The organism is Enterovibrio baiacu, assembly GCF_004120195.1.
Taxonomy (GTDB): domain Bacteria; phylum Pseudomonadota; class Gammaproteobacteria; order Enterobacterales; family Vibrionaceae; genus Enterovibrio; species Enterovibrio baiacui.
Genome location: NZ_SCHN01000007.1, coordinates 173,015 through 403,700 on the forward strand (window position 1 = coordinate 173,015; position 230,686 = coordinate 403,700).

At 47.5% G+C, this 230,686-nt stretch carries 176 protein-coding genes, 7 tRNA genes, 1 pseudogene and 1 riboswitch (1 of these 185 only partly in view); of the genes and pseudogenes, 101 read left to right on the plus strand and 83 right to left on the minus strand.

What is annotated here, in order from left to right; all coding sequences use genetic code 11:
* Positions 1 to 1,284: the 3' portion of a PTS fructose transporter subunit IIBC gene (fruA, locus tag EQP46_RS05620; protein ID WP_167482751.1), read on the plus strand. 450 nt of this gene lie to the left of the window's left edge; only the last 1,284 of its 1,734 coding nucleotides appear in the window; the start codon falls outside the window, past its left edge; its stop codon occupies positions 1,282 to 1,284.
* 85 nt (positions 1,285 to 1,369) lie between these two features.
* Here fruA and EQP46_RS05625 read toward each other — a convergent pair whose 3' ends face one another.
* From EQP46_RS05625 to EQP46_RS05635, 3 genes are all read right to left on the minus strand, one after another.
* A complete protein-coding gene (locus tag EQP46_RS05625; RefSeq protein WP_129492714.1) occupies positions 1,370 to 1,831 on the minus strand; it encodes a hypothetical protein in 462 nt (153 codons plus the stop codon).
* A gap of 101 nt (positions 1,832 to 1,932) precedes the next feature.
* Positions 1,933 to 2,622, minus strand: a complete 690-nt coding sequence (locus tag EQP46_RS05630; protein ID WP_129492715.1) for a DUF3334 family protein — start codon at positions 2,620 to 2,622, stop codon at positions 1,933 to 1,935.
* Between the two features lie 78 nt (positions 2,623 to 2,700).
* Positions 2,701 to 6,087: an ATP-binding protein gene (locus tag EQP46_RS05635; RefSeq protein ID WP_129492716.1), complete on the minus strand. Its 3,387-nt coding sequence runs from the start codon at positions 6,085 to 6,087 to the stop codon at positions 2,701 to 2,703.
* A 294-nt stretch (positions 6,088 to 6,381) separates the two neighbouring features.
* On the opposite strand from EQP46_RS05635, the gene EQP46_RS05640 reads away from it, so the two are divergent.
* The 4 genes from EQP46_RS05640 (at position 6,382) to EQP46_RS05655 (ending at position 10,224) form a co-directional block, all read left to right on the plus strand.
* Positions 6,382 to 6,726 carry a DUF3802 family protein gene (locus EQP46_RS05640; RefSeq protein ID WP_129492717.1) on the plus strand — a complete coding sequence of 115 codons (345 nt, stop codon included), beginning with the start codon at positions 6,382 to 6,384 and terminating at the stop codon, positions 6,724 to 6,726.
* A 157-nt stretch (positions 6,727 to 6,883) separates the two neighbouring features.
* Positions 6,884 to 7,612, plus strand: coding sequence for a tRNA-uridine aminocarboxypropyltransferase (locus tag EQP46_RS05645; protein ID WP_129492718.1), 729 nt, complete (start codon positions 6,884 to 6,886; stop codon positions 7,610 to 7,612).
* A gap of 176 nt (positions 7,613 to 7,788) precedes the next feature.
* A complete protein-coding gene (gene nagK, locus EQP46_RS05650) occupies positions 7,789 to 8,700 on the plus strand; it encodes an N-acetylglucosamine kinase (RefSeq protein ID WP_129492719.1) in 912 nt (303 codons plus the stop codon).
* 231 nt (positions 8,701 to 8,931) lie between these two features.
* Positions 8,932 to 10,224: a GGDEF domain-containing protein gene (locus EQP46_RS05655; RefSeq protein ID WP_240671669.1), complete on the plus strand. Its 1,293-nt coding sequence runs from the start codon at positions 8,932 to 8,934 to the stop codon at positions 10,222 to 10,224.
* A gap of 82 nt (positions 10,225 to 10,306) precedes the next feature.
* Here the strand turns inward: EQP46_RS05655 and EQP46_RS05660 are convergent, their stop codons facing one another.
* The 4 genes from EQP46_RS05660 to EQP46_RS05675 form a co-directional block, all read right to left on the minus strand.
* On the minus strand, positions 10,307 to 11,398 hold the full coding sequence (locus EQP46_RS05660; protein WP_129492720.1) for a ketoacyl-ACP synthase III: 1,092 nt from the start codon (positions 11,396 to 11,398) through the stop codon (positions 10,307 to 10,309).
* A 213-nt stretch (positions 11,399 to 11,611) separates the two neighbouring features.
* Positions 11,612 to 12,982, minus strand: coding sequence for an SLC13 family permease (locus EQP46_RS05665; RefSeq protein WP_129492721.1), 1,371 nt, complete (start codon positions 12,980 to 12,982; stop codon positions 11,612 to 11,614).
* Between the two features lie 209 nt (positions 12,983 to 13,191).
* Complete coding sequence (locus tag EQP46_RS05670; protein ID WP_129492722.1) at positions 13,192 to 13,938, minus strand: SanA/YdcF family protein; 747 nt, start codon at positions 13,936 to 13,938, stop codon at positions 13,192 to 13,194.
* 111 nt (positions 13,939 to 14,049) lie between these two features.
* Complete coding sequence (locus EQP46_RS05675) at positions 14,050 to 15,741, minus strand: NAD-dependent malic enzyme (RefSeq protein ID WP_129492723.1); 1,692 nt, start codon at positions 15,739 to 15,741, stop codon at positions 14,050 to 14,052.
* Between the two features lie 358 nt (positions 15,742 to 16,099).
* Here EQP46_RS05675 and EQP46_RS24600 point away from each other — a divergent pair.
* Positions 16,100 to 18,490 (plus strand): annotated as a pseudogene (locus tag EQP46_RS24600) (DEAD/DEAH box helicase).
* A 44-nt stretch (positions 18,491 to 18,534) separates the two neighbouring features.
* Here the strand turns inward: EQP46_RS24600 and EQP46_RS05685 are convergent.
* From EQP46_RS05685 to EQP46_RS05695, 3 genes are all read right to left on the minus strand, one after another.
* Complete coding sequence (locus EQP46_RS05685) at positions 18,535 to 19,884, minus strand: DUF7402 domain-containing protein (protein ID WP_129492724.1); 1,350 nt, start codon at positions 19,882 to 19,884, stop codon at positions 18,535 to 18,537.
* Between the two features lie 177 nt (positions 19,885 to 20,061).
* The gene (locus EQP46_RS05690) at positions 20,062 to 20,544 is read right to left on the minus strand and encodes a YajQ family cyclic di-GMP-binding protein (protein WP_129492725.1); all 483 of its coding nucleotides are present in this window, start codon (positions 20,542 to 20,544) and stop codon (positions 20,062 to 20,064) included.
* A gap of 54 nt (positions 20,545 to 20,598) precedes the next feature.
* On the minus strand, positions 20,599 to 21,663 hold the full coding sequence (locus EQP46_RS05695; protein ID WP_129492726.1) for a 3-deoxy-7-phosphoheptulonate synthase: 1,065 nt from the start codon (positions 21,661 to 21,663) through the stop codon (positions 20,599 to 20,601).
* 336 nt (positions 21,664 to 21,999) lie between these two features.
* Between EQP46_RS05695 and EQP46_RS05700 the strand changes: the two genes are divergently transcribed.
* Entirely contained in the window at positions 22,000 to 22,803 is an 804-nt protein-coding gene (locus tag EQP46_RS05700; protein ID WP_129492727.1) for a putative PEP-binding protein, read from the plus strand.
* Between the two features lie 220 nt (positions 22,804 to 23,023).
* Complete coding sequence (locus tag EQP46_RS05705) at positions 23,024 to 23,860, plus strand: CvfB family protein (RefSeq protein ID WP_129492728.1); 837 nt, start codon at positions 23,024 to 23,026, stop codon at positions 23,858 to 23,860.
* Between the two features lie 374 nt (positions 23,861 to 24,234).
* Here the strand turns inward: EQP46_RS05705 and rsmF are convergent, their stop codons facing one another.
* From rsmF to EQP46_RS05720, 3 genes are all read right to left on the minus strand, one after another.
* Positions 24,235 to 25,668, minus strand: a complete 1,434-nt coding sequence (gene rsmF / locus EQP46_RS05710; RefSeq protein WP_129492729.1) for a 16S rRNA (cytosine(1407)-C(5))-methyltransferase RsmF — start codon at positions 25,666 to 25,668, stop codon at positions 24,235 to 24,237.
* Between the two features lie 162 nt (positions 25,669 to 25,830).
* Complete coding sequence (locus EQP46_RS05715) at positions 25,831 to 28,455, minus strand: PqiB family protein (RefSeq protein ID WP_129492730.1); 2,625 nt, start codon at positions 28,453 to 28,455, stop codon at positions 25,831 to 25,833.
* Complete coding sequence (locus tag EQP46_RS05720; RefSeq protein WP_129492731.1) at positions 28,442 to 29,671, minus strand: paraquat-inducible protein A; 1,230 nt, start codon at positions 29,669 to 29,671, stop codon at positions 28,442 to 28,444. Before EQP46_RS05720 ends, EQP46_RS05715 begins: the two co-directional genes overlap by 14 nt.
* Before the next feature lie 433 nt (positions 29,672 to 30,104).
* Here EQP46_RS05720 and EQP46_RS05725 point away from each other — a divergent pair, with 433 nt between their 5' ends.
* From EQP46_RS05725 to EQP46_RS05740, 4 genes are all read left to right on the plus strand, one after another.
* Positions 30,105 to 30,563 carry a GAF domain-containing protein gene (locus tag EQP46_RS05725; protein ID WP_129492732.1) on the plus strand — a complete coding sequence of 153 codons (459 nt, stop codon included), beginning with the start codon at positions 30,105 to 30,107 and terminating at the stop codon, positions 30,561 to 30,563.
* Positions 30,564 to 30,677: 114 nt separating this feature from the next.
* Positions 30,678 to 31,334 carry an RNA chaperone ProQ gene (gene proQ, locus EQP46_RS05730; protein WP_129492733.1) on the plus strand — a complete coding sequence of 219 codons (657 nt, stop codon included), beginning with the start codon at positions 30,678 to 30,680 and terminating at the stop codon, positions 31,332 to 31,334.
* Positions 31,335 to 31,352: 18 nt separating this feature from the next.
* A complete protein-coding gene (prc, locus tag EQP46_RS05735) occupies positions 31,353 to 33,356 on the plus strand; it encodes a carboxy terminal-processing peptidase (RefSeq protein ID WP_129492734.1) in 2,004 nt (667 codons plus the stop codon).
* A 187-nt stretch (positions 33,357 to 33,543) separates the two neighbouring features.
* Positions 33,544 to 34,209: a lipocalin-like domain-containing protein gene (locus tag EQP46_RS05740; RefSeq protein ID WP_129492735.1), complete on the plus strand. Its 666-nt coding sequence runs from the start codon at positions 33,544 to 33,546 to the stop codon at positions 34,207 to 34,209.
* Positions 34,210 to 34,364: 155 nt separating this feature from the next.
* Here EQP46_RS05740 and pncB read toward each other — a convergent pair whose 3' ends face one another.
* Positions 34,365 to 35,525: a nicotinate phosphoribosyltransferase gene (gene pncB, locus EQP46_RS05745; protein ID WP_129492736.1), complete on the minus strand. Its 1,161-nt coding sequence runs from the start codon at positions 35,523 to 35,525 to the stop codon at positions 34,365 to 34,367.
* Between the two features lie 293 nt (positions 35,526 to 35,818).
* Here pncB and pepN point away from each other — a divergent pair, with 293 nt between their 5' ends.
* From pepN to rmf, 10 genes are all read left to right on the plus strand, one after another.
* Positions 35,819 to 38,428 carry an aminopeptidase N gene (gene pepN, locus EQP46_RS05750; protein ID WP_129492737.1) on the plus strand — a complete coding sequence of 870 codons (2,610 nt, stop codon included), beginning with the start codon at positions 35,819 to 35,821 and terminating at the stop codon, positions 38,426 to 38,428.
* Between the two features lie 67 nt (positions 38,429 to 38,495).
* Entirely contained in the window at positions 38,496 to 38,723 is a 228-nt protein-coding gene (locus EQP46_RS05755; RefSeq protein ID WP_129492738.1) for a DUF2835 domain-containing protein, read from the plus strand.
* Positions 38,724 to 38,878: 155 nt separating this feature from the next.
* The gene (locus EQP46_RS05760; RefSeq protein ID WP_129492739.1) at positions 38,879 to 43,696 is read left to right on the plus strand and encodes an NAD-glutamate dehydrogenase; all 4,818 of its coding nucleotides are present in this window, start codon (positions 38,879 to 38,881) and stop codon (positions 43,694 to 43,696) included.
* Positions 43,697 to 43,754: 58 nt separating this feature from the next.
* Positions 43,755 to 44,765 (plus strand): quinone-dependent dihydroorotate dehydrogenase, encoded by a 1,011-nt coding sequence (pyrD, locus tag EQP46_RS05765; protein WP_129492740.1) that lies wholly within the window; start codon positions 43,755 to 43,757, stop codon positions 44,763 to 44,765.
* Between the two features lie 143 nt (positions 44,766 to 44,908).
* Entirely contained in the window at positions 44,909 to 45,457 is a 549-nt protein-coding gene (locus EQP46_RS05770) for a cell division protein ZapC (RefSeq protein ID WP_129492741.1), read from the plus strand.
* A gap of 1,151 nt (positions 45,458 to 46,608) precedes the next feature.
* Positions 46,609 to 48,741, plus strand: a complete 2,133-nt coding sequence (gene rlmKL / locus EQP46_RS05775; protein WP_129492742.1) for a bifunctional 23S rRNA (guanine(2069)-N(7))-methyltransferase RlmK/23S rRNA (guanine(2445)-N(2))-methyltransferase RlmL — start codon at positions 46,609 to 46,611, stop codon at positions 48,739 to 48,741.
* Positions 48,741 to 48,995 carry a glutaredoxin family protein gene (locus EQP46_RS05780; RefSeq protein ID WP_129492743.1) on the plus strand — a complete coding sequence of 85 codons (255 nt, stop codon included), beginning with the start codon at positions 48,741 to 48,743 and terminating at the stop codon, positions 48,993 to 48,995. Before rlmKL ends, EQP46_RS05780 begins: the two co-directional genes overlap by 1 nt.
* A complete protein-coding gene (gene uup, locus EQP46_RS05785) occupies positions 48,982 to 50,901 on the plus strand; it encodes an ATP-binding cassette ATPase Uup (protein WP_129492744.1) in 1,920 nt (639 codons plus the stop codon). Before EQP46_RS05780 ends, uup begins: the two co-directional genes overlap by 14 nt.
* Before the next feature lie 2 nt (positions 50,902 to 50,903).
* A complete protein-coding gene (locus EQP46_RS05790) occupies positions 50,904 to 52,778 on the plus strand; it encodes a DUF3466 family protein (RefSeq protein ID WP_129492745.1) in 1,875 nt (624 codons plus the stop codon).
* Positions 52,779 to 52,943: 165 nt separating this feature from the next.
* Positions 52,944 to 53,114, plus strand: coding sequence for a ribosome modulation factor (rmf, locus tag EQP46_RS05795; protein WP_129492746.1), 171 nt, complete (start codon positions 52,944 to 52,946; stop codon positions 53,112 to 53,114).
* Between the two features lie 358 nt (positions 53,115 to 53,472).
* Here rmf and fabA read toward each other — a convergent pair whose 3' ends face one another.
* Together fabA and EQP46_RS05805 are read right to left on the minus strand one after the other, a co-directional pair.
* Positions 53,473 to 53,991, minus strand: a complete 519-nt coding sequence (gene fabA / locus EQP46_RS05800; protein ID WP_129492747.1) for a 3-hydroxyacyl-[acyl-carrier-protein] dehydratase FabA — start codon at positions 53,989 to 53,991, stop codon at positions 53,473 to 53,475.
* A 63-nt stretch (positions 53,992 to 54,054) separates the two neighbouring features.
* Positions 54,055 to 55,758: an AAA family ATPase gene (locus tag EQP46_RS05805; RefSeq protein ID WP_129492748.1), complete on the minus strand. Its 1,704-nt coding sequence runs from the start codon at positions 55,756 to 55,758 to the stop codon at positions 54,055 to 54,057.
* A 259-nt stretch (positions 55,759 to 56,017) separates the two neighbouring features.
* Between EQP46_RS05805 and matP the strand changes: the two genes are divergently transcribed.
* From matP to EQP46_RS05820, 3 genes are read left to right on the plus strand one after another with little or no spacing between them, the layout of a single operon-like run.
* Positions 56,018 to 56,467, plus strand: a complete 450-nt coding sequence (gene matP, locus EQP46_RS05810) for a macrodomain Ter protein MatP (protein ID WP_129492749.1) — start codon at positions 56,018 to 56,020, stop codon at positions 56,465 to 56,467.
* A gap of 9 nt (positions 56,468 to 56,476) precedes the next feature.
* On the plus strand, positions 56,477 to 56,767 hold the full coding sequence (locus EQP46_RS05815; protein WP_129492750.1) for a DUF3634 family protein: 291 nt from the start codon (positions 56,477 to 56,479) through the stop codon (positions 56,765 to 56,767).
* Positions 56,764 to 57,165, plus strand: coding sequence for a PPC domain-containing DNA-binding protein (locus tag EQP46_RS05820; protein ID WP_129492751.1), 402 nt, complete (start codon positions 56,764 to 56,766; stop codon positions 57,163 to 57,165). The genes EQP46_RS05815 and EQP46_RS05820 overlap by 4 nt, the downstream gene beginning before the upstream one ends.
* A gap of 152 nt (positions 57,166 to 57,317) precedes the next feature.
* On the opposite strand, the gene EQP46_RS05825 is transcribed toward EQP46_RS05820, so the two are convergent.
* Positions 57,318 to 60,224 carry a M66 family metalloprotease gene (locus tag EQP46_RS05825; RefSeq protein WP_129492752.1) on the minus strand — a complete coding sequence of 969 codons (2,907 nt, stop codon included), beginning with the start codon at positions 60,222 to 60,224 and terminating at the stop codon, positions 57,318 to 57,320.
* A gap of 347 nt (positions 60,225 to 60,571) precedes the next feature.
* Positions 60,572 to 62,167 carry an RNA repair transcriptional activator RtcR gene (rtcR, locus tag EQP46_RS05830; RefSeq protein ID WP_129492753.1) on the minus strand — a complete coding sequence of 532 codons (1,596 nt, stop codon included), beginning with the start codon at positions 62,165 to 62,167 and terminating at the stop codon, positions 60,572 to 60,574.
* Positions 62,168 to 62,491: 324 nt separating this feature from the next.
* Between rtcR and EQP46_RS05835 the strand changes: the two genes are divergently transcribed.
* From EQP46_RS05835 to EQP46_RS05860, 6 genes are all read left to right on the plus strand, one after another.
* Positions 62,492 to 62,566, plus strand: a tRNA-Val gene (locus tag EQP46_RS05835).
* A tRNA-Cys gene (locus tag EQP46_RS05840) sits at positions 62,565 to 62,636 on the plus strand. Before EQP46_RS05835 ends, EQP46_RS05840 begins: the two co-directional genes overlap by 2 nt.
* Positions 62,637 to 62,841: 205 nt before the next feature.
* Positions 62,842 to 63,999, plus strand: coding sequence for a slipin family protein (locus tag EQP46_RS05845; RefSeq protein ID WP_240671672.1), 1,158 nt, complete (start codon positions 62,842 to 62,844; stop codon positions 63,997 to 63,999).
* Positions 64,000 to 64,336: 337 nt separating this feature from the next.
* The gene (locus EQP46_RS05850; protein WP_129492754.1) at positions 64,337 to 66,655 is read left to right on the plus strand and encodes a marine proteobacterial sortase target protein; all 2,319 of its coding nucleotides are present in this window, start codon (positions 64,337 to 64,339) and stop codon (positions 66,653 to 66,655) included.
* Positions 66,652 to 67,377, plus strand: a complete 726-nt coding sequence (locus EQP46_RS05855) for a class GN sortase (protein ID WP_129492755.1) — start codon at positions 66,652 to 66,654, stop codon at positions 67,375 to 67,377. Before EQP46_RS05850 ends, EQP46_RS05855 begins: the two co-directional genes overlap by 4 nt.
* Before the next feature lie 863 nt (positions 67,378 to 68,240).
* Positions 68,241 to 70,121 carry a methyl-accepting chemotaxis protein gene (locus EQP46_RS05860; RefSeq protein WP_129492756.1) on the plus strand — a complete coding sequence of 627 codons (1,881 nt, stop codon included), beginning with the start codon at positions 68,241 to 68,243 and terminating at the stop codon, positions 70,119 to 70,121.
* 1,225 nt (positions 70,122 to 71,346) lie between these two features.
* Here EQP46_RS05860 and EQP46_RS05865 read toward each other — a convergent pair.
* Both EQP46_RS05865 and EQP46_RS05870 read right to left on the minus strand, forming a co-directional pair.
* Positions 71,347 to 73,434 (minus strand): ATP-binding protein, encoded by a 2,088-nt coding sequence (locus EQP46_RS05865; RefSeq protein ID WP_129492757.1) that lies wholly within the window; start codon positions 73,432 to 73,434, stop codon positions 71,347 to 71,349.
* Positions 73,431 to 74,624, minus strand: coding sequence for an FIST signal transduction protein (locus EQP46_RS05870; protein ID WP_129492758.1), 1,194 nt, complete (start codon positions 74,622 to 74,624; stop codon positions 73,431 to 73,433). The genes EQP46_RS05865 and EQP46_RS05870 overlap by 4 nt, the downstream gene beginning before the upstream one ends.
* Positions 74,625 to 74,762: 138 nt before the next feature.
* Here EQP46_RS05870 and EQP46_RS24075 point away from each other — a divergent pair, with 138 nt between their 5' ends.
* Positions 74,763 to 75,389, plus strand: coding sequence for a hypothetical protein (locus tag EQP46_RS24075; RefSeq protein ID WP_161972842.1), 627 nt, complete (start codon positions 74,763 to 74,765; stop codon positions 75,387 to 75,389).
* Positions 75,390 to 75,513: 124 nt separating this feature from the next.
* On the opposite strand, the gene EQP46_RS05880 is transcribed toward EQP46_RS24075, so the two are convergent.
* Positions 75,514 to 75,924, minus strand: a complete 411-nt coding sequence (locus EQP46_RS05880) for a hypothetical protein (RefSeq protein WP_129492759.1) — start codon at positions 75,922 to 75,924, stop codon at positions 75,514 to 75,516.
* 273 nt (positions 75,925 to 76,197) lie between these two features.
* On the opposite strand from EQP46_RS05880, the gene ccoN reads away from it, so the two are divergent.
* From ccoN to ttcA, 11 genes are all read left to right on the plus strand, one after another.
* Entirely contained in the window at positions 76,198 to 77,625 is a 1,428-nt protein-coding gene (gene ccoN, locus EQP46_RS05885; protein ID WP_129492760.1) for a cytochrome-c oxidase, cbb3-type subunit I, read from the plus strand.
* Between the two features lie 12 nt (positions 77,626 to 77,637).
* A complete protein-coding gene (ccoO, locus tag EQP46_RS05890; protein ID WP_017008424.1) occupies positions 77,638 to 78,249 on the plus strand; it encodes a cytochrome-c oxidase, cbb3-type subunit II in 612 nt (203 codons plus the stop codon).
* A 9-nt stretch (positions 78,250 to 78,258) separates the two neighbouring features.
* Complete coding sequence (locus EQP46_RS05895) at positions 78,259 to 78,432, plus strand: cbb3-type cytochrome oxidase subunit 3 (protein ID WP_129492761.1); 174 nt, start codon at positions 78,259 to 78,261, stop codon at positions 78,430 to 78,432.
* Entirely contained in the window at positions 78,429 to 79,400 is a 972-nt protein-coding gene (ccoP, locus tag EQP46_RS05900) for a cytochrome-c oxidase, cbb3-type subunit III (RefSeq protein WP_129492762.1), read from the plus strand. Before EQP46_RS05895 ends, ccoP begins: the two co-directional genes overlap by 4 nt.
* 75 nt (positions 79,401 to 79,475) lie before the next feature.
* The gene (locus tag EQP46_RS05905; RefSeq protein ID WP_129492763.1) at positions 79,476 to 79,967 is read left to right on the plus strand and encodes a FixH family protein; all 492 of its coding nucleotides are present in this window, start codon (positions 79,476 to 79,478) and stop codon (positions 79,965 to 79,967) included.
* A complete protein-coding gene (locus EQP46_RS05910; protein ID WP_129492764.1) occupies positions 79,964 to 82,360 on the plus strand; it encodes a heavy metal translocating P-type ATPase in 2,397 nt (798 codons plus the stop codon). Before EQP46_RS05905 ends, EQP46_RS05910 begins: the two co-directional genes overlap by 4 nt.
* 2 nt (positions 82,361 to 82,362) lie before the next feature.
* Complete coding sequence (gene ccoS / locus EQP46_RS05915; RefSeq protein WP_129492765.1) at positions 82,363 to 82,554, plus strand: cbb3-type cytochrome oxidase assembly protein CcoS; 192 nt, start codon at positions 82,363 to 82,365, stop codon at positions 82,552 to 82,554.
* Positions 82,555 to 82,556: 2 nt separating this feature from the next.
* Positions 82,557 to 83,228 (plus strand): sulfite exporter TauE/SafE family protein, encoded by a 672-nt coding sequence (locus EQP46_RS05920; RefSeq protein WP_129492766.1) that lies wholly within the window; start codon positions 82,557 to 82,559, stop codon positions 83,226 to 83,228.
* Positions 83,229 to 83,294: 66 nt separating this feature from the next.
* Entirely contained in the window at positions 83,295 to 84,038 is a 744-nt protein-coding gene (locus EQP46_RS05925) for an FNR family transcription factor (RefSeq protein WP_129492767.1), read from the plus strand.
* Positions 84,039 to 84,180: 142 nt separating this feature from the next.
* Complete coding sequence (gene uspE / locus EQP46_RS05930; RefSeq protein ID WP_129492768.1) at positions 84,181 to 85,125, plus strand: universal stress protein UspE; 945 nt, start codon at positions 84,181 to 84,183, stop codon at positions 85,123 to 85,125.
* 356 nt (positions 85,126 to 85,481) lie between these two features.
* Positions 85,482 to 86,408 (plus strand): tRNA 2-thiocytidine(32) synthetase TtcA, encoded by a 927-nt coding sequence (gene ttcA / locus EQP46_RS05935; protein ID WP_129492769.1) that lies wholly within the window; start codon positions 85,482 to 85,484, stop codon positions 86,406 to 86,408.
* 94 nt (positions 86,409 to 86,502) lie between these two features.
* Here the strand turns inward: ttcA and EQP46_RS05940 are convergent, their stop codons facing one another.
* The 3 genes from EQP46_RS05940 to EQP46_RS05950 are packed head-to-tail and all read right to left on the minus strand — an operon-like array spanning position 86,503 to position 88,726.
* Complete coding sequence (locus tag EQP46_RS05940; protein WP_129492770.1) at positions 86,503 to 87,147, minus strand: DUF2987 domain-containing protein; 645 nt, start codon at positions 87,145 to 87,147, stop codon at positions 86,503 to 86,505.
* Positions 87,144 to 87,917, minus strand: a complete 774-nt coding sequence (locus EQP46_RS05945) for a glucosaminidase domain-containing protein (RefSeq protein WP_129492771.1) — start codon at positions 87,915 to 87,917, stop codon at positions 87,144 to 87,146. Before EQP46_RS05945 ends, EQP46_RS05940 begins: the two co-directional genes overlap by 4 nt.
* The gene (locus EQP46_RS05950; RefSeq protein ID WP_129492772.1) at positions 87,917 to 88,726 is read right to left on the minus strand and encodes a DUF2189 domain-containing protein; all 810 of its coding nucleotides are present in this window, start codon (positions 88,724 to 88,726) and stop codon (positions 87,917 to 87,919) included. The genes EQP46_RS05945 and EQP46_RS05950 overlap by 1 nt, the downstream gene beginning before the upstream one ends.
* Before the next feature lie 340 nt (positions 88,727 to 89,066).
* Between EQP46_RS05950 and potA the strand changes: the two genes are divergently transcribed.
* The 4 genes from potA to EQP46_RS05970 all read left to right on the plus strand — a co-directional run bounded on the left by potA (position 89,067) and on the right by EQP46_RS05970 (position 92,967).
* The gene (potA, locus tag EQP46_RS05955; protein WP_129492773.1) at positions 89,067 to 90,203 is read left to right on the plus strand and encodes a spermidine/putrescine ABC transporter ATP-binding protein PotA; all 1,137 of its coding nucleotides are present in this window, start codon (positions 89,067 to 89,069) and stop codon (positions 90,201 to 90,203) included.
* Positions 90,190 to 91,044: a spermidine/putrescine ABC transporter permease PotB gene (potB, locus tag EQP46_RS05960; protein ID WP_129492774.1), complete on the plus strand. Its 855-nt coding sequence runs from the start codon at positions 90,190 to 90,192 to the stop codon at positions 91,042 to 91,044. Before potA ends, potB begins: the two co-directional genes overlap by 14 nt.
* Complete coding sequence (gene potC / locus EQP46_RS05965) at positions 91,041 to 91,811, plus strand: spermidine/putrescine ABC transporter permease PotC (RefSeq protein WP_102316493.1); 771 nt, start codon at positions 91,041 to 91,043, stop codon at positions 91,809 to 91,811. The genes potB and potC overlap by 4 nt, the downstream gene beginning before the upstream one ends.
* Positions 91,812 to 91,923: 112 nt before the next feature.
* Positions 91,924 to 92,967 (plus strand): extracellular solute-binding protein, encoded by a 1,044-nt coding sequence (locus EQP46_RS05970; protein ID WP_129492775.1) that lies wholly within the window; start codon positions 91,924 to 91,926, stop codon positions 92,965 to 92,967.
* A gap of 86 nt (positions 92,968 to 93,053) precedes the next feature.
* On the opposite strand, the gene cobB is transcribed toward EQP46_RS05970, so the two are convergent.
* Positions 93,054 to 93,770, minus strand: a complete 717-nt coding sequence (gene cobB / locus EQP46_RS05975) for a Sir2 family NAD+-dependent deacetylase (RefSeq protein ID WP_129492776.1) — start codon at positions 93,768 to 93,770, stop codon at positions 93,054 to 93,056.
* Between the two features lie 172 nt (positions 93,771 to 93,942).
* On the opposite strand from cobB, the gene EQP46_RS05980 reads away from it, so the two are divergent.
* The 6 genes from EQP46_RS05980 (at position 93,943) to EQP46_RS06005 (ending at position 99,783) form a co-directional block, all read left to right on the plus strand.
* Positions 93,943 to 95,196: a hypothetical protein gene (locus tag EQP46_RS05980; protein ID WP_129492777.1), complete on the plus strand. Its 1,254-nt coding sequence runs from the start codon at positions 93,943 to 93,945 to the stop codon at positions 95,194 to 95,196.
* A gap of 1 nt (position 95,197) precedes the next feature.
* Positions 95,198 to 95,632, plus strand: a complete 435-nt coding sequence (locus EQP46_RS05985; RefSeq protein WP_194956727.1) for a type 2 periplasmic-binding domain-containing protein — start codon at positions 95,198 to 95,200, stop codon at positions 95,630 to 95,632.
* Positions 95,616 to 97,244, plus strand: coding sequence for a diguanylate cyclase domain-containing protein (locus EQP46_RS05990; RefSeq protein WP_129492778.1), 1,629 nt, complete (start codon positions 95,616 to 95,618; stop codon positions 97,242 to 97,244). Before EQP46_RS05985 ends, EQP46_RS05990 begins: the two co-directional genes overlap by 17 nt.
* A 250-nt stretch (positions 97,245 to 97,494) precedes the next feature.
* Complete coding sequence (locus EQP46_RS05995; RefSeq protein ID WP_129492779.1) at positions 97,495 to 97,944, plus strand: NUDIX domain-containing protein; 450 nt, start codon at positions 97,495 to 97,497, stop codon at positions 97,942 to 97,944.
* A gap of 158 nt (positions 97,945 to 98,102) precedes the next feature.
* Positions 98,103 to 98,822: a DUF3581 family protein gene (locus EQP46_RS06000; protein ID WP_129492780.1), complete on the plus strand. Its 720-nt coding sequence runs from the start codon at positions 98,103 to 98,105 to the stop codon at positions 98,820 to 98,822.
* Positions 98,823 to 98,958: 136 nt separating this feature from the next.
* A complete protein-coding gene (locus EQP46_RS06005) occupies positions 98,959 to 99,783 on the plus strand; it encodes an HDOD domain-containing protein (RefSeq protein WP_129492781.1) in 825 nt (274 codons plus the stop codon).
* An 88-nt stretch (positions 99,784 to 99,871) separates the two neighbouring features.
* Here the strand turns inward: EQP46_RS06005 and EQP46_RS06010 are convergent, their stop codons facing one another.
* The gene (locus EQP46_RS06010; protein WP_129492782.1) at positions 99,872 to 100,822 is read right to left on the minus strand and encodes a LysR family transcriptional regulator; all 951 of its coding nucleotides are present in this window, start codon (positions 100,820 to 100,822) and stop codon (positions 99,872 to 99,874) included.
* Positions 100,823 to 100,995: 173 nt separating this feature from the next.
* Between EQP46_RS06010 and EQP46_RS06015 the strand changes: the two genes are divergently transcribed.
* Genes EQP46_RS06015 through EQP46_RS06030 form a run of 4 tightly spaced genes read left to right on the plus strand, consistent with a single transcriptional unit; the run spans position 100,996 to position 106,899 of the window.
* Entirely contained in the window at positions 100,996 to 101,811 is an 816-nt protein-coding gene (locus EQP46_RS06015; protein WP_129492783.1) for a (Fe-S)-binding protein, read from the plus strand.
* On the plus strand, positions 101,808 to 103,253 hold the full coding sequence (locus EQP46_RS06020; RefSeq protein WP_129492784.1) for a LutB/LldF family L-lactate oxidation iron-sulfur protein: 1,446 nt from the start codon (positions 101,808 to 101,810) through the stop codon (positions 103,251 to 103,253). Before EQP46_RS06015 ends, EQP46_RS06020 begins: the two co-directional genes overlap by 4 nt.
* Positions 103,250 to 103,987 carry a LutC/YkgG family protein gene (locus EQP46_RS06025; protein WP_129492785.1) on the plus strand — a complete coding sequence of 246 codons (738 nt, stop codon included), beginning with the start codon at positions 103,250 to 103,252 and terminating at the stop codon, positions 103,985 to 103,987. The genes EQP46_RS06020 and EQP46_RS06025 overlap by 4 nt, the downstream gene beginning before the upstream one ends.
* The gene (locus EQP46_RS06030; protein WP_129492786.1) at positions 103,984 to 106,899 is read left to right on the plus strand and encodes an FAD-binding and (Fe-S)-binding domain-containing protein; all 2,916 of its coding nucleotides are present in this window, start codon (positions 103,984 to 103,986) and stop codon (positions 106,897 to 106,899) included. Before EQP46_RS06025 ends, EQP46_RS06030 begins: the two co-directional genes overlap by 4 nt.
* Before the next feature lie 18 nt (positions 106,900 to 106,917).
* Here EQP46_RS06030 and EQP46_RS06035 read toward each other — a convergent pair whose 3' ends face one another.
* The 4 genes from EQP46_RS06035 to hrpA all read right to left on the minus strand — a co-directional run bounded on the left by EQP46_RS06035 (position 106,918) and on the right by hrpA (position 114,116).
* Complete coding sequence (locus tag EQP46_RS06035) at positions 106,918 to 107,925, minus strand: LacI family DNA-binding transcriptional regulator (protein ID WP_129492787.1); 1,008 nt, start codon at positions 107,923 to 107,925, stop codon at positions 106,918 to 106,920.
* A 194-nt stretch (positions 107,926 to 108,119) separates the two neighbouring features.
* Entirely contained in the window at positions 108,120 to 109,004 is an 885-nt protein-coding gene (locus EQP46_RS06040; RefSeq protein ID WP_129492788.1) for a DNA ligase, read from the minus strand.
* Positions 109,005 to 109,227: 223 nt separating this feature from the next.
* Positions 109,228 to 109,854 (minus strand): murein L,D-transpeptidase catalytic domain family protein, encoded by a 627-nt coding sequence (locus EQP46_RS06045; RefSeq protein WP_129492789.1) that lies wholly within the window; start codon positions 109,852 to 109,854, stop codon positions 109,228 to 109,230.
* Positions 109,855 to 110,213: 359 nt separating this feature from the next.
* Complete coding sequence (gene hrpA / locus EQP46_RS06050) at positions 110,214 to 114,116, minus strand: ATP-dependent RNA helicase HrpA (protein WP_129492790.1); 3,903 nt, start codon at positions 114,114 to 114,116, stop codon at positions 110,214 to 110,216.
* A gap of 404 nt (positions 114,117 to 114,520) precedes the next feature.
* Between hrpA and EQP46_RS06055 the strand changes: the two genes are divergently transcribed.
* From EQP46_RS06055 to trhO, 3 genes are all read left to right on the plus strand, one after another.
* The gene (locus tag EQP46_RS06055; RefSeq protein ID WP_129492791.1) at positions 114,521 to 114,934 is read left to right on the plus strand and encodes an OsmC family peroxiredoxin; all 414 of its coding nucleotides are present in this window, start codon (positions 114,521 to 114,523) and stop codon (positions 114,932 to 114,934) included.
* Positions 114,935 to 115,380: 446 nt separating this feature from the next.
* Positions 115,381 to 117,057: a GMC oxidoreductase gene (locus tag EQP46_RS06060; RefSeq protein WP_129492792.1), complete on the plus strand. Its 1,677-nt coding sequence runs from the start codon at positions 115,381 to 115,383 to the stop codon at positions 117,055 to 117,057.
* A gap of 209 nt (positions 117,058 to 117,266) precedes the next feature.
* Entirely contained in the window at positions 117,267 to 118,247 is a 981-nt protein-coding gene (trhO, locus tag EQP46_RS06065; protein ID WP_129492793.1) for an oxygen-dependent tRNA uridine(34) hydroxylase TrhO, read from the plus strand.
* A 72-nt stretch (positions 118,248 to 118,319) separates the two neighbouring features.
* On the opposite strand, the gene EQP46_RS06070 is transcribed toward trhO, so the two are convergent.
* Positions 118,320 to 119,663, minus strand: coding sequence for an endonuclease/exonuclease/phosphatase family protein (locus tag EQP46_RS06070; protein ID WP_129492794.1), 1,344 nt, complete (start codon positions 119,661 to 119,663; stop codon positions 118,320 to 118,322).
* Between the two features lie 362 nt (positions 119,664 to 120,025).
* Between EQP46_RS06070 and EQP46_RS06075 the strand changes: the two genes are divergently transcribed.
* Complete coding sequence (locus tag EQP46_RS06075; protein WP_129492795.1) at positions 120,026 to 120,289, plus strand: glutaredoxin family protein; 264 nt, start codon at positions 120,026 to 120,028, stop codon at positions 120,287 to 120,289.
* Positions 120,290 to 120,383: 94 nt separating this feature from the next.
* Here the strand turns inward: EQP46_RS06075 and EQP46_RS06080 are convergent, their stop codons facing one another.
* A complete protein-coding gene (locus EQP46_RS06080; RefSeq protein ID WP_240671673.1) occupies positions 120,384 to 121,073 on the minus strand; it encodes a c-type cytochrome in 690 nt (229 codons plus the stop codon).
* An 874-nt stretch (positions 121,074 to 121,947) separates the two neighbouring features.
* Between EQP46_RS06080 and EQP46_RS06085 the strand changes: the two genes are divergently transcribed.
* The 3 genes from EQP46_RS06085 (at position 121,948) to EQP46_RS06095 (ending at position 124,754) form a co-directional block, all read left to right on the plus strand.
* Entirely contained in the window at positions 121,948 to 123,552 is a 1,605-nt protein-coding gene (locus EQP46_RS06085; RefSeq protein ID WP_129492797.1) for an ABC-F family ATPase, read from the plus strand.
* A 108-nt stretch (positions 123,553 to 123,660) separates the two neighbouring features.
* Positions 123,661 to 124,071: a VF530 family protein gene (locus EQP46_RS06090; RefSeq protein ID WP_129492798.1), complete on the plus strand. Its 411-nt coding sequence runs from the start codon at positions 123,661 to 123,663 to the stop codon at positions 124,069 to 124,071.
* Positions 124,072 to 124,304: 233 nt separating this feature from the next.
* Positions 124,305 to 124,754 (plus strand): tellurite resistance TerB family protein, encoded by a 450-nt coding sequence (locus EQP46_RS06095; RefSeq protein ID WP_129492799.1) that lies wholly within the window; start codon positions 124,305 to 124,307, stop codon positions 124,752 to 124,754.
* A 61-nt stretch (positions 124,755 to 124,815) separates the two neighbouring features.
* Here the strand turns inward: EQP46_RS06095 and btuD are convergent, their stop codons facing one another.
* From btuD to pheS, 6 genes are all read right to left on the minus strand, one after another.
* Complete coding sequence (gene btuD / locus EQP46_RS06100; RefSeq protein ID WP_129492800.1) at positions 124,816 to 125,571, minus strand: vitamin B12 ABC transporter ATP-binding protein BtuD; 756 nt, start codon at positions 125,569 to 125,571, stop codon at positions 124,816 to 124,818.
* On the minus strand, positions 125,568 to 126,554 hold the full coding sequence (gene btuC, locus EQP46_RS06105; protein WP_129492801.1) for a vitamin B12 ABC transporter permease BtuC: 987 nt from the start codon (positions 126,552 to 126,554) through the stop codon (positions 125,568 to 125,570). The genes btuD and btuC overlap by 4 nt, the downstream gene beginning before the upstream one ends.
* Before the next feature lie 63 nt (positions 126,555 to 126,617).
* Positions 126,618 to 127,691: a succinylglutamate desuccinylase gene (locus EQP46_RS06110; RefSeq protein WP_129492802.1), complete on the minus strand. Its 1,074-nt coding sequence runs from the start codon at positions 127,689 to 127,691 to the stop codon at positions 126,618 to 126,620.
* 255 nt (positions 127,692 to 127,946) lie between these two features.
* Positions 127,947 to 128,243 (minus strand): integration host factor subunit alpha, encoded by a 297-nt coding sequence (gene ihfA, locus EQP46_RS06115; RefSeq protein ID WP_017008553.1) that lies wholly within the window; start codon positions 128,241 to 128,243, stop codon positions 127,947 to 127,949.
* A 410-nt stretch (positions 128,244 to 128,653) separates the two neighbouring features.
* Positions 128,654 to 131,041: a phenylalanine--tRNA ligase subunit beta gene (gene pheT, locus EQP46_RS06120; RefSeq protein WP_129492803.1), complete on the minus strand. Its 2,388-nt coding sequence runs from the start codon at positions 131,039 to 131,041 to the stop codon at positions 128,654 to 128,656.
* A gap of 19 nt (positions 131,042 to 131,060) precedes the next feature.
* Positions 131,061 to 132,044 carry a phenylalanine--tRNA ligase subunit alpha gene (pheS, locus tag EQP46_RS06125; protein ID WP_017008555.1) on the minus strand — a complete coding sequence of 328 codons (984 nt, stop codon included), beginning with the start codon at positions 132,042 to 132,044 and terminating at the stop codon, positions 131,061 to 131,063.
* Between the two features lie 487 nt (positions 132,045 to 132,531).
* On the opposite strand from pheS, the gene EQP46_RS06130 reads away from it, so the two are divergent.
* Entirely contained in the window at positions 132,532 to 133,896 is a 1,365-nt protein-coding gene (locus EQP46_RS06130) for a polysaccharide deacetylase family protein (RefSeq protein WP_129492804.1), read from the plus strand.
* A 76-nt stretch (positions 133,897 to 133,972) separates the two neighbouring features.
* On the opposite strand, the gene rplT is transcribed toward EQP46_RS06130, so the two are convergent.
* The 4 genes from rplT to thrS form a co-directional block, all read right to left on the minus strand.
* Positions 133,973 to 134,326 carry a 50S ribosomal protein L20 gene (rplT, locus tag EQP46_RS06135; RefSeq protein ID WP_129492805.1) on the minus strand — a complete coding sequence of 118 codons (354 nt, stop codon included), beginning with the start codon at positions 134,324 to 134,326 and terminating at the stop codon, positions 133,973 to 133,975.
* Positions 134,327 to 134,368: 42 nt separating this feature from the next.
* A complete protein-coding gene (gene rpmI, locus EQP46_RS06140; protein WP_129492806.1) occupies positions 134,369 to 134,563 on the minus strand; it encodes a 50S ribosomal protein L35 in 195 nt (64 codons plus the stop codon).
* A 103-nt stretch (positions 134,564 to 134,666) separates the two neighbouring features.
* Positions 134,667 to 135,212 carry a translation initiation factor IF-3 gene (gene infC, locus EQP46_RS06145; RefSeq protein ID WP_192545481.1) on the minus strand — a complete coding sequence of 182 codons (546 nt, stop codon included), beginning with the start codon at positions 135,210 to 135,212 and terminating at the stop codon, positions 134,667 to 134,669.
* A 3-nt stretch (positions 135,213 to 135,215) separates the two neighbouring features.
* Positions 135,216 to 137,144 (minus strand): threonine--tRNA ligase, encoded by a 1,929-nt coding sequence (gene thrS / locus EQP46_RS06150; protein ID WP_129492808.1) that lies wholly within the window; start codon positions 137,142 to 137,144, stop codon positions 135,216 to 135,218.
* Between the two features lie 721 nt (positions 137,145 to 137,865).
* Here thrS and EQP46_RS06155 point away from each other — a divergent pair.
* On the plus strand, positions 137,866 to 138,717 hold the full coding sequence (locus tag EQP46_RS06155) for a hypothetical protein (protein WP_129492809.1): 852 nt from the start codon (positions 137,866 to 137,868) through the stop codon (positions 138,715 to 138,717).
* A 256-nt stretch (positions 138,718 to 138,973) separates the two neighbouring features.
* Here the strand turns inward: EQP46_RS06155 and EQP46_RS06160 are convergent, their stop codons facing one another.
* Positions 138,974 to 140,224, minus strand: coding sequence for a glycerophosphodiester phosphodiesterase family protein (locus tag EQP46_RS06160; RefSeq protein WP_129492810.1), 1,251 nt, complete (start codon positions 140,222 to 140,224; stop codon positions 138,974 to 138,976).
* A 272-nt stretch (positions 140,225 to 140,496) separates the two neighbouring features.
* On the opposite strand from EQP46_RS06160, the gene hutC reads away from it, so the two are divergent.
* The 8 genes from hutC to EQP46_RS06200 all read left to right on the plus strand — a co-directional run bounded on the left by hutC (position 140,497) and on the right by EQP46_RS06200 (position 149,291).
* Positions 140,497 to 141,201, plus strand: coding sequence for a histidine utilization repressor (hutC, locus tag EQP46_RS06165; protein WP_129492811.1), 705 nt, complete (start codon positions 140,497 to 140,499; stop codon positions 141,199 to 141,201).
* Between the two features lie 258 nt (positions 141,202 to 141,459).
* Positions 141,460 to 142,668, plus strand: coding sequence for an imidazolonepropionase (hutI, locus tag EQP46_RS06170; protein WP_129492812.1), 1,209 nt, complete (start codon positions 141,460 to 141,462; stop codon positions 142,666 to 142,668).
* A complete protein-coding gene (gene hutG, locus EQP46_RS06175; protein ID WP_129492813.1) occupies positions 142,661 to 143,674 on the plus strand; it encodes a formimidoylglutamase in 1,014 nt (337 codons plus the stop codon). Before hutI ends, hutG begins: the two co-directional genes overlap by 8 nt.
* Positions 143,671 to 145,365, plus strand: a complete 1,695-nt coding sequence (gene hutU / locus EQP46_RS06180) for a urocanate hydratase (RefSeq protein WP_129492814.1) — start codon at positions 143,671 to 143,673, stop codon at positions 145,363 to 145,365. The genes hutG and hutU overlap by 4 nt, the downstream gene beginning before the upstream one ends.
* Before the next feature lie 8 nt (positions 145,366 to 145,373).
* Complete coding sequence (hutH, locus tag EQP46_RS06185; protein ID WP_129492815.1) at positions 145,374 to 146,921, plus strand: histidine ammonia-lyase; 1,548 nt, start codon at positions 145,374 to 145,376, stop codon at positions 146,919 to 146,921.
* 163 nt (positions 146,922 to 147,084) lie between these two features.
* The gene (locus tag EQP46_RS06190; protein ID WP_129492816.1) at positions 147,085 to 147,948 is read left to right on the plus strand and encodes a fructosamine kinase family protein; all 864 of its coding nucleotides are present in this window, start codon (positions 147,085 to 147,087) and stop codon (positions 147,946 to 147,948) included.
* 180 nt (positions 147,949 to 148,128) lie between these two features.
* Positions 148,129 to 148,779, plus strand: coding sequence for a hexitol phosphatase HxpB (gene hxpB / locus EQP46_RS06195; protein WP_129492817.1), 651 nt, complete (start codon positions 148,129 to 148,131; stop codon positions 148,777 to 148,779).
* Between the two features lie 308 nt (positions 148,780 to 149,087).
* Entirely contained in the window at positions 149,088 to 149,291 is a 204-nt protein-coding gene (locus EQP46_RS06200; protein WP_129492818.1) for a CPXCG motif-containing cysteine-rich protein, read from the plus strand.
* 82 nt (positions 149,292 to 149,373) lie between these two features.
* On the opposite strand, the gene EQP46_RS06205 is transcribed toward EQP46_RS06200, so the two are convergent.
* Positions 149,374 to 149,982 (minus strand): riboflavin synthase subunit alpha, encoded by a 609-nt coding sequence (locus tag EQP46_RS06205; RefSeq protein ID WP_129492819.1) that lies wholly within the window; start codon positions 149,980 to 149,982, stop codon positions 149,374 to 149,376.
* 315 nt (positions 149,983 to 150,297) lie between these two features.
* Here EQP46_RS06205 and EQP46_RS06210 point away from each other — a divergent pair, with 315 nt between their 5' ends.
* From EQP46_RS06210 to EQP46_RS06240, 7 genes are all read left to right on the plus strand, one after another.
* Positions 150,298 to 151,668 carry an MATE family efflux transporter gene (locus tag EQP46_RS06210; RefSeq protein ID WP_129492820.1) on the plus strand — a complete coding sequence of 457 codons (1,371 nt, stop codon included), beginning with the start codon at positions 150,298 to 150,300 and terminating at the stop codon, positions 151,666 to 151,668.
* Between the two features lie 182 nt (positions 151,669 to 151,850).
* A complete protein-coding gene (locus EQP46_RS06215; RefSeq protein WP_240671674.1) occupies positions 151,851 to 152,873 on the plus strand; it encodes a DUF3080 family protein in 1,023 nt (340 codons plus the stop codon).
* A gap of 213 nt (positions 152,874 to 153,086) precedes the next feature.
* Positions 153,087 to 153,163, plus strand: a tRNA-Val gene (locus EQP46_RS06220).
* A gap of 22 nt (positions 153,164 to 153,185) precedes the next feature.
* Positions 153,186 to 153,262 (plus strand) — tRNA-Val (locus EQP46_RS06225).
* 22 nt (positions 153,263 to 153,284) lie between these two features.
* Positions 153,285 to 153,361: transfer RNA gene (locus tag EQP46_RS06230), tRNA-Val, on the plus strand.
* Between the two features lie 32 nt (positions 153,362 to 153,393).
* Positions 153,394 to 153,470 (plus strand) — tRNA-Val (locus tag EQP46_RS06235).
* Positions 153,471 to 153,517: 47 nt separating this feature from the next.
* A tRNA-Val gene (locus EQP46_RS06240) sits at positions 153,518 to 153,593 on the plus strand.
* Between the two features lie 85 nt (positions 153,594 to 153,678).
* On the opposite strand, the gene EQP46_RS06245 is transcribed toward EQP46_RS06240, so the two are convergent.
* Together EQP46_RS06245 and EQP46_RS06250 are read right to left on the minus strand one after the other, a co-directional pair.
* A complete protein-coding gene (locus EQP46_RS06245; RefSeq protein WP_129492821.1) occupies positions 153,679 to 154,287 on the minus strand; it encodes a hypothetical protein in 609 nt (202 codons plus the stop codon).
* Between the two features lie 312 nt (positions 154,288 to 154,599).
* Positions 154,600 to 154,806, minus strand: coding sequence for a hypothetical protein (locus EQP46_RS06250; RefSeq protein ID WP_129492822.1), 207 nt, complete (start codon positions 154,804 to 154,806; stop codon positions 154,600 to 154,602).
* Positions 154,807 to 154,984: 178 nt separating this feature from the next.
* Between EQP46_RS06250 and EQP46_RS06255 the strand changes: the two genes are divergently transcribed.
* The gene (locus EQP46_RS06255; protein ID WP_129492823.1) at positions 154,985 to 156,874 is read left to right on the plus strand and encodes a methyl-accepting chemotaxis protein; all 1,890 of its coding nucleotides are present in this window, start codon (positions 154,985 to 154,987) and stop codon (positions 156,872 to 156,874) included.
* Between the two features lie 407 nt (positions 156,875 to 157,281).
* Positions 157,282 to 158,244: a TerC/Alx family metal homeostasis membrane protein gene (locus EQP46_RS06260; protein WP_129492824.1), complete on the plus strand. Its 963-nt coding sequence runs from the start codon at positions 157,282 to 157,284 to the stop codon at positions 158,242 to 158,244.
* A 127-nt stretch (positions 158,245 to 158,371) separates the two neighbouring features.
* Here EQP46_RS06260 and EQP46_RS06265 read toward each other — a convergent pair whose 3' ends face one another.
* The 4 genes from EQP46_RS06265 to EQP46_RS06280 all read right to left on the minus strand — a co-directional run bounded on the left by EQP46_RS06265 (position 158,372) and on the right by EQP46_RS06280 (position 161,497).
* Positions 158,372 to 159,151 carry a DUF3307 domain-containing protein gene (locus tag EQP46_RS06265; RefSeq protein WP_129492825.1) on the minus strand — a complete coding sequence of 260 codons (780 nt, stop codon included), beginning with the start codon at positions 159,149 to 159,151 and terminating at the stop codon, positions 158,372 to 158,374.
* A gap of 82 nt (positions 159,152 to 159,233) precedes the next feature.
* Positions 159,234 to 159,863, minus strand: coding sequence for a winged helix-turn-helix domain-containing protein (locus EQP46_RS06270; protein ID WP_129492826.1), 630 nt, complete (start codon positions 159,861 to 159,863; stop codon positions 159,234 to 159,236).
* A gap of 114 nt (positions 159,864 to 159,977) precedes the next feature.
* Positions 159,978 to 160,769, minus strand: a complete 792-nt coding sequence (locus EQP46_RS06275; RefSeq protein WP_129492827.1) for a ParA family protein — start codon at positions 160,767 to 160,769, stop codon at positions 159,978 to 159,980.
* A gap of 194 nt (positions 160,770 to 160,963) precedes the next feature.
* Complete coding sequence (locus tag EQP46_RS06280; RefSeq protein WP_129492945.1) at positions 160,964 to 161,497, minus strand: cytochrome b; 534 nt, start codon at positions 161,495 to 161,497, stop codon at positions 160,964 to 160,966.
* Between the two features lie 302 nt (positions 161,498 to 161,799).
* Between EQP46_RS06280 and EQP46_RS06285 the strand changes: the two genes are divergently transcribed.
* The gene (locus EQP46_RS06285) at positions 161,800 to 163,509 is read left to right on the plus strand and encodes a mechanosensitive ion channel family protein (RefSeq protein ID WP_129492828.1); all 1,710 of its coding nucleotides are present in this window, start codon (positions 161,800 to 161,802) and stop codon (positions 163,507 to 163,509) included.
* 79 nt (positions 163,510 to 163,588) lie between these two features.
* On the opposite strand, the gene EQP46_RS06290 is transcribed toward EQP46_RS06285, so the two are convergent.
* The 12 genes from EQP46_RS06290 to EQP46_RS06345 form a co-directional block, all read right to left on the minus strand.
* A complete protein-coding gene (locus tag EQP46_RS06290; protein WP_129492829.1) occupies positions 163,589 to 163,873 on the minus strand; it encodes a hypothetical protein in 285 nt (94 codons plus the stop codon).
* Between the two features lie 36 nt (positions 163,874 to 163,909).
* Positions 163,910 to 164,650: a metallophosphoesterase family protein gene (locus tag EQP46_RS06295; RefSeq protein WP_129492830.1), complete on the minus strand. Its 741-nt coding sequence runs from the start codon at positions 164,648 to 164,650 to the stop codon at positions 163,910 to 163,912.
* A 179-nt stretch (positions 164,651 to 164,829) separates the two neighbouring features.
* Positions 164,830 to 165,834 carry a LysR family transcriptional regulator gene (locus tag EQP46_RS06300; RefSeq protein WP_338068748.1) on the minus strand — a complete coding sequence of 335 codons (1,005 nt, stop codon included), beginning with the start codon at positions 165,832 to 165,834 and terminating at the stop codon, positions 164,830 to 164,832.
* 65 nt (positions 165,835 to 165,899) lie between these two features.
* The gene (gene apgM, locus EQP46_RS06305) at positions 165,900 to 167,147 is read right to left on the minus strand and encodes a 2,3-bisphosphoglycerate-independent phosphoglycerate mutase (protein ID WP_129492831.1); all 1,248 of its coding nucleotides are present in this window, start codon (positions 167,145 to 167,147) and stop codon (positions 165,900 to 165,902) included.
* The gene (locus EQP46_RS06310) at positions 167,144 to 167,923 is read right to left on the minus strand and encodes a hypothetical protein (RefSeq protein WP_129492832.1); all 780 of its coding nucleotides are present in this window, start codon (positions 167,921 to 167,923) and stop codon (positions 167,144 to 167,146) included. Before EQP46_RS06310 ends, apgM begins: the two co-directional genes overlap by 4 nt.
* A gap of 9 nt (positions 167,924 to 167,932) precedes the next feature.
* Positions 167,933 to 169,348, minus strand: a complete 1,416-nt coding sequence (locus tag EQP46_RS06315; RefSeq protein ID WP_194956728.1) for an SLC13 family permease — start codon at positions 169,346 to 169,348, stop codon at positions 167,933 to 167,935.
* A 578-nt stretch (positions 169,349 to 169,926) separates the two neighbouring features.
* Positions 169,927 to 170,325, minus strand: a complete 399-nt coding sequence (locus EQP46_RS06320) for a hypothetical protein (protein WP_129492834.1) — start codon at positions 170,323 to 170,325, stop codon at positions 169,927 to 169,929.
* A gap of 288 nt (positions 170,326 to 170,613) precedes the next feature.
* A complete protein-coding gene (locus EQP46_RS06325) occupies positions 170,614 to 171,459 on the minus strand; it encodes a citryl-CoA lyase (protein ID WP_129492835.1) in 846 nt (281 codons plus the stop codon).
* Positions 171,456 to 172,658, minus strand: a complete 1,203-nt coding sequence (locus EQP46_RS06330) for a CaiB/BaiF CoA transferase family protein (RefSeq protein ID WP_129492836.1) — start codon at positions 172,656 to 172,658, stop codon at positions 171,456 to 171,458. Before EQP46_RS06330 ends, EQP46_RS06325 begins: the two co-directional genes overlap by 4 nt.
* A gap of 8 nt (positions 172,659 to 172,666) precedes the next feature.
* Positions 172,667 to 174,217 carry a tripartite tricarboxylate transporter permease gene (locus EQP46_RS06335; protein WP_129492837.1) on the minus strand — a complete coding sequence of 517 codons (1,551 nt, stop codon included), beginning with the start codon at positions 174,215 to 174,217 and terminating at the stop codon, positions 172,667 to 172,669.
* A 4-nt stretch (positions 174,218 to 174,221) separates the two neighbouring features.
* Positions 174,222 to 174,695 (minus strand): tripartite tricarboxylate transporter TctB family protein, encoded by a 474-nt coding sequence (locus tag EQP46_RS06340; protein ID WP_129492838.1) that lies wholly within the window; start codon positions 174,693 to 174,695, stop codon positions 174,222 to 174,224.
* A gap of 98 nt (positions 174,696 to 174,793) precedes the next feature.
* On the minus strand, positions 174,794 to 175,777 hold the full coding sequence (locus EQP46_RS06345) for a tripartite tricarboxylate transporter substrate binding protein (RefSeq protein WP_129492839.1): 984 nt from the start codon (positions 175,775 to 175,777) through the stop codon (positions 174,794 to 174,796).
* Between the two features lie 241 nt (positions 175,778 to 176,018).
* On the opposite strand from EQP46_RS06345, the gene EQP46_RS06350 reads away from it, so the two are divergent.
* The 4 genes from EQP46_RS06350 to EQP46_RS06365 all read left to right on the plus strand — a co-directional run bounded on the left by EQP46_RS06350 (position 176,019) and on the right by EQP46_RS06365 (position 180,777).
* Positions 176,019 to 177,623 (plus strand): ATP-binding protein, encoded by a 1,605-nt coding sequence (locus EQP46_RS06350; RefSeq protein WP_129492840.1) that lies wholly within the window; start codon positions 176,019 to 176,021, stop codon positions 177,621 to 177,623.
* A gap of 121 nt (positions 177,624 to 177,744) precedes the next feature.
* Positions 177,745 to 178,470 carry a response regulator gene (locus EQP46_RS06355; protein WP_129492841.1) on the plus strand — a complete coding sequence of 242 codons (726 nt, stop codon included), beginning with the start codon at positions 177,745 to 177,747 and terminating at the stop codon, positions 178,468 to 178,470.
* A gap of 183 nt (positions 178,471 to 178,653) precedes the next feature.
* Positions 178,654 to 179,547: a DNA-3-methyladenine glycosylase family protein gene (locus tag EQP46_RS06360; protein ID WP_129492842.1), complete on the plus strand. Its 894-nt coding sequence runs from the start codon at positions 178,654 to 178,656 to the stop codon at positions 179,545 to 179,547.
* 201 nt (positions 179,548 to 179,748) lie between these two features.
* Positions 179,749 to 180,777, plus strand: coding sequence for a coiled-coil domain-containing protein (locus EQP46_RS06365; RefSeq protein ID WP_129492947.1), 1,029 nt, complete (start codon positions 179,749 to 179,751; stop codon positions 180,775 to 180,777).
* A 117-nt stretch (positions 180,778 to 180,894) separates the two neighbouring features.
* Here the strand turns inward: EQP46_RS06365 and EQP46_RS06370 are convergent, their stop codons facing one another.
* The gene (locus EQP46_RS06370) at positions 180,895 to 182,196 is read right to left on the minus strand and encodes a hypothetical protein (RefSeq protein WP_129492843.1); all 1,302 of its coding nucleotides are present in this window, start codon (positions 182,194 to 182,196) and stop codon (positions 180,895 to 180,897) included.
* A gap of 814 nt (positions 182,197 to 183,010) precedes the next feature.
* Here EQP46_RS06370 and EQP46_RS06375 point away from each other — a divergent pair.
* The 3 genes from EQP46_RS06375 (at position 183,011) to EQP46_RS06385 (ending at position 187,688) form a co-directional block, all read left to right on the plus strand.
* Positions 183,011 to 184,411: an L-cystine transporter gene (locus EQP46_RS06375; RefSeq protein WP_129492844.1), complete on the plus strand. Its 1,401-nt coding sequence runs from the start codon at positions 183,011 to 183,013 to the stop codon at positions 184,409 to 184,411.
* A 179-nt stretch (positions 184,412 to 184,590) separates the two neighbouring features.
* Entirely contained in the window at positions 184,591 to 185,928 is a 1,338-nt protein-coding gene (locus EQP46_RS06380; protein WP_129492845.1) for a CoA-disulfide reductase, read from the plus strand.
* Between the two features lie 332 nt (positions 185,929 to 186,260).
* Positions 186,261 to 187,688: an NAD-dependent succinate-semialdehyde dehydrogenase gene (locus EQP46_RS06385; protein ID WP_129492846.1), complete on the plus strand. Its 1,428-nt coding sequence runs from the start codon at positions 186,261 to 186,263 to the stop codon at positions 187,686 to 187,688.
* A gap of 102 nt (positions 187,689 to 187,790) precedes the next feature.
* Here the strand turns inward: EQP46_RS06385 and EQP46_RS06390 are convergent, their stop codons facing one another.
* Both EQP46_RS06390 and EQP46_RS06395 read right to left on the minus strand, forming a co-directional pair.
* Entirely contained in the window at positions 187,791 to 188,837 is a 1,047-nt protein-coding gene (locus EQP46_RS06390) for an NAD(P)H-dependent flavin oxidoreductase (protein WP_129492847.1), read from the minus strand.
* A gap of 25 nt (positions 188,838 to 188,862) precedes the next feature.
* The gene (locus EQP46_RS06395) at positions 188,863 to 189,186 is read right to left on the minus strand and encodes an Imm58 family immunity protein (protein WP_129492848.1); all 324 of its coding nucleotides are present in this window, start codon (positions 189,184 to 189,186) and stop codon (positions 188,863 to 188,865) included.
* A gap of 350 nt (positions 189,187 to 189,536) precedes the next feature.
* On the opposite strand from EQP46_RS06395, the gene EQP46_RS06400 reads away from it, so the two are divergent.
* Entirely contained in the window at positions 189,537 to 190,025 is a 489-nt protein-coding gene (locus EQP46_RS06400; protein ID WP_129492849.1) for a hypothetical protein, read from the plus strand.
* Between the two features lie 54 nt (positions 190,026 to 190,079).
* Here the strand turns inward: EQP46_RS06400 and EQP46_RS06405 are convergent, their stop codons facing one another.
* From EQP46_RS06405 to EQP46_RS06415, 3 genes are all read right to left on the minus strand, one after another.
* Positions 190,080 to 190,631 carry an NnrU family protein gene (locus EQP46_RS06405; RefSeq protein ID WP_129492948.1) on the minus strand — a complete coding sequence of 184 codons (552 nt, stop codon included), beginning with the start codon at positions 190,629 to 190,631 and terminating at the stop codon, positions 190,080 to 190,082.
* Between the two features lie 262 nt (positions 190,632 to 190,893).
* On the minus strand, positions 190,894 to 191,511 hold the full coding sequence (locus EQP46_RS06410) for an HAD family hydrolase (RefSeq protein WP_129492850.1): 618 nt from the start codon (positions 191,509 to 191,511) through the stop codon (positions 190,894 to 190,896).
* Between the two features lie 73 nt (positions 191,512 to 191,584).
* Complete coding sequence (locus EQP46_RS06415; RefSeq protein WP_129492851.1) at positions 191,585 to 191,836, minus strand: hypothetical protein; 252 nt, start codon at positions 191,834 to 191,836, stop codon at positions 191,585 to 191,587.
* 279 nt (positions 191,837 to 192,115) lie between these two features.
* Between EQP46_RS06415 and EQP46_RS06420 the strand changes: the two genes are divergently transcribed.
* Both EQP46_RS06420 and EQP46_RS06425 read left to right on the plus strand, forming a co-directional pair.
* On the plus strand, positions 192,116 to 193,132 hold the full coding sequence (locus tag EQP46_RS06420; RefSeq protein ID WP_129492852.1) for a TAXI family TRAP transporter solute-binding subunit: 1,017 nt from the start codon (positions 192,116 to 192,118) through the stop codon (positions 193,130 to 193,132).
* Positions 193,133 to 193,238: 106 nt separating this feature from the next.
* Positions 193,239 to 195,374, plus strand: a complete 2,136-nt coding sequence (locus EQP46_RS06425) for a TRAP transporter permease (RefSeq protein WP_129492853.1) — start codon at positions 193,239 to 193,241, stop codon at positions 195,372 to 195,374.
* A gap of 87 nt (positions 195,375 to 195,461) precedes the next feature.
* On the opposite strand, the gene EQP46_RS06430 is transcribed toward EQP46_RS06425, so the two are convergent.
* The gene (locus EQP46_RS06430) at positions 195,462 to 196,490 is read right to left on the minus strand and encodes a chemotaxis protein CheV (protein ID WP_129492854.1); all 1,029 of its coding nucleotides are present in this window, start codon (positions 196,488 to 196,490) and stop codon (positions 195,462 to 195,464) included.
* A 127-nt stretch (positions 196,491 to 196,617) separates the two neighbouring features.
* Positions 196,618 to 206,868: a retention module-containing protein gene (locus EQP46_RS06435; protein WP_129492855.1), complete on the minus strand. Its 10,251-nt coding sequence runs from the start codon at positions 206,866 to 206,868 to the stop codon at positions 196,618 to 196,620.
* A 602-nt stretch (positions 206,869 to 207,470) separates the two neighbouring features.
* On the opposite strand from EQP46_RS06435, the gene EQP46_RS06440 reads away from it, so the two are divergent.
* Together EQP46_RS06440 and EQP46_RS06445 are read left to right on the plus strand one after the other, a co-directional pair.
* Positions 207,471 to 208,775, plus strand: a complete 1,305-nt coding sequence (locus EQP46_RS06440; RefSeq protein WP_240671676.1) for a TolC family outer membrane protein — start codon at positions 207,471 to 207,473, stop codon at positions 208,773 to 208,775.
* A complete protein-coding gene (locus EQP46_RS06445; protein WP_129492857.1) occupies positions 208,772 to 209,398 on the plus strand; it encodes an OmpA family protein in 627 nt (208 codons plus the stop codon). The genes EQP46_RS06440 and EQP46_RS06445 overlap by 4 nt, the downstream gene beginning before the upstream one ends.
* 295 nt (positions 209,399 to 209,693) lie before the next feature.
* On the opposite strand, the gene EQP46_RS06450 is transcribed toward EQP46_RS06445, so the two are convergent.
* The gene (locus EQP46_RS06450; protein ID WP_102316415.1) at positions 209,694 to 210,029 is read right to left on the minus strand and encodes a hypothetical protein; all 336 of its coding nucleotides are present in this window, start codon (positions 210,027 to 210,029) and stop codon (positions 209,694 to 209,696) included.
* A gap of 472 nt (positions 210,030 to 210,501) precedes the next feature.
* Here EQP46_RS06450 and EQP46_RS06455 point away from each other — a divergent pair, with 472 nt between their 5' ends.
* A complete protein-coding gene (locus tag EQP46_RS06455) occupies positions 210,502 to 211,785 on the plus strand; it encodes a DASH family cryptochrome (protein WP_129492858.1) in 1,284 nt (427 codons plus the stop codon).
* Positions 211,786 to 211,898: 113 nt separating this feature from the next.
* On the opposite strand, the gene EQP46_RS06460 is transcribed toward EQP46_RS06455, so the two are convergent.
* A complete protein-coding gene (locus EQP46_RS06460) occupies positions 211,899 to 212,501 on the minus strand; it encodes a PGAP1-like alpha/beta domain-containing protein (protein WP_129492859.1) in 603 nt (200 codons plus the stop codon).
* A gap of 342 nt (positions 212,502 to 212,843) precedes the next feature.
* On the opposite strand from EQP46_RS06460, the gene EQP46_RS06465 reads away from it, so the two are divergent.
* Positions 212,844 to 213,161, plus strand: coding sequence for a hypothetical protein (locus EQP46_RS06465; protein ID WP_129492860.1), 318 nt, complete (start codon positions 212,844 to 212,846; stop codon positions 213,159 to 213,161).
* Between the two features lie 90 nt (positions 213,162 to 213,251).
* Here EQP46_RS06465 and EQP46_RS06470 read toward each other — a convergent pair whose 3' ends face one another.
* Together EQP46_RS06470 and EQP46_RS06475 are read right to left on the minus strand one after the other, a co-directional pair.
* Positions 213,252 to 214,622: a YjiH family protein gene (locus EQP46_RS06470; protein WP_240671677.1), complete on the minus strand. Its 1,371-nt coding sequence runs from the start codon at positions 214,620 to 214,622 to the stop codon at positions 213,252 to 213,254.
* A 281-nt stretch (positions 214,623 to 214,903) separates the two neighbouring features.
* The gene (locus EQP46_RS06475) at positions 214,904 to 215,692 is read right to left on the minus strand and encodes a hypothetical protein (protein WP_129492861.1); all 789 of its coding nucleotides are present in this window, start codon (positions 215,690 to 215,692) and stop codon (positions 214,904 to 214,906) included.
* Between the two features lie 239 nt (positions 215,693 to 215,931).
* Between EQP46_RS06475 and EQP46_RS06480 the strand changes: the two genes are divergently transcribed.
* Positions 215,932 to 216,252, plus strand: a complete 321-nt coding sequence (locus tag EQP46_RS06480; RefSeq protein WP_129492862.1) for an HI1450 family dsDNA-mimic protein — start codon at positions 215,932 to 215,934, stop codon at positions 216,250 to 216,252.
* Between the two features lie 88 nt (positions 216,253 to 216,340).
* Here the strand turns inward: EQP46_RS06480 and napC are convergent, their stop codons facing one another.
* From napC to napF, 5 genes are all read right to left on the minus strand, one after another.
* Complete coding sequence (napC, locus tag EQP46_RS06485) at positions 216,341 to 216,940, minus strand: cytochrome c-type protein NapC (protein WP_129492950.1); 600 nt, start codon at positions 216,938 to 216,940, stop codon at positions 216,341 to 216,343.
* Between the two features lie 9 nt (positions 216,941 to 216,949).
* The gene (locus EQP46_RS06490) at positions 216,950 to 217,384 is read right to left on the minus strand and encodes a nitrate reductase cytochrome c-type subunit (RefSeq protein ID WP_017008519.1); all 435 of its coding nucleotides are present in this window, start codon (positions 217,382 to 217,384) and stop codon (positions 216,950 to 216,952) included.
* A gap of 78 nt (positions 217,385 to 217,462) precedes the next feature.
* Complete coding sequence (gene napA / locus EQP46_RS06495) at positions 217,463 to 219,949, minus strand: nitrate reductase catalytic subunit NapA (RefSeq protein ID WP_129492863.1); 2,487 nt, start codon at positions 219,947 to 219,949, stop codon at positions 217,463 to 217,465.
* Positions 219,946 to 220,230 (minus strand): chaperone NapD, encoded by a 285-nt coding sequence (locus EQP46_RS06500; protein ID WP_017008521.1) that lies wholly within the window; start codon positions 220,228 to 220,230, stop codon positions 219,946 to 219,948. Before EQP46_RS06500 ends, napA begins: the two co-directional genes overlap by 4 nt.
* Positions 220,227 to 220,742 (minus strand): ferredoxin-type protein NapF, encoded by a 516-nt coding sequence (gene napF / locus EQP46_RS06505; protein WP_129492864.1) that lies wholly within the window; start codon positions 220,740 to 220,742, stop codon positions 220,227 to 220,229. The genes EQP46_RS06500 and napF overlap by 4 nt, the downstream gene beginning before the upstream one ends.
* 288 nt (positions 220,743 to 221,030) lie before the next feature.
* Here napF and narQ point away from each other — a divergent pair, with 288 nt between their 5' ends.
* On the plus strand, positions 221,031 to 222,743 hold the full coding sequence (narQ, locus tag EQP46_RS06510) for a nitrate/nitrite two-component system sensor histidine kinase NarQ (RefSeq protein WP_129492865.1): 1,713 nt from the start codon (positions 221,031 to 221,033) through the stop codon (positions 222,741 to 222,743).
* Positions 222,744 to 222,761: 18 nt separating this feature from the next.
* The gene (locus EQP46_RS06515) at positions 222,762 to 223,394 is read left to right on the plus strand and encodes a response regulator (protein ID WP_129492951.1); all 633 of its coding nucleotides are present in this window, start codon (positions 222,762 to 222,764) and stop codon (positions 223,392 to 223,394) included.
* A 113-nt stretch (positions 223,395 to 223,507) separates the two neighbouring features.
* Here the strand turns inward: EQP46_RS06515 and EQP46_RS06520 are convergent, their stop codons facing one another.
* From EQP46_RS06520 to EQP46_RS06535, 4 genes are all read right to left on the minus strand, one after another.
* A complete protein-coding gene (locus EQP46_RS06520; protein WP_129492866.1) occupies positions 223,508 to 226,198 on the minus strand; it encodes a calcium-binding protein in 2,691 nt (896 codons plus the stop codon).
* Positions 226,199 to 226,228: 30 nt separating this feature from the next.
* A riboswitch (cyclic di-GMP riboswitch) is annotated at positions 226,229 to 226,339 on the minus strand.
* Positions 226,340 to 226,693: 354 nt separating this feature from the next.
* The gene (locus tag EQP46_RS06525) at positions 226,694 to 228,091 is read right to left on the minus strand and encodes a peptide MFS transporter (protein WP_129492867.1); all 1,398 of its coding nucleotides are present in this window, start codon (positions 228,089 to 228,091) and stop codon (positions 226,694 to 226,696) included.
* A gap of 302 nt (positions 228,092 to 228,393) precedes the next feature.
* The gene (gene emrD, locus EQP46_RS06530) at positions 228,394 to 229,596 is read right to left on the minus strand and encodes a multidrug efflux MFS transporter EmrD (protein WP_129492868.1); all 1,203 of its coding nucleotides are present in this window, start codon (positions 229,594 to 229,596) and stop codon (positions 228,394 to 228,396) included.
* Positions 229,597 to 229,980: 384 nt separating this feature from the next.
* Positions 229,981 to 230,583, minus strand: a complete 603-nt coding sequence (locus tag EQP46_RS06535) for a GTP cyclohydrolase II (RefSeq protein WP_129492869.1) — start codon at positions 230,581 to 230,583, stop codon at positions 229,981 to 229,983.
* Positions 230,584 to 230,686 lie beyond the last annotated feature (103 nt).

The following is a 230,686-nucleotide window of genomic DNA, read 5'->3' on the forward strand; positions in this document are numbered from 1 at the left end:
AAAATTGAAACCCGTGGCTCTGTGGGGGCGAAAAACCAGTTAACCGCAGAAGAGATTGCGGAAGCAGACTTAGTGTTCATCGGCGCTGATATTGAAATCGACATGGCACGTTTTGACGGCAAACGCGTTTACCGTACGAGCACGGGTGCTGCTTTGAAGAAAACCAAGCAAGAATTGGCCGCCGCTTTTGAACAGGCGGAAATATATAAGCACGGCGGCGCGAAATCTGAGCAAGGCAACAAGCAAGAGCGCACAGGTGCTTACAAACACCTCATGACGGGCGTTTCCCACATGCTGCCATTGGTTGTGGCGGGTGGGTTGTGTATTGCACTGTCGTTCGTCTTCGGCATCGAGGCATTTAAAGAAGAAGGCACATTAGCTGCCGCACTGATGGAAATCGGCGGTGCGAGTGCATTTGCGTTGATGGTCCCTGTGCTGGCGGGCTTTATTGCTTTCTCGATTGCTGATCGTCCGGGCCTTGCGCCAGGTCTTATTGGCGGTATGTTAGCAAGCTCAACAGGTGCAGGTTTCCTTGGCGGTATTGTGGCGGGCTTCCTGGCGGGCTACACCGCGAAGTTCATTACCGACAAGTTAGTGCTGCCAGACTCCATGTCTGCATTGAAACCGATTCTGATCATTCCTTTGCTGGCGAGTTTGGTGACGGGGTTAGTGATGATTTTCGTGGTGGGTGGCCCAGTGGCTGGCATCATGAACAGCCTTACCGCGTTCTTGAATAGCATGGGCTCAACCAATGCTGTATTGCTGGGTGTGATCCTCGGTGCAATGATGTGTTTTGACTTGGGTGGCCCTGTTAACAAAGCCGCATATACCTTTGGTGTTGGTCTATTGGCCTCTTCTACGTACACGCCGATGGCGGCAGTCATGGCGGCGGGTATGGTGCCTGCGATGGGCATGGGCTTAGCAACATTATTGGCACAACGTAAATTTAACCCTCAAGAGCGCGAAGCGGGTAAGGCGTCGTTTGTTCTTGGTCTGTGTTTTATCTCTGAAGGTGCGATTCCGTTTGCAGCGCGCGATCCAATGCGTGTTATCCCTGCATGTATGACGGGTGGTGCGTTAACGGGTGCACTGTCTATGCTGATTGGTGCGAAACTGATGGCGCCTCACGGCGGTATGTTTGTGCTCTTTATTCCGAATGCCATCACGCCCGTGTTCTTGTATGTAGGCGCGATTCTGGCCGGTACATTGGTGACGGGCTTCTTGTACGCGGCACTGAAACAATCGGAAACCACGACTGAAAACAAGGTTGCGCAGACGGCATAAACACTGAGCAGTGAGCGCGTAATCTCTTGCCGAATAGATAATAAAAAACCGACCTCGTGGTCGGTTTTTTGCTGTCGGTTAAAGGCTAAATACCTTGAGCCAAATGCAGGTTCCGTTCATTTTGGCCAAGCATGAAAGAGATATGAAGCTCAACCAATTGTTCGCTCTCTCGCAGCCAACTGTCCTCGCCTTGGTGTTGGCAAAACTCCATCATGGTAACGATGCATTGATCGAGCTTTTTGAGGCTCCACCGTTTCACGTCACTTTCCGCTTGCGTGTCGGATGCGAGTGCTTGTAGCTTTGCATAACAAAACTGCATGTAGCTGTAAGCATCATCGGCGCGGTCGGTATGTTGGTAGTGTCGCTGCAGGAGGTTGCAGGCATCGACAAAATACGCGATGGCATCGCTCTTTTCCTGCGTGATTGGTGAAGAGAAAAGGGTGGTTGGAGTAGCAGACAAAAGGTTCGCGAGGGAATCAAACTGTCGCGTTTCTTTGTTTTCATACCATTGCTGTATGCTCTCAAACCACATATCAAGACGTTCCATGTTTGTGTCTCCCAATCATGTGTTTGAAATGGCGTATTGCGCAGTCACTGTGCGGTTTGAAACAGTAGAATGGCGGTCGAAACCGCCTTCCTCATGCTGCCTTATATGCCGAGATCATCCATCAATGAGTTGGAATCAGAGGCTGCGGCTTTTTTCTTTTTCGAGGCGTCTTTGCCTTCGAGCTGCTTGAGAATTTCGGTTTCAAGGATCGCGTCAGGGTTAACTTCTTCGCCTTCTTCGAACTCTTCAAGTTGGATAAACTCCGTGCGTTCCATTGAAAGCTCAAGATAGAAGATGTTGTGATCTTCGGTATCAAAGCTCACACGGCGCGCTTGAGGGCGTTCAATGTTGCTGTCGACGGTGACATTGATGTTCTTATTGATTGCCATCATCTTAGGCTGGTTTTGCGTGATATTTGTGTGCAGAGAGCGTTTGATCTTGCCAGTAAAGTCACCGACGATTTGGTTCATGAGCTCGCCGAGCACATCCGCAACTTCATCAGAGGTATGCAGGGTGGCAAGTTCTTCTTTTGGGATGCCCATATGGGACATGTACTTGGTGTACAGCTCGAGTGCGGCTTTTGCATCAAAGTTGATGACGACGAGCCCTGAGAATCCTCCATCAAAGAGGACAAAACAGCCAAAGTCTGGCTTCAGGCTCGTCTTAGTGATCTTTTGCACCATTGCAGAATGGTGAACTTGAGAGTCGGTTGCTTTTGTTAATACTGCAGTAACGGACTGACAAAGCTTCAGCAGAATATCTTCCGTCGTGACGATTTTTGTTTTTCTCATAGTTAACCCACTTGATTTGTATGCGGAACATCCATACAAGTGTGGCACTAAATTGGTAAATCTGCTGAATTCTGGCCGTTATGAGGCCTTAATTTTGTCCTGTTGCAACGCTTCTGCCAAAAACTGACGCTTAATGTTAACTGCGTCTGCGCAAGCCAGCAGTTGTATCCCGACTTTCTTCACCAGCTCATCCACGTCGCCACTCTGTTCAGACGCTGCAATTTCCAATGCTTTGCAGGTGTCAGACAAGTCTCGCGCCCCGATGCTTCTGGACGAGGTTTTCAGCTTGTGTGCGGTGTCTTTGAGGGTGTTGTAATCATAAGGTGGCAACGCATTGGCCATTTCCTGAAGCTCTGGAATGCAGTGTTTCTGGAACTCACCGAGCACTTCGTCATACGTGGCTTTGTCTCCCCAGAAGAGTTTATTCAGCACACTGGGTTCAAGCTCCATTGGCGCCATGTCGCTGGTCTGTCTGTCACAGGTCGAGGCTGTGTTCGTTGGTGCCGTGTTTGCGTTAGGCGCAATCGGAGGCATGTTTTGTGAAGAATGCGTGTTCGGTTCATCGTGTTGAGCGAGAGATGTGTTCGATGGTGTTTGAGACTGGCCACCATCGACAATAGAGTCTGAATTGGCCATAGAGAGATGCTCATCAGTAGGGCGACTTTGCAGACGCCATTTGTTCAAGACTTTCTGAATCACGTCCATTTCTACCGGTTTTGCGATGAAATCATTCATGCCGGTTTCGATGCAACGCTCCGCTTCACCCACAAGGGCATTGGCGGTAAGCGCGATAATAGGGACGAATTCATTGCGTTCTTTTTGAATGACTCGAATCGATCGAGTCAGTTCGTAACCGTCCATGTTAGGCATGTGACAGTCAGTAATAACGAGGGTGAAAGGTTGTTGTCGATAGGCGCGAAGCGCGTCTTGACCGTCAGCAGTCATGACCACTTTGTAGCCGAGGTAGGTTAACTGCTTCTCTATCACGGTTTGGTTGGTGATGTTGTCTTCGGCGACCAACACGGTGCCACGGTGCTCAGAAACACGCTCTATAAAGGCTTCACGGCCTGAGGTGTCAACAACAGGGTAGTCGGGGCTTTCAAGGCCAATACAGATGCGTAATCCGCTGAGAAGTGTTGAAAGCTTCATAGGCGATGCATAAATTGCGAACACGTCTTTGCCTTCGTACCGATGAACGGGTAACGACATATCGAGTTCGAGGTATCGGATGTTGTTCGCTGCCGCAATGAAAGGCGCGGTCAGCTGCTTCGCCTGCGAGTAATCACGACAGATGATCACAAACTTGGTATCACCGCTGGTGGTGGTCAGTTTGTGCTGGTGGAGCATATCGAGTGAGACCGTTTGGTTGCGAATGTTCATGTTATCTAAATAGCTATCGATACTGGTCTTTAAAGGACCATTTTCAAGCGTATTGAGACACACAACATCGGTCAGTGTTTTAGCTGCTTCTGTAAGCAGTAACATGTTGCTGTCATCAGGGAGGTTGACTGTATTGCTGCGCGGCAGGGCAATATCCACGTAGAACGTAGAACCAATGCCTTCTTCACTGCGTGCATCAATACTGCCGCCGAGCAGCGAAATGATGTTTTTACTGATCGCGAGACCAAGGCCTGAGCCGCCATAGCGACGCGTGGTGGAATACTCGGCCTGTGTGAATGGTCTGAAAATGCTTTCCAGTTTATCGGCGCTGATACCGATGCCATTGTCTTTGATTTCGATGGAAATCGGCACGGCGCTTTTCCCTTTTTCATTGATGGTGTCTGCGCTGCTTTTTATCCAAACCTGCACTTCACCCACGTGAGGCTGACCACCTGAGAACTTTATGCCGTTACCGATCAAGTTAAACAGTATCTGTTTGATTCGTGTTGGGTCACCCAGTAGAGAGCTGGGAACCTGGGGGTCAACAAACAACATCAGTGATACGTTCTTTTCGTTGGCTTCTGTCGTGAGGTTGTCCATTACCTGTTCAGTAATATGACGAATAGAAAGGGGTACTTCATCAATCCGCATCTTTCCTGCTTCAATCCGTGAAAAATCGAGAATGTCATTAATTATAGACAGCAATGACAAGGCCGATTCACGAACTGTGTTAGCGACGCCTTTTTGCGTTGAATCGAGGTTCGAACGGCGGAGGATATCTATCATCCCGATCACGCCATTCATTGGGGTACGAATCTCATGGCTCATAGCCGCCAAGAACTGTGCTTTGGCTTTTGACGCTGATTCAGCTCGCTCTTTTTGGTAGAGCAATTGTTCTCTTGCTTGGTTGCGAGAAATGATGTGATCGCGGAATGAGCTGAGTGCGTGAGAAATCTGCCCAACTTCATCGGGGCGCTCTTTATAGAGGATAGGAATCTCGGTATTTCCATCGGACAGTTTCAGCATGGTGTCAGCCAACCGCGCGATAGGCTGTGTGACGCGTTTATAGATGTAGACCGTCAGCACGATGCTCACCAGTGTCATGATGCCAAACAAGGCAAAGAAAGACAGCTGATTGGTTTTAAGCACTTTATGTAGGCTTGCCATCGAGTTGGCGGCGCGGAAACTTGTTTCACGAGAGAATTCGGTGAGGGCAGTTTCGAGCACTTTGTATTCTTCGGTGCTGATGACTTTCAAAGACGCGATAGCTTGTTGTTTGCTGTAAGGATTGTAGCTGTCAAAGACACTTTCGATGCGGCTGTAAAAAGCTTGATAGATGATTGAGATATCTTGGAGTTTCTCTTTTTCACCTATGCTGCCCGCATTGGCTTGCAATAACGCGAGGTATTCTTGGAAGCTTTGCTTGTTGCGTTCGAAACGCTCTCGTTTGAAGGCTTCGCCGCTGAGGTAAAAGAAGAGCGAAGAGCGCATGTCATCGGTTTGCTCTCGAAGAAGCCACAGATAATGCTGGCGGTCTTCTTCACTCAACCCGCCATTCACATCGTCCTGAGAGGCGAGGGCGCTGATCTTTCGGTCAAGTTCGGTAACGATAGATGTTGAGATATACCTTTTTTCATCGAGTGCCCATGTTTCTCTCTTGGGGTTATATTGTTCGATCACTTCTGAACGAATATGCAGATACAGGGACTGATACACCTCTTCGATGCGCTGCAAATTCCCGTTATCGGGACCGTGAATCTTTTGCAACTCTTCAAGAGAGACTTCAAATTGATTCTTGTTTCGGTAGTACGTGTCCAAAGACGCGCTCGAGCCCAGTGCGTAACTGAGCATGCTTCTGTTCATTTCACCGGCGTAGCGCAACATGGAGACAGAAAGGAGGGCGCTCGGGATTTCTAATCGGCTGGTGTTTGTGGTGTCCGTACTGGCGTTGTCATGCATGACGTAGGTGGATACGGAGAGGAGCATTGCGGTGAGTGTCATTGCGGCCATGATCAGGCCTACTTTACCGACAATACTTTTTGAAAACGGGAATTGATTGGCCCGTTGGATGTTCTGCTCAGTCATCTCTTTTCCTTGCTGGCGAACCTTGCCCTTAGAAGTCTTTTCAGTGTGATTTTTCACTGAAATGGGTGAGAGGGTGGTTGCTCTTCGTTGTGTCTACTGACGCGTCGAGTTGCTGCTGGATGGCGATTAGGTCATTCAAAAAGATCAACTCGGTTTGGCATCATATACTTTAGTTGTTGCTATGCTGCTTAGTGCACATATGTTCCATAAAAGTGACATGCGACGAAGAAAAGATACCAATGCTTGTGCAAAGACAATAAAATTGCACGCACATTTGTTGTTCTGGAGGAAATAATGGTCGTTGAATCAGATGGATACGCTGCGTTGGTTGAGTATTTTGTTGAAAGTTTGAGCGTATTTTCTTCCAATGATGACAAGGTTGGATCTGAGACGATTGATGAACTTGTTCATGAGCTCGTTGCGTCGCAAATCATGATGATTTGTGAGCAAAACAAAGATATGCCACAGAAGCTTCGCTTCGAGGTGATGTCGGAGGCAGACAGAGTAGTCGATGACTTGGAAGAAATTCTGAGTTCTGTTTGGCACCAAAAGCCGACGTTTGCCCAGATCAACTTCCTTGATGAGTACGTTGGATTAGTGAAAAACCTGTTCGATTCCGTTGTTTCTGAATGTGCCTAGCGCCTTGTTCGATTTCTGTTAAACCTTTGCGCGACGAGCACACAATGCGCCAATAGGGCGCGAAGGGTAGCTCGGAAACCTTGTCTCTGGGTAGTTAGAGGTTGCACCTCTCAAATCCCCCATTAAAATGCGCCTTTACTCTTTTTAGGCGTATTCAATGAAACTCCACGCAATACACCGACTTTACGATGAACGTTTGGCACAATCGACCAAGCCTTTTCGCGCCCGTGGTGCAAGCGTTGAGCGTTGTCGTCACTGTATGGTGAATGCCCATCTTTGTATCTGCGCGCACAATGTCAGACGCGCATCCCATGCGGGATTTCTGCTGGTGATGTATGACGATGAAGTACTCAAGCCAAGCAATACTGGCCGTTTAATTGCTGATGCTGTTGAAGATACCTACGCCTACATTTGGTCGCGTACGTCACCCAATGAAGACATGCTGACCCTCATCAAAGACCCAAAGTGGCAGCCTTTTGTGATTTTTCCAGAACAATACGCGACACCAGAACGTGTGGTTAGCACGCCTGTGGTTTCGGAAGGCAAACGCCCGCTATTTATTTTAATAGATGGAACTTGGTCGGAAGCTAAGAAGATATTTAGAAAGAGTCCTTGGATGGATGCCTTGCCTGTGTTGAGTATTAAGGCAGACGATGCTTCTCGCTACAAAATGCGCGAAGCATGTGGCGAAGGGCAATTAGCGACGGCGGAAGTGGCTGCAAAAGTGCTTGCGCTGGCAGGTGATGCGAAAACTGCGGATTGTTTGGATGCATGGTTTGATGTGTTTAAAGAGCACTACTTAACGGGCAAAAAACAGCGTCAGCTACCCGTTCCAGGCGCACTGGATCGTTATAAAGACGTTGTTGCGCGCTGTGAAGTGGCATAATACGGTTATTCAGTTTTTCTGTGCGCAAGGGAATTGCGAGCAGCTTCTCAGTAGTGAGTTTTGGAAAGCCCGTATCTCGGGGTTATTTTGTTTTTAATCACATTCATAACCCTGTGAAATAGGGATAATTTCCTACATTACTGCAAAATATAAAATTTGGAACAATGGAGTAAAGGATGTATTACGGCTTTGACGTGGGTGGGACCAAAATTGAGTTTGGCGCTTTTGATAGTGATCTTAAGCGACAGGCAACAGAACGTGTGCCGACGCCGGGTGATGACTATGGACGTTTAATTGAGACGCTCGCTGAGCTGGTGGCTAAGTACGACGCGCAGTTTAATTGTGAAGGGTCGGTTGGCATCGGTATCCCTGGTATCGAAAAAGCAGAGGATGGCACTGTTCTTACTGTTAATGTCCCTGCAGCAAAAGGACGCACGTTACGTGCTGACCTTGAAGCAAAAATTGGCCGTAAGGTAGCGCTGAACAATGATGCAAACTGTTTTGCACTTTCTGAAGCGTGGGACGAATCTCTTCAAGGCGAAAAAGTGGTGCTGGGTCTTATCTTAGGCACTGGCTTTGGCGGTGGCATCGTCATCGACGGACAAGTCGTCTCAGGCAAAAACAATGTTGCTGGCGAGCTTGGCCACATGCGTATGCCAATTGATGCATGGCTTCACCTTGGTGAAAACGCACCCATTTTTGATTGTGGCTGTGAAAGCAAAGGCTGTATTGATAATTACTTGTCGGGCCGTGGTTTTGAAATGCTGTACGCGCATTATTACCAGACTGAAAAGAAAGCCATCGACATCATCACTGAGTATTATGATGGCGAAGAAAAAGCCGTTGCATTCGTAGACCGCTACATGGAAATGCTCGCCATGGTGTTTGCTGGTTTGTTTACAGGAATTGACCCAGATGTTGTCGCGTTGGGTGGTGGTTTATCTAATTTCGAATTGATCTATGAAGAAATGCCAAAACGCTTGCCAAAATACCTACTTTCGATCTCTAATCCTCCAAAGATCATCAAAGCGAAACATGGTGACTCTGGTGGCGTTCGTGGGGCTGCGTTCTTAAACATTAAGCGCTAATCCACACCAAAACGTCACCATTGTACGAAAAGCACTGAACGGATGTTCGGTGCTTTTTCGTTCGTAAGAAAGCCCATGACCAACCTCTCGCACAGATAGGCCTCTGCCTGGTGTGTGGAGACGGTTCGGTACACATAATAAATAGAGCTTCTTACCGTTCACTTTTCGTTTATTTTTTGTTGCCACTTTAAGAGTAAAAAGCCTGTTTTGAATCGGAAATTCTCGCGAACCATGTTCGCTATGCTCATCCTGTTTATATTTTCTTTATCTGCTGTTGTTTGGTTCTATGCTGGTGGTGCTGCATCTCATTACGTCATTTCAGGTGACGACGTGCAGTATCGGTATATTGATGACAAAGGCGTAGGCGGAAACACCATTGGTGCTGTTACGCACAATGCCGATAAATCCGTCACCTTGGGGTGTAATCTCGGTGAACAACACCGTTGGCCATATTGCGAAGTTGCGATCAGCCTAAGCGATGACATTCGTGATGGTATCGATCTCACACATTATCACTCTATGGTCATTGAAGGGTCTTACCTCGCGCCTAAGCCGGATCAGCGTCTTCGTGTTTACCTGAGAAATTACAACGACGCGTACTCGTCGGTTGACGATCCTGTGTCTCTAAAATTCAATGGTTTGGAATACAACCCAACAGTGGAAAACACAGAAGCTGTTCTGCCGCTAAAAGCATTCCAAGTTTTGTCATGGTGGATCTCGGATCTGGCCGTGCCTTTGGAACATGCGGGCTCAGAATTGACCAATGTGTCTGTGATTGAAATTGCCACAGGAAGCGCACCAGTGATCGGCGAGCATAGATTAACCATTCAGAGCATTCGCTTTGAGGGTGTGATGATTTCCGAAGCGCAGCTATTTAAGAACCTCACGACCATGTGGCTCGTTGCTGCACTCATCGTTCTTTGCGTGAAATACTGGCAAAGCCTCAAGGTGTACAAAGAAGAGCGTGTTCGCAGTGACCGTCTTCTTACCATCAACGAGCAGTTGAAACAGCAAAGTGAAACTTTGTCCATCATGGCGACAACTGATCCGCTGACAGGATTGAGAAACCGCATGAACGTACACCGCGACTTGGAGAAAACCATGTCTCGGAAAGACCGTCGAGAATGCACGGCCCTCGTCATCGATATCGATCACTTTAAACGCATCAATGATACCTTCGGTCACGAAATGGGGGATCGTATTCTGATTGAAGTGGCCACCTTATTGAAAAACCGCTCTATGTCGACGGACATTGCCGTTCGCTGGGGGGGCGAAGAGTTCGTGTTCTTCTGTCCTGATCGCAACGTGGCGCAAGCGTCATTCTTGGCAGAAAAAATCCGTGCCCGTTTTGAAGAAAATACGTGGCCTCATGGTGAGCGGATGACTTGCAGCATTGGTGTCGCATCGCTCAGGAACGACAGTGTGGCGGGTATGTTGGCAGATGCTGATGACGCCCTGTATCAGGCCAAGCAGTCCGGTAGAAATCGTGTGGAAGTCTTTTCCGATGTGCTGGTTACCGCGTAGGGTTCAAGTCGTCATCAGATGACTGAAGAACATAATAAAAAAAGCAGCCTAGGCTGCTTTTTTGTCTCTCAACGTTGCGCAATTACTCTGCGCGACGCTTTGCGTTTTCTTGGCAACAAGTAATCGCTTCGTTCAACAATTCGAGTGCGGTTGCATCGGATGCAGGCAAAGCGGCATCACTGGTGTTGATTGGCGTTACGCGGTCACCCCAGCGTAAAACACCGGCACCCCACGTCAAGCCAGCACCAAAGGCAGCCATAAGCAGAGTGCTGTTCGGTGTTACTCGGCCTTCTTCAACCGCTTCACACAGGGCGATAGGAATCGTCGCGGCTGAGGTGTTGCCGTATTTGTGAATGTTGATGAATGCTTTTTCTAGTGGGATCTTGGCGTGGTCACACAGCGCTTCAATGATGCGTTTGTTCGCTTGGTGAGGAATCACAAGGTCGATGCCTTCCGGTGTTTTTCCTGCACGAGAAAGCACAGCACCGGCTGCAGAACCCATGCCTTTTACGGCACGTTTGAAGATCTCTCGACCCACAAAATTGAATTCAAAGTAGCCATTGTCTTGCGCAAAACGTGGCATACCCGTGCCGAACTCTGGAATGGCCAGCACATCGCGACCCTCAGCGTCACAACCGAGTTGCGCTTCAAGTAGACCCACTTCTTTGTCTGTTTTGCTTAGGATAACGGCACCTGCACCATCACCAAACAAGACGGCAGTATCACGTTTGCTCCAATCGAGATACCACGTCAGGCGTTCTGCACCAATGACCAAGGCGTGCTTATATGCGCCAGCTTGGATCATGCGTGTCGCTGTTTCTAAAGCATACAAAAAGCCTGTACAGGCGGCGTTTAAATCAAATGCAGCCGCTTTCTTCGCGCCAAGCTCAAGTTGAACTTTAGAGGCGATGTTGGGAATTAATGTATCAGGCGAGCACGTGGCGACGATAATAAGATCAAGATCCGAACCTTCAATGCCTGCTGTTGCGAGGGCTTGTTTGCCTGCGACGGTTGCTAATTCAGACGTGTTGACGTGGCTGATACGACGAGCACTGATACCGGTGCGCGACGAAATCCATTCGTCAGAAGTTTCAATGAAAGTGCTTAGATCAGAATTCGTTAGTTCAGCCTGCGGGAGACATTTCCCCCAGCCTGTAATTTCAGCAAATGGCATGATTGTCTCTTGTTTTTATCATTCGAGCACTCAGTGTAACGCTGAAAAATCAATGAAACAATTCAACATGTTGATCTATGTGTGATTCACAACACCTTCCTGGTCAGGATGTGAAATAAGTAGATGAAAAAGAAAAAGTGGCCGATGGGGCCACTTTTGTTTAAATCTTTCGCGTCAGTTGAAACACATGCTTTTGCGACTAAGGTTTGGCGTTTACCAGAAAATCCATGCGAATATCGCAAGCACGATAATCGAAGCAACGTTCAGGTAGACACCTGCACGCATCATTTCAGATTGTTTGATGTGACCAGATGCGAACACAATGGCGTTTGGTGGTGTCGCGACGGGCAACATGAAGGCACAGGAAGCGGCGACCGCAATCAAGGCTGACAGTACGACAGGAGACACGCCAAGCGCTTCTGCGACGGTTGCGAATACAGGGACAAGCAAGGCGGCACTGGCAGTGTTACTGGCAAACTCAGTCAAGAACACCACAAAGGCAACCACAGTGAGCAAGGTGAAGAATACGCCTGCTGATGACAAGAAGCCGCTGAGTGATTCTGCCAAGAAAACACTGGTGCCTGTGGCTTTCAATACGTTGCTTAAACACAAGCCACCACCGAACAGAAGCAATACACCCCAATCTGTCGATTTTTCAACGTCTTTCCATTTCACCACACGGGTTGCACCCAACAATATGATGGCGGAGATTGCCACGAGCGTGTCGAACTTACTCAAGCCCCCTAACATTTGGTTAATCGGCTTACTGAAAATCCAGCAAAACACGGTAAGGCCGAAAATCAACAACGTTAGACGACGGCTGTTGTTCCATTCGATAGGTGTGTGGTCGAGTTCGAAGGTGTGCTTTAGGTTTGGCTTGGTGAGGACATACAGCAAGCCGACGGTAACGGGGAGTAGTACCATGGTGATCGGTAAACCAAGTTTCATCCAATCAACAAAGTTCAAACCAACTTCTGCTGCTGCAATGGCGTTTGGCGGGCTGCCCACAATGGTAGAAATGCCGCCGATACTGGCGCAGTAAGCGATTCCCAGTAATACGAAAACATAGGTGCCGCGTTCTTGTTTGGCGTTGACTTTGCTAAGCACGCCCAACACCAATGGCAGCATCATGGCCGTTGTTGCTGTGTTTGATATCCACATAGAAAGGCCGGCTGTCACACCAAACAACATAATCACCGCCACGCTCATTTTGCCTTTCGCAACGATCAACACTTTGTCTGCAATGGCTTGGTCGAGTTTTTGAACGTGCAGCGCCGCGGCAAGTGCAAAGCCACCAAGGAAAAGGAAAATAATCGGGTTGGCGAAATTAGCCATCGCCGCGGGTGTTTGGAAAACACCTAAGCCTACTGCAAGCACTGGCACCATGAGTGCGGTAATGCTGACATGCAAAGCTTCTGTTAGCCATAACACTGCGATGAAGATAAGCAGGCTCAAGCCAATAACAACGTCTTTTTCGTAGGGCAATACATTTAATAGGACTGCGAAAAGTGCAATGTCCGCTAATAAAATCAGGCTATTTCTGTTAAACAGCCAATCTTTGAAAGCAATAGTTAATGCTGTCATATCGACTTCCTTTATGGGTATGTAGGGTTATTTTTGTAATTGTTAGAGCTAATCACTCTGAGAACGGAAGTATTATGCGCAGAACAGGGTGAGCAAATCGGGCGTGAACACACAATATTAATAAGGTGTTGCTTTGGTGTTTAAATTTGAGATGGGGAAAGTTAGAAATGGGTGTAAATCCACCCGTCATTCAGAAAGGTGGCGGGTGTTTATTGTGTATCCGGCGTACTGGCTGTGTTTGATTTTTCGGTTTCGGTTTCAGGTACAGATGTTGGCTCTGTTTCAGAAGGCGCAAGGTTGTGTGTATTGAGCCCATCAACAGATATCGTTTCTTTCGGGCCAAGAAACTTAGGCTGAACATCCAGCACGTAGATATCAAGCAAGGCTTTCACGCGTGCTAAGGTTTCTCGGCTTCGAATTTTCAGACCGGCTAAGCCTTTCGGGCTCGGAACAGCAAGGCAAATAGCATCAATATTGTAATGGTCAGCGATGAATAGAGCGCGTTCGCAGTGGAAGGCTTGCGTGACGATGGTGAATTCATCTGCATCAAAGACCTCTCTCGCGCGTATCACCGAATCGAGCGTTCTAAACCCTGCATAATCCAACACAATGTGTTCGTCTGGAATACCGGCTTTAAGCATGTCGCGTTTCATCGTCCATGGCTCGTTATAAGAACGGTGGGCGTTATCGCCACTGAGCAAAAGCACATCCACTTTATTCTCTTGATAAAGCGCTTGGGCGGCGTCAATGCGGTAGGTGTAGTACGGGTTTCTGGTCTTGCCTATGTATTTGCTTGTGCCAAGTACGAGGGCAACATGACGCGCTGGCGTCTGATCGATGGAGGTGTAAATCCTTCCTTTCGCTTGGTATGACACCCAGAGATCCATCGACGCAATACTGAGTACAGACGCGACAATCAGGATAATCGTGGTGATGGCGAATTTACGAAAAGACATGAGCAAATAGACGAGGCTTTATTTCTGTGATGAACCAGCAGGTTATAACAAAGGAACGTAAATGACAAAGAGAACAGCCGCAAGCTAGGGCGCTTGCGGCTAATTTTTTTATTAGAACGATGTACGCTTATATTGGCGGTATTTAGGTTGCCAGAAAATCGCGTCGATTTTCTCTTTCAGTGCGTCTTCTGCGAGCTCTAACGCGACACCTTGTTCAATCGCTTTCTTCGCAACTGCTAGCGCAATGTGCTTAGACACATCGTGAATTTCTTCCAGTGGCGGAAGCAGGGCGCCTGTGCCGTTTTTCGCCAGTGGCGAACACTCAGACAGCGCACGGCTTGATTCCATCAACATTTCGTCAGTCACACGTTTCGCATCAACAGCCAGCACACCCAAACCGATACCCGGGAAGATGTAGCTATTATTACATTGTGCGATTGGGTAGGTTTGACCGTTATCAAGCACAACAGGATCAAACGGGCTGCCCGTTGCAACCAATGCTTCACCATTCGTCCAACGTAGGATATCAAACGGCGTTGCCTCAACGCGGCTGGTTGGGTTAGACAGTGGGAATACGATAGGGCGCGCACAGTGCTCATGCATCGCTTTAATCACGTCTTCACTAAACAGACCTGGCGCACCAGAAACGCCGATAAGCACGGTAGGCTTCGCGTTCTTCACAACGTCTAGCAGAGAAAGGTTTTGATCTTCCGCTTCCCAATCTTTTAACGCATCACGCTTTTGCGTCAGCTTCTGTTGGAAATCGAGCAGGTTTGGCATGCTATCAACCAACAAGCCCCAACGGTCAACCATGAACACACGCTCACGCGCTTCTTCATCGCTGATGCCTTCTGACACCATTTGCGCGATGATCGCTTCTGCAATACCACAACCAGCTGAGCCAGCGCCCAAGAAGGTAATGCGCTGCTCAGATAGCGTTGTGCCTGCTGCTTTACAGGCTGAAATCAATGAACCCACCGTCACGGCTGCAGTGCCTTGGATGTCGTCATTGAAACAACAAACGCGATCTTTATAACGCTCCAGCAATGGCATGGCGTTCTTCTGTGCAAAATCCTCGAATTGGATTAGCGCATCAGGCCAGCGGCGTTGAACGGCTTGAATGAACTCTTCAATGAAATCGTCATAATCTTGGCCCGTTACGCGGGAATGACGCCAGCCCATATACATTGGATCAGAAAGACGTTGCGGGTTATTCGTGCCCGCATCCAATACGATTGGCAGGGTGTAAGCCGGGCTGATACCACCACACGCGGTGTAAAGCGCCAGTTTACCGATTGGAATGCCCATGCCGCCGATGCCTTGGTCACCAAGACCAAGAATACGTTCGCCATCGGTCACAACGATAACTTTCACGTTATGGCGTGATGCGTTGTTCAGCATTTCGTCGATGCGGAAACGGTTTGGGTAAGAGATAAACAGACCACGGCCACGACGGTAAATGTTCGAGAAGTTTTCACACGCCGCGCCAACGGTTGGCGTGTAAATGATTGGCATCATTTCAGTGACATGGTTGTTCACCAAACGGTAGAACAGCGTCTCGTTGGTGTCTTGGATGTTGCGCAGGTAAATGTGCTTATCCATGTCATTTTCAAAGCGCTTGTATTGCTTGTAGGCACGCTCTGCTTGCTCATCAATGGATTCAATCGCTTCTGGTAGCAGGCCTTCAAGGTTGAAAAACATACGTTCTTCAACGGAAAACGCACTGCCTTTGTTCAGTAGCGGCGTTTCGAGTAGTGCTGGACCAGCGTAGGGGATATACAGAGGGCGTTTTTGATTATGCATTATTAAGTACGACTCAAATCTTTCAGAATTTTATGAATACGTTAACCCTTGGTTATTGGGTCTATCACTTTTGCCTGTCAGCTAAGGAAACAAGCAAACAGAGGGCTAACGATGTGCTGAAAGTGTAGTGGTGAAGTCCGCTACTGTTCAACCTTCTTTTGGCAAAAGAAGCGGCGGTGTAGCGTATTTAACGCGTTATACATACAAAATGGCCTCAAACATTAGCGTTTGAATCACAATGAGAAAGTTAGAACAACACAATTCAGGGGTTAGCGACGCTTATTCGAACATTGGAATGTTTCTTCGTCGGCGCTTTGCGATACACTGCGAACCATTCGAAGTGTTACAAGATCTCCCCATGCAACCAGACTTTTCATTTCCACTCCCTATTGATGTTCTTCGTGATGAGATAGCGCGTGTGCTTCCTCGGCGTAATGTGATCATTCAAGCCGATACGGGAACGGGAAAATCGACACGGGTGCCACTTTGGGCGCGAACGCTTGGCCGTGTGTTAGTGATTGAACCTCGACGTGTTGCGTGTACTTCACTTGCGGGGTTTGTGGCAGAAAGCCTTTCGACTTCGGTTGGTAGACAGGTTGGTTATGCCATTAAGTTTGACCATCGGTTTACTGAAAACACCGAAATTGTGTTTGCGACGCCGGGTGTCGTGCTTCGCTGGTTTAGCGAAAACAAACTGGCGGATTTTGATGTGGTGATGATCGATGAATTTCATGAGCGTCGCGCTGAAATGGATTTGCTCGCAGCGTTATTACTCAAATATGAGCAACATCGACTGATCGTAACGTCAGCAACCTTAGATGCGGGAAAACTTGCGACCTATTTTGATGCAGAATGTTTAAAAGCCGTCGGTAGGAGTTACGGTGTCACAGTGTCTCACCACGCTCGAGACCCACAGTTTATGCCGACTGCACGAGATTTGGATGTTCGTATTAAGGCCCTTGTTGTTGATGCATTGGCGCGAGGCGGTGATGTGTTGGTTTTCTTGCCGGGGAAGAAAGAAATTAATCAATGTCAGGCGACACTAAAGGGCATTGAGGCAGAGGTTATTCCTTTGCATGCGTCGGTATCTGATCACGATAGGCACAGAGCACTTCATCCATCTTTTAAGCAAGATCGGCGTTCTCACGCTAACGCTCAGTCTGACCATGTTCAACGTGTTGTGCTTGCCACCAATGTGGCAGAAACCTCACTTACCATTCCCGGCATTGTCACTGTCATCGACTCTGGACTCGAGCGGCGAACACATCAACGTAACGGTCGAACTGCATTGGCGCTTCATGCTATTTCCAGTGCTAGCGCAAAACAGCGAGCAGGGCGCGCGGGTCGTGTGACTGAGGGGTATTGCGACCGTATGTATGGAAAGCATGCACCATTAGAAGCGTTCACCCCGCCTTAGCTGGAGCGCGAAGAGCTCACCGAAACCATGCTTGCCGCCGCAGCGTGCGGTTATCCGCTTAACACCTTGCCATTACTCAGCATATTGCCGGAAAAGTCTTGGGCTACAGGCGTTCAACGCCTTCGTGCGATGGGGGCGATTGATGAGGCAGGGAAGATAACACCGCATGGAAATACCCTTTACCCACTGCCTATCGATGCTTTGTTCGCGCACCTTATTTCGGGCATGAAGGATAAAAGTAATCAGGAAGCGATGTGTGATCTCGCCGCAATGCTTCAAACGCCACAAAAGGTATGGAAGCGAAAAGGTGGAGACGACGCCCTCGATGCGTTTAGCCAATGGAATAAACATCAATGTGACGTTGTCACATCGTTGGCGGTCATTCGAGAAGAACAACCCGATATCATTGATGTAGATACGCTTGCTCTTGCAGAAGCGAAACAACTTTCAGCCTCGTTACGTGAAGCATTAGCGCTGCCACAGCGAGAAGTCGCGAGTCGATTTAGGCGCGATGCCTTTTTAACGAACGTGATGGAGGTATCGCCAGAGTTGGTTTTTGTTCGCCGAGCGCGAAGACAACAAGCATTCGGGAATGGCATAAGCGAAGCCGTACTTAGTCGCGATAGTGACTTTCCAGATAAAGCCCAAGCCGCCATCATCTTTGATCAGTTTCACTTAGCGGGAAAAGGGTCAAAGCAAACCACGTCATACGCTACCTGTATGGCTTCTATTTCACTCGGTTCGATTGCACAGGCGGGGTTAGGTGATGAGCAGGTTGGTGAGCGACAAGAGCAAGATGGGCAGTTCGTCGACCTTGTTCAAACCGTGTATGCCGGTCGTGTTGTTGCTGAAACCGTGAGGCTAGCAGAAGGAGACAGCCTGATCGCAGCGTTAGCCGAGCGTATTCTTTCGGGAGAGCTCATTGAAGGTGCGGGAGCGGCAATCACTCGACAGGTAACCTATTGGAACCTGTACCAATCTCTTGAGAGCAAAACATCGACGCAAAACGTCAGTGCCCAAGCGTGGCTTGAAGAAGTACTTACCGATTTGGGGGTGGAATCTGCGGAAGATGTACTTCTTCTCGACAGCAGTGATCTTCATTTCGACGGCATTCCCGGTTGGGAGTTTGATGACTTTGCCGAAAAATACCCACTCACACTCCAACTCGCTCAGTTAAATCTGACGGTTGAATACAACAAAGCGAAACGAACGGTGGTTCTTCATCATCACAGTGGCCTTAGAAAAGAGGGGCCAAAACGGTGGGAATTGCCGACATGGCAAGGCTGGCGTGTTCAATACAAAAAAGCCAGCCGTGTGGTTGATGTGAAATAGGTAGGATACAAACGCCTCAACAGGCGTTTGTATTCGTTCTAGGGCTACTCAAATGGCGAGAACATTTCGACTTCCGCTAAGCCTGTGTTTGCGGTGCTTTGTGACGTTGATGTTACTCGAATGGTAACGGCGTTCACTCGCTGTGAATTGAAGCCTATAGGGAAGGCGAAGCCGTTGTTTGAAAGTTGATTAAACGGCAGTGTTGTCGTGTTGTTTCCGTCATGAAGTACAATTTCACCGCCCGTGATATGATCGACGAGATTTGGTCGGTCATAGAGAGTGATTTGGTCGAGCGTGACTGACTGAGCCCATTCATATTTTATCCAAGCACCGCTCTTCTCTCGGTTACTTGCCCATTCTGCTTTTTGGGTAATTCTGTAATCCGTTGGGTAGCCTGAATAGACACCATCAACCGTATTATCGGCAGTTTGTCCCGTTGAATAGTTCTCTGATGACGCGGTAATGGTTGCATCTTTAGCGATGTTTTTTCTCGTCTGACACGCTGTATTGGTATTCAGTTCGCGTCGGTACATGCGTGTGAGCCATGCATTGTGGCCGCGATCCCACGTACTATTGTGATAGTTATCGGCAATACTTCCGGTTGTTACTCCCCATGTCCCTGCATTGACAATAAGTTCGCTGTCGGACACGTTTCGCGCCAAGGATGCCGTTCTGTAATTTTGATAAAACCGAAAATCAAAGCAATGCTCTTTCAAACTGAATGTTTGAATGTCTTGCATTAACCAAGATACTGCCTGGTGATCGGAGTGGTCTCCATGATTGCCATGCTCGGCGATGTTGGTTTCAGCTGCGTGTATCTGAATAGTAGAGAATCCAACGGCTTCTTCTGCAACAAGCTGCTCGATGGTCCAGACTAAATCTTTCCAGCCGTCGAAGGTATCCACACCATCCACCGTTAGAAGTTGGTCTACATCGCCATTTCTGAGCTTTTCGAGTGATGAATATCCTGTGAAGTTATAACCACTGCCATTACCCGAGCCGTCCGGTAGGCGGAAAAAATAGGATACGGTGTTGCTGTAAGCCGATCGTTCTAAGGTGTGGTCATTCACTGTAACAGTGGACACGCTTTCTTCTCTCCCGCGCGCGCCATTTTGAGTGTTCACCATGAATCGAATAGCACTCTTTGCTCCCTCTTCTCTCGCAATGTATTTAGGGTGCTGAAGGGGCCCATCTCCCAAGCCCGCATCACCTGCAGTGAAGTGAAGGAAAACGACTTTGTTACTGGGTTTTTTCACATCGTTGTAGGCACTGGGATTCATAAAAAGCTGCCAGTCGTCCGCATGTGCAGCGACATAGATACTTAGGGTTGATGAATGTGCAAATTGACTAAACAAACAAAGGGCAAGAGAAGCGCCCAACGCCGCTTTTTTCATAGGAATACTCTCAAGTGGTGGCAGTGAGCATTTATCCGAAGGATAACGCGTAAAGAACTTGTTTTAGCAGTAAGCCTTTGAGAGAGCGTGTATTAAAATTTGAAAAGAGATTGAAAGGAATGAAAAAGCGCCCGAAAGGGCGCTTTACAGTGTTTATATGCGGTGTTCTGACGTGTATCAGTCGCGGAAGTTATTGAACTGGAAAGGCTGGCCAAGATCAGATTCACGTGCCAACTGCATTACCGCTTGTAGGTCATCACGCTTTTTACCCGTAATGCGCAATTGCTCACCTTGGATTTGCGCTTGAACTTTGATCTTTGCGTCTTTGATCATCTTCACCAGCTTCTTCGCAATCAATGCCTCGATGCCGTTTTTGAAATGAACATCTTGCGACCAAGTTTTGCCGGTGTGAACGACGTCTTTAGGCTCCATCGCTCTTGCATCTACGCCACGCTTTGCCAAGTTACCACGAAGAATGTCGATCATCTGGGTGACTTGGAAATCTGAATCAGCAGACACTTTGACGACTTCTTTGTTTAGCTCGAAGCTAGCGTCAACACCACGAAAATCGAAACGAGTCGCGAGTTCTCGCATTGAGTTATCTACGGCGTTTCTTAGTTCGACGTTATCAATTTCAGAGACGATGTCAAAAGAAGGCATAGTATTATCCTGATGTTTACTTGAGAAAATTAGACGAATTCTACAACAAATTGCTTAGTTGTCGGTATTACGTTTTTCAATGGCGCTCGCCAACATATCCAGCATGTCGCAGGTATCATTCCAACCCAAGCATGGGTCAGTGATGGATTTACCATAGGTCAAACCGCAAATGTTGTCTTTCTCAACCGCTTGATTGCCTTCCTCGATAAAGCTTTCCGCCATGATGCCCGCAATGAAGGTGTCACCATTGGTGATTTGCTCACAAATGTTTTTCGCAACATCAAGCTGACGTCTGTGTTGTTTTTCACAGTTCGCATGGCTGAAATCAACAACCAATTTTGGCACTAGGTTGAAGCCTTTAAGGTTTTCAGCCGCGTTAGCGATGTCTTCACGCTTGTAGTTAGGCTGGTGGCCACCGCGCAAAATTACATGACCATATGGGTTGCCGCTTGTGCGGTAAATGGTCATGACGCCTTCTTTGTTTGGTGAACAGAATAGGTGTGACGTTTGGCTTGAACGAATCGCATCAATTGCGATTTTGATGTTGCCATCTGTACCGTTCTTAAAGCCAACAGGGCAAGAAAGGGCTGACGCCATTTCACGGTGAATTTGAGATTCGGTCGTACGCGCGCCAATGGCACCCCACGTCACCAAGTCAGCGATGTACTGGCCCGTGATCATATCGAGGAATTCGGTGGCGGTTGGCATGCCGAGTGCGTTGACATCGAGAAGGAACTTACGCGCCTTGAACAAGCCTTCGCGTAAATGACAGCTGCCATCCAAGTGTGGATCGTTAATCATGCCTTTCCAGCCAACAACGGTGCGTGGCTTTTCGAAATAGGTACGCATAACAATGTGCAGGTTGTCTTTGTGCTGCTCTGCTTTTTCTTTCAATCGGCGGGCGTAATCAAGTCCCGCTTCTGGATCGTGAATCGAACAAGGGCCAACAACCACGAGAAGGCGGCTGTCTCTGCCGGCGAGAATATCTTCGGCTTGTTTGCGTGATGCGGCAATGTGCTGGGCAATGCTATCAGTCAGTGGATGTTCATTTTCCACTTCTGAAGGTGTTGGCAAAGTGTCAACAGGTTGCGTTCTGAGTTCGTCTGTTTTTATTGGCATGGACACTGCCTTCCTTACTTCAGTTTTGATGCAAAGCCAGTAAGATAGCAAAAATTCGCGGACATAAAAGCGGGGAAGCGATCTTTGCGCAATTAAATGTGTTTATTGCTTTACATTTCGTCTGTTCTCGTTGCCATTGCTGGTATTTTGCGCTGTGGATTTCAAGGTTTTCACGTTCACGCTAGAAATTAATATTTTCGCTTGTATCCCCGAGTGTCTCTGGGTATGTTTTGAGGCAGATAGAGACAAATCTGTTGTTTGGATAAACCCTCGATTTGTTTCAAGAAAAATTGCCTCTTTGGCAGCTCAATCATCACAAGGCAGTATTGGTGCGCTATGTCTCAAATGGAATTGACTTACTCTTACGTTTTTAAAACCCCTTCTCAGCTAGAAAACAATGACAACGCCTTAGGCATGATTGCCTTGGGTGACCTTTATGCTTCCGCCATTAATGTCCACCCCGCGTCGTTAGACGACAGTGCAAAGGCGGTTTCAAAGCTGGTTGATTTGATTGAAACGGCATACCAGAAAAATGCTGATCAACCGCTTCGTATTATGTTGAACCACAACAGCTCGCTGCAACTTCGTCAGTTAGCAAACAGTGACGTTGAAGCGGAAGAGCCGAACCCGAATATGGGGTTACGTGGCGTGTCACGTTATGTGAGTGACATTGGTCGCCCAGGCTTTGTGTTGGAGTGTGAAGTGCTCAAATCCGCCATTGTTGATAAGAAGCTTCCTGTTGAGATTGTGGTGCCGTTTGTTCGCACATCAAGTGAAGCTGCAACTATGATTGATCGATTGGCAGAACGCGGTTTATGCCGTGGCGCGAATGGATTAAAGGTGCACCTCGCGTGCCAGCTTCCTGCAAATGCATTACTCGCCGAACCCTTGTTGGCGTATTTTGATGGCATCATTGTGGACGTTGATCATTTGGCCGCGTTTACCTTGGGCGTCGATTTTGAAAACGATGCACTGCCTTACGGTTTCAATAAGCACAATGAAGCGGTGCGTGGTTTGATTCTTGATACCATTCGTAAAGCACAGTTGGCGGAGAAACCGGTTGCTGTGCTAACACAGCAAAGTGATACGCACATTATTCAACTTGCAGAAGGTGCCAACGTGGAAATCCTTTTCCAGTAAGATGCCTCTCATGCCAATGAAAACGCCGCGGTAATTCGCGGCGTTTTTGATCTATAAGGCATCTAATGCCAACCCCTAATGCGACGCGGGTCAGCGCGCGAGTGAGACGTAAATTGGATGAAGAAAAGGCAATCACTTCGTTGTATTCAAATAACTACAACGCATGCGCAGCAAATCCCGTATACTGCGCCTAATTGAAAAACGAAAGAGCAGAGCATCAATGATTAAAATTGGTCAGTTGAATACACTAACCGTGGTGAAAGAAGTCGATTTTGGTATTTTCGTCGATGGCGGCAGTGAATACGGAAACATTTTGTTGCCGAAACGCTATGTACCAAAAGACACTCAACTCGGTGATGAAATCGAAGTATTCATTTATTTTGACTCTGAAGACGACATTATCGCGACGACAGAAACACCTTTGGCGCACGTTGGTCAGTTCGCAAAACTGAACTGCATCAATACGACGCCCGTCGGTGCGTTTTTAAACTGGGGTTTGCCGAAAGACTTGCTGGTGCCGTTCAGTGAGCAGCGCATGCGAATGCAAGAAAACCATTCGTACCTTGTTTATCTGTACTTGGATAATGCATCAGGCCGCATTGTTGGCTCAACCAAGTTCAACAAGTTCCTTGATAAAACACCAGCGCGTTACAAACTGGGCGAGCAGGTACATATCACTGTCGTTGAGCAAACGGATCTGGGCTACAAGTGTGCTATTAACGATAGCCACTGGGGTTTGATCTTCAAAACGGAAGCGTTTGGTAAGCTGTTTGTTGGTAAATCACTGAAAGCCTTCATCAAGCAAATTCGTGAAGACGGTAAGATTGACCTGTCTTTGCAGAAATTGGGTAAGGGTAAAGTGGATGACCTGTCAGATAAAGTCATTCGTACTCTCGAAATGAAAGGCGGTTTCCTGCCAGTCACCGACAAGAGCAGCCCTGCGGAAATCTTTGAGATCTTCCGTACGAGCAAGGCGACGTTCAAGAAAACCATTGGTGGTTTGTACAAAGAGCGCCGAATTCGCATTGAGTCTGACGGTATTTACTTGATCAAGTAACATCGGCTAACGATTGATTTAAGCAACACTCATACAAAAGGAACCGAGAGGTTCCTTTTTTGTGTCTCTTTTTCAGGCAACGAAGTCTTATCTTTGACCTTGCAAACTGGGTCGTGTGAATTCGCTTATTACGATGCAGGTTGTAAGGCATACAAACCACGCGAGTTTGGCTAGGTATAAAACCTATAAAGCAATGCATGATCAGGCGAAGGACCGCCGAATAAAAAGAGCCCGGAACGATTCCTGTTCCGGGCTTAGGGGAATGGCTCGTAAGAGCCTTGCGCTAACTGGTTTAAATGGAGATTTGTAACTCTTAAAAATTTAGCTTGTGCAAGGTTCTTACGGCGTTTCATCATTGAGAAAATGAAAACTAATCAATCAATAAATAAGTTCACATCTCTAACTAGTTCTCTTGGAAGACCATTTTTAATTCTATTGCCTACCCATTTGCCAATTCCGATCGGTTGGCCTCGGTAACATACAATCACTTCACCTTTTCCTGTGAGATCTTGTGGTCTAATATCTCGACCCATGTACCATTCTTTAGCATTTTCTGCCGACAGGTCGAGGCAGATGGCTTCTTTGCCCGTCGCCAATGCCATGACCGTCTCGTGTTGCCAGCGGTAACCGTTCTTGTGCGACTCTGCCAACTTCAATCCAATGCGGTCGAACTTAATTTCTGGTAGCAACAGTTCTACGGCTTTCGGGAACAGCCATACTTCTTTGTCACGCAGCCACACGGTTGCGCTGCGCGGCACGACGATACCCAATGAAGACTCGACAGCCGTAATCACGTCGGCAGAGTCTTTGCGTGTCGCTGGTTTGAATGGGAAGTTGCGCGGACGCTTTTTCACCATTTCGCTGTTCACATTTTCAATTTTTCGAACGCGAGCAACAAAGAAACCTTCGCTATCGAAGATTTGCGGGAATACGTGCAGGAAGCCTTCTTCCGTGCAGGCTTTTTCCGCCCCCTCGAACAAATGGTTCAAGGGCTCAAACTCAACCGCATCGCCAAAAGTGTCTTTTAGGAAATGACAAATGTGCTGGTTTTCTTCGTGGTTCAATGTGCAGGTTGAATACACTAGCGAGCCGCCGGCTTTTAGCGCGTGGAAGGCACTGACAATCAAGTCACGTTGTGTGTTGGCAATCTCAGTCACTGATTCAGGACTCCAGTTGCTCATGGCATCGGCATCTTTTCGAATCGTGCCTTCGCCAGAGCAGGGTGCATCCAACAAGATGGCATCAAAGCTTTCTGGCAGCCAACCACCAAACACGCGACCATCAAAGTTTGTTAGCGCTGCATTGTAGACGCCACAACGAAGCAGGTTAGCGTGAAGCACCTTCACACGGCTTGCTGAATACTCGTTAGCAACGAGCACGCCTTGGTTATTTAATGCCGCAGCAATTTGGGTTGTTTTTGACCCTGGAGCAGCTGCCATGTCCAACACACGTTCCAGGTCGGTATTGTTCTCAAGTAGGGCGGTGACAGGTAGCATGGAGCTGGCTTCTTGAATATAGAAAAGCCCCGCCATGTGCTCTGCAGTGTTACCAAGCGGCACGGTATCGGCATTTTCTTCACGTTCAATCCAAAACCCGGTATCGCACCAAGGCACAGGCGATAATGCCCAACCTTTCTCTTGCGCGCGGATCTTAAAGTCTTCGACAGAGTTCTTGAGCGTGTTTACGCGAATGCTTCGGCGTAACGGGCGCTTACACGCGTCGATGAAATCGTCCATAGAAAGGTGAGATGGAAGGATTTGCTCAACTTGTTTTAGGAATAACTCTGGCAATTCGATGTTTGGATGCACTTGAACGTGTCTCTTACTGAAATTTCTTGATGGCGAAGTGTAAAAGGAAAGCGCTGAAGACGCCAGATTCTCTCAACGCTAGGCAAAGAAAAAGCGCGATCCTTTATAAAGAATCGCGCTTTTCGGGGCATTTGTGTTCGGTTTGAACTTGGCTCAGCCGTGTTAGAACTCAGGAATGGCTGTGCGCCATGATTCCCACTCAGACTTTGCTTCACGGTGTAGCAAGTAATGCTGATCAGAACGCGCTGGTGCGGCTAAGGCTTCGCCTTCAGGTGTTGCGAACGCGATGCCGCCTTTCAGGATGCTCTCAATGGTGCCACTACGCACGGTCGCGCCGGTTAAGCCGATTGAAACATCCACACCAGAACGGTTCCAGAATACTGTGTTGTTGCGAACCAAATGTTTGTAATCATCACTGATCTTCACTTCAATCAGGACGCGGTCAGCGAAACGGCCAAGACGCACATCGGTGACGGTACCTACCTCAAAGTCGCGGAATAGAATCGGGGTTCCCACGTTCACAGAGCCACGATTTTCGCTCTCTAGAACCAGTGTCAGGCCGCCTTTGTATTCCGCAGCGTTGTGAAGCTGGAATTCTTCACGTAGCTTGCCATTGCCCGGTACGACGGAAATATACGCGCCAAACAGAGAATCCAAGTTCTCGGTTTTGGTTAGGCTCAATGTAGGCTGCGCTACCCAAAAATAACTCGTCGCTTTAGCCAGTTTGCTTGAATACTCAGGGTACAAAATGGCATTTACGATCACGCCTTCATATTGGAAGGCAGGGGAGAGATCTGTCACTTCACCAACATCAACGCCTTGATAGCGGATCTTGCTACCTGCCGAGAGGCCATTGGCTTCGTCTGCAGTAAAGGCGATTTTTAGCCCGTAGTTTTGTGCATCTGTCAGACTGTCGTATAGCTTCCAATGACGGCCATTTTTGTTGTCGATACCTTGAATGTCGCCAAACGAAATACCGCCAGATACGATAGATTTCAACGAACCTGTATCGATATGTACGCCAGACAAGCTCGCTTTAATGTCGACACCTGATTGGTTCCAAAACACGGTTTTGTCTGTGATCAGGTGGTGGTATCGATTCTCGATTTTTACCTGAACTTCGACGCTGTTTTTTGCCAATTGGAAACCTTCGACTTTGCCGACGGTGAAGTTCTTATACATCACGGGGCTGCCTTCGGACACTGACGGCAGTTTTGCAGCAATAAGGGTTAGCGTTCGATAGCCCTTTAAGCTGTCTTTCGCGTTTCGCGCTTGGATTTCAGATTTAAAGAGGGTGTAGTTATCGCGGACTTTCGCTTCACCTTCGCTGGTAAAGCTAATGGCTGGCTCCGCCATTTGCGCGACAGCTGGCACAATAAACTCAACACCTTCTGAGGTGATTTGGCCTGTTACACCGCCAACGATGAAGAAGCGTGTCTGACTCTTCACCAGATGTTTGTATTGCGGGTCGATAATGACCTCGAGGCTGACTGAACCGTCATTCAACGCTGTTTTGTTCACGAAGCCCACTTGCATGCCACGGTAAAGGATCTTGGTATTTCGCCCCAAACCCCACGCGTTGTCGGCACTTAACGACACGGTCAGTGCGCGAGGATCCGCAGCCATGATGGAATCTGTACTTTTCGCACTGAACGTATGCGTTTCTTTGCCATCGCCCGGGGTGATAGACAGGGTGTTCCCTGTAAACAAATTCGGCAGATTTTTCAGACCATCGAAATTGAGTTGCGGGGCTTCAATGATGAACTCACTGTTGCTCTTTAATATCCATGCCATCGCAGGATCAATGTTGGCTTTCGCAATGGTGCCCGTGAAATCTTTATTGAATGAGATATCGTTCAAGCGCCCGACTTCTAGCCCTTGATAGACGATAGGGGCCTCAGGGTTTTTGATGTTGTGGTTCGCAGGCAAGTCGATAGTGATCGGAATGCCGCGGTCTGTGTCGTTAATAGAGCTGTACAGTTGGAATGTTGTCATGTCAGGTGCTTGTGGTGCTCCCATTGGCGAATCAAACGCCACACCGCCAGCGAGAACAGAAGCGAGGTTTTCAACTTTGACATCGACACCCGATAACGACACATCGGCACTCACGCCACTCACATTCCAAAAGCGCGACTTTTCCGTTACCAAGCTCGCGTGCTCTTTCTTCACTTTGAGCGACACTTTCACGCGGGTTTTGTCTTTGGTTAAACGGTAGTCATAGACTTCGCCAACGCGTATTTTTTTGTAATACACGCCAGAACCGATGCTCAATGATCCTAAATCGGGTGCTTCAAGCACAACGTGCATGCTGTCGTCATCAAAGGCAACAGGTGGCGCTTCTTCCGCTGCAACAAATCGTGTTCTCGAATCGCCAGCGCCCGGAAATACCGCGATATAGTTACCTGAAACCAGCGCATCGAGTCCGCTTATACCTGTGATAGAGGCTTTGGGTTTAACCACCCAAAACACCGTGTCCTCTTTAAGGATCTTCGTCGCTTCGGGGTAAATATCAGCTTCTGCTGTGATGCTTTGCAGGTCATCCGCCAGATTGATTTTGCGGATCATACCTACTTCCAAGCCTTGATAACGGATGGTGGTTCTTCCTGCTTCAATCCCTTGTGCATCGGTAAATTGAATTTCAATGCGTTCGCCAGCTTCACTGACCGAACGATAGAGAAGCCAACCCGCTAACAAGAAAGCAAGGGCGGTAAAAATCCACAAAGGGGAGATCCCTCTGTCTTTTTTAATCGTCGGCTCTTTGATTTGAGGTTGTTCAACGTTGCTCATATTTATCCCAAATAAGACGAGAATCGAGGCTTTCAGCTGCGATCATGGTAAGCACCACAACTAAGCCAAAGGCAATAGCACCGGGGCCGGGTGTAAAATCGAGAAGGCGTCCACGGTCGATAAGGGACATCATGATGGCGATAACGCACAAATCCATGACGGACCATTTACCAATCCATTTAACGAAACGGTACATTTTCATCCGTTGCTTACGGCCTGACTCCACTTTGAGGTGAATGCAAACGAGGATGTAAGCAAGGCTGACAATTTTCGCGACCGGCACAATGATACTGGCGGTAAAAATGATAATGGCGATGCCATACATGCCTGTTTTAATCAGGTGTGCAACGCCGGAAAAAATGGTGTCTTCTAATCGTTTGCCGTTCGTGAGCAAAATCGAAATAGCGAAAAAGTTCGCGGGGAAGATGAAAATTGTGGCAGCGATTAAACATGCCCATGTTTTCTGAATACTTTGGAAGATACGCCTTTCAAGCTTTGCACCACAGCGAGCGCAATGCGTGTGCGCTGCATCTTGTGCGAGACCGCAGTGCTTGCACCCAATCATGTGCTCATCATCCAGTGTGAGTGTGGTTTGGGGTTGGCTTTTAGCATTATTCATCAACTCTGCTTTGGCAGAATAGGCGTCCCAATAACGCTTGGGGGATACGCGAGAAAGCAAAGCCGCCATTAGGATCTGAAGTAGCACAAAGCTAAAGAGGCCACGGCCGACCGAAATTTCGGCGATGTCAGCGACTTTGAAGCCTGCAATGCCAAGGCTGACAAGAAACACATCAACCATAACCCAGTGTCTAATGAGCTTTAACACATACGTGGTGTAGTAGAGACTTTTCGCGTGCTGATAGTGAAGTGCGACATTTGATAGCAAAATCGACAAAAGGAAGACGAACGGCGAAAACACGGTGCAGAACAGCACCAACAGACCAACAAATGGAAAGGTGGAAAGCAGGATAACAGCGCCACTTCCAACCGTGGTCGATAAGTTAACGCCAATCAGTTCAATGCTGATCAAAGGAAATAACTGCGCGGGAAAGAACAGCGCTAGTGCGGCAAGCGCTAGCGCGATTTCACCAGAAAAACTGAGTGACGTATTTTTAGCCACCCGTGAGCCACACCCAGGGCAGCATGCGCTGTAGCCTCGTGCTACAGACACGTTATGTAATATCAAGTCACAAGATGTGCATCGCAGCACGCGCATGGCTGATTCCACCTCATAAGGTTGCGAGTTTTTCCTGATTGGGAATTCAAGCTGTACAGCTTAGTATACTAAGTGTTGAGTCTGACAGACGCCGATGCGTGTTCATATTCAAGACAGCATCATCTCAAAAGCGAAAGCATCATAAACTTTCTCGCCCGCTCAGGACATGAAATTATGCATAAAACGCAGATATCTCAATGAATTTGTTCAATTCTTGGGCGATCATTTTCAGTGTTAATGCATGACGCTGAATTCATTATCTTCACTAAAGATACAAACGTCTGGCGTTTAGCCACATAACTTTCATGATTTCATCAAGATAAATTCGTAACCATCTTGAAGCAGTCTGGACTTTTTTGGGCAATTTCACTATTGAACCTCAGATAAATACATTATACGGTTACCGCCTCCTTCATACGGATGCTGTAAATCAATGGAAAACAAAACCGCGTTCTACCACCTTCTTACTCGTCAAGCTGTCGCGTTGATCGAAGGGGAACCCAACTTGATTGCAAACCTTGCCAATGTCAGTGCACTGCTTTTTCAAGAGCTCGAATGCATAAACTGGGCAGGTTTTTACCTCGATGATGGCAACGAATTGGTGTTGGGTCCGTTTCAAGGTAAGCCAGCTTGTGTGCGTATTCCTTATGGAAAAGGCGTTTGCGGTACTGCGTTCAGTCAGGATTCTGTCCTACGTATAGAAGATGTGCACTTATTTGAAGGGCATATCGCATGTGATGCAGCCAGTAATTCAGAAGTTGTTTTACCGTTATATGTGAAGGGTAAACTTGTTGGTGTTTTGGATATAGATAGTCCAGAAAAAGCAAGATTTGATGTGCATGATGAAACCGGACTCACTTTATTGGTCAATGAATTGCAAAAACACCTCTAAATTTAAGGTTCTCTGTGGTTTTTCGCACTCAGGTATCTATAATACGCAGCACTTATTTTGTTAACTCGTACACAATCTCTATTGTCGCCATCGCGCAAAGAGACAGGAAGAAAAATGGAAAACACTGAAAAACTGGCCAACAGCAAACAAGTTATTGCATATATCGCTGAGCGTTTCCCGAACTGTTTCACTCTTGAAGGTGAAGCGCGTCCTCTGAAAATCGGCATTTTCCAAGACTTGTCTGAACGTCTTGCTGATGATCCAAAGGTCAGTAAAACCCAACTTCGTGCCGCGCTGCGTCAATACACGTCTTCCTGGCGTTACCTATATGGCGCAAAAGAAGGTGCTGTTCGCGTTGATCTAGACGGTGGTGATTGTGGCGCACTTGAGCAAGAGCACATTGAGCATGCTCAAACTGCGTTGGCTGAAAGCAAAGCGAGAGCTGCTGAGCGTCGTAAAGAGCAAGCTGCGAAACAAGGTGACAAAAAGTCTAACGCGAAAGACAAAAAATCACCAAAAGCAAATAAATCAACGGCTAACCAAGCAAAATCTCGACCAGCCAAGGCAAAAAATACTAAGCTTACTAAGAAGCCAGTTGAGCCACGTCGTGAACTCAACGCCGAAGATATTGTCGTAGGTAAGGACGTTAACGTTAATATGGGTAATGGCAACATGCCCGCTACGATTGTAGAACTTAATAAGGACGAGGTTCGCGTACGTTTAAGCAATGGTCTAACCATGCTCGTTAAAGCGGAGCACCTCAGTTCATAAAGGGAGAACCCTCGACGCATGACATGTCGAATCCGCTTTTCTGTGATCGCTGCCAGTATAATGCTGGCAGCATCCGCTCATGCCATTGAGGCTAAGTACGAATCATCTGACTTACCTACTCTGGTGTCTGAACCTCAACACAAGACAGCCAGCAAACGTATTACCCGCCGTTTTGAAAAATCTCACTACAAGCAGTTTCAGCTTAATGATGCATTCTCCGCGGAAGTCTTTGATCGCTATTTAGAAACACTTGATTTCAACCGCTTGTTCTTAACGCAAGAAGAAGTCGAGGCGCTATCCAAGTGGCGTGCTGAATTTGATGATCAACTTCGCTCAGGTGAAACAACGGCGGCATATGACATTTTTAATGTGTCTCTGCAAAAGCGTTTTGAACGCTACCAATATGCGTTGTCTTTGCTAGACAACGAAATCACGTTTGATGCAAACGATGAGATGTTGGTTGATCGCAGTGAAGAACCTTGGGCGAAAAACGATGCAGAACTTAATGAGTTGTGGCGCCTTCGCGTTAAGAACGATGCATTGAACTTGAAATTAGCCGGTAAAGAATGGCCTGATATTCAGGATACGTTGAAAAAACGTTATAACAATGCGCTCAAACGCCTTACCCAAACAAAAAGCGAAGATGTTTTTCAGATTTATCTGAATGCTTTCTCTCGTGAAGTCGATCCTCACACCAGCTACTTGTCACCAAGAAATGCCGAACAATTCCAATCAGAGATGAACCTGTCTTTGGAAGGTATTGGTGCTGTGTTACAGGTTGAAGATGATTTCACCGTCATTCGTTCTTTGGTTGCAGGTGGCCCGGCATCTAACTCGAAGAAATTGTCTCCAGGTGACCGCATCATTGGCGTAGCGCAGGATGACAACAAAGTGGTTGATGTGATTGGTTGGCGTCTTGATGACGTTGTTCAATTAATCAAAGGACCGAAGGGGAGCAAGGTAAAACTTGAGATATTGCCTGAAGGCGCGAACTCTAAAAGTTACAAGGTAACAATTGTTCGTGACAAAATCCGACTCGAAGATCGCGCAGTAAAATCTGAGCTTATCAAAGAAGGTTCGGCAAAAGTGGGTGTTATTTCAGTTCCTAGCTTCTATGTAGGCTTGGCGGAAGACACCAAGAAAGAAATTGCCAAACTCAAAAAGGATAAGGTAAGCGGTATTGTTATCGACCTTCGTAACAATGGCGGTGGTGCGCTAAGTGAAGCGTCTGCGCTGACCGGTTTGTTTATTGAAGGTGGTCCTGTTGTTCAAGTGCGTGACAGTTATGGTCGCGTGAAAGTGAACAGTGACAGTGATAATGCCATTTACTACGACGGTCCAGTCACGGTTTTGATCAACCGTTACTCGGCATCTGCTTCTGAAATTTTTGCTGCGGCATTGCAAGATTATGGTCGCGCAGTGATTTTGGGCGAGCAATCTTTTGGTAAAGGTACAGTGCAACAACACCGTTCACTGAACCATATCTATGATTTGTTCGACAAACCACTTGGCCACGTTCAGTACACCATCCAAAAATTCTATCGAATTAATGGCGGCAGTACGCAGAACTTAGGGGTTGTTCCTGACATTGCATTCCCAACAGCGGTTGACCCTGAAGAAACAGGTGAGAGTGTTGAAGAAAATGCATTGCCATGGGATAGCATTAACCCTGCAGTGTATAGCACGGTAGGAAATACCAACAACTTGGTGGTTGAACTTGATAAAATGCACCAGTCTCGAATCAAAAATGATGAAGAGTTTGGCTTTATCATTGAAGACATTGCTGAGTACAAAGCGATCAAAGACGATAATGTGATCTCTTTGAATGAGAAATCGCGCATCGCAGAACGTGAAGAAGCAGACAGCAAGCGACTTGCACGTTTAAATGATCGTCAAAAAATGTTGGGTAAGAAAGCCTTCAAGACGTTGGATGATGTGCCAAACGATTATGAAGAGCCAGATGCTTATTTGAATGAAGCGGCGCTCATCACGCTAGACATGGCAAGGTCTAAGAAGAGTTGATTTATCACTCAATAGTGAATTAACTACCGATTTATCAATAGTTAACGAAAACGAAAAAGCAGGCTTAGAGCCTGCTTTTTTTATGCGTTCAAAAAAAGTTAATGTGATATCAGCGAGGTTTAAGGTGAGCAATAGTGTGATTTGTATCTAAGATTAAATTAAGACCAAAACGAGTAAGGAGATACCTATGACGAAATGGATAAGCTTAATGTGCCTACTGTTCTCCTTATCGAGTGCCGTAAAAGCAGAAGATTTAACCCAGTTTGATTTTCCCTTACTGCTTGGCGATTGGTATTGGTTTAGTCCTGATCAACAATCCGAACCTGCCGGTGAAAAGGGTGCGTACAAGGCCATCAACATTTCTTTTAAATCTGACTACCGCTTCAATGTGAAATTGCTGAATCGAGATGGTTCGGTGGAAGAGGCGTCAGGAAAGTACGATATTGATGAAACGACCATCGTGCTCAATGATGACTTTGGCGATTCTCAGCATCACGAGTACAAATTGAATCACAACCAACTGATGTTGAAAGGCGCGCAGTTTACGAAGATTCTGCCTAACAATTTATCAGGTGCGTGGTACAGCGACATCATTCGAGGTAAAGACGTTGGTGAGGAAGTCGAGCAACTCGCGTTGATGCTTCGTCCCGATTTTCTTTTCTCTGCAAGAATCTCTGGCAAAGAAGGGAAGTCCATTACCCATCGAGGCGTTTACTTTTTAGAAGATGATCATCTCGTGCTTATCTATCGTGGTGGTCAGCAAGATTCTCAATTTGAATTGTCTTCGAACACACTTAAGTTAGTCGACAACCAATTCGGAATGGAAGCCGTACTTCAACGCCAGTCGCCTTAAACTTTTTGAGAAGCGAGAAGCGAGAAGCGAGAAGCGAGAAGCGAGAAGCGAGAAGCGAGAAGCGAGAAGCGAGAAGCTAATTACGGCGAATTAGAAAGTTATAAAAAAGGGACACTGAAGCGTGTCCCTTTTTTGTGAGTCAGATAAACCCGTGATCAGATGTTGAATGCTTTTTTCAATTCACTGAGATATTCCGTATCTCTACAGATAGATTTTCCTGGTTCATCAGAAATTTTCGCAACGGGTTTTCCGTTGCACGTCACCAACTTAATGACGATGTTCAGCGTTTCAACATCGGGCAGGTGACAGGTTAACTGGGTACCGATTCCAAATGATGTGTTTATGCGGCCGGTAAAATGTTGATGGATGTTCAGCGCTTTATCTAACGTGAGTCCGTCAGAGAAAATCAACGTTTTCTCCTGCGGTGAAATGCCAAGACTTTCATAGTGCGCGATGGCTTTTTCTCCCCACGCAATAGGATCACCACTGTCATGACGAAGACCATTAAATTGCTCACTGAGGTGCAACGTAAAGTCATTCAAAAAAGCATCCATGTTGATGCAGTCGGTGAGGGCGATCCCCAACTTGTCTGGGTACTCTTGTAACCAGCGATTTAGTGCCAACAACTGTGAATCAGCAAGATCGCCTGCCAATTGTTGATGAGCTTGGAACCATTCATGTGCTTGGGTGCCGACGGCTGGAATATTGTGTTTTTTCGCCAGAAGTAGGTTAGAGGTACCGGCAAACTGAGCACATTCTTTGGTCAAGTGCTCAACAATGGCATGGTGCACTTTTTTCGAAAAGCGGCGGCGCGTACCAAAATCGACAAAATGAAAATCTGAGCCGGCATTGTCCAGCGCCGTCAGCTTGGACGTAAGTAGATCAATGGCCTGGTTGACCGTGGCATCGGGATATTTTACGTGACAACGTAACTCGCAAATTATTGCAAGTAATGGCACTTCCCATAGGATGACATCAATCCATTTACCTTCGATGTGAATCGCGAGTTGGTCATCATCAATCGACACAGTAACTTGGTCTGCGTTAAGCGAAAATTCACGAAGATAGGCGAGATAGTCTGCTTTATACAGGCCAAGCTCTGACAAGAATTGAAGTTCTTCTTCAGTGAATGTCAAACAAGCAAGTGATTGGATTTCAGCGTCCAATCTGGCTTTGAGTTGAGTCAAACTTTCATTGCTTCGGCAATGAAATTCAGCCGCGACGTTCACTTCCGGGTAGTGGTGGAAGATCGCTTGCTGCATATTTAACTTGTAGGCATCCGTGTCTAATAATGACGAAATGATTGGCGTATGCATGCCCTAAAAAGTACCTCGTGGCTCAAATTTTCGCTGAACGTTTATATAATTGGGTTTACGCCATTTGCGGCAGCAAATTTAACGTCAAACCTACATGTTTCGTCAACCTAGTGGTAGTCGATCTGCGTCGGCTTCTTGTCATCAATAAGTTCGACTGCTCATTCGTTGCACAGTCAACCTGTAGCAAAACCGAATGTTAGCGGGTATCTTAGATGATTATGCCTTCATTATCGTGTGACGTCGGTGAAATTGACTGCTCACACGCTTTCGTTATGCAACAAAAGGAATCTGACATGACGCAACAACCTCAGGCTAAATACCGTAAAGATTATACGGCTCCTGATTTCACGATAACCCACATTGACTTAGACTTTGATTTACTCGACTCGTATACGCGAGTGATTGCGAAAAGCCAAGTTAAACAGATGGTTGCCGGCGCAGATTCCATGATCTTAGACGGTGACAGTCTCACGCTGAAAAAAATCGAAATTGATGGAAAAGCGTGGCCGCATTACAGCGAAACAACAGAAGGGCTTATTTTATCGCAATTGCCGAAAGAATTTGAGCTTTTAATCGAAACTGACATCGATCCGGCGGGAAATACATCACTTGAAGGCTTATATAAGTCAGACGGTGCATATTGTACGCAATGTGAAGCGGAAGGTTTCCGTCGAATCACGTATTACCTAGACCGTCCAGACGTACTGGCTAAGTTCACGACGACCATTACTGCTGACAAATCGGCGTATCCGTATTTATTGAGTAACGGCAACAAAGTCGGAGAAGGTGATGCTGACAACGATCGTCATTGGGTGAAATGGGAAGACCCGCACGCAAAACCAAGTTACTTGTTTGCACTTGTTGCAGGGGATTTCGATTTACTGTCTGATCGCTACACCACCAGAAGTGGCCGAGATGTGGCATTGGAAATCTTCGTTGATAAAGGCAATTTAGATCGTGCTACGCATGCCATGACCTCGCTAAAGAACTCAATGAAGTGGGACGAGGATCGTTTTGATCTTGAATATGATCTTGATATCTACATGATCGTTGCCGTCGATTTTTTCAACATGGGTGCAATGGAAAACAAAGGCTTAAACGTCTTTAACTCCAAGTACGTGTTGGCGAATTCTGATACTGCAACAGACACCGATTACCTTGGCATTGAAGCGGTTATCGGTCATGAATACTTCCACAACTGGACCGGTAACCGAGTAACGTGTCGTGACTGGTTCCAACTCAGTTTGAAAGAAGGGTTAACCGTTTTCCGAGACCAAGAGTTTTCTTCGGATCTCGGCTCTCGCGCAGTAAACCGAATTGGAAATGTTCGCATCATGCGTGGCCCTCAGTTTGCTGAGGATTGTGGTCCAATGGCGCATCCTATTCGTCCTGAAAAAGTTATTGAAATGAATAACTTCTATACACTGACAGTGTATGAGAAGGGCAGCGAAGTGATCCGTATGATGCATACCTTATTGGGTGAAACCAACTTCCAGAAAGGCATGAAGTTGTACTTCCAACGTCATGACGGCACTGCGGCAACGTGCGAAGACTTTGTCAAAGCGATGGAAGATGCATCTGGCGTTGACTTAGCGCAATTCCGCCTTTGGTACAGTCAATCGGGGACACCTGAGTTGACGGTGACGAGCACATTCGATGAAACGCAGCAGACGTTTTCTTTGACGGTGAAACAGTTCACGCCTTCAACGACTGATCAAAAAGAGAAGCAAGCACTGCTCATCCCGTTTGATGTTGAACTGTATGCAGCAGATGGCTCAGTTATTGAGTTACAGTGTAACGGTAAATCTTTGGATAATGTGCTTCACCTTACACAAGATGAACAAACATTTACTTTTGAGAATGTGTCTGAAAAGCCTGTTATTTCAATGCTTCGTGAGTTTTCAGCGCCCGTAAAACTCAATTATGATTACAGCGATGAAGAACTCGCTTTCTTGATGGTTCACGCGAGAAATGAATTTGCACGTTGGGATGCCGGGCAGATGCTTCTGGCAAAACACATCAAAGCAAACGTTGCTCGTGTTCAGCAAGGGCAGACCTTCTCATTGCCTGAGGATGTGCTTGATGCATTCCGAGGTGTGTTGCTGAGCAAGGAACTTGATGTTGCTTTGATTGCCGAAGTGATGACACTGCCAAGCGAAAATGAGATTGGTGGGTGGTTTGATGTGGTCGACGTGGATGCGATTCACCATGTTCGCGATGCGATCAAACATGCGTTCGCCGATGCATTTAGCGAAGAACTCAGTGCGATTTATCACACCCTTCGTCAAGAAAATTACGCCATTGAGCATGATGCAATGGGAAAACGTAGTTTGAGAAACGTTTGTTTGAGCTACCTTGCGTTGAATGAAAATGCAGATGCATTGGTGTCCGCACACTTTAATGAATCAAACAACATGACTGATACCGCGGCTGCGCTTGCTGCTGCCAACCATGCCGAACTGGATTGTCGTGCGCCTCTGATGAACGTATTCAGTGAAAAATGGACGCATGACGGTTTGGTCATGGACAAGTGGTTCATGCTGCAAGGTACTAATCCTGCGGGCAATGCGCTTGAAAACGTTAAGGCGCAAATGGAGCACGCTGCATTCAGTTTGAAAAATCCAAACCGCACACGTTCTTTGGTCGGGGCGTTTTGTAATAACAACCCGGTTCATTTCCATGCGAAAGACGGTTCAGGATATAAGTTCCTGTCTGACATTCTTATTCAATTGAATGAATCAAACCCTCAGGTTGCTTCTCGATTACTTGATCCTTTGCTCAAGTTGAAACGATTTGACGAAGAAAGGCAGCGTTTGATGCGTGAACAACTCGAACGTTTGGCTGCGCTCGATAAACTGGCAAAAGATCTGTATGAAAAGATCAATAAAGCCTTAGAAGCTTAATCTGGCACTTGCGAAAATCGCCATAATAAGTAATTTAAAAGCCGTCTAATCAATGACGGCTTTTTTTATGAATTCGACTGTATATTTATTCTCACTTGATATCTCTTACCAAGTTTTTTCACAGCATTATTCCGGTGCTGCGTCGACAGTAGTTGTTAAAACAGACAATGGGTTAACACTGCAACTTCCTGCATCGCGCTTGCGTCCATATTTGAGTCAACTGGGTGTAAAAGGGCGTTTTCGGCTGACTGTAGACGTAAACAATCGTTTTAAATCGTTAGAACAGATTGTTTAAACCGTACGTTAATCACATATCTAAAAACTGCGCTCCAATTACCGTTTTTTCGTGTAACGCTTTCGTAACCTAGAGCTTAAACTACATCATAAGTCGCAAAGACTAATTAACCTCTATACTCATAGCGATTACACAAATAATAAATGGAGTAAACCATGACCGCGCGTGACCCTATTGTGCCGGTGTTACTTGAAAAAGTTTACCATCTAATAGACGAGAAACTAGACAAGAAACAACAACCGCTTGTTGAAACGTTAGCCAAAAGGATTTTGGGTCCCATTTCCGACGATGATTTGCAAGAGAGGAATGAGTCCGATTTATATGGTGCTGTTATCAGCCTTTGGCATCATTTAAATACCTTCGAACAATCCAAAATCTTCGTAAAAGTATTCAACCCAACGCTCAGCGGTGATGGATGGCAATCTACCCATACCATTGTCGAAATTTTAACTCCCGATGCACCTTTTCTTGTCGATTCAGTCCGTATGGCGCTGAATCGTTTAGACATTGCTGCTCACCTTATGCTCAATGGCCCTCAGCATGTTGTTAAAGATGCAAAAGGGAAGGTTATTGAAATTGGTGACGAGAAAGGCGCACGCCAATCGGTTTTCCATATCGAAATTGATAAGTTAACCAGCAAGAAGGAAATGGCGGCGCTCGAAAAAGAACTGACTGAATCACTAACTGATGTCGCGCTCGTTGTGAACGATTGGCAACCAATGCGTGACAAGTTGGCATCACTCATTACGGGTTTGAAGAAAGAAAAACCGCCAGTAGAGAAAGAGCGCCAGCAAGAAGCCATCGAGTTTCTTCAGTGGATCAGCGAGCACAACTTTACCTTTATGGGCTATCAGTTCTATGAACTGACTGCCGTTGAAGGCGACCACATTTTAAAACCCGCTGATGAAGTTGGTTTGGGTTTGGCGAAGAAGCTTGATTTGCCGCGTCCTGGCATCAAGCTGTCGGACATGCCTGAATCTGCGCGAGCAACCGCATTGCGCAAAGAGCTACTCATTATCAATAAAGGCAATAGTAAATCTCGTGTCCACCGCCCAGCGTATGTCGATTACATTGGTATCAAATGTTTCGATAAGAAGGGTAACGTGGTGGGTGAGCACCGTTTCCACGGACTCTATGCTTCTTCAGCGTACAACCAAGCGACCAACAGCATTCCTGTTCTGCGTAACAAAGTGCAGCGGATCCTTGAGATCAGCGGTTACTACCCGGGATCACACTCATGGAAAGCGTTGGCGAACATCATTGAAAACTTCCCACGTGACGAACTTTTCCAAGCAACGGAAACGGAAATGCTCGATATCGGTATGGGGATTGTTCAAGTACAAGATCGCGACATGCTGCGTATCTTTGTACGTCGTGACCCATTTGGCCGTTTCTTCTCGTGCATGGTTTATGTGGCGAGAGAGCGTTACAACACCGAGTTGCGTCGAGCAACACAACGTATTCTGAAGCAGTATTTTGGTTCAGAAAAAGAGGTCGAGTTCACGACCTTCTTCTCTGAAAGCCCATTGGCAAGGACCCATTACATCGTGCGTGTTGATAACAACAACTTCGATATCGACGTTAAGAAGCTAGAACAAAACCTCACTGAGGCAGCATCAACATGGGATGATCGCCTAGAAGAATCGGTGATTGCGAACTTTGGTGAAAACAGCGGTACGCCGATTGCCAAACGTTTCTCCCGTGCTTTCCCTCGTTCTTATAAAGAGGCAATGCTTCCGGGTTCAGCGGTGGCGGATATTGAGCGTCTTGAAGGGCTTAGCGACAGCAAGAAACTTGATATGCTGTTCTATCGCCCGCAAGAAGAACCTTCAACGTCTTGTGCTGTGCGCCTCAAGCTGTTCCAAAAAGACGAAGCGATTCACCTTTCTGATGTCATGCCAATGTTGGAAAACCTTGGTCTGCGCGTGATTGGTGAAGCTCCATATAAAGTGGAAACAACGTCTGGTGAAGTGTTCTGGATCCTCGATTTCTCTATGCTTCACAGTGCAAGCACCGAGTTGGATCTGTCAGACGCGCGTCTTAAATTCCAAGATGCATTTGCTGCGATTTGGGAAGGGCGCTTGGAAAGTGACGGCTTCAACCGTTTGGTGTTGAATGCAGGTCTTTCGGGCCGCGAAGTGACCATTCTTCGTAGTTATGCGCGTTACATGCGCCAAGTTGCATTCCCGTTTAGTCAGTCATACATCGAAGAAACCTTGTCTTCACATGCTGACTTGGCGCAGTTGTTGGTTGCTCTGTTCAACAAGCGTTTTGATCCGAAAGCAAACAGCGAGAAAGAACAAGACAAGATCATTCAGCAAATTGAAGACGAGCTAGAGCAAGTCGAAAGCTTGGATGACGATCGTATCATTCGTCGTTACATGGAAATGATCCTTGCGACGTTACGTACGAACTACTTCCAAACAGACAAAAACACGGGTGAGTTGAAGGACTACTTCTCCTTCAAAATGGAACCTTCTAAGATCCCAGAGATTCCGAAACCTGTGCCAGCGTTTGAGATCTTCGTTTACTCGCCAGACATTGAAGGTGTTCACTTGCGCGGTGGCAAAGTTGCCCGTGGTGGTCTTCGTTGGTCTGACCGTCAAGAAGATTTCCGTACCGAAGTATTGGGCTTGGTAAAAGCGCAACAAGTGAAGAACACCGTGATTGTGCCGGTTGGCGCAAAAGGTGGCTTTGTTTGTAAGAAGCAACACTCACTCAGCGGCCGAGATGAAATCTTTGCTGAAGGGCAGCGTTGTTACCGTATCTTCATTCGTGGCCTGTTGGATATTTCTGACAACATCGTTGAAGGCGCACTAACGCCACCACCAAATGTGGTGCGTCATGATGAAGATGACCCGTATTTGGTTGTTGCAGCAGATAAAGGAACGGCGACGTTCTCGGATCTCGCGAACTCTGTGTCTGAGGAATATAACTTCTGGCTGGGCGATGCGTTTGCATCGGGTGGTTCTAACGGTTATGACCACAAAGCGATGGGTATTACGGCGAAAGGTGCGTGGGAATCGGTTAAGCGTCACTTCCGCGAAATCGGTATCGACTGCCAAGAAACAGATTTCACCTGTGTGGCCATCGGTGACATGGCGGGGGATGTGTTTGGTAACGGTATGTTGCTGTCGAAACATATTCGTCTGCAAGCTGCCTTTAACCACATGCACATCTTCATCGACCCAACGCCAGATTCAGCGAAATCTTGGGTAGAGCGTGATCGCCTCTTCAAGCTTCCGCGTTCTAGCTGGGAAGATTACAACCAGAAACTGATTTCGAAAGGCGGTGGCATCTTCTCGCGTAAAGCGAAGTCGATCGAACTGTCGCCTGAAATTCAGAAAATGCTGGGTATTCGTAAGCAATCGATGACACCCAACGAGTTGATCAAACAGATCCTCCGCACCAATGTGGATCTACTTTGGAACGGTGGTATCGGTACTTACGTTAAATCCGAATCTGAAACACATACCGATGTAGGTGACCGCGCGAATGATGCGCTTCGTCTAAACGGTAATGAAATCGGCGCGAAAATCGTGGGCGAAGGCGGTAACTTGGGGATGACTCAGTTAGCGCGTATCGAATATGCCATGAATGGTGGTCGTGCAAACACAGACTTTATCGATAACGTAGGTGGTGTGGACTGTTCGGATAACGAAGTTAACATCAAGATCTTGCTGAACGGTCTCGTTGCCGCAGGGGACTTAACCTACAAGCAGCGTAATGAATTGCTTGAGCGCATGGAAGACGAAGTGTCTGAAATCGTTCTGGATAATGCTTATTGCCAAAGTGAATCCATTTCGGTGACGGCAGAACAACAGGTCGCTTTGCTGAAAGAGCAGATCCGTTTTATTCATTACCTCGAGAAAGACGGTAAGTTGGATCGCGGCCTTGAGCACATTCCAGATGACGAAACCTTGGCGGAGCGTCAGCTTCACGGCAAGGGCTTGACCCGTCCTGAGATTGCCGTGCTTGTGGCTTACGGGAAAATGGTACTCAAAGAGCTGTTGGTGATTGATGAAATCACAAAAGATCCATACTTCGGCGATTTGCTACCTGCTTACTTCCCAAGTGAGTTACAACGTAACTATCGTGATTCTATGGAAAATCACCCACTGCGTGGCGAGATTATTGCCACCAGCCTTGCTAACCAAATGTCGAACTGCATGGGTTTCAACTTTGTTTCGCGTATGCAGGACGAAACGGGTGCAAGTGTGGGGGAGATTGCCTCAGCGTATGCCGTTGCGCGTGATGTGCTTGATTTCGGCTCTACGTTTGAAGATGTTCGCGCATTGGATAACAAGGTGTCTGCACAAACACAATATGCGATTCTGTTCCGCTGCCGTCGTATGCTTCGCCGAGCAACACGCTGGATCTTGCGTAATCGCACAAGAGGTCAGGGCATCCAAGAGCAATTGGCGTTCTACAAACCAGCCATTAAAAATCTGTCAGACAACCTTGAGAAATACTTGGTGCCTGCAGAAATTAAAGAGCATGAGCAACAAGCGGCAGGTTACATCAAAAATGGTGTGCCTAAAGAGATCGCAGATAAAGTGGCTCGCTTAACAAGCTTGTTCGCTGGGTTCGATTTGGCGCAAGTGTCGGATCAAATGAAGATGCCATTCGATGTGGTTGCGCGTTTGTACTTTGTACTTGGCGATACCTTGTCATTGCATTGGTTCCTCAAGCAAATCACCAACCAACCGGTCGAGAACCACTGGCAGGCATTGGCGCGTGCTTCATTCCGAGAAGATCTGGATTGGCAGCAGCGCTTGCTGACAGCACAAATCTTGTCAGGCATGAAAAAAGGCGAGTCTGCAGAACTGGGTCTTGAATCTTGGATGATTGATCATGCAATTAGCCTAGGCCGTTGGGAAAGCATCGTTGCGGAATTTAAAGTGGGCTCAGCTCATGAATTTGCGAAATTCTCCGTTGCATTGCGGGAACTTACGCTTTTAAATTTGAATTAAGCATCGAAAGTGTTGATAATACAGCCCCGTTTATTCGGGGCTTTTTTTCGGAGGTTACATGATGTACCGCCTCGCCAGATCGGCAATTTTTCAGCTAGACCCAGAGCATGCTCATGATCTGACAATCAAGAATCTATCTCGCTTTACTGGTACTCCTCTCGATATTTTTTATCGTCAAAACCTTCCTCCTCGTCCTGTTCAAGTCATGGGACTGCATTTCAAAAACCCAGTTGGCCTCGCTGCAGGCTTAGACAAAAACGGTGAATGTATTGATGCCTTTGGCGCAATGGGTTTCGGTTTTGTTGAAGTGGGGACGGTAACGCCGCGTCCTCAATCGGGTAATGACAAGCCACGTCTTTTCCGCGTTCTTCCTGCAGAAGGGATCATCAACCGCATGGGGTTCAACAATGCAGGTGTTGATGCACTGGTAGAGAATGTTAAGAAAGCCAAATATGACGGCATTATTGGCATTAACATCGGTAAAAACAAAGACACACCGCTAGAGAAGGGTAAAGACGATTACCTCATTTGTATGGATAAAGTTTATGACCATGCAGGGTACATCGCCGTTAACATTTCTTCGCCAAACACGCCTGGGCTTCGTTCGCTGCAATACGGAGAAGCACTTGATGATCTGCTTGGAGCACTGAAAGTGCGTCAAACAGAATTGGCAGAATCTCGTGGTAAGTATGTGCCTGTTGCATTGAAGATTGCGCCAGACATGACAGAAGATGAATTGGTACAAGTTGCTGATGCATTGGTTCGCCATAACATCGATGGTGTTATCGCAACGAACACAACACTTGATCGTGCGTTAGTGGATGGTATGCCACATGCACACGAAGCGGGTGGGTTAAGTGGTCGCCCAGTTCAAAACCGAAGCACTGAAGTGATTCGTCGTCTTCACCAAGAACTGGATGGCAAATTACCAATCATCGGCGTAGGCGGTATCGACTCCGTCATGGCGGCGAAAGAAAAAATGATGGCAGGTGCTGAACTGGTTCAAGTTTATTCTGGCTTCATTTACCACGGACCTAAACTCGTGAAGAATATTGTTCGCAATATTTAACCTAGAAAATTAAGAAATTAACGAAAGGGGGAACGAAGTTTTCCCCTTTTTTTTTATCTAAACCCCATTACACTTCTCCGAAAGCTCAAATTAAATCGCACTTTACACGGACCGATTCTCTGCACGAAGCAGGAGAGAACAAGATGTTGAAACCAAACAATGCATGGAAATGGTACTTCGATACCGACGCAAACGCGCTGATGCTCGACCTTGGTGACGATATGGTTTTTAAAGTGGCGATTGAAAAGAAGCACCTGATCCCCGATGCGTTTGTTGATACCCCATTTTCAGTCGATGACGCATCACTCTTTTCGACCTACTCAGATGCAGTAAGTCAACTACCATTGTCTGGTCCTCGCCAGGCTGAATTGGTATTAAACGCAGTGGCAGCGAACCGCTTCCATAAACCGCTACTCCCTAAAAGTTGGTTTTTCGAAACACAAGCAGGGCATACCACGCCAGCTGTAGGCTCTATTGTGGATTTGAAGACTGAATACGGCAGCGAAGCCTTTCTGGTGATTGAAAACGCAGGTTGTGCATCTTTGTGTATGCACGCAAGCGAATCAGCATTGGCGCTGACCGAAACAAAACAAATGCGGTTCTGTGAAGCGATAAAAGTAATGAATGACCGACTATCTCTAAATCAACAGCAATACGATAGCCGCAGTGGTCATTATGCGTTAGTAGGCTGATAGGGTTTCCCTATCAGCCTTTCTTTTCTTCACTCCTCCAGTACGCTCTGTTCCTCCCCACGGCCTTGTCGTTTAACCCTCAAATTCGTCGCTTATCCATGTTGGTCAATAAAGGCCTATTCTTGTCCATTCAAGGTTCTTAAACGCGTCCTATTTCACGCCTTGGCTGACGTAAATTGATGTCGAACTAGGCGAGTCTTTGTCTGTTGGGAGATCGGAATATGCACGCCATTTGGCCATTTTGATGTTAAATACATCAGCTCGGTGTATCCAAGTAGGGGAAAGCCATCGTCTTCTTTAAATGAATAACTTTCGCCTAAACATTCACAAAATCATAAACCTCTCCCTCTAAGAATGCGTGTCTTCTGTACAGAGTATTTGCACCAATCTCTCACTGTTATGGGCTTGTTACATACTATTGCCCGTATTTACCTCATGATTTCTTCGCTTATTTTCCAATCACTTGACGTGATGCTTATCACGTATTTCTAATCATTTGGTATGGTTTTTGTTCATGTACATTTGCTCGAAAGAGCAAAAATAAGGCATTTAACAGAAACAAATTCATATTAACTTCCTCCTTTTTCAGTGAGAAGTTAACCCAAACACACCTCTGGTATATACCAGTTTTAAGGTGTGCTTTTAGTTTCCAAATAGGAAACTGTTATGATGAGTAGAAGACAAACACCCTAAATTTTAATTGATCCTGTGGATAAGTGTGTACTTACTACGATAAGAAATCATGGTTTGGATAGAGCGTTTCAACGTGAATAGCATTTAGTTAAAGGGGTTGACTGAGCTGTAGGTAAGAGTGTTTCCTGATGGAAACATGAATTTGGGTGTGAGTCGTGGATAAATTGGTGTGAAATTAAGCGGGTTTGCACCTGGGACGTGAAGCCTCACCAAAAGAACATGAACAAAGGTTAGGGCGAAACATTGTTAAGCGGCTTTTTGTGTTTTCGTTTCATCCTTGCGCATTCCCATCACTCACATGGCGTTTTTTGCGTTGAATGAAAATTGACTATTTATGCAGCGATAACACCGTCAGTTCTGTTTGTTTTGGCTAAATCGAACGAAGTCTTATGCAGAGTTGAGCGAAGTCCATTTAATTCGGTTATAATCGCGCGCAACATTCCTCAGAATACATTTCCATGAATCAATATTTAGCAATTACCTCCCGCGGTCTTGAGAACCTTCTAGCAGAAGAATTAGAGCAACTCGGTGCAAGCAACGTGAAAGCGGTTAACGCTGGCGTACGTTTTCGTGCTGATGAAAAAACGCTTTATACCTGTTGTTTATGGAGCCGCACTGCATCGCGTTTCATTCTTGTTCTGAGCGAGTTTGATGTACGTGATGACATGGACCTGTATCTGGGTGCGTCAGCAATCAACTGGCCACAATACTTCAGTGAAAGAAAACGCATTGCCGTTGACTTCAACGGTACCAACCGCGAAATCCGTAACAGCCAATACGGTGCGTTAAAAGTAAAAGACGCCATCGTTGACCGTTTTGTAAAAGCGGATCTTGATCGTCCAAGCATTGACCGCGAACAACCAGACTTGCGTATCCACATGCGTTTGTCGCGTGAAAATGGCCTATTGGGTATCGACATGGTCGGCAGTGGTTTGCACCAACGTGGTTACCGCACAGAAGCGGGCGCAGCACCACTTCGTGAAACGAACGCAGCAGCACTTGTCATGAAAAGCGGTTGGACGTTTGATCAGCCGTTGCTCGATCCTATGTGTGGTTCGGGCACATTGCTTATTGAAGCAGCCATGATGGCGGCGCAAGTTGCACCAGGCCTAAAGCGCAAACGCTGGGGCTTTGAATCACTGAAATCTTTCGACCGCGAGAAATGGATGGAAGTGCATTCAGAAGTGACCTTCAAATCGAAGAAAGGCCCAGCGAAATGTGAAACACGTTTCTTCGGCTTCGATAATGATGCGCGCGTGCTCGAAACGGCGAAATCAAATGCTCGTCGTGCTGGCGTCTATGACTTGATTCAATTTGAGTTGAGTGATGCGGCGACATTGAGCAGACCAGAAGGCTTTGAAACGGGCCACGTGATTTGTAACCCTCCATACGGTGAGCGTCTAGGCACCACGCCTGGCTTGATCGCGCTTTATACCCAACTGGGTGTTCAGCTGAAAACAGAATTTAAAGGGTCGGTTGCCTCTATCTACTCTGGCTCAGACGAATTGCTGAGCTGTTTGCGTATGCGCGCAGAGAGCAACTACAAGCTTCGTAACGGTGCACTTGATTGTGTCATGAAAACTTACCAGATTACTGCGCGCGGTGAAGTTGCACCTGTAGAAGGCCAGAAAGCCCCTGCATCAGACGTGGCACCTGAGTTTTCTAACCGTCTTCGTAAGAACATCAAAAAGCTTGAGAAGTGGGCGAAACAACAAGGCCTAGAATGCTACCGCCTGTACGACGCTGACTTGCCTGACTACAACGTGGCGATTGACCGCTACAAAGATCATATCGTCATTCAAGAATACGCTGCGCCAAAAGAGATCCCTGAAGAAACAGCACGCCGTCGCCTGTTGGATGTTGTGCGTGCTGCCATTACCGTGACAGGCGTGAATGCCAACAACGTGGTACTGAAGACCCGTGAAAAACAGAAGGGCACCAATCAGTATCAAAAACTGGGTGAAGCAAAACGCTTCATGGAAGTGCAAGAGTATGGCGTTAAGCTGGAAGTGAACCTTCAAGATTACTTGGATACTGGCTTGTTCTTGGATCACCGTTATACGCGTAAGTTGTTGGGTGAGAAGGCGGCGGGTAAAGATTTCTTGAACCTGTTTGCTTACACAGGCACAGCAACTGTGCACGCAGCCGTTGGCGGTGCACGTTCAACCACCACGGTTGATATGTCGAAAACTTACCTTGCGTGGGCTGAACGTAACATGAAGCTTAACGGCAAAGTGGGGCGTCAGTATGAGTTCATCCAATCAGATTGCTTGAAGTGGTTATCAATGGCAGATGGCCAGTACGATCTTATCTTCATCGATCCGCCAACGTTCTCTAACTCTAAACGCATGGAAGACACGTTTGATGTTCAACGTGACTACCTCAAGTTAATGACCGATCTTAAGCGTTTGCTTCGTCCGAACGGCGAAATCGTGTTCTCGAACAACAAGCGTAACTTCAAGATGGATTTTGATGCGTTGAATGGGTTGGGCTTGTTTGCACGCAACATTACCGATCGCTCTATTCCGCTCGACTTTGAGCGTAACAAACACATTCATAATTGCTGGATCGTGACCCACAAGGAAGGTTAATGGCGTTAGTCCTCTACAGCACGGAAGCTTGTCACCTTTGTGAAGAGGCTTTTGCACTTTATCAAGCCGTGGGTAATACCACGGCTTTGCGCGTTATCGACATTGCGTTCGATGAGACGCTTTTCTCTCGTTACGGCGTCACTATTCCCGTATTATCTCTTCAAAATGAAGACGGTACAGTGCTCAGCGAATTAGGCTGGCCTTTCGATTCTTCATTACTACAGACATGGTTAGATACACATGGCATTGATTAATATCACCAACGCTCAGCTCGCTTATGGCGACAATCCATTGCTGGATAAAGCTGAGTTCGTTCTTCAACCCGGTGAACGAGTGTGTTTGGTAGGCCGAAATGGCGCTGGCAAATCCACGCTAATGAAAGTGATTCATGGCACGGTACAGCTTGATGATGGCAGCATTAACCGTCAAACAGATCTGAAGGTGTCACGCCTTGAGCAAGATCCACCGCGTGACGCTGAAGGCACTGTGGTTGATTATGTTGCCGAGGGCTTGGCGGAAGTAGGGGCGCTATTAAAGCAGTACCACGAGCTTCTCGGCTTGATGGAAACCGACCCAAGCGAAACAAACATTAACCGTCTGGCTCGTGTTCAAGAGCAACTCGACCACAACGGTGCATGGCACTTTGAAAATCAAATCACGCAAGTGCTAGACGCCTTGAAGCTTGATGGCAACAAGAAGCTTTCTGAGCTGTCGGGTGGTTGGCAGCGTAAAGCCGCACTGGCGCGTGCGTTGGTCTGTGATCCTGACATTCTTCTTCTTGATGAGCCCACCAACCACTTGGATGTGGCCACCATCATGTGGTTGGAAAACTTCCTCAAAGATTTCAAAGGCTCAATCATCTTTATTTCGCACGACCGCGCATTCATTCGTTCAATGGCAACCCGCATTGTGGACTTGGATCGTGGCATGCTGTCATCTTTCCCTGGTGACTATGAAATGTACCTGGAAGGTAAAGAAGAAGCACTGCGCGTTGAAGCTGAACAAAATGCGTTGTTCGACAAGAAACTTGCGCAAGAAGAAACGTGGATCCGTCAAGGCATTAAAGCACGTCGTACCCGCAATGAAGGCCGCGTTCGTGCGCTGAAACAATTGCGTCGTGAACGTGCTGAACGTGTGGATGTGATGGGCAAGGCTAACATCCAACTGGATGATGCCGCGCGCTCAGGCAAGATTGTGTTTGAGGCGAACAATATTGGTTACCAATGGGGCGAAAAGCGACTCATTGACGACTTTAGCTTCAATGTCATGCGTGGTGATCGCATCGCGTTAATTGGCCCGAATGGTTGTGGTAAGAGTACCTTGCTCAAAGTGATGCTACAGCAACTTGAAGCTGACTCAGGCTCTTTCCATGTCGGTACTAAGCTCGATGTGGCGTACTTCGACCAGTATCGTGAAAAGCTGGATCCTGAGAAAACAGTGATCGACAACCTTGCCGAAGGCAAACTAGAAGTCGATGTTGGTGGCAAGAAGCGCCATGTGCTTGGCTACCTGCAAGATTTCTTGTTCCATCCTCGTCGCGCGCGTACACCAGTAAAAGCCCTGTCTGGTGGTGAGAAGAACCGTCTATTGTTGGCGCGTCTTTTCTTGAAACCTGCCAATTTATTGGTACTCGATGAGCCAACCAATGACTTGGATATCGAAACTCTGGAACTTTTGGAAGAATTGCTTGCCAATTATCAGGGTACCTTGCTGTTAGTGAGTCACGATCGTCAATTTGTTGATAACACAGTGACACATAGCTGGGTGTTTGAAGGGGATGGTTTGATTCGTAAGTTTGTGGGTGGCTATCACGATGCAATGCAGCAACGTGAGAACTACTTGAAAGCAACCGAGACCAGTAAACCTCAGAAAGCAAAGCCAGAAACATCAGCAGAAGTGCCGAAAAAAGCACCAGAAGCGAAAAAGACAACGAAAAAACTGTCTTACAAGTTGCAAAGAGAGCTTGAAGCGCTTCCACAGCTACTTGAAAACTTAGAAAATGAAATTTCGCAAATTCAGGCGTCGGTTAACGACCCTGCGTTCTTCCAACGTAGTAATGATGAAACACAAACTGTGCTTCAACGCTTAAGTGAAGCTGAAGCAGAGTTAGAAGTTGCCTTTGAACGTTGGGAAGAGCTCGAAGAAATGCAAAAGGATTAGGAATGCAGTTCAACAAATTCAAATTGTCAGCAATCGCACTCGCGGTTGCTGGATTACCAACGCTTGCAAGTGCAGCGATTTATAAAGTCGAGAAGCTAGATACATTAGATACGTTTAACGTTAAGAGCTCAATGGCTACGGCAATTTCGCCACAAGGTGGAAAAGTTGCAGTCGAAGAACTCATTGGGCCTGTTGGGTTGAATTATTCAGAAGAAATGCCTTACATGGTAGATGAAGAGCATTTCATTAATAGTTATGAGGATCTTGATAACTATTGTGATAATTACCTTGGTTACAATACCTGCGAATCTTGGGCGGATGAGCAATGGTATGGCATCAAAGCCACAGGCGAAGTCTGTGATAGCGAAGACAGTGAGCAAGTCTGTGACGGCGGCCTGAAGAAAGAAATCGACGCATGGAACAACGGTTACACGTCGAATAGCACCGCCTCCGTTGATCGCAACAGAACGAACCCTTTTAAGGCTGTGAGTGGTCCGACCGGTGTTGTTGATGAAAACTCAACCAATGTTGTGATCAATCAGATTTCGGAAACAGGAACAGTCATTGGTGCTTCAAGTAGCCCGTATTTTAGAAATGGATCGGAGTACGCCAGAGCCTTTAAAAGTCGAGGATATTTCGATGCCACAGAATTACTCCCACCAACTTCGTCAAACCCACTAATTTCTTTAATTGGCCAGACTAATGCTAATGGAGCGGTAGAGTTTGAACATTTGGGTATCTCAAAAACTATTGTCTATGGGTCGGCTTCGATAGAAAATATGGAAAACCCAGGTAATAGCAACAAATCACCTGAAAACTCGAATGTTAATTTGGACAGTTGTGTAAATAACCCTAGTTACACAGAGCGTGCTTGTCAGTATTTTCAGTTTGCCAATCAGGCATCTATTTGGATGTCAGGATATGGTGATTTTGAAAATGCACGTGTTATCGCAAGCTTTCCCAATGGAGCAAACGACGGTGGAGAAGAAACAGCTCAAGCATCTGTTAAAGGCGCTGTTGTTGTTAAAACAGGAGATACAGCTCCTACTCTGGTCGGGTATAACACTTACGATGATAGCAATTTTTATGCGAGAGCTGTGATATTTACCCCAATCAGCACAGGGTTTGATACTTGTTTAACTGAGCTTGAAAATACACCATCAAAACGCTGTTGGGACATGGAATTAATCCCAGGTATCGACATTCGTCAAAGTGGAGACATTATCTACTCTTATTCTGTTGCTAATGATATCAATGACAGTCGTGTTGTTATAGGCGTTGCTAAAAATCTTCGTCGCTCTAGTGGAGCTTACGCTGAGACCGTGTTTATAAATACCGGTGATAGCAGTAGAGATACAACCCTATTAGGTCCATCTCAGAGTTCTCTTTTCTTCTCTGGCTACAACGCAACAGCAGCATCAATTAACAACGATAACGAGCTAGTAGGTAAGGTTGATACTGAGTCTGCGCGTGATCGTGCTCGTCGTCAGCGTGGTTACATTTACCTTCATGGTTCAGCAACAAACTTAGCCACGTTCCAAAATACCCGTGGTTGGTTGCTTGATGATTTGACCAACGGTGGTGCTGATTCAGACACGAATAACCAATACCGTATTGCTGAGGCGTTTGATATCGCGGATAACGGCGACATTGCTGCATCCGCTTTCTATTGTGCTGGTGGCTACAGCTCAACCGCACACAACGCGCTTTGTAACGGCACTGAAGAACTGGTTGCGGTAAAACTGACACGAGATAACAGTGGAACCATTACACAACGTACTTACGATGATCAGACAGTATCACGCAGTGGCGGCAGTGTTGGTTTCTTAGGTTTGGGCCTTCTTGCGCTTGCTGGCGCAATGCGTCGTAAAAAGTAATTTTCATTTCTGGCTCACTCTCACAAATATGTCGAGGATGAGCCTCCCGATGCTTGATTATTCTTTGTGCATGAACAAATCTTAATGGGTGCGGTTAATAAAACGTCAACACGACCAACGCCGCGCAGTAAAGATGAAAACGTCGAAGGATAAGAGGGCGGAAATATGAAAAGACAGAAGCGAGATCGTTTAGAGCGTGCACAATCGAAAGGTTACCAAGCTGGAATAAACGGTCGATCCTCTGAGACGTGTCCTTATCAGGCCACGGACGCTCGCAGCCAATGGCTAGGTGGCTGGCGCGATGGCCGAGATAGCAAAACGACCAACATGAAGTAAACCCACTCCTAAACCACATCTTAGCAAGCCCCTTGAATAGGGGCTTTTGCTTGTTCATATAACGCACTATAACTTATCGATTAGGGCGGATAACAAACGGAAAAGAGCGGTCTTGGGTATTGAGCGAACAGAGTGTTTAGGTGAGGTAAGAAAAGTGCAGGTAGAGCTTGTCTATGAATGGTGGGCTGGCAAAATCTCGTATCTCGTATCTCGTATCTCGTATCTCGTATCTCGTATCTCGTATCTCGTATCTCGTATCTCGTATCTCGTATCTCGTATCTCGTATCTCGTATCTCGTATCTCGTGCCTATAAAAAAACCGCCACAAGGGCGGTTTTTTAAAACATGATGGCGTCGGCTTAGAAAGAAGAAGTATCTTGGAAAAGGCCAACTTTCAAATCTTTTGCTACGTAGATTTCTTTACCGTCTACCAATACGCGACCATCTGCCACGCCCATTACCAATTTACGGTTGATAACGCGCTTCATTTGGATTTCGTAGGTCACTTTCTTCGCGGTTGGAAGCACTTGGCCAGTGAATTTCACTTCGCCAACACCCAATGCACGGCCTTTACCTTCGCCGCCCATCCAACCAAGGAAGAAACCAACAAGCTGCCACATTGCATCAAGACCCAAACAACCAGGCATTACTGGGTCGCCAGGGAAGTGGCAATCAAAGAACCACAAATCAGGGCTGATATCTAACTCAGCAACGATGAAGCCTTTACCAAAGTCACCACCTTCGTCAGTGATGTTGGCAATACGATCCATCATTAGCATGTTTGGTGCTGGAAGCTGTGGGCGACCCGGACCAAAAAGTTCACCTTGGCTTGAAGCTAGCAGGTCTTCCCTAGTGTAAGAATGGCGTTTCATTAGCATTATACTGTTCCTTCGAAAAGATAGAGGCACTTTAGCGTACACGTGTACGCTAAACAACTCGGATCAGTGAAGGAGCCAGCTTTTAAGCTTAGAAATTAATGATATGTGACGATGCTCACCGTGGTGGAAAGCGTCAATACGCTCCGAAATTTTGTCTAACAAGGTCTCTTCTTGTTCTTCTTGCTCCTCTTGAGCAAGATTTTCTTCTGGTTGTTCTTTATCGCCACTGAAACGAAGACCCGTAATAAGCGGGAAAGCTTCCTCTACATCTTCAATTGCCCAAAGGTGGAATTGACCGTCACGGATCGCCGTTGCTACGTCATTACTGAGGCATAACGCATTGAGATTTGTCTTAGGAAGGATCACGCCCTGAGAACCTGTTAGGCCGCGGTTTTCACAAATGTGGTAGAACCCTTCAATTTTCTCGTTAATCCCGCCAACTGCTTGAACGCGGCCAAACTGATCGACGGCACCTGTGATGGCGATGCTTTGATTGATAGGTTGCTGAGCCAATGCACTGACAAACGCACACAATTCCGCAAGAGAGGCACTGTCGCCGTCTACTTCGCAGTAAGATTGCTCAAACACGATAGATGCAGCGTATGGTAGGGGTTCATCAAGGTCCAATGCCGCGCTCACAAAGGCTTGCATGATCATCATGCCTTTTGCGTGAATGTTGCCTGCCAAATCGACTTTGCGCTCTACGTCAGAAATGTCGCCATCACCAAAGTGAACCACACAAGAGATACGCGCCGGTTCACCATACGCCATTGGGTGTCCTGGCATTTCAACAACGGTGAGGCCGTTAACCTGACCGATGTGCTCGCCACGAGTATCAATAAAGACTTGGCCTTTATGGATGTCATCAACAGCACGAAGTGGCAGGTAAGATTCACGGAAGTATTTCTCGCTAATGGCTTTTTCTACGTCGTCTTTAGTGACGCTGTCACCTTTTGCTTGGTAGTCAGCTTCACGAAGTAGCGACTGAATCCAGAGCGGGCACAGTGGCATGCGGTCTTGATCTTCTGTGAAGCGCACGCCGGCTTGCATCACGCGTTTTACTGCGCCAGATGTCAGAGGTTTTACGCCATAGAAAGCCTGAAAGCCTTTTAACACAGAAAGGTAATCGTCAACGCTTTCTGGGGTAAGCAGCATATCGGGTTCGTATTCGGTATAAATACCTAAACCATGCAGCTCCGGTTCGCCGTCTTCAAAATCGTTCATCAACGAACGATCACCAATGACAATCACGCGCACTGATAATTCTGAAGGGTTAGGGAGTTCGCAATAGGTATCAGGCTTTGCACTCTTCCAAGGCAGGTTGCCTGTGCACAACACGTGCTTGAGGCGACTCCAGATATTGGGTTGGCTAATGACACCTGTAAGAGAAATAAGAAGTACACCGCCATTTGCTTTATGAAGCAGCCCTTCAACGCTGCGTGACATTGTCACATCTTCATTGGTGGGATACACTGCGCCAAACAATTGAGTTTCATCGAAATTCTCAGCAACAACCACAGGCATATCAGCCGATGGCAGTTTGTTGACGACGATATCTTTCACAATGGAAAGGTAGTCATGGACATCTGGCGCCGTGACGAGCAACAAACGCGGAAAGTGCACTTCATGCACAAGACGCTGAATGCTGTTTGTTAACCTTGGTTGCAATGCACAAGGGGTCATTGCGGTTAAGGCTGGGTAATTTTCAATCTGTTGTTCAACATTCGAAAACTGGGGAACTACGGACTGCCAGGTAACTTCTTGCATACGTCTGGGATTCAACTCTTGGTGTGTTATGTACCGAGAGTATAAAGGAAGAAGACGCTGCAAAGTAGATAAGATCCTTCCTGATACACGGTTATAGGGACGTTCGGCGAAATAAGTTGCTGAACGTCACGAGTTTGAAAATGATATCGCCGAAATCAAAGGGATAAACCAAGATGCGTTTGATTAAAAAATAATCTACTGTTACGCTGTCACTGTATTAATGTCTTTTATTGCTCTCAACTAAAAACATACTAAGAATATGAAATATCAACAACTTGAAAACCTCGAAGCTGGATGGAAGTGGGCCTATGTGGTCAAAAAGCATAAAGAAGGGTCCAACGTTACGCGATATATCGATACGAGCGAGGCGCAAGCCGCTGTTAATAGCTTGATGTCAATCGAACACGAGCCAACGAAAGTGATCGAATGGATCGCTGAGCACATGTCTCCTGATCTTGATAACAAGTTGAAGCAAGCGATTCGTGCGAAGCGTAAGCGTCACTTCAATGCTGAACAAGAACACACGCGCAAGAAATCAATCGATCTTGATTTTCGTGTTTGGGAAAAGCTGTCCATGAAGGCGCAAGACCTAGACGCGACACTGTCAGACACGATTGAGTACTTGTTAGGTGAAGCTAACCGTTCTCAAAACGCCAATAAAAAGGTAGATGCACTCAAGAAAGACTTGAGCAGCTTGTTAGACATGTAAGGTGAGACCATGGAGTATTTCTTAGCCGTTAGCTTCATTGCTTTGTTTGCGTTTATCGCCGTCGATCGTCCCATTGTTTATATTCGCTTTAAAGATGGAGAGGTGACGAAAACAAAGGGAAAGATCCCGCACGGCTTCTTGCATGATTGCACTGAAATCTGCAAACGTTCGCCGTTCTCTGGAACGGTGAAGGTATACAGAAATCGCTTCAAACCCGCTAAGTTGGTGCTTTCCAAAGGGATTGATAGCAAAGTTCAACAGCGCATCCGTAATGTTTTCCCGCATAAATCTTTCAAATGAATTCGCAAGTATCTCCTATAGCCTTTCGCTTAACGCGAGGGGCTGATCTAAAACAATCCATTCTTGCGTCCATACACGCTAACGCTATTCAGGCGGGTTGTGTCGCCTCAGTAGTGGGGTGTTTATCTACGCTCTCTTTGCGTTTGGCTGATGGTCACTCTGTTGTCACCTTAGAGGGCGCATATGAAATCATCACCGTTTCAGGCACGTTAACGCCTGACCATGTGCATCTTCATCTTTCTGCCGCAGATCGTGAGGGGAAAATGATTGGAGGGCATCTCATGGAAGGTAGCATTGTCAGCCATACGGCAGAAGTGTGCTTACTTTCTTTTCCTGCCATGGCGTTTACGCGTGCGTTTGATGAGGACACGGGTTACACCGAGTTGGTGGTGAACTAGTTGTTGCTGTTGCTATCAACCTGGAATGTATGAACAGTAAGCGAAACATGAGCAACAACTAAAAAGGGCGCTTCTCGCGCCCTTGTTAGTTTTACGGGGCCACTTATCAGGCCTTATCCCGTATCATCCCGCTATTTCAGTCGAGCAGTGCGTTATTTCACTTCCATGGATTGTGGCCTTGAAAAATCAAGGTACTTACCATTTCGGGCCTTCACAGACTTCAGATCCTCATTTGTCACACTTTGGCTAAAGGTCGCTGTTCGGTTGTAAGAAAGGTTTGGCCAATCTCCCAAACGCACCTTCACGCCTTCATCCGCATAGACATATACGTCATGTTTTCGAATCCAGCTTGGAAGTGCATAACCGGAACGCTGATTGACAGGTAAGCAGTATTGCTCTCGGGTTGTTAAGCTCACGATGCAGCCAAGCGGTGTGGAGCTTTGTTCTACGCGCATAGAGCGAGGGGTTGAGAAATCAATATACTCGCCATTCTGTGCGAGTACATTGGAGAGTTTTCGGTTCTCAACCGTCCCTTCAAATGACGCAATGCGACGGTACGAAAGGTTATTGTAATCAGACAACACCACCTTAGCGCCAGGCTCAGCTTGGACATAGACCTCATGGCGATTTATCCAGCTTGGCAAAGAATAGCCAGCACTTTTTCCTACCGATAAACAGTACTTTGCGCCAGATGACAGGCTCACAATACAGCCTTTTGCTTTGGTGACGTTGTCACCTCCAATGACGGTGACGGTCGGCTTGAAGTCTGTTGCATCGATTTGTCGGGTGCTTAGCGTTTTGCCATTACAACGCACTTCCGCGTTGAGCACTTCGGCAGAGCGCTCGATGTTAACGTTGAATTGGTTCATTTGGTTTGTAGAGAAACGTTTATCTGACAAAGCAAAATGCAACGTACCTTTGCGGCGAGTCTCAACGTTTAACTGGCAAGTCGCGTTCGCGCCGTCCTGGGCGTACGTCATGCCATATGCACCGTGGGTTGCTGGGTAGACATAACTTCGTAGTTTGTTCTCAGGATCGTAGTAACCAAAGAGCGTCGTAATAGGCACACCTTGTTTCTTTGGTACGCGTGCAACACTGAGATCGGGCTTGTTTGTACGCTTCCATGTCTTGCCATTGGAAACAAAATGCCACGTGTTTCCATTTTTGATCGTTTCAACGGCAGTGTTTACATGCACATTGGAGTGATAGCCTGCACGGTGGGCGATACTGATCACTTTTCCTTTGTTCGCGCGATTGGCGTCAGGGATGTGGATATCGCGCGTCCAATAGCCATTGCTAAACGAAATATTGATCAGCTTGTTGGTGGAAAGTAAATCGGCTAACTGCGCCTTTGACACCTGAGAGGGGCCAGCAGAGGCAGTTGGCGCATTGTTTACCTTTAATGACCACATCTCCATGGTTTTCGTGTCGTTATTCCACTTCGAAAAACCGGTTGGCGATGAAGGATCAAACACCGCTTTGTTTTCGAGGAAGCGCTGAATACGCTGCGCAGTATGTGGCGTATGGAGTGTGTAGTTGTTATATGTCGCATCGTAAATGCCGCCACCCGCCATCGCATCCTTATTGAATGCAAAGCCTTCAAACGCCTCTTGGCATTCATCATTCAAGCAGGTTGCTTTGTCAGTCTTTACGCGGGAAAAGTTTGGAATAAAGGCGTTAGTATCAGCATCCCAGCCCCACGTAGAGTTCACTGCATTGGGTGGACGATGCACTGATCCGTTAAACCCGCCTGGATAATGACCAATACCGTAGTTATGTCCTAATTCATGGCTAAATTCGTTACCTTTGCTGCTTCGCAGTGTCACGATGCCAGCACCACCAGAGAGACCATGCACAACAACACCGTTTTCATAGCGACCTAGTGTGTTATGGGCACTGATTTGAGCGGCGGCATAAGGATGGCTGCCTCCGGGGGCGGATGAATGAATGCCGTAGTTAGCGTTGTTAATACCAAGCGATATCAAGCGCTTCCCGATGGTTTCACGCATGCTTCCTTTGTGCACACCGCCTGTGTCTGGGGCGAAGTCTGTTAATAAGGTGCCGTCGGGCATCATCACTTCTTTGAAGTGGAGCGACGTGAAGTTATTGACGATGAGCTTGCTGGTGGGCGTTTGTTGGAAGTATTCGCGGATCAATTCAGGCTGCGTTTGCATCTCAAATTGATCGCGGTTAGGCGTCAACATACCTACATCGATGGTGTTCAGAAAAACCTGTGTTGGCGCGCCGACACTTACACCGTTCAATGTGCCTTGTTTGCCATTAGCGGTAAAAGCAAAGGACACCCCAGGTTCAATGAGTGTTGCATCGATAGCGACAGACCAAAAATCACCGTACTTCACACGGCCGGCGTTCGCATCCACGTCGCTGAACCAGCTTCCGTTGAGGTAGCGAAAAACGCGTGTTTCACCACGATTGACGGACAAGCGTTTACCCGAATACTTCACTGTTGAGCGGTATCCAGCCTCAGAGGAAACAACGACCGTTCGGCCATTAGCCACGTTTGAGTCTGGAAGCGTGAACGTGCTGACCCATGCGCCATTGGCTGTTTTAAGCTGAATAGCACCGAACTGCTTGAGCTGCTCAGTAAAGAACGACGCGTCTTCAAATTTCTTCAGCGTACTGGTGCCCGAAAATGAGCGGTCATAAGCGCTTGGTATCTTGAAATCGTCAGCGTTTAGGCCCGCAGAAAGCCCGCTCCCTGCAATGCTAGGAAGCGCATCGGGAGAGGCCATATCAAACTGTGCTTTTAATGTATTGTCTTTGTCGAACACAGACACGCGCACTTGTTTCGCATGTTTATCGCGCTCAGACAGTTTCATCATCACCAAGGTGTTGCGCGCACCAGTCAGGTGAGGCTGAGTATCGTTTGGAATATGTTGCTTGGCAGGAATAATGGCGTGCTGCGCAAACATGACATAGCCAGAAAGCGCGCCTTCCAAATCGTTATAGAAATTGTTGTTAAAGGTCGCGACAGGGCTGGTGGCTGTGTTTGTTTCAGCTAACACGTACGGAGAAGCAAACGCCAGTGCGATCGACAAGCTTGTTGAAATCCTTGTAAGGTGTAAGGATCGTTTTTGCATGATTGATGAGCCTTTTTAGGTTGAAAGTGGTCATCAATATATTCATAAAAGGTGTGGTTATTTGCATTAATAATTAGACGTGCGAATGTATTTGTTATTGCTTAACTATCGCTACGGGTTATTACGCCTAATATTCTGATTAATAGTTACTAATTCTGTTTATTCACCCTAGTGACTGATTACGCATTAAGGTGTGAAAAATCTCGGGGTGAGTACAAGAGATTGTGCATAATTCGCCAGTTAGGTGAATGAAGCGCTCAACGAGATCGTGCCGAGCACCTCAAGATTCACGTGTTTATTCGTCACTATCCGTTCTTTAGCGCCTTCCAGTTAAGGCCGAACTTGGCCAAGTACTTCTGCAGTCTTGATGAATCATTGGCTTGTGTTTTCTTCGTTCGACTCACATTGAACAATTCACGTCCTGCTGCGGCCATAGAGTCGTGTCGCGCGCAAACATCGAGTACAAATTGCAATTGGTGCTTATCGAAATCATCGAGGTCCATGAGCACATCTTCCCTCAACACGTTTAAGGATGAAGAGGCCAGTGAAGGAGTATCGCTTGGTGACCAAGACGCTGTGAGTCGTTGCACTTCGTCATTCACGTCTTCGACAGAGATCCGAGAAGAGTCCGCCAGAGTGCCTAATCGTGTGATGGCAGAGCTAAGATCGCGGAAGTTACCTTGCCACGTCGCCTTACTTGAATGAGCAAACTGGAGAAACGCGTTTCTCGCTTCTTTATTAAACCTGACGCGGTGGCCGTGTTTCTCAGCGAAAGAGACCAATTCATACTCGAGATTGGCGTCCAGATCTTCTTTTCTGTCTTTCAGCGCCGGGAGTTGATACGTCCAAAGATTAATGCGCGCCAGTAAGTCATCACGAAACTCACCACGCTCAACCATGGCTTTCAGATTGCGATTTGTGCCCGCTATCAGTTGGAAATTACTTTGGGTTTCGCTGTCACTGCCTACAGGGTGGAAGCGCTTGTATTCGATAGCGTGTAACAGCATGGCTTGTTCTTCCAAGCCCAGCTCGCCAATTTCATCGAGAAACAATAAGCCATTGTTAGCCGCCATGAGAAAGCCGTCACGTGCTGACGATGCGCCAGTGAATGCGCCCTTGGTGTGCCCAAACAAAGCAGCCATTGCATTCATGCCTTTCAATGTCGCACAGTTCACCACAACGAACTGTCCTTTCAACATCGAGCGCATTTTCTTGAGTTGATAAATACGCTGAGCGAGCTGACTTTTCCCTGCACCGGTAGGGCCGGTAAGTAAAATAGGGGCGGTCGAACGGATCGCCACTTTCTCTATTTGGGTAATCAATTGGTTAAAAGCGGTGTTCTTGGTTTCTATGCCCGATTTAAGAAAGGTTTCACCTTGCAGGCTCGCGTTATCAAAGCGCGTGGCGAGTTGGTCATAACGCGATAAATCCAAATCGATGAGTTGCACACGACCTATGGATTTATCCTCCTTACTGTTGTCAGGGGCCGTTTGAATGAGTTTTCCGGGGAATTGGCGACTTTCCGTTAAGAGATAACTACAGATCTGCGCGACATGGGTGCCCGTCGTGATATGGAAAAGGTACTCATTGTTCTCGATATCAAAATCCATGGAATCACAGAAATCGTAGAGCTTGGCGTAAACCTCTTCGAAGTCCCAAGGATCGAGAAAGTTCATTTCACAGACATGCACTTGGGTGTCGCTCGACACCGCTTTAATGTCTGATGCGACAGTTTTGGCAAGACGCAGGTTGTGATTGTCATGAAGCAAGTACACTTCATCTATCGGCAGATCTTCTTGGCTGACGAGACTCACATTAGGACGCCAACGGTGGAGGCGATCGACGTGTTTCCCAATTCTGTCTAGCTGTGTCCCCAACAAGCTCAACGCAATCGTCTTCATTTTTATTTTTCCCTTCACCCAGACATTTATTCCTATCTATATGGATAGAAGGCATATCTAAACTAATCAAATCGTGTGTTTATTTTTGAAGGGTAAGCAACACTCTTTTTGGCGCCTAGTTTAAAAAAGTAAACATAAACATCCACATAAAACTATTTTCCTGTTTCTTACCGTGTTTGGCACGTTACTTGGAATACTGAGTCTGTGATTAGCGGTGGTGACTCAAACGTTCACGCTGGTGCACGTCACACTGTGACTGTGTATTCCGATCACACACCTCTGGAGAGGAACAGTTTCCACTGTTACGGGTTCGATTCCGTTTAATGACTAGATAGCTCAGGGGTAGAGCGACGAAACAACATTTTGTGTGCGTAGGTTCGATTCCTACTCTAGTACCCAATTGGTAGCTCAGTTGGTAGAGCGGCGAAAGCAATTTCGTTTGTCGCGGGTTCAATTCCCGTCCAATCACTTTATGTATCGCAACACGGCGTAAAACGGGCTGGCCACTGCCAGTGAGACGCAAATGAAACAGCGAGATTCAGCAGGCAGGACGCCACCTGAACCACAAGTTTCGCTTGCCCCTTATTGGTATGTTTGTCCTTTTTACGCTCAACACCTTGGCAAAATTGCTCGTGATTTGACGAATGATTTAGCACGGTAATTTAAGGAAGAAAATGATGTTTAGAAAAACCATTAAAATTGCAGAAAATGAACGCGCACTGGTATTCAAAAACCAACAACTCACGGATGTGCTCATGCCGGGCACTCATAAGGTGTGGGATATTTCCGATGAAGTTAGCTTTCAGCGCTTTGACATTGATGCGCTCTATTTCTCTCCAGTAAACGGTGAGCGCTTGTATCAATGCAATGTTGCGTTACGTGAGCAGATCACACATGAAAAGCTGGCTGACACAGAAGTTGGTCTGTTGTTTGTGAATGACATGCTGAGAGGTGTGGTGGCGCCGGGTGAGCGACTCTTTCTCTGGAAAGATGCGGGAGATATTCGTGTAGAGCGAACCGACATTAGCGCGCAACTGCAACTCAACGAACAAACCTTGTTTCTTGTGAACAAAGCGGGGGCAAACACGGCCTCAAGACTGATTCGAAGTGCAGAGACCGTCGCGATCAAGCCCATCATGAATGCAGTGGTGAAGAACAACCATGTGGGATTGCTTTATGTGGATGGCAAGCTGGTGGAAACACTCGAACCGGGGCAATACGGCTATTGGCAATTCAATCGCGACGTGACGCTTAAAACGTTCGATACACGTACTCAGATTCTCGAGATCTCCGGACAAGAGATCATGACGAAAGATCGTGTGAGCTTGCGGATTAACTTAACGGCGAGCATCCGCGTTATTGATGCTAAAACTGCCGCGAGTAACGTCGAGAAGCTTGAAGATTATGTGTACAAGTTGCTTCAACTTGCGCTTCGGGAAGCCATTGGCACCAAGACACTGGATGATCTTTTACTGGATAAACTCTACATCGGCGAAACGGTGAGAGAGCTGGTGACAGAACAACTCGCTGATATCGGCGTCGCGCTGGGTAATGTAGGCATGAAAGACATCATTCTGCCGGGCGATATCAAAGGGATCTTGAACCAAGTGGTGGAGGCGCAGAAATCTGCTGAAGCCAACGTGATCAAACGTCGAGAAGAAACAGCCGCAACGCGAAGCTTGCACAACACGGCCAAAGTGATGGAAAACAACCCAACATTAATGCGCCTTAAAGAGCTAGAAGCGCTGGAAAAAGTCGCTGAGAAAATCGATAGCCTGACAGTGTACGGCGGGTTAGATGGCTTGATGCAAGGTGTCGTGAAAATAACGTAAACCGCGCGCTTCTTTCTGGTTATACATCAACAACCCAAGGAAAGAAGCGCGTCCTGAGCATGGAAATCATAAGGTGTACTGAGAGCAAAAAATAGTGAAACAAGAATATAAAACCACAAGCGAATGCTGGTGGATATCAGCGTTCAGAGGTCGATGTTCTTTCGCGTTGTCATCTGCTTTCCGGCATCAAAGTTAATACTCTAATGCACTATAACTAATTTGTGCCGCCTTGCCATAATTTCGCCATTATTGGTCTTAATTGGCCACAATTGAACCCCAGAACAGACAGATTGATTTGATGTAATGATGCCATTCAAAACACAGAGAGGACGAAGCAATGGCATGCTTACCCAACGTCAAACCATCCGATTCAGAGACGCAAAACAGCCGTAAAAACGTTGTCGATACCACCCGTCAATTCAAGTTGTGGACATTGGCGCTGCTGCTTTTTATCGCGACACCTTTTGTCACGATGGCCAATGAACAAGAAGGGGGATTATTCCTTCAAATGGTGAACAGCCATCAGAATTTATGGAGTGAAGCGCCACAGCTTTCAACGGATGCTGACATGGAAGTGAATGGATTGATTAATCGCGTCACTGTCACACAAACCTTTACCAACCCAACGGACAGTTGGGTGAATGCGCGGTATTTATTTCCATTGCCACAAAACGCAGCGGTGGATCAACTTACCATTCGAGTCGGCGAGCGCATCATTGTGGGTGAAATCCAACCTAAACAAAAAGCCCGAGAAGCCTTTAACAAAGCAGCAGCAGAAGGAAAGAAAACCTCGCTGGTAGAACAGCATCGTTCAAACTTGTTTTCGACACAGATTGCGAACGTCGCGCCAGAAGAAACCATCATTGTCGAGATTGAATACCAAGAAACCGTGAAGTATGAAGACGGGGTGTTTAGCCTGCGCTTCCCGACGACGTTCACGCGGAAATACATTCCTGGTTTGCCCGTTCTTTCGGTTGGTGAACTTAGCCCTGCAGAGCAAGCGATTCAAAGTGACAGTGCAAACAATCACATGGTGAGTCGTGATAGTGGTGAGAGCAATGGGGAAACAAACGGCGTAGAGAATGCTGCTACGACAATCTCATCGAACGGATCGACATCGCAAGCAGCGCCTGTCTTGGCGCAAATGCACAATGGTTGGGCGGTTGCTACACCGCAAGTGCCGGATGCCAACGAAGTGACACCAGATTATCGCGATCCCTTGATTGATGGTGACATTCAATTCACCCTGAGCGTTGACTTAAATACCGGTCTGGAATTGGATGCCGTCGAAAGCCCATCTGCCGCCATTAATGTTCAACAGATTTCTCTGACACGCTATGCCGTCACGCTGAGCCAAATGGAACTCGCTAACAAGGATTTCGAACTGACCTGGCGTCCAACAGCAGCGTTCAGCCCTGTTGCTGCCATGTTTGTTCAAGAAACAGAAATGGAAACCAGTGCAAATTCGAGCGTCGAACTAGAAAGCGAAACGCGTTATGGCTTGCTCATGGCCATGCCACCGCAAACGAATGAAAGAACCAGCATCCCACAGAACATCACCTTTGTGTTGGACGTGTCAGGCTCCATGTTTGGTGACGCCATTGAACAAGCCAAAGAGGCGGTTATCTACGCGTTAAATCGACTAGACCCTAACGATTATTTCAACCTGATCATTTTTAATGATGAAGCCGCGTATCTATCAGACACGCCCCTTATTGCGTCACTTAAAAACATTGGAGAGACCATTGCCGTTGTTGAATCACTCAAAGCGGATGGTGGCACTGAAATGGTTGGCGCGCTTGAACTTGCCTATAGCTATGAAGCCAAAGAAAACTTCGCGAACCAAATCGTTTTCATCACTGATGGCGCAATTGGTAACGAAGCGGAACTCTATGCACTCATTCAAGAAGGGTTGGGAAACCGTCGGTTATTCACGGTAGGGATCGGTTCTGCACCAAACAGTGCCTTTATGCAGCGCGCCGCGATCAGCGGAAAGGGCACATTCACACACATTGGCCAACTTAACCAAGTGGTCAGCGCCTTGCAGCCGCTCTTCGACAAGCTCTCAAGCCCTGTGATGCAAGACATCAAAGTAACCTGGCAAGACGGCACGCCTGTCGATGCATGGCCTTCGCCAGTGCCGGATTTGTATAAGCACCAACCGTTGACGTTAGCCTTCAAAATTCCTTCGGACGCTAAAACCCTCAACCTGTCAGGCAAGCTTAATCAACAAACGTGGAATTACAGCATCGATTTAGAAAACGTTGGCGCCGGACAAGCGACGGGCATTGATGTGCTTTGGGCGCGCAAGCAAATTGAAAGTATTACCTTAGATCAAACCCTGAGCGCTGAGCAAAAGGAGCAACGCATTACTCAACTGGGGCTAAACCATCATATCGTCACTAAGCACACCAGTCTGATAGCGATTGACCAAACACCCACGCGTCCTTTGGATGAAAACGCTGCGTCATTCAACATCAACCCGCATAAGCCTCACAACGCTGCAAACGGGTCTAATGGTGTGATGCTACAAAGTGGATTAGGAAGCACGATGGCAATGCTGTTCGGCGGCCTTATCTTGATGTTGAGTATGTTTGCATGGTGCTGGACGGCTCGAATGAACAAAGATCGAGAGGTATGGGAGTCGCTATCATGAATGGGGATATGATGCGATTCAAACGGAACTGGGGAACCTCTCGAATCGTCAGGGTCTTAGGTAAATTAGGCAAACGCCGTGCCGCCATCTTTTTAGCATTTCTGGTGGGATTCGCTCTCTTTGGTCACGGTGTTTACATTCAGGCTAAGGCTCAACTGGCACAATTGCTCATCGCACATGCATGGGAGAGCCAACAACAAATAGGGGGGATTCATCGTCCTTGGCCGTGGGCCGACACATACCCGATCGCTAAAATGGGCGTGAATGATGACCCCCCACAATGGGTGCTGTCAGGCGCAAACGCCCGAAATCTCGCGTTTGGTCCAACGCTACAAATGAACACCGCGCTGCCTGGCAAGCAAGGAAACATGGTGATCTATGGACACAATGACACACATTTTGCAGGATTAAGCCAGGTAGAGATCGGTGATGATATTGCGATTGAGGATGCCAGTGGGAAACTGCGGCTTTACCAGATTCGTGATTTTAACATTGTCGACGAATCGGAAACGCAATGGATTCAAGATACGGATGATGACCGCTTAACATTGATTACCTGCTATCCCTTCAATGCATTAACGGTAAACGGTCCACTTCGATTGGTGGTGATCGCAACCCCAAAAGATGCAGAAAATCAGGTGACTACACAAAATGAAGCATTGAAGGATATAACGGGTGATGTGTTATATTCTGACGTGAATTCAAGAGGATACTGGTTATAGTGTTTTAAGTTAAACACACCCTAATGCACTATAACTTAATGGTTGTATCATGATAAGTCACCCAACAAAGTGGAAGAATAAATAAAGAGAACGCCCTTAAACAAAATGGGATAAAACAGACGCCAATGGCTATTTAGAGAGCAATCCATGCAATGGAAAAGGATTGAAAATCGAAGGGTAAAAAAAGGACGCTTAGTTAATAAGCGTCCGAAGGGAGGTTTTGAGGCAGTGTTGTTATTGTTAAAGCAGGCAATGACCAACATTTCTCAAACAGCGAAATACTGATGCAGTGCCTTGTTGCGTTTGGAGCGAGTGAGTGACGGGTAATGATGTTTAGCATGTCACTCACGTTTACTAACGGCATATCAAAAGGTTAGTACAACAGTGAGCGCCTGCATGGTTGACATGTGGTAATTAGAAAGTGGTCAACAGCATTCTAATTGAGAGGCAACTCAGTTACAGATTTTGGCAGTCTAATAGGGCAGGAATCACACAAATTATCGGCCATGACGTCTTGTCCGGTGAGGGGGATTCGCCACATTCTAGTGCGCGTTGATATAGATGCGCCCAATATGTCGTCAGCTGAGAAAGGGATAATGAGAAAGGCGGGGCGTTAGCCGTCAGAAAATTTTACGCTTTAGCGAACATTATGTGCTCAAGATCTCATAATTATTAACCTGTTGATACTATAGGATAATTATCAATGCCGAATATTACAGGTGTCAGTTAATTTTACAGTGCTGATTCACTTACAATACGTATGGTTTATAAAGGCAGAGAATGTCTTGGCAATAAACGGTACACCTGCTTCATTCAAATGACATACAGAAATGTTGACAAAAAGTTTCGCAGAGGTGTCGAGAATGAAAGTATCCCACAGAGTTGCACTGGTATCGACGGTGATTGTTGTAATCGTCTTATCGTGCTTGTCATGGTTTCAATACGTAAACATAAGGACGGAGCATCTTGAAAACAAGGAACAAAGCGTAAACGAAGCAACCTCGGTCATGGGTGACCAGATCACTTATTGGCTAAACGGCAAGCTCGCCATCATTAATATGATGTCTGAAACCATTAATGCAGACTTCAGCCAATCGACAATACAAAACACCTTTGACCTCCCTCTATTAAAGAAAGAATTCATTCTCATCTTTGGTGGTTTAGACACCAATGGCGAGAGAATCACCAACGATTCCTCATGGAATCCCGTCGGGTGGGATGCACGTCAACGCCCTTGGTATCCCGTGGCACAACAAAGCCAAACCGCTGCGTTAACAGAGCCCTATGCAGATGCTGCCACCAAAGAGATTCTGATTTCAGCCGTTGCTAATCTTAATGATAATGGCGAATTCAAAGGGGCATTCGGGGGGGATTTAAGCTTGAAGAGTGTGTCTGATGCGCTGAATACATTGAACTTCCGCGACACCGGTTACGCTTTTCTACTCAGCGGTAACGGCAACATCATCAGCCATCCAAACATTGAACTGAATGGGCAGCCTTTGTCAGCCCTGTTTGGCGGAAACATTCCACCGCTTGAATCTCGCTTTAATGAAGCCACGGCTGCGGGCATACCCGTGCTGACATCATTCGATAAACTGGATGGGCTAAGTGGGAATGATTGGCTGATCGGCGTGGTATTGGATAAATCTAAAGTCATGGCCCATACCGATGCATTTGCTTATACCGCCGCCGGCGCTACTGCATTTTGTGCGGTGCTCATTGGTCTGTTACTGAGTATGGTGATCGCGAAACAACTGAAACCCCTCGATACGCTTCGTCAGAGCTTGCAAGAGATCAACAGCGGTGATGGTGACTTAACGAAACGTGTCGCGATTAATAGCAAGGATGAGTTTGGCGGTCTCTCTTCCGATTTCAATGGCTTCGTCGCTTACCTTCAGGCATTGATCAGTGAGATTAAAAGTACGTCGGCAGAAGTACGTCACAGCAGTGAGCTTGCCGTGAGCAATGCCACTGCATCATCGTCAGACCTTGAAAACCAATTGCAGGAGCTCAATCAGGTATCAGGCGCGATGGCTGAAATGGCCAGCATTTCCGAGGTTGTCGCCAATAGCGCACAACGCGCATCGGAGTCCGTCATTGAAACCGACCAGGTCGCAGAAAAAGGCGTTGATGCCGTCAACAAAACCGCGCGCTCCATTTCGACCTTGATGGTGGAAATGGAACAGTCCGTCGATAAAGTGAAAGAACTGGCGGAGTACAGCGCAAACATTGAATCGATCTTAACGGTGATTACAGACATTGCAGAACAGACAAACCTGCTGGCGCTGAACGCCGCGATAGAAGCGGCGAGGGCAGGTGAAATGGGGCGCGGATTCGCTGTGGTTGCCGATGAAGTTCGCGCACTGGCGTCACGCACACAGTCTTCCACGGAAGAAATTAAGATCATGATCCATCAACTTCAAGCTGGTGTCGGTGAAGCGGAAACCGTGATACTGGGAAGTCGAAATACTGCCAGTAATGCACAAAGCATCGCACATGATGCTGACGAAGCATTAACGAACATTCGCGACCATATCACCGAAATTAACACACTTATCGCTGACATTTCAGGTTCTTCCAGCAAACAAAGCAACACCGCCGCTGAGATAAATCAAAACACTGCAAACCTACGAGCCATCAGCGAAACGCTCTCAAACCAAGCAAGAGATCAGCAACAACGCTGCATCGGCGTAGCAGAACTCACGGGTAAGCAAGACGACGAACTCGGGAAGTTTCGGGTGTAGTTGTCTTCGTTAGATTAAACGAAATAATGAAGCGGGCTCTTATGAGCCCGTTTTTTTTGGTCTTCGACGATTGAGGAGCTTACGTTGATGCAGGATTTACAGCACTGAAAAGCGTCCCTGAATAATCCAGCTTTCCGTATTGGGAAGCAATCCAATGTTCACGCGGAGTAAATTCGCGGCATTCGGAGGTGATGACAACCGCGCGGTGTGCGTTGATTCGAAACCTTGGACAATGAGAATCCTTCACCAGGTAACCAGCTTCGAGGGTGAACAACTTATCAGAGATTAAGTTGAACAGAAGAATTTCGATGAACAGTGAAAGCGATAAAATGGTGGTCTGCGATTTCTGGTAAATGCATGTGAGCGATTGATTGGATCTTTTTCGTAGCAACAAAGCAAAGCGTGTTGAGCGTGAGGTGGTGAGTAAACGTAAAACGGTGGACGTGGTAAAACACAAGACGTTGTAGATATGTAGAAGACATCATTGGTTGAGACTAAAGGATAATTAAAGTTTTGTGATTGGCACAGTTTGGAGTAGCTAACAGAAACAATGTTCGTGCAGGCTAAATACGGAGAGATTGAACCGGTCAGATACGGTAGTTTTCCTTGTTAACATCCCACGACCTTAGTTCGCTTTATGTATATTATGTTAAATAATATATGCAGGAGATTGAAATCTGATGGTTTGGTGCCTGTAACTACTCCCTTTCTGTTCATTAATGCCTTTAAATTCAATCTATTGAACGTAATTGCTATTTACCATAAAGTAGATAATTGCTAGTTTCTTAAGAAGGTCTATTGGAATACGTTCCAACTGACTTCTTCATTCCCTAACAATTATCTTTGAGAGCGCCGGCGAACATGCGGCGGTTTTTCGGTAGCCCTCAACGTGCATGCGCTGAACTGAGAGCAACGTGTTCCCCCGGCGTTTAGATGACAATCAATGCGCTGTGTTTCTATAGAGCCAGGCGGTGAATATTCCAAGCTATTGCTTTGTCTGCTGCTTCTTTGGCTTCCACTATCTAGCGCATTTTAGATTTGAGTTGCTCAGTGCTCGTTTTGATCACACCTCATCAATATCGCTTTTGTGCCCAGCGCCAAACACCCTGAGTTCGATATTTTTATACATATTTTCATGGTGTTAAATAAAATGCCGAAGTGTGACCCTGTCACTCTTCGGCATTTTATTCACTCGCTATTGTTGATTAGAAACTGCATGTGATTTCTATTGGTGCTCAACGAATTTTGAGTGACGCTGTAACGTTTGCTTTAACACCACGGCTCGGATTGGTTTAGTGACAAAGTCATCCATTCCTGCATCAAGGCACTTCTCTTTATCTTCATTCATGGCGTTCGCCGTCAATGCGATGATTGGGAGTTCATGCCCGTGAGCGCGTAAATACTTTGTCGCTTCAATGCCACACAATACGGGCATCGACATATCCATCAAAATCAGATCAAACGGCGCTTGTTGTGCCTCAATAATATCAATCGCTTCTTGGCCATTATTGGCGACAACAACGTGATGCCCTGCCTTTTCAAGCATGAGTTTCACCACCATCTGGTTGGCTTTGCTGTCCTCGGCGACCAGTACGTTGAGTGGCTGAATCACGTCATCACTTGGTTTGTCTTTTTTAACCAGTTCATTGGCTGCAGGTTTAATTAACGGAATGTTAATTCTAAAACGGGTACCCACGTCAGGCTCACTTTCAAATGCTATTGTGCCATTCATCATGGACACGAGTTTCTTACAGATAGATAGCCCTAAGCCTGTTCCACCATACTTTCTTGTTATGCTTCCATCCGCCTGTGTGAACGGCTGGAAGATGTCTTTCTGGCGATCTGGATGGATACCAATTCCGGTGTCTTCAACCGCAAGTTCCAACCAATCGCCATTGGTCCACATCGACACTTCGACGCGTCCAGATTCTGTAAACTTCACGGAATTCCCAACAAGATTCAGAAGAATCTGCGTGAAGCGATTTCCGTCTTGGTAAATCAGGTCAGGCACGCTTTCCGCGATGTCTGCTAGCAGTTCAATGTCTTTCTTCGCTGCGTTTTCTTTTAACTGATTAAATACAATGGTGACACTGTCACGCGGGTTGATGTTTTCAGGGGACAAAGAGAAACGCTCAGACTCAATACGTGAAATATCAAGCACATCGTTGATGATGGTCAGCAGCAATTGCGCAGATTTATCCATCTGCAACACCCAAGATTCTTGCTCACTGTCGAGAGGCGATTGCTCCAAGGTATCAAGCAATCCCATGACGGCATTGAGAGGCGTTCTGATTTCATGGCTCATCATTGCCAAGAATTGGGATTTGGCAGCATTGGCTGATTCGGCCTGTTGGCGAGCTTGTTGCAGTTCTTGCAATCTTTGCTTTCGCGTCGTGATGTCTTTTGCTGTGCCACGGAAACCAAGGCAATTGCCGCGTTTATCGTAATACGGACGTCCCGATAAGCTGATCCACTTTACTTTGCCATCACGAGAAATTTGCCACTCAACTTCCGAAAAGGTCTCTTCAAGTTGGATTAAGTCGAGCAGTTTATGCTTCACCTCTGGTTGTTTGTTGAGGTGAGCAATGATGGCACTTGGGTCCGTCGACAAGGATTCGTTAGACGGCGATGACAAATAAGTGAATTGTAGATTGTTGTCGATTTCCCAGAACCAATCCCCTGCTGTTTTCGCAAAGTCGCGGAAGCGTTGACGGCTTGCTGTGAGCTCTTGGGTTTTTACCGAAACCAAACACTGTAAACGTTCGCGGTAATCAATATCGATGATGGTACGTTCGATCAGCGGACGAAAACGTTCGATAACTTGCTGCGCTTTGGTGTCGAAGCCGCCTTTGCTGGCTGAGAACAGCATAAGAATCGATTCGCTGGCGTTTACCGTCATGCCGGTGATCAACGCGGAATGGCAGCTTTCAAAATCGACTGCATCCAACAACGAAAATTCGCTGACGCGTTCTGGCGCATAAAGGATGACTGTCTGACCATTTACGCAACGTGAAAATGTTTGCCCATCTTTCCACTGGAGCTCTTCGACTTGCTGTGATGTTGATACCAAGCAAGAAAACTTCTCTTCTGTGTCCTTGTTTCGAATCAGTACGAGCGCGTTATCAAAAGAGATATAGCGTTCGATAACTTTCAGCAGCGTGTTGAAGACTTCAATTTTATTGCTCGCACCGGACATGGCTGAAATCGCAGACAGTATGGCGCGGTTTTCTTCTTTGAACTTCTGTTCGCGTTCTTCAACACGATTAAGTTCAAACAACGTTTCTTGAAGTTTCTCCGAAACCGCGTTTGTCATAGCTCTTCCTTGTGGAACAAAACAGCAGAGATCATGAGGTTGCCGTGGGCGATTTCTCCGCCCAGAAACTGGCCTTGTTCACCAAAGGTGAACGGGCAGATAAACGGTGCGTCGTGCATAGAGCGGCTCATGTTTGTTGCCACGTCATGCAAAGACGGTTTTACGTGAAGCATACAACCCGCACAATAAATGGCGATACCACCAACGGGAACGTCGGCGTTTTTGTCATGCTCGTTGGCGGAGTTCACCACTCGACCCGCACGGGAGACCAGCATTTCCGTGGTTCCGGACATAAAATGTACGGTCTCACCTTCGAAGATGCTACAGAACATTTGAATGCCGCCGTCATCCGATACCTTTGACGGATGCGACAGGCTGTAATACGGCATGCCATGAATCTCACCAGTTTGACGTCCGAGTGGAAACAGGGTTGATTGCGCAAACAATTGTGCAGGGTCGATTTCTAATCCTGTGGCATCTTGATACCAACGGGAATACACCTTCGCGGCCGGTTCTCCGTTCAATTCAACCAAGGTACGACCTTCCACTTTCGTGGCGATGGCATGCGGCCCCATTGCGGCATACCCGCTATGGAACGAATAACTAATGCGACCTGATGGGAAATACACCGCCATGCCAATGCCGTCAGAGGTGATTCTTTCACGATCGAACAAAGACCAATTGCCACAGATTTCATCGTCTGCAGCGGTACCACCGATGATTGGAACGTTCACACCCAATTCGCTGCGAATGGCGCGAAGCACGGTTTCTTCATGACCAGGTGTTGTATGAAGGGTAATGAGTGCTGGGAGTTCACCTGGGCGGCCACTGTCATCAATGGCTTTTTGCAACACCGCTTTGGCTTGCGTGAGCACATCTAAACTTGGGTCGAGTTGCACGACCGCGCTGCCATAAGCGCCCTCTTTGTCTTGGATAGACCAGACGGCGAGGTTATGCCCATTCACATACCCTTTCTCTGTCATCGTGCCTTGGCAAGAAGAGCAGCCAAGCACGTGTGCATTCGGGAAGTGTTTTTTAAGTTCGCCTTTGATGATGTCAACATCTTGCGTTTCTGTGTAGTAAGCCAAAACAAGTTCAGGCGACGAATTGGTCGCACTGATTTCCACCGCAATTTCTTCAACGGCGGTAATGGCGTTAGAATGTGATGACGAAGATGTTGCTATTCTCATTAGCGTTTGGCTATCGAATTTACTGCACTGACCTCAATAATAGCGTTCTCTCTTTATCAAACTCCAGCGTTTAGCCGTTTTCTTTACGTTTAATCACTGAATTCTCTATTGATAGACGATAGAATCATCACATTCGAGATGAAATTACCGCTTGCCATGGATAGCCAGCTTTATATTGTCATACCCTCTCAAGACCCTTTGAGTCAGATCATCAGTAAGCATCTGGCGGAAAAAGGAAACTCAATTGTCTATTTGACCGACAACGAATCGGAAGGTTATGCCATTGCAGCAGAAGAACCGCGTGTTCGCTATCGCTTCTGTTCGCCTCGTGATCTTAATGCCATCGAACATGAGCTTTATTGGGTTGAAAGGAACATTTCTACCATTAATAGCGTTGTGGTGATGGTGAATGAAGAAGATATCGATCAGGCAATAATGCCTATCTCTGAGGATATATTTTCGCGATATGCTTCTCGTCTCGACGAAAATCAGCCTAACTTGTCACTGACCTATGTCATCTCCCCTAAAGACAATGAAAAATCATCAGATTCGTTAGCCGCTCTCCATTTAAAGCTATGCGAGTTGGCGCATCAAGACCAACATCGTGCAGGCATCAAAATCAATCACGTTGTTCTGTCTCCCGCTCAGGAAGCCTTAGAAAGTGTATGTGCCGGTATTGCGAAAGATGCTTCTGATTTGATTCATTTCCTGTCAACAAATCGTGCCAAAGCGATGCAGCAACACGCCTTTTATTTTTCTAACTGAACGGATTAAAACGCAATAAAAAAGCAGCCTATAGCTGCTTTTTTATTGAATTATTCACTTTCATGCGCAATTCAATCTCAAACCTTAAAATGTTAATGCCTTTCGCATAAATATTAATTTAAAGTTAAAAGTTAATTGCTATTTGATCTCGATCAACGAACAGGATGAGTTTTTGGTTTGACCCTGTTTTAACACTCTCTGGCAAAACATAAATATAAGTCGTCTCGGAATTATCACGTGCTATTTCTTTTTGCATTAACTCGTTATTTTTTTGTTCCGAATCTACGCGTAAATGGGTGGGCTCGACGCGCGAAGTGATGGCCAGCTCTTGAGTTCCATCTCCTTGTTTAAAAAGACGAATATCTACGGTGTCGCTATCTACAGAAACACTGCATGCCCCTGCCGACATCTGGCAAATCAAGACAGTCTCATTTGAAGAGTAATTCATTGTTCGCCAAATAAAAGCTGTGATAAGTACAGACATAACGACTAATATTTGTACAAGTCGACCTGTGGTTAATTTTTCTGCTGCCATAGTTTACTCGGTATTCCCGTGTTACAGAGCTCAAAGTTTTAGTAGAAATGTTACTCAAGGGTAAACCGTCTGTGGTTAGAACCCTGTATTTCACTGTTTAAGTGAAGTATCATCGATGCCGAAAATGCCACTTTTACAATGAAATAGCAATGGAATGCATTAAGTGGACAGAAAACAAGCACTATTCGCATTGCATTGCTTCTGGGTGGCATTGTGACATTTTTGTCACTATGTATACGTGAGTGTAGTAATCAAAAAGTGGAAGCATGCAATATGAGCCAAGATAAGCAGCTTGAACTGGACTACAACTACCGCGTTGTCCGTCAATTTACCCTAGTAACAATCTTGTGGGGCATTGTGGGCATGGGTGTTGGTGTTCTAATTGCCGCTCAGTTGGTTTGGCCCGCACTAAACTTCGATATTCCATATCTGACTTATAGCCGACTAAGACCACTGCATACCAATGCGGTGATTTTTGGTTTCGGTACGAGTGCGCTTTTCGCAACGTCTTATTACGTTGTGCAGCGAACTTGTCAGACGCGTCTATTCGGGGGCAAGCTGGCTGAATTTACCTTCTGGGGATGGCAAGCCGTTATTCTTTCTGCAGCGATTTCTTTGCCGTTGGGTTATACCACCAGTAAAGAATACGCAGAGTTGGAATGGCCAATCGATATCGCAATCGCCGTAGTGTGGGTAGCTTATGCCGTGGTGTTCTTCGGAACCATGATTAAGCGAAAGACCTCCCATATCTATGTCGCAAACTGGTTCTTTGGAGCCTTCATTCTTACTGTCGCTGTTCTTCACATCGTTAACAGCATGGCAATACCTGTTAGTGGAATGAAGTCTTACTCCATTTATGCTGGTGCCATCGATGCGATGATTCAGTGGTGGTATGGACATAACGCCGTAGGTTTCCTTTTGACCGCAGGCTTCTTGGGTATGATGTATTACTTCGTACCGAAGCAAGCAGGTCGCCCGGTTTACTCTTACCGTTTGTCTATTGTTCACTTCTGGGCATTGGTTTCCCTCTACATCTGGGCGGGTCCGCACCACCTCCACTACACTGCACTTCCTGATTGGACGCAGTCTCTTGGTATGGTGATGTCTATTGTTCTGTTCGCGCCATCTTGGGGCGGCATGATCAACGGTATCATGACCTTGTCTGGCGCATGGCACAAACTGCGCTACGACCCAATCTTACGATTCCTGATTGTTTCATTGTCCTTCTACGGTATGTCGACGTTCGAAGGCCCGATGATGGCAATCAAAACGGTTAACGCCCTCTCCCACTACACAGACTGGACAATCGGTCACGTTCACTCCGGTGCACTTGGTTGGGTTGCGATGGTTTCTATCGGTGCGGTTTACCACTTGATCCCGAAACTGTTTGGTCAAGAACGCATGTACTCGCTGCGTTTGATCAACATCCACTTCTGGCTGGCGACCGTTGGCGTTGTGCTTTACATCGTTGCTATGTGGATTTCAGGTGTTATGCAAGGCCTGATGTGGCGCGCGGTAAATACAGACGGTACGTTAACGTACAGCTTTGTTGAGTCTCTTGAAGCGTCTTACCCGTTCTACTTCGTTCGCTTTGTTGGTGGCGCAATTTTCCTATCGGGCATGATTTTGTTGGCGTACAACGCTTACAAAACGATTTCAGCACCGAAGGCAAGTTTGAAAGCCGTTGAACAAGCAGCATAAGGAGACCAACTAATGAGTTCTAGTCGTCATGAAATTGTAGAGAAGAACGTTGGTCTTTTTGCAATCTTAACGGTCATTGCGATCAGTCTTGGAGCCTTGGTGGAAATCACACCACTGTTGTTCCAAAAGCAAACAACGGAACCTGTCGATAACCTTCGCCCTTACACGGCGTTGGAGATGGAAGGCCGCGATATCTACATCCGTGAAGGGTGTAACGTGTGTCACAGCCAGATGATTCGCCCATTCCGTGCTGAAACTGAACGTTATGGTCACTACTCAGTCGCTGGTGAAAGCGTATGGGAACACCCATTCCTATGGGGTTCTAAGCGTACAGGCCCAGATTTGGCGCGTGTTGGTGGTCGTTATTCTGATGAATGGCACCGTGTTCACCTGATCGACCCTCGTGCCGTTGTTCCTGAATCAAACATGCCTGGCTTCCCTTGGTTGGCAGAGAATGTTTTGGATGGCCGAGACACTGAGAAGAAGCTAACGATTTTCAGAGATATGTTTGGCGTACCTTACACGGATGAACAAATTGCAAACGCAAAAACAGACGTGGAAGGTAAAACTGAGATTGAAGCGCTTATCGCATATCTACAATCTCTCGGCCATGCAATGAAGTAAGGGACTGTTATGGAAATTGTATCGTTCCACAGTATCTGGACACTCGTTATTTTTGTGTGCTTCATTGTTATTGCGCTTTGGGCTTACAGCGGTCGTCGTAAAAAGGATTTCGATGAAGCTGCAAACCTTGTCTTTGCCGATGAGGAAAAGAGCCAAGTTAAGACAGGAGAAGATAATAAATGACTACGTTTTGGAGTCTATTCATCACTGTCATTACCCTCGGAACCCTCGCTGGTTGTGCCGCACTTGTCATTTGGTGTAGCAAAGATCTGAAAGGCATTTCTGATGGTGAAGATATGGGTCACGAATACGATGGTATCCGTGAGCTGAACAACCCACTGCCGAAGTGGTGGTCCTATATGTTCTGGGCAACCATTATTTTTAGTTTGCTTTACTTGGCGCTCTACCCTGGCCTTGGCAACTTTAAAGGTCTGTTCGGATGGCAAAGTTCAGCACAGAACATCAGCAACGTTGAAGATTCACGCAAACAGTTTGGTGATGATTCAGGGATTAACCAATATGCGCGTGAATTGGCACAAGCCAATGCCATTTTTGGTGAAACCTACCGCAAGCTTGCTTACAAGCCTGGTTCGGACGAGCTTCTGGATATTCCAGAAATCGCGAAGAACCCTGAGGCCGTAAAAGTGGGTCAGCGTCTCTTCATTCAAAACTGTGCTCAGTGCCACGGCTCAGATGCGCGCGGTCAATCTGGCTTCCCTAACCTTACCGATAAGGCATGGTTATACGGTGGCGAGCCTGACACCATTAAGGCAACTATCCTGCACGGTCGTGTGGGTAACATGCCAGCATGGTTGGACGCACTTGGCGAAGATGGCGTGAAAGAAGTAACAACCTATGCATTGAGCCTGTCTGGCCGTAAAGTGAATGCGCAAGAAGCAGCGAAAGGTAAAACCCGCTTCGTTGTTTGTGCCGCATGTCATGGTACGGACGGTAAAGGTAACCCTGCATTTGGTGCGCCTGATTTGACGGATAACGTATGGCTGTTTGGCGGTTCAAGAAAAGCCGTTCAACAAACCATTCTTTACGGTCGCCAAGGTGTGATGCCAGCATGGAAAGACATTTTGGACGAAGATAAAATCCAACTCCTTTCTGCGTATGTATGGCAGCTAAGCAACACAGAAAACCAATAATTAGTCAGTAAGACTTAAGCCCCTGCCTTGCAGGGGCTTTTTTACCCAAGAACTCCGTAAAAACAGGAAAGCAAAATGAACAAACCTTGGTATAAGCAGTTCTGGCCTTGGTTCCTGATTGCCCTGCCTGGCTCGGTCGTAGTGGCCAGCTTCTTCACCGTCAGCCTTTTAAGTGAAAACAAGGTTTCCTTGGTTTCTGAAGATTATTACAAGGACGGCAAAGGCATTAATCAGGATTTTTCTCGTCTTCGCAAAGCAGATGAATTGTCCGTATCTGCCATGCTTTCTACCACAGAAGAAACCGCAATGTTTACGCTTGAGAAAGGTAAACTGCCGCAGTTTCCTACCCTGAACATTACGTTTCAGCACCGTACACTTCCAGACAAAGACATTGAGACCATTGTGAATGCCGACGCTAAGGGGCGTTACCGCATAGCCCTTGTAGAGCCATTACAAGGCCCATGGTATGTTGAGGTGAATGCATTCGATGGCAGTTGGGCGTTAAACCGCAAGATCAACTTCCCTTCATCTGACCCAGTTAAGTTGTATGGCAAGAGCAAGGAATGACCAAAAAAGACTGTTACCACTGTGGAGAGCCAGTCCTCACTGGCGACTCCTTTCACGTTGAGATCCTCGGCGAAGTAAGAACAATGTGTTGCCCGGGCTGTGAAGCCGTCGCAACCACCATCGTCGCTAGCGGCCTTACCTCTTATTACGAATATCGCACCGCCCCAGCAGAGAGAGCCTCTCTCATTCCAGAAGAACTTCAATCCCTCTCGCTCTACGATAACGATGACATTCAGCAAGAATTCGTTCGCCATGAAAATGGCATAGACGAAGTGGTGTTGTCGGTAGATGGCGTATCGTGTGCCGCGTGCGCTTGGCTGATTGAAAAACAACTTGGTAAAGAAGACGGTGTTTCTCGCATTCAAGTGAACACGACTACCAACCGTGCAACACTTCGTTGGGACCCGTCTAAAGCAAAGCTAAGCACCTTGCTGAGTCGCATTCATGCGTTGGGTTATAAAGCGGCACCTTTTGAAGCTGACAGCCAAGAGCATCAATACCACCAAACCATGAAGCAGTATCTCTATAAATTGGGGATTGCGGGTTTGGCAACCATGCAAGTTATGATGCTTGCAGTCGCCATGTACTTTGAAGTCTTTGGAGACATGGACGAATCATTCAGGGATTACTTTCGCTGGGTGAGTTTAATCTTTGCAACGCCAGTGCTTCTTTATTCCGCGATGCCTTTTTACATCAACGCATGGCGAAATTTGAAAGCTCGCACGTTAGGCATGGATGTTCCCGTGTCTATCGCACTACTGTTTGCATACTTTGCGAGTTTGTACGCCACTATGACTGGCGTGGGAGAAGTGTTCTTCGAATCCATTGCGATGTTCACCTTCTTTCTTCTTCTTGGGCGATTCCTTGAGATGCGCGCAAGACGAACAGCAGCCGCGGCCAGTGCGAACTTACTTAAATTGATTCCCCGTTTGGCCACCTTGCAATCTGGTGAACAAATCCCCGCGAAGTCTCTCACCGTTGGCCATATCGTTCGCGTGCTTCCTGGCGAGCCCTTCCCTGCGGATGGTGTCATTTTGCAAGGCGTTACGACGGTTGATGAATCCATGCTGACCGGTGAGTCCATGCCTGAATCACGCCATATCGATGACGCCGTTTACGCGGGGACCATTAACATTGATGGAAACGTTGATGTGAAAGTTACCGCCGAAAAGAAAGACTCGCTGATCGCCCATATCGTTCAACTTCAAGATGCTGCACAGTTGGCAAAACCGCGTGTTGCTGAAATTGCAGATATTGTGGCGAGGTACTTTGTTTCTGCCATTTTGATCATCTCTGCCTTCACGTGGTGGTACTGGCAAAGCCATCGCCCTGATGATGCTTTTTGGATCATGCTGTCTGTTTTGGTTGCAACGTGCCCGTGTGCGTTGTCCTTGGCAACGCCAACAGCCCTTACCTGCTCAACGACGACATTCGGACGCCTTGGTATTTTGCTTCGACGTGGTCATGTTTTCGAAGCACTCACCAAAATCAATCGATTGATCATTGATAAGACGGGCACGCTGACGGAAGGCAACATCTCACTCAAAGAAACAAGTATCTATGCGTCGTACTCTGAGCAAGATGTTTTATCCATTGCGGCTTCGTTAGAGTCTTACGCAAACCACCCCATTGCCGATGCATTTGGTGCGTTTGAAAAGATGGACGGCGTCACCAACGTCGAGAATGTCATCGGCGAAGGCCTGAAAGGCCAATATCAAGGCGCCGCGTGGCGAATTGGTAAACCTGCATTTGTGCTTGATGACCCGTCTGATATTGGTGAATCACTTCACCAAATTTGGTTATCGCGTGACGGTGAGAAAATTGCGTCTTTCCGTTTGATTGACCCCATTCGTAAAAGTAGCCAAGCGCTTGTAGAGCAATTCCACCACGCCGGCATTAAAGTGACGATGCTGACTGGCGACAACTTTCATTCCGCACAGGCTGTGGCCAACCATCTTGGCATCGATGACGTTGTGTCTGATGTGTCGCCACAAGGCAAGCTCGAGTACCTCCAATCACGTCCGAGTGATGAAGTGACGATGATGATCGGTGACGGTGTCAATGACGCCCCTGTTTTGGCGGGTGCTCACCTTTCTGTTGCCATGGGCAGTGGAACCGATGTAGCAAAAGCGTCAGCAGATATGGTGCTGCTTGGTGATGATTTGAGTAAATTGTTAGAAGCGCGCAAGCTCGCCGCATTTACGCAAAAAATCATTCGGCAGAATCTTGCGTGGGCGCTAGGATACAACCTCATTATTTTGCCGCTGGCGGTAATGGGTTTTGTCGCGCCGTACATCGCTGTAGCAGGTATGTCAGGAAGCTCCGTTATCGTGGTCACTAACTCTCTACGCCTCTTTAAAAAAGACGTCATTGAAACGCTAAGGGATGCCTAGTTATGGAAAGTCTCTATATTCTCATCCCTATTGCCATTGGCCTTGTCTGTATTGCCGTTGGTGTTTTTATTTGGGCGGTAAAATCAGAGCAGTTTGAAGATTTAGAACGTCAGGGAATGAACATATTGCTTGATGACGACGAAAAACCTTCAACGCAAGGCAAATCTCCATCATCGGATAAAACGGAAGAGTAATCATGCTGTCGGCTGAAGTGTTTGCCGCGTTTACTGTTGGCCTGCTCGGAGCAGGCCATTGCTTAGGTATGTGTGGTGGTGTTGCTGCTGCCGTTTCCTTAAGTACTCCTCAACACCAGAAGAAGTGGCCCTTTCTCGTTTTTTACAATGGCGGCCGACTTCTTTCCTACACCCTTATAGGCGGCATTGCTGGCGGTATTGTTTCTGGCCTTACCGATGTCGCCCAAGTCTCTCAAGGTTTACTGTGGCTGCGTTTGCTCGCGGCAATCATGATGATCCTTTTAGCGCTTTATATCGGCAGGTTTTGGAATGGATTGGCACATATTGAGCGTCTCGGGCATGTGCTTTGGAAGCGAATATCCCCGCTAAGTGCTTCATTACTCCCGTTAAAACACCCCATTGCAGCATTGCCTTTTGGCATGCTTTGGGGGTGGCTACCTTGTGGTCTAGTTTACTCGGCATTGACGTGGTCAGCAGTCGCTGGAGACATGATAAATGGAATGTTGATAATGCTCGCATTTGGTTTAGGAACTATGCCAGCTATGTTACTGATTGGTGGCGCAGCAGAATCTATGAAGCATTTTCTTAACAATCTGATTTTTCGACGCTTATCTTCAGTAATTATTTTAGTGTACGGATTAGTTACCGCTTATTCTGTATACAATCAGTTCTAACAAGGCTCGATTTCTACGTCAGAAATGGTAAAATATTGACTCAAATCAATTTGGTTAAGCAGGCTCATGATTCAAGACAAAATCATCACCAAACGCGTTCAATCAGGCGGTTGTGCAATTCACTGTCAAGATTGCAGTATCAGTCAGCTTTGTATTCCTTTTACGTTGAGCGAGAGTGAGCTGAATCAGCTTGATCAAATCATTGAGCGTAAGAAGCCAATTCAAAAAGGTCAGCCTCTTTTTCAAGCAGGTGATCAACTGCGTTCTTTGTATGCCATTCGTTCAGGCACCATTAAGAGCTACACCATTACCGAGCAAGGTGATGAGCAAATTACGGCCTTCCACCTAGCGGGTGATTTGGTCGGGTTTGATGCCATCAATCAGATGTCCCACCCTAGTTTTGCGCAAGCGCTTGAAACCTCAATGGTGTGTGAGATTCCATTTGAAATCTTGGATGACCTATCAGGTAAAATGCCAAAACTTCGCCAGCAAATCATGCGTCTTATGAGCAATGAGATTAAAGGCGACCAAGAAATGATCCTTCTTTTGTCGAAGAAAAATGCTGAGGAACGTCTTGCTGCCTTCCTACACAGTCTTTCTACTCGCTTTTCTCAGCGCGGTTTTTCTCCAAAAGAGTTTCGTCTAACCATGACACGTGGTGACATCGGTAACTACCTTGGCCTTACCGTTGAAACCATCAGCCGTTTGTTAGGACGTTTCCAGAAAAGCGGCATGCTAAGTGTAAAAGGCAAATACATTACCATTCTTGACCATCTAGAATTGAGCCGTCTTGCTGGTGTGAGTAAGTAACTTACTGCCCGAAACCTCATCAAGAGAAATGGCGCTTTACGCGCCATTTCTCTTTTTTTACATATATCTGCCTGAAATTATCGCCCCATCCCGCAAGTTTGCGTTACATTAAAGTATCAGCAATACACAGCTGGAGGTTGTCATGAACAGATATACAAACTTGCTCGTCGCAATCGATCCTGACCACGAAGATCAACCTGCATTTACGCGGGCCCTTGATATTGCGCATAAGTCGAGTGCATCGGTCAAAATCACTCTCTTCCTTGCCATATACGATTTCTCCTATGAAATGACATCCATGCTTTCCGCTGAAGAGCGTCAAGCGATGCGCGCTGGCGTATTACGACAGCGAGAAGAATGGATTGCCTCTCTGGTGGCTCAGCACGACACCAATGACGTGGAAATAGTTAAGCACGTTGTTTGGCACAACCGCCCATACGAAAGCATGATTGCTCAGGTATTTGACGGTGAGCATGATCTCCTGATCAAAGCCACGCACAAACACGATAAATTAGGTTCGGTTATTTTCACGCCTACCGATTGGCATTTACTGCGTAAGTGCCCTTGTCCCGTGTTGCTTGTTAAGCAACATGGTTGGCCTGAAAACGGAAAAATCCTCACCGCAGTGAATGTGTCTTCCGAAAACGAAGAGCACATTCCTTTAAACGACAAGTTGATTGATGAAGCGAAGGCAATGAGTAAGTTGCTTAACGCTGAAGTGAACTTGGTTAACGCCTACCCGGCTACACCGGTCAATGTGACGATTGAACTGCCAGAGTTCGATCCCGCCTCTTACACCGATGCGGTCCGCGGGCATCACCTGCTTGCAATGAAGGCACTTCGTCAAAAACACACCATTGATGAAGCGCAAACCTATTGCAGCGAAGGCTTGCCTGAAGATGTCATACCTGCCGTTTCGAAAGAGTTGGATGCTGAGCTTGTGATTCTGGGGACGACGGGGCGTGTGGGCTTGTCCGCTATTTTCATCGGCAATACCGCTGAACACACCATCGACCAGTTGGATTGCGATGTGTTGGCCATTAAGCCGGATGGCTACGTAAGCCCATTGGCGCCAAACGCAAGCTAATGCGTAACGCCTCGCGATGTTGTGAGGTGTACGTACTGATGAGTCGAAGCCAGCATAGATAGAAGCGCCTTTTTGGCGCTTTTCTTTTTTCTGAATTGTAAAACAGCCCAACGACACAAAAATCCGCGGGTGCTAACGCTGTTTGGCATAGATTGAGGTGCGTCTTTCTTTGTTCGAGACTAGCATCCTGCCGCGAAATCCGTATCATACGCGCCAAACCTTCGCATCGAGGATCGATGTGCTAGATACGCCAACAAATGCTGACAGCGAAAACATCGCAAAAGGCTGGGTATTTAAGAGTCGCCATCGATTGGCATTGATTGCGTTGAGAAATTTCAGAGGCACCAAATAGAAACATGTCGAATCAAGAACTGACCAAATCACAGAAGTACAACCTGAATAAATTGCAAAAGCGCATTCGCCGCAACACTGGCCAAGCAATTGCAGATTTCAATATGATCGAAGAAGGCGACCGCATCATGGTTTGCCTGAGCGGTGGTAAAGACAGCTACACCATGCTGGAAATCTTGCAAAGCCTTCAAAAGAGCGCACCTGTTTCTTTTGAGCTGATCGCTGTCAACCTTGACCAGAAGCAACCAGGTTTCCCTGAGCACATTCTGCCAGAGTACTTAGAGAAGCTAGGTGTTCAATACAAGATCGTAGAAGAAGACACCTACTCTATCGTGAAAGACAAAGTGCCAGAAGGTAAAACGACATGTTCACTTTGCTCGCGCCTACGTCGTGGTATTTTGTACCGTACAGCGAAAGAGCTTGGTGCGACGAAGATTGCACTGGGTCACCACCGTGATGACATTCTAGAAACCATGTTTTTGAACATGTTCTATGGCGGTAAACTAAAAGGCATGCCGCCTAAGTTGGTTTCTGATAACGGCGAACACGTTGTTATCCGCCCGCTTGCTTACTGCCGCGAAAAAGACATTGAGCGTTACGCTGACGCGTCAGATTTCCCGATCATTCCTTGTAACTTGTGTGGCTCACAACCTAACCTACAACGCCAAGTGATCAAAGAAATGCTGCGCGATTGGGATAAGCGTTTCCCTGGCCGTATTGAAACCATGTTCACTGCCATGCAAAACGTTGTGCCTTCACACCTTGCCGACTTTGAGCTTTTTGATTTCAAGAGTGTTGATAAAGACTCTGGCGTGATCAACGGCGGCGACACTGCGTTTGATAAAGAACAGTTTACAGATGTTACGCCGTCACAAGACGACGTTGTAGAAGTCGACCCTGCACTTGCTCTGAACGTGGTTCAAGTTAGCTAAGCGACCTCAATGTTGCTGTTATGAATACAAAAAGCCCGCTGTTTATCAGCGGGCTTTTTTTGGTTTCATCTGTCTATCAGAACCCAATGGAAGGTTAGCTTTGTGGTATCCAAGGCGTCACTTTCAGTGGTTGGGATTCCCAGAAAACACGCTCACCTTCTTTCAAATCAGCAAGGCGAAGTGTGGCTATGCTGTTCTCGACGGGAATCGAGCGTCCTTCTGATGTGGATAGCGAAGAGACGGGCTTCTCAAAATGCACCATCACACCTTCAACATCTGGCATGAACCAAGATGCGAACATGCCACCAAGATCTTGCATCATCGCCGACATTTGTGGCACTAAAGTCGCCACTGAATCGGTAGAGATTTCATTTTCAAAGTGTTCTTTCGCAAGCACTTGGAATGAAATATCACACACATCATCCCCTTCGGTTTGAATAAACACGTCAGGATTCACTTTGCGCAAGTTGCTATCAAGTGGCAATAGCAGTTCTTGAGAAGCGGGAATAACAAACTCTTCGTAGTTCTTTTTCTTTGCCATCCAAGCTTTGGTTATCTTGCAGGTTTTTCCCGTTGCGGGTGAAACCATAAAGTACCCAACCTTAACGTCTGGGTGATTCTCACCGGCGTTATGCTTTAGCTGGCTGTAGAGTTTGCTGTACGTAAATTCAACCTGCGCTGCGGCAGCAGGCATTGAAATTACAGCTGCCACGAGGGCAGCCGTAAGTCCTTTGATCATCCTTGGCTCCAATATTTCTCGTTATAGCGAATCATGCTTTGCACTTCATCGACATAAGCTTGCCCACGCTCAGAGTAACTGAGGAGTCCTTTTGCGAGGGCTTCGCCCGTAATAGGTTGTCCAGACTTTCTAAGTGCTGCACGAATGTTTCGCAATTCTGCGTAAGCGGCATTGCGATTTACATTCAAGAAGTAAGCGCGAATTGCTTGGAAAGCATCTTTAAACACAGCAACTTCATGCGTCTGTCCTTTGCCTCGTGCGCTAGGCACTAAGCCACAGCCCGCAGTGTAACACCACTGCCCAAAGTAGTTATTCCCTTCTCGAGCGAAGCGTGATGTGCCCCACCCTGATTCTTTTGCAGCTTGGGTCAGCACAAGATCCGCAGGAATGATATCAACGCGTTTTAGGGCTTCATTGAACCACTTTGCATCGGCGCCGCCTTCTGGCAACGGTAACTTAAACAGTTCCGCCACTTTCGCCAAAAACGCTTCATCGTCGGACGTCATTGTTGTCGTTGAAGACAGTGTCTTTAAACGCGTGCGAGCACTAAGGATCAAATCATTAATGTAGGTAACGCCAGGTTTTAAGAAGGCCACAAACGCCTTCTTCTTTTCATCTACGATTTTATACGAGGCGAAATCCGGCACCTGTTCCATCGAAGGAGGCGGCGATGCCGGTTGGAGTTGATTCACGTTGGTAATGGATTGTGGTGCATCACTACACGCTGAAAGAAAAAGAGCCGAAGCCAGTACTACACGGGAAAGCTTCATTACGCGTTGAAAACCTCATTATTACCGTCACCTGAAGAAGAATCATCATCGCCCTCTTCAGAGACGGTTACTTCTATACCTACACCGAACATCTCGCGGTACAGCACCCCTTTCACGTTGAACATAAAAGGAAGCGCCCAAATGAGCGCGATACCAGCCGTTGCGTAAGAGAACACAAACAGCACAGCGATGACGATGTAAACCAGCAATAATGGTATCAGCTTTTTTGTGATCGCTCTAAAAGAAACAACCATGGCCTCAACGGGTCTCAGGCGCTTTTCGCAAATCAACAGCGGAGTCATCGAAAAAGTAATGCCGAGAAACATACCGAGTAACGGCAGGATTTGGTTACCAATGCTTTGCAATGCCGACACAAAACACATGCCGAGCGTCACTGCCATCGCAAAGGCCATGCCTTTCACTATGTGTCTCGGCTTGGTTCTAAAGCCAATGGCATGACTTAACCCCATCAAACTTGCCCCAGCGTAAATAGGCGCGCTTAACACCGTGGAAGCAAACAGCGCAATACGGCCAGACGCGAGCAAATCGTCTGTCATGACAGTGTTCCCGACGAACGCGTCCATCAGTTCTCTGGGAGAATCCAGTAAGACCGAGAGCACGACCATAAAGAGTGCGACGTTCACGGCGGCAAGAAACAAGACAGCAGGCAGAAAGCTCCAGAAGTTCTTCTTTGTTAGCTGCATGGCCTCTTCGACCACACTGGTCGCGTTTAACGTATATTTGCCGGTAAGCGCATTTTCTAATGTACCGCCGACATGAAGGGCATTATTTAATTGTTGTTTATTCATATCTAAGTAACTTTTGTCTTTTGGCTGCGAAATTTCCCCATAAATAAAGTTATAGGTGATATTTTTTGCGCACGTCTCACAGAGGCGTATTTTTAGCCAACAAATAAAGGGTCTATACTGATCCGCGCTCGCTTGTCGAACACGGGAACAAGCGAGGCTGGCTGCGGAATCCAACGTCGATCTCCGCCCTCATCGTCATCAAGTGGTTTTCTGATGAAAATAAGCCGTTAAAAAGGAAAAAAACGCTTTAACTTCATGGTTCGCACGTCTATCATGCGCCGTCTACTTTTTAGGGGAATTTTCTAGCTAATCGCCCGTGGTGTAAGGAGTGAGAGTAGAATTGAACGCAACACAACCAAACAAGAAACCCGTTGTTCAACTGAAAGGCCTTTGTAAGAGCTTTGACGGTAAAGAGATCATTTCTAAATTTGATCTTGAGATTAACAACGGCGAGTTTTTGACAATCCTAGGTCCGTCAGGTTGTGGCAAGACCACAGTACTTCGCTTGATCGCTGGTCTTGAAGATGCAGACGATGGCCAAATTATCCTCGATGAACAAGATGTCACTGCTATCCCCGCAGAGCATCGTCACGTCAATACCGTATTCCAAAGCTATGCGCTTTTCCCACACATGACAGTTTTCGAAAACGTTGCATTTGGCCTGCGCATGCAGAAAGTCAATGAAAGCGAAATCGAGCCGCGCGTGATGGAAGCATTGCGTATGGTACAACTTGAGAAGTTTGCTCCACGCAAGCCGCATCAACTGTCTGGTGGTCAACAACAACGTGTTGCAATCGCGCGCGCCGTTGTTAACAAGCCAAAAGTATTGCTGCTTGATGAGTCTCTCTCAGCGTTGGATTACAAGCTGCGTAAGCAAATGCAGATGGAGCTAAAACAGCTTCAACGTAAGCTTGGTATTACGTTCATCTTCGTTACTCACGATCAGGAAGAAGCCTTGTCCATGTCAGATCGCATCATCGTGATGCAATCAGGCAATGTGGTTCAAGACGGAACGCCGCGTGAAATCTATGAAGAACCAGCAAACTTGTTTGTTGCGCGCTTCATCGGTGAAATCAACGTGTTTGATGCAGATGTGATCGCGCGTATTGACGATCAGCGCATCACCGCAATGGTTGAAAGCCGTGAATGTCAGGTTTACTGCAAACTTGATGTAGCGAAAGGTGACCGAATTAAAGTTCTTCTACGTCCTGAAGATCTTCGCATTGAAGAAATCAACAGCGGTGAATCTGTCAACAGTGCTGGCGAAACCGTTAACGGTATCGTGGGTTACGTTCGTGAACGTAACTATAAAGGCATGACGCTAGATTCAGTGCTTGAGCTAGAATCTGGCAAATCTGTCATGGTGAGCGAATTCTTCAACGAAGACGATCCAGATGTTGACCACTCATTGGATCAGAAAGTTGCAATTACCTGGGTTGAAAGCTGGGAAGTGGTACTGCCTGATGAAGAAGCTTAATCTCCAAAACGCCATTATTGGCGTCATTGTAGGTTGGTTGCTGTTGTTCGTGTTTATTCCGAACTTGATGATTATCATCACCAGCTTCCTGACGCGCGATGATGCAAACTTGATCGAGATGACCTTCACCTTGAGCAACTATGCCAAGCTGTTGGACCCTCTCTATGCAAAAGTGGTTTGGCACTCGTTCTACATGGCTGCCATCGCCACCCTGCTCTGTTTGTTAATTGGTTATCCGTTCGCCTATTTTATCGCGCGTATGCCAGAGAAGATGCGTCCGTTCATGCTGTTTATGGTCATTGTTCCATTTTGGACCAACTCCCTGATCCGAACGTACGGCCTGAAAATCTTCCTTGGTACGCGTGGTTTACTGAACGAAGGGCTACTAACGCTTGGTCTGATCGACAAACCTCTGCGCATTATGTACACCGAATATGCAGTGATGATTGGTTTGGTCTATATCCTGCTGCCGTTCATGATCCTGCCGTTGTACTCAAGCATTGAGAAACTCGACAACAGCTACCTAGAAGCGGCAAAAGATCTTGGCGCGAGCAAGTTCCAATCGTTTGTGAAGGTGATTCTTCCGCTAACAACGCCGGGTATTATTGCGGGTTGTTTGTTGGTGCTATTGCCTGCACTGGGCATGTTCTATGTGTCGGACCTATTGGGCGGCGCGAAGAACCTGCTGATTGGTAACGTCATTAAGAGCCAAATTCTCAACGTACGTGACTGGCCATTTGGTTCAGCGGCGAGTATATCGTTGACGGTATTGATGGGTCTGATGCTCTTTGCCTACTGGCGTGTTGGTAAGCTGATTAACAAGAAGGTGGAGCTGGAATGAGTCGTTTTTTCAAGACTGGCTTCATGTCGCTGGTCTACGCGTTCTTATACATCCCTATCATCATTCTTATCGTTAACTCGTTTAACGAAAGTAAGTTTGGGATGGAATGGAAAGGGTTTACCACCAAGTGGTACACCCAACTTCTAAGCAACGACAGTTTGGTACAAGCTGCGGGTAACTCGCTCACCATTGCTATTTTCTCAGCAACGGCAGCGGCGGTTATTGGCAGCCTGACAGCGGTAGCGCTTTATCGCTACCGTTTCCGTGGCAAAGGCTTTGTGAATGGCATGTTGTTCGTGGTGATGATGTCTCCTGACATCGTGATGGCGATTTCATTGCTGGCACTGTTCGTGTTGCTGGGTGCGCAATTGGGCTTCCTTACCCTTTTGCTTTCTCACATCACCTTCTGTCTGCCGTTTGTTGTGGTGACCGTTTACAGCCGATTGAATGGCTTCGACCTTCGCATGCTTGAAGCTGCGAAAGACTTAGCTGCAAGCGAATGGGTTATTCTGACGAAAATCATTCTACCTTTGGCCGCGCCTGCGGTTGCTGCGGGATGGTTGTTGAGCTTTACCCTTTCTCTTGATGACGTGATCGTTAGTTCGTTTGTGACTGGACCAAGCTATGAAATTTTACCGTTGAAAATCTACTCAATGGTAAAAGTTGGTGTTTCTCCAGAAGTGAACGCACTCGCAACCCTCATGTTGGTTGTCTCTCTTGCGCTGGTAATTTGTTCGCAATTGCTGGCTCGCGATAAGGTGCGATAACAACGACTGAACCTCAAGATTCAGCATTGTTTTTGCATTTTTCAGTCACGGGTGGAGTTTTCCACCCGTTATTCTTGTTAATCAATCCAAAGTAAAACTACAGGAGTTATCGATGAAACCCTGGTCTAAGTTTGTGCTAGGAAGCTCTCTGGCCGTTTCTCTAATCTCTGGTGCTGCGTCTGCTGCAGACAATGAGCTGTATTTCTATAACTGGTCAGAGTACATCCCTACCGAAGTGCTCGAAGAATTCACAGAAGAAACAGGCATCAAAGTCATTTACTCAACCTATGAGTCAAATGAAAGCATGTATGCCAAGCTCAAAACCCACCCTGAAGGCTATGACCTTGTTGTCCCTTCAACCTACTACGTTGCGAAAATGCGCAAAGAAGGCATGCTTCAGAAAGTTGATAAGACGAAGCTAAGCCACTTTGATGGTCTTGATCCCAACAACTTGAACAAGCCTTTTGATCCAAACAACGAATACTCAATCCCGTATATCTGGGGTGCGACGGGTATCGGCGTAAATACTGACGTGATGGAAAAGAGCAGCGTGCACGCGTGGGCTGATCTTTGGAATCCGGAGTATGAAGGTCAATTGCTGATGATGGATGACGCGCGTGAGTTCTTCCATATCGCGTTAACCAAACTGGGCTACTCTGCCAACACCACTGACCCGAAAGAAATTGAAGCAGCTTACAAAGAGCTTCAAAAAATCATGCCGAACGTGCTGGTGTTTAACTCAGACTTCCCTGCGAACCCGTATATGGCGGGTGAAGTAGCACTTGGCATGCTGTGGAACGGTTCAGCGTATATCGCACGCAGTGAAGGTGCACCAGTGGACATCGTTTGGCCTGAAGAAGGCGCGATTTTCTGGATGGATAACCTTGCGATTCCAGCAAATGCAGAAAACGTTGAAGCCGCACACAAGATGATCGACTTCTTGTTGCGCCCAGAAAACGCAGCAAAACTCGCGATTGAGATTGGTTACCCAACACCTGTCAAAGCAGCATACCCTCTGCTGCCAAAATCGTTTAAAGACGATCCAAGCGTTTACCCACCGCAAGAAGTGATGGAAAAAGGCGAATGGCAAAGTTCTGTGGGTGAAGCAAACGTGCTTTACGAAGAGTACTTCCAAAAGCTAAAAGCCGGTCAGTAATGTCATTACGCCACCAGCAAAAATAGAAAAAGCGGCCTTCAGGCCGCTTTTTTATTGCTTAAAATTCGCCAAACAGCCGTTGCTGCTCAGTCTTTCATCGCGAGCAGTTCTTCCACCAGCGCTGGAACAAGCACACTCGCCTTTCCGTAACGCTTTTCATCAAACTCGCTCTCGACGGCACTCGGTTCAAGGTTGATCTCTATGGTTCTTGCACCATTAATCGCCGCTTCATGAACAAATCCTGCTGCGGGATACACCGCACCGGATGTGCCGATGGAAATGAATAGGTCAGCTTGCACCAATGCCGTGTGAATGCGATCCATCGCAATCGGCATTTCGCCAAACCAGACAACATGAGGACGAATGGGTGAAGGCATTTGGCAGCAATGACACATTTCGTCTGCGGTGATATCCCCTGTCCACTCCAAGACTTGGTTAGAGTGACTGCATCGCGCTTTTAGCAGCTCACCATGCATGTGAATCACGTTTTCGCTACCGCCACGTTCGTGAAGGTTGTCGATGTTTTGCGTCACGATCGTGACATTGCCATCAAGCTCTCTTTCTAGCTTTGCGAGAGCTTCGTGGGCAGGATTCGGCGATACGCCAGACTGCAATTGCTTACGACGTTGGTTGTAGAAGTCTTGAACCAAAGCGGGATCACGCGCAAACCCTTCAGGTGTCGCAACGTCTTCAATTCTATGCTCTTCCCAAAGTCCGTCTTGCGCTCGAAACGTTCGAATGCCGGATTCTGCTGAAATCCCTGCGCCTGTTAACACCACAATGTTTCGATGTGGAAATTGCATCCTGAGCTTCCTTTCTCGTTATCGTTTAAAACCTTTATAACATTGTTAGATTTAGCAAAACAGGATCTAGGCAGTAGACAATAGTCGAACATTAAATCGCACGGTGAATTAACGAGAAAAAACCGAAAAATGTCTTATATTTAAAAAGTGTATCAATTTCGATAATTACTTTATGCCGAGTCAAAAACTCAAATTCACTTTGCCTTATTGCGCGCTTGTCGGATTGCTAGCAACTCCCGCAGTTGCGCAAGATGCTGTGCGCGTGAGTGGATTTGGTACGGTGAGTGTGATTGACTCGGGCACCGAAGACTTCGGTTTCAAGTATGATCTTTCTAAAGAAGGCCAGTATGGCGAGTCGAGTCTAAAGCCAGGCTCCGCATTGGGTTTACAACTCAATGCAACAATTATCGATAACATTGATGCGGTCGTGCAAGGCATTCTGCAAGATCGCATAGAAAATGACCTCGATAAATCGATCACATGGGCGTTTCTTCGTTACAAGTTCTCGCCCAACCTGTCTTTCCGAGTGGGAAGAATTGCTTCTCCTCTTTACATGCTCTCGGAATACCGAGATGTTGGCTTTGCGTATCTTTGGACAAAGCCCATCACAGACTTCTATTCAGCGATTCCCGTTTCTTCAATCAATGGCGCAGATGTTGCTTATCGCTATTCACTTGGGGACGGCATATTAGAAACCCGCTTTTTTGGTGGGCAAACCGACATTTCCATTGAAACGATTAACGACCCTTATGAAGTCACGCTTGGCCCCATGTTCGGAACCAAAGTGACGTATGAAGTCGATGATTGGTTTTTTTCTGGATCAGCGACCACCACAAAGGTTAAAGAAGGCGACCCGTCAGTTTCTATTACATCGGAGCTCTCAGATATTCCCGATTTTTTATGGCCAACCTTGCCAACCATGTTGGATGACTTCGGGTTTGTGGATACACGTATTTCCTATTACTCAGTGGGTACCGCGTATGAGTCGGGAAATTGGAATGTCCAAGCAGAGCTCAGTTACACCGACACAGACTGGCCGTTTTTCCCCGATCTTGCGGCAGGCTACACCAGTGTCGGAAGAGTGTTTAATCGCTTTACCGTATTCGGATTTTTATCTAAAGCTAAATCCGTTGGCGAATACTATGAAACTCCCCTTCCTCCCGCGACGTCGCTAGCAATCCCAGAAATCGCCGGCGCATTTAACCTGATTGATCAAAACCTAAAAGCAAGGATCGTTAATCAGGAAACGCTAGGGATTGGTTTACGTTATGACGTAAATGCAAACGTCGCATTGAAAGGACAAATGGAAAGAACCTGGTTGCTCGACGACCGGATTGGCGGGTGGTCTACAACGGTAAGGGGCTTAACCGCTCCCGTACCTGACTACATTGATACTTACTCTGTTAGCCTGAGCTTTGTGTTCTGATATGAAGAAATATCTAATAGCACTACTCACAATTTATTGGCTAGCGTGGCTTCCTTCAGCACACGCAGGGTTAGTTGTGGTTGTAAATCAAGATAACCCTGTCGAATCACTTTCAACGCGACAAGTTATCGATCTCTATATGGGAAGGCATACCTCTTACCCTGATGGACGCACCGTCAATACCACCGATCTCCCCGACAACAGCCAAGAGCGCGAAGATTTCTATCAACAATTAGTGGGCAAGTCTGTCGCCCAAATCAATGCGTATTGGGCAAGATTGTTATTTACCGGCAAAGCTGAGCCTCCTAAGGCGAGATCTTCTTCCGAAGATGTTGTGATGTATGTGGAAGGAAATTCCAATGCTATCGCCTATTTGTATGAAAACAGCGTAACGCCAGGACTTAAAGTGGTATACCGATTTGAAGATCCTCAATAAGAAAATTCATATACGCGTCGCAGCAGGTGTGGCTGGCGGTGCAATGATATTTGCCGTGATTGCTTCGGTGATATGGTTTTATCTCTCTTATCATCAAGAAGTTGACCGTTCACGTAGCCAAATTCGACAAATCATCACAACCGTCGAACAAACGGCGTCTATTGCCCTTTATCTCGGAAACAGAGAGCTTGCCGAAGAAGTGCTTCGTGGCCTTGAGGCGAATGACATTATTTCTGCCGCACGCTTAACCAGCCAAGATGGCCTATCAGCGTCATTTGAAGACACATCGACAAAATCACACACAGAAACTGCCGTTATCTTCCCTATCGTCTCCCCGTTTGATTCCACGGATGTTGTGGGCGACTTACTCGTTTATCCAAATCAAGATTACATTGAAAATACCGCGGTCTCGTTGGCAAACATCCAAGCAACAGTCTTGGTTATATACTCGGTGCTAATTGCCCTGCTTACCTTGGTCATCGTCAACCGCATTTTGACCGAGCCGATGAAAAACATTGCGAATCGTTTTCACCAAATTACGCCCGGGGATTCTTGCCGAATTGAAGTCCCTACAGCGCACAAACGTAATGAGATTGGAGCCTTGGTCGATGACATTAACGTGCTGTTAGATGCCGTGAATAATCAAATCGACAATGAGAGAGAGCTTCGCGCAGAAACGGAAAACCTGTCTAAAAAGTTTCGCTTTATCTTTGAGCGCGCAAGTGCGGGTATCGGCCTACTCGATGCGAACAATCAACTGATTGTCGCCAACCCTGCTCTTTTGCGGCTGCTGGGTCAAACCTTTATCGTTGATACCGACAGGTTCACAAAAACTGACTTCACGACGTACTTTAATGATCCTCAAGAGATTCAAGAGTTCATTGAAGAGTTCTGGGTGAAACCGGGTAATCAATTCTCTGCCATTGATATACAGCTAAGGCACAAAGTTCGCGCCGCCGATCGCTGGGTGCATTGTCTGTTCTCTAAAGTTGAAGACATTAACAATCCAGATGACAGCTTGGTCGAGATAGTGCTGTATGACATCACTGAACGTGCAGAGCGCGAACAGAACATTATCTATGAAGCTGAGCACGACCCTATAACCCAACTGCTTAACCGCCGTGCAGGGATGACCAAACTCGAAAACTCCCTAATCGATGCCGACAAGAAGCAACGTTACTTCGCGATACTCATGATTGACCTTGATGGCTTCAAGCGCGTGAATGATACCTACGGGCATGACGCGGGGGACAAAGTCATTATCGAAGTCGCTAACCGAATTAAACAATTCTTTAGAGGGTCGGATGTGGTCGCGCGTTGGGGGGGGGATGAATTCTTGATTGGTTTCTCCTACAACGCGACGTACGAGACTGCGGTGAGCGATATTGCCTCTGACTTGCAGCATCAAATTCAATTGCCGATTGATATTGGCCATGAGCAAACAGCGTCCGTTGGGTCGAGTATCGGCATTAGCTTATACCCTCAAGACGAGCAGACAGTGAGTGCGCTGATTGAGCAAGCGGACGAATCCATGTACTACGTGAAAAATAACGGTAAGAATTTCTATCGTTTTTACCAGAAAGAAGAGAGTACTGCGCCAGCGGGGAAATAGCCTCGCTTGATGTTGCTGCTGTTTTTTTAGCGCTAAATGCCATGCGTGTGTTTCTTCTCTTACCCTTCTTGGCCACGCCATAAGCAGATTTGGAAAGTCACAAGGCTTTTCACCTCTGCGGTCGACACAATACATGCCCTCTTACGACACATGCACTTAACTATAAAATGGTACGACGTTTGTTTGGTGTCGGCATGGCTCTTATGTAACAGTAAGGACAATGTACACAGGCAATGGAAAGGACAACAAGATGAATTCACTGCGGGTATCGGTCAGAGCCGTCTGCTATCAAGACGATAAGATTTTATTGGCTGAGCACAAAGATGAGCGCGGCCTTTGGTACATCATTCCCGGTGGTGGTATTCAACATAATGAAACGCTGGATCAGGCATTCGCAAGAGAGCTTCTCGAAGAAACAGGCGGTACAGCGACAATGGGAGACATTCTCTTTGTACGTGAAGTCATCGCTGACAAACTTGAGACCACGTTCCTGCCTGATCATCTTCATCAAATAGAGTTGTTTGTTGAAGCGAAAGGATTCCAAAGAATAGAAATGCCGTCTCAATTAGACAAAGATCAGATTGGTAGTGTCTGGATGCCTTTAGACAAACTCCAAGACCTGCTATTTTTTCCAAAAACCATGGTTCCTGCATTCCAGAAAAAGGAATTCAACGGGATATATCAGGGCCACATTCTCTAACTGTCGTGAACAACCCTCTCAATTCTTACATTATGTACAGATTTATAGGGAGAATACCGTCAGCCTAAGGGGATCCGTAACTGGCTAGACCATTCATGTCTGAACACTCAGTTACAATGCCCGACAAGATTAACAAGGGAAGATTTAAACTCGTTATCATGCAGCTAAATAACTATTACAACGTAGAAAACGGTCAATTTGTTTTCACTCGCCGTCAAGCTAGCCACTTCGCCAAGTTGGTTGCAGGTGACTTCAACCCTATCCACGATGAAGATTCAAAACGCTTCTGTGTCCCGGGTGATTTGTTGTTTTCTGTACTTCTCGCGAAAGCGGGCATTAGCCAGAATATGCATGTTTCGTTCGCTGGCATGATTTCAGATAACCTCGGCCTTGAAATTAAAGAAGGTGACTGTGGGAATCTGTCAGTGATCGACAGCAACGAGAAATGCTATCTCACCATGGCGCGATCTGGCGAAAACATTCAAAATGAAGCACTTGCCAGTCAGGTTGCTGAAAATTACGTGAAGTTTTCAGGCATGAACTTCCCGCATATCATGGTGCCTTTGATGGAAGAGTCCGGCATGATGATTAACCCAGATCGTCCGCTCGTGATTTACGAAAGCATGGAACTGAACTTCCACCATCTTGATTTTCACTCTCCAACGGTGGAGTTGACTGACTCTCGTATGGATGTGAACGGCAAACGTGGCACAGTTACCCTGTCTTTTTGCTTTAAAGAGAATGGCGACATCATTGGCCAAGGCAGAAAGAAAATGGTGTGTAGCGGTTTGAAGGCGTTTGAAACCGACGCCGTTGAAGGTTTAGTCAATAAATTTAACAGTCGTAAATCAGAATTCCTCTCCGCACTGCCTGCATAAGTCTTTGTTATAACGTATACAGCCCCGTATAAAGCGGGGTTTTGTTTACTGTTCAATGTCTTACTTTTGAATTCGAACCAACATTTCTAAGACAATGTTCTATATTTAACTTAAGTCACCAGTGCTGGAGTTGAATATGTCTAACCAATCGTTACTCGCTCATGTCGATAAGCTTCCTAAAATCCCCAAAGTCGTTCAAGAATTGATGGACTTGGTAAACAGCGACAGTTCAGATATGAACCAGATCGCCCAAAAAATTTCCCTCGAACAAGTTATCAGTGCCCGCGTGTTGCGCATGTCTAATTCTGCGCACTTTGGTCGAGGCAGAACAGTGTCATCAGTCGACGATGCGGTTGTTCGATTAGGCCTTGGCCCTATCCGTACGTTGGTGACAGCGTCAGCATTGATGAGTGCTTTCCCGAAAATTGAAGGGCTTGATTTGAATGCTTTTTGGGGCACCACGTTTGAAGTGGCCACGTTGAGCAAAGTCATTGCCAAAGAGCTAAAAGCAGACCAAAACGAAGCCTTTACTGCCGGCATGTTGCACAACATCGGTGATCTGCTTATTTACACGGTTTACCCAGACAAAGCGCAGAAAGTAGAACTGCACATGGAAGCCGGTAAAACCAAGCCAGAAGCGCAGCAAATTGTGTTAGACACTGATTGCGCGCAGCTTGGTGGTCAACTCGCGAAAACGTGGAAGTTTGCAGACACTTTGATAGACGCCATTGAGAATCAGTTTGGTGCAGTACAAGGTGATAACTTCTCACAACTTGCCGCCATCATTAATCTGTGCAGCAAGATTGATCAAGAGTGGGATGAGCTTGCTGAAGGTGATGATAAACGTACATGGCTCAATCACCAGCTTGAATACAGCATGCTAGGGTTGAATGAAGACTTAATTGAACTCATTAACAACAACCGTGGCATCGGTAAAGACATGGCCAATCAGCTGCTGTAATGCGCGTCGTCAATTGTCAGTTATAAGCCTAAAAAACCGCCTTCACGGCGGTTTTTCATGTGACATCATCAATAACAGGCGCTTTGGGTTACAAGAAATACTCCGACATTGATAGGTACTTGTCTCGAATATGTTCGATCAGCTTTTTCACTTTGTTTGGCGGATGGCGAGTAAACGGATAAATCGCATAAATCCCCAAACGTTTCGCAACCAGCGATGGGAAGATATCGACTAACGCGCCGTTTTGTAAATCGTGATACACCAAACAGCGTGGTACATACACAATGCCATACCCTGCTAAAGCAGCCTTTCGCAGTGCAGCCGCGTTGTTCGTTGAAAAGTTGCCTGACACACGCACAATGCGTTTCTCTTTGCTCTGGCTTTTATACGCGGTGTTAGATGCCCCACTCCCCATATCATCGTCAGCGTAAAACTCCCAATCAGCCGCCCCTGTCGATTGATAGGTGTAATGCAGACAATTATGATCCACCAGCGCGTCAGGGGTTGAAGGTTGTCCGCACCGCTCTATATAGGTGGGTGATGCACATACAATCCATTGAGAATCGATAAGGTGGCGCGCAATCAAGCTAGAGTCTTCGAGATAGCCAGTTCGAATGGCAAGGTCGAACCCTTCATCAATCAAATCCACAAAGCGATTACTCAGGATCACATCGATGTTCAATCCCTGATGCTGATGACAAAAGTCAGCAATGCATTCCGCCAAAAGTAGATCGCCAGAAATGGTCGGTACGGACACCTGCATGTGCCCTTTCATTGTCTCGCGAATCGCAGAGACGGCGTGCGTAGCATCTTGAGTCAGCAGCGCCATCTGCTTTGCGGTTGGAAGCAGTGTTGTACCCGCCTCGGTGAGTGAGACTTTTCGCGTCGTTCGATGCAATAACTGAACATTAAGATCTTCTTCCAATCGACGAATACGCTTACTCACCACGGAATACGCTAAATCATACTTTTCCGCCGCTAACTTGAACGAACCCAGTTCAGCCACGTTGGCAAACAAAACCATGTCATCTGCTTTCATTGATTATTCGCTTTTTGGAAAGAATAAATTCATTTAATGCCATTTATTCACCAATGCCAATCTTCTAAGCTGAATTCATCGTACGAAGCCGCGCTCCGTCACAACATATGATGGGCAAACATGAACAATGAATGTTCAGGTCGTTTGGGTATACAAGTGTTTAAGGATGATACATGCTCATTTCTCGGATCTATCCGCACAAACCTCACAAGGTCTATCTCTACGCAACGTGTTTAGTGGATATGTTTGACCCCGAAACCGGCGTTGATGCCGTTGCACTCCTTGAGCAGTTGGGCATTGAGGTGGAATACGTACCGAAACAAACCTGTTGCGGCCAGCCAGCCTACACGTCGGGGTATACCGCAGAAGCGCGAACCATTGCTGAGCATCAAATGTCGTTGTTTCCCGAGCCAATCCCGATCGTCATTCTCTCTGGTTCCTGTGGCGGAATGATGGTGCATCATTACCCGAGGATCTTTAATGATCATCCCCTACACCAACAGGCGATTGCCTTTTCAGAGCGTGTTTTTGAACTTACGGAGTTTCTTACCAGCGTGTGCCATGTCCAGTTAACGGACAAAGGCAATGCTACAACGGTGGTTGTGCATACTTCCTGCGCTGCGCGACGTGAAATGAACGTTCATAAACATTCTGCACACTTACTCAGTCAACTGACCAATGTTGAGGTGAAATCCGCGGATTATGAAGAAGAATGCTGCGGATTTGGTGGCACGTTTTCCATTAGGCACCCCAATATCAGTGAAGCCATGGTGGAGGATAAAACCCGCAATATTCTCAACACAGACGCTGACCAACTGATCAGTGCTGATTGGGGCTGTATGTTGAACATCAACGGCGCACTCGAATACCAGGGACAAGCATTCAAAGGCAAACACATCGCCCGTTTTCTCGCAGAGCGATTAAAAAGCCATGATGCTCTAACAGAGGCGAGCAGCCAGAGCACAAACCACGCTGGAGTGAACCCATGAGTCACACTCAACCGGAAATGTTTCACCCACAAGCGAAGCATGCCCTTGCCGACAAGGAGCTGCGTCAGAATTTCCGCGGTGCGATGGATTACCTTCGTCATAAACGCAAAGACGCTTTTCCTGATGCTGACGAGGAAAAAGCGGTGCGCGATCTGGCAGAAGCCATTCGGCAACGTTGCCTGAACAAACTGCCTGATCTGTTATTGCAATTAGAAGCCAACTGCATGCGAAATGGCATTCAAGTGCACTGGGCTGAAGATGCCGAACAAGCTAATCAAATCTTCGCGGATATCGCCAAGGCACAAGATGCTCACCTGCTCGTCAAAGGAAAGTCCATGGTGAGCGAAGAGATTGGCCTGAATCATGACATGGAAACCCGGGGCATCCGCTGCTTAGAAAGCGACATGGGTGAATATATCGTTCAGCTTGATGGTGATACGCCTTCACACATCATCATGCCTGCCATCCATAAAAACAAACAACAGGTGTCCGATACGTTCGAGCACAACATCGACAATTTCGCGCCCACTACGGACGTTGATTCACTCATCCAAACGGGACGTAATATGCTACGTAACGCGTTTGAAGAGGCAGAAATTGGGGTGTCAGGCGTTAACTTTGCCATCGCAGAAACCGGCACCTTGTGTTTAGTCGAGAACGAAGGCAACGGACGAATGTGTACCACCATTCCTGATGTTCATATCGCCATCACTGGCATTGAAAAAGTGGTGGAGTGTTTGAGTGACATCCCACCTCTCTACAGTGCGTTAACCCGCAGCGCAACCGGCCAAGCCATCACAACCTATTTCAATATGATCAGTGGCCCCCGCAAAAGCGATGAACATGACGGGCCAAGGCAAGTGCATTTGGTGCTACTCGACAATGGGCGCTCTCAGGCGTATCAAGACGAGGAGTTACGTAAAACGCTGCAGTGCATCCGTTGCGGGGCGTGCATGAATCATTGCCCTGTGTATACGCGTATTGGCGGTCACGCCTATGGCACCGTATATCCAGGCCCCATTGGTAAAATTATCTCGCCGCATCTGATAGGTATCAAAGAAACCCAATCTTTGATTACCGCATCCAGTCTTTGCGGTGCATGTGAAGAAGTGTGCCCAGTTCGAATTCCCATCCCTGCGCTGCTCCAACGGTTACGTCAGGAATCGAAAAACAAAGTACAAGCCAATCATGAACCACTCAAAGGGCAGGAAGAAGCAAAGCAACCCTTGGAGAAAGCCGCAATGAAAGGGTTCGCCTTTACGGCAACACACCCTTCTCTCTATCACGGCGCACTAGACACAGCACGTCACATGAATGGCCTTATTCCCAACCATATCGGGAATTGGACCCAATGCCGCGTTAAACCCACGCTCGCCAAAACTTCCTTAAAAACCTTACTGGCGAACAAGGCAAAAGAGAAAGAGGCAGGAGAAGTGAAATGAATTCGTCATCCCAAAAATCGGCACTTTCTGTAGCATCGTCAACAGCACGTGCGCGAATCTTTTCTCGTTTAAACGCTGGCAAGGCTGCATCGATGGATAATCCCGCTGTAGACGCATCTCAACACGCAGAACACGCGACTAATTGGCAACCTTGGCATTCAGACAATCGAGACGTGTTGAGTGCACGCTTGAGAGACACACTCTCTGCCAGTCATGCAGAAGTCCATCACATTGAGGCTGATAACATCGAGTCTGCACTTGCTCATTGTTTGCACGCAGCGTCCATTTCTCGATTGTTGGTCGGCAAAGCAAACCCATATGCTGACGCCCTCGAAGCAGCTTCACCTGCAATGGGTGTGACGAAATACGATCAAGACATTGAAGCCGTTAAGCATGATTTGTTTCATGACATCGACGCGGGTTTCTCTGTCTGCCCTGCCGCAATTGCAGATACAGGGACTTTGGCATTGTTCACAGGCGAAGAAGAACCGAGAGCCTTATCACTGGTTCCGCCGATACACATTGCTATCATCCATGAACGTGACATCGTCGCAAATTTTGGTGCGCTAATGGAAACGGCCGCGTGGACAAGGGCAAACTGGTCAGAAGATCCATTGACCAACCTCTTACTGATTTCTGGGCCATCAAAAACCGCAGACATACAACAAACGCTGGCCTACGGCGCGCATGGACCTAAGCGCCTTATTGTCTTTGTGGTGAAGGAGCAACCATGAGTAACACGCGAGAATCGCAAGAAGCACAAAAACAACAAAGCAAACGCGCCCTAACGCCGTTGCTTGCAACGTTACGACAACGTATACCTGAATCTCGCGTCATTACTGACGAAGCAAAGCGATTAGCGTACGGCACAGACGCGAGCTTTTATCGGCTCGTACCACAAGTGATTGTCCAGGCTGACGATCTTGGTGACATTCTGTTTATCATCAAAACCTGCAGCGACTTTGCCTTTCCTTTTACATTTCGCGCCGCAGGCACCAGTTTGTCAGGTCAAGCGGTCACAGACTCCGTACTGATTACGCTGACGGACAACTGGCGACATCATGACATCCTCAATAACGGAGAGCAGATTCGTTTACAGCCAGGCGTGATCGGGGCAGACGCGAACCGCTACCTTGCTCCTTTCCAACGCAAGATCGGCCCGGATCCTGCCTCCATCAACAGCTGTAAAATCGGTGGCATCGCGGCCAACAATGCCAGTGGCATGTGTTGTGGCACGGCACAGAATACGTATCGCACCGTTCAAGCCATGAAGATCGTGTTTCAAGACGGGACGCTGTTAGATACTGAAAACCCCGAATCTGTGGAGGCATTCAAGGCCTCTCATGCGCACTTAATTGAGGGGATTCAACAGCTGTGTGCGGATGTCTCTAACAATGCTGAGCTTAAATCCCGAATTTCACACAAATACCGACTGAAAAACACCACGGGCTATGCGCTCAATGCACTGATTGATTTCACCGATCCTATCGACGTGTTGACCCATTTGATGGTGGGTTCAGAAGGCACACTCGGGTTTATCGCGGACATTACTTACAACACCGTGATTGAGCATCCGAATAAAGCATCCGCGTTAATGGTGTTTGAAGACATCGAATCTGCATCACTGGCCGTCACCGCGTTATCGCATTGCCCCGTCTCTTCCGTTGAAATGATGGATGGACGCGCCCTTCGCTCTGTCGCCGATAAAGCGGGCATGCCAGATTTCATGCCACTGTTGAATCTTGAACATTGCGCCCTATTGATTGAATCGCGCGCCAGTGATGAACACACATTGAATACCCAATGCCAACAGATCATTGAGACCTTGGCGGACTATCGGATTCCCTATCAAGTGGCATTTACCGCCGATGCGCACACGGTCGGGACACTTTGGGGAATCAGAAAAGGCATGTTTCCCGCCGTGGGCGCGGTCAGAGAAGCAGGTACGACCGTTATCATTGAAGACGTGGCATTTCCGGTTGAACATCTCGCGAACGGCATACGTGAACTGCAGTCCTTGTTTGATGAATTCGAATACCATGAAGCCATCATTTTTGGTCATGCACTCGAAGGGAATTTGCACTTTGTGTTTACCCAAGGGTTCGATGAGCAACGTGAAATAAAACGTTATGGCGATTTCATGGATGCAGTCGCACAACTTGTTGCGGTGAAATACCAAGGGTCATTGAAAGCTGAACATGGCACTGGGCGTAACATGGCGCCCTATGTGGAGCTGGAATGGGGATCAGATGCGTACGCCTTGATGAAACGCATTAAGACCCTTTTTGACCCGCACGGATTGCTCAATTCTGGCGTGATCATCAATGACGATCCGAATGCCCACATTACCCACTTAAAACCCATGCCAAAAGCGGATGACTTGATTGACCGCTGTATTGAGTGTGGGTTCTGTGAAGCGGTGTGCCCCTCTAGAACCTTGTCCCTGTCACCGAGACAACGCATTGTGCTGTATCGAGAGCTACAACGGCTTGAAAAAACACCCAATGCCGATGAATCACGTAAAGCGGAATTGAAGAAGACATTTGATTATCTGGGCGTTGATACCTGTGCCGCCACTGGCTTATGTGCAGAGCGCTGCCCGGTTGGCATCAATACAGGGGATTTGATCAAGCAAATCCGCACTGAAAAGTACCAACGCTACCAACCGATCGCGCGCTGGACAGCAAAGCACTTCTCAACCGTGACCGCCTTGACCAAGATAAGCCTCAAAACCAATCAGGTGCTTCAACATACGTTAGGAGAGAAAGCGCTAGATTCGACAGTGAACGGGTTAAGAAACATAACGCATCAACGCACACCAGAATGGCATGCCGCCTTTCCTTCGCCCAATGCGTATCGATTGAAAGCGAGCGCAGAGCGCCGTCAGAAGAAAGTGGTGTATTTCCCGTCTTGTGCCAGCCGCAGCATGGGCAATGAGATTGGCAGTGAGGAGGAAAGAAGCCTTACGGAAGTGACAGTGTCACTACTTGAGCGCGCAGGCTATCAAGTGATTCTTCCTAAACAGGTCAACAACCTTTGCTGCGGCATGCCCTATGACAGTAAAGGCATGAAAGACATCAGTAAGGACAAGCACTACAGGCTTGAAGCGGCACTGTGGCAAGCGAGTGAATTGGGTAAATGGCCGATCCTCATGGACACAAGTCCCTGCAAAAAACTCACCCATGAAGGGCTCACTTTCCCGCTCGATGTGTTCGAACCCTCAGAGTTCATCATGCAGTATTTGTTTGATGATCTGGATATCACACCCATTGATGACACGGTGATGCTGCACATCACCTGCAGCACGCGTCGCATGGGGTTAGCGGATAATTTTGAAAAGGTTGCAAAGCGATGCGCGAAGCATGTCGTCGTGCCTGAACACATTGAATGCTGTGGCTTTGCAGGCGATAAAGGCTTTTTCACCCCCGAACTGAATGCGTCCGCTACCGCACCGTTAAAAGAACAAATTCCCGAGGGTTGTACGAAGGGATTCAGCAACAGCCGAACCTGTGAAATTGGCCTGACGCGACACAGCGGTATTCCCTATCGCTCTATCCTTTATTTACTCGATGCAGCGACGACCGGCGTCACCTCTATCAGCCGTAAAAAGCAGAAAGAGCGAGAAGCATTAGAAGAAGATGTGTAAGTCTCCGTTTGGCATCGATTAGACAAATTCAGGGAGAAGGCTTTCTCCCTCATCCAACTCAAATTCAAGCGGTGCCGTTCTGTGCGGTACGCCTTGTATTTGCGCAAGTAAAGAGAGCATGGCTTTTTCTCCGGTTTGGCGGTCGGGTGTCACAATACTGGCTAATCGCGGCATCATGGATTGGCCTATGTCGAGTGCATGCACGCCTGCAATACCGATGTCCTCAGGCACGTTGATGGATTGTCGCTGACACTCAAGTAATACTCCTGCCGCGATCTCATCGTCCGTGCAGAAAAAGGCGTCGGTTTCTGGGTAGCGCTCAAGCACTTTTCGTGTCATCTGGCGCGCGAGAAAGACCGATGACATCGACTTCGCTGACAGACTGCGAGGCGTGAGCGAATGCTCGTCCATCGCCTCGACATAACCTTGTGTCTTCTCTCGGGTGAATATGCCCTTTTTCGCGCTCAAACAAACGATATGCTTATAACCACGTTCAATCATCATAGTGACCATAGAGCGCGCGGCGAACGTGTTGTCGACGCCCACAGACGGCGTCGATGAGCCGTCGCTTGCTTCCATCATCTCAACCACAGGCACACCGGCGGTTTTGAGCATTTTCTGAATTCTCGCTGAGTGATCTGATCCCGCTAAAATCAAGCCATCCACATTGAAAGACAAGAGTGTCTCAATCCGCTTTTCTTCAACGGCTTGATCATAGTCGTATTGGGCATACATCAACTGATACCCGGATTCTTCCGCCACACTCTCGATACCACGAATCACACCTTGGAATACGGGATGACTTAACGACGGCAGAATAACCCCCAGGGTTTGGCTGCATTGGTTTGAAAGAATGTTTGGCAGGCAATTAGGGATGTAACCGATCTCTTCCAACGCGGCGGCAATTTTCTCGCTAGTCTTAGGTGCCACCTTTTCAGGCGAACGCAGGTATCGGCTCACTGTCATTTTGGTCACGCCAACGTGGTCGGCAATGTCTTGCATGGTGGGACGACGAGGTTTTTGCATTCGACCTACTCCTTGTACACGCGCTTCTTCAATGCTTTCTGCTTTAAGTTTCTGAACAGATAGCCGCTTTCGCCACAAACAATGATGGAAGTGTGACGGGTAACGTAGAGAGAAACGCGCTTGCTTACATGCCAACAAGCGTCGATGGATAAACCACGCCGCAATGAAGCGAGATGAAGGTATTAGGTAGCGAGTTACTGCTTGGTTTTATCAATGCGCACAAATCGCGCAAACTTTGGAATGCCGTACTTGGTGTATCCGTTGTAGCGGTATGTCACTTTGCTGCCTATCGGTGGTGGCGCCTCGCGTTGTTTGTCGCTAAACCCCGACCCAATCTTGAAGGTTTTCCCGTTGGCCATACGAACAACAATCGCGCCCATCATATTGATGTACTTGCCTTTGCCTTCAACATAACCAATCACTTCGGCTTCTGCGTCTTGCGCAATTTTTACTTTAAGCAAGCTGATGTCCCTGCCTTGAATATAGATTTCATCAACATGGCGCAACATGATGCCTTCCGCCCCTAATTGATGAAGTCTGTTCAGTTCTGTTTGAATGTGTACATCGCTTTGTGCAGGGTAATGAGGAATCAGTGAGAGATGCTCAGGAACGTCAGTAAGTGAATCAGACAAAGACGCTAAATACTCTTCTATGGCTTGGGTTCGTTGGGAAAAGTTTCCTTGCTGATTAGGCGCATCAAACAACATGAAGCGAATGGTTTTCCATTGTTGCTCGTTCGGCATGTCATCCATCACCACCGATAATGTGTGTTCGAACTTCCCTCTTCCGCCCCACAATTCGCCTTCCACGGGAAATGCAGGCAACACATCCGTAAACCAACGAGGTGCGTGAATGTCATGGCCCGTGCGCGTGACCAGACGCTCGCCTGTCCAATACGCGCGGATCCCATCAAGCTTTTCGCTATATACGTACCGAGACCAATCTCGCGAGTCACTGTGTTCATAGTCCATTGCAAGCAGTGGGAGGTAGGTTGTGCTTTGAGGCTTCCCCAGAGCATGAGCATGGCTTGTACTCAATAACGCAATGCTCAGAATATTAATGCTAACACTATGTTTCACTGTAACTTTCCATCCCTATCAACGTAGATAAATCCCTAACACACTCATCGAAATGCATTGTTATCTGCGAGCGATAGAGACTCTAATTCGGTCTCCGTGAATGGGATTGTCTTTGTAGGTCTACATAGATGGTTGCATTTTCATACAGAAAAAAGGCGCGTTCTCTCGATACGCGCCTTTCATGCTTAACACTCTGTTTAACGTTGACTTCTTACGTTTCTACTCATGCATACGCATAGATAAAAGTGCCGTCTTTAATGGTGTTAATCACCTTTTTAGACAAGTAGCTCGGTAACGCGGGGCAGCCCCAACTGCGCCCAAGCTGACCCGTTTGAGAGATAACTTTTGGATTAGCATACGCAGCACCATGAATCACGATAGCTCGGCGTCTGGCGTTGTCATTCACCCCTTTCGAAAGTCCGTCTAAGCGCAAAGAATAACCATGCTTGCCATAGTAAGTTTCGCTGGCACGGAAAACACCGAGAGACGTTTGGTGTGAATTCACACGGTTTGAAAACTTCTTCGCATACAGGTGGCCGCTGTTTTTGCCGTGAGAGACATACGACGAAAACAAGGTTTTACGTTTCGCCACGTCAAACACCCAAAAGCGTTTCTCTGACGATGGTTTACCGTAGTCGATCAGTGTAAACACAGGTCGTGCGCTTCGACTGAATTTGAAGTGATTGTAAGCGTCGGCAAATTTTTCAAACGACAGTTCGTGTTTTACGCCGAGTTGGTTGTACATGGTATAAGCGTCAGGCAGCGGTGTTGCTGCTGCAGTGCTTGAATACATCAAGGTAGAAAATGCGATTAACGTCAGCGCACAAAATGCTTTTAATGCCCTAAACATGGTATTCCCTTAAAAAATGATACTTAACCCAACAAAGCAATGCCTTTACCCGATGGGGTTTAGGATTGCCGCTTTGTTGTAATGCGTACCAAAATCCGTGCCAGAACAGCGCGCGAGCGATGAGTGACTTGGATTACATATAAAAATTCAATGAATTAGATAATGAAGGGTGATCCATTCTTCTCTGCGCATTGGGCCACAAACACAAGAAAACAGCGTGAACGGCCTGTCTTTGCCGCCTTGCTTCCTGTGAATGCGGAATCTTGCCATAGGGGATATACGCAAAAAAGCCAGCGCGGGCGCTGACTTTCTATTTATCGAAACTTGTGACTCCATTTTAATACAGAGGTGTAAAGTAATTAAATTTGGTCAATGGCATTCTTGATGCGCTTATCTGAAATTGGGTAAGGCGTGCCGAGTTGTTGAGCGAAGAAACTCACGCGAAGCTCCTCTATCATCCAGCGAATGTCTTTCACGGCTGTCGGCACTTTTTGCCCTTTCGGGATCTTGTTTAACAACTCTTTGTAATCACCGGTGACAGATTCAATTTTCAGCATGTGTAAACGATCGCGGTTAGGATCAACCGGCAATTTATCTAATCGACGCTCTACGGCATTTAAGTATCGCTGAATGTCTGGCAAGCGTTTCCAGCCGCATTCGGTCGCAAAACCTTTAAAGATCAAACCGTCGACCTGCGCCTTAATGTCCGACATCGCAAATGCCATGGTAAAGTCGATTTTACCTTTCAACTTCTTATTGATGTTGAACGCCGTCGTCAGGATTTGCTCCACTTGCTTAGCAATGTCGACCACGGTATCACCCAATTCGCCGCGAACGACTTCTTTGAGCGCGTTAAAGTCTTCAGACTGCCATTTCAAACCGCCCTGCGCTTCGACAAGCTTATCGACACCACAGGCAATACAGTCATCAATCAGATCCAACACGCGCCCGTACGGATTAAAGTACAAGCCAAGCTTCGATTTGTTCGGCAAGTTATCGTGAAGGTACTTAATCGGTGACGGCACGTTCAACAGAATCAATCGACGTTGACCTTGGGCCATGACTTGTTGCTGTTCATCTTCCGTTTCGAATAGCTTAATGCCTACCGAGTCTTTGTTATCGACAATCGCAGGGAAGGCTTTGACTTCAAAACCACCGCGCTTTTGCGTGTACATTTGTGGCAATGCACCAAAGCTCCACGTCGTTAAGCCTTGCTGTTCAATATCGTCATCCGCCACTTGAGACAGGGTTTCTTGTACCTTTTCCTTCAAGCTGTCTTTTAACGCATAAAGATCTTGGTTTTCTTTTAGCTTGCGGTTCTTATGGTCAACCGCGCGGAAAGAAATCTTTAAGTGTTCCGGCAACTGATCGGGTTGCCAGTTCTCGCGCAGCACTGTCACACCCGTCATGCGCTTCAATTCGCGCTCTAACGCATCAAGCAGCGGCATTTCCATTGGCGTAACTCGCTGTAGGAAGGCTGAGGCATAGTTTGGCGCGGGCACAAAGTTACGTCGTAACGTTTTTGGCAATGACTTTATCAGGGCAACAATCAACTCATGGCGTAACCCTGGTATTTGCCAATCGAACCCTTCAGGGTCAACTTGGTTAAGCACAGGCAATGGCACATGCACCGTTACACCATCATGATCTTCCCCCGGCTCGAACTGGTAACTCAAACGCAGTTTCAAGTTACCTTGGAACCAGAAGTTCGGGTAATCCAGATCAGTCACATGGCTGGCATCACCCGCCAACAGCATGTTCTTTTCAAAGTTCAGCTTTTCAGGTTCATTCTTGCTGACCTTCTTCCACCACGTGTCGAAATGACGGCCAGACACCACGGTATGATCGATACGCTGATCGTAGAAACCATAAAGCGTCTCGTCATCCACCAAAATATCGCGGCGGCGAGATTTAAGCTCGAGCTCTTCCACTTCCGCCAACAACTTGCGGTTTTGGTGGTAGAACTTGTGCTTGGTTTCCCAATCCCCTTCTACTAGCGCAGAGCGGATGAAGATTTCACGACTGATGACAGCATCAATATGGCTGTAATTAACCTTACGCTTTGGCACGATCGGAATGCCATACAGCATCACTTTCTCGTGGGCAAAGACGGCCGCTTGTTTTTTCTCCCAATGCGGTTCGCTGTAGCTTCGCTTGATCAAATGCTTGGCGAGCGGCTCTACCCACTCAGGTTGAATCTTCGCAGCAACGCGGCCCCACAATTTCGAGGTTTCAACCAACTCAGCAACCATGACCCATTTCGGCTGCTTTTTGAAAAGGCCAGAGCCTGGGAAGATGCCAAAGCGCGCGTTCCGTGCACCTTGGTATTCGTTCTTCTCTTGGTCTTTCAAACCAATGTGAGAAAGCAAGCCCGCCAATAACGCGGTGTGAACCGCTTGGTAATCTGCAGGTTCTTGGTTGATCTTATACCCAAGCTCATGCACCACCTGACGAATTTGGAAGTGAACATCTTGCCACTCACGAACACGCAGGTAGTTCAAATACTCTTTCTTACACTGGCGACGGAATTGATTGCCTGACAATACTTTTTGTTGCTCGGCAATGTAATCCCACATGTTCACGAACGCGACGAAATCTGATTCTTTGTCGTTGAAGCGACTGTGCTTCTCGTCAGAAGCTTGTTTCTTGTCTGACGGGCGTTCACGCGGATCTTGAATCGACAGCGCCGATGCAATCACCATCACTTCTTTCAATGCGCCTAAACGGGCAGATTCCAACACCATACGCGCTAAACGCGGATCGATTGGTAGACGTGCCAATGCACGTCCTGTGTCTGTTAGACGTTTTGCGTCATCCTTACCGCCACCCTCTTTAAGCGCGCCAAGCTCTTCAAGAAGACGCACGCCGTCTTGAATGTTGCGGCTATCCGGCGGCTGAACAAACGGGAATGCGGCGATGTCACCAAGGCCAATCGCCGTCATTTGAAGAATAACGGAGGCCAAATTGGTGCGCAGAATTTCAGGATCCGTAAATTCTGGACGAGAAAGGAAATCCTCTTCAGAGAACAAACGAATACAGATACCGTCAGAAACACGACCACAGCGACCTTTACGCTGGTTCGCACTCGCTTGCGAAATGGCTTCAATCGGCAGGCGTTGTACCTTGGTACGGTAACTGTAACGCGAAATACGCGCCGTACCTGGGTCGATCACGTATTTGATGCCAGGAACCGTTAGCGAGGTTTCCGCGACGTTGGTTGCCAAGACAATGCGGCGACCGCCGTGTGTTTGGAACACACGGTTTTGTTCTGCAGACGACAAGCGCGCATACAGCGGCAGAATTTCTGTGTCGCGTAAGTTGCGTTTGGTCAGCGCATCCGCGGTATCACGGATTTCTCGCTCGCCATTCATGAAAATCAGAATATCGCCGGGACCTTCGGCATGAAGCTCATCCACCGCATCAAAGATGGCTTGAAGCTGATCGCGATCTGTATCGTCACTGTCTTCCACAATAGGACGGTAACGGACATCAACGGGATACGTACGACCTGACACTTCAATGATTGGCGCACCACGGAAGTGGTTAGAGAAGCGCTCTGGGTCGATGGTGGCTGACGTGATCACCAGTTTTAAATCAGGGCGTTTCGGCAGAAGTTGCTTGAGGTAGCCAAGAATGAAATCGATGTTCAAACTGCGTTCGTGGGCTTCATCGATGATGATGCAGTCGTACTGATTGAGGTAACGGTCGTGCTGGATTTCTGCCAGCAAGATACCGTCGGTCATCAGTTTGACTCTCGATTCATCTGACACTTGGTCATTAAATCGAACCTTGTAACCCACGGTTTTACCCAGCTCGGTTTCAAGCTCTTCGGCAATGCGTGTCGCAACCGTACGTGCGGCAAGTCGACGTGGTTGTGTATGGCCAATGACGCCTGAAACACCTAGGCCAAGCTCCATACAAATCTTAGGAAGCTGGGTGGTTTTACCTGAACCTGTTTCACCCGCAACAATGACCACTTGGTGATTGGCAATGGCCTCTGCGATGTCGTCTTTTTTCTGACTAACAGGCAATAGCTCTGGGTAAGAAATCCTTGGTGTCGCTGACTGGCGTTGCAGCTTGATTTGCATTGAACGCGCGATATCGACGGCGATTTCTTCAAAGACGGCCTGGCGGGCTTCGTCTTTCTTAATGCGTTGCGCCCCTTTGATACGTTTGCTCAGACGAAATCTGTCTTTGATCATGCAGTCGTCGAGTGCGGCGAACAGTGTTTTTGCGTTATTTTGATGATTTGAACCGGTCAAAACGTTGTCCAAGAAATGCTGAAATGGATGAATAGCTGAGGATGGTAACTTTTTGGCAATAATGAATGCGGAGATACCATGTCAAAATTGGCCTAATTCTATCACAGTCCACGATAAACGCCCCACCATTCTGATTTTGCCCCTTCCTTGCAACCCTAGGGCTTACACCAAAGCATCAGCCTTATAGAAATCTAATTTTTATTCATGGTTTCTCAACCGTATAACAGTAAAGAATTTCTATGCTCCACGTAAATATCTCTTCTGTTGTGAACCGAATAGAGAAGCCACATAGTTGTGCTGTGAACGTCACTCAGCACCATGATGCAAATGTCTTCGTGTGCTGTTTACGGTTCACCCAGTTGGTTACGTTAAAAATACGATTTTGAAAAAATAAGGAATGAATTATGCCAGTTCAACATGCGAGCGCAGTTTGGGAAGGAACATTAAAAAACGGTAATGGTGTCATGAAATATGGCGATGTCACGGGCCCATTCACTTTCGCGTCACGTTTCGAAACAGGTAAAGGCACAAACCCAGAAGAGTTGCTTGGCGCAGCCCATTCAGGTTGCTATTCCATGTTTCTTTCTGCGTTGTTATCAGAAAAAAACTACTCTCCGACGATCAGCACGTCGGCAAAAGTGCATCTCGGCGAAGATGATGGACCAAAAATAACGCTGATTGAATTGGCCTCTGAGGTATCAGCAGAGGGTTTATCAAACGAAGAACTTCAGGAGTTGGGTGCTATTGCGAAAGAAAAGTGCCCCGTTTCTCGCCTGTTTTCAGGCACAGACATCACCTTATCTTTGTCTTTAAAATAATATCCCATCCCCCATGCAACGTCTTTTCTGATGATGAGCTACATGTTTAACACCGTTTAATCATTAGCGACTTTTGTGCTGTTTACCCCCAAACAGCACTTTTTTACTCTTATCCTCTGGTCACTATTTACACGTAAACACGGTGGTGATGAGCATCTGCGTAGACAAAACAGGCTGGCTCATTTTCTTCCACTGCGCAAAGCGTGTGAACACCTTCAGACCAAGACCTAACGTCCATTAACATTTGCTTATATTCTCAACCATGAGCATTAGGCACATAAACATTGTGTATATCATTCTAGCCAATGAAGCATTGATTATTTCATGTCTTCATGGCTGATTTATCACGATAAAACTGATGCTTATGCAGTCACTTTCATTGTTAATCCTGTTGATTGTATGCGACGTCATACATTTCTCTGTGTAAAACAATCAAGGAGAAGGAAATGGAAAGCCCAAAGAGAAGGCAATTTGTAAAATCCACCATTGGCGTTTCAGTCGCTGCGGCTGTTGCGCCCTATTCCAGTGAGACAAAAGCCATAACATCCCTTTTGCCGATCAATTATAAATTGTTGGTTCCTGAATTATTCAGTACACCACCGAGGCTCTCCTATCACTATCCCGTTCTTATTATTGGCAGTGGGTTTGGTGGTGCTGTAAGTGCGCTTAGACTCGGTCAAGCAGGAATAAAAGCCGCTATCATCGAGCGTGGTAACCGCTGGCCGTTGAGCAAGTTTCGGAAAATCTTTGCTTACGACATGATCGCCGATGGGCGTATGTTCTGGCACCGCGAAACCACAACGTTTCCTGCGCTCACTTACCGACTTCCTTTCTTCAATTCCATCCAAACCCAAAGCATTGATAAGTTTTGCGGTGTGCTCGATATCATCGATCGTCAAGGGGAAAACTACCGTGGCGGGTCTGATATTTTGCTCGGCACCGCCGTGGGTGGGGGTTCTGTTATTTATACTGGGGTCAAGGCAGTCCCTAAACAGGAATACTTCGAGCGCCTATTCCCTTCAGAGATTACCTTTAGCGAAATGGTGAATACCTATTATCCGCGCGTGAAGTCAGTGTTGAATTACAGCCAAATGCCGGATGACATCTACAACAGCCTTTCCTTTAAACATTGCCGAGATTGGGACAGAGAAGCGGCCAAAACGGGCTATAACTCCTACAAAATCGACGGCAACTGGGATTGGAACGTGGTCAGAGAAGAAATGACAGGACAATCCCTGCCCTCGAGCACCATTGGTTTAACCAATTTCGGTAACAGTAATGGCTGTAAACAGAGCCTAGATCAAAACTACATTCCCATGGCGGAAGCGACAGGCAACATTACGGTTCACCACAACCATGAGGTGAAAGAAATCTCGCGGAATGGGGATTTGTATGAACTCGATATTGTCGAATACGACCCCTATGGCGAGATCATTCATCGAAAAACCGTCACATGCGACAAGCTCATCATGGCGGCAGGCGCGTATCACACCCCGCGTATGCTGGTGCGTGCGAAAGCGAAAGGGACGCTGCCTGAGCTGAATGATTATGTCGGTAAAAACTGGGGTGACAACGGCAACCGTATGGCCTTTAGGCAGTCTCTGTTTGGTTTACCTCAAGGCGGGCCTCAAGCATCGCCATCACCGTCAGCCATTTATGTAAAAGATCACGGGGAAAGTCCGATTGTCGCCGAGAACTGGGCCAATGCCGCGATCGCTGAAGTGGGCGTTTCAATGTCGCTTGCTGTCACTGCAGATTTTAACAGCCGCGGTTACTTCTATTACGACGGAGCGAAAGACGACGCCGTGTTGCATTACCCTAAATCCCTCGAAGCAGATGCAACCAACTCGATGCGAAAAGTAAACACCAATATGGCCATCAGAAACTGGCAGCGTCTTGGTGCACCTGGTTTTGATGATGTCATTTTTACCGGTGCTCACCCTGTTGGCGGTATGGAAATTGGTAAGGCGACAGACATGTATGGCCGTGTTAAAGGGCTGCCTAATATGTATGTCATGGATGGCGCGTTGATCCCCGGCAATACAGGTGGCGCAAACCCTTCGTTGACTATCGCTGCACTGGCGGAAAGAAACATTGAGAAGGTAATCCAAGAGGACTTCTAAGTGATTATCTAAACGGTAGATCCATTCCAAAACCAAAGCCGAGTCCGTCTCGGCTTTTTAAATTGCGTCATCGCGGTGTTCATTCGTTATTCTTTGTTAAAACTTTGCGTATTTGTATCGCAATAACCACAATTTTGTTGCATGTTTATCGTTGCGTCCTTCAGTTACACTATTCGCCGTTAATCAAACCTGTAGTGAAAGGATACCGTGTGAGTCAGTTTGTCATTTGTGCATTGTATAAATTTGTTGAATTAAAGGACTATAAAGACATTCAAGCGCCCCTAACGGCGTTGATGAATGACCATGAAGTTCGCGGAACATTATTGCTCGCACAAGAAGGCATCAATGGCACTGTGGCCGCCAAACGCGAAAGCATTGACGCCCTGCTCGCTTATTTGAATGCTGACCCACGATTGGCTGGCATTAATTTCAAAGAATCTTACTCTGATGAACAGCCGTTCAATCGCACCAAAGTGAAACTCAAAAAAGAAATCGTCACCATGGGTGTAGAAGGCATCGATCCTCGTCATGTGGTCGGCACCTACGTAAAACCGTCTGAGTGGAATGCGCTGATTTCTGACCCCGAGGTTTTCGTCGTTGATACCCGTAACGACTATGAAATTGAACTTGGTACATTTGAAGGTGCGGTAAACCCAAACACAGAAACCTTCCGCGAGTTCCCTGATTACGTAAAGGAAAACATGGATCCGGCGAAGCACAAGAAAGTTGCGATGTTTTGTACGGGGGGCATTCGTTGCGAAAAATCTACTGCCTATATGAAAGAGCAAGGGTTTGATGAGGTGTACCACCTTGAGGGCGGCATTCTTAAATACCTTGAAGATGTTCCTGAAGAAAACAGCCTTTGGAATGGTGACTGCTATGTGTTTGATGGTCGCGTTGCCGTGAACCACCAGCTAGAGCAAAGTGATTACAGTTTGTGTAATGCATGTCGTTTACCGATCACGGAAGAAGACAAACAGTCGCAGCAGTTTGAACAAGGTGTCAGCTGCCCAAAATGTTTCGGTACACACACTGAAGAACAATTAGCGAATTTCCGCGAACGAGAAAAACAGGTTCAATTGGCTGCAGCGCGCGGAGAAACCCACGTGGGTGCCGACGCCATCAAACAGAAAGAAGCGCGTCGCGCAGAAAAATTAGCGTTGAAACAGCAACAACGCTCACGCCGATAAACGCATCACCACACACAAAAAAGAAACCGAGCATTGCGCTCGGTTTCTTTTTTCCAGATAGCCCAAAAGCGTTTAGTAGAGCTCGACAACGTTCCAGACTAATCGGTGGTCTGACGAAATGTCCTTACCATCGCCATACTGTCCTACCCGCTCGTCGTTCATCAGTAATCGGCCTTTTTCACCACTTGCAGGCCAATACACACCAGACTCAATCACGTGTAAGCCCGCAGATGGAATGACATGATCAACCCGCAAACCAAAGGTGCTGGTAACACGTTCAGGGTATTGCCCTGGGTTGTTTGCCTCCAATGCCCCAGTGCTGGTGGGCGTTAAATTCCCTTCTGTTGCGGTTTGATTCACGCGAGGGTGCGACAGCAAAGCGCCGATGGTTTCTTGAAAACCGTCACCTTCCAAAGGATCAGCATTCAGATCGCCCATCACGACGAAGTGCGCTTTCTTGGAAAGCCCGCCAATCTTGCCTTTGTCGTCATAAATGAACCCTGCATCGTCGATGTAATCAATCCAGAACTGAATTTCATCACGATTCCGGAGTTTGTTGTTTTCCGTTACCGTATCAAAAACGGGCGGCGTTGGGTGTGAAAGCAATAAGTGCACAACGTCGTCGCCAAACGGAGTTGAAATCTTAATGGGCACATCAACGTGATTCTTAGAAGAAAGCCGCATGCGTTGCCATTCTTGCTCTGAATACCACTCATCACCACACCCCAGCCCCTCAGGAATGGGATTGTTCGGATCATCGCAATTCACAACCCGCGGGTTCTCTGCATTCGGGAGGTCTTTCCATTTAAAGGTTTGAAATGTTCGGGTACGTTTCTTATCAATCTCAAATGTCGACATCAATGCAAACGCATACTGTCCGTGATAAAAACCAAACCCCCACGCATCCCCCGGCAATTGACCGATATCACCGTTGTTATCTAAATCCAGCCCGCTATTCAAGCCAGTGTTGGTGGCGTAGGTTTCTTTAAAGGGATACTTAATGGGTTTTAGCCTGTCTCCACCATCGATACTGTTGGGGCTTTGACCATGAGAAAGGTAGTTTTTCTGAAAGCCTTTTAAGGCCTTTAGCTTGATGCCATTTCCGTCGTTGTTAAATTCGCCTATCATCAGAATATCTGGGCGTGTGGTTTGAATGATCGCTGCAACATTGCGAATTTGAATGATCTTCTCCGCACGTTCTCTCTCTTCGTCACTCATTCCGTCTTTGTCATTCACATAGGCATCAACCAGTCGCCTTTGTTGTTTCCTCGATGTTTTCATTTCATCGACAAGTTGCTCAAACGTTCCGCGATCAAAGGAAAGATTGAACGACGCCACCGTCACTTTTTCATGTTTACAGCCCATCAAGGTCAATGCACTGAACAGTAATGCAATCCCCCATTTACGCATCTTCATTATCATGTCCTCGACTTGTTCTATCGTCACTTTCCAAACCCCACCCACTGCATGATGATTTGGATACTTGTGTACGAATAAACATCGTCGCTTTCAGCGTTTAGGAGGCTCTTTTTTTTAAGATCATGTTGGATTAGCCATTCAGGCAAAGACGTCACCGTGCAAAATATAAACAGCAAATGCACACATAGGGCAAACATTAAGCGCATTCAGGCACCCAAAGTATCAAGAAACGGTCTGTTCAGCGCAAAGCTATGGTGATCAGGGTATAAAGAGGACTAAGATGAAAGGGAATTAAGAACAGTGAGGTCTACTTTAGGCAAGTAAGTAGACCCAATCTCTCAGATGTATAAGGATTATTTATGTCAAACTTAGCACTTCTTAGCCTTTACCATAAAGACTACTGCCCGTACTGCTTAAAAGTACGTGCAGCAATGACATACATGGGTATTGACATCAAATTGGTGAACGTAGGTACAGATTCAGACGCGCGTGATCGCCTCATCTCTGAAGGTGGTAAAAGCATGGTGCCGTGTTTGCGCATCGAAAGTGAAGATGGCACGGCGGAATGGATGTATGAATCCGATGATATTATCGCGTACTTGAAAGAGAACGTTGCCAGTTAACACTGAAAAGGCCCATTACGGGCCTTTTTTTGTACCAGAACCTTTCACTTTCGCTCACTGGCCAACATGGTATTGCCTGTGAAGACGACACCTATTACTGATCAATTTTATCCAGCATTTTGTGGTCTTTCATGAACGCTAGATAATCAATGATGGCGCTCAATTCAGCATCTGACAGATGTTCGAACATCAGCATACGCGACTTGGCGCGGTAAGAATTCGGATTCTTAATGAACGCCATTAAGTACTCCGTGTCTCGATACTCTGTAATGTTTTGAGGAATGTTGAGCTCTGGACCGATATCCCCGCCCTCCAAGTTGACAGAGTGGCAAGAGATACAAAGGTTATTGAAAGTGGTGTAACCCGACATCACCGTTGAATCTTCTTTTGCCCCTACAGGGAAGTAGTCGGATTTAGGTTTCTCGTAGTTAAATTCAATTTTGTAAACTTGGAATGGCCACGTCCATTTTTTGTATTCACTGGGCTCTGTCGTCATCACGTAAAATGGGCCAGGGTTCAATACCTGCTTACCTTCACCGATATCCGTAAACAGTGCGTCATTCCCTTCTTCACCGGTAACAACAACCAATGGGCTTTCGGTCACCCCTTTTGACCACGTAGCAATGAACCCATCCAATGCATGGAATTTAATTTCTTCAACTTTCGCAAAGTCGATGCCAGCAAACGTTGCCACATCAATGAAGTCCATGCCGTTGTAAACCATATCTTGATGGTAAACAGGTGATGTAAAGGATAGCGTATGGTTTTTCGATGCCTTATCCAACTCTGCTATCTTAAGTGTTTTATCAAATATAACTGTGTCACCTTGCTTTAATACGAACTCTAGTTTTCTATCATCTGCTAACCCAACCAACGAATAACAACTAAGAACAAGAAAAAGTATACATCTCAACATTGGAATCCCTTTTTATTAATTGTGAGCCACATCTTTGACTTAAATACTGCCTTTCATTACCCATCAAACATTCACTATGTAAAAATACATGTCATTTTAAATATTCGACGGGTAAGCCAGAAGGCACACCGTAAACCTTCAACTCATTGACTAAGAAAGGTTTAAATGATGTGCCGCCGTAAACCGAGTATAGAACTAAATTCAAAGAAAGAAGGATGTTTACGTTGATCTAGCGCATAAATGAGAAATTATACACGACGTATTAAAACATGAAGGTGAAACGTGTTTTATATATAACTTTAATCTTATATTTATATGAATAAGAATACTTACATCCCACCCTCGCTAATATGCTTTTCAATACACGCAATAGCTATGCCTATTATTTTTTCATCCATATAATCATACTGGCAATCCAATAATATAGTCACTCTTTCATAACGCCATCTATACCCAAACAACAAGTATATTCAGTCGAGAGACCTAGTGTTGCCGAGTCGCTCCGTAAGTTACACGTATGTCATGCGGTATTCATGTGTTCAAAATCAATCTCGATATCGCTTAACCACACAAATGACTTCGTTGACATTTAGATGCAGATTTCTAACGTGATTTAGGTCTCATATCTGTCGTTTGTTAAATAAATCTGTATAATTCGCCGCCTATCTATTCGTAATGACATTTCTGCTGGTTGACCTCTTTCCCACTTCGAACTGTCAACCTTAACCCTAGGAATACTTCTTTGATCTCTACCGCTAACATCACCATGCAGTTTGGTGCCGAACCTTTATTTGAAAACATCTCTGCGAAATTCGGTAACGGCAACCGTTACGGCCTTATTGGCGCGAATGGCTGTGGTAAATCCACCTTCATGAAGATTCTTAGCGGCGCGCTTACGCCGAGTTCTGGCAATGTGTCTATCACGCCAGGGTTGAAGCTCGGCGTCCTGAGCCAGGACCAGTTTGCGTTCGAGCAGTTCAATGTTATCGATGTTGTGATCATGGGCGACCGCAAGCTTTGGGAAGTGAAGCAAGAGCGTGACCGCATCTACTCTCTACCTGAAATGACCGAAGAAGACGGCATGAAAGTGGCAGAGCTAGAAAGCGAGTTCGCCGAAATGGACGGTTACACTGCGGAAAGCCGCGCGGGTGATATCTTGCTTCAAGCGGGTATTGATGAAGAACTGCATTTTGGATTGATGCAGCAAGTCGCGCCTGGTTGGAAACTGCGTGTTCTCTTGGCGCAAGCCCTGTTTGCGAACCCAGATATTTTGTTGTTGGACGAACCAACAAACAACTTGGACATTCACACGATCAACTGGCTTGCAGAAGAGTTAAGCCAGCGCAAATGCACCATGATTATCATCTCGCATGACCGCCACTTCCTGAATTCAGTGTGTACACACATGGCGGACATCGATTACGGCGAACTGCGCATCTATCCAGGTAACTACGATTACTTCTTAGAGGCATCGAGCATGATCCGCGAACAGCTATTAGCGGGCAATGCCAAGAAAGCCGCTGAAATTAGCGAGCTGCAAGAGTTTGTTAACCGCTTTGGTGCAAACGCATCGAAAGCAAAACAAGCGAGCTCTCGCGCTAAACGCATGGACAAAATCAAGCTTGATGAAGTGAAATCATCTAGCCGCATTAGCCCTTCTATCAACTTTGGTGAAGGCAAGAAATTGCACCGTCAAGCGCTAGAAATTCAAGATCTTGGTCATGCCTTTGGCGACGAAGTGTTATTCGAAAAAGGAAATTTGTTACTCGAAGCCGGCACACGCTTAGCGGTTATTGGCGAGAACGGTGTGGGCAAAACTACCCTACTTCGCTGCCTGGTGAACGAATTAGAACAAACCCAAGGCATTGTGAAGTGGTCTGAAAATGCGTCTATCGGTTATTGCCCACAAGACAGCACAGCAGATTTCGACAATGACTTGTCCATCTTTGATTGGATTTCACAGTGGCGCACCGTTAAACATGATGATTTGATGGTTCGCGGTATCTTGGGTCGCCTGTTGTTTACGGCGGACGATGCAAACAAGAAAGCCCGAAACTGTTCAGGTGGTGAAAAGAACCGTCTACTGTTTGGCAAGCTCATGATGCAAGACATCAATGTGCTTGTGATGGATGAACCAACGAACCACATGGATGTAGAAGCCATTGAAGCATTGAACAACGCACTGAAGGTTTATACTGGTACATTGATCTTCGTGAGTCATGACCGCGAATTTGTTTCTTCGCTTGCCACATCAATCATTGATGTAAAAGACAAGAAGTTGGTTAATTTCCAAGGAACTTACGACGAGTACTTGGCGCACCAACAAAAAATATTGAACGTGGCATAAGCGCAAAGAGTAAACATGAGCAATCGCGATGGTGTTTATCCGTCGTCAGAATAGGCAACGTGTCGTGTGCCATTGAGCGCACGACAACTTTTTATGGAGACACTCTTCATGACAGAACAAGAACGCATTGAGCTACAACAAAACAACCCGCTTCATGGCCTCAAGCTTGAAGACATGTTGAGCCAATTGGTTGACCATTACGGCTGGGAAATTCTTGATACAGCCATGCGCTTTAACTGCTTCAGCACAAAACCAACGATTGCGAGCAGTGTGAAGTATTTGAAGAAAACCGAATGGGCACGTGAGAAGCTGGAAAACTTCTATCTATACCGCTTCAAACGTATGCCAAAAGCGAGCGAAGCAGAGTTTCAAATGCCACCGCGTGCGCGTACTTTTGCACACGGCATTGAACCCCGTGAGCCAATGGAATTAACGGTTGAATCTATTTTGCTTTCACAAGCAAAAGCGGCATCTGCACATAAGGCGCGTTCTTCACGCGGTCGCTTTAACCGCCGTTAACCGACATTCGGTTATGCATTTCGCACGTAATGTCGAATAGCACGAAGCAAAACAAGCCAAACCTTCATGGGTTTGGCTTTTTCTTATCTGTAGAACGTGAAACTTTTCGTGTTGTTAGCCACTCTTAACGTTAAACACGTATACCTAAACAACCTCAAGATGCTGTTTAGGTTTAAGCGGTGCTAGGCTGCAATAAGGTTAGTCAGTCACACGAATTAAATTGGGAAGTAAGCATGTTTTCAAAACTGTCATCCATTCTTAGAGAAGTCTTTGCCGAAGATGGCGGCAGCGCAGCATCTCATGAACATCTTTATCAACGCGCGATGGCAGGCTTGCTGTGTGAAGTTGCTAGTGCAGATCATGAACTCGACGAACGCGAAGAAACCGCAAAAACGAGGATGCTGAGTGTGTTGCTCGACATTGACGATGAAAAAGCCAAAAGTCTTGTCGAACAAGCCCGCGTAGAGTCATCACAATCCGTGTCACTTTACGATTACACGGATAAATTGCGTCAGCTAGAGCCTGAGCAACGGTTCGCATTGATCAAAGCGATGTGGGAAGTGGCTTACGCTGATGGGCGGCTGGATCCGCTGGAAGAATCCGTTATCCGTAAAACCGCCGAGCTACTGTATGTGGATCATGCGCTGTTCATTAAAGCGAAATTGGACGCGCAACCTGAGTAACCCGCATATCGTACTCATCATGGCTATCAAACAAAAAGACTTGCCGAAGCAAGTCTTTTTACTATTCGCTAAGCATCAACATCTGCCCGTCAACATGAATGCGCTTAAGCCGTGTTCCAAACACCTGCTCTAACGTTTCCACGTCCATGACACTTTCCGGTTTGCCTTGCGCCACGACATGCCCATTTTTCAGCAGTAACACGCGATCTGCGTCCGTAAGCGTTCTGTTGATGTCATGGTTAGACATGACGACCGCGATGCCCTTCTCGGCAATCTGACGCACCATTTTGTACATGACACTTTGTTGAGCAATATCCAATGCCGTCGCGGGCTCATCAAGAAGTAAGAATCGCCCGTCAGGATTAATATCCGGCCAAATCTGCAAACACACGCCCGCTAAGCGAACACGTTGCCATTCGCCCCCGGATAATTGGTCTGTGCTCCGGTTAAGTTTGTCTTCAATGCCCAACATCATACAAACGTCGCTGACCGCTTTTTCTAACGATGTCGGGTCGATCGCTTTGAGCGCAGACAAACTTAAACGGAGATACTGATAGACACCAATAGCAAACGCTGGGCGCTGCTGCTGGCTCAAATAGGCACGCTGTCTTGCCAAATGTTTGCTGTCAATATCATCCAGATGTTTTGCATCAATGGAGACATGTCCCTGTCCTTCAGTTAAACCAGACAGAAGTTCAAGCAAGGTACTTTTTCCGCTTCCGTTCGCGCCGAGTAGATGCACAATTTCGCCAGGTTCAACACGTAAGTTAAGTGGCATTAAGCGGGTCGACAACGCGACATTTTTTGCTTCGATCATACGCGCCTCAACAACATCCAAATGAACAGCGGCGCACCAATCGTCGTGGTTACCGAACCGACAGGCAATTCTGCTTCTACAATGGCCATGCGACCGATGGTATCAGCGACAAGCAAGAGTGAAGCCCCCGCTAACGCTGACAGAGGAAGCAAGAAGCGATTTTCTGTGCCTAACCATAAACGCAGAAAATGTGGCACCACTAGCCCAACAAAGCCGATGACGCCCGCCATCGCGACTGATGCACCCACTAACACGCTGACCGTGAGGATCAACTGCCAGCGAAGCGTTTGGATATTCAGCCCCAGTTGTTTTGCCGGTGTCTCTCCTAACATCATCAAGTCAAGGTTATTGCCTTGCGTGCAAAGCCACAACACCGCAGGAACAACCAACACCGAAAGCGTCAATTGCGCCCAGTGAACACCCGAGAGGCTGCCCATCAACCAGTAAAGCAATTGACGCAGGTTAAGGTCTGAACTGAAATAAAACGCCCACGTGACAATTGCACCCGACAAGATCCCCAAGGCAACACCGATGAGAAGCAATCTTGCCGTAGACATGGTGCGTTTTCGGGCAAGCCACACCAGTATGGCCGTAAAGGCGAGCGCGCCTAGCATGGCAGCCGCCATCAGCCCATATTGACTCGCTAATGAAGGAAACAAGAAAAGCACAATCACCAAGGCGAGGCTTGCACCACCAGAAATACCAAGCACGCCAGGTTCTGCTAAGGGATTACCAAGAAGCACTTGAAGCACAGCCCCTGAGACCGCAAGAGATGCACCAATAAGAATGGCTGCAATCACGCGAGGAACACGCAGTTCCATCAGTAATTGGTGTTCTAACGGGGAGTCATAGAAGAACGGTGTAATCCATATCTCCCCCGCTGAAAGTGATAACACCGCGCACAAAACCATGAGTGCGGATGCAATGCCTAAAGAAAGGTGCCAACGTCGCGTTCGACGCTCAACAAGTTGAAGTAAATGCATGGTTTTACGATCTAAACATCAATGGGCGCCAACCATACAGAGAAGCATCATAAATGAAAAGCGCTAACTCGCGGCAATCGGCCCGGGATCGCGCTCTACATTCACATAGAGCGGTCGCGAGAAGTCTGGGGTAAACGGTTTTACGAGCAAGCATGCACGCTGACCCACGGCGACGTTAGCATTGGGAAACACCACGGCTTCTCCTCCAACCTCTGACACGTACTCTTTACCATTTTCTTCCGCTAACGCCTCGCCTTCTTTAAAGAAGGTAAAATTTGCCGCATCGTTACTGAATGCCAGCGTAAACGCATCGTCCGTTTTGGTGATGGTTCGGCTGACCTTGTAGATATCAAACGGTTTGCTGTTTGCTGAAGCGTCGTACGTTTTGTGACTGAGTAAGGCGATGAGGCCCTGTTTCAGAGGCTCAAACTCTGTCATGTCGTTTTTATACAATGGCGCGACACGACCCATCTCAAATGTTGCTGCCAGTGCGCCAAACTTTTCTCCACTCCACCAACTAAACGTTGAAGAGGGTGTTCGGCTTAACAGCATGGCATCCATTTCAGCGCATTGTAGGAACGACGCCAAGGGGCGAATATCCGTTGCGTGGCTTGATGCTGGGATAACCGCAAACATGTAGTGCTTCGAATCTCGAATGGCGCTGTGCAAATCAAAGTGCCATCGCTCCCGGGATGTTTCACCGGTATTCATTGTCGAAAGCGAAAAGAAATTTTTAACGTGACATTGTAACCTATTTGCCAATACGCACTCGGCGTTTCGGTGATCGTTCTCACCAGCAAAAAGTCGATTTAGGTTTTCTTCAATAAAGCGCGTGTAAGCGTGAATAGCCGTGGGATGTGCGATGATAAACAGCGTGCGTTCTGTGGGCACAAACAGCCCTTCCACGATGTCTTTTACCAAGTTATCGACTAATTCAATGGGCGCGGTTTCGTCACCATGAATGCCCGAAGAGATAACAATGTCTTTCGTCGGATTTGGCGGTGAGATTTCAACGACACCAATATCGTGATGCTTCACTTCTACCCCATTGTCTAAGGTAAACACTTGGGGTGCAAAGTTAGCAGGAGGATATAGCGTATGTTGCAGGAAGCCACCAGAGAGATAACTATTAATCATTATATTGTCCCTAATTTATACCCACCTTTTTGTCGCCATGACGGTGGTTGATCGTATCTTTTAGACAATATACAAATCTAACAATGTGACAACAATGATTTCGCCTAAATGGACGATTGAATTGAGAGATAGGCGTTTGATAGTCATACCCTAAAAGCACATAGAACCGTTTACATAGCGAGATCTTGGTGAATTTCAGGCAATAAAAAACCGCAGCGATTGGGCTACGGTTTCTTCTAACGTCACACTGGACTGTTATTTTTCTAGCTTGGCATCTTCAACGCGTGCTTTTAGCTTCTGTCCCGGACGGAACGTCACCACACGTCGAGCAGTAATTGGGATATCTTCACCCGTTTTCGGGTTGCGGCCAGGACGTTCATTCTTGTCTCGAAGATCGAAGTTACCGAATCCCGACAGCTTTACTTGTTCGCCAGCTTCAAGCGCTTTTCGAACTTCTTCAAAAAAGGCTTCAACAGTCTCCTTGGCGTCCCGCTTGCTCATTCCGACGTTTTCAAACAGGTTCTCAGCCAAATCGGCCTTGGTGAGCGCCATAGGTCATTCCCTCAAGAAATGTTAAACACAAATGTGATACGTCGTATCTACACCACGATATTTCACTGCATCGAAATATTCATTTACTGTTCATTCGAGCAGTCAGTTCCTCTGCAGCAACTTAACAACAGTGTAAGCCAACTGGCTGATTTGCGCCAACTTTTTTCCATATCATTATTTAGAACAGTGCTCTGTTTATGAGTTTTTCATTCGTGAGACATGCATAAAAAGTGATACACTTATTTTCCACTTCTCTCATTATCATCTGTTTTTACTGAACTTTTATCGTTTGCGTAAGGTCATTTGTTTCACGTCTGATAAAACATTGATTTATCAGAGTGATAGGTGTTAGAACTTTTAGACATAAAAAAAGCAGCCTAATGGCTGCTTTTTTATTGATATTTTTCATTTTAGTCGCGAAGATTCGCGCCAAATTTTTCGCCAAGGTGTGAAACTACTGCCGCAACTGACTCAGAAATATCGCTTTCTTCGAGTGTGCGTTCGTCAGATTGAAGGGTCAGCGCAATCGCCAAACTCTTCTTACCGTCTTCAACACCTTTACCTTTATAAAGGTCGAACAGCTTAGACGCTTTGATTAGCGCATTGTCTGTATCCAAACAAGCACGAACAACCGCTTCTGACTCAACCTCATCACCCACAATCACAGCGATGTCGCGACGGTTCGCAGGGAACTTAGAAATCACTACCGCTTCTGGGATAATACGTTGGTTGATCGCAGCCCACTCGATTTCGAACACGATAGTACGGCCGTTAAGACCAAACTTGCGCTCTAGTTCTGGGTGAACAGTACCGATGTGACCAACGATTTTGCCGTCAACTTCTATAGCTGCGCTTTGACCTGGGTGCAGTGCTGGGTGCTTAGCGGCTTTAAAGCTGTATGCCAGCTCGTTAGCCGTAAGCTCAAGAATCGCTTCCAAATCGCCCTTCATGTCGAAGAAATCAACGCCATTCGTCGCGATGTCCCAATGCTCTTCAGAGCGTGGGCCTGCAATCACGCCTGCAAGCATCATTTCTTGACGCATGCCGTTTTCAGCAGACGCTTCAGGAATAAAGCGAAGACCCGCTTCAAACAAACGCACACGTGGTTGCTGACGTTTTTGGTTGTAAGCAACGGTGTTGAGTAGACCCGTCCACAGGCTCAAGCGCATTGCTGACATGTCCGCAGAAATTGGGTGCGGCAGAATCAATGGCTCAACGTTTGGAACGATCAACGCTTGTTGCGAAGGCTCTACAAAGCTGTAGGTGATCGCTTCGTGGTAACCACGGTCAACCAACAAATCACGCACACGTTTCAGAGGCTGGTTCGCTTCTTTGTGTAGGTTCATTGTTAGGTGTGCTGCCGGCGCTTGGTTTGGAATGTTGTCGTAACCGAAGATACGGCCAACTTCTTCAACCAAATCTTCTTCAATGGCCATATCAAAACGCCATGAAGGTGCTTTCGCTGTCCAACCTGCATCTGTGGTTTCAACGTCACAACCCAGGCGAGTCAGAATTTCTACAACGTCGTCGTTTGAAATGCTGTGGCCTAGCAAGTTATCTAGCTTGGTGCGACGCAGAGAAATGGTTTTCGCTTTTGGTAGGTTCTCTTCAGACTCTTGACCAACGATCTCCCCTGCTTCACCACCACAGATTTCAATCAGTAGCTGTGTTGCACGTTCCATCGCATGGAACTGAAGATTTGAATCTACGCCACGCTCAAAACGGTGAGATGAATCTGTGTGCAGGCCGTAGCTACGTGCGCGACCACGAATTGCATCTGGCGCAAAGAATGCGGCTTCAAGCAATACGTCAGTCGTTTCGTCATTCACACCAGAGAATTCGCCACCAAAGATACCGGCAATCGCCAGTGCTTTATTGTGGTCAGCGATAACAAGGGTGTTGTCGTTAAGCTCAGCTTCGTTACCGTCCAGAAGAACCAGTTTCTCGCCTTGCTTCGCCATGCGTGCAACGATACCACCTTCGATCTTAGAAAGATCAAATGCGTGCATTGGTTGGCCTTGCTCTAGCATCACGTAGTTTGTGATATCAACGATTGGGTCGATAGAGCGCACACCGCTACGACGCAATTTCTCTTGCATCCAAAGTGGCGTTGCTGCTTTCACGTTTACGTTGCGAACAACACGGCCTAGGTAGCGAGGACACGCTTGTGGTGCTTCGATAGCAACAGCAATTTTGTCGTCAATTGACGGCGCAACTTTTTCGAATGCTGGGTCAGTCACTTCTGCGCGGTTCAACACGCCGACTTCACGAGCCAGACCTTTGATGCTCAGACAGTCAGCACGGTTTGCCGTTAGGTCTACATCAATGGTGACGTCGTTCAGTGCAAGGAACTCACGGAAATCAGTACCGATAACCGCATCAGCAGGCAGTTCCATGATGCCGTCAGACTCAACATCAATACCTAGCTCAGTGAATGAGCAAAGCATGCCGTGTGAAGGCTGACCGCGAAGTTTCGCTTTCTTGATTTTGAAATCGCCAGGCAGCACAGCACCTACCGTTGCTACTGCAACTTTCAAACCAAGGCGACAGTTAGATGCACCACAAACGATGTCTAGCAGCTCTTCGCCGCCAACGTTCACTTTGGTTACACGCAGTTTGTCAGCATCAGGGTGTTGACCACACTCAACAACTTCACCGACAACGACGCCGGTAAACTCACCAGCAACAGCTTCTACGTCGTCTACTTCTAGACCAGCCATGGTGATTTGGTGTGCCAGTTCTTCGCTATTTACAGCAGGTTTAACCCACTCGCGAAGCCAGGATTCACTGAATTTCATTTATCAATTACCCCAATGCTTACTTGAATTGTTTCAGGAAACGCAAATCGTTCTCGAAGAACGCACGCAGGTCATTCACGCCATAACGCAGCATGGTCAGACGCTCTACACCCATACCGAAGGCAAAACCTGAGTATTTCTCTGGGTCGATGTTCACGGCGCGAAGTACGTTCGGGTGAACCATACCGCAACCCAGGATTTCCAGCCACTTGCCGTCTTTACGACGAACATCCACTTCCGCAGAAGGTTCTGTGAACGGGAAGTAAGAAGGACGGAAACGCACTTCCAAGTCTTCTTCAAAGAAGTTACATAGGAAGTCGTGAAGGATACCTTTCAGCTGTGCAAAGTTTACGTTCTCATCAACCAGCATACCTTCCACTTGGTGGAACATTGGGGTGTGAGTTTGGTCGTAATCGTTACGGTAAACACGGCCAGGCGCAATGAAACGCAACGGTGGCTGGTTTTCTTCCATGGTACGGATCTGAACACCAGACGTGTGCGTGCGTAGCATCAGGTCTGGGTTAAAGAAGAACGTATCGTGGTCAGTACGTGCAGGGTGATCTTCAGCGATGTTCAGTGCGTCGAAGTTATGGAATGCATCTTCGATTTCTGGACCGGTTTTCACATCGAAACCCAACTCACCAAAGAAGCTTTCAATACGCTCGATGGTGCGCGTTACTGGGTGAATACCACCGTTCTCAATACGACGACCTGGCAAGGTTACATCGATGGTTTCAGCAGCCAGCTTCGCTTCTAGTTCAGCGCTTTCAAGTGCGTTTTTGCGCTCTGAAATTGCAGCTTGAACGGCTTGCTTCGCTTTGTTGATGCTTGCGCCCGCTTCGCGGCGTTCTTCAGGGGGTAATTTACCTAGCGCCTGAAGTTGCAAAGTCAGTTCGCCCTTCTTACCCAGGTACTTTACGCGTACCTCATCCAGAGCCACAACAGAGTCAGCCGCTTCAATGGCTGCCGTTGCGTTGGACAGAATGTCTTCTAGTTGTTGCATCGTTTCCTCATCTACCCAATCGGGCAGTGTCCTACGGTGAGTAAAATACCAATTCTCGTAACAAAATTCGGATTCGAAGCCTTTCCAGCAAGCGACTAAATTTTGCTCTGAGAATTGGTATAGACGTAACGCTACATAGTAAATAAACCGCGTGACAAAGCCAAACTGAAAGTGCGTTAAAGTCAGCGTCATGGCTAATTCATCTTCAATTTTTAACGTTGAGAAGGCGAGAAGTGAATAATTGGCGTTTTTACTGTCCTCTCATCCAACACAAAGACGAAGTAACGCGAACACACAGCGGGCGTTGAGAGATCTAGAGCAAAGGCTTTTCTCCCATACATGTAACAAGTTCATGAAACTTCTTATTGCCTCTAAAAAGTCGTCACCAAACGCGGAAATGCTCCCCTTTATTCGCCTCGTAGACCTAATTTAATCTTGGTGCGCAGTTCGAGCACCTATTTACATGCTTATCTATAAGGCAATAAAAATGAATAAGAAAATGCGGTTTAGAAGAAGCCGCTTCACACAGTCAGTTGGTATTACCGCCATTTTGTCGTCTTCTATGCTATTCGTAGCAGCACCGAGTTTTTCAGAAACGATTGCATTGGACGCCTCACAACACTCCCCACTTCCCGTCGATATCACACCGATGTTTATTAGCCTAGGTTTCGATGACAACCTCGACGTCGATGGCATGACATGGACTTTGGCGTTTTTAAACAGTCGGAAAAATCCGCAAGGCGCGGATCGATTCGCCAACGCACCGCTTAGCGCAAGCTTTTTCATGCACTGCAGCCCTGCGAGAACAAATGAAGACGTTTTAGCATTGTGGCGAAAGGCGAATAAGGCGGGTCACGACATTGGTAATCACACCGAAACGCACCCTGATGACAAAGTGAACTGGAATCCACTCGAAAGCTGGATGACTACAGAAGAATGGCAAGACGAAGTCGCGCGTTGTAATGCCCTGCTGCTTGCTCCGGAAAATGAAGGTGGCATTGGATTAGAGACTGTCAGCGGTTTCCGGGCGCCGTTTCTAACCTATAACGAAAACACCTTATCAGCCATTGCAGCCAATAAGATCACTTATGACGTTAGCTTCCCTGCGGGCATCACACCAGAACATGACGGCACAAATAATTACTGGCCGCATACGCTTCATGATGGCAGTAAGGAACATGACCTCGCCGTTAACGGTGGGTGGAAGCCACCTGTTTCTGCGCAACCATCGCTATGGGAAGTACCGTTACACACGCTGATTGTTCCGCCTGATTCAGAAGCGGAGAAATATGGCCTGACGTACTCACTGAGAGACAAGATCGCTTCACGCGTTCCTTGGTTTGATGCGGTTTCAGGAAAAGGTGACAACTTTGATTGGAATTTGTATTCGGAACCCGCTTGGGGCGCTGCAGGTTTAAATGAAGATGACGTTGTGGCGATTTATAAATACAACCTCGACCTAAGGTTACGCGGAAACAAAGCGCCGTTGGTTTTGGGGCTGCATTCTGGATTTTATGGGTATGTGAATGGTCAAGAGCACTTCGGCATGCCTGAAACAACGGTTGAGAACAGACGACGGGTATTGGAACGCTTTACTGATTATGCATTATCGAAATCGTCGGTTCGATTCGTAAACCATAAGCAGTTGATTGATTGGATGAAAGCACCAGATGCGTTAACCCTATGCCCTAATGAAGAATGGGATGTGTACCAGACATACGAAGCGAGTGACACTGTCACGTATAAAGGAAAGAAATACCAAGCAAGTTGGTGGACGACACAACAGATCCCTGCCCTTTACGAGAGCTCACCTTGGCAAGAAATCACAATTTGTACGCCACATACTGAATGATTAGACTCCTCGGATTTTAGGCAAAGAAAAAGGGGAGCCGAAGCTCCCCTTTCACGCGAAATCTATTCTGTAATAATTACAGAGCAGCTTTTGCTTTCTCAACAAGTACAGCAAATGCCGCTTTGTCGAATACAGCGATATCGGCAAGGATCTTACGATCGATTTCGATAGACGCTTTCTTAAGACCGTTGATGAAACGGCTGTAAGACATACCGTTTTGACGAGCCGCAGCGTTGATACGTGCAATCCATAGTTGACGGAATTGACGTTTCTTCTGACGACGGTCACGGTAAGCGTATTGACCAGCTTTGGTAACTGCTTGGAAAGCTACGCGGTAAACACGTGAACGTGCACCGTAGTAACCTTTAGCTTGTTTTAGAACTTTCTTGTGACGTGCACGAGCTTGTACACCACGTTTAACGCGAGCCATGGACTCTCTCCTAAACTAATTTGTTAATAATACTAAGAAAAATTATGCGTATGGAAGCATACGAACAACTGCTGCTACTTCGCACTTAGGCAAAATCGCGTTTGGACGCAGTTGACGTTTGTTCTTAGTAGTACGCTTAGTCAGGATGTGACGTTTAGTTGCGTGCTTGTACTTAAAGCCGCCAGCAGTTTTCTTGAAACGCTTAGCTGCACCTTTGTTTGATTTCATCTTAGGCATGATGAATAACTCCGCATTGTATGCATGTTAATAACTATGTAATTTGGCGAATAAAGAGGCTATGCCCTAAGGCATAGCCTCTTGTATTACTTGTATGCCGAAATTACTTCTTTTTAGGGGCAAGAACCATGATCATTTGACGACCTTCGATTCGCGTCGGGAAGCTTTCTACCAAACAAATTTCAGCAGTGTCTTCCTTCAAACGATTCAAAACGTCAACACCGATTTCTTGGTGCGCCATTTCGCGACCACGGAAACGGATAGTGACCTTGACCTTGTTACCCTCTTCAATAAAGCGAACCAGGTTGCGTAGTTTTACCTGATAGTCGCCAATATCGGTACCAGGACGGAATTTGATTTCCTTAACCTGAATAACCTTCTGTTTTTTCTTCTGCTCTTTCGCAGCCTTGCTCTTTTCGAATATGAACTTACCGTAGTCCATCACACGACAGACAGGCGGCTCGGCATTAGGGCTGATTTCAACCAGATCAACGCCCTCACCTTCAGCGATTCTCATCGCTTCTTGGAGAGATACAACGCCGATTGCTTCACCATCAAGGCCTGTAAGACGAACTTCGTCAATACCACGAATTTCATCATTCAAGCGATGAGCATGTTGTTTAACTGGGGCTTTTCTTGCGCCTTTAATACCTTATTCCTCCAAAATATTGAGCGTTCGGGTGCGAACTTCGTTCTCGAGCAGAGAAACAAAATCTTCAATCTTGAATTTACCCAAATCTTTACCTTTACGCGTACGTACTGCGATTTCGCCGGCTTCCATCTCTTGGTCACCACAAACAAGCATGTAAGGTACGCGCTTCAAAGTATGTTCTCGGATTTTAAAGCCAATCTTCTCGTTTCTCAAGTCCGCAGATGCTCTAAATCCTGCTTTTTGCAGTTTTTTCGCTACTTCCTGAACATAATCGGCTTGGTTGTCTGTGATATTCATAACCACAGCCTGTTGAGGGGCTAACCAGCTCGGAAAATGACCTGCATACTCTTCGATCAAAATACCGATGAAACGTTCTAGAGAACCGAGAATTGCACGGTGAATCATTACAGGCGTATGGCGTTCGTTGTCTTCGCCAACATACGTTGCGCCCAAACGCTCAGGCAGAGCGAAATCGAGCTGCACAGTACCACACTGCCACGCGCGATCCAAACAATCATGTAGGGTAAATTCAATCTTAGGACCGTAGAAAGCACCTTCCCCGTCCAGAATCTCAAATTTAATGCCCATAGCGTCAAGCGCTTCAGCCAATGCAGTCTCTGCACGGTCCCACATTTCGTCTGAACCCACACGCTGTTCAGGGCGTGTAGACAGTTTCACGACGATTTCTTCGAAACCGAACGTTTTGTATGTGTCATATACCATAGAGATACATGACGTCACTTCTTGCTGAACCTGTTCAGGCGTACAGAAGATGTGTGCATCATCTTGGGTAAAGCCACGAACACGCATCAGACCGTGCAATGCACCTGATGGCTCGTTACGGTGACAGCTACCAAACTCCGCCATACGTAGCGGAAGATCACGGTAAGATTTCAAACCTTGGTTGAAAATCTGAACGTGACCAGGACAGTTCATTGGTTTCAGTGCGTATTCACGGCTCTCAGATTGCGTCGTGAACATATACTCTGAATATTTGTCCCAGTGACCAGAACGCTCCCAAAGAACGCGGTCCATGATCAACGGGCCTTTCACTTCCTGATATTCGTATTCAGTCAGTTTTTCACGGATGAACACTTCCAGCTCGCGGAATACCGTCCAACCATTGTGGTGCCAGAACACCATACCTGGCGCTTCTTGCTGCATATGGTACAGATCAAGTTGCTTACCCAGTTTACGGTGGTCACGTTTTGCTGCTTCTTCTAGACGAACAAGGTGAGCTTTCAGCTCTTTCTTGTCGTAGAACGCGGTGCCGTAGATGCGTTGAAGCATCTTGTTGTCGCTGTTACCACGCCAGTATGCACCTGCCACGTTCAAAATTTTGAAGTTTTGGCAGAAGCTCATGTTTGGTACGTGCGGACCACGACACATGTCGATGTATTCTTCGTGGTGGTACAAGCCTGGACGGTCATCGCGAGACACGTTCTCGTCAAGGATTTCAATCTTGTAAGATTCGCCACGTGATTCAAACGTATCACGTGCTTCTTGCCAGCTTACGTTCTTCTTAATGACCTGGTATTTGGTCTTAGCAAGTTCCTTCATGCGCTTTTCAATCGCATCCAAGTCTTCTTGCGTAATAGAACGGTCAAGATCAACGTCGTAGTAGAAACCGCTGTCGATGGTTGGACCGATCGCCATTTTCACGTCAGGGAACAATTGCTTGATCGCGTGACCGAGCAAGTGAGCACATGAGTGGCGAATGATTTCAAGACCGTCTTCGTCTTTCGCAGTGATGATTTCCAAGTTCGCGTCTTGTTCGATCAGATCGCACGCATCAACACGTTGACCATCAACACGACCAGCGATGCATGCTTTCGCAAGACCTGGGCCGATATCTAGCGCGACATCAAGAGTAGAAACAGGGTTGTCAAAAGAACGTTGACTACCGTCAGGAAGAGTAATTACAGGCATTGTTATGTCCTATTACAGTGGTGCTACACACGAAGTAGCACTTGTTCATGAATTCTGTGCGCGGAAAAAGGCATTACCGCTGCACTTGAAAAATACGCTCTCGTTGGTGCGGATTTTGTTACAAATCAAAATGTGAGCACCCAAGCGAAGACAAGGATTGTACCCCCATTAATAGAGAACGCAACATCCATCACTTTGATTGCTACATGTTATGCGTACGCCATACCCCTGCACCTCTCTCCTCTTCTTTATATAGGGTGCATCAAACCCATACTTTCTCGCACTGGCGGTCTTAGTTATCCAGTGACTATTCACTTTATGCCTCTGGCTTCATACCCCATTCACACACTAAACCTCCGTGAATTGCACCAACGTCTAATTTTGCTACCTCGATGCACAGTTTGCGTGACATTAGGTTTTGGCATTCAGTCAACAAAGCACGAGATAGATATATAACTCAGTGATTTAGCAATCTCTAAATCTTTTTAAGTAGCTAGGCCATGCGCGTTACATACGCAGTACGGCTCTATGCAGCAAAGCTGACGAGCGAAACGACGGACAGGTTCATCGCTCAATCAAAAGAGTTTGCAAGACGTTTAGATATCTCACGGCAGTGGGATAGACGCATTTTGACGGATTGCATTCAAACGGTCTCGAAAAAAGCAGTACGAGACATTTATGGAAAGTGAAATAACTTCACAGTAAAAAAAGGAAGAACATCATGGGATGGTTTACAGATATCTTTAAAGGCATTGGCGATGCAATTAGCGCAGTAGGTGATGCAATTTCTACCGCAGTAACAACCGTAGCAAATGCAGTCAGCACCGCAGTGAGCGCTGTGGATGAGTTCATCAGTGACGTGGGTGATAAGATCGCCGAGGTCACGGCAGACATCCCCATAATCAATGGCATTACCGCAGCGGTTGCCACGGTCGTTGACGGTGTCACTGACGCCGCTGAAATCGTTACTCACCACTTTATGATGAACGTTGCTCAAGTTGGCCAAGCTGTTGGTACTGTTGTATCAACGACTGGCGAAGTGGTTGATGCAGCAATCGAAGGTCATGCTGAGTGCATTCCAGATATCATCAAGGAAGGCGTTGGCGAGATTGTTGAAACCGCGGAAGAACATATCGCGATGCACCTAGAGCACGACATTGAGTTGCTACAGATCCCAATTGACATGGTTTCTGAAGCGTCGAGTGAATTACTCACAGGTATCATTGGTCACAATCACATTTCTCAGGCTCCGCTACTTTTAGATGATGCTCAAAGCTTTGTGTTCGATAACCTAACTGATCACATCGTTGATCCTGCAATGGAAGCGTGGGAAACAGCAAACAACCATGTATTTGGCAACACAGTAGACGGCCTATCACATGCAGAAATGGGCATGGGTTGGCTAACTGACCACGGTACTGAACATGGTGGTGGCCATGGTACGGATACCGGTCATGGTTCAGGTCATGGTTCAGGTCATGGTACGGATATGGGCCACGGCACTGACCATGGAACAGCCTGTGGTTGTGGCGACACAACAATGCCAGCAGCTGACGAGTTTATGTGGGTTTAATCCCGCTACCCTTTAACTGTACGCAATAAATGAAACAATGCCGCAGAGTCTCTCTGCGGCATTTTTCGTTTGTCAGCTAGCGAGTAGTTCATCTGTTGGATGAAAAGGCGCCACTCTCAGCCTGCATCAACAAAAAAGTGAACCAATGCGAAACTGGTGGCGTAATAAGAAGTGATGTTGCAATGCTGTAGGTTCAGGCCTCATCGGCACCCGTCGATAGGCCTGCTTTTTCCCGACATCGAACATCGTTGTAACCTCAAAGCCCCACGCAATTCGCGTAAAATGTCGTTGTTGCTGGCCAATCCGAAAACACGCCGACAACACCCACATCATTTGCAAGCACATCGAGAACCGTTAGCACGTCGCCGTCATTGTTAATCGCATCTTTAACAGATTGATAATACCAACCACCACCGTTTGCCAAAGAGCCCGACCGCTCCAATGTCCAACTGATAACGTTTATATCTGCTTGCTTCGCATGTTCCGCATAGTCAGAGGCAACAATGTCCCCCGCTTTATTCAGACTGAGTAATGCAAACTGCGGTGGAGAAATGTATTTCACCCCCTTCTCTGACAACGCCTTCATTTCCTTTAAGGACGATTTCCAATTCCGCTGTTTGTATACGCGCGCATCCAAATACACAGCCTGCTCACCAAATGTGGGCTCATTCTCGATCCAGTAGGTAACATCATCAAGATTAAATGATTGTGGGAAGACATTTTCAGCGGAGACACCCGCGGCTTTATATTCATCGATCATTTTCTGCGCATAATCCGCTTGGCTAAACCCATCAAACGGCATTGAGACCTTTGGCACTTTAAGTTCAGGCGTCATTTTTACCCCCAATGATTTGAGCAGTTCAATGCTCTCAGCATGCGTCATCAACGTACCACGACTGGCGTACAAGTCTGTTCTCCAACCCGGCGTACCTTTCATATAGGCTTCTACTGTTGTTGCCATTGGGTTTGCACCATCCATCTTCCCTTTTAACTGCTTAAATTCTTTAAGCGTTAAGTCTGATGTTCGGCATTCCACGTTTGCTTTTTTGCCTTTGCTGGGAACAGCTGGCGTGAATGGTACAGTGCATTTTGCCGCAAGTTCTGGGTGCGCAAGTATATCTGTCGTCATATGTAAATCGTTTTGGGAATGCCGACAAACGAGCGCTTTGTCTTTCGTGAATGTCACATCACATTCAACGATGCCCGCCCCCATTTGAGCAGCGGCAATGTAAGATTCTCGCGTATGTTCTGGAAACATCAGTGATGCGCCCCGATGCCCAATTGAGAAGTCACTCGCGCGCATTGGCATACCAATACATGCCTTGAGTTTTTCCTTCAGCGGGCCCTCATCCATGTCATTCACTAAAAATGCAGGTCTTGGGCCTAACGTGATAACGGGATTTGTATCAAAGTGCGCATCGACAGAGGCATTGGGAGCGGTACTTTCAGCGGAAACAGTGCCAGACGTTATTAAAGCCATCACACCTACGAGTTTTAGCAATTTCATGAATCCAGTTCCTTGAATCTATCACTTCAACTATAAACGCCATGCAAAAAACACGGTTAAAGGAAGTGTGCGGATAAAGTGCGTCTCTCATCTTACTGTTTTATGTCGGTCTGATGTCTATTCACCAATGAGACGCACGACGCGTAATGTTTGAGCGCCAACAGCCTCTCGAACTGAAAAGCGTCACAAATTGATGAGGTAATTATAGAGAGCCTTGATTTTCATAGTGCTTTGTCGCAACATTTGTATATACGAATACATAGAGCACTCCTATGACAAAGTCCCCGCGCTTCATGCAGATCAAAACCTATTTACTGGATAAAATTGAAAGCAAAGCATGGCCTGTTGGGCGTCGTATCCCAACGGAAGCCGAGCTTTGCGAACAGTTTTCAGTGAGTCGAATGACGGTCAATAAAGCCGTCCGAGATTTAGTGAATGACGGTTTACTCGAGCGCACCCCACGACTTGGCACATTTGTATGCCAGCGGAAAGCCGAATCCCCATTGATGGACATTCGAAATATCGCTGATGAGATAAAAGAGCGTGGGCAGGTTTATCACAGCGAAGTGTTGAGCCTAAAAGCCATCAAAGCGCCAGAGGATGTGGCAATGCGGCTTGGGATCATGTTGGGAGGTGACGTATACAAAAGCGACATCATACATTTTGCCGACAACACCCCGCTACAATTGGAAGTGCGTTGGGTAAACCCTAACTATGCGCCAGATTACTTAGCGCAAGACTTCACCGACAAAACACCTAACCAATATCTGGTCGACAACTGCCCTTTATCCGCCATTGAGCACACGGTTGAAGCCATCATGCCCAATGAAGTGATCGCGCAGCAATTACAAATATCCGTCGATCAGCCCTGCCTTCTCTTACATCGACGCACATGGAGCGGTGACCAATTGATCAGCGCAGCGTTACTCTACCACCCAGCAAATCGCTACAAGCTCAGCGCACGCACCAGCTTATAACGTCATCGGGCAGATCGAGCACACCTTCCTCAAGCACATCTAACCATTGCGTTAGTGCGTTAGTGCGTTAGTGCGTTTACGAGGACTTTGGTAACTAGCGCCACGCCCTGCCAATCCCTTTTTTTGGTGCTTTCCAAACGGCAAAAATCGGGTGCGGCCACGTTAATTTACACCTTTGCTCACAACTCAATCATCTAGCCTCTTGAAAACGTCAGCTCATTTGACTATACATTTGTATATACATTAAAGAGGCGTGTTATGAAAAGGATGTTCACCGACTGTCGGTTGGTGTCGATGCACACGAGCATCGAACATACAGGTGGTTTTCAGGTTGTTGAAAACGCAATGATAGCGGTAGAAAACGGCGTTATCTCGACGGTGGGTACAAATTTGCCTACCGACGGATTCGAATGCCTCTCTATGGCGCACCGACTCGTTACGCCAGGGTTCATTGATTCACACACCCACCTAGTCTTCGCAGGCGATCGCGCGACAGAGTTTGAACAACGACTCAACGGCGCGTCTTACCAAGATATCGCCAAACAAGGTGGAGGGATCCTTTCAACCGTTGCTGCAACGCGCAAAGCCTCCATGGAACACCTTATCGAACTCGCGGTTCCTCGCGCACAGTCGTTAGTTAGTGACGGTGTCACAACCATTGAAGTCAAGAGTGGATATGGCCTCACGGTCGCTGATGAACTGAAAATGCTACGTGCTGCCAATGCAATCTCACAGCATGTTGACGTTAATATCACCACCACATTGTTAGGGGCGCATGCGCTTCCACCGGAATATCAACATAACGCCGAAGCCTATATCGACCTTGTCTGCAACGAAATGATCCCTGCGGCAGCAGAGGAAAACCTCGCTGACGCCGTCGATGTATTTTGTGAAACCATGGCATTCACGCCAGCACAAATGGCACGTGTATTTGATACCGCCCTTAAACATGGGCTGCGCATTAAAGGTCATACCGAACAATTATCAAACCAAGGCGGCAGTGCATTGGCCGCCAGCATGGGCGCAGTGTCCGTTGATCATATTGAGTACCTCGATGACATCGGCGTTAAAACACTGGCTGAACACGGCACAGTTGCCACATTGCTTCCAGGCGCGTTCTATTTCTTACGAGAAACACAAATGCCGCCCATTGATTTACTTCGTGCCAATCACGTTCCTATGGCCGTCGCGACAGATTTCAATCCAGGTACGTCCCCTTTTGCTCGTCTTACATTGATGATGAACATGGCTTCTACCTTATTTGGGCTAACCACCAAAGAGACCCTCTATGGCGTGACAAGACACGCAGCGCAAGCCGTTGGCATGTTAACGAAAGGACAAATAGCAGCAGGATTTGATGCTGACTTTGCCGTTTGGGATGTTCAAACGCCCGCAGCGCTCAGTTACCAAATTGGCCTTTCCCCGCTTCACGCGCGCTATCTGAAAGGGGTGAAAGCCAATGATTGATAAACACCTATGGCAAGGCCGCATTGATGATGAAGACGGCGAACTGGGTCTGCGCTTTCACCAAAAAGTACAGTCTATTGAAGAGGCCGAAACAACAGGCGTTATGCTGATCGGCTATGCGTGTGATGAAGGTGTCATGCGCAATAAAGGCCGCATTGGCGCGAAAAACGCCCCCTCAGCGATCAGAAAGATGCTCGCCAACCTCCCGTGGCATCACAATAATCTGAATCTCTTTGATGCAGGCGATATAAGTTGCCACGACAACAACCTCGCACATGCGCAAGAACGCCTTGCGGCACTGGTTCAAAACGCACTCGTGAACCATCACTTTCCGGTTGTTCTCGGCGGCGGTCACGATGTGGCGTGGGGAAGTTTCCAAGGTTTAGCCAATCACTATGCCAAGGGCGAAATACGCACCCCACCACGTATTGGCATCATTAACTTCGATGCGCATTTTGACTTAAGGACGCCCTCAGGTTCGTCTTTGAACGGCAGTTCGGGCACACCCTTTTCACAAATTGCAGAATATTGCCAAACCCATGCTTGGCCTTTTCACTATGCCTGCATTGGCGTAAGCCGAGCGAGCAACACCCACGCTTTGTTTAATAAAGCGGAAACACTCAATGTGCTTACCATTGAAGACATTGCCTGTCAGCCTGATCACTTTAGCGAGATATCTGAAACACTCGCTGCGTTTATGGCAGATCTAGATGCGCTGTATCTAACCATCGATCTGGATGTGTTCCCTGCCAGCATTGCTCCCGGTGTCAGCGCGCCCGCGACACATGGCGTCGATTATGCGCTGGTTGAGCGGCTTATTCGATTGATCTGCAACGCCAGTGACGAACACGGAAACCGAAAACTCAAACTCGCGGACATTGCCGAGTTAAACCCTCTCTTTGATATAGACAACCATACCGCACGATTGGCTGCACGCCTTGTATGGACCATAACACGCAGCCTATCAGAACCCCCACGCCACATTGCAAAAGGAGTCATGCGATGACCGATCCTCGATTAGATTTAGCGCGCGAACTTGCCGCCCCAAGAGGCACAACATTGAACGCGAAATCTTGGCTTACCGAAGCCCCGCTTCGCATGTTGATGAACAATCTACACCCTGATGTGGCAGAACATCCCCATGCCTTGGTGGTGTATGGCGGCATTGGTCGTGCAGCGCGAAACTGGCAGTGTTTTGACAAGATTGTCGAAGTGCTTAAACGCCTTGAAGACGACCAAACCTTGTTGGTGCAATCGGGCAAGCCCGTTGGCGTATTCCCAACACACAAAGATGCGCCGCGTGTGTTGATCGCAAACTCGAACTTGGTGCCACATTGGGCAAACTGGGAACACTTTAACGAGCTCGATAAACAAGGGCTGATGATGTACGGGCAGATGACGGCTGGCAGCTGGATATACATAGGCTCACAGGGCATCGTTCAAGGCACGTATGAAACCTTTGTTGCCGTCGCCAAAAAGCACTTTAATGGCGAAGCAAAGAATCGCTGGGTACTGACAGGCGGTCTTGGCGGAATGGGGGGTGCACAGCCCCTCGCCGCGACCATGGCGGGCTTTTCAATGATCGCCGTTGAATGCGACGAAAGCCGCATCGATTACCGATTACGCACGGGATACGTCGACAAAAAAGCCACAGGGCTCGATGAAGCATTAGCGATGCTGCACGCTGCCAATGATGAAGGCAAACCGGTGTCGATTGGCTTGCTTGGCAATGCCGCAGACATATTTGCAGAATTGGTGAAACGCGGTATCACACCCGACGTGGTCACAGACCAAACCTCAGCGCACGATCCACTCAATGGCTACCTGCCACAAGGTTGGACACTTGAAGACGCCAATGATCGAAGAAAAGAAGACGAAGCGTCTGTTGTCAGCGCGGCCAAAGCCTCCATGGCAACGCAAGTGAAGGCCATGTTAACGCTACAAACGCGCGGCGCAGCAACCCTCGACTATGGCAATAACATCCGCCAAATGGCGCTGGAAATGGGCGTAGAAAATGCCTTTGATTTCCCCGGGTTCGTGCCCGCGTATATCCGCCCCCTTTTCTGCCAAGGTATCGGCCCGTTCCGCTGGGCTGCCTTGTCGGGGGATCCGGAAGACATCTACAAAACCGACCAAAAAGTCAAAGAGCTCATTCCAGATAACCCTCATCTTCACAATTGGTTAGACATGGCTCGCGAACGTATTCAATTCCAAGGGTTACCTGCGCGAATCTGCTGGGTGGGCCTTAAAGATCGCGCGCGTTTGGGTCTAGCCTTTAATGAGATGGTGAAAAACGGCGAACTCAAAGCCCCCATCGTGATTGGACGCGATCATTTAGATTCCGGATCAGTTGCCAGCCCTAACCGTGAAACCGAAGGCATGATGGACGGCTCCGATGCCGTGTCCGATTGGCCGTTGTTAAATGCCCTGCTTAACACAGCATCCGGCGCGACGTGGGTATCTCTGCATCATGGTGGCGGTGTCGGCATGGGCTTTTCACAGCATTCAGGTGTCGTGATTGTCTGTGACGGAACAGAAGACGCAGCACGACGTGTGGGACGAGTACTGCATAACGACCCCGCCACTGGCGTCATGCGCCACGCTGACGCAGGGTACGGCATCGCCATCAATTGTGCCAAAGAACAGCAATTGGATTTGCCGTTGCTAGATATTCCAAATGTACCGGTGAAAAAGTGAGGATAAACATGGTCGAACTTTGCCTTCAACCTGGCGAATTGACGCTTAACCAATTGCGGAAAATCAGCCGCGAACCTGTCACCCTGACGTTTGCCGATCACGTTGAGCAAACCATGCAACCGAGCATCGACACCGTTGCCAAGGTGCTGGATGAAGGCCGCGTGGTGTACGGCATCAATACGGGATTTGGCTTACTCGCCAACACCCGCATTGAAAAAGACGATTTGGAAACGTTACAACGTAGCATTGTGCTGTCCCACGCTGCAGGCATTGGCGAATTCATGGAAGACAAAACCGTCCGACTCATGATGGTGTTGAAAATCAACGGACTTGCGCGCGGGTTTTCCGGCATCCGTTTTTCCGTGGTCGAAGCCATCGCCAAACTCGTTAATGCAGAAGTTTATCCGTGTATTCCAAAGAAAGGCTCGGTGGGTGCATCGGGTGATCTCGCCCCACTTGCGCACATGAGTACAGTGCTGCTTGGCGAAGGACAAGCCCGCCATAAAGGCGAGATTATCTCCGGCGCGATGGCACTCAAAATCGCCGGATTAGCACCTATTACACTCGGGCCAAAAGAAGGTCTGGCCTTACTGAACGGCACACAAGCCTCTACCGCATTTGCGTTAGAAGGATTGTTCTACGCGGAAGATCTTTATGCTTCAGCGGTGGCCTGTGGCTCGTTGTCTGTCGAAGCCGCGTTAGGAAGTCGACGCCCGTTTGACCCACGCATTCACCAAGTGCGTGGTCATCAAACACAGATGGATGCAGCCGCCGCGTACCGTCACCTGCTTGGCGAATCGAGTGAAATTGGTGACAGCCATCAAAAATGTGAAAAGGTGCAAGACCCTTACTCGTTGCGTTGCCAACCTCAAGTCATGGGCGCGTGCCTTGAGCAAATCCGCCAAGCAGCAAACGTGCTCGAAGTGGAAGCGAATGCGGTGTCAGATAACCCGCTTGTGTTTAGCGATGCAGACGACATTATTTCCGGGGGCAACTTCCATGCCGAACCTGTCGCGATGGCAGCCGACAACCTCGCGTTAGCCATCGCAGAAATCGGCAGCCTGTCTGAGCGAAGAATGGCGCTACTCATTGACAGCGGGCTCAGTAAATTACCGCCATTTTTGGTGGACAACGGCGGTGTTAACAGTGGCTTCATGATCGCGCAAGTCACCGCGGCGGCATTGGCGAGTGAAAACAAAACCCTCGCGCACCCAGCTTCTGTCGACAGCCTCCCCACCTCAGCAAACCAAGAAGACCACGTTTCGATGGCGACATTTGCGGGGCGGCGTTTGACAGAAATGGCGGCAAATACGCGCGGGATACTGGCGGTAGAATTGCTCGCTGCTTGTCAGGGCATTGATTTCAGAATCCCTCATAAAACATCGCCAAAACTCGAACAAATTAAGGCAGAGCTTCGTGGCCACGTGCCTTTCTATGATAAAGACCGCTACTTCGCACCAGACATTGAAAAAGCGAATTCTTACCTTTTAGAAGCGACACACAATAAGTATCTGCCAGACAAGCATTTACCTAGCATGTTGTCTCAAACGCGTTAAACCTCACACGAATAAGCCTCTTGAATCTGGAGGCTTATCATATTTTGTACCAAAAGTGATGAAGGCCACATGGTTTGTGGTCTAGTCGCACTTTACTCTCGCAAGATTGCGCTACTATTTTGTTATCACACCATTTTGTTTGCCGACACGCAGAGGTAACCCTATGTGGCACTCGCTTTCCGTTCAGCTCTCTCTCACGCTCGGTCAGCAGTTCGAGGTTGATGAGAAAACCCCCATAGATGGTGGCGACATCAACGAATGTTATGCCATCAGCAGCGGGAATATTCGCTTCTTCGTCAAGGTAAACTCACGCGAAAACTTGGCCATTTATGAGGCTGAGGCTGAGGGTTTGCGCCACCTCGCCAACAGTGGTGTCGTTTCAGTACCGCAAGTCATTTACATTGGTGTCATCAAAGAAAAAGCCGTGTTGGTGTTGGATTACATCCCGATGAAGCCGCTCAATGAAGAAAGTGCCTATTTGCTAGGGCGTGAAATGGCGAACCTTCATCAATGGGGTGAACAACTTGAATACGGCTTCGACATCGACAATTTCATTGGCACCACAGAACAGCGAAACAACTGGCACCGTAAATGGGCCAACTTCTTTGCAGACCATCGCATTGGCCTTCAATTGAAATTGGCGGAAGAACGCGGCATGTCATTTGGTGATGTCGAAACCATAGTTGAATCCATCAAAGAACGGTTAACAGGGCATCAACCCAAACCCTCGCTACTCCATGGCGACTTATGGACAGGCAATGCCTCCATGTCGATCAACGGCCCCATCGTCTATGACCCCGCGTGTTACTGGGGAGACAGAGAAGTGGATATCGCAGCCACACACTTGTTCTCCGGTTTTCCTGAGCGCTTTTATGAAGGCTACGACGAGGTTTGGCCGCTGGATCCTGAGTTTGAATCGAGAAAAGACATCTACAATCTCTACCACATGCTCAATCATTGTTTACTGTTTGGCGGACATTACCTCGAAGAAACAGAGGCGTTGATCACCAAACTGGATTTAGCGTAACAAAGCGATTGGCAGCGAATTACTATGCAGTCAAAATGGGCGCCTCGGCGCCCTTTTCTTTTATCTAAACAAACGAAAATGCCTTCCGTTTAGTGAAGCTTCAACGTCACGCTCACCGTTCGGATGGGTTTGTTGTATGTTTAGCGCGCAAATTTTTATTGATTGGAATAGAAGTTGGTTATGATTCAAGCTGCAATTTTTGATATGGATGGCCTGCTGGTCGACTCTGAACCGTTTTGGCAAGATGCTCAAATCGCTGTCTTTGGCGACCTTGGTGTCACGATTACCCGCGAAGACACTATCGCCACCACGGGCATTCGCATTGATCAGATCGTTCGACATTACTACAACACCCGCGGTTGGGAAGGCCCAAGCTGTGATGACGTTTGTGAGCGCATCACGTTGAAAGTGATCGAACTTGTTTCCGAACATAAACCCATGATGCCTGGCGTTTTGCATGCATTGAATCTCTGCAAGCAAGCGAACCTGCGCATTGCGCTGGCCTCATCATCACCCATGCGTTTAATTCAAGCCACATTGGATGCGCTTGACCTGTCTTCTTGGTTTGAGCAATGTCATTCCGCCGAGCATCTTAAATATGGCAAGCCCCACCCAGAGGTTTACCTGAATACAGCGGAAAGCCTCGGTGTTGACCCTCAATCTTGTGTTGCATTTGAAGATTCTTTCGCAGGTTTGATGGCCGCTAAGTCAGCGCAAATGAAAGCAATTGTTGTTCCTGAGGCCCACGTAGCAGGGCAAGAGCGCTGGGTGATCAGTGATGCGAAACTTACGTCGCTAGACGAATTAACAATGGAACATTTCACCAAGTAAGCGTTTTCATGGAGCCTGGATTTTCGCGTTTCTGGCTCCCCTCCCCATTTTTACGGAAGCATCCTCTCAACTTTTTCTGCAACAATTCGAACAATGCATTCCGATACCTCGCTGCAGAAATACTTAGAAACACAAATATCCATCAAATGAATCTGAGTTTATAGAAACTCGTTTCCCTTCAAAGTTTCACCTTATTTCACTGAGCAAACATTCTTGAGTTCTTAGAATGGTGACACATGGCCAGTTCAGTCAACGACTAGTTTTCCACTGTCATGTTACTGGCTCGCAGTTCAGATAAGGAGTGGAACATGCAAAACTACACCGAAAGAGGGATCACCTGTCCGCACTGTGGTCATAGCATTCGTATTACGTTGGATATGAGCAGCGGCGATCAGGATTTTTATGATGATTGCCCGGCATGCTGTAATGCTATTCATTTGAATTTCCAAATCGATTCGCAGCATCAAACCATTAACTTATACGTCGATGCAGACGACGAGCAGGTCTTCTAAACCGTTAACTTCCACCTTTTACTTTTGACTGAAAATAAAAAAGCCAGCGCTGCGCTGGCTTTTTCTTTGGTCGGCAATAACGCTACCCTCTTGCGGCCATGACACGTTCTACCGTATCCACCACCGCTTGGGTCTGCGGGTCAACTTCGATATTCACGTTATCACCCACTTTACGCCAGCCCATGTTCGTGCGGTTGAGCGTTTCAGGAATTAAATTGACGCAAAAGCGGTTGTCACGCACGTCACCAATGGTCAGGCTGATGCCATCAATCCCAATGTAGCCTTTATCAAACACATATTTGGTGATGCTCTCTGGCACTTCAATCCACACCTGACGGTTATTCGCCGAATCAATCACATCAACAACGCGCGCCATGCACATGATGTGGCCTGACATAGAATGCCCACCAATTTCATCACCGAACTTTGCTGCGCGTTCAAGGTTAAATTTTTCGCCCACAACAAGTTCACCAAGGTTCGTCAGCGCAAGCGTTGCCTGCATCAAATCAAACCAAATAATGTCTTGGTCGATGCGCGTCACGGTTAAACAGCATCCGTTGTGTGCCACTGATGCGCCCAATGCCAGTCCTTCAAGCATGTCAGAAGGAAACACGACAGCGTGACTTTGAAAGTCTTTCTGCTTTTCAATCTTGGCAATATGGCCAATGCCTTGAACGATACCAGTAAACATGCAGAGTCCTTTTAAATTTCATGAAGTTGATATGTCGCGTGACTGCCAATAGCAAAGAAGCCATCACGCGCAACGGCTTCTCATTGTGCCTATTCTGACACCTCGGGTATAGCGTAAACAAACTGTTAGACAGAAACAAAAAATCTTCCCGTAGCCATTGGCGACGTAAATTATTTGTCGATGTATCCCCATCGAATCAATCACATATTCATTTATGAATGAGTTTATCAGAGACTTTGATTGTCGCTTTGTTTCGCGGGCGTATAATGTGCTGTCCTTTTTCCTACCTCTTTTATCGTATTTTCGGAGTAATAGGTGCAAAACTACCGCCTAGAAGCGAAATCCATCATTAAGTTGGGTATCCCTGTTTTTATTGCGCAACTAGCACAAACCTCAATGGGGTTTGTCGACACAGTTATGGCTGGTGGCGTAAGTGCCACTGACATGGCGGCGGTTGCTGTTGCATCCAGTGTTTGGCTTCCATCCATCCTTTTTGGCATCGGTATTTTGATTGCCATGATCCCAATTGTCGCGCAGCTTAACGGCTCTGGTCGCCAACATAAGATCCCTTTCCAAGTGCAGCAAGGCGTATACATGGCGCTCGCCCTGTCAGTGCCTATTGCGCTCGTTCTCTATAATGCCGGTTCGATCGTCCACTACATGGACGTCGATCCGTTACTTGCAGAGAAAACGGTGGGCTACCTGCACGCGGTTATCTGGGCTGTTCCTGCTTTCTTGTTGTTCCAAGTACTGCGTAACCTTGCAGAAGGCATTTCAATGACCGTGCCCGCGATGGTGATCGGGTTTATCGGCCTAGCCGCAAACGTGCCACTAAACTGGATCTTCGTTTACGGTAAGTTTGGCATGCCTGCCATGGGCGGGGTTGGCTGTGGTGTCGCAACGGCCATTGTTTACTGGCTAATGTTCGCATCCATGTTTGTTTACATCATGGTGAACAAACGTCTTCGTCGAATCAACGCATTTCAAAACTTCGAAAAACCGAACATTCCTGCGCTATGGCGTTTGTTCAAAATGGGATTGCCAGTGGCTGCTGCCCTGTTCTTCGAAGTCACTCTATTTGCCGTTGTCGCCCTACTGATTGCACCGCTAGGTTCAACAGTGGTTGCTGCGCACCAAATCGCCATTAACTTCTCGTCGATGGTGTTCATGTTACCCATGAGCCTAGGTACGGCAGTGAGCATTCGTGTGAGCCATTTGTTGGGTGAGAAATCCACCGAAAGTGCTGCGCGCTCTGCAAAGCTCGGGATCATTCTTGGCTTGGTTGCCGCGCTCTGTACAGCAACGCTGACGGTCATTTTCCGCGAACCTATCATTCACCTTTATAACAGCAACCCAGAAGTGGTTTCGATTGCCGCGAACTTGATGCTACTGGCAGCACTTTACCAATGTACAGACTCTGTGCAGGTTGTCGCTGCAGGCGCATTGCGTGGCTATAAAGACATGAAGGCCATCTTCAACCGTACCTTTGTGGCGTATTGGATCCTCGGCGTGCCGATGGGATACATTCTCGGCATGACAGATTGGATTGTTGAACCAATGGGCGCTTACGGTTTCTGGATTGGCATCATTATTGGTCTTTCTTCTGCCGCCATCATGCTGGGTATGCGCTTGATGTGGATCAGAGGGCAATCCGCCGAGTTCCAACTCGCGATGGCCGAAAAATAATCCCGACATACAAACATCCCAGCACGTGCTGGGATGTTTTTTTCAGCCCTACATCAAAAATCCAAATGACCATATTCCCCGGTTTTATCTATTCTCAAGGTCTTACCGCGCACATCGATCGCTTATTCCATATACTTCGTATATTCCTAGGCTTACTCGTTTAAAGAGGCTGTGAATACGTCGTGATCGCCAACACTCTTCGCCATGCCACTGTCGCAATGCTGTTATTGTCACTAACAGGGTGTTTTGGTGACGATCCTGCTATCGCTCAGTTTGAAACCTATCAACAACGTCTAGCGAATGTCGTAGAGACTGACCCACTGCCGTTATCCGAAGCGATATCCATTCCTCTGCCACGTAAGCGCGATCTTCTTTTACCGCTTGCAGACATTCGCATGGGGTTGCTCGATGCGTATGAGCTTCGCGAGTGTGGCTTGTTTCAACTCATCGCGGATCGCAATTCTATCCTTGGCAAAGTGCAAGACGCCTTCCGCCACCTCGATTACGAAATCAAACTGTTAAACACGGTTGCCTACTGCCTGTCGAACATAGAAAACGAAGCGCTGACGGAACAACTTACCGCGTTGCAAGAACACAAATCCCAACAGCTCACGACGGTGTATTGGAATACGTTTGCATCCAGTGAGGCGTGGCGTAAGCAGCTTATTCCCGCCGGCAATGCCCTTATTCCGCCAGACGAACCCTTTCCTCACAGTGATGCGCTGTTGGCGATAGCGCGCTATGCAAATCTCATCGGGCAGAAACCCCAAGAGGTCGACGCTATCTCGCTGCAAGAGCCCATAGAAAAACAGCATTACTTGGGGGCGGTATTCCTTTCTTTAGATGAAAGCACGCGATGGTTGAACACCATTACCCAGCAGCTTGAGCGTGATGATCACCTCATCATTTGTGGTGAAAACCGCGACCCAACCCGACTGAACTATCTCAGAAATGTCTTTGATACCTTCTTTATTGGTGCTGTTCAGCCTTACGTTTCAAAACTCAATGGATTGTATTTAGACGTACAGCCCTCACTCCACCAACTAAATGCATCAATAAACGCCGCACCTTCCGACTTTCAGCCCTATCAAGATGCGTATTTAAGAGGCGAGCGATACGATGAATTTCAACGTGCAGTAAGACACCATGTTCAATATTGGCAATCGTTATTCTCACGTTGCCAAATCACTGTCGGCCGTCAGTAAACCCATTTTTGCCAATATCAAATGTGAAGCACATGGTCGCTTAACCCGTTAAAAACACAAAATAATGACCACAGATGCGCCAAGTTGTGCACCAAAACAGCAAACAGACGTCGAAACACAAAAAAGTCCGGATTTACGCTTGCGCGCCTTGCCCCTACTCGCTAATATTCATCCCGCTTTCAGGGCGATAGCTGCCCGGTAAAGACATGCAGTACGACCGTAGCTCAGTTGGTTAGAGCACCACCTTGACATGGTGGGGGTCGGTGGTTCGAATCCACTCGGTCGTACCAAGTTTTTATAAAGCACTACAATGCGTCCATAGCTCAGTTGGTTAGAGTACTACCTTGACATGGTAGGGGTCGGCAGTTCGAGTCTGCCTGGACGCACCAAGTTTTCTTGGAAATTGTACATGCGTCCGTAGCTCAGTTGGTTAGAGTACTGCCTTGACATGGCAGGGGTCGGCAGTTCGAGTCTGCCCGGACGCACCATTCCTTCCCTAACCAGGATGGAATCAGAATTTGGGTCTATAGCTCAGTTGGTTAGAGTACTACCTTGACATGGTAGGGGTCGGCAGTTCGAGTCTGCCTAGACCCACCAAATTCCAATAAACGCACTACCCTTATGGGTCTCCCAAGCGTTTATTCGGGCGATTAGCTCAGTTGGGAGAGCACCTCCCTTACAAGGAGGGGGTCACTGGTTCGAGCCCGGTATCGCCCACCACTTTCGTAAGAAGCAAAAAGCCTGCTCATTGAGCAGGCTTTTTGCTTTTGGGCATAACTCGAAAGCGTTCAAACTCACCCCTAGCCTAATTGCTGTTCTTCAGGTTGTCCGGCTCTCTATCAAAGTGCACTTTGCTTAGTTTCACCGCCTTGTCTAAACATGACTGCGACATAAAAAACAAAACAACCCCAAGAAGCGTAACTATAAACACATAGCCTCTACTGACACCTGTGGCGACCACCGAGTCTGAAATTGATTGGAGGTAAGCCGCCAATCCGGAAAGCACCATTACAAAGATAAGTACACATATAAATACTCCCGACAGAAAAACAAGCCGCTTTGTCATGGAGTTATAGCGAGAAGTCAGTTCAAGTCGATTACCTTCCAGGTTGACTTCTATATACCGAGCCCCAGCTTTTCCGAAATCACTTAAGTGACAAAAAGCATACGGCTGCTCAATAAACCAAGTAATCTCATCTTTCCTCAACTGTCGTTTGGTAACTGCGTTGAAAAGCACAACAATCTCAGCATGGTGCTTGTCTACTCCGTCATCTACGAGTGTCCTAATCTGCTGATAGATCTCATGCAAGTTTTTGGATTTACTCCAACTGTATTCTTTAATTTTTATCAAAGGTATGGCTAAGCCAAGCAGCATAACCAAAGAAATAAGTAATTTAATACTTTCTAAAGTCATTACCAGCTCTCCTAAAATTGAAGGTCTAACTGACTAAACCTTACCCAAATTACTGAAGAACGGGCATGTGGCGGCTACTTATTTACATATGCATTCCAAAAAAAACACTCTAGCTTATCGGTGGGTATGCAAATCTAATTGTTTCGCATCACAAAGTTGAACTGCTTAGAGTGAACAATAAAAGGATAAATAAAGGGGATAGTTTTCCTGACTTCAGCGATATCTGGCATGCGCCCTTCTGTAATGGCCTTCAACCCAAAAGCCATTACGGTAGTGCCCCTCGGCCTAGTGCCCATCAACATCTTGAAGCCCCTATAGATTATCTTCTGAAAATAGATTGTAGCCACCAAAGGCATTGCGAATTCCCCAATCTTTGTATGTTCGCTCGATAATCTCTTTGCTTTTATAATTAAAAGTTTGCGCATTTAATGTAGCCTCAGAAGCGGCGTTGTCAGAAAGCAGTGCTAGCAACATGGGTAACAACGTGACATTGTGTCTTCTCACCGTCAATGTCTCCACCCTCGCCTTTCCGTCTCACCAATAAAACACAGAGTTAGACGTATCACCGTCATCTTAGCGGTGCTTATTGAGTATTTTCTTAATGTCTCTCATGAACTTGAAAGGATCAATTGAGTGTCATGTTCTATGCTAATCGAGTGTCTTAAATTAAATATTAATTTCGCAATGTAGAGACGTCATGATGATTCTACCTCGCTCAATAAAACATAAAATATCACTCGCCATCGCTTCTATCATCATTGTTGTTGCTGCTGTTCAGTTTCAACGACAAGACCAACAACTGGTCGGATACACGGAGCAATCTGTTGCACAATTCATTGACTCAGTGGGCATTGCCAGTGCTAAGGGCATCCAAAATTGGATTGAGCCTCGCATCGAAGTCATTGAAAGCGCCATGAACAGCGATGTGAATGCGCAGAACACGCCAATCTATTCCTATCTTGATCAAGCCCGTATCGCTGGCAGTTTCCAATCTGTGTACGTCGGAACAAGCGCGGGTGAGATGATTCGTTATAATGCGAAGCCATCAAAAGCAGGATACGACCCTAGACAAAGGCCTTGGTACATTTCAGCTTCAGCGGCTAACGGCCCTATCATCACCAAGCCTTATAAAGACTCTTCCACTGGCGAAGCGGTTGTGACGATTGCGCGTAAATACACGCGCGGTAATGGGGAAATGGCGGTCATTGCAGGCGACATTAAAATTGGTCAGCTGATCAGCTACATCAACAGTATCAGCACCGATAATACGCAAGCGATACTCCTAGACAACAACGCCACAATTCTCGCCAGTGTTGACCCTTCAGTGAGCTTGCAGCCAGCAACCGAACTCACGCCCCAACTGACGCCAGAAGCGCTAGATACACTAGCCTCAAACCCTGATGTCAGCGAAATGAGCATCGCGAATGTGCCTTATCTCTTTAATCTTCACGCGGTAGAAGGCACGCCTTGGTTCCTTGCAATCGCAATGAATAAAGATGCTGCCTTCGCAAGCGTCACATCAAGCCGAGTGGACTCCCTCACCTTTGCCATCCTTCAGGTGGTTTTGGTCGCGGGGATCGCCATATTGCTAGTTAACAAGTTGCTTAAACCGCTATCCGATATTATCCGCGCGATGAAACGCCTCGCACGTGGTGACCTGACAGCGCGCGTTAACGTGACATCTCGCGACGAAATCAGCTTAATCGCAAATGGGATGAATGAAGTTGCGCAGAACTTACAAGATATCGTGAGTGGTATTTCTGAAGCGACGAAGAACATTTCTCGTGAAGTGGATGAAGTGAAGACCAAAACCGATGAAAATCACGGCATTCTTCACCATCACAGCCAAGTGACGCAAGACGTTGTGTCCAAGATTGATAACATGAATTCGACAGTGGAAACGGTTGCTGAAAGCGCGTCAGAAGCCTTGAGTTGTACGCAAAAAACCAACACACAAACGGTTGAGTCAAAGCAGAAAGTGAAAGATTCTGTCACGAGCGTCAATTCCCTTCTCCAAGAAATCACGGACATGGAATCGGACATTCAAAACATGAGCGAGAATTCCGCAAAAATCGCCTCGGTATTAACGGTTATTGGTGACATTGCAGAACAAACCAACTTGCTTGCTTTGAATGCTGCCATTGAGGCGGCACGAGCAGGTGAACAAGGCCGTGGCTTCGCCGTGGTAGCGGATGAAGTTCGCGCCCTAGCCAGCCGTACACAACAGAGCACCTCTGAAATTAACGACATGCTGCAAAACCTAAATGCAGGGACAGACAACGCGGTTAAGTCGATCGAAAACACCAAGCGCAGTTGCCTACAGTCGGTTGAACAAACCAATTTGGTGGATGCAAACCTTGATGTGATGTCTGAATCCGTTGAGGAAATCAATCAACTGAACAGCAACATTACCGACATTACTAACAAGCAAAACCAGGCATCACAAGATATCAGCCAAAGCATCCACGCTATCAGTGAAATGGTTGAGCAATTGAATGTCAGTGGCGAAGCGACGCTAAGCAATGTTCAGCAGCTCTCTGCGTCTAATCAGCAACTTAGCGCTGCGATTGCGAAGTTCCAGATTTAACATCGCTCAGCACTGAAAGAAACAACAGCCCCAATGCCCTGCCGACTTTCCATCGGCAGGGCATTTTCTTTTCCCGTCATTCTCATTTTCCGCTCGAACGTGGTGCGCTTTATCGAAAACCCACGCCCCACCGAGCAGCAATGCGCTTGTATTTATTCAGCGTTAAATTTGGTACGAATTCACAAGATTTTTGTTTTCTATTAGGTGGAAAAGCACTACTATGGCGGCGTTTTGGGGAGTAGTCATTTCGTCGCGCTGTCGTCATCCCGTAGCTTATGCTTCCGGCACGCGAGAACTCATCGTATTGGGTTCTGACAAGACCAACACCACGTATTGCTTTTCTTTTTTTAGCTTTGCGGTTGGTCAGGCTACCCTGCTTTCCTGTACCTTCCGCTCGCGGAGGTATCATGTTCTTAAGTGAACTCTTCTCAGGTTATGAAGGCCTGTTAATTCTTACGCTTTTAATGCTAGGCATCGACTTGCTGCTAACGAGAGGCAGTATTAGCTTCCGTTCTGCTGCCATTTGGAGCGTATTCTGGTTTGCTCTCGCGTTTCTCTTTGCTGGCGCGATTTTCTTCTTCTGGCCTGACATGTCGCCAACAAGTTTGTTGTCGAACGGCGAAGCTGCGACCGCTTTCATCACGGGTTACTTGCTTGAGAAGTCACTGAGCGTTGATAACCTCTTCGTGTTCGCACTGATCTTCAGCCAATTCAAAGTGCCAGAAAAAAACGTCCCGCGCATTCTTATGCTAGGTATCGTGGGGGCCTTGATTCTGCGTGGCATCATGATTTCGTTGGGTGCGCCTCTGATCGCGAAATTCCACGTAGTGCTTTACCTGTTCGGCTTCTTCTTGATTTGGACGGGTATCCAAATGTGGCGTCAACACGGCGAAGAAGACGAATCCTTCTCTGATGGTTTGCCGGTGCGCATGGTGAAGAAATTCCTACGCGTAAGCCCGGATTATCACGGCAACAAACTGCTGATCCGCGATGCTGTGGGCATCCTTGCAACGCCAATGCTGGTGGTTGTACTGGTTATCGCAATGACCGACGTGATGTTCGCGCTGGATTCCATCCCAGCTATCTTTGCGGTAACACAAGAACCTTACTTGGTATTGGCTGCGAATGTGTTCGCCCTACTTGGCTTGCGTTCGCTGTATTTCGTATTGGGTGGCATGCTGAACAAGTTTGCGTACTTGCACCACACGCTTGCGTTCATGCTGTGCTTCATCGGTGTGAAAATGCTGCTTATCGAAACGCCGTTTGCGATTGCAACGCCGGTTTCTTTAGGGGTGATTGTGACATCGTTGGCGGTCGGTATTGGCGCGTCGATTTGGAAACAACGCCAGTTAGAGAAAGCTGCTGCTTAACAGCAAAGATAAAGATAATAAAAAGGCACTTCGGTGCCTTTTTGTTTTTGAGTCATCATAGAGCGGCGAATTTAAACGCCATCACGCCTACCGTTCTCACGCGAGATAAAACGTTCAGCACCGGGCGTTAAAGCGCGATGAGGTAAAGCCCTAGCATTGCACTCGCTATCGCGAACAGCGCACTCGCAAACGTACCAAGCATCACGTATTCGGTGAACATTCGGCTACCGTGATCTTTCATATCACCAAAGCGGAAGACAGATTTGGCCGCCAACACCAAAGCCACGCCTGGCAATTGCCCCCAAAGTACAAAGGTGACAATCAACGCACGTTCAAAATACCCAATGTAGGTACCCGCATCTTTCAGTGGTCGGTTCTTTTCGGTATCAGAGGCGTCGTTCAGTTCCTGTGTCCAATTTCGAAGGAGCAGCGAAATCGCGACGGAAGAAGGCTTCATTGCAAGCAAATACGCCAAAATGCCACAAAACAATCCCCACCAACTTTGCTGTTGAAGCGCGGAAATCGCGTCACTTCTCGCATCCGGCGACACAATGGCTGTCGCGACGAAGAGTAGCAAAGCAAGGTGCGCACTTTGTTTGATGACAAGGGAGCGAAGTGTGACGACGCGTTCGACACCCCAAACATCAATCATGAAAGCGAACAAACCGATGAACAGCGCAGCACCGAATGCATACAGAAATGTTTGTGTGAAAAAGAGAAGCGAGATGAGCATCAATACGCTTTGGCAAAGTACTGACATGATCAGTCTACGATTTAGCGTTTTCTTTTTGTTTTCCTCGCCGCTCGGTGTGCGTAAGAAACGCGGCCCCGCGCCATCTTCAGGAATAACGTAGAACTCAACAAATAAGTGAATCGCCACCATGACCAGAAATACGGTGAGTATCATTCCTTCTATCCTCTCCTTCTCTTTGATTTACCACACGAATTGATAAGCATCGCGAACCAAAATTCGATAAGTTGCCGCAATACTATCCAGCAAGATAGCGGTTATATCGGCGTTGATACCAATCGAGCACATCTTCTACTTTTGTGTAGCTTGCGCGATTGATGACGCGAGTAAACGCGCTACGAGAAAGTCCCAACTTTTCAGCGAGTTCTGCATGAGAAAGCGTGGTATTTTCAATCCAAACATCGAGTGCCAAGGCCATCTTTGTGGTTAGCCCGCTCATCACATCATCAAGCAATGAACACACGATTTTGCCATCATCAGCAAAAGCATCATCGTCTGCGCTAAACGTTAAGCGCGCGCTTTTCATTGCATCAAGATGCCGACCTGACATCAGAAATGCCTCACTGTTGTTCGACATACGCACAGGCAGTTCTCGCGGTGTCGCTTTGGCAATAGACAGCGATAACCTGACATCTGCGGAAGGTTCAAGACGCAGCAAACTTAATCGCAATTTGATTGCCATGTACAGGAGTTGCTCGGGGGCTAACGTGTAGATCTGGAACGCATCCCCTCGGTAAATGTCGCCATTCGCGTGGTTACCGAAAGCAGTAAAACACCCCTCTATCGCGGTTAAACATTGTCGACGTGTTGCTTCATCCATTTTGGTGGAATCCACGATATCCCCTGTTATCACACCTGCAAAACTCATCCTGTCTCCACCGCTGTATCAGAAGCACTAAAAATAAAAGAGTTACACATATATGTAACTCTTTAAATTGTTACGCCAATACGTAACATTGTCAACTGTGCACTGATCAGGTCACTAACAGGCTTTTTTGTTTTCAATCTGCATTTCTAGGTTTTCATATAACGCGGCGAAGCTCTGAGAGAGCTTATGCTTCGGTGCAAAATGCACGAGTGGTTTTTGCTGATAGTGCGATTCCTTCATCTTCACAGACTGAGGAATAAAGGGTTCTAGCAACGGCAACCCAAGCTCGCGCACATTGTCGATAATTTGAGCAGGGAACTTCGCTTGGGCGTTAAACATGTTCACCACCACCCCTTCCAACATCAGTTTTCGGTTGTGGTCTTCACGTAGTTCCGCAAGGTTGTCCATTAATGTTAACAAGGCTTGGTGCGAGAAACTGTCGCAATCGAAAGGAATCAGCAATTTGTGGGCAGCGATAAGCCCCGCTTTACTGTAGAAATTGAGGTTTGGGGGCGTATCTATGTAGATGCGATCGTACTCGCCTTCTAGCTCATCAAGCGCATCTCGAAGTTTGTAGATTTTGTAACGGCGTTCAAGTTCAGGTTCTAACGCCGCCAATCGCGGGCTGGAAGGAATGATATCCAAGTTCTCATAGGCCGTGGTTTGGGGAAATTCTTTTATCGGCGTGGACATTGAAAACCATGAGACGGTTTGATCCAATAAATCCGCAATGCTTCTTTCCGTTTTCGCGTTGATATCAACGCCCAAGTAATGACTGCTGTTGCCTTGTATATCGAGGTCTATCAAAAGCGTTTTCTTACCGCTCGCGGCACTTAGCGCAGCGAGGTTAACTGTGATGCTTGATTTACCGACGCCGCCCTTTTGGTTGAATATGATCCGTCTCATGATCCCTGCCCTTATTAATGATGAAGAAGCACGACCACGAACTGTGCATATCTATTAACAATATCAGGTTGTTAAGGCAGAAAAATGAAGGAAGCTCTCGATTTAAGGGGATGGAATAAAAGTGTGAGAATTCAACGAGGAAAACGAAAAAAGCCACCTTTGAAGGTGGCTTTCTCAGTGAGGCTCACGCAGCGTTAGGACTTTCCTAACATACGTTTCAGCGTGGCATCTTTATCGACAATGTGATGTTTGAGTGCGCCGAGAACATGCAGCGCCAGCGTCACCATCACAATGTTTGCAAGAACCTCATGGGTTGTGCTGCCTATCTGACCCAGCAGTTCATTCTTTTCTCCTGCGGTAATCAGCGTAACGCCAAATACACCGATATCATGGCCGCCACCCAGCGACATGGCGATACCTGAAACAGGCATCAATAAAGTGGCAAGTAATAACAGGTGATGAACGCCAGCGGCGATCTTTTCCTGCCATCTTGGTGAACCAGGAATAGAAGAGATTGACCCTTCCTTAAAGCGCCACAACAAACGCGAGACAGCCAAAACGAGCACTAATACGCCAAAGGATTTATGTAGACCGATAAGCTCACCTTTTTCAGGCCCGCGCGGTAAATCTTCCACATACAGACCAAATGCAAGCACGCCGATAAAACTGATTGCAACTAACCAATGAAAAAAGATCGTCGGTTTAGATAAAGACGATACATTACTCATTTTCACTCACTCCATTATCATTATATTAAGTAAGGCTAATTTACCGCCAGCCAATCGCTTAAACAATGAGCAGCGTGTAAAGTTACGTAAAATTAATGGGGGAATATTTGATGTTTACTTATTCCATTGACTGTATTTGGCACACATTGGAAAACGGTGTTTCACAAACGGTTTTCTCTCTCATTTTTGGTAGGTGAGCTCAGGAAAAAACCAAGAGTGAGAAGAACTTCCAGTGCTCGTCTCTGTTCTAAATGCCATACTGTTTTCAACCTGCTTCCGTCCTATATTAATGAGGCCTCTCGATGATTGTCAGAAAGCACTTCAATGGTGCCCTATCGCTGTTTCTCTTATGCTTCGCACTGTTTTCCAACGCCACGCTTGCCAGCTCGGAAACACCAGCAGCAACGCCCACCGCCACCGCTGCAGCACCTTCTGAATCACTTGAGCAACGCATCAAAGCGTTCAACCGTGATTTAGCCGAACTCCTCGTCCTTCAGGATAAAGCGGTCGGTGAAGATAAACTCGCCATGCAGCTGCAAATGTTTCAGAAAAACGAAGAGTTACGATCGCTGATCGCTCAAGCAGTAAAGGGGAAAAATACTGACGCCAAGTTCCTCATCGCGCAGGTCAACCAGCAACAGAAATACAGCAAAGGTGGGATTGCGTACCTGACAGAGCGCTCAACCAAACTGTCTGAAGAAATCAGTAAAGCCAACAACGAAGACAAGTTCGCATTGCTGAGTGACTACAGTGAAGCAAGAAAGTACCTCGACAGTTTGTACGAGGAGCAATCGCAAAATATTGACTGGCTAAAAAAACTCGATGCCTTAGATCCTGCCGTTCAGAAAAGCTTTGATAAAGACATCATCAGACGCACTGAACAACTGGCCGCCAACATCGAGTATTTAAAGCAGCAACTCAGCGGAGATAACGCGCAACTCAGTGTCGCCCCTGAATCCGAAAAGGCAGCCATTCAGCTGAGAAAGCTCATTACCCAACGCAGAATGGACATCACGACCACCAGCCTGCGCACCATGATCGAGATGGCGGATGAGGAAGGCATTCCAAGCGCTGAATACAAACGTTTGTACTTTGAAGTCACCGGCAGCGTCACACAAGATTTACTGAGCACTGACGTTATCTTTGCCATTGTCAAAACTTGGTCGAGCAAGTTCGGCAACTGGTTCGTTGAAAACGCGCCGCAACATATCTTCCAACTGTTCGTTTTCTTGATCATCTTGCTGGTCGCACGACAAATTGCCAACGTGACACGCCGCGTGGTGAAGCACGCCGTTGCAACAAAGAACTTCAAGCTGTCCATGCTGATGCAAGAGTTCTTCATTTCGATGTCCGGCAAAGCGGTATGGTTCATCGGTATCCTGATTGCCCTGTCTCAAATAGGCTTGAACCTCACGCCAATCCTGACCGGTTTTGGTATCGCTGGTGTCATCATTGGTTTCGCTTTGCAAGATACGCTGTCTAACTTCGCCGCGGGCATGATGCTGCTGATTTACCGCCCTTTCGATGTGGGTGATTTTGTTTCTGCAGGTGGCGTTGAAGGCAAGGTTAGCCATATGAGCTTGGTGAATACCACGATAAAGACCTTTGATAACCAGATCATCATTGTGCCTAACAGCAAAATTTGGGGAGATGTAATCAAAAACGTTACGCATGAGCGCGTTCGACGCGTTGATATGGTGTTTGGGTGCAGTTATAGCGATGACGTGGAGAAAGTTGAAAAAGTACTCACAGACATCGTGGTGAATCACCCGTCCGTGCTTCGTGCGCCAGAGCCAATGATCAAGCTGCATGTGTTGAACAGCTCATCGCTCGATTTCATTGTCCGCCCTTGGGTGAAAACGGATGACTATTGGGATGTGTATTGGGATGTGACGCGAGAAGTGAAAATCCGCTTTGATCAGGAAGGCATTTCCATTCCTTTCCCTCAACAAGATGTGCATCTGCACATGGCATCTTCGGACATTCCTCCCTTGCCTAAAAATGAACTGTAGCAAGCGACAAGACGTTCATTGCCAAAGTCACACCCACAAAAAAAGCGCCTTACTCGGCGCTTTTTTTTACATCTTTTCGTTACCCGTTTTTATTCGACGTAAACAAGGACTTGAACGTCATATACAGGGTATAGAACACATTTGTGGAGGCGTTATAATCTTCCATGACATAGATGAAGTTCGATTTGTATTTTTCAACCGCTTCTTCTGCTGATTCAGCGAGAATGACATCATCTTCAATTTCAAACCCTTGCTCTAACAATCCCGCTTTTTCAATCAGGAAGGTTTCCGATGCCATATCAAGGAAGGTGTACTTTTTCCTATCCGAATTCGGAATGGTGAAGAACTGATATTTTGTTGCCATGCGATCCCTCTGCTCACCGCGCTTAAATCAACATGTTTATGCGCGACCTGTTGACAAAAATGACACCCAATCCAAACGATGCCTTTCTTTCGCCGCTTTCACTGCGCGATGAACGTCGTAGTCGATGCGTTTATGGTCGACATGCCAATCCGCCCCTTCTCCATCCACTATGGCGTATGAGGCATGATGGCTAAACGTTTGCATCTTATGAAATACGGGCTCATCATCTGCGTAAGCTGGCAGCCCTACACTACCCGGGTTAACAATGTATTGCCGCGTGGAGGTTTTCACCAGCCGAGGTAAATGCGTGTGACCACAACAAATGAGTGAATGGCTATTGCCTGCTAACAGACGAAGAATGTCAGATTCGTCACGCAGAATAGGCGCACCCACTTTTAGATCTTCAAGCAGATAAATCAAGTCATCTTCGGGCGTGCCATGACAAAAGAACACATCGTCGTTAAGCGCATAAGTAGCAGGTAAGCCTCGCATCCAGGTCAACGGCGCGTCACCCAGATCCTCGAGTATAAATGCCATGGTGGGATTGGCATCAATGTCATTCTGCGTTGCTTCGTAGATTTGTCGGTCTTGATTACCGCGAATGGTGAGGAAATCCTCTTCCATCAAACGCTCGTACGTCGCGCGCGGCGCTATGGGTCCGTAGAGGATGTCGCCCAAGTTGACGACGAGATCGACACCTTGATGGCGAATATCATCAAGCACCGCATCGAGTGCGTAAATATTGCTATGAATGTCTGATATCAGTGCAATGCGCATGTATGTCTCCCCTCGCGGAAAATGCTATACCAACAACCTGAAGATGCCGTCACCATCACGTGCACCTTAAACGCGTACGTAAAGGGAGAGGTATGCACCCAATGCCATCATGGCATCATGGCATCATGGCATCATGGCATCATGGCATCATGGCATCATGGCATCATGGCATCATGGCGTCAGATGTCACTGTTTGATCCCGTTTGCCCACTAAAGCCACAATACAACTCGGAGTAATTCGCGATCAAATCCTCTTTCAGCTTTTTTATAAATGCACGGGCAACGGGGGATAAGCTGACATTCTTTCTATGCACAAGCATGATGTAACGGTTGATGGAAACATCGTCAATTGAGAGCGACAGCAAGCTTCCTTTTTTCACCTCTTCTTGAATCAAAAAATGAGAGGCAATGGCCACCCCCGTATTTAACTCAACGGCTTTCTTTACCGCCTCCATACTGCCAAGAGCAACGACCTGTTTAAAGTTTACTTTCGTGCCACTTGTTCTCTCGACGTTTTTGACGGTCGTACTTTTGCGGTTTGATGTCAGCAGCGACAGCCCATGCAATTCACTTAATGGTATGGATGCTTTCCCTTCCCACTTGGTCAACACCATCGGATGTTGCGGTGAAACAACGACCGTTAGCCTATCGCGCAGCAAGGGTTCAAAGTGCAGCTTTTTATCATCCAGCCCTGTTTCTGCTGGTTGTGACACAAAACCCAACTCACAATCACGCCCATAAGACACTTCACTGATGACATCTTTGGCATATTTGATTTGAGATTCTAGATTCACGCTAGGGTACATGAGATGAAAATCAGACAATGCTTGGGGAAGGATATAAGTGCCAGGCGTATTGGAACTGCACACTTTTAAATCCCCTGTGGAGAGTTTGTTTAACGTGACTAACTCGTTCTTTGAATCACGGATAGCTTTAATCACCGCCTCACAGTGAGGTAACACCCGCTGTCCAGCCATCGTCAGTTTCACATCTCTCCCAACACGATCGAGCAACTGCGCTTTATAATAGTTCTCTAAGTTTTTAATGCGTTGAGAGATCGTCGCCTGCGTACAGAAGCACTCTTCAGCGGCTTGTGTAAAACTGCGCAGGTGGGCGATTTTCACGAAAGCCTCAAAGTTCTCTATTCTCATTTCATTCCTTGTAAAAAAGCAGAAGCGACACATCAACCATGATGTCACTTCTGCTTTGAGTATAAGAGATAACCTTGCTTAGACAGTGCTTTTATGACCTAAGCACCAAGCTTAGCAACGACCCCTAAGTGATCCATTTGTATGCGGAAAAAATCCCGCGCCGTGAGGTTATTCAAACTGCCATGTGTCACGTACTTTTCACCGAAGTTTTCAATCGGCAGGCGTCTTACATTCCCGCCAGCAAAAAACGACGGCACAGGATCACCAGAATGATCCCGTCTCATGCAAGGGGTTGAATGATCGCTTGTATAGCCAACAAAACACTCATTCAAATCAATGTGTCTGAGTATGTGCCCTAGCATCATATCGAGCTTAATCGCAGACGATACTTTAATCATGGGTTGGCAATCATGCCCCGCCAAATCAGGAGACTTGATGTGCAACACGACCCAATCATAACCGCTCTTCAATTGTTCAATCGCAAGGTCTGCTTTAGCGATAAAGTCCGTATCATGGCCAGCGGTAAAGCTGTCGCGGTGATACACGTCAAAGCCCGCCATTCTAGCGATTCCAAGCACAGTGCGATCACCTGCGATGCACGCACCACGAATACCCAGTGTTGTTGTGATCTTTGGTGCCTGTATTTCTCGCCCGATGCCACGCAGCAAAATCATATTTGCAGGCGGCATACCTTGTAACGAACGTTCGGCATTGATTGGATGCAAACTCAGGACAGAAAACATTTTCTCTGTCAGTTCATTAATGGCGTCAGCAGTGTTTATCGCATCACTTTCTTCATTCAATGCAATGCTCTTACAGACTGTCTCCCCTTCTTTCGCTGTACCAGGATCTGTCGTACTAACATGTTCAGAGAGATTCTCACCACGTAAAACGACAGCAACACGGTGGGCACTCAGCGGACGAACAATCACCTTAATACCGTTAGAAAGCACAATCCCGTCTAGCGCCTCTGCAAGTTCATGTGTACCCGCGTTGATGCGCCCAGCTCGACGGTCAAGCACGGTGAATTCATCATCAACCGTCGCAAAGTTACCGCGAAACGCAATGTCGGAGGGTAACAACTCGATCCCTGCACCGTATGCTTCAATAGGACCACGCCCTGTGTAAACCTCATAAGGGTCGTAACCAAAAATCGCTAAATGGCCTACGTCCGTGCCGACAGGAACGCCCGGTTGTACTGGGTGCACGTTCCCGAATAGCCCCTTTTTCGCCAACGCAGTTAAGTTTGGTGTTAACGCATACTCGAGCGGGGTAAGACCGTTTAGGTCAGGTATAGGGTTATCCCCCATACCGTCAGCAATAATTAATAGGGCTTGTTTACTCATTTTTGCTCCTCAATTGGCGCTGATTCAACGGCTTCTTTTTCGTCGACAAGTACATCTCTTCGTTTCCAAAGCAACGCGCCGGAAATTAGGATGACGAACGTCCAAAGCACCCATTTGATGCTTGGTGCTGGACGGTATAAACGCACTTTTGTTTCAACTTCCTGTCCAGCAGCCAGCGCGCTTCGATTCACCGTTACCACTTTCCAATCATCCAGTTTACTGATGGTGAATGTTTTCTTTTTCTTCGACCATTCCGGTGTTACAACACCATAAAGCTCGGTGCCTTTTGGCACAGAAAGCTGGGTAGAAAAATCATCAATTGTAGAGGGTGATGTATTGGTAAAGGTGTAAGAAACACGCGTAACGCCAGCAGGATGGCTGTACTTGAGCTTCGCTTTCTTTTCTTTGTAGAGCTTTTTCACTTGAAACGTTTGCTGCAACGTCACTGCGCTATCACTTGACGCAAAACGGTATCGATATGCCTCACGGCCATGAATGTCGACGCGCTCAGGCGTGCCAATCAATGTTCCCGACAATACTTCGTAGTTTGCTAACTGACCCTTTTCATAAGCAGGTAAGTAAACAACACCCTCGGCATTGGTGGTCGCAGTGACGGAGGTATTGATAATGCCTTCCGAACCTGACGGTTGGATGTTCTCGTGGTATTGCTGAATGTCTCCAAATTCTTTAGCAGCAAGGGTTGGCGACAACACAATACCGAGTGGAAATAACAGTGTAAGCACTGCGCGTGTTGAAAATAACGGCTTAAACATCATGTAGCCTCCTTAAGGTGTAATGCCGAGATATGCGAACCATGTGAACGACGCGCCAAACATGAAGCACCACTTCGCCATCAAGGTTAAAACGCCATATAACAACTGGTTATTTACCGAGAAATAGCCTGTGCTGTAATACACCAAGTTTGCTTTACTGTGTGGAGGAAGCGTGATGGTATCTGCAATCGTGAATGCGGCGGGTAGCGCCAACATCAGAGGCGGAACCCCTGCACTTTCTGCAAGACCAATAAGGGTGGGAATAAGGATAATGGTCCGAACCGTTTTACTGGTGAAGACGAAATGACTGAAGCTGGATATCGCGATAACCACACCATAGAGAGTGGTGAAGCTCATGTCTTTCACACCAAGGTGGTCAAAGATACTGCCCAACGCCCATGACGCAACACCGGTTTCGCTCAATGACACACCAACGGCGTAAGCACCGGCGGCAAACACCATCAAGTTCCAGGGTATTTTTGCCTCTTTCCAAGAAAGAATGCCGACATAAGGCATAAAGAATATCGCTGCAGAAATAACAGCAACCATCACTAAGCTAATCTGAAAACCAAACAGATCCATGTGCCATTTATCAGTGGCCCATAAACAGATGGTGAGAATGAAGATGGACGCGGCTTTCTTTTCATTTGACGATACAGAACCCAACTCCTGATATTGTCGATTGATTTCTTGTATCTCTTCGCCGCCAGATTTCGCCGAACCTGAGGGTTTAAATAGCGCAATACCGATAAAGAATGATGCAATCAGTGTAAGGATAGCGATAGGTGCTGACGCAATGAACCATTCCCCCCAAGATACTGAAGAGCCAGTTAGCTCTTTCATCAAACCAATGGCAAGAATCTGAGGTGCTGTTGCGGTCACAATGGCTGACGTAGAAATGTTGTTTGCTTGCAGGCCCTGAATGGCCAGTAACTTGCCAAGATTCTTATTACCCTTTTCAACGCTGAATGCTTTGGCGATAAGAAGCACGATCGGCAACAACATAGCAGCACGCGCCGTTGTGGATGGCACAATAAAAGCGATGGTAAAGTTTGCAGCCATCAGCGACATCAACATCGACTTCCATGTTTTACCAAAGCGAGTGATGATTGCTAGCGCGATACGTTTAGCCAATCCGCTCTTTTCCATGCCCGATGTGATGATGAAGGCTGAGATCATTAGCCAAATCACGCCGTAACCCATGGTCCCTAGCGCATTCTTCTCGGCCCACCCACCAAGAATGGATAGCAAGGCGATCGAAATCATTGAGGTCGCATAGTTGGGCAGTGATTCGGATACCCAAAGGATTAGCGCAAAGCTAAAAATACCAAGGGACATCTTGCCTTCGAACGTAATGCCGTCAGGTGTTGGTATGGAATAGAAAATCATGAGTACAACCATGGCCAATGGTAGGCCGAGGTAATACATTATTTTCTCTGTTTTACTTTTGGAGCTCAGGTCTCTCACAATGCTTACCACTAGCAATCTCCTTTGCTTTTAGTCCAGTGAGTATGGTTTTCCTAGCCTTTACCTCAGTCTATCGCTGAGCTACCAAAAGGTTATGTTTGACAACATTCACTGTTCAATCGAAAGGATGAATGCCAAGCATTGGATTATCAAATGGATGAATGCGAACTATTGAGGCGAAATAAAAACAACCTGTTGTTTTTAATAATATAGTTAATAGTAATGATTAATATGAGGATATGGCGTTGTTGCGAATATGTCTGACAGGAAACTGATAGGAGAGTATTTTCAGAGGCAAGCACTAGCACAAAAACTTGCCAAGAATAACAGTACGCATGACAAAAGCTGGAGCGTGATAAGTGCTATTTTTACCGTTGTTGTGTCCAAATAGCCGAGAGATGGTTGTTCACGAAGATTCTTACCTGGATAGGCGCAGCAATGATGTCGGCACTACTGCGTCTCAATAATAACCAGTAAAAGGTTAACTAAGGCGGAGTTAGGAAGACACTCTCCGCCATTTAGATGGATGACCAGTTACGCTACGCTTCTTGATTAAACACACTCTCAGGTTCGGATTCCAAAGGCTTCACGGGCGCAGGTTCTGTTTCTTCAGGCGTTAATACTTCGTCGGCTTTCTTTTTCGCTTCTTCGGCAAGCTCGCCACTTTTCTCTTTGGTCTTATCCCAAATGTCTGCACTCTTTTCTTTCGTGCTTTCCCATAAGCTGTCGCCGCCTTCTTGCGCGCCTTCTAACAGCTCATTGCTTTTCTCTTTTGTCGCATCCCACGCGCTATCACCCGCTTCTTTTGCAGATTCCCACGCTTCGGCGGCAGACTCTTTGGCTTTATCCCAACTACTTTGCTCTGCGTGCGCGGCCCCTGAAAGACCTAAAACAGGTAAACAAAATAGCAAAGACAGTAAAATCGGTTTCATTTGCATCTTAATGCTCCTTCTCGCGGGTGACACCCAACCAAACAACCCTGAGGTGTACCGAATGCTGATGCATTTCCCTACACATTAGTCAATCTCGCTGAATACTGCACCATCATCTTGTTTGGATATAGACAGAGATAACACTCATCAACGTCACAATGATGACAACAATAAAACACCGTTCATTATCATGCAAGAGCATAACCGTGCTGAGGAAGTGCAACGCATCACAAATAGAAACGCCATCGATGAGATGGCGTCAAGGCGGTATGCTGAACATGCGTCAACGTTGAACTAGTCTGAATCAGGCACCGAGCGCTTTGCTGGGCCATCATACGTCCAAAGGAGATCTCGAGGAATTGGCCCTTTATTTCTGCCGCCTTGCTGGGTCTGCTCCCATGCGTGCGCCAGTATTCCCACCGAACGGGACAAACAAAACAGCCCTCTTGCCAATTCAGGTGCGACACCGAGCTCTGCGTAGATCACCGCTGTTGCCCCGTCGATGTTCATTGGGATTTTCTTGCCTTTCTCTTTTTCTAGCTGCACTTCGACCTCTTGAGCAATCGCAAGAAAACGCCCTTCTACCACACCTGCTGTTTTCGCCTCTTCCACCACCGCCATTAAACGCGGCGCGCGGGGATCAACAGGATGAAAACGATGCCCAAAACCCGGAATGAACTTGCCGAACAGTTCGCGCTGTTTCTCCAGCCCTTTTTGTGTAGCAACGACAACATCCACACCGTCGTTTTGCGTAATGTCATCAATCATTTGATAGAAGGCCATTGCCTGTTCGCCCGCGCCACCATGCACATCGCCCAATACGTTAACCGCTGATGCCATGGCATTATTGAGTCCAACGCCGCAGGTTGCCGCCATGCGCGCAATTGCAATGCTGGGCGCTTGAGGGCCATGATCGACCGCTGACATTAACGCGGCATCGAGCAACCTGGCTTTTTCTGGCGATGGCAGCGAACCCTGCGTCATCAACCAAATCATTTGGGTGAAGCTGACGTTGCCGATGAGTGCTTCTATCGGGTAACCGTAGTAGCCAATCTCCCCCGGTGTCATGTCGATAATGTCGGTACGCCACCAGTCAGCAACTGCTTTTTCTGGGCCTTCTGTGGGTCGTCGAATACTCATACGGCTCCTCCTTGTTTCAGGCGCTCAATATCTTCATCACTAAAACCCAGCTCAGAGAGAATATCGTGACTGTGTTCGCCCAATTTAGGTGGGGGTGATTCCACTTTCGGGCGCTTTCCATCCACCAGAAAACCCGTTCTGACGATGTGAACGTCTCGCCCTACACCATCCACATCATCAAACGTGCCTTCAAAGTCGCGCTGCTTCACTTGTTCTAGGTTCAATGCCTGAGGCACAGACAACACGCGCCCCGCAGGCACGCCAATGGCATTCAGCTTTTGCTCCCACACCTCGGCAGACTCTGCCGAAAACGCATCTTCAAGGATCTCAGTCAGCACAGTGCGATGTTTAAGCCTTGCTTGTCGTTCACTAAACCGTGGATCCGCTTTTAGCTCGCCACGACCTAACAAATCACAAATGGCTTCAAACTGCTCCTGCTTATTGGCGGCGATATTGATAAGACCATCACCGGTATTAAATGCCCCTGAAGGACTGGCCGTGACATTGTCGTTACCCATCGGTTGAGGCTCTCGACCTGCAACAAGAAAGTTAGATACCGCCCAACCCATCGTCGCGAGCGTTGACTCCAGCATGGAAACATCAATAAAACAGCCTTTGCCCGTGTGGGCACGTCCCGCGAGCGCTGAGGAAATCGCAAACGCTGCAGTAATGCCGCCAATGGTGTCAGCAATGGGATAGCCAACGCGGTACGGCGCATTGTCCGGCGCGCCTGTTATCGACATGACACCGGACATACCTTGGATGATTTGGTCATAGGCAGGCAGGTTTTTCATCGGGCCGTCAGCACCGTAACCCGAAATCGCGCAGTAAATCAGCTTAGGGTTGACGGTTTTTAACACCTCGTAATCCAGCCCCAAACGTGCCATGACGCCTGGGCGAAAGTTCTCCACCAGCACATCCGCAGATTCCACCAGCTTTTTGAGCACAGCTTTGCCGTCTGGGTGCTTAAGGTTGACGGTGATAGAGCGTTTACCGGAATTTTGCGCCAGAAAGGAGATGCCCATTTTCTCTCGGTTTAACTCAACATCGGCCCCTAATTGACGAGCAAGGTCCCCACTAAGGGGGACCTCCACTTTGATCACTTCCGCACCGAGGTGCGCCAATTGATGGCAAGCGAATGGGCCTGCCAACACATTGGTTAAATCCAACACCCTATAGGATGACAATGCATCGTGCATGTTTCCTCCTAGCCGTCATTGCGATCCAGTTGTGCTTTGTTCGGCTGTACTTTTATGCCGATCCCCATTTTGTCCAGTGCACGTCGAATCAGCGGCAAGAACAAGACAAAAATCGAAATACACATGATGGTGAGTGTTAGCGGGCGGTCCCACAGGAAGCTCAAGCTACCGTCGGAGATAATCAGCGCGCGGCTGAGATTGTTTTCCATAATGCCGCCCAAAATGAAACCAAGCAGCATCGGTGCCATCGGGAAATCGAGCAGTTTGAGGAATATCGCCACCACGGTAATTAACACCATCATGTTGATGTCGAAGGTATTGAAACTCACCAAGTACACGCCGGTGATTGAGAAGAACAAAATCAACGGAATCAAAATTGGGCGTGGAATGGCCAACAAACGCGAAATATAAGGGATCAGCGGTAAGTTCAGGATCAATAGCACCAAGTTGCCAAAGTACATCGAAATGATTACCGACCAGAACACGTCAGGGTTATCAACAAACAGACGTGGGCCCGGCTGAATACCGTAAGCAATCAATGCCCCCAACATAATGGCCGTTGTACCTGACCCCGGAATGCCCAAGGTAAGCAAAGGCACAAATGACCCCGTTGATGCAGCGTTATTTGCCGATTCTGGCGCTGCCAAGCCGCGCAGTGCCCCTTTACCAAACTTCTCTTTCAAGCGTTTTGGCGCAAGGTTACGCTCAAGGCCGTAAGCAAGGAATGAAGCAATGGTGGCGCCTGCGCCCGGCAACACGCCAACGATAAAGCCGAAGATGGAAGAACGCGCCACGGTGGGTGCCACTTCTTTCACTTCTTCTTTTGACAGTTTCATGCTGCCTAGCGCAGCCATGTCCATGTCTTGCTCTTCTTCTTTGTGCTGCCCTTTCATCACTGTGGTCACCACTTCCGCCAATGCAAATGTCGCCATCGCAAGCAGCAAGAAGCTAATGCCATCCACCAAATCGATATTGTTAAAAGTAAAGCGCGGTGCACCTGTGATGGCGTCCGTACCGATCGTGGCAATCATCAAGCCGAAGACGGTCATCGCCATGGCTTTCAGCACTTGCCCTTTACCTGCGAATGCAGACACTGCAGTAAGGCCCAAAATCATCAGTGCAAAGTAATCAGAAGACTGGAAACTGAGTGATACCGAAGCCAACGCCGGCGCGGCGAAAAGCAGAATGATGGCACCAATCGTACCGCCAGTGAATGAGGAGTACGCTGCCAACGCAAGGGCTTTACCTGCTTGGCGTTGCTGCGCCATTGGGAAACCATCAAACGCGGTAACAACAGTACTTGCACAACCCGGCGCGTTGATCAGGATGGACGACGTAGAGCCTCCAAAGACCGCACCGTAATACACCCCCGCCATCAAGATGATGCCAGACGCGGGATCAAGGCCGTAGGTAATCGGGATCATTAACGCAACGGCTGAAATAGGGCCAAGACCTGGCAACATGCCAATGAAGGTGCCAGCAAAACAACCAACGACGACCATCATCAAGTTGAACGGCATTAAGGCGGTGCCTAAGCCGGTTGAGATTCCTTCCCACATCGTCTTAACCTCCTAAAACTTGTGTAAACAAGCGACCCGGTGCGAGATAGATATCCAACAACTTCGCAAGTACAAACCAGATGCCAACAGCAAAAGGCACAGATGCTATGAACAGCGTTTTTGGTCGGCGTTCGCCGAGGATCCAATAACCGCCCACCAAAAATAGAATCGTCGATAACGTAAAGCCCACCCATTCAAGGGCGAAAGCAAAAATCATGATCAGAACGAGAAGTTTCGCAACCAGCAGAAAATCGAGCCCAGCCACAGAGAGTTTGCTCGCAACGTCGCGGCGCGCTGTTACCAACATTAAAAATCCGAGAATGCCACCCAGCCAAGATAGGAAGATAGGCAGAGTTTGCGCATTAAACGGTTCATATTCATCGCCGGGAAACATAGGGATTTCACGCGCGTAAAAACCATAGGCCACTGAAAGACAGAGAAAGACGAGACCACCGATATGGTCTTTAGTGACAACCATCTGACACTCCTTGATACAACAACAAACGAGCAAGCCCGTCAGAAATAAGAACGCCGAGCCCTGAGCCTAGTGCTAAGAACTCGGCGTGATTTTCATGATTAGCGTAGGAAGCCAAGTTCCTTCATCAACGCACCCACTTCTTGCTCTTGGCCTTCAAGGAAGGTCACGAACTCCGCGCGTGGTTTGAAGATCTCAGTCCAACCGTTACGGTCACGCACTGCTACCCACTCGTCGGTTGAGTACATTTTTTCCAGTGTTTGCGCGTATTCGTCTGCTTGTGCATCAGACAGCCCCGGCGCACCGAAGAAACCACGCCAGTTAACGAAGCTCGCGTCGTAACCTTGCTCTTTCAGGGTTGGAACGTCTGGCGCTGCAGGAGAGCGCTCATCGCTGGTAACAGCAAGAATGCGTACTTCACCCGCATTTTTCAGCGCCAATGCTTCACTAAAGCCCGTTGAAAGCACTTGGGTTTCACCCGAAAGCATACCTGCCATGGCTTTACCGCCCGCATCGTACGCCACGTATTTCACACGCTTAGGATCACCACCCGCCGCTTTAAATGCCATCGCGGCAACGAGGTGGTCCATGCCGCCACGTGATGAACCGCCAGCAACCGACACAGAACGCGGGTTCTCGTTGTAGTCAGCCACGATTTCTTTGAAGCTGTTGTACTTGGAGTTTTTCGGTACAACGAACGCAGCATAGTCACCAATCGTTGCAGCAATCGGCGTCAAATCGCGGAAAGATTGAGGGAACACTTTAGAAAGGGAGCGAATGACGATAGGCGTGGAGTTCACCATCAAGGTGTTTTCTGATTGCTCAGCCACTTCAATCAAGTGCGCGATCGCTTTGCCGCCACCACCACCAGACATGTTTTCGTATGAGACGGTTTCCACCAAGCCAGATTTTGACAAGGCCTCACCGGTACCACGTGCGGTACCATCCCAACCACCACCTGCACCACCAGGGATGAGGAAGTGCACTTCTTCTACAGCAGCCGATGCCATACCTGCGGTGAGTGCAGAGGTAAGTGCAATTGCGGCAACGAATGAACGCTTTTTGGTGAAAAGATTCGAAATCATAGGTGTATATCCTCGTGTCGTTCTGTCCTTAGGACGCATTTATTTTGTTGACCTACCCCTTCAAACTATTTCTCCATACTTGTGTTGGAAAGCTTCTGTATTTAATGTTTTTTTAGTGTTTAAAAAACGTTAAGTTCATTTTGTTCATAGACGTGACCCAGTGCTGAAAAATGGGAACCTGACGACGCACATCACGAAATAACGCGTACAGTCAGCCACACATATAAGGATGTATCAGCATATGTTGCTTTCGCTTCGCTCATTTAAATTGAAAACCCGCATGGTGCTGATCCTCGGCATGATGGCGTTGTTACAAACCGGATTGATCGGTTTTTTTGCCTTGGCGTACCTCAGTCACTCCCTAGATGAACAGATAGGACAACGTGCGCTTCACGTTGCCAAAACCATTGCCTCGATTCCTGAAGTCATTGAAGCTGTAGAAAATCGAGACAGCGAATTGCTTCAACCCTTGACGATCGACCTCGCCAGCATCAATGGTGCGCGTTTTGTCGTGATTGGGGACAGAAACGGCATTCGTCTTGCCCACCCGTCTTGGAAGCGTGTTGGAAAACCCATGTACGACGACGATGGCGATTACAACGAACCCGCCCTTCTCTACGGCAAACCTTATATTCAAAAGGCAACAGGAAGCTTAGGGGCATCAGTGCGTGGTAAAGCCCCCATCTTTGACGCCAACCAAGAAAACGTCGTCGGTATCATCTCTGTGGGGTTCATGCTCGATACGGTCGAAGCGATCATCGATCGCTATCGAAATACCTTGTATCTCGTGATTTCACTCAGTTTCGGCTTGAGCGTGCTCACCGGACTATGGTTTGCCTCTCACTTTAAAAAGGCCATTTTTGGTTTAGAGCCAGAACAAATCGGCCAATTGTTCCAAGAGCGAAATGCCACCTTGGAATCCATTCGCGAAGGGATCATTGCGGTAAACAGCCAAGGTAATATCACCACCTTTAACCGCGCCGCGATCGAAACACTGGGGTTGGATGCAAACACCGAACTCACGGGACAACCGATTGAAGAAATCTTGCCCGACAGCCGTTTAATGAACGTGATGCTTTCTGGAAAACCGCAGTTTGATAAAGAGATATGGTTGCAAGACAGAAACCTGATCGTAAACCGACTGCCGATGGTCCAAGACAGCGAAATCACGGGCGTCGTGTCGAGTTTCAGACGAAAAGATGAACTTGATTTGGTGAGCCGTCGCTTAACCCAAATCCAAAAATACGCAGACACATTACGTAGCCAATCTCACGAGTACTCGAACAAACTTCACACCATCGCAGGACTCATTCAGATCGGTGCAACCGAAGAAGCCTTGGCGCTTATTGGCCAAGAAACCTTAAGCCACCAAGCCTTGATTCAATTGCTGGTGGAAGCCGTGCCAGACCCGATTCTCGCAGGCTGTTTACTCGGGAAGTACAACCGCGCCAAAGAACTTGGCTTACACCTTGATATCGATCCTGAAAGCAGCATGAAGGCGATCCCGGATCGTATTCCTCGCGAGGAGTTGGTGAGCATTCTCGGTAACCTGATTGATAACGCCCTCGAAGCCACGCTCCAAAACCAGAAATTCGAAGTGAAGCTCTCGATGACGGACTTGGGTAATGACCTTATTTTCGAAATTGAAGATCAAGGCGCAGGAATTCCCGAAGAGCAGCACGAAAACATATTCCGCAAAGGTGTCACAACAAAACAGGGAGAAGGCCATGGATTCGGGCTTCATTTGGTCACTAAATTGCTTCAAAAGCTCGGTGGCACCATTATGTTAGAACCGGGTGACAAGGCGGGAAGTCGCTTTACAGTCTATATCCCTAAAAACAGATAACGATAAAGAAAAGACCAGAAAACACATAGAAAGCTATTGGTAAACCATTGGAAAGATTATCGAAAGTAAATAGTTACACTGTAACACTTACTATGCAAAAAACACGGAAGAAGCAGTATTTATGACCCAAAACATACGAGTCGTCATTGCAGAAGATGACCATCAAATCGCAGAAATTCAAAAGCGTTTTCTTGAGCGTATAGACGGTTTTGAACTGGTGGGTATAGCGCACACTCTTGAAGATGCAGAAGATCTGGTCGATGTTTTTCAGCCAGAGTTAATTCTGCTCGATAACCATTTTCCAAATGGCACAGGGCTCGATCTGCTGAGAAAACTACGCGCCAATAACTGCGCCACCGATGTCATTTTGATCACAGCCGCCAAAGAAGTCGATACGCTAAGAGAAGCACTGCGCAGTGGCGTGTTTTACTATATTCTCAAGCCATTGGTGTTTGAACGCCTTCAAGAAGTGCTCAGCCAATACGCCGCGCACTTGGATAAACTGAAAGCGATGGAATCCCTCGCACAAACCGATGTCGACACCCTGCTCCCGCAACGCGCAACAAACACAGCGGCACCTCAACAAGAGCCACAAACAACGCATTCACACCAACGCCTACCAAAAGGCATCGATGTCATCACCCTCGACAAAATTCGCGCGGTTTTCAGCGATGCCGATGAGTCACTCAACGCAGAGGAAGTCGGCACATTGATCGGCGCAAGCCGCACCACCGCACGACGCTATCTGGAATACATGGTGAGCGCCCAAGAACTCGAAGCACAGGTGAATTACGGCAGCGTGGGCAGGCCAGAACGACGGTATTTGGCTTTGGGTATGACGCACTAAAAACGGTAAAAAGCCCGCTCGCTGCTTCTTTGCTAAGCCAAAATAGATTTCGCTTCATCTGTGATCTTTGCTAGACAATTAGAACCCAACACATTCAGTTATAGTGCACTAAAGCCCTTTTACTCGCATTCTCTTTCCAAGCGTTTTAGGGTGATGTGGCTAACCTAACAATGGATAACCAACATGCCTTCAACACAAAGCCTTTCCCTGCCCTTGCCGTCTAATTTTCGACACCAAGACTTCATCGTGTTTCATCAGCGCGATAAGACTGAACTTTCAGAGCAGGTGAACGGAATGGAAATACATAAAGGTGTGTTGATGAACACTATTCCATGTCGGCTTTCACTGTCTCTAGGTTCAGAGAACGCAACCATGACACTCAGTGCTGACACTGATGAAAATGTATTGAGTGAGCGTGAGTTCGCATTACTAGCAAGCCGTATGCTTGGGCTTCAGCAAGACATCGCAGGTTTCGAAAACAAATACCAACATCACCCTGATATCTCGCGCCTTCTTGCGCATCAACACGGTTTACGCATTCCCCAAACAACGACCCCATTTGAAGCAATCTCCTGGGCGATTACTGGGCAACTGATCAGTGTGGAAGCTGCTATATCCATTCGCAGAAAATTGATTGAGGCGACAGGAAAGCCACATAGCAGCGGCATTTGGTGTTTGCCGGATGAACATATTCTGGCAAACACCGACATCGACACCTACCGAGCCTGTGGATACTCGAACAGCAAATCGACTACTCTACAACGAATTGCACAGGCCATCATGGCTAACGAATTAGACTTATCACCAGATAGAGACCCATTGGATGTGGGGAAAGAGTTACTCGCGATTAAAGGGATAGGACCTTGGACGGTCAGTTATACCCTGCTGCGTGGTTTCGGGTATCTAGACGGTTCGCTTCATGGAGATGTGGCCGTTAGACGAAACATACAGCGTTTGCTTGGTAGCGACGAAAAACCGACAGAGAAAGAAGCGCAAAAATGGTTAGCCGAATTCGCCCCTTGGCGCGCCCTCGTTGCCGCACACCTATGGGCGATGGATAAGGAGAAAGCTTATTAACGACAATAACGGACATGTTTCGACCTCGTTAGCCTCATGCATTTCAAAGCAATCCGCATTTATAACCATCTTACTTGTTGAAGATTTATACGACTCGACGTGAAAACGAGCAATCAACCCTCGAAAGCCTCGTTCAATAAGGTATTGAGTGCAGGCTTGCTGTATCCTCCGCGCTCTCGTAACGTGATCTGTGACGCATTTATGCACTATAAAAATATGCTGGGGTATCGATACCCTAAAGGTCCGTTTGCCATGATCAGCGTATACACCTTCACGGGTGCTGCTGTAATCACGTCGACGGTTTTTTCATTGCTGCTTTTCCTTTCGATAGACGACAGTCCACTCATGAAAGGCCTTTTTGGCACGCTGGCTATCATTTTTGAAGCGGGCAAGTTCTATGCTTGGTATGAGTTTGGCGAACGTCGTGCACACAAGAACTACACGGGCGCGATCACTTCTTTGATTTTCTACTTGGTGCTTGCTGCAATCTCCATTGGCGGCAGCGTGGGTGGCATCAACAGTGCAACCAATAAAGCGCAAAGTGTTATTGCTATCGAACAATCGAAGGTCGATGCCTACGATCGTCAGATCGAATCGATTGAGAAGCAGATTCAGCTGAACAACCTTGCGGCCGAAAAGTACATTGAGATGGAGCGCATCGCGACAGGCGTTACGCGTATTCAAAAACAGAACAATGAATTACGCGAACAACAAATTCGTTTGGCCGCAGAACGTGATGCCCTTCCGCCTGTTGCTCAAGGGTCTGCGATTGGTTTGATCAACAGCTTGGCGGACGCATTCAACGTTTCAACCCAAATCGCGCAGCTTGGTTTAGTGGTATTCCTCTCTATTTTGCTTGATTTGTTCGCCGCCTTCTTTGTCGGTGTGATCGGTGAAGAGCTTCGTTTCCGTCGTTTCTATGAACATTTCGGTGAGATTACGTTAACGCCGCAAACCATGACGGTGCCAGTGGGTTTTATCGAGCACAAACCTGAACAGGATGTGGTGTACAACCAAAACCACCAAGAAACCGAAGACCAAGCGCCGCCGCTAACCTTGACTGAAAGTGTTGAGAAAGCCGTTCGCGATGGTGTGATTACCTGTTCGAAAAAAGCGGTGGCAAAACATTTCTTGCTGGCAGCGGATGACGTCGATGCCTTGTTTGAGCAGATGATGGAAGCTGGCGTGATGGCGAAAAAAGCCAATCACCATTATTACCTTGCTCAATAGAAACAAACTTAACATCGTTCCTTCTTCAAAAGAAACGTCATGTTAAGAAAAGGAAAAGCGCCGATATCGGCGCTTTTTTTGTTAGTCACTTTGCTTTGGAATTGCGTATGGGAGCAATTAATTATTCGCAGTTGCCGTCACAGACTCACCGGATGATGCAGGAGCCAAAGACGTTTCGGGCAAGCTACCCGCTTTTTGCTCAATAAAGGGGTTCAACGCCTCTGGCTTTATCGTACTAATTATCGATTTCAAATCACCAATTAACGTTTCATGGCTTTCGTTTGCCTGCTCAAGCGCAGTCACTTGCGCCGTAAGCACCTGGTTTTTTGATTGCTTTGACGACAAATCAGCATTCACCGCATCCAATCTCGCCATCAGCGCCGCCAATTGAGGATCATCGCTCGCCTCTACATTGGCTTTCTCGTTCAGTGCCGCCACTTTATCCGCGAGAACATCCGCTTGACGCTGCATTGGCGTGTTTCGTAAATCGAGATCATCCAACGTTTGCGCGATCACATGTAGTCGATTTTCGAGCTCCAAAATCAGCGGTTCAAACTTATCGTCCTCCACATTCTTAAACTTCTTCACCTCTTGCCCGATGTGTTTGAGGTGAGCAATTTCAAACTGCACGTCTGCAACAGCATGGCCAATGGCTTCAACATCTCTTGGATTAAGGTTGACGACAGCTTGGGCCTGCTCAAGTGTGGCACTGGTTTTTGTATAGCTAATCGGAGCAACCGTCTTAAACCCCTGTTTGCGTAATGTCGCGATTTCCGTCTGCAGCGGTGCAATGTTGCGCTTCATCACGACCAAGGCTTCCAACTGCTTGGCTTTATGAAGAAATTCAGCCTGTTTGACTTGCGCATCATCAATCTCGTTGTCTTCGACATAGCTGTAGAGCTTGTAATAATCCCGCTCAACACTGCGAAACTTGGTTGCGTAAACAGATTTGGCATCCATCTCGTTGAGGTACGCCATTTGAGCAATTGAATCTGCGAGTAAGGAATCTGCTGTCTTCTTCAAGCCCTGCAATTTGTCATATTGAACTAAGACAGTCGCAAGGTATTCATTAAACTTGTCGGCATACGTCCCTGATGAAAAAACAGAGTAACTCTCCATTGTCTTTGCTGGGTTTGATGCAAACTCGTCATAAACATCGACGGCATCATCCCACGCATCAAAAAGTGTATTCACTGTGCTTTTGCTATAGATAACCAGCTCTTTGCTCTCAGCCACTTTTTCAAACCACGACGAATAATCCGCTTTGGCTTTTTCATAAACTTGAAGTGTATTTTGGTTTTCTTGCATGGCGGGTTTGTTGGTGTCACTGGCTGCTTGGCGAGGTTCAGAGGTCGACTGGCAAGCGCTAACGCTTGCAATGATCAACACTGCCAATGCAGGTTTGGTAAATCGGTTCATAGCGCTAGCCCCTTCATCATGTTCTTTTTTATTGTCTTTAATCGTCTTTTCGACACGGCAACCACTGAATGGATAGCAAAACGCCGCATACGCTTTTGCGATTTTTTCGTTGAGTACTGTTCAATCTAGTTCAATAAACCTTTAAAGCTGACAGCGAATAAAGTGATCGAAATCACACATGGTGGCGCAAAACATACAGCATGAAAGCTGGTATCAAACACCGCCAACGAGGACCAAATTTTTCTGCGAAAACACACCGAGATATCAATCGCATTGAGAAGCTCAATAATAGTGATGTACACAACGAAATCAGGATCCCAGTTATGCCTTGTTTTTAATAAGAGAACGCGCTCACTCTTTACGCAAAAATTATACGTATATTCATAAACAGAATTAGCGCATTCAAAAAAACAAAACCAATGAGATCAGAGTTATTAACATTGCATTAATATAAATACCCATAACGTAAAATCCGTTGATGCTTTACCCGGTAACTCAATAAATTTTGTTTTGAATTAATAATCAGCAAACAGAGAACAAATAAAGCAATTATTGTGCATTTTATAACTTAGAACTTTTAGGCATATAGATTCGTTATGGATGCATAAGCGCATGCACTATCATCTCCGCCATTCAAGCAGGCAGACTGCCTAAGCCCTCTTCGCGTGGGCAGGAAGGAGATGTAGGAACAATAAAGATGGAATGTTAATACGCTGTGTGCGAATTAACGGTAATTTTGAGGAAATGGATCTTACCTCCCTACATTTGGCCAGTATTTAAACACTGCGCCTTTTTACAATAATAAGGAAACACAATGGCACTAAGCGTTATATTTAACCTCGCGATATTCATTGCGTTAATCTATTTCCTTTATACACTCCAATCAAAATACGTGGCATTTACTAAACGTGTATTTGCTGGTTTGGGATTGGGGGTTGTATTTGGTGGCTTATTACAACTGTATTACGGTGCAGGCTCGGATATTATTGCAACCAGCATTGATTATTTTGACATTGTTGGTAAAGGCTACGTAAAACTCCTTCAAATGATCATCATTCCATTGGTGATGGTGTCTATCATTTCTGCGATTTTAAAGCTCAATGGCGGCTCATCACTGGGTAAAATCAGTGGCATGACGATTGGCGTTTTGGTCGTTACAACGATGATTGCTGCGCTTGTCGGTATCGCTTGGTCTGTCATGTTTGGTCTTTCTGCTGAAGGCCTAACTGCAGGCGCTGCAGAAATGGCGCGTGCAGAAGCACTTCAAACCAATTTAGGCAAAGTCGAAACCATGTCTTTCGCCAACATGCTGTTGGAGTTCATCCCCGCTAACCCATTCCTGGACATGACGGGCTCACGTAAAACATCGACCATCGCCGTCGTGATCTTCTCTATCTTTGTGGGCATTTCTGCCACAGGTATCGCAAGCAAGAAACCTGAGATTTTTGCGTCATTCGAACAGTTCATTAAGGTTGCGCAAGCTATCGTCATGCGCATGGTGACACTGGTTCTGCGCCTTACGCCATACGGTGTATTGGCTCTGATGACCAAAGTCATTTCAGGTTCAAACTATGCAGACATCGTAAACTTGGCGAACTTCGTTCTTGCCTCTTACGGTGCATTGTTCAGCATGTTTGCTATCCACCTTGCGATTATCGCAATGATTGGCCTGAACCCTGTTCGTCACCTGAAGAAAATCATCCCAGTGCTGACGTTTGCATTTACTTCTCGCAGCAGCGCGGCTTCGATTCCAATGAACGTGCAGACGCAAGAGAAAGCGTTAGGCATTCCAAACGGTATCGCGAACTTCGCCGCATCATTTGGTTCAACCATCGGTCAAAACGGCTGTGCGGGTATCTACCCTGCCATGCTTGCAGTGATGATCGCGCCAACCATGGGCATCAACCCGCTAGATATCGGCTTTATCGTAACGCTTGTAGCCATCATCACCATCAGTTCATTCGGTGTTGCAGGCATTGGCGGTGGCGCGACGTTCGCTGCACTTATTGTGCTGTCAGCGCTTGATTTCCCGGTTGCATTGGCCGGCCTATTGATTTCCATTGAACCCTTGATCGACATGGGCCGCACCGCACTCAACGTGTCTGGCTCAATTACGGCAGGTTCAGTAACCAGCAAGCTGATGGGTGAAACCAACATGGACATCTTCAACGATGGACAACCCGTCAACCTCGATGGCGAAGACGCAACGGCATAAGCGTTTGATGAAAACACTGTCACCAATCCGCCGATTTACCGTCACAAACACAAATAAATAAACGTGGGGGCTTTTGCCCCCACTTTGTGCTCGATATGCCTAATCACTCTCCTGCTGAACTCACGCCTAGAGAGCGCTTAGATAACGAAGCATTAGATACTTTCTTTAGGAAACAACCCATGAAAATAATCATTATTGGTGGTGAAGCCGCAGGCATGAGCGCTGCTGCAAAAGCACGCCGTGTAAACCCGAACGCTGACATCATTGTGTATGAAGCGTCAGACGTGATCTCATTCGGCGCCTGTGGCCTGCCCTACTATGTGGCAGATGAATTCCAAAACCACGAGTACATGTCTGAATTCACACCAGCCCAATTCGCTGAGCGCGGCATTCAAGTCAACATTGGGCATCGCGTCACCAAAGTGGATGCTGACAACAAAAAGCTGGAAATAGCGCACAAAGACGAGGTATTTGTCACCCATTACGATCGACTGATGATCGCCACGGGAGCGAAAGAAGTGTTACCGCCAGTATCAGGGCTGGATAAAGACGGTGTATTCACACTTCGCGTCATGCATGATGGCATCGCACTGAAACAAGCCATCGCGCAAGAAAGCTGCAAGAATGTCACCATCATTGGCTCAGGTTTTATTGGCCTAGAGGTCGCTGAAGCCATGGTGCACCAAGGTAAAAACGTCCGACTCATCGAACGTGCAGAACGTTTAATCCCGGATGCGTTCGACCCAGAAATCAGTATTCATTTCTATGATGAGCTGAAAAAAGCCGGCGTTGACATCCTGACCAGCGAGTCGTTACTCGCGATTGAAGGCGATGAAAACGTGACGCACATTACGACCGACAAAGGCACATATCCTGCAGATTTGGTGGTGGTGTGTACAGGCGTAAAACCTAACACCGCGTTTTTAAAAGAAACCGGCATTGAAACTCTACCAAACGGCGCAATTCGCATCGATCGTCAAGGTCGTACGTCATTGCCGGACGTATGGTCTGCGGGTGACTGTGCGACGATTTGGAACGCGATTTCAAACAAAGACGTTTACATTCCTTTGGCGACCGGCGCAAACAAATTGGGCCGAATGATTGGCGATAACATCGCGCAAACAGACGGCGATGCGTTCGAATTCCCTGGCTCACTCGGCACCAGCTGTGTTCGCGTTATGGGATTGGAAGCAGGTCGTACAGGCTTGTCCGAGCGTGAAGCAATTGACGCAGGCTTTGATGTGAAAACCTTGGTGATCAAAGACAAATGCCATACCAACTACTGTGACGGACAATCTGATCTTCACATGAAGCTGATTTACGAAGCAGGCACAAAACGCGTGCTGGGCGCACAAATCGCAGGTTACAAAGGCGCAGTACACCGTATCGATGCCATGGCCGTTGCCGTCACCATGGGTGTGACAACCACACAACTTGGCATGATGGATTTCGCTTACGCGCCTCCTTTCTCACGCACGTGGGATATCATGAACGTTGCTGGGAACGTAGCGAAGTAACGATACACAGCGTATTCCTTCACGTTTTCCTCCCAATTTGTCTTAAGGCCAGTAATCACTGGCCTTTTCTTATTTCGAATTGCAAACACTGCACTGGCTCACACTGACGACATTGCGGCATGCCATTTTCATCGTTACGCTAGTTTTATCGTTTTGAAAGCGCACCGTATGAACGCTTTACACGATGCTACGCGACTGAATTGCGCAGCCTCCCACACCTTTCTGTTCGTGGTGCTTACGCGCAATCTGCCCCAAGCATGACAAGAATGTTTTTCTTGCTTTTCGTTCGCTGACCCAGCGATGAACTGACACCACAAGGACACTGTGACGTAATGAAACAGATCAAAAACCATACGCTGCTTTCAGCGCTGTGCGACAACCTCGACAGCACCATTGCCGTGACTAACCCTGCCGACCAAACCCTTATAGGGCATGTTCAAGCACACTCACGAGAAGACGTTGAGGCCATTATCCTTCGCGCCCGTGATGCACAGAAGGAATGGGCAAAAACCACAGCGAAACACCGTGCCGCCATTTTAATGCGTTGGTACGACTTACTGATGGAAAACCAAGAAGATCTCGCCCGCATAATGACCTTAGAGCAAGGGAAGCCGTTGGCAGAATCTCGCGGTGAAGTGGCTTATGGTGCATCTTTCGTTCAATGGTTTGCAGAAGAAGGCAAACGCGCGTACGGCGAAACGATTCCAACACCTTTGGCTGACCGCCGAATCATGACCGTCACACAACCTGTGGGCGTTGCTGCGGCGATAACACCGTGGAACTTCCCCATTGCCATGATTACCCGAAAGGCCGCGCCAGCCCTTGCTGCAGGCTGTAGTTTCGTTGCCAAACCCGCCATACAAACGCCGTTGAGCGCATATGCTGTGGTTGAGCTTGCTCGCCAAGCTGGGCTGCCAGACGATCTTCTTGCAGTCGTGACCAGTGAAGATGCATCCATGATTGGCGATGTGTTTTGTAACAGCCCACATATTCAAAAGGTTTCATTTACTGGCTCAACCAATGTTGGGCGTATATTGATGAAGCAAAGCGCGGAATCAGTGAAGCGCGTATCCATGGAGCTAGGCGGCAATGCCCCGTTTATCGTGTTTGATGATGCAGACATCGACTCAGCGGTAAAAGGCGCTATCACCTCAAAATTCCGCAATGCCGGGCAAACCTGCGTCTGTGCAAACCGCTTCTATGTTCACGACGCAATATACGAAGAATTCGTTCATAAGTTTTCGTTAGCTGTGGATGAACTCACCGTCGGCAACGGATTAGATAATGATGTCGTCATAGGCCCACTGATCGACGACAACGCAAAGCTCAAAATCAAATCATTGCTCGACCAAGCGCTGCAGCAAGGCGCGACAGTGTCGGCTGGCGGTGATGATTTGGGCGGCCAATTCTTTGAACCGACCGTGCTCACCCACGTTTCGCACAGCATGGACATTGTTCAAGCTGAGATCTTTGGCCCTATCGCGCCAGTGATTCGTTTCAGTGATGACGAAGAATTGATCGAAATGGCGAACGACACCATTTATGGATTGGCCAGCTACTTCTACAGCAAAGACATCAACCGTATCTTCAAGATCGCAGAGGCACTGGATTACGGTATGGTCGGTGTTAACGAAGGTGTTATCTCGACAGAAGTGGCCCCCTTTGGCGGCGTAAAACAATCTGGCATCGGACGAGAAGGCGCACGACAAGGCATCGATGAATACCTCAACACCAAGTACATTTGTATCGGTGGCATGTAGGCTAAATAAATGACACAAACAAAAACAGAGGCTTTCGTCTCTGTTTTTTTATTCTCTACGCGCTGCGCTAATGATTCGAAGTGATGCAGTCATCAGTCTGCATTAACTCAACCCTGCCAGTTCTCGCGTCAATGTTTCCGCAGAAACCTCTTTACACCCGGTCGTATTTTCTCCACTCCACAAGGGTGAGAAATCACTTTTGCCAAGCTTCTCAAAGTAACCGCGCAATTGCCCCATTTCGATAGAAGAGTATGGAAACGTCGGCGCCAAATCATTAATGCATCCTAATTCGGTCATCGCACGGTTCATGATACCTCGCGCAGGACGCCCCGAAAAAATGTTCGTGATAGCAGTGTCACCACCTTTTGAACCTTGAATTGCCGCTCGGTGTAAAGCAGACGTTTTCGCTTCTGTGCAAAGCATGTAGCTTGTTCCTATTTGCACCGCACTTGCGCCTAACGCCTGTGCCTGCTGCACATCGTGATGATTGCCGATGCCACCCGCGGCAATCACAGGAATCGACACCGACTCTACTATTCGTTCAACCAACGTGCACATGGGTGATTGAAGAGACAAATCCGTCGAGAGAAACATGCCTCTGTGCCCACCCGCTTCACTGCCTTGCGCAATGACGGCATCTGCCCCATTTGCTTCAAGCCAACGCGCTTCCTCAACCGTGGTTGCAGACGAAAGAACCCTGGTACCCCAGCTTTTCACACGTTTCAGAAGCCCCCTTTCTGGCAAACCAAAATGAAAACTGATGACGGGTGGCCTTAACGGTTCAATGACGTCCGCAATATCATGATTGAACGGCATTCTGCTAGCACCATGAGGATTTGGAACACACTGCTCACCCACTTCGTTAAAATACGGCGCTAAACATTGCTGCCATCGGGCATGTATCTGTGTGTTGTACGCAGGCATGGAGTGGCAGAAGAAGTTGAGGTTATAGGGGCGAGATGTAGCTTGACGAATACGCTGGGTTTCGTCGAGGATTTGTTCGATGGTCAACATGCCACAAGGCAGAGAGCCCAAGCCACCAGCGCGACATACGGCAATCGCGAGTTCGCTGCCTTGCACACCCGCCATTGGCGCTTGAATGATGGGGAGTTCCGCTCCCAATAATGGCTTTAAACCGTCGGTCAACACACGCGTTCCTTTGCTTGATGTCGCGTTACTGTTTAATGCTAATAATCGTTCGCGCAGAGCCGATTTTTAAACACATGCTTCCCGCGTTTAAACAGCCACTTTTAATGAAAGGATCTTCTTCACTGCTTTCAGTCACGATCACTTCGAACGCCTCTTCCACAGGCATGCCTATCAAACCATGGTTCGCAGCAAACATCGTGATATCTAACTGAGATGATTTGCGTTCATAGCTTGATTGAAGATGGGTAAGACTGATCCCTGAGTCGACCGTGCTGTAAAAGTACATAGCCCCCCAAGTGACGTTTGAGACAATTAAAAGGAGTAACAGAATAACGGTACTTTTTTTCATCGAATTCTATGCCTTATAACAACCCTATTTTGCCTATTTAGGCGTTCATACAACCCTATTATTGTGCTAATACGATGAAATTGAGAAAGTTTCTCACTGCCTTTTTCGACGAGTGTGACATACGTAGGCATCTGTAAAAACATGGAAATGTTTATCATGGGTATCGGGTCTATATGAACTCACGTGTATTGGTCGTTGATTTTCCCATCAGCATTGGTGTAAAAATTCAGCATTCGCGCTTGTTCGACTTAACTTCTTTGCGTGAATGTGAGGCGTGACACCGTAATTTAATGAAACGGTGCGACACTACGCTCAATTCCAAATTCCCTATTAATAATGAAGGAAAGAACATGTCTGATGTACCTGCTGCCGCAGTAGAAGTTGTAAGTGCAGCACAAACCGCCGCCGAGTCTTCTGGCGCAATCTGGCCATATGTTGTAGGTGGTATCGCACTGGTTGTTGCGGCTGGCTACTTTGGTTTTAAACGCATGAACCGCCCTACCTTTATCATCAATCAGATCCGTAAACGCAATCTGAAAGCGATGAAAAAAGAAGGTGTAGAAAGCAATGAAGCGACCGTTGATTTGGATAAACTGCTGTCTTCCATTGAACGTCACGCCATTGAAAACAAACTGTCTGGCTCAGACATGATCAAACTGCTTGCGCCGCTGAATGATAAAAACCGCATGCAATCAGCAAAAGATATGTATCTCACCATGCAGCACATCGCGCGTGAAATTGGTGACAACCGCCTAGCCGGTGAGTTTAAAGGTAAATCTTCTGGTGTAAGATCAAGCTCTAAGCTGATGTCTGGTCTGCTTAAACGCGCAGGTATCTAACCGCATGATTGCTCAGTGTTAGCGCATTCACCGACTAACACTGAGCACTATTCCTTATCTGATCGGCACACCCGCTATGTAAGGATGTAAGAACACCACCACCACGATCATCACCGCACTGATACCCAATCCAACAAATTCTTGCTTCCAACTCGGCACATCTGGTTTTGCCCATGCCCCTTCTCGTCGATTAATCAGCACAATTTCTATCATCGCCCATATGGCTAGACCGCCAAACAAAACAATCGAACGCGAATCACCATTTAACATTAAATGCGCCACAGCCCAGACAATGACACTGCTTAATTGTGGGTGTCGTACAACCTGCTTAATGCGTGTCGCATGTTTTGCCGCCCCAAACAATATGAAAGCGACAACAATCAGCAGCATGGCGATAGGTTTTGTAGCTAAAGGCAGAACGTAAATGAATTCAGGAATGGTACTTCGCCAGCCAAACACAATCATGACCAGCGATAACACGACAAGTACTGAGAACACGGCCATGTATGTTTTCTCGCCATATTTCTCTATGACGTCGTTTTTGAAAGATAGCCCAAGCGTCGGCACAAAATGTACGACGCTCCATACGAGTAAACCCAAGATCATCAGTGTCACGACAGCGCTCCTTATTATTGTTCGCTTAAAACCATAGTATTTATATGGAAATGCAATTATATGGATTTGCGCTAGTGGAGAGTGTCCTGAAAGTTATAACTTGCTAATATTCCTTGCCGATAGGCGACATCCTGAGAAGCTCATTTCTATAAAGACAAGCGCGCAAAAAACGTGCTCTTAAAAACCAAACGTGTAAATACCAAACGGCTAAAAATCTAGCCCCTTTTTAACCAAGCTCCTCAGAACCAAAAGACTAGAAACGTAATCCCAATTCTTTCAATTCACGCTCGGCCTGTGATGCTTGCGTAAACTGAATCGCAGACAAGCCCACCTTACGTGCCCCTTCAACGTTCTTAATAACATCATCGAGAAACACGGTTTCGTTTGCCTGTAAATGAAACGTATCAAGTAGGCGATGGAAGATCTCAGCGTTCGGTTTTAAGCACCCGACTTCTGCTGACACAATCGCCCCATCAAACAGAGGCCAGAATGCGTATTCTTGCTTGAGAAACGAAACGATTTCATGAACATTGTCGGTCAATGCATACGTGGCGTATCCGGCCGCTTTCAATTGTTTCATGAGGGCCACGGTGCCAAATAACGGGATTTGTGTTTGCTTGATGTAGTAGAAAAGCTGCTCTACTTCATTGGGTGATAAGGAAAGCGTGTTCACGTACTGTTGTTTTGCTTCCTGCTCAGTGAGTTCCCCTCGGTTGAGCGACAACCACAGCTCTTGCTGGAAAACGCGCTTCGCAAATTCGGTGGCATTCACATCGTCACCAAATGTCAGACGGATGATCTCAACTGGACTCCATCTCACCAACACATTGCCCACATCAAACACCACGTTTTTAATGTTTGGGTTCGCCATTTTTCTCTCCCTAAATGTTTACTCGTGTTTTGTTTAAAGGGTGCGAGCGACTGTTACGCCTCCTTTCGCGTGGCTATTTCATAACGGCTTTTCCGCCAATGATTTTGTAGGCAGGCGTGCCCCGGACAAGGGCTTCGCGACCAAATACAGCGCCACAATTTGGGCATTCACAAGGCGTGGTCGTAAAGTCTGTCACGATGCGCTCTTTAAAACACTTCACCAGCGCCCCCTTTCCACCTTTGCGGTATTTAAACAGGGGGCTTTTACATTTTGCACAGAGAATGTCTACCGTGCGTGTGGGGCCTTTTTTGTTCGGTTTAGCCATACTCACTCTCCCTCTCAACTGAAATAGTACTTAAGATCTGACGGTTATCCAATTAGTTAGGTATCTATCACGCTTAACTTAAAAAAGTGAGAAGACGCTTATAATTGTGCGCTTCGCTTTAACATCACATTTACAACTCAGCTATCCTCTCTTCTTATTCCGTTCTCACTCGAACCGATGGGAACGCTGTACAAACGCATTGGTGCAGGGCTTTAACGACCTTTCGTTATTCATGGCCCTACACTGCTCATATGGAAATCGCCAACATTGGAGCGTTGTATGAAATTGAAAGCCCTGCTTAAAACCCTCTCTATCGCTACTGCTATCTCACTGGCCGGCACGAATGCCGCTACCGCTGCGGCAGATCGCGACTACATTCTTGCTACGGCATCAACAGGCGGCACGTATTACCCTGTCGGTGTTGCGCTGGCGACACTGAGTAAAGTGAAGCTCGAACCTAAGCACAAGTTTTCTCTGTCTGCTATCAGCTCTGCGGGCTCTGGTGAGAACGTAAAATTGCTTGGCGAGAACGAAGCGCAATTCGCTATCCTTCAAGGTTTGTATGGCGCATGGGCATGGAACGGTGAAGGTAAGTTGAAACAAGCCGGCGCGCAAAAAGAGCTGCGCTCCGTATCCATGCTTTGGCAGAACGTTGAACACTTTGTCATCTTGAGTGACATGGCTAAAACAGGCACCGTCGATGACTTGAAATCCATGAAGGACAAGAAGTTTTCCATCGGTAAGAAAAACTCGGGCACCGAAGGATCTGGCCGTCAGATAATGTCCGGCTTGGGCGTTGACCCAGACACCTTCAACCTTGCCTACCTTGGCTACGGTGCGAGTGCTGACGCACTGCAAAACGGCACCATTGACGGCATGAATATTCCTGCTGGTGTGCCTGTCAGTGCGGTAACACGCGCTTACGCGTCCATGGGCGACAAAATCCGCATCCTGAATTTCACCGACGAGCAAATGAAAGAAGCTAACGGTGGCTACAACCTGTGGACGCGCTTTGTGATTGATGCCAACACCTACCCAGGTCAAACCGAAGCGGTAAACACCATCGCACAACCCAACTTCCTTGCGGCGCGTAGCGACCTCAACGAAGAAGATGTTTATCTGCTGACCAAAACCATTTACGAAAACCTCGCGTTCTTGAACGGCATTCACAAGGCAACCAAAGCCATGTCTCTTCAAAAAGCGATTGATGGTTTGCCAGTACCACTGCACCCGGGTGCTGCGCGTTACTACAAAGAACAAGGCATTGAGATCCCTGCACACTTGATAGCGGACTAACACTCATTCGCTTCGTTACATTGAAGGCAAGTTAAAGCGCTGACATCGCACTGTCAGCGCTTTCTTCATCAGGACATCGTGCAGCAATCGCACGTTAGAAGGAAACATGACAAATCATTCGCCTGACGGAACAAAGGCTTCTTCAGACACCGATAACGCCCTGTCTCAATTTGAATTGACACAACGAACAGACTTTCCTTTGCTTACCCGCATCGTCACCGTTATCGGTATCTTGCTTTCCCTTGTTCATATTTGGTTCAACACTCTCGCAACACTCTCAGAGTTGTGGGTGTCCTCCGCACACTTCGCAGGCTTTGCGGTGATGGTCGCGTTGACCTACCCCGCTGCCGCCAAATTGCGAAAGAGCAAGGTCGCGCTATCCATCGATATTGGCATCGCTATTGCCGCGGTTGCATGCTTTGTTTACATCATATTCGGAGAGGATGCGCTGTATGAGCGTGGCGTTAAATTCGTCACCTCAGATTGGGTCTTCTCGATCATCGCGATCCTCATTGCGATCGAGCTCATTCGACGCACCATGGGCTGGTTCATTCCTTGTCTAATACTCGTCGCATTAACCTATGTCGTGTGGTGGGGAAGCTGGATCGACGGCATTTTCTCCTTCCCTGGCCTTTCTGCAGAAACCATGCTTTATCGTGCCTTTTACAGCTCTGAAGGCATGTTTGGCCCTATCTCCCGAATATCATGGAGCTATGTCTTCATGTTTATTCTGTTTGGTGCGTTCTTGGTGAAATCCGGTGCAGGCGATTACATCATCAATGTATCGCGTGCTGCCGCGGGCAAAATCATTGGCGGACCCGGTTTTGTGGCAGTCCTCGGTTCAGGCTTAATGGGGTCGGTATCAGGTTCCAGTGTGGCGAATACCGTATCAACCGGTGTGATTACCATCCCTCTCATGAAGAAAGCAGGCTTCCCACCACGATTTGCCGCAGGTGTTGAAGCGGCTGCATCCACGGGCGGGCAACTCATGCCGCCCGTTATGGGGGCAGGCGCCTTCATCATGGCGTCGTATACGCAAATTCCTTATGTGGAAATCATTGCCGTGTCATTCGCGCCGGCGTTGATTTACTTCTTGTCAGTGGCTTTTTTCGTTCGCATCGAAGCAAAACGTTCTGGCGTTCATCATGTCGAAACGGAAACCCAATCCATGCTTTCCGTGCTCGCCTCGGGTTGGCATTACCTCATCCCGTTGGCGGTGCTTGTTACCTTGCTGGTCATGGACTTTACGCCAACGTACGCAGCGGGCATTTCTATCATTTCTGTCGTTGTTGCCTCATGGCTATCTCCGAATCGCATGGGTGTGGCTGACATTTTTGATGCGCTGGCACAAGGCGCGCGCAACATGGCAACCACGGCGGTATTGCTGACCGGCATTGGCCTTGTTGTGAATGTCATCAGTACAACAGGGATCGGGAATACCTTCTCTTTGATGATCAACGATTGGGCAAGCGGCAGCTTGTTTATGATGCTGGTTTTGGTCGCCGTTGCTTCGTTGATATTGGGGATGGGCTTACCTGTAACGGCAAGTTATATCGTTCTCGGTACCCTTTCCGCTCCCGCAATTTATGGGCTGATTGCCGAGCAGCAACTTCTCGAACTTCTCACCACGGGACAGCTGCCGGAGGAAGCGAAAACCATCTTCATGTTGATCGCTCCCGAACAACTCGCTGCACTGGGCGCGCCAATGTCATTTGAGAGCGCCATTGCGCTTGTGGGTTTGGTACCCGACGATTTCAAAGCCACCTTGCTTGAACAGAGCTTAGGCCCTGTCACCGTCGGTCTGGCTTTGCTATCCGCGCATTTGATCATTTTCTGGCTATCGCAAGACAGTAACGTCACACCGCCAGTGTGTTTAACCGCCTTTGCGGCGGCAACCATCGCGAAGACGCCGCCAATGGCAACGGGCTTTACGGCTTGGAAGATAGCAAAAGGCTTGTACATTGTGCCGCTATTGATGGCTTACACGCCATTGGTGTCAGGAGATTTCCAGCAAGTGCTCGTGGTGACCGGATTTTCCATTTTAGGCACATGGTCATTGATCGCGTGTTTGGAAGGTTATTTAGAGGGGCCGATTAACATTGCCCTTCGTGCTGTAGCCGCCGGATTGGCAACCGCCATGATGTGGCCGGGTTTGGACGTGACCTTCCGTGTCGTTGGCGCTGCGTTGTTTATCGCACTGCTTATTTACAGCCGAAAGCAATCACCTGTTGCGATGGCATAAGTTTTGTTTACCGGAAAACAAAACTGATAAAGCTAAAAAAGCGCCTTTACGGCGCTTTTCTTTTTCAGTGTTTCGAACCTCAGACGCTTATTCTTCGCCTTCTGACTTGGGTTTAATGCCTGACACGGGAGGCGGTTCGATATTCAGCACAAAACTGTCCATCAAGCCTACCATGCGACCAATTTCTGGTTTGGTGATCGTGTCATTCGCACCGAGTTCAATCGCTTTACGGCGGTTATCATCACTCATTAATGACGAGAACATCACGATGGGAATCGTTTTGTATTCTTCAATTTCGCGAAGACGTTTCACCAAGTGCATACCGTCCATCTTCGGCATTTCCACATCGGTAACAATACCGTCGACGAACTCTGAAATCGGCAGGTTTTCTTCGCTACACAAGCGAACAAACTCGGTAAGAGAATCTAACGCCTGCCCACCGTCTTTGGCTGTAATGACATTGTACCCCGCAGAGCGCAGCGTATTTTCAATCAAGCGACGTATGAAGGCGGAGTCATCCACCACCATAATGGTTTTCGCTTCACGCTTCGCCACCATGGCATCATCAATGACAACACGTTTGTCTTTGGTGACATCGTATTTTTCCATACTCAATTCAGGATTGATGTCTGCAATGACTTTCTCGAAGTCGAGGATCATGATGAGGTTGGTGTTCTGTCGAACAACCGCCACCACACAATCTTGCTCTGATGCCTCTAGGAACTGGGATGGCGACTCCACCTCTTCCCAAGAAATGCGGTGTATACGACTCACGGTATCCACTAAAAAGCCGTTCGCCATTCGGTTAAAATCGGTCACGATAACGACTTTGTTTTCGAGATCGTTCTCGGTAGGCACACCCAACCAACTGGCGAGATCGACCAGAGGAATGAGTTTTCCTCGCAACGAAAACACACCAAGCACATTGGGTTGCGCGTTGGGGTAATCCGTTGTGTCTGGCACGCGTATAACTTCTCTAACTTTCGCTACGTTAATGCCGTAATAACAAATTTTCTTGGAACCGTCTGGCTGTTTCTTTAGCAAGCTAAACTCGATAATTTCGAGCTCGTTGGTTCCACTCTCTGTCAAGATTGAACTTTTTGGTTCTGTACTCATGCCAAATCTCGATGGGTTTATGAAGCGGAAATGAAAAAATGCACTTTTACAGCATAGTCACGATCTATAAACAAATGCCTCATTAATCGAATTTTATCGCGCCCCATCTCAAATCAACACGAATTGCTCAGTCTACTTTTAAGGCTTGTTGCTCAATCAATGCATTGATAATCGCGCTGGTTTCCGCGCCCGCAGCAAGGTTCAAACCCGAGCTAGAGATGTCCATGTGTTGCAATACAATGTCTTGCTGCTGGTTGCCAGAGATAAGCGCTAACGCGATAGTGCCTTGGGCATCCACAGTCGCTTCATCAACGTAAGGCAGTAAATCGTTCACATCAGGATTAACGCCTAAGTCTGGGAGTAAGCCACTGATGTCTAACACATCCTCTCCCAATGAAAAATCTGTGACGGTGTCACTACTTACAGGAGTGCTTAGCGATGATTCCAGCCAAGTAAACACGTCACTTCCCGCTCCCCCCGTCAAGATATCGTTGCCCGTGCCCGCTTGAAGCGTGTCATTGCCATCGAATCCAAACAGACTTTGGCCTCCCGCTTGCGCAGACAGCATGTCATCGGCAGCGCTTCCCATCGTGTCGCCTAGGTACAAACTGCCGTTATTCACTACCGCGGCTAACAATGCAGACTGAGAAAGCCCTGATGACGCGCTTCCGACTAGCGCATCCAGATCCACGCCAGAAAACACAATGTGCTGAACCTCATTCCCGCCGTTAATGATGCTTAATTGCGCATCACCGTTTGATTCGGACAATGACAAAGATTGTGCGAGTGCATCGAAGCTCGCGAGTTGCGCCACATCAACCGCAGCACTCAAATCAATGACATCGAGATTCGGCTCGAAATCCATGATGGTATCTGTAGAAGGCGCAGTGCTTGAGCCCAGATCGGACGCCGTCCATACGAAGCGATCTTTGGCACTATCACCGCTTCCACTCTGATCGCCGCCCCACAGCGTATCGTTTCCTTGTCCACCCGTTAAAATGTCTTCGCCCAAGCCACCAATCAAGGTGTCGTTTTTCGCGCCCCCCTCTAACGTCGCGGCTTCCGAGCCTGATACAACAATGTTTTCGGCAGACGCATCTTGCGCAGCAAGTGCACCTTGGCTTGGGTTGCTGAAGGAAATGTTGAGATCAATGGCAGACGATTCTGCACGCTCAGCGTCTGTCGAAGAAATAGCCACGACCTGTACGGTTGTCGATTGCACTGTATTCCCAGTGACATGAAGCTGTGCAAGTTCTGAAGGCGTGAGCGTTAGAACACCACCAACCGGCCCCGTGCCAATCGCGACGCCTTGTGAATTAACAAACGTCATATCGTTAGGAATACCACGAATTTCCACACTCAGGGTTTCAGCCGCATCGGTCAGTGCTGCCACCAAGCCCAGAAGTGGAATGATCGCTGCGGTCGCACCACCCACAGATGCAGATTGTGCATTGTTCAACACCAAGGTGGGTGCATCAGGTTTTGGCGTGACGTTCACCATGAACGTATCAGCGTCCGTGTGTTCTCCGCCCGTTCCTGTGTTGCCATTGTCGTTAACAGACACGGTTAACGTGTCTTCACCAGCGAAGTTCAGATCCCCGGTATACAAAACCCCACCACTGCCGGATTCCCCCAGCAATGCATTGATGGCATCCAACGCGCCTTCCAGCTTGAGGGTTGCCGTTCCTGCGCCGGTGATCGTTATGCCTGTGGTATCGGCAGAGGTTGGAATGGACAAGACACCGTCCACTGCGGCGATTTCAACGGTTATCGAGTGACCACTGCTTTCATTGGCATCGATGTCTTTAACGCGAATCGATTCAATCAAGAGAGGCGTGTCTTCATCGACCGTTAATGCCGTCGCAGGCACTGTCAGTTCAGGGGAGTCATTAACAGGTGACACCGTCACATCTATCGTTTGATTCACCCATAGCGTGCTTTCCGCTTCTACGCCGTTATCGACAGCGCGAATAGACACAGACAACTGCCCATCCCAATTGAGTTCGTTAGCATCTCCCGGTGTGAAAAGTAACGATGACAATGCCGTTTGATTGGCAATAATGATCCAGCTTCCATCGGGCTGTTTGACCGCACTGCTGCCAGGTGCCACATCGCTTGGTAAATTCAGCGTGGCCGAATCCGGCACATTGGTGACAACAATTTTTATCGTCTCTGCAGGGTTTTCAGAAATCGCGCTGATTCCGCCGTTGTAACTTTGTGATTTGTCTATTACCTGAATATCGAGCGGCAGCGTGATGGTTTCATCTTCCGCCCCTTCGACAGACGTGGTGATGTCTGTATCAACGCCATCGCCAATGGGGTTAACTTGAATATCAACGGACGTAGAATGGGCTTCTGGCGAGGACAAGGTTGCCTCGTCAGTGTAAACAACGAGCCCGACATTGAAGGTGCCGCTAAAGTTATTCGGCGGGATCACCACGATATCGCTGAAATCAATGGTCGTGCTGTTCGCGGGAACACTGATTGTCCATTCTCCGCCCCCGCTGTTTTGCACTAAGTGACTGCCAAGCGTTGATACTTGAAAATCATCTGGTAAGCCAGTAAGTTTGACGGAGACGATGTGCTCAGACCCATCCAGATCGGTGAGTTTTGCTTCTAATCCTGTCAACCGAATGCCGCCGGTTTCGTCTTCGTTACCTTCAATCGGAGACGTATTACCAGAAAAGTCGACGGGATCATGCACAGCAACCACATTGAACGAGACTTGATTGGTCACTTCCTGCGTTGAAGTGGCATCGGGTAAACCAGCGTCATCGTTTTGAGCCGTGTCTGTCACCGTCGTTTTCACGGACACCGTCACCGGGCCACTGTAATTCTCAGCAGGCTTGAAATAGAGAGAAGAGAGTTCAGCTTCCGTCACGGTAATGCTTTGTGCGCCATTTAAACCGTTTTCATCCACAAACTGCCCCATGTCACTGTCTACGGTCAGGACAATCTGTGTAACGGTTTCTACGCCTTGTTTAATGTCGGTATCCGGATCGTCCAATACCGTCGTAAACGCCAGTTTTACAATCCCATCTTCGAACGCTTTTCCGGCAATAGGCACCACATCGGCGGGATCGGTAACGGGTTGTTTGTCTGCCCCTAACCCATCCGTTTCCAGCACAGTAACGTTGACAGACACACCATCAACTTCTGGCGCGACAACCACGGTCAAGCTGTCGTCAGTTTCTTTTGTATTACCGCTCACGGTGTCCGTCGTTACCCATTTTATAGGAATCACGAAATCCCCTGCGAAATGCGTCGGCAGCCCTAACCCTATGCTCGAAAGATCGTATTCGCCGCCACTTCCCACGGTGACTTTCGCCACGTATTCACTGGTTTCGTAATTAAACTCCATGCCTGTCACAGACACATTAGCGGGTAAGTCACCGGCTTTGATGATCAAACTGAGTTCATCATCCGCTGCGTCTGCACTGTCGATAACGATACGCCCGTTCAACTGAGTGCCCAAATCAACACTGGTGTCTTCAACTCCAGTGATGTTTTGTACATCCACTAAGGTCACGGCACCGGCTTCTTGGATGTTGTCCGTTGAACCGGTGAAGTTAAGCGTAAGTACAACGGGCGCTTGTTCATCAATGGCGCTCACATCGCCTTCATTGTTGTCGCCTTGGTCTTGCACTTCTGCAACCACTTTAATAAAAACAGGCTCACTCACGGGGTTCGACGTGGATATTTCCAGTTGCGCTAATCCACTTTTCGGCACCGTCCAACTGCCATCACCATTATTAATGCCGCCTTCAATGAAGAAATTATCGAAGAAGGCTTGGTCTGGCGGATCGAACGCGGTACCTGCCGCATCTTTCACAATGGAAATCACCACCGAATCGATCACTTCCTCACTCGAACCGTCGGTGTTGATACCTTCATCCGTGACAAACGCTAAGCGTTGATCTGAGGCAGACAGTGAAATCGTCCCTGTTCCGTTGTCACTCACCGTGGTCACTGGCGCATCACTGCCATTAAGGAGTGCGATGGTGCCATCTTCAACCACAGCGCGGATCACGACATCAAGATCACCCGTGATAACTTTTGAATCAATCACAGAGGAATCAGCGTCCGTTTGTTGCACCGTCAGCGCGACGCTCAGCCCCAGATCACGGTCAGCATCCGAGTTGTCTGGTGCGTTGAGCAGTACGTTACTGCCACCGTTTAATGCCGCGACTTGTGCATTGGTCAACACGACCTCACCATTCACAAAGGTTAACGGCGTGGTCTCGCCCTGAATCGTCAAGGTGTATCCAGCAGCAATGGCTGATGCCGACATGTTGAATGCGATTGCGATAATGGATTCGTTGTTATCCGTGAATCCTTGGTCGGTAGAAGGACGCCAATTTATGGCAATGTTCGCATCTTCGTTGCCTTGTGACCCCAAGGTGAAATCCGACGCATCAATGCTTGGCTCAATGTGCACGACCACTTCTTTACGCACTGTCAGCGTGTCACCATCGTCTTCCGTGACCACGATGATCACGTCCAAAGTGATGTCTTCTGTGCTCCCTAGAGGAGGAACCAACTCAACGTCTTCTAAGCCATCTACCTTAGCCTGATACTGAGGTTCACCTTGCGCATCCACCCCGGCATAAACCAGGTTTATTTCCTGCTCATTGCTATCGTAAAGCGTCACACCGGATGGGATATTGGTGACCAGTGTGGTTAACGTTTCAGAGTTATCTCCCGCGAGTGCTTTACCGTCTTCACCCGATTTGATTTGGAACGACAGTGATACCGAACCGTCTTCTTTAATCGTGGTTTCGATGCCAGTTTCTATGCCGCTTTCAATAATGGGTGTCCACACATTGCCTGTGTCAGCCGTGATAACCGGTTCGTCGGCGACACCTTTCACCGCAATATTTAGCACTTTTGATGCTGTTTCGCTGATGGAAGTGACACTCGACGCCACGCCAGCGGCATTCGTGATCGTTACGGTGTCTTTCACCACACCTCGAACGTTAATGGAAAAGTTGCCGTTGGCTTCAGGTGGCGGCAAGAAGGTTAAACCTGGCACTTCCGTATAAGCGATTTCGTAAACACCGTTGATGTCTGTCACCTCAGAACCGTCAGCCAGTAATAAGGTCGCGCCTTCTGGGATGTCTGAAATCCACACATACAACGCTTCCGAGCCATCCATATCCGCAGAATCCGTCAGACTGATAAGCGGGGCGAGATCGATGGCGGTATCTTCCAAACCGGTTGCACGATTGACTTTCAAGGTGGTGGTATCAGCCACCGGATCAACGGCCACGGTGATGGTTCTCGCGTCTGAGTCTGCCGTTTGTTGACCCGATACAAAGGGCGAAGATTCTTTACTCTGCGCAATCACAGACAAGGTAATGTCGCCCGCAAAGTGCTCATTCGGTTTTACCACGATGTTATTGATATCGGCTGCAGCAATTTCATACTGGCCATTCACGGGCGACAATGTTTGCCCATTGAGCAACAAGGTTCCCTCGCCGCTCTGTAAGGTGACGAAATACTGAAGCGTTTCAGAGTTGTCCGCATCTTGCAGATCGGCGACAAGATTCAAGGTAGCGCCGTCGCTGTCTTCTGCAATGCTGTAAAACAGCACGGAGTCCGCGTCATTCCATTGCGGCGTATCCGCGATGCCATCAACAGTGATGGTGAACGTTTGATCGGCAAGTTGTCGCTGATTGCCTTGGTTGTCTTCTACAAACCCTGTCACGGTAAACGACGGCACACCACTGGCGGCCGAGTAATCTTGGTCAGGCACGAAGGTGACGTTTTGCAGCGTCCACAATTCATTTTGATCATCGGGAGAAAACAGCGCGCCGTCTAGCCTGACTTGACCGCCTGAGATAGGAATCGCCGTGCCGTTTGCGTAAAACGTGCCATGAGCGTCATTCGGCAAGGTAATGAGTACATGGTCAACATGTTCACCTTGGTCGCTGTCCCCCACATCAACCGTGATGCTGACCTCGATGCCATTTTCAGGATTCAGCACGTTTTCATCATTCGGATCTTGGTCTCGACCTTGATCTTCAATGCCACTCGTATTCACCACAATCAATTGCGGTTCATTATCCACCACCACAATTTGGGTGGTGCCAACAACGATGTCGCCGTCTCCATCCAGGATCTCGTAGCTAAAACTCTCTTCAATCCGGCTTTCCGTCGTCCCCAAATGGTCAATGTCTGGGTTCGCGATAAACTGAACGTTACCGCTACTTTGAATAACCAAAATCCCTAATGCTTGTCCACCCACACCTTCGGTGACGGTAAAACGGTTGTTTACCCCTTGAACCAACTCATGCTGCTCGCCATTGATGGTGACAGATTTGATCACGGCATCGTCTGCCCCTCGGTTTCGGCTGGGCAAAATGGTGACGCGAGAAGAAGACTCACCTTCTTCGGTGACTAAACTACCGCCGCCAACACCTACGCCATCCGTTTCAAGTGAGAACGGCACATCATCCACAACATTGACGAGAATATTTTTCGCCTCACTGACATCACCATCGGCATCCGTCACGCGAATAGGCAGTTGCACAGACACGGTATCTTTGCCTTGAACCGAGTGATCAAGCGCACCGGTCAAGGTAAAGGTGTAAACGCCTTGGCTACTCAAGGTCACCGTAAACACAGGGCGTGTGCCTGCGTATCCGGTATACACTTTCGAGTCGCCCGATTGGACAGGCTCCGACAACGTCACCGCGACACCATGAGAGGTAATCGTGTTATTCGCAGCAAATAAGTCTACGTCTAGCGCATAGTCAGTGACAGTGTCACTTCCACTATCCACAACCAATTTGCCGCGTGCCGTATCGCCATCAGTCCCGGTACCGCCCGGGGTTGTGCCCGCACGGTTTGCGTTTGAACCGCTGCCATTCGCGTTAATATCGCTTTCTTCAACCGTTAACGCTGGCGCGCTCGCGATAACAGGCGGCACACCGTCAATAATGTTCACACGCACGTCAATGGGCGCAGCCAACACATCTCCATCGCTGTCTTTCGCCTGAACGGGGATCTGGATTTGAATCTGATCACCGTCTATCACGACAATGCCAGTCGTGTTTGCATTGTCGAGATGATCAATGGGCATCGAAATTTTTACAGATGCTGTTACCGCTAAACCCAGGCCTCCAACCGATTGGTCAGCTCGAAAACTGATCACTATGGCTTCATTGCCATTCACTGTGCCCGTGAGTGTTGCACTGGCATCGTCATAGATGAAACTAAGTGCCTGCCCTGCACTGGTGAGGCTCGCATTCAGGGCGGTGAGCACATCAGATACCGCATCGGCGGCGATGCCAATACTGCTTGGTAACAACCTGTCGGTTACCGCGCCGATATTAAATTGGGTTGATGACGAATCGGGATACCCCGTATCAGCACCTTCAGGGGTCAAATCTGGCTCATCCACAGAAACAACAATATCTTCAGACGGTGTAACCAAAGGATCCACATCGTTGAGCGTGATGGTGAATTCTCCGTTAGCAGTATCACCATCAGTGTCTGTCACTTTTACGCCAATCGGCAGTTCAATGGTGTCTGAAGGTTGATCGATGGGTAACGCTTGAGTGACCGAATAGGTCCCCGTGGGTTTGTTAACACTGTCGACATCGAGCGATATGGTCAGGACATTTGCGCCGTTATTCGGCGCAGACGGGTCGTCAATCACTACGCGAATTTCATCGGTTACACTTGAGAGCGGATCGGGTTCAACACGTGTTTGATAACCGTTACTGGTGAGCGCATCTAAGGCGGCTTCTAACCCGGAGGGAATCGTAAAGACGATACTTTCAATCGCATCAGACCCTTGTGTTAACCCCAAGCTGATACTTTCTTTTTGATTAACCAAATCCGTTTTGGGATCTGAAATATCAACGTCAACAGGGTTCACGCTTGGTGGCGCACCATCTCGCACCACCACGTCGAAATCACTGGTATCGAAATCACCATCCACGTCTGTTACGCGCACACCGAGTGGTAAGGTCACGGAGTCTGATTGGTCGAGGGCTTCAGATAACACCACTTTGTATCGCCCCGTTTCAGGTAGCAATGTCACCGTAAGCACAGTGATGACGGTGCCATCTGCAGCGGTATACCCCAAGGTTATCGGGTCAGACGACCCATTAATTTCCATGCCAGCCGGAATCAACGCCAAGGCATTGCCATTGCTGGTCAACGACTCGAGTTGTGTCGTCAATGAAGGGGAAACATTCCATACAATGGATTCAATGCGATCACTCCCCACCACAACTCCTAGGGTAGTTGTCACTTCAGAAGGCTGAGCATTGAATGCAGGATCTGTGACGTCGGAATCTGACGCTTGAATGGTGGGCGTTAACCCATCAATCACAGAATATGAAACGTTGATCGGCGCATCGAGCAAGTCACCATCAGAATCACGCGCTTGCAGTTGAACGTCGATGACAAAGGTTTCAACTGTCCTTCCCTGCCCATCGACGGTTTGAATGAATTTAACCCACTGATTAGCGCTATAAGTAGATCCATTTTCATGGTCTAACGGTTCAGAAAGCGTCCAATTAGAAGAAATTGCAATGCCCTTCCCGTCAGCGGCTTGGGACGAGGTCAGCGTTAATGTCGCGACAACAGAACCGTCAGGCTTAACACCGTTTAACACTATGGTACCTGACGGTGATCCTGATGCGATGGAGAACGTCAGCCCCTCTCCATCGGAACTGAGCGTATTAAGTTCACTCACCAGCCCCGGCACACCCCGCTCTTCATTGAAATTGGAAATGAAGAGCGTATCGGGCAGTAATCTGTCGGCCGCAGCATCAAGCGTAATTTCTCCCACAGCCGGCACATCAGGTGTGCCCGGGATGTTTTCTTCAATGCCAAAGTCGCCGGAAACAATTGCCGCCGAACCGGAGGCATTGTCGCCGTCTTCCAATGAGACAGTGAACGCGCCTTGCACCGTGTCGCCATCTTTATCGGTCACATCGACAGTGACGGGAACAAGAATATTGTCTTTGTCGTCGGTATTATCCAACGCCGCGTTTTGCGTCACGACATACGCATAAGCTCCGTCTGATTGTGGTACGAGAGTCAAAGAAAACACGGTAACAGAGGGGTCTGACGCCAAGGTCACCGTGATTGCATTGTCGGTGATGGTGTATTGGGTAGATTCACCATTACTGGTGATTGTCTCAAGCACACTGGCCAACGCGGGTGTTGCGCTAAATCGCACGTTTGCGAGCGCATCACTGTTAATATCAATATTGAGTGGGATGGGCTCTGATACGTACTCGAGTTCATTTTCATTGTGGACATGGCTGTTTGGATTTACTGACGGGTCGCTGCCATCAATGATGGCAACGTTCATCTCTATCGCTTCCCGCAACGCATTTCCACTCGCATCAAGCGCCTGAATCGGCAATGAAAACAGGATGGCATCCCCGACCACACGCACCAAGCCTGTTCCATCATCGGCAATATGATCGAGCGGTTGATACAAAGTAATAGAGGCATTGAGGGTGGCATCTCTTCCTGATGGCTCACCCGATAAAGCAAGGGTAAGCACGGCTTCACCGTTAACGCTTCCCGTCAGGGTTTTACCGTCATCGCTAATGGCATACGTCACCGCATTGCCGTCACTCTTCGTTTCAGACGCGAGTTCAGCAAGCAGTGATGATAGCCCTAGGGTGTCGAATACAAAGCTGTTTGGGTCAATGGGCAAAGAGCCAGAAGCAACGAGCAGTGAGGCATCGACCGTAACCGGGTATCCGTCGCTTGCATTCAACGCATCAAGATCACCTTCCGTGATTGACAGCCCAAACGACTCGCCACCAGACGCAGGAATGATTGCGACATCATCATCAACCGTCGTGACAGTTTCAGGTGAATAGCTGGTCGAAAAACCTGCCTCAGCTAATACACTGGTGAAGTTATATTCGATGATGGCAAAGCCACTAATGGATGAACTCAGCACACCACCAGCGGCTGGCGGTTCGAATTCATCGGTTGGATCACCCCCCGCCAAAATGGCAGCCTGCAAGGCACTGATATCATCATTCAGTAAGGTAACTGCCTGAGAGGACTCTCTAAAATCAAAATTCTCCGCCAATGCAATCGCTTCAATTTCATCTTCGTTAATACGAATGCAGGTTGCACAAGGCTCATTGACGCGCACAGGAATGCCATTTTTCATCACGACGTATTCGGCGTTTGGCCTCGCGACAATCGTGTCGCCAATTAATACACCGTTAGCAAACGGGACAGGCTCTGCGACACCGTCTCTGATGACATAAAGCTGACCACCAATGACAGTGAGCTGCGCATCGTAGGTTAACGCCGCAGACGGTGTTTGAATCTGTTCATTAGATTGCTCCCTTTTGCCCTCGCCATTACCGAACACTTCGCCAGCCATACGCTCTTCTCCTCACTTTTCTTAATCAAAAAGCTAAAGCGTGTGAGTAGCCTCAAGCCAAATTGATTTTGTTAGAAATGGGTAGAAAAAGGAGTGAATGCGAAAAAGGCAGCACCGATGAAAATTGTCAGCCAGACAAACGAAACAAAACGCATATATACCCCTCAGGAGTCAGTTTGGTCGCTTTTATCTTGTCTCGACCTGTCTCATTTACGATAGCGGAGCGATATAAACCACTTTAGGGGTGTCATTAGGGGTTTAACTTGCCCTATTTTTACATGGGCGCGAGCAAATACGTGATTTCTCGCGGTTTATAGGGATGAACGCCCTGTTGAAAACGTGAAAAAAAGACCATTTTGGCAGGTCTTCTAGACAACATATCCTGCGTTCATTCATGTAAAAAACGAACAGATTTATCGTTTAACGTAGTATCAAAACGCTTTGAGGGAGCATTCATGAAACCGTTCTATACCCGAAAGAGACAGCGATTCTCGCAGACGAATACTGGTACAACTTGCTTTAAATCGGAATTTAACCCAAAAAACCAACAAGTTAAAAAAATGACTTCACTTACCGAAAGCATACAATCAAAAGTGAGCATTATGATGCTCGCGGCAACAGTTTCTGTGTACATTCCATCAGTGGCTGCCCAGTCGCTTGAGCAAGCTGTAGCAGAGACACTGTCTCAAAATCCAGTCATTCGAGAAGCGTATAACCAATTCAAGAGTCAAGAAGAGCAAATTGATGCATCACAAGGCGGTTATTTGCCATCTGTCGATTTAGAAGCCGGCATCGGTTATTCCGACTATGACAACGACAGTAACCAAGGCCACTACAAACCCAGAGATGTTCGCATCAGTTTGCGCCAACTTATTTGGGATGGAGCAATTACCTACAACGACATCAAACGCACTAAGTCAGAAGCCGAAGCGCAGCGTTTCCAACTTCTTTCTGAGGCGCAAGACACAGCGCTGAGCGTGGCCGAGGTTTACCTGAATGTGTTAAAAGCCGAATCTATTATGGATTTGTCGGTGAAAAACCTTGAAACCCATGAGCGCATCTACAAAGACATTAAACGCCGCACGGACTCAGGCATCAGTTCAACGGCAGACCTTTCTCAAGTAGAAGGCCGTTTGGCCCAAGCTCACACTAACCTTCTCGCTGCGCGCAGTAACCTCGATGACGAAACCACCGAGTTTGAACGTGTAGTCGGTCGAAGCCCTACTGCCTTGGTAAAACCAGAAGTCGATGCGCTTTTTATTCCACAATCTCTGGTTGATGCCCTCGCAGCAGCAAAAGAAAACAACCCTGTTGTTCATGTTGCAAGTAACGATGTTGAAGCTGCGCGTTATCAATACGAGCAGGCAAAAGGTGATTTCTACCCTACGTTCACCATTGAAGCTTCACAAGAATGGGGCGAAGAGTTAGACGGCTCACCTGGCGACACTGACGAGTTCCAAGCCATGCTTCGCATGCGCTACAACCTGTTCAGTGGCGGTACAGATGCGGCAGAAGCTCGCAGCGCTGCCTATCAAATCAACAAGGCGAAGAACATTCGCAACAATGCGCACCGCATGTTGAATGAAAGTACACGCCTAGCGTGGACAGCGAAAGAACTGTCTGAGAAGCAAACAACCTTCTTACAACAACATGTTGATGCCTCGGCGAAAACACTGACGGCGTATGAGAAGCAATACCTGATTGGTCGACGCACCCTGCTTGACCTACTCAACACTGAAAATGAACTGTTCGACGCGCGCCGCTCATACCTCGATGCGCACTTCGAAGGCATTCTCGCTCGCTACCGTGTATTAAACGCGACGGGGTTGCTGCTCTCTGAACTGCGTGTAGATACACCAGAAGAATGGCAAACCTCGGTCTATGACGATCAAGGAGACAGTCAATGAAGAACGCAGTAAGGTTGGGAACAACCAAGTTCACACTGACACTTTCAACCTTTGTACTACTAGGCACGTTCGGCCTCGCCGGATGTTCCACGACAGTTTCAAACCCGCCCGTGGCTGATCAAACGGCCAGCCTGTTAGATGATGACAAAGACGGCGTGATCAACGCCCGTGATTTGTGCACCACGACGGCATTAGGCGCGGAAGTGAACAATGATGGATGTGCGGAAATCGTCGCGCTCAATGCGATGAATGAATTGCACATCTTGTTCGCAAATAACTCTTCTGTCATTCCACCAAGCTTTAATGGTGAAGTCCGTCAACTGGCGACCTTCATGAAAACCTTCCCAGCAACCCGTGTTGAGCTAAAAGGCTATGCAAGCCCAACGGGGTCAGATGCACACAACATTGCGCTGTCGCAAGCGCGTGCGGGCTCTGTGAGAGATGCGCTGACACGACAAGGTATTCAAAAAAGTCGTATAAAGATCATTGGCTACGGTGAAAGCGACCCTGTGATTGCAGATTCAGCATCGCGTACAGAAATCTTAAGCCGTCGAGTGACGGCAGGTGTGAAAGCGACAGAAGAAAGTGTCGTGATGGAATGGACTATCTACACGTCCAAATAACCGTTCTACATCACTACAAAAAGCAACGAAAAAAAGGGACTGATTTAATCAGTCCCTTTTCTTTTGTATTTATACGAAATAACGCGCTTTTTTAAACCGAACGAGAAAAACCAACATTGAACAGCGCCGAATCATTGCGTCTGCACATCATGCTTGCGAGCACAACACAGAACGCATCAATACCACCTGCCCGTCACCTGCCCCGGTATTTCCATCAAGTCGCTATTTTTAGGGCTGATCGCGACACAGGCACGCGCAGACGACAGCCATTACGCAAAGACGATGGTTTGGCGGCTCAATGGAAAATGATGGGATCAATCGTCCCTTGATTGGTTGGCAGTGCCAACAACAACCAAAAATCGAGCTCTGTCTCTGTGCATTGGTCTGGCGCAACGCGGATGACACCTTTACAGCGTTTACCGCCAGGTTGCTCTAATTTCGCACCTGGACGCCGCAGCGCTTCCTTCAAGCACTCTTCCCCAACAACGAACTGAAGGCCGTCTTCATCGATGATGCTGAACAGGCGTTCATGTTGATAAAAGTACACGCGCTGGTTGTCGATTTCTTCGCGAATTCCGGATATACCGATCAGTGCGTTTCGCACTGACTCAGAAAGGTGTTTGTCAGTCACAGCGTTCTCTCTATTTTTCTCGTTTAGCCAAATATAGAGAAACAACGCTCGCAAATAATCATCGATGATTCATATTCCATCTAAAACCGTAAAAAAGGCTGACATATCCACCAAGTGTCTAATAGCGCTAACTAATAATTATTCAGATCAAGCCGACAAACGTAGTAAACAAGCGGTTTAAACCTACAGAAACGCCAAAAACTCATACTTCACTAAGGCTGTGGACTGACGATACTTCTCCATAGAGTAGGGATTTAGTGCTTGATCCGGCACACAATTCGATTTGTCTTAACCTTGCTTTTGTCTCGTTTGCGCTAAGCTTCTAGTAAATAAGAATCATCTCTTTAAAGTTAAACAGATAGAGGTGTATTCAATTGAATAACCTCGAAATATGTCACCAAGGAAGGAGATTACACAACCAAAATACCACGTGCGACGCTCACCAATTCACCAACATTGAAGGAGAGGCGACATGAAAGGGCTAATTTGGTTTAGGAATGATTTAAGGCTGGGTGATAACCCTGCTTTAGTGACGCTGACACGGCGTTGTGAAAAAGCCATTATGCTTTTTGTCATCGATCCAGAGTGGTTTCGTCCTACCCACTTTCAATCAAAACATATGGGACGTTTCCGCGAAGAATTCCTTTATCAGTCGTTGCGTTCGCTCGAATGCGAACTCAAGAAACGGAAGCAACGGCTGGTCGTAAAAGTCGGTAACCCACTCGAGATCATTCCTGATATTTGCCAGCGCCATGGCATTGACCTCGTTACCGTGACGGATCATCCCGGCGTTAACGAACAACAACAAGTCGCGTACCTTAAACGCGTGCTGCCGAGCGAAGTGAGTGTCAGCGAAAGCTTTACGCTCTATTTGCAAAACCAAATCAATTTTACCAAAGACAATTTCCCAAAAACCTTCACCCAGTTTCGACGTCATGTCGATCATCAAAACCTGTTGCCATGCATTCCTATTAGCGCACCTGAGTCCTTACCAAGCGCGCTGGACGAGCGTAGAGACTTTTGGGACGGACAGGAGTTTGTGTACGATTTGACGCCATACCACGGGGGTGAAGATTCTGGCTCTTTACAGTTAAACCAGTTTTTCTGGAAAACACAGGGATTAAAACACTACAAAGACACACGCAACTGCTTGGACGGATGGCGCTTCTCATCGCGTCTTTCAGCGTGGTTAGCGAACGGTTCGTTGTCAGCCCGTATGGTGGCGGCAGAACTTGATAACTATGAATATCGCCATGGGCGCGACGAATCTACCCGTACCATTTTAGCGGAGCTCCTGTGGCGTGAATATTACCAATGGATGATGCATGTTCAAGGCCCAAGAATGTTTGCTTTTGACGGCCTCAAACAAAAGCGCCCTCTCACCAGCTTCTACAGTGAAAAATTTAAAGCATGGGAACAAGGCACGACGGAATTCCCTATTGTGAATGCCTGCATGCGGCAGCTCAATCAAACAGGTTGGATGTCGAATCGTGGCCGTCATATTGCGGCAAGTTGCTTGGTGAACGAATTGGGTGTCGATTGGCGATTTGGTGCGGCTTACTTTGAACAACAACTCATCGACTTTGATGTGTCGTCCAACTATGGCAATTGGCAGGTCGTTGCAGGCGTTGATGCAGACCCCGATGGACACCCTCACTTTGATGTGAACACGTTAGCAAAAGAATACGACCCTGAGGGCGTGTTTGTTGATAAATGGGCAGAAGCGACGTCACCTGAAAGCTTACTGAAATACTGACACGCACATAGCAACCATAAACTGAAGGGCGATGAATATGCATTCATCGCCCTTTTCTTATTTCGCTCCAGCCTCATTAATCACTGTGAGACGAAGAAGACAGTGGCGTCTATCTACGCCAGAATATCGAGTATCCGATTGCTCACGCGCTTGGCATAAATCAGCGCCGTGTGGGTCAGAGGAAAGGTTTCATGGCTCGTCATGCCTTTAATCTCTGTTTCTTTGAGTAAAACGGTGCCATCAGAGGCTTCACCTTGCTCTGCATTGAGCAACACCCTTGCTGGGCCAATAGGCATGTCACCCGCAATACTGTATAGCTCTGCCCCTTTCGGCCATGTTGGCGTTTCTTTTGGCAAGAGGTATTCACTGGCAGATTGAAACATCCAGTCGCCAATACCCACCTCTTTAAAGTATTCCGCAATTTTTGAGCCTTGGTGCGGCGTCCCCAAGGTGATGACGGTTTTAACGAAGTGACTCATTTCGCTGTCTGCTTCCATGTAAGCGCGGGTTATCACGCCCCCCATGGAATGAGCAACGATCGCGGTGATATCACCATCAATAAATGCATCCATTTCCCCGAACAGGGTTTGGGTATCAGGTGAAATGGTGTTGTAAGACAAATTAAGCACTTCGTGCCCCGCTTCTTTTAAGCGGTTGCACAAAGGGATCATGGCAATGCCATGCATATATAAGCCGTGAAGCAGGATAATTTTCATCGGTTCATCCTTCTGTTTTTCTTTAGACAATCAGACACAATGCTGTTGTCACTCTCCTTCACTCTTCAACGACAAAAACACCTGATAGTGAATAAGCCATTGTCGCAGCAATTAAAAAATTTGTAGCTAGGCAGCCGTCACAGTTACACACACACCGAAAAAAGAACCTCGTCGTGCTTGCCTATTTATTCGAGCTCGGTGTATCGCATTTAATACACCAAAACAGGTGACCCGATGAGTATCTTTATCGTGATGCTTAATCGTCACGCGCACGATACCCAAACAACCTTTCAACCCTTCATCTTCAGGTTGTTTGAGGACATTTAACTAAGGAGCCAACCCATGAAAAATCGCAATCTCGCTATTCTCGCAACGGTATTTTCAATATTGCCTTTTTCTACCCTCGCAGATGACGAAGCAAGCGTGGCTGAAATGACTGCCGAAGAACGTGTTGAAGAAATCAAAGCCGTCGTGAATAACGTTGAAACAGATGTTGATATGATGGCGAAAGAAGCAGAAGTGCAATCCGAACAAGCCATGAAAGAAGCCAAAGACGGCGCAGATTCAGCGTTGGTCGACACCAAAGCGACTGCGAGCAAAATGGAACAGGCTGCGGAAGCGAAAGTGGATGACGTGATAGATACTACCACCAGCCAATGAATGCTTTTCTACGCGCATTCAGCGTGAAGCACTAAATATAAAAAAAGCGGCCAATGGCCGCTTCCTTCACTCAGGGTGCTCACACAGTGATTAGAAAATCAGGTGAGCCACGCCCGCGATAACTGGCAGTGTCACCAAGGTACGCAGGATGAAGATCATCACCAGTTCCCATGCTTTCACCGGAATTTTGCTGCCCAGTAGCAATGCGCCAACTTCTGACATGTAAATCAATTGCGTGACCGACAAGGTTGCAACCACAAAACGAGTCATCTCGTTATCAATGTTTGCCGCCAGTACCGCTGGGATAAACATGTCTGCGATACCCACTAGCATGGTTTCAGACGCCGCAACCGCTTCAGGGATCTGTAGTAACTCAAGCAATGGTACGAATGGCATGCCCAGAATCGTAAAGATTGGCGTGTATTCTGCAATGATCAGTGCAGAAGTACCGATTGCCATGACAACAGGCAGCACACCAAAAACCATGTCAGCCGCGTTCTCTAGGCCTTCTTTCAGCACATCGCTCAAAGAACGGATTTTTGATGCGCGATTAATCGCCGTTTTCACACCGTGACTGAATAACGTTTCACCTTCTGGCAACGCTTCATGCTCTAGGCTTTTCTCTTCGCCATTCACTAAGGTGTTTTTCTTCCAGCAAAGTGGTGGCAAACGTGGCACGACAACAGCAGCAACAAAACCCGCCAAACACACAGTCAGGTAAAATGGCACGAACATGTGCTCCAAACCTACCTGCGCGATAACCACCAAGCTAAAGCTGATTGAAACCACTGAGAAGGTCGTGCCCACAACGGCTGCTTCACGCTCTGTGTAGTAACCTTGCTCGTATTGCTTGCTCGACATCAGGATTGCAACACTGCCATCGCCTAACCATGAACTTGCACAGTCAACAGCTGAACGACCTGGTAAGCCAAACAGCGGACGCATGATGCGCGTCATGAAGGTACCAATCAGTTCAAGCAAACCAAAGTTGGTCAGCAGTGGCAGGAACAAACCCGCGAACACAAACACTGAAAGCAAGGTTGGTAGCAAGTCACCCAGCACAAAACCACCGGTTGCTCCACCAATCACGTGCTCAGGACCAAAGCCGAAGAAGGCCATTAACACAAAAGCGGCACCCAACATGCGCACTGTCAGCCAAACTGGCGTCGCTAAAAGAAGACCTGACAGAAACGTTGAGTTCATAATGAAGCGTGGTTTGAATGCCAACGCGAATACAGAACCGATGGCACTGACCAAAATGATGGTGGTAACGACAACGGGTGCAGAATTACCCAAAACCCCTAGCAAAGATTTTGCAAGAACGGCAATAGGAATCGTAAACCCACCGTTGATCATGACAGGCGTCATGAACAGCAAGATGCCGAGTAGCGATGGAATGAGGAACATCAACACATTCCGTGTCGATGATGATGCTTTTGCTATCTTCTGAGTGTTTTGCATGGCGTGACTTCCTGAGCAATGCGCTGCTAAATATATATTCACTAAATGTGACTAACTGAGCGAAGATTAATTTAACTCTTTTCTCTTGTAAATAATAAATAGTCACTTATTTTGAATAAATTAGCGAAAGCGATGTTATTGACCACTTAGGAAGCAAATACTGTTTATTTTTCACGCATTAATTGTTAATCGGTTGTTATATTAACTCTTGCCACGAGACGATTAATTGCCCATATAATCGATTGTTTATCACTGAAACCCGCAATTCATGTATTGCATAACTACCCAATCTTTCTATCGGTTTTTTCGTACTCATCCACCACCCATTTCCAATGCGCGTCCAACAAGGCAACCACGGCACGCTTTTTTACAGGCTTTCGTTGGATCAGGTAGAAAAGACGTTCCATTTCCAAGGCTTTATCGGGGTAAAACTCTAAAAACACACGCGAACACGCTTCTAACTCTTCTTCCCAGCAATTGGCTTTGTAAGCCACCAAACCAAAACTGGCTTTGATCAACCTTGATGCAGCTTCTTCTGCGGCATCCAACTGAGTGCCCCATTTGGTTGCTATCGCGACTTTATTCCTCAGTTCGCGTAAACGCACCGACAAGTCATCATTCATGGCTTTACACACTTCCCAGCTCACCTCAAAGTGACCAAAGCTTTGTGCGAGGTTATCGCCCTGAATGCACTGCGTGCAGTGCTTTAAGAAAAAGCCCCATTTAAAGATATTGCCAAGATCCCTCACATCGTTGATTGGCACGACGTCAATCGCAACCCGACTAATGGCATCATTGCCCTGCTCGACACGAAAGCGCACTGTATTCAACATGGAATATTCATTCACGTTTAACGTACGTTGTGTCACCAACGTCAGGTTCATGGTCGCTTTGTCTGCTGCGATTCGATGCGCTATATCGCCAGATAGGTAGGCACTATGAAGTGTGTCGCCTAACGCACCTTTAAGCTGACGCACAGCGGTCGCAACGGGTTCAACAAACTGTGCTTGTAATGGACGCTCGCTATCGAGCTCAGGCAGTAACCCTTGGCGTGGGCTGGCTTTGTACAAACTTCGCTCCTTTCTGGCGACGAGAATCAATGTCTTTGGAATGCGCTGAACGTATCGCGTTCAAAATGCTTGAGTTGCTCTTCTATTTTAGAAGTAGAAAGCGTATTCAGACCAGCAATAGTGTGTGCGCCAACCGTCTGTTTGCGCACTCTCTGCGCGACGAGAGGCAAGAACGCACTTTGGGAAACCATCTTTAACATGCTTTAATAGACCTGTTAGAAACCTAAGAGTGAATGATTATGGAAACCCGCCTACTTTCAATTGATGACACCCTCGATACGGCGTTTGATATTTTCTATGAAATGGCAGAAGACAACCTCGACTACGATGACCTTCTTGCGTTTCAAGCCCGTTTCGATGAAGAAGGTGCTGGCATCGCCGTGGATGCCGAAAGTGATTGGGAAGAGCATGTTGGGTTTGAGGTTGACCGTGAGACATTCGTTGAAGTGCGTATCGGTCTCACGTCTGAAGACACCTTGAACGATGTGCTTGTGCGCATGTTAGTAAGCCGCGATCCTGAGCAGAAATTCTGTCACTTGCTGTGGAAACGCGCCGAGTAAGCGCATGACGCGCAAGCGCCCGCACAACACATAAAAAAAGGCCAGCTATGTCGCTGGCCTTTTTATTTTTAACACTCACTGCTATACATCAATCAAATTTGAATTCTTTCGATGCGTCGTGGTTGCGCGGCAGTTTATGCGCAATACCTTTGTGACAGTCGATACAGGTCTGCCCTGCTTCTTCTGCACGATCATGAACGCTCGCTGCGACATTCTTCTGTGCGCTAAAATCCATGTATTCAAAGTTATGACAGTTACGGCACTCTTGTGAGTCGTTCGCTTTCATCCGGCTCCACTCACGCGTAGCCATTTCCAAACGGTGATCTTCGAACTTCTGCGGCGTGGCGACAATGCCAAATGCTTTCGCATACAGTTCTTTACTCGCTTGGATCTTACGGATCATCTTAGGACCCCATTCTTTAGGCACGTGACAGTCAGGACACGTCGCACGCACACCACTGCGGTTGCTGTAGTGAATCGTGCCGACGTATTCTTGGTACACATTGTCTTGCATTTCATGACAACCGATACAGAACTCTTCTCGGTTCGTCATTTCCATGCCGGTGTTAAACCCACCCCAGAAAATAATGCCTGCGGCAAAGCCAATGATGAGTACTGTGCCAATCGCTAAGTGGCTAGGTTTACGAAACCATGACCAGCCTTTTTTGATAAACCCGGGTATTTTCATCATCACTCCTTACTGACCAAACTTGCCCGCTGGAACAAAATCGTTCTCTACGATAGGCTCGCCTTGGATCTGAGGAACATGGCATTGCAGACAGAAATAACGGCGTGGGGCGACATCTGTCAGCACTTTGTTATCACGGTCTAGGTAGTGTGTTGGGCTCACGCGTGGTGCGCCGGTTTTACGGTAAACATCCACATCATGACACTGCAAACACGCATTGTTTGATTGGTTAACCTGATAGCCATCGACCGCATGCGGTACCATTGGCGGTTGGTTAACATAGTTCAATGACAAGCGTTCTTGGTTTTTCGGTACTGCTTTTATTTTTGGCACTTCGTTGTTTTCACCAATCTCTTGGTCACCACGTAGCGACGTCACTTGCGCCATTGCCACTGAGCTAATTAATGCCGCCAGCAATAGAGAAACCGTGTATTTCATTTTCATTCTCGGCTCCTTTCGGAATCTTTAATAATCATTGTCGGTTTGGGTGGCGACCAGCGTTCACCCAAACCGTATTCATGCTTAGGCTTTCACTACTTTAACGGCACATTTCTTGTAATCCGTCTCTTTAGAAAGCGGGTCAGTAGCATCAAGCGTAAGCTTGTTCACCAGTTGCCCTGCATCAAAAAACGGCATAAAGATCAGCCCTTGTGGTACGCGATTACGTCCACGCGTCTCAACGTGTGACGTGACTTCACCTCGACGAGAAATAAGCTTGATCGCATCGCCACGGCGTAAGCCTCGCTTCTTCGCATCCAATGGGTGCATGTACACCACCGCATCTGGGAAGGCTTTATAAAGCTCAGGAACACGTCGCGTCATGGTGCCTGTGTGCCAATGCTCAAGCACTCGACCCGTTGATAGCCACAGATCGTACTCTTCGTCCGGGGCTTCCGCCGCTGGCTCATAAGGCAAGGCAAAGATCACGGCTTTTTTGTCAGGCTTACCGTAGAACGCAAACGCTTCACCGGCTTTCACATAAGGGTCATGCCCTTCTGCGTAACGCCACAGGGTTTCTTTGCCGTCAACCACAGGCCAGCGTAAACCACGTGCTTGGTGGTACTCTTCGAACGGTGCGAGGTCGTGCGCTTTGCCGCGACCAAACGCTGCATACTCTTCGAACAAGCCTTTCTGAATGTAGAAACCCGCCGCGCGTGCATCATCATTCAAGCGATCTTCTGGCACTTGATCGAGGCCGTATTGGTTAACTTGTCCGTTGGCATACAAGATGTCGAACAAGGTCTTGTCAGCAAATTCAGGCTTCTTCGCCACCAAATCCGCAGGCCACACATCTTTGACTTTGATGCGTTTAGACAGCTCAACGATTTGCCAAAGATCTGACTTCGCTTCACCTGGCGCTTTCACTTGCTGATACCAGAACTGGGTACGACGCTCAGCATTACCGTAAGCCCCTTCTTTCTCTACCCACATCGCTGTCGGAAGAATCAGGTCCGAGGCCATCGCTGTGACCGTTGGGTAAGGGTCAGACGTGATAATGAAGTTACGCGGATCGCGGTAACCCGGTAAGCGCTCTTCATTGATGTTAGGGCCGGCTTGCATGTTGTTGTTACACATTACCCAGTACACATTCAGCTTGCCGTCTTTCAGCATGCGATCTTGCAATACAGCGTGGTAACCGGGTTTCGGCGGGATAGTGCCTTCTGGCAATTTCCATTTCGCTTCCGCAAACGCGCGGTGTTTTGGATTGTTCACCACCATGTCTGCTGGCAGACGGTGTGCAAATGTACCCACTTCACGTGCTGTACCGCACGCTGAAGGTTGGCCTGTTAACGAGAATGGGCCGCAACCTGGCTTCGAAATTTTGCCCGTCAATAGGTGGATGTTGTAACAAAGGTTATTCGCCCACACGCCGCGAGTATGCTGGTTGAAACCCATTGTCCAGTAAGAGACTACATTCACTTTCGGGTCAGCATAAAGCTCGGCCAACGCAACGAGTTGATCTTCTGGTACACCAGAGAGTTTTGATACAGATTCAACATCGTAGTCCGCGACAAACTTCGCAAACGCGTCGAAATCGATAGGGTCTGACGCACCGCTACCTGCGTTTTTCGCATTCTGCTCAAGTGGGTTCGTTGGGCGCAAACCATAACCAATGTCGGTTGCACCTTTACGGAAATTAACGTGTTTTGCGATGAAGTCTTTGTCGACTTTGTCGTTTTGAATGATGTAGTTGGCAATGTAGTTCAGAATCGCGAGATCAGTTTGTGGCGTGAAGATCATGCCGTTATCTGCTAACTCGAAACTGCGGTGTTCGTACGTAGACAGTACCGCCACTTTTACGTGATCTGCCGATAATCGGCGGTCAGCCAAACGCGACCACAAAATGGGGTGCATCTCTGCCATGTTAGATCCCCAAAGCACAAACGCATCCGCTTGCTCAAGGTCGTCATAACAGCCCATGGGTTCATCCATACCAAAGGTACGCATGAAACCTACAACCGCAGAGGCCATACAGTGACGTGCATTCGGGTCAATATTATTGGTTAGGAAGCCTGCCTTCATTAGTTTCGATGCAGCATATCCCTCCCAAACGGTCCATTGGCCTGAGCCAAACATGCCAACGGTCGTTGGGCCGTTTTCTTGGATCGCTTTAGTGAATTTCTCCGCCATCAAATCCAGCGCTTCGTCCCAACTGATTGCTTCGAATTCGCCTTCTTTGTCGTAAACACCGTTTTTCTTACGTAGCATTGGCTGTGTAAGACGGTCTTTTCCGTACATGATTTTCGGTAGGAAATAGCCTTTAACACAGTTCAGACCGCGGTTAACCGGTGCTTCTGGGTCGCCTTGTGTTGCTACAACACGCCCATTTTGTGTCCCTACAAGAACGCCACAGCCAGTACCACAAAATCGGCACGGTGCTTTATCCCATTTTACTTCTTCGTCGGTTCCCGCTGCCTGCGCAACAGACACGGGAAGTGTAATACCCGCCGCACCGGCCGCCGCAGCAGCTGCATTTGCTTTGAGAAACTTTCTACGTGTCAGGGTCATAGCCTCACTCCTTCCAGATTGCTTTCAGGTTCTATGTTTTCGTTTTCGACCTGATGAAACACAAGCGTCGCCGCCAGTACACCCGGCAACGCTTTAATTTGTTCAAAGATATCGAGCAACTCGCCGCGACTGTCACCTTCTACCACCACCACCAACTTCCCCGTTTGATTGGTTGCGGGCACTTCCGTGCCTGGTAGTGCTTCGATACGTTCTTTCACCTGTTCCGTTTGATCGGCGGCGGCGTGAACGACAAGGCTGCTGACGTGATATTCCTCACTCATAGCTGTTGCTCCGTTATTGTTTTTGTATTGGTTTGCATCGTGATGGCATCGACAGGGCAAGGCGAAAGACATGCGCCACATCCCGTACAATCATCACTGTTAAATTGAGGTTGAGCGACTGAGCCCACAGACAAGCGAAATCGAATCGCTTGTGTTTCACATGCGTCTGCACAACTGCGGCATTCAACGGATTTTTTGGCAAGACACGCATCGTCAATAGAAATGGCTTGTTGCCAAGGCTGGGCGTGCTCTTCGAGAAAGAGAGGTTCTGGGCAGGCATCTGCACAGGCGTAACAGAAGGTGCATTCTCCTGACGTGAAATCCACTGTAGGGAAGCCACCATCACCTTGCTTAATGATTTGTGTTTCACAGGCTTTGATGCATTCGCCGCAACGCGAGCAGTCATCAGTAAACGTCGACACGTCTTTAATCCAAGGCAGCGGCTGAATGCTTGCCTTTGCGATGTGTTTAAAAGGTGTTCGCATAAACGCGCGACGTCGATTGTCTACCATGTTTTCCTTCAGACTTCTCGCAAATTATGAACCTAGTAGATAAACACTTAGGTTGATAGCGAATGCAAAGAAGATGTTTAAATCTTGAGAAAACAGTAGAGGGATTACGGAAGTAGTTATATAACCCTTAAGGGGTATATAGGGGGTAGTATTGCGCTAGATCAATTAATTGGGTTGAAATGGCTCACATTATGGAAGGCGTAACCCTAATCTCTCAGATCCACATTTTAGGAACACCCTGGTTAGTTTTTATTATTCAATCATTTTAGTGGTCAGTGAACAGACAATATGACGGAACCGCATCAAGCTATTTCAGTGAAACGATCAGTCACCACCACGGTGGCCCGTTCCCTCATTGCCATCCTTTTGTTAGCCGTCATTATCACGGGGTTTTCTATTATTACCTTGGCGTCTAGCCTGAACGATGCGGCGGCAATAAACACGTCTGGCTCGTTGCGTATGCAAAGCTATCGCATCGCCTATGACATTACCGTGGACTCCCCTCGCCTTCGCGCCCACGTAGGGTCGTTTCAAGATTCACTGTTGTCGCAAGAACTTCAGCTCTTAAACAACCTCGCAGTGCCGGAAGAAATCCGTCAACGATACGATGCACTGATCATCAATTGGACACGGTTACGACCTGAACTTGAAGGGCCAGATCGCGCGTTTTACCTAGAACAAGTCGCCCGATTCGTGAACGATATCGACCAATTCGTGTTTGCGCTTCAACGCCATTCTGAAAACAAATTACAAGTGCTCGCCCTGGTTGGCAGCGTAGGGTTAGGGCTCATTCTTGCCGTTGTGCTTTTCCTGATCCATTACACACAAAAACGTATCGTGAACCCACTCAACATGTTGGTGTCAGCCAGTCAAAACATTCAAAACAAGGTGTTTGATGTCGATCTTCCACCTTGTCGAAACAACGAACTTGGCGTGCTTTCAAACAACTTCTCCGTGATGGCAAAAGAGCTCAAAGAGCTCTACTTCAACCTCGAGTCGAAAATCGAATCAAAAACACTGAAGCTCACCAAAGCGAACCGCTCGTTAAACGTTCTGTATGAATGCTCAACGCAACTCTCTTCAAGCTTTTTAACCCGAGAAACCTTTGAAAATATCCTCGCCGTCACGCTTAATGCTGACGGTGTCAATGCACTGCGTTTAAACGTGCAACATGCAAACCAAACAGAATGGCAACTTAATGCCATTGCAAATGACATTCCCCAAAACGCAAAGTGGCACTCCCTTCCGTTGAGTGTGGATGGCGATGCGCTAGGTACGTTGGAATGGCAAGGCAACAAGAACGTTGTGGATGACATGATGTTGTCGAACCTTGCCTTCATCCTTTCCCGCGGTATCTACTACAGCCACGCACAGAAACAAGCCATGCACCTTGCTGTGATGGAAGAACGGGCAACGTTGGCGCGTGAACTGCACGATTCCATTGCACAGTCGCTGTCTTATCTGAAAATTCAAACCAGCCTGCTCAAACGCCACTTAAAAACCATCGATTCAGATGAATGCAAATCTATTGCTGATGAAATCAGTGAACAACTAAAAACGGCTTACGACCAGTTACGCGAATTGCTGAATGCATTTCGTCTGTCTTTAACCAATAGTGACTTTGGCTTGGCACTCGAAGAAATGATCGAAGCGCTGCAAGGGCAAACACCCACAAACATTACGGTGGAATCAACCTTAGATACCTTGTCCATTGATGCCCAACGCCAAATGCACATCCTCCAAATCATCCGTGAAGCCTGCAGTAATGCGATCAAGCACGCTAACGCGAAATCGTTACGTATCCAATGTGGGCAAGAGGAAGACAAAGGGTATGTTGAAATCGTCGATGACGGTATCGGGTTCTCATTGGATCAAGATAAGCCCGATCATTATGGGTTGAATATAATGAATGAGCGCGCATTGATGCTTGGCGGACAAGTTGATATCGTCTCCGCCCCGTCTGAAGGCTGTCGCGTCTCCCTCACCTTTCCACTCAAATAGTTCAATCAGGAGAAAATGATGGATCAATGGAATGTACTCCTTGTTGATGATCATCCGTTAATGCGTAAAGGGCTGTCCCAATTACTGCGTTTTGAACCTGAGTTTGAAACGGTCAATGAAGCCAGTAACGGCACAGATGCTATTGCAGCGGTGGCAAGGCAGGAGCCTGATTTAATCGTGCTCGACCTCAACATGAAAGGCATGTCGGGATTAGATACTCTGCGGGCACTCCGTAACGATGGATGCACGTCGACAATCGTGATCCTCACGGTTTCTGACAGTCCGAGTGATATCAGTGCGATTGTGCAGTCTGGTGCCGATGGCTACCTGCTCAAAGACTGCGAACCCGAAGAGCTAATTGAGAAGCTAAAAATCGCCATGACGGGTGAAAAAGCCTACAGCGACGAAGTGAAGGAATACATTAACCAAGGCGCGAACCAGATATCGCCGTTGAGTGTATTGACGGAGCGGGAGATGCAAATTTTACAACAAGTTGCCAAGGGGTTTCGTAACAAGCAGATTGCGGAAAACCTCTATATTTCAGAAGCGACAGTGAAAGTGCATTTAAAAAACCTGCTGAAGAAACTGGGTGTAGATTCAAGGGTGGCCGCCACCGTGCTTTACCTCGAAAACGAGCCGACGGCGCTGTAACTCACCAAAAAAACGATAGAAAAAGGAGGCATAAAAGCCTCCTTTTTTAGTGCTTACCGCGGTTTATTCAGTGTTTTCTCAAAGAACAAACTTACGCATTGTGAGCAACTGACTTAGATAAGACTATCGTCGTTCAACGTAACGGTTTCTGCATCTGTCCATACCGTGATGGTGCGATCTTGCGTGTCGTGCGTGAACACGTAAGCATTCAACTCACCTACTTGGGTGTTGTTCAGACCCATGATGCTGATCATTTCTGCTGACAATGGAGCATTTACCGCACCATCTGCATCGAAGCTCCAAGGTGTACCAGACATGTTAAGGGTGTCATCGCCTTCACCAAGGTAAGCAACAAAACCATCCCAGTCATCTGGTGTACCGAAATCTTCACCAAATGGTGAATCAGACTGCGCCCAGATTTCGTTCGGGTTAATCGTCACTTCTTGGTCACCTTCGTCACCAATAACGGCTTCGATTTGTGCCATCACGTTACCTGTGATCGTCGGATCTGACTGGTAGCTTTCACCGGTAAAATCGACAATCGCATCGCCTTCAACCAACATCTTGTCAAAGCCGTTATCAGCGTTATACATAGATTTGTTGATCACACGACCCGCTTGGTTTGTAACCGTGGTACCCACGAAATCGTCTTGACCGAAGATGAACACATCGTCACCCGCGCTACCGCGATACTCATCAACACCCGTGCCACCGTCAATTTCAACGTCGCTACCAGGACCACCGTCGAGGTAATCATTGCCAGCGCCGCCAAGAAGGACATCTTGACCTGTACCACCGTAGATTTCATCGTTACCGTCGCCACCTTCGATGACATCGTCACCTTCTTGGCCATAGATAACATCGTCGCCTACGCCACCCATGATGTGGTCAGCATCGTCACCACCGTAAATGGTGTCATTACCTTCTTCACCGTAAATGGTGTCTGCATCTGTCGTGCGGGTAGATTGGCTCGCTTCAACGTTAAATACAACGTCGTTAAAGTCTTTGTCGCCCAGGCACCATAGATCTTCCCAGCAAGAAGCGTCGCCAGAGTTGATTTCGTGGTCACGGTTGTCGCCGTTTTTACCGGCTTCAGACACGTACACCATTGACGATGCAGAACCTTGCGTGATGGTTGGGCTAGAGCCGCTAAAGCTCAATGTGGCTTCGCCCGCATCGAAGTGCTTGCGGTCGCCATCAGGAATAATGAACAAGCTCAGTGTTACTGCACCTTCAACATCAATGTTGGCAGTAATGTCGGCAGCACCTTTTACATTATCTTCCAAGATGTAAGCTTTCAGTACGTTGCCATCTTCATCGAGTGCATACCAACCCACACTGTTGTTGTAAGTCGCGCTTGAAGAGAAGTTAGACAGATCAAGTGTCACTTCGCCACCACCACTGATGTCCCACGTGCCATCTGCTTTACGCACTAACTCTGTGGTTTGTCTGCCGTACTGGCCGCCGTAAATAAGGTCATCACCTTCACCGCCACGAATTTCATCATCGCCCCACTGGCCATAAATGGTGTCGTTACCTTTACCGCCGTCGATGTAATCTTCATCGTTTGCGATTTCAGTGAGATCACCGTTGTTGGCTTGCAGCGCCTCATAGTCAAGCGAAGAGACATTGGTGAGCGAATTAGGCACAAGGCTCAAATCGGTATCGGCTGTGATTTCTGGGCCATCGATTTGAATCAGGATTTTTCCGTTTTCGCCTATATTGTGGTAGTGATGGCCGTTACCGTCTGCATCAATGTCAATGACCGCAAAGGTATAGATGTTGCCATCAGAGTCACAGTAAGACAGTTTGTAGTCGACGTTGGCATCGTAGGTTTGACCGTCAAGGTTGACTGACTGTGTTTTATCGTCAGAGTACTCATTGCAACGGTCATCGCCATTTAACTGGTCATCATCATCGTTAAACGTGATTTGTTCGTGCGTGCCATTGAAGCTCAACTTCGGTGGCAAACACGATTGGTGGAAATTACCACCGTTGGTGATAGAGAAGCTTTCGTTCAATACGAATGCTTTGATTGACCCGTCATTGCCAAAGTTCGGGCTTGCAGTGTTGCCGTAGATAACGTCATCACCGTCGCCACCATACAGCTCATCTTGGCCATTATTGCCTTCGATGAAATCATCGCCGCCCTGGCCGTATACAACGTCATCACCATTGCCTGCAGAAATCACATCATCATCGCCAATCCCATGATCAATCTCCGGTGAAGCAGGTGTAACAATGTCATCGTAATCAAGGCTGCTTACGTTTTGGTAAGAGTTAGGAACAAGGCTCAAATCCGTGTCTGACGTAATTTCTGGGCCGTCAGTCTGAACAAGAATTTTGCCATTTTCGCCCGCGTTGTTGTAGTGATGGCCATTTCCATCAGAATCAACGTCTACGACGACAAAGGTATACACGTTGCCTGCGGCGTCGCAGTACTGAAGTTGGAAATCAACGTTCACATCGCACTCTTGGCCGTTAAGCGTTACCGTTTGGCTCTTGTCATCAGAATACTCGTTGCAACGATCGTCACCATTCAATTGGTCATCGTCATCATTGAAACTAACGTTGGTCGTGCTGCCCGAAAAGTTCAGTGTTGGTGGAAAGTTCCAAGTGTTGAAGTTACCGCAGTCTGCAGAGAAGTCAGCTCCCATCACAAAGACTGCAGCCGTTTTATTGTCAGACGAAGAACCTGACGTATCACCGTAGATAACATCGTTGCCATCAAAACCGTTGATCGTGTCTTTTCCCGTCGTACCATTCAACGTATCCGCAGAATTGGTTCCATTGATATCCGCCATTTCATTTCCCTCTTTTATGCTAACAAAGCAAGAGGCAGCCCGGCCATCTCCCGATGAAGCAACGTCAATTCATCAACGAAGCCATCAAAGAGACCCGACACTTTCCGTCCCCAACTCGCGATGGGTTTGGCTTTTACTCCTAGATATTGTCCTATTGGTGAGTGTTGCTTTGGGCACTATTGGAACGCTATACAACCCGGAAAAACGTTTTGCGCCGCTGTTCATATGACACACAGGTTCGTAGATTGAGTTACTCCCAGCAAGCATATCTGGGGCTTTTAATGTGAATTTAAGGACAAGTGCGGGAAAGTTTTTAGTCAAGAATGATGAAAGGATTAATGAGCCATTAGACGTAATTATACGGGATGCAATACTGTTGAATGGAATAAGTATGAAAGTCTAGAAAGTTAGTGACTAGTAAAATATCCTTCTTAATTAAAACCAAAAGCCATCATAGTGATGGCTTTTGTTAATATTTATAAGCGTTTACTAATGTTATACAGCAGGTGACGGTTTTTCTTCAGACTTTTGACGTGTGCTCACGCCATTGCCTTCCGCACCATGCATCCATTCGACCAATTTTGACGAACAAAGCACAAGCAAAACGCCCGCAACAGCTGCTGTGACGGCGATTCCACCGAAAATAGCCAGTGGACCTGCATCACCTACATGGCTACCGATAAAGCCTGCCACATAGTTAGCAACAGCATTCGCACAGAACCATGTCCCCATCATGACAGACATCAGACGTAACGGGGCAAGTTTTGTGATAAGTGACAGACCAATCGGAGATAAGCACAGTTCCCCCAATGTATGGAAGAAATACGCGCCGACTAGCCACCACATGGAGGCTTTGACTGACATATCGCCGCCCTGCTGCATCGCGGCGCCCACCATACAAACAAATCCCAGCGCGAGAAAGCCCATCGCCATCGCAAATTTGATCGGTGAACTTGGCTCATTGTCATCAAGGCGTCGCCATACGACAGCAAGCAACGGTGCCATGATAATAATGAACATCGGGTTAAGAGATTGGAACCACGCCGCAGGCACTTCAAACGCACCGATCATTCGATCTGTGTATTGCTGCGAGTAAATGTTCATCAATCCGCCTGCTTGCTCAAAGCCTGCCCAGAAGATGATGACAAACAAGCTCATCACCACGATGACTTTCAGACGGTCGCGTTCAATCGCAGTAAGTGGTTGTTTTTCATTGCTGCCAGATTCACGAAGTTGTTTCTTCGCAGCCGGTTCAATACCGATTGAACCAAGAAATCGCTGAGCAAAGAATAACTGAATCACCAGTGACATCAGCATACCGATACCGGCACAAAGGAAGCCTGCTTTCCAGCCGTAATGCGTGGACGCTGTGCCCGCAATCAGACCTGCTAGCAGTGAGCCAAGGTTAATGCCCATGTAGAAGATGGTGAATGCACCATCGCGGCGGTTATCGCCTTCACCATAGAGCTCGCCAACCATGGTGGAAATGTTTGGTTTAAAGAGGCCATTACCAATAATAAGGAAGCCAAGACCAACATAGAACGCATGCAGTTCATACGGGTCGATAAAGCTATTGGGTAATGCAAGGGTAAATTGACCAATCGCCATCAATGCGCCACCAATGATGATGGAACGGCGTTGACCGAGGAAATTATCTGCTAACCAGCCACCGAATACAGGGGTGAGGTAAACCAAGCCGGTGTAAATACCATACAGGTTCAACGCGTCTTGTGTTGTCCAACCCAAGCCACCGTTAATGGTTTGATCTGTGAGATAGAGCACCAAGATGGCGCGCATTGCATAGAAGGAGAAGCGTTCCCATAGTTCGGTACCGCACAGTAGGAACAAACCGCGAGGATGACCAAGCCAGCTTGACTGAGTGTTTGCGTTCATTGTCGTGTTTACCGCCTTTCTGATTATCTCGGCGGGAGCGTTTTTGAGGGCCTCCTTGTCCTGTTTGTCTCCGCCACAGGCCGTACAGACTGCACCAATTTGACGAATGTCGCAAATAATTAGTGAAATAAAATTACATATACATAATTACATTGATCTAAATCAGACGGGATAAGAGTTAGACGTGGCAGGGAAACTTACATGTTTTCCTGCCCGTTCTTTGAGATTTTGTCGATGGAATGCGCTGGCTAGACTGCAGTATCTGGCGAATTAACCACTACCCTAGCCACTCATTCCCTCGTTTATGCTGCCATTGGCAATTCAGAGACGTCGGTTTGCTTCTTACAAAGCAGTAAACCAACGCTTGAAATCAACGCCATGATAAGAAGAATCAAACCCAGCGCGAACTGATCGGCCATGCTCATTTTAGCGGCGACCAAGGTGAAGCCACCCGCCGCCATATTCTGTACGCCACCCAGCACAGCGCCTGCTGTACCTGCATGGCGAGGAAACGGCGTAAGTGCACCTGTTGTCGCAGCGGGGAACAATACACCTGCGCCCAAGAAATAGATAAACGCCCCACCGATTAAGGATTCAACGGTCACGACACCTTGCACACCAGGAACAAAGATGGTCAACGCACCAATTACCAGAGAAACAGACCCCACAACAATGGTCGTCGCATTGGTATAACGTGATTCAATCACACTCGATAACCACGATCCCAACATGAAACCCGGTAATGGCAGAACAAACAACCAACTCACGGTAGTGGCTTCAAGCCCTAAGGTACTGCCTAGCAAGACACCCGCCGCCGCTTCAAACACGGAAATTCCCGAGAAAATCGCAATCAAACACAGTAAGTAACCTTGGAACTGGCGGTTACTCAATACGTACTGGTAACTCGTGATGACGCGATCATGACGGCGAGATTCCTTTGGCAAAGTCTCACGAAATCCGACGGACATAATAAGAAACACCACACCCGCTAACACCAACAGGAAGAAGTAACTCGCCTGCCATTGAAACAAGGTGCTCAAGTAGCCACCCAATACCGGTGCAATCAATGGTGAAAAGATCAACCCCATGCTCACAAGGCTGTTCGCTTTGTGAAGACGGCTTCCTTCGAAACAATCACGGGTCAACGTACGTGCCATTGCACCACCACAACCAATACCAGCACCTTGAATCACGCTACCAATAAGAAAGCCGTCAAACGTTGTCGCGAACAGCGCGACAACAGTACCCACGACATAAATCGCCAAGCCCACCAAAATGATCTGTTTACGGCCAAAGCGATCAGATAGCGGCCCGTATATAAACTGAGAGAGTCCGTAAGGGATGAGGTAGCACGCCATCACCGCTTGAAGAAGCGCAGGCGTCACGTTGAAATCCGCAGCCATTAGCGCCATCGACGGCACATACATGGTTTGTGTCATTTGACCAACAGCGGCCAAAATAATGATCATCAGAAGAATGTTAGACAAAGGCTTCGCCGACGGCATCACCATATTCCTTATACAACAAGCAAATAATGCGTAAGTTTCTTTTATGAATGAAGGCGAGATGAAGAAGTGAAAAACGAAGAAAAGTCGTTCGAAACGATACACCAGCCAATTTTTTGCAGATATTAGTGATAGCTTAGGCGGGAAACAATAGAAACAACGTGTTTTACACACGATAAGAAATCATAGTTCGGATTAGTTTTTATAATGCCAGCCCAATTGTGCACGTAAAGTAGCCGCTAATTTGTCAGGCACAAAAAAAGCAGCGCTTTTAACGCTGCTTTTTCGTTCAAGACATCTCGACCTGATTAAGTGCATATTGGATGAATGCGACAGTGAGTTCGTCTAAAAATAGATTCTAGTGAAAATAGCTTGGTGTAATAGTTACTCAATCGTGAGTTTATGATTACCGTGAGAGACTTTTGCTTTCAAGTAGTTCTCGTTGCCATCTTTAACGTGAGCTTTCGTGCCCACCACTTCTTCAAGTCTGATGCCCAGTTCCTGAATTTCGCGAATTTTTTTAGGGTTGTTGGTCACCAAGCGGATGCTAGGAACACCCAAGGCTTTTAACATATCGGCAGCGTCTTCAAAGGTACGAAGATCATCAGGAAAACCTAGGTGGTTATTCGCTTGATAAGTGTCCATGCCTTCGCTCTGAAGTTCATAGGCATCGAGCTTATTATATAAGCCTATACCTCTTCCCTCTTGGCGTAGGTATAGAATAATGCCGCCTTCAGTCCCCATTTTTTGAATGGTTTCTTCAAGCTGCTCACCACAGTCACAACGTGACGAGTTAAAAACATCTCCCGTTAAGCATTCTGAATGCATACGAACCAGTGGTGAATAGCCACTTTGTTGATCAACACTTTTGAAGATGATCGCGACGTGCTCTTTGTCCGAGTTCAAACCTTCAAATGACAGGATTTCTGCAGAAATCTTGCTGCCAACTCCTACTTTTAAAGGAACTCTTGCTCTTACTTTTGCCATCGTCTCTTTCTCTTTTTATCACCTAGCTTGCGCCAAAGTGAACTGCCCTACACAACTGAAAAACCGTACAAAAAATGCTATTTATATAGTTTTTTGGTCATCT

Excerpts from the sequence above, each read along its gene's own strand:
- EQP46_RS05625 (WP_129492714.1), bottom strand. The coding sequence starts at position 1,831 with ATGGAACGTCTTGATATGTGGTTTGAGAGCATACAGCAATGGTATGAA.
- EQP46_RS05630 (WP_129492715.1), bottom strand. The coding sequence starts at position 2,622 with ATGAGAAAAACAAAAATCGTCACGACGGAAGATATTCTGCTGAAGCTT.
- EQP46_RS05635 (WP_129492716.1), bottom strand. The coding sequence starts at position 6,087 with ATGACTGAGCAGAACATCCAACGGGCCAATCAATTCCCGTTTTCAAAA.
- EQP46_RS05640 (WP_129492717.1), top strand. The coding sequence starts at position 6,382 with ATGGTCGTTGAATCAGATGGATACGCTGCGTTGGTTGAGTATTTTGTT.
- EQP46_RS05645 (WP_129492718.1), top strand. The coding sequence starts at position 6,884 with ATGAAACTCCACGCAATACACCGACTTTACGATGAACGTTTGGCACAA.
- nagK (WP_129492719.1), top strand. The coding sequence starts at position 7,789 with ATGTATTACGGCTTTGACGTGGGTGGGACCAAAATTGAGTTTGGCGCT.
- EQP46_RS05655 (WP_240671669.1), top strand. The coding sequence starts at position 8,932 with ATGTTCGCTATGCTCATCCTGTTTATATTTTCTTTATCTGCTGTTGTT.
- EQP46_RS05660 (WP_129492720.1), bottom strand. The coding sequence starts at position 11,398 with ATGCCATTTGCTGAAATTACAGGCTGGGGGAAATGTCTCCCGCAGGCT.
- EQP46_RS05665 (WP_129492721.1), bottom strand. The coding sequence starts at position 12,982 with ATGACAGCATTAACTATTGCTTTCAAAGATTGGCTGTTTAACAGAAAT.
- EQP46_RS05670 (WP_129492722.1), bottom strand. The coding sequence starts at position 13,938 with ATGTCTTTTCGTAAATTCGCCATCACCACGATTATCCTGATTGTCGCG.
- EQP46_RS05675 (WP_129492723.1), bottom strand. The coding sequence starts at position 15,741 with ATGCATAATCAAAAACGCCCTCTGTATATCCCCTACGCTGGTCCAGCA.
- EQP46_RS05685 (WP_129492724.1), bottom strand. The coding sequence starts at position 19,884 with ATGAAAAAAGCGGCGTTGGGCGCTTCTCTTGCCCTTTGTTTGTTTAGT.
- EQP46_RS05690 (WP_129492725.1), bottom strand. The coding sequence starts at position 20,544 with ATGCCTTCTTTTGACATCGTCTCTGAAATTGATAACGTCGAACTAAGA.
- EQP46_RS05695 (WP_129492726.1), bottom strand. The coding sequence starts at position 21,663 with ATGCCAATAAAAACAGACGAACTCAGAACGCAACCTGTTGACACTTTG.
- EQP46_RS05700 (WP_129492727.1), top strand. The coding sequence starts at position 22,000 with ATGTCTCAAATGGAATTGACTTACTCTTACGTTTTTAAAACCCCTTCT.
- EQP46_RS05705 (WP_129492728.1), top strand. The coding sequence starts at position 23,024 with ATGATTAAAATTGGTCAGTTGAATACACTAACCGTGGTGAAAGAAGTC.
- EQP46_RS05715 (WP_129492730.1), bottom strand. The coding sequence starts at position 28,455 with ATGAGCAACGTTGAACAACCTCAAATCAAAGAGCCGACGATTAAAAAA.
- EQP46_RS05720 (WP_129492731.1), bottom strand. The coding sequence starts at position 29,671 with ATGCGCGTGCTGCGATGCACATCTTGTGACTTGATATTACATAACGTG.
- EQP46_RS05725 (WP_129492732.1), top strand. The coding sequence starts at position 30,105 with ATGGAAAACAAAACCGCGTTCTACCACCTTCTTACTCGTCAAGCTGTC.
- proQ (WP_129492733.1), top strand. The coding sequence starts at position 30,678 with ATGGAAAACACTGAAAAACTGGCCAACAGCAAACAAGTTATTGCATAT.
- prc (WP_129492734.1), top strand. The coding sequence starts at position 31,353 with ATGACATGTCGAATCCGCTTTTCTGTGATCGCTGCCAGTATAATGCTG.
- EQP46_RS05740 (WP_129492735.1), top strand. The coding sequence starts at position 33,544 with ATGACGAAATGGATAAGCTTAATGTGCCTACTGTTCTCCTTATCGAGT.
- pncB (WP_129492736.1), bottom strand. The coding sequence starts at position 35,525 with ATGCATACGCCAATCATTTCGTCATTATTAGACACGGATGCCTACAAG.
- pepN (WP_129492737.1), top strand. The coding sequence starts at position 35,819 with ATGACGCAACAACCTCAGGCTAAATACCGTAAAGATTATACGGCTCCT.
- EQP46_RS05755 (WP_129492738.1), top strand. The coding sequence starts at position 38,496 with ATGAATTCGACTGTATATTTATTCTCACTTGATATCTCTTACCAAGTT.
- EQP46_RS05760 (WP_129492739.1), top strand. The coding sequence starts at position 38,879 with ATGACCGCGCGTGACCCTATTGTGCCGGTGTTACTTGAAAAAGTTTAC.
- pyrD (WP_129492740.1), top strand. The coding sequence starts at position 43,755 with ATGATGTACCGCCTCGCCAGATCGGCAATTTTTCAGCTAGACCCAGAG.
- EQP46_RS05770 (WP_129492741.1), top strand. The coding sequence starts at position 44,909 with ATGTTGAAACCAAACAATGCATGGAAATGGTACTTCGATACCGACGCA.
- rlmKL (WP_129492742.1), top strand. The coding sequence starts at position 46,609 with ATGAATCAATATTTAGCAATTACCTCCCGCGGTCTTGAGAACCTTCTA.
- EQP46_RS05780 (WP_129492743.1), top strand. The coding sequence starts at position 48,741 with ATGGCGTTAGTCCTCTACAGCACGGAAGCTTGTCACCTTTGTGAAGAG.
- uup (WP_129492744.1), top strand. The coding sequence starts at position 48,982 with ATGGCATTGATTAATATCACCAACGCTCAGCTCGCTTATGGCGACAAT.
- EQP46_RS05790 (WP_129492745.1), top strand. The coding sequence starts at position 50,904 with ATGCAGTTCAACAAATTCAAATTGTCAGCAATCGCACTCGCGGTTGCT.
- rmf (WP_129492746.1), top strand. The coding sequence starts at position 52,944 with ATGAAAAGACAGAAGCGAGATCGTTTAGAGCGTGCACAATCGAAAGGT.
- fabA (WP_129492747.1), bottom strand. The coding sequence starts at position 53,991 with ATGCTAATGAAACGCCATTCTTACACTAGGGAAGACCTGCTAGCTTCA.
- EQP46_RS05805 (WP_129492748.1), bottom strand. The coding sequence starts at position 55,758 with ATGCAAGAAGTTACCTGGCAGTCCGTAGTTCCCCAGTTTTCGAATGTT.
- matP (WP_129492749.1), top strand. The coding sequence starts at position 56,018 with ATGAAATATCAACAACTTGAAAACCTCGAAGCTGGATGGAAGTGGGCC.
- EQP46_RS05815 (WP_129492750.1), top strand. The coding sequence starts at position 56,477 with ATGGAGTATTTCTTAGCCGTTAGCTTCATTGCTTTGTTTGCGTTTATC.
- EQP46_RS05820 (WP_129492751.1), top strand. The coding sequence starts at position 56,764 with ATGAATTCGCAAGTATCTCCTATAGCCTTTCGCTTAACGCGAGGGGCT.
- rtcR (WP_129492753.1), bottom strand. The coding sequence starts at position 62,167 with ATGAAGACGATTGCGTTGAGCTTGTTGGGGACACAGCTAGACAGAATT.
- EQP46_RS05845 (WP_240671672.1), top strand. The coding sequence starts at position 62,842 with ATGATGTTTAGAAAAACCATTAAAATTGCAGAAAATGAACGCGCACTG.
- EQP46_RS05850 (WP_129492754.1), top strand. The coding sequence starts at position 64,337 with ATGGCATGCTTACCCAACGTCAAACCATCCGATTCAGAGACGCAAAAC.
- EQP46_RS05855 (WP_129492755.1), top strand. The coding sequence starts at position 66,652 with ATGAATGGGGATATGATGCGATTCAAACGGAACTGGGGAACCTCTCGA.
- EQP46_RS05860 (WP_129492756.1), top strand. The coding sequence starts at position 68,241 with ATGAAAGTATCCCACAGAGTTGCACTGGTATCGACGGTGATTGTTGTA.
- EQP46_RS05865 (WP_129492757.1), bottom strand. The coding sequence starts at position 73,434 with ATGACAAACGCGGTTTCGGAGAAACTTCAAGAAACGTTGTTTGAACTT.
- EQP46_RS05870 (WP_129492758.1), bottom strand. The coding sequence starts at position 74,624 with ATGAGAATAGCAACATCTTCGTCATCACATTCTAACGCCATTACCGCC.
- EQP46_RS24075 (WP_161972842.1), top strand. The coding sequence starts at position 74,763 with ATGAAATTACCGCTTGCCATGGATAGCCAGCTTTATATTGTCATACCC.
- EQP46_RS05880 (WP_129492759.1), bottom strand. The coding sequence starts at position 75,924 with ATGGCAGCAGAAAAATTAACCACAGGTCGACTTGTACAAATATTAGTC.
- ccoN (WP_129492760.1), top strand. The coding sequence starts at position 76,198 with ATGAGCCAAGATAAGCAGCTTGAACTGGACTACAACTACCGCGTTGTC.
- ccoO (WP_017008424.1), top strand. The coding sequence starts at position 77,638 with ATGAGTTCTAGTCGTCATGAAATTGTAGAGAAGAACGTTGGTCTTTTT.
- EQP46_RS05895 (WP_129492761.1), top strand. The coding sequence starts at position 78,259 with ATGGAAATTGTATCGTTCCACAGTATCTGGACACTCGTTATTTTTGTG.
- ccoP (WP_129492762.1), top strand. The coding sequence starts at position 78,429 with ATGACTACGTTTTGGAGTCTATTCATCACTGTCATTACCCTCGGAACC.
- EQP46_RS05905 (WP_129492763.1), top strand. The coding sequence starts at position 79,476 with ATGAACAAACCTTGGTATAAGCAGTTCTGGCCTTGGTTCCTGATTGCC.
- EQP46_RS05910 (WP_129492764.1), top strand. The coding sequence starts at position 79,964 with ATGACCAAAAAAGACTGTTACCACTGTGGAGAGCCAGTCCTCACTGGC.
- ccoS (WP_129492765.1), top strand. The coding sequence starts at position 82,363 with ATGGAAAGTCTCTATATTCTCATCCCTATTGCCATTGGCCTTGTCTGT.
- EQP46_RS05920 (WP_129492766.1), top strand. The coding sequence starts at position 82,557 with ATGCTGTCGGCTGAAGTGTTTGCCGCGTTTACTGTTGGCCTGCTCGGA.
- EQP46_RS05925 (WP_129492767.1), top strand. The coding sequence starts at position 83,295 with ATGATTCAAGACAAAATCATCACCAAACGCGTTCAATCAGGCGGTTGT.
- uspE (WP_129492768.1), top strand. The coding sequence starts at position 84,181 with ATGAACAGATATACAAACTTGCTCGTCGCAATCGATCCTGACCACGAA.
- ttcA (WP_129492769.1), top strand. The coding sequence starts at position 85,482 with ATGTCGAATCAAGAACTGACCAAATCACAGAAGTACAACCTGAATAAA.
- EQP46_RS05940 (WP_129492770.1), bottom strand. The coding sequence starts at position 87,147 with ATGATCAAAGGACTTACGGCTGCCCTCGTGGCAGCTGTAATTTCAATG.
- EQP46_RS05945 (WP_129492771.1), bottom strand. The coding sequence starts at position 87,917 with ATGAAGCTTTCCCGTGTAGTACTGGCTTCGGCTCTTTTTCTTTCAGCG.
- EQP46_RS05950 (WP_129492772.1), bottom strand. The coding sequence starts at position 88,726 with ATGAATAAACAACAATTAAATAATGCCCTTCATGTCGGCGGTACATTA.
- potB (WP_129492774.1), top strand. The coding sequence starts at position 90,190 with ATGAAGAAGCTTAATCTCCAAAACGCCATTATTGGCGTCATTGTAGGT.
- potC (WP_102316493.1), top strand. The coding sequence starts at position 91,041 with ATGAGTCGTTTTTTCAAGACTGGCTTCATGTCGCTGGTCTACGCGTTC.
- EQP46_RS05970 (WP_129492775.1), top strand. The coding sequence starts at position 91,924 with ATGAAACCCTGGTCTAAGTTTGTGCTAGGAAGCTCTCTGGCCGTTTCT.
- cobB (WP_129492776.1), bottom strand. The coding sequence starts at position 93,770 with ATGCAATTTCCACATCGAAACATTGTGGTGTTAACAGGCGCAGGGATT.
- EQP46_RS05980 (WP_129492777.1), top strand. The coding sequence starts at position 93,943 with ATGCCGAGTCAAAAACTCAAATTCACTTTGCCTTATTGCGCGCTTGTC.
- EQP46_RS05985 (WP_194956727.1), top strand. The coding sequence starts at position 95,198 with ATGAAGAAATATCTAATAGCACTACTCACAATTTATTGGCTAGCGTGG.
- EQP46_RS05995 (WP_129492779.1), top strand. The coding sequence starts at position 97,495 with ATGAATTCACTGCGGGTATCGGTCAGAGCCGTCTGCTATCAAGACGAT.
- EQP46_RS06000 (WP_129492780.1), top strand. The coding sequence starts at position 98,103 with ATGCAGCTAAATAACTATTACAACGTAGAAAACGGTCAATTTGTTTTC.
- EQP46_RS06005 (WP_129492781.1), top strand. The coding sequence starts at position 98,959 with ATGTCTAACCAATCGTTACTCGCTCATGTCGATAAGCTTCCTAAAATC.
- EQP46_RS06010 (WP_129492782.1), bottom strand. The coding sequence starts at position 100,822 with ATGAAAGCAGATGACATGGTTTTGTTTGCCAACGTGGCTGAACTGGGT.
- EQP46_RS06015 (WP_129492783.1), top strand. The coding sequence starts at position 100,996 with ATGCTCATTTCTCGGATCTATCCGCACAAACCTCACAAGGTCTATCTC.
- EQP46_RS06020 (WP_129492784.1), top strand. The coding sequence starts at position 101,808 with ATGAGTCACACTCAACCGGAAATGTTTCACCCACAAGCGAAGCATGCC.
- EQP46_RS06025 (WP_129492785.1), top strand. The coding sequence starts at position 103,250 with ATGAATTCGTCATCCCAAAAATCGGCACTTTCTGTAGCATCGTCAACA.
- EQP46_RS06030 (WP_129492786.1), top strand. The coding sequence starts at position 103,984 with ATGAGTAACACGCGAGAATCGCAAGAAGCACAAAAACAACAAAGCAAA.
- EQP46_RS06035 (WP_129492787.1), bottom strand. The coding sequence starts at position 107,925 with ATGCAAAAACCTCGTCGTCCCACCATGCAAGACATTGCCGACCACGTT.
- EQP46_RS06045 (WP_129492789.1), bottom strand. The coding sequence starts at position 109,854 with ATGTTTAGGGCATTAAAAGCATTTTGTGCGCTGACGTTAATCGCATTT.
- EQP46_RS06055 (WP_129492791.1), top strand. The coding sequence starts at position 114,521 with ATGCCAGTTCAACATGCGAGCGCAGTTTGGGAAGGAACATTAAAAAAC.
- EQP46_RS06060 (WP_129492792.1), top strand. The coding sequence starts at position 115,381 with ATGGAAAGCCCAAAGAGAAGGCAATTTGTAAAATCCACCATTGGCGTT.
- EQP46_RS06070 (WP_129492794.1), bottom strand. The coding sequence starts at position 119,663 with ATGAAGATGCGTAAATGGGGGATTGCATTACTGTTCAGTGCATTGACC.
- EQP46_RS06075 (WP_129492795.1), top strand. The coding sequence starts at position 120,026 with ATGTCAAACTTAGCACTTCTTAGCCTTTACCATAAAGACTACTGCCCG.
- EQP46_RS06090 (WP_129492798.1), top strand. The coding sequence starts at position 123,661 with ATGACAGAACAAGAACGCATTGAGCTACAACAAAACAACCCGCTTCAT.
- EQP46_RS06095 (WP_129492799.1), top strand. The coding sequence starts at position 124,305 with ATGTTTTCAAAACTGTCATCCATTCTTAGAGAAGTCTTTGCCGAAGAT.
- btuD (WP_129492800.1), bottom strand. The coding sequence starts at position 125,571 with ATGATCGAAGCAAAAAATGTCGCGTTGTCGACCCGCTTAATGCCACTT.
- btuC (WP_129492801.1), bottom strand. The coding sequence starts at position 126,554 with ATGCATTTACTTCAACTTGTTGAGCGTCGAACGCGACGTTGGCACCTT.
- EQP46_RS06110 (WP_129492802.1), bottom strand. The coding sequence starts at position 127,691 with ATGATTAATAGTTATCTCTCTGGTGGCTTCCTGCAACATACGCTATAT.
- ihfA (WP_017008553.1), bottom strand. The coding sequence starts at position 128,243 with ATGGCGCTCACCAAGGCCGATTTGGCTGAGAACCTGTTTGAAAACGTC.
- pheT (WP_129492803.1), bottom strand. The coding sequence starts at position 131,041 with ATGAAATTCAGTGAATCCTGGCTTCGCGAGTGGGTTAAACCTGCTGTA.
- pheS (WP_017008555.1), bottom strand. The coding sequence starts at position 132,044 with ATGCAACAACTAGAAGACATTCTGTCCAACGCAACGGCAGCCATTGAA.
- EQP46_RS06130 (WP_129492804.1), top strand. The coding sequence starts at position 132,532 with ATGAATAAGAAAATGCGGTTTAGAAGAAGCCGCTTCACACAGTCAGTT.
- rplT (WP_129492805.1), bottom strand. The coding sequence starts at position 134,326 with ATGGCTCGCGTTAAACGTGGTGTACAAGCTCGTGCACGTCACAAGAAA.
- rpmI (WP_129492806.1), bottom strand. The coding sequence starts at position 134,563 with ATGCCTAAGATGAAATCAAACAAAGGTGCAGCTAAGCGTTTCAAGAAA.
- thrS (WP_129492808.1), bottom strand. The coding sequence starts at position 137,144 with ATGCCTGTAATTACTCTTCCTGACGGTAGTCAACGTTCTTTTGACAAC.
- EQP46_RS06155 (WP_129492809.1), top strand. The coding sequence starts at position 137,866 with ATGGGATGGTTTACAGATATCTTTAAAGGCATTGGCGATGCAATTAGC.
- EQP46_RS06160 (WP_129492810.1), bottom strand. The coding sequence starts at position 140,224 with ATGAAATTGCTAAAACTCGTAGGTGTGATGGCTTTAATAACGTCTGGC.
- hutC (WP_129492811.1), top strand. The coding sequence starts at position 140,497 with ATGACAAAGTCCCCGCGCTTCATGCAGATCAAAACCTATTTACTGGAT.
- hutI (WP_129492812.1), top strand. The coding sequence starts at position 141,460 with ATGAAAAGGATGTTCACCGACTGTCGGTTGGTGTCGATGCACACGAGC.
- hutG (WP_129492813.1), top strand. The coding sequence starts at position 142,661 with ATGATTGATAAACACCTATGGCAAGGCCGCATTGATGATGAAGACGGC.
- hutU (WP_129492814.1), top strand. The coding sequence starts at position 143,671 with ATGACCGATCCTCGATTAGATTTAGCGCGCGAACTTGCCGCCCCAAGA.
- hutH (WP_129492815.1), top strand. The coding sequence starts at position 145,374 with ATGGTCGAACTTTGCCTTCAACCTGGCGAATTGACGCTTAACCAATTG.
- EQP46_RS06190 (WP_129492816.1), top strand. The coding sequence starts at position 147,085 with ATGTGGCACTCGCTTTCCGTTCAGCTCTCTCTCACGCTCGGTCAGCAG.
- hxpB (WP_129492817.1), top strand. The coding sequence starts at position 148,129 with ATGATTCAAGCTGCAATTTTTGATATGGATGGCCTGCTGGTCGACTCT.
- EQP46_RS06200 (WP_129492818.1), top strand. The coding sequence starts at position 149,088 with ATGCAAAACTACACCGAAAGAGGGATCACCTGTCCGCACTGTGGTCAT.
- EQP46_RS06205 (WP_129492819.1), bottom strand. The coding sequence starts at position 149,982 with ATGTTTACTGGTATCGTTCAAGGCATTGGCCATATTGCCAAGATTGAA.
- EQP46_RS06245 (WP_129492821.1), bottom strand. The coding sequence starts at position 154,287 with ATGACTTTAGAAAGTATTAAATTACTTATTTCTTTGGTTATGCTGCTT.
- EQP46_RS06255 (WP_129492823.1), top strand. The coding sequence starts at position 154,985 with ATGATGATTCTACCTCGCTCAATAAAACATAAAATATCACTCGCCATC.
- EQP46_RS06260 (WP_129492824.1), top strand. The coding sequence starts at position 157,282 with ATGTTCTTAAGTGAACTCTTCTCAGGTTATGAAGGCCTGTTAATTCTT.
- EQP46_RS06265 (WP_129492825.1), bottom strand. The coding sequence starts at position 159,151 with ATGATACTCACCGTATTTCTGGTCATGGTGGCGATTCACTTATTTGTT.
- EQP46_RS06270 (WP_129492826.1), bottom strand. The coding sequence starts at position 159,863 with ATGAGTTTTGCAGGTGTGATAACAGGGGATATCGTGGATTCCACCAAA.
- EQP46_RS06275 (WP_129492827.1), bottom strand. The coding sequence starts at position 160,769 with ATGAGACGGATCATATTCAACCAAAAGGGCGGCGTCGGTAAATCAAGC.
- EQP46_RS06280 (WP_129492945.1), bottom strand. The coding sequence starts at position 161,497 with ATGAGTAATGTATCGTCTTTATCTAAACCGACGATCTTTTTTCATTGG.
- EQP46_RS06285 (WP_129492828.1), top strand. The coding sequence starts at position 161,800 with ATGATTGTCAGAAAGCACTTCAATGGTGCCCTATCGCTGTTTCTCTTA.
- EQP46_RS06290 (WP_129492829.1), bottom strand. The coding sequence starts at position 163,873 with ATGGCAACAAAATATCAGTTCTTCACCATTCCGAATTCGGATAGGAAA.
- EQP46_RS06295 (WP_129492830.1), bottom strand. The coding sequence starts at position 164,650 with ATGCGCATTGCACTGATATCAGACATTCATAGCAATATTTACGCACTC.
- EQP46_RS06300 (WP_338068748.1), bottom strand. The coding sequence starts at position 165,834 with ATGTGTCGCTTCTGCTTTTTTACAAGGAATGAAATGAGAATAGAGAAC.
- apgM (WP_129492831.1), bottom strand. The coding sequence starts at position 167,147 with ATGAGTAAACAAGCCCTATTAATTATTGCTGACGGTATGGGGGATAAC.
- EQP46_RS06310 (WP_129492832.1), bottom strand. The coding sequence starts at position 167,923 with ATGATGTTTAAGCCGTTATTTTCAACACGCGCAGTGCTTACACTGTTA.
- EQP46_RS06315 (WP_194956728.1), bottom strand. The coding sequence starts at position 169,348 with ATGTATTACCTCGGCCTACCATTGGCCATGGTTGTACTCATGATTTTC.
- EQP46_RS06320 (WP_129492834.1), bottom strand. The coding sequence starts at position 170,325 with ATGCAAATGAAACCGATTTTACTGTCTTTGCTATTTTGTTTACCTGTT.
- EQP46_RS06325 (WP_129492835.1), bottom strand. The coding sequence starts at position 171,459 with ATGAGTATTCGACGACCCACAGAAGGCCCAGAAAAAGCAGTTGCTGAC.
- EQP46_RS06330 (WP_129492836.1), bottom strand. The coding sequence starts at position 172,658 with ATGCACGATGCATTGTCATCCTATAGGGTGTTGGATTTAACCAATGTG.
- EQP46_RS06335 (WP_129492837.1), bottom strand. The coding sequence starts at position 174,217 with ATGTGGGAAGGAATCTCAACCGGCTTAGGCACCGCCTTAATGCCGTTC.
- EQP46_RS06340 (WP_129492838.1), bottom strand. The coding sequence starts at position 174,695 with ATGGTTGTCACTAAAGACCATATCGGTGGTCTCGTCTTTCTCTGTCTT.
- EQP46_RS06345 (WP_129492839.1), bottom strand. The coding sequence starts at position 175,777 with ATGATTTCGAATCTTTTCACCAAAAAGCGTTCATTCGTTGCCGCAATT.
- EQP46_RS06350 (WP_129492840.1), top strand. The coding sequence starts at position 176,019 with ATGTTGCTTTCGCTTCGCTCATTTAAATTGAAAACCCGCATGGTGCTG.
- EQP46_RS06355 (WP_129492841.1), top strand. The coding sequence starts at position 177,745 with ATGACCCAAAACATACGAGTCGTCATTGCAGAAGATGACCATCAAATC.
- EQP46_RS06360 (WP_129492842.1), top strand. The coding sequence starts at position 178,654 with ATGCCTTCAACACAAAGCCTTTCCCTGCCCTTGCCGTCTAATTTTCGA.
- EQP46_RS06365 (WP_129492947.1), top strand. The coding sequence starts at position 179,749 with ATGCACTATAAAAATATGCTGGGGTATCGATACCCTAAAGGTCCGTTT.
- EQP46_RS06370 (WP_129492843.1), bottom strand. The coding sequence starts at position 182,196 with ATGAACCGATTTACCAAACCTGCATTGGCAGTGTTGATCATTGCAAGC.
- EQP46_RS06375 (WP_129492844.1), top strand. The coding sequence starts at position 183,011 with ATGGCACTAAGCGTTATATTTAACCTCGCGATATTCATTGCGTTAATC.
- EQP46_RS06380 (WP_129492845.1), top strand. The coding sequence starts at position 184,591 with ATGAAAATAATCATTATTGGTGGTGAAGCCGCAGGCATGAGCGCTGCT.
- EQP46_RS06385 (WP_129492846.1), top strand. The coding sequence starts at position 186,261 with ATGAAACAGATCAAAAACCATACGCTGCTTTCAGCGCTGTGCGACAAC.
- EQP46_RS06395 (WP_129492848.1), bottom strand. The coding sequence starts at position 189,186 with ATGAAAAAAAGTACCGTTATTCTGTTACTCCTTTTAATTGTCTCAAAC.
- EQP46_RS06400 (WP_129492849.1), top strand. The coding sequence starts at position 189,537 with ATGTCTGATGTACCTGCTGCCGCAGTAGAAGTTGTAAGTGCAGCACAA.
- EQP46_RS06405 (WP_129492948.1), bottom strand. The coding sequence starts at position 190,631 with ATGATCTTGGGTTTACTCGTATGGAGCGTCGTACATTTTGTGCCGACG.
- EQP46_RS06410 (WP_129492850.1), bottom strand. The coding sequence starts at position 191,511 with ATGGCGAACCCAAACATTAAAAACGTGGTGTTTGATGTGGGCAATGTG.
- EQP46_RS06415 (WP_129492851.1), bottom strand. The coding sequence starts at position 191,836 with ATGGCTAAACCGAACAAAAAAGGCCCCACACGCACGGTAGACATTCTC.
- EQP46_RS06420 (WP_129492852.1), top strand. The coding sequence starts at position 192,116 with ATGAAATTGAAAGCCCTGCTTAAAACCCTCTCTATCGCTACTGCTATC.
- EQP46_RS06425 (WP_129492853.1), top strand. The coding sequence starts at position 193,239 with ATGACAAATCATTCGCCTGACGGAACAAAGGCTTCTTCAGACACCGAT.
- EQP46_RS06430 (WP_129492854.1), bottom strand. The coding sequence starts at position 196,490 with ATGAGTACAGAACCAAAAAGTTCAATCTTGACAGAGAGTGGAACCAAC.
- EQP46_RS06435 (WP_129492855.1), bottom strand. The coding sequence starts at position 206,868 with ATGGCTGGCGAAGTGTTCGGTAATGGCGAGGGCAAAAGGGAGCAATCT.
- EQP46_RS06440 (WP_240671676.1), top strand. The coding sequence starts at position 207,471 with ATGATGCTCGCGGCAACAGTTTCTGTGTACATTCCATCAGTGGCTGCC.
- EQP46_RS06445 (WP_129492857.1), top strand. The coding sequence starts at position 208,772 with ATGAAGAACGCAGTAAGGTTGGGAACAACCAAGTTCACACTGACACTT.
- EQP46_RS06455 (WP_129492858.1), top strand. The coding sequence starts at position 210,502 with ATGAAAGGGCTAATTTGGTTTAGGAATGATTTAAGGCTGGGTGATAAC.
- EQP46_RS06460 (WP_129492859.1), bottom strand. The coding sequence starts at position 212,501 with ATGAAAATTATCCTGCTTCACGGCTTATATATGCATGGCATTGCCATG.
- EQP46_RS06465 (WP_129492860.1), top strand. The coding sequence starts at position 212,844 with ATGAAAAATCGCAATCTCGCTATTCTCGCAACGGTATTTTCAATATTG.
- EQP46_RS06470 (WP_240671677.1), bottom strand. The coding sequence starts at position 214,622 with ATGCAAAACACTCAGAAGATAGCAAAAGCATCATCATCGACACGGAAT.
- EQP46_RS06480 (WP_129492862.1), top strand. The coding sequence starts at position 215,932 with ATGGAAACCCGCCTACTTTCAATTGATGACACCCTCGATACGGCGTTT.
- napC (WP_129492950.1), bottom strand. The coding sequence starts at position 216,940 with ATGAAAATACCCGGGTTTATCAAAAAAGGCTGGTCATGGTTTCGTAAA.
- EQP46_RS06490 (WP_017008519.1), bottom strand. The coding sequence starts at position 217,384 with ATGAAAATGAAATACACGGTTTCTCTATTGCTGGCGGCATTAATTAGC.
- napA (WP_129492863.1), bottom strand. The coding sequence starts at position 219,949 with ATGACCCTGACACGTAGAAAGTTTCTCAAAGCAAATGCAGCTGCTGCG.
- EQP46_RS06500 (WP_017008521.1), bottom strand. The coding sequence starts at position 220,230 with ATGAGTGAGGAATATCACGTCAGCAGCCTTGTCGTTCACGCCGCCGCC.
- napF (WP_129492864.1), bottom strand. The coding sequence starts at position 220,742 with ATGGTAGACAATCGACGTCGCGCGTTTATGCGAACACCTTTTAAACAC.
- narQ (WP_129492865.1), top strand. The coding sequence starts at position 221,031 with ATGACGGAACCGCATCAAGCTATTTCAGTGAAACGATCAGTCACCACC.
- EQP46_RS06515 (WP_129492951.1), top strand. The coding sequence starts at position 222,762 with ATGGATCAATGGAATGTACTCCTTGTTGATGATCATCCGTTAATGCGT.
- EQP46_RS06520 (WP_129492866.1), bottom strand. The coding sequence starts at position 226,198 with ATGGCGGATATCAATGGAACCAATTCTGCGGATACGTTGAATGGTACG.
- EQP46_RS06525 (WP_129492867.1), bottom strand. The coding sequence starts at position 228,091 with ATGAACGCAAACACTCAGTCAAGCTGGCTTGGTCATCCTCGCGGTTTG.
- emrD (WP_129492868.1), bottom strand. The coding sequence starts at position 229,596 with ATGCCGTCGGCGAAGCCTTTGTCTAACATTCTTCTGATGATCATTATT.
- EQP46_RS06535 (WP_129492869.1), bottom strand. The coding sequence starts at position 230,583 with ATGGCAAAAGTAAGAGCAAGAGTTCCTTTAAAAGTAGGAGTTGGCAGC.